The sequence below is a fragment of the Pseudomonas asuensis genome, from assembly GCF_014646755.1.
GTDB lineage: Bacteria > Pseudomonadota > Gammaproteobacteria > Pseudomonadales > Pseudomonadaceae > Chryseomonas > Chryseomonas asuensis.
The window spans coordinates 57098-287783 of record NZ_BMNW01000002.1; the positions used below are offsets into that span (position 1 = coordinate 57098).

Sequence of the window (230686 nt, forward strand, 5' to 3'; positions counted from 1 at the left end):
GTATCGTCCCCTGCGTGGTATGCTGGCTGAAGTCTATGCCCGCTACCAGCGACCGCTGATGATTGCCGAGACGGGTGCAGAAGGCGGGGCTCGACCCTCATGGTTAGCGTATGTCTGTGACGAAGTTCGTAGCGCCATGATCCAGGATATTCCTGTTGAAGGTATTTGCCTGTATCCCATTCTGGATTACCCGGGATGGAACGATGAGCGTCTATGTGAAGTCGGTTTATATGGTTACGCTGACCTTCAAGGTCATCGCGCCATCTATTCTCCGCTGGCAGAAGAGCTGGAGCGTCAACAGGCTCACTTCGCTGCGATGGCTGAGGGGCAGGCTTCATGAGTAAGGCAGTCAACTCTCCTGAGGAACGACCGTTCCCGTCACGTCCGCTTGCTTTTTTATGGCGCTACGTCTGCCGGCGTCGCCTGGCGTTTGGAGGGTTGTTTCTGCTCATGGTTGGCGGTGCGGCCTGTGCTGTTGCCGTTCAGTACGCCATGAAGCTTCTGGTGGATGCCATGGCTAATGAGAATCGAATGGAAGCTAATGTGTGGCTTCCGTTTGGTTTCTTTATCGGGCTGATTGCGCTCGAAAATATCCTTTGGCGAGGCGGCGGCTGGCTCGGGTGTCGAACCATCGTCAAGACCGGTGTAGATCTGCGAATCGATCTGTTCGAGTACCTGACCGGCCACCCAATGCGTTACTTCAAGGAACATTTCTCCGGAGCGCTTGGTAACCGAATCAACCAGACCAGTACTGCCGTAGCCAATATTTTTTCAGCGCTGACATGGCGTATTATCCCGCCCTGTACGGACTTTCTTGGCGCAGTCGTCGTCATGTTGTCTATCCGCTGGCAGATGGCTTTGGCGCTGATAGGGTTCGTATTACTGGTCGCCTGTATTATTACCGGCTTTGGTATTCGCGGCCGGCATCGACATCAGGCTTTTGCCGAACAGGCATCGCGAGTGGGTGGTGAGGTAGTGGATATGGTCTCGAATGTCTGGACCATCAAAGCCTTTTCTGCCCAGGCGCGAGAGCGAGATCGCCTGGCTCAGGAGCTAGGCGTTGAGGCACGCGCCCAGCGTCGTAGTTGGATGTATGTAGAAAAGGCACGTGTCCTACACGATGCGTGCTTGACCCTGATGGCGGGGTCCATGTTGCTCTGGGCCATTTATCTATGGCGTCAAGGGACGGTCACTCCGGGCGATGTCGTCGTCGTCAGTGCGCTGACGTTTCGAATCCTGCATGGCTCCAGAGACCTGGCATTGGCCTTGGTAGATGCTGCACAGCAGTTTGGGACCGTTGCCGATACCCTTCAGGTAATTGCTCAGCCCCATGGCATTCGAGACTCAGAAAATGCGGCGATGCTCAATGCAAAGTCAGGCTCTATCGACTTTGAAAATGTTTCGTTTAGCTATCCTGACGGTTCAAAAGTTATCGATAATCTCTCCCTGCATATTCCCTCAGGTCAGAAGGTCGGTATTGTCGGGACCTCGGGAGCAGGCAAGTCCACGCTGATCAATCTTTTACAGCGCCTGGATGAGGTCAGTAGTGGCAAAATCCTGATTGATGGTCAACCTATTCATGAGGTCAGCCAGGACAGCCTGCGGGCCTCCATTGCGGTTGTCCCCCAGGAAATCGCGCTGTTCAATCGGACTATTCGAGAGAATATCCGTTATGGAAAGTCCGATGCTACGGACGAAGAAGTCTATAAGGCCGCCTGCCACGCCTATTGTGATCATTTCATCCGCCAGCTGCCGGAGGGGTATAACACTCTGGTAGGGGAACGCGGTGCTCGCTTGTCTGGTGGGCAACGCCAGCGATTGGGTATTGCAAGGGCCTTTTTGAAGGGCTCACCCATTCTGATTCTGGATGAGGCGACCTCCGCACTGGATACGCATTCGGAAAAGGAAATCCAAATGGCGCTCACTGATCTGGTACGTGGAAGAACGGTTCTAGCGGTCGCTCATCGGCTGTCCACTGTCGTATCGTTCGATCGGGTTATTGTGATGGATAAAGGTCGTATCGTCGAAGATGGTCCACCGAGCGTTTTGCAGCGGAGTGGAGGGTTGTTTGAATCGCTGTGGAATATCCAGGCCAAAGCATTGGATGATGTACAGGCCGAGCATCACAATGCCGGTTAAATAAAAACCGGCCACTCAGGGCCGGTTTTTATTTAAGCGTCTGGCTTATCGATTGATAAGGCCCATGAATTCGGCGCGTGTTGCATCGTTGCTGCGGAACTGACCGAGCATGACCGAGGTAACCATCGAAGAATTCTGCTTCTCGACACCGCGCATCATCATGCACATGTGTTGAGCCTCAATGACTACGGCTACACCCGCAGCATTGGTAACTTTTTGAATCGCCTCGGCAATTTCGCGAGTCATGTTTTCCTGGATTTGCAGGCGACGTGCGTACATATCAACGATGCGGGCAACCTTGGACAAACCCAGAACTTTGCCGCTTGGCATATAGGCCACGTGAGCCTTGCCAATGAACGGCAGCATGTGGTGCTCACACAGTGAATACAGCTCAATATTTTTGACCAGCACCATTTCGCTGTTGTCCGAGGTGAACAGCGCATCTCCAACCACTTCTTCCAGCGTCTGGTTGTAGCCTTTACACAGGTACTGCATGGCTTTTGCGGCACGTTTTGGCGTATCCAGCAAGCCTTCCCGGGAAACATCCTCGCCTAACTGAGAAAGAATGGCGGAGTAGTGTTGTTCCAATGACATGGTAATTCCTATGGATATTGACACCGCAGCGATGCGGGATGAGCAGAGTAGGGGCTGCGGGGATTAAAATCAATTCTGACTAGAAAGCTCGGTTATTCGTCGCGGCCTTCCAGCATAGTTCGTTTGAGCAAAACATACAGGGCCCCGGTGCCACCATGGCGCGGTTGGCAAGATACAAAACCAAGTACTTGTGGATGCTGGCGCAGCCATGTATTGACATGGCTCTTGATGAGCGGGCGTCGCCCATCGAGACGTGCTGCTTTCCCATGAGTAACACGGACGCAGCGAACCTCGAACTTCGTCGCTTCAGCAATGAAATCCCATAGTGTCTCGCGTGCTTTCTCAATGGTCATGCCATGCAGATCCAAACTGCCATCAAACGGGATCTGTCCGGCTTTGAGTTTACGAATCTGGCTGTCCTGAACACCGTCACGGGCCCAGTACAGCTCATCTTCAGCCCCTACGTCGATAACGAACTGATCGGACAGACCATCGACTTTAATGGTTGACATCATCTGTGTAGCTGCTGCGCGGCGCTTGACGACCTGCTGGCGATCTTTGCGAGGTTTTCCAGTGTCTGCATGGTCATCTACTAGGCGCCGAACGCCTTGCATTTCACTGGCAAATGATGAGAAATCGTCGTCTGGCATAGGGCCTCCACATGATTTCGCCATTTTACTGGATAGACTCGCAGGCACGCTAACCTTCTAGCAGCTCGGTTACGTACTGTAAGGCTAATCGCTGTCGGTTCGCCCAGTTGCCGCCAATGCAGCGGGAGGTCTGCCCATGGTTATCCAGCCACGATTTACAGGCTTCATAAAAGGCCAGACGATCACGGACATCGGGTTGGCAACGTTGGCCGTCATCACTCCAAGGCACCTCTCGCGGATCTAGTAACAAATGCAGGTCGTAATGACGCGCGAGCAATGCAGGCTCCAGCCAGTCCGGGCAGGCATCAAACAAAAAGCGACTCCAGAGAATATTACTTAACAGATGAGTGTCCAAAATAAGAAGAGCAGGACGCTGCTGACGGGCCATGTCTTCACGCTCAAGCTGGCGAAGTGCTATGGGAGTAACGTCTTCATAGGTGGTATCGCGCCCTAGGGCAGCAAAGTATTCTCGTACATACTCGTCTACCAAAACACCACCCACGTTGTCTTTAAGTGTCTGGGCCAGCCATGATTTGCCTGTCGACTCAGGTCCTGTCAGTACGATTATCTTCATACGCTTACCACCTCACGTCGCCATGCAAACCAGCCGCGGGCGGCCAGGCCGACAAAGAGCATATAGAGTAGGGCGGTCAGGTAGAGAGCCTTGTAGATAAAGAGTCCGACGTAAATCACATCTACTACAAACCAAAGCGCCCAGCATTCAACCCGCTTTTGTGCCATCCATAATTGAGCGACCAGACTAAAGCTGGTCAGCCCTGCATCTAGCCAGGGTTGGCTTGCATCCGTATAGGTGTTCATCAAATAGCCTAATACGAGTGTTCCGAGAGCACCTATCAGCAGATTACCTGACAGGACTGCATTTGAAAGACGAGTGACATGTCGTCCTTGATGATCCTGTCCACCCTTGGTCCACTGCCACCAGCCATAGAGTTGCAAGACTGCATAAACGCCTTGGAGCAGCATGTCTGAGTACAGTTTGACATCATAAAACACCCAGGCATACATCACGACCATTACCAAGCCGACCGGCCAGCCCCAAACATTTTGCCGAACCGTGAGCCAGACCGCGATAACGCCTAAAACGGCTGCAACTATTTCAAAAGAAGACACCCTAAGCACCCTGGGAAAATATGTCGGACAGGGACCGTATCTTACCCTCTGTTTTATTGCTCCGTTTTATCGAACGTATGCCTACGGGAATATGCGGCCTCTGGTAATGTTCGCAGCGTTTCGGTTGTAGGACCTGCCCCCCCTCATTGGATAAGCAAGCTAACGCTGCTACCTAGCAGCTATATGGAGAAACGAATGGATCTATGGAGTGCCATCCAGGCGCTAATTTTGGGCATCGTAGAAGGCTTGACCGAATTTCTGCCGATCTCAAGTACAGGTCACCAGATAATTGTGGCTGACCTGCTGGGGTTTGGTGGTGATAGAGCCATGGCGTTCAATATCATCATCCAATTGGGTGCGATCCTGGCCGTCGTGTGGGAGTTTCGCCGCAAGATCATTGATGTCGTCGTTGGCCTGCCTCGTCAGCGACAAGCCCAGCGCTTTACCGTAAACCTGATGGTAGCCTTTTTTCCAGCCGTTATTTTGGGCGTTGCCTTCGCTGATGCGATCCATGAGTATCTGTTCAATCCCATAACAGTAGCCATGGCGCTGGTCATTGGCGGCGTAATCATGTTGTGGGCGGAGCGCCGCCAGCACAATACGCACATCGAACAAGTTGATGACATGACTTGGGTCGATGCGCTCAAGATCGGATGCATTCAGTGTCTGGCCATGATTCCTGGCACGTCTCGTTCGGGTTCTACCATTATTGGTGGTCTGCTGATGGGCCTTTCCCGAAAGGCTGCCACTGAATTCTCTTTCTTCCTTGCCATGCCCACCATGGTGGGTGCTGCTGTTTATTCAGGCTATAAGTATCGGGATCTTTTCCAGCCCAGTGACTTACCTGTCTTCATTATCGGCTTTGTTACGTCCTTCATTTTTGCCATGATCGCGGTGCGAGGTCTCCTGAAGTTCATTGGTAATCACAGCTATGCAATGTTTGCCTGGTATCGGATCGTCTTTGGTTTGTTGATCCTGGCGACCTGGAAGTTCGGCTGGGTAGACTGGACGTCTGCAGTAGCCTGAGGCTACAAATCGAATGCCATACGGAACAGTCCCGATGGCATTCGATAGTCACTGAGGCGGTATTCAGGGTAGGGTGGACAATAGTCCAGTGAATACACGCTATCGAACTCTAGTTATTTTAAAAGGAAGCGCCAAAGCGCTTCCTTTTTTTATCGATGCTTATCTAAGTTGCAGGACTTCGTTGCAATGCGAGCGTACGCGGTGAAGCAGCTCGGTATCCTTATCCAGCGAGCCATTGAGCGCTGGGAACATTTTGAGTAACTGAGCCTGCCAGGCTTCACTCTTGTATTGTTCGGGGAAGCAACGCTGGATCAGCGTAAGCATAATCGAGACAGAAGTCGAAGCACCTGGGGACGCGCCTAATAAGGCTGCAATCGAGCCGTCTTGTGCTGACACGATTTCCGTTCCGAATTGCAAAGTACCGCCTGTCTTGGTGTCTTTTTTAATGATTTGGACACGTTGACCTGCTACTTCCAGGCGCCAGTCATTCTTGTTGACCTCCGGATAAAAGCCTCGCAGCTCTTCAATACGTTGGTCGAACGACTGCATGACCTGACCAATCAGGTACTTGGTCAATGGCATGTTGTCTCGTGCGACGGCGAGCATGGGGCCCAGGTTGTTGGCTCGAATGGACTTTGGCAGGTCCATGAATGAGCCTTGCTTCAAGAACTTGGTCGTAAAGCCTGCAAACGGGCCAAACAGCAGGGATTTCTTGCCATCTACGACACGTGTATCCAGGTGCGGTACAGACATAGGTGGGGAGCCTACGCTTGCCTTGCCATAGACCTTGGCCTGATGCTGGGAGACAACTTCCGGCTTATCACAGCGCAGCCATTGACCACTGACTGGGAAACCACCATATCCATGGCTTTCGGGTATATCGGATTTTTGTAGGAGGGGTAGGGCTCCACCGCCTGCGCCCAAGAAAACAAATCGGGCTCGCAATGTGCGGGTTGCGCCGGTTTGTGTGTCTTGTATGGTCAGCCGCCAGCGATTGTCGGGCTCCCGGTGCAGATCGGTCACCTTTTGATTATAGGCAATATGAGTACCCGGCTGCTTGGTCAGATGATGCAGCAGATTGGTAGTCAAGGCGCCAAAGTTTACATCTGTACCGCTTTCAGTACGCGTTGCTGCAATCTTTTCATTCGTGGTGCGTCCCTTCATCATCAGGGGCATCCACTCTTCAAGTTTCGCGCGGTCTTCGGTGTACTCCATTCCAGCAAACAGAGGGTTTGCAGACAACGCCTCAAAACGCTTGCGCAAGAAGGAAATATCCTTTTCCCCGCGGACGAAGCTCAGGTGTGGAACAGGATTAATAAAGCTTCTAGGTGATTCGAAATGACCTTGTTCGACGAGGTAGGTCCAAAACTGTTTGGACGTCTCGAACATGATATTGATATCGATCGCCTTGGCGATGTTTACAGCGCCGTCCTTACCTTCCGGCGTGTAGTTCAGCTCGCAAAGCGCTGCGTGACCTGTGCCGGCGTTATTCCAAGGGTTGGAACTCTCTGCGGCGCCGGAACTGAGTAGCTCTAGAACTTCCACATTCAATGAGGGATCGAGTTCCTTGAGCATGACAGCAAGCGTCGCACTCATGATGCCGGCTCCCACGAAAACGAGATCCGACTCTCCGCTACCACGTTGGGTCATTAATGGTACTCCTGAAGCACAAGGTCATTCTTGAATTATAAAAGCCAAGCCCTTTACGACTTGAGCCTGCATTACCTAGTTCAGATACCTCGAGCTCGCGTGCCAGGCGCATCTGGCTACGACGCGATACAAAGCCACACCATATCCATATGGGGCTTGAGGCATAAAACACAAACGGAAATACGTTATAAACAATCTTAAGCCAGATCGTAAGCAAACTAACAATACTGACCGTTAATTCTACTAAAGACAGCAAGTGGCGGTTTGTGATGAAAAGAGGAATATCGCTGCAGTCAGTCATCATGACTGCCTGATGGAGGGGTCGAGTGAACAACGACTCGATAAGGTGAGCGACGTGGGAAAAGGCATTTTCTCTTTTCAACAGCCGGACAATACCGGAACATGCTTGAATATATCCGTTCATGGACGAATCGGAAAAGCATGGCGGATGATACAAGCGCAGAGCTTAGGATTAAACCCAAAAGCGGTGGACTTTCAAGAAATCTCACCGCTTTTTGTAGCGTTATATACTAAAGGCTACATTTGGTTAGACGATTACGCCTTGGCTACGTAGGTAATCATCATAGGTGCCGCTGAAGTCTGTGACACCTGTTTCGGTTAGTTCAATGATACGCGTGGCAAGTGAAGAGACAAACTCGCGGTCATGGCTAACGAAAATCAGCGTGCCGGGGTAGTTTTCCAGCGCTAGGTTCAAGGCTTCGATGGATTCCATGTCCAGGTGGTTGGTGGGCTCGTCCATTACCAACACGTTTGGCTTCTGTAAGATCAGTTTGCCAAACAACATGCGCCCTTGCTCTCCACCGGAGATGACTTTAACTGACTTCTGAATGTCATCATTGGAAAACAGCATCCGGCCTAATGTCCCGCGTACCAGCTGCTCACCGCCCTGTGTCCACTGGCCCATCCAGTCGAATAGGTTGACATCATCTTCAAAATCTTCGGCATGATCTTGAGCGAAGTAACCGACCTCTGCACTATCGGTCCATTTGATCTCACCTTTATCAATAGACAGTTCGCCTACCAGACAGCGCAGAAGGGTAGTTTTACCAATCCCGTTCGGCCCGATGATCGCGACACGTTCGCCTGCCTCAACCTGCAGGCTCAGACGATTGAATAGCGGCTTGCCGTCATAACCCTTGGCAACGTTTTCTAACGTCACAGCCTGGCGGTGTAATTTCTTGGTCTGATCGAAGCGAATAAATGGGCTAACCCGGCTGGACGGTTTTACCTCTTCAAGCTGAATCTTGTCGATCTGACGTGCTCGGCTAGTGGCTTGCTTTGCTTTCGATGCGTTAGCCGAGAAACGGCTGACGAAAGATTGAAGCTCGGCAATCTGAGCCTTTTTCTTTGCGTTATCGGACAGCAGACGCTCACGCGCCTGAGTAGCAGCCGTCATGTATTCGTCATAGTTACCAGGAAACAGACGTAATTCACCGTAGTCCAGGTCAGCCATATGCGTGCAGACGCTGTTAAGAAAGTGACGGTCGTGAGAAATAATAATCATGGTGCTATTACGCGCCGTGAGAATACCCTCAAGCCAACGGATGGTATTGATATCCAGGTGGTTTGTAGGTTCGTCCAGCAACAGCACATCTGGGTCTGAGAACAGTGCCTGCGCGAGGAGTACACGAAGCTTCCAGCCCGGCGACACTGCGCTCATAAGGCCAAAGTGCTGATCAAGAGGAATACCAAGCCCAAGCAGGAGCTCGCCCGCGCGTGATTCGGCGGTATAGCCATCCATCTCGGCAAACTGAACTTCAAGCTCGGCAACGGCCATGCCATCGTCTTCCGACATTTCCGGCAGCGAATAAATACGGTCGCGTTCGGCTTTAACCTTCCATAATTCAGTGTGCCCCATGATAACCGTATCGATGACAGTGAAGTCCTCATAGGCAAACTGATCCTGGCGCAGCTTACCCAAACGGGTATTAGGCTCCAGCATCACCTGGCCAGCAGATGGCTCAAGGTCACTACCCAGAATTTTCATGAAGGTAGATTTGCCGCAGCCATTCGCGCCGATAAGGCCGTAACGGTTCCCGTTGCCAAATTTAACTGAAACGTTTTCAAACAGGGGCTTAGCCCCGAATTGCATGGTGATATTTGCAGTGGAGATCAAAGGGTCTTACCTGTAGCGATCTTCAGACTGGCTGAAAAGAAGCAAAGCCACTTCAGGCCATTTGGAGTTTTGCCAATTCATTCCAGTCCGATTGTGAAGAGATCCAGCGTGCGTAGGTCGATAGCAGCATCTGAACGCTATGCCCGAGCTGGCCGGCGATGAAAGCGGGACTCGTACCCGACATGAGTATATTGTGGCATACGTGTGCCAACAGTTATACGGTGGCCGATGGTGGATACCTAATTCCCTCATTACCGGTATCTGCCAGTAATAAAGGATGGATATCTGCTTGTATAAGCATGGTTCTTTGAAGATAGGAATATACAGAAGATCAGCTTTATCCTGCCAGCACCTTCCTTTCTATACTCGACAGGCTACTTCGTGTAGAGCGAGGCGTGCAGTGCTCAGTTGTTTGGGTACTTTGCCTGTCCTGCTCCGCCAGGCAAGCTCATTCAGTACAACGATTTGCCTATGGGCCTGCCGTTAGCTATCAAGCAGGCTGCGCTTTTGCTTTTATCTCAGTAATTCTTTCGTTTTCTTCTACGCTTCTAGCATCAGTTACTCAAAGCTTGGAGGCTTGAGTGTGGAGAAGTATCTTGAACTGAGTCGTTTGCTCACAGACTCTAACGATAGAGCGGACGCCTATTGGGCTGAGCTAAGGACTCGGCTTGAACAGCTGCCCGAGCGCTTTACCGCATTTCTCGGGCTTGATCCTGATGAGCGGATCAACCTCGGGGGCGGCTACAATAAACGCGTTAGCGGGCAGGTAGTAGGCACTGCCAACAGCACTGTCCTATATGACTTGGAAGTGATTATTCATGATCAGCACAGTAACTCTACGCATTTCATTGTGCAGCTTGCATTTTATCTGGACAACGGGATTTACCGTCTTAAAGAACGGAACGGAGAATTCAAGGTTGATCTAAGCCCACTGGAGGATTCTACTGAGTTTTGGGATAGGGCTTGTAAAAGAATCTTTGAGCAGATATTGAGGCTAACCGAAGCGAGAGCTCAGCCACTAGTGCAAGTCGCCCGCTGATGTTGCACCTTGTACCTCATTTGGCACATTGGTTACTTTGGATCAAGAGGTTTCACAGCCTAAATGATCGCCTGTTGGTGCTGTCTTAGAGTTGAGGCCATTTAAGGTCTCAGCCGAGGTGCATATGAAGACTGATCAAAATGAATCATGGCAAATGCAAGGTTCTGACCCGCTAGGCCCAGGAGATGAAGTAGGCGCAAACGATGATGAAATGGCGCCACTGGATCCTGATCAAGCACCGGATGAGTCTGATGAAGAAGGCGGTATTTAACTGAGAGCTAGTTTAACCCAAGCCCTGTTAAGGTCAGGGTTTGGGTTATTAGATCAGTGGTCAAACAGAGCGCGTAATATTTAATGTGAATCTCATCACGCCGTGATATCTCTGCGCAACAGCAATTGCTGTTCCTGCAGAGGCACCATCATGGTCAGGTCAGGGAGCGGGTTCCTTGTAAGACAAGGAGCAACGCTGGCAATAATTGCGGCTGTGCTTTTGCTTTCGGTCGGTATTGTTGGCTGGTTATATGAGTATTTGTCATTAGCCATGATGTGCATGCCGGTGGCACTGGGGACAGGAATCTTGGCATTTTTAGGTTTAGCCACGATTATTCATACTCTTTTGGATTGATCTGAGTATCTGGAAGGCTCGGCAATGCTGTCGGGCTTTTTTATGGGTTTAGATAAAATACCATAGATATCAAAATGATATCATTGTCTCATTCCTTTGTGCTGTGAGCATTGATATTCATGGATGAAAACGACAAAAATTTGAATGGATATGGTTCGAAATAACCCAGAAATTACTTTTTCAGGGTCAGAGCATTCAAAAGAGATTGCTTGGCAGAATTGGATATTCTCCCAGCGGCTTGCTCCAATCACTGGACTTCTTTAGCAAGCGCTATAAGCAATAGTGCTAAAGAGGGTGTAGATGCTGAACGGATAGAGATCAATCTTCCAACTAAATCACCGAGATAAACTGAGTGAGCTGAACGTTAACTCGGTCTATTTGTTTTACCTGTTGGGCTGGTTCAGCTCTGTTGCCAATGCTCTTGCTGCGTAGCGCATTATTTCAACATGCTTACCTTATAAAGCTGCTACATACCTGAAGAGTTTTGTGCCGTAAGACATTTCCTTGCTACCTACTAGGAATAGCATTACCACTCCGGTTCGCGATGGGGAGTCAAACCAGGTCGTTCTCGGCAACCAGAAATCCTGAAATTAGTACTGAGTATCGGGTTGTGGTTCCGATCACAAAAATTTTGCGTATTCTTACCGGTTTTTAACATCGTAGTTCGCTCTGTGCTGCATAAGCTGGAGCGGCTGAGCACATATGGGAAAGTGGATAAACCTGAAACGCAATCTCCAGATAGAGGGGTGGGCGTTTCTATTGGCGTTTGGCTGTATTTTTTTTGGCTTCAGACACAGCTATTGGTTGTGGATGCTAGCCCCCTTATGCCTTGGACTCGGCATCGATTGGCATAAACTGATGCCTGATGAGGATCCTGAAGAATTGCCGTAGACGTAGGCAGTCTGGCCCTGTCGCGATCAGTCTTTGCTGATGCGGCTTTCATTTTTGACATTATTCTTAATGTTAACTGGTCGTGACTGATTCAAAAGTTTTGAGTTGGTGTTTTATCAATGGAGCGGTTTAGCCGGGGTAGGCATGAAGCGTGTAGTAATAGTAATTAGCTTTGCTTTGACAGGGTGCGTGGGTGTAAGCGATATTGAAAAGGTGCAGCCCTCTTTGGCAGGAAGATCGAATAAAGATCCAGATACTTTTATTGAGTGCCTGATAACAGACCTTTCCGTCAATCAATCAAAGGTCATCATTGAAAGGAAGGGTAGCAGTATCAAGGCCTTATTCCCTCAAGGATTAGCCTCGCAAGCACCGGCATTGGTTATTGCCAATAAAACCTCACATGGAACTAAAGTTGTCCTGCGAGACGGTAGGGCGAATAACCCCTTTTCCTTTGCAGGAATCAGAAGTAACGTTTCTGGCTGTTTATAACTAATGTGTATTTAGCTTGCTAAAACAAAGCCCCGCAATAAGTGGAGCTTTGTTTGGCTTTTAGCTTTACCGGCGATACGAAACGTCAAATCCTGCCTTTGTGTTTAGGGGCATGCCAATACTGCTCTGATCATTGACTTTAGCCACTAATGACATGTTGGACGATGGCCTACACTGCTCAAGACAGGTATCTCCATCATATGCCCACCAGACGGTCACACTAAACACCGCAAGAAAAAGCCAGCTTGGCAAGTTAAAGTTTTTTATTTTTAACGACTCGTTCATAACGCTTCGCTCCATGAATACGCTAAGGATGATGGCATTTTGGTGCCGCTGCCTTTTTACTCTTTGCTTCGAAGGTTGGCTAGTGCTGTTTGAAAATTTAGTGCTAATTTTCGAACTATGTGGAGCAGGCTAAATTAATTGCGTAGCTAACTTCTCATTTTTTTGCGTTTGAGGATATGCAGAAACGATAGCGCTTTAAGTCCGACCAATTCCTGAGTGTTAACTAGTCTTAACGTGAGACTAGGTCAGCTAAACCTAGTATGAAAATAACCCCTGCATAAACGAGCAATGCATAAGCAAAGCTTGTCCAGATGAGTCGGCGGCGAAGTTGTATACGGGTCATAAAGCATTCCTTGCTGAGTAAACTTAGGTATAACGACAACCTGGCTCAGCTCATTGAGAAAACAAGGTGTTGAGCTTGATCTGCCAGCTATGACCATCGAAATTTAAAAGCGCTGCACACAGAAGGAAAAAAATTAACCGAAAAGGTGAATGCCATATCATTCATCTTTGAGAGCGAAAGGTTTTGCCTTGGTCGCAAGAGGTGTGTTGCTAGATGTGCTTTGAGCGCTATAAGGTCAAAAAGAAAGGCGCCGAAGCGCCTTTAGAAGGGGATGTCATCGTCAAAACTATCGTAGTCTGGAGCTGGCTGAGTTGAGGGCTGTGGTTGCGCAGACTTGCGGTTTTGCCCAGATGGCTGCCGGTTTGTCTGAGGACTGCCACTGTGTTCATTATCAGTTCGTCCACCAAGTAGTTGCATGGTACCGCTAACGTCGACTATGACTTCGGTGGTGTAACGATCCTGTCCATCCTGGCCTTGCCATTTGCGCGTACGTAACGTGCCCTCTACATAAACCTGTGATCCCTTGCGCAGGTATTCGGCCGCGATTTCAGCCAGCCTGCCAAAGAAGACAACGCGATGCCATTCAGTTCGCTCTTGTTGCTGACCGCTCTGCTTGTCTTTCCAGCTTTCGCTGGTTGCAAGTGTAATGTTGGTAATAGGATTGCCATTAGGTGTGTAACGAATCTCAGGATCAGCGCCTACGTTGCCTACGAGAATTACTTTATTAATGCCTCTAGCCATTCAAAGCCTCACAGTCAGCACTCAGGCTGCAGTTTCTTGATCACAACGGGTCAGATATTTTTGTATAGCAGTTATTTTTAGCCTGTGCATTAATGTATGTCGCTGTTTAATGGTGGATCTTTTAAATAAACCTTAATGCATTAGTCGTAATGCTGGCTTTGGTCATAGCCTTAAGGTGATGAAGAGCCTTAATAAGACAACTCCTATGCTCTTCATATATGGGGATTGGGTAAGAAAAAACAATAATGACAATCCACTATAAATGACCATTTGTCGCCTTGAGATTTACAGTGGGGGAGGGCTGGTAGAACTGAAGTGATGACGGCTTAAGTAAAATTGGTTCGGATAAAATCTAAATAACATTCGATAGAGTTTATTTGTCGCATTCAGAAACGGGTCGAGCTGAACGGCATCTATCCCAATAAGCTATGTGGCTACACAGTATGATTTCAGCTCCTGCCCCTGAAGGTGTTTTGCGATTCTGTGCTTGGAACTGATCGTTAGGCTGGAAAGCATTATAAGAACATGCTCCTCATCACTTTAGGGCCCTGCAAGATTGTTGGGCATAGCACGGCCTTCATAGACAAAATGGCGGGATTATATATTGCTGGCCATAGGGCACTATGCGATGCTTGTATAAAGGGTTCTTTTAATTGATTGGCTTATCTCTGCTAAAAGCGCCATTAATTTGGATTATATAATTTTAGAGTCATTAAGTTGACATAAGGTCAGTGGCTTTTCTTTTTCATCCGCTTGGAATTTTTCTATAAGGCACCAAGCATGTTTTATGAAATCATTCATTAATTGATTTTCTTTGTATTGATTTTATGTCTTTCCGACTCTTTGCTATGCCTGTATTGATACTGCTGCTAGGTCAGGTCTCCGGTATCTTTCTTTTTGTCTGGTCTAGCCATGTTGAAGCGTTCGTGCTTCTGGATCTTGCCATTACCGCCAAGCTCATTAGCTTAATGTTGTGGCTGGGAAGTTTAGCGATAGGGCTATCGTGGCTTTTAATGCGCCTTAAGACACTGTTTCTCTGGAAAAAGCGTAGGCTTTATGGAGGGTGTGTTCACTGTCAGGGTGCGTTGAGTCATCATGATGATGAGCATGGGTTTTACAGTAAATGCATGATGTGCAATGCAAGGCATTACTAGGGGCTGTACGAAAAATCTCTGCACTCGATGATGCTTCGTTAAAAATCGATTCGGAATGTTCATTTACAATACGTGAACTCCGCTTCCTTGCCTATTTTTGCCTCGCCTGATCTTCACTCGAAGACTTTTCGTACAGACCCTAGCAGTGCCTTATCGGATTTGACCCAAGCCTTTCCTGCTCATAAAGCATGAAGTCGGCATAAGTATTATGCCGACTTCATGTTGTGGATCATCATCACACGCTGGTCAGTAGGTCTACACAGTTGGCGAATGTGCTTTTGGATGGATATTTTTGCCTACCTGTTTTAAGTCGGCTGATCTTGCCCGGCCTTGGGTATTTCAGTAGCGCGCTGTGCCTGTTTGAAAAGGTAAAGGCTAAGCATGAGTCCTGCTAATGACATCAAGGCAGCAAAAAGATAAATGGCGTTGAATCCGAACGCATTGGCAATGCTGCCAGCAACGGGGCCGGTAATACCTAACGACAAGTCCAGACATAATGAGTAGGCGCCTAGTGCTGCGCTTCTGTTGGTAGCAGGGACTTTTACAATCGCCTCTACACCCAAAGCAGGGTAAACAAGCGAGAGGCCGAATCCTGCCAAGGCTGCCCCTGCCATGGCCATGCCAGGGGAAACCGCCAGCCAGAGTAAAAGCAGACCTAATGTTTCTACGATAAAGCAGGCGATAGCCACTGGGTATCCACCGAAACGGTTGACCGTTCCTGCGAATAAGAGGCGAGCACAAATGAAGGCCGCCCCGAATGCTGTCAGGCTATAGGCAGCGTCTGGCCAGCCATGACTACCGTAATACAGCGTGATGAAGGTAGCAATAGTGCCAAAGCCAATCGAGCTGAGCAGCAGCCCAAGCCCATAGGGGCTGATTCGCCAGAATACACGCAGAAAAGGAAGTCGTTCGCCGGAAATGACCGGGGCGGGCTCTTTGTTCCAGGCTAGCGCCAGGCCAATTGCTGCTAGCAGTACAATGCTAACGCCGAGACTCCAAAGACCCAAGCCGCTCACCATTGCTACTCCTAGTGGAGCACCAATAGCTAAAGCCCCATAAGCGGCTATCCCATTCCAAGAGATTACTTTGCTGACATGTTGCATCCCAACGCTGCCCATGCCCCAGCTCAAGGAGCCTGTGCCAATCAGTGCCTGGGCACAGCCAAGAAAAATTCGCCCAATGATGAGCAGCACCAGACTTGCGACTTGAAAATCCTGCAGCAAGGTCGAGATAAAGGTAAGGATGCCGCAGATGCCACAGCCAAACAGACCCGCTATTACGCCTTTCTTAGGGCCGATGCTATCAGCAATCTTGCCCGCGATAGGGCGGGTAAACAATGTGGCAATGTACTGAATGCTGATGGTTAAACCTGCCATCACTGAGCCGAAGCCTAGGGTGTCATGAACATATCCAGGAAGAATGGCAAGCGGTAGACCGATAGCTAGAAACGTCAGAAAGCTGAAAACGACGATTGAGGCAATACGCAAGGTAATGGCAAAGGATTCTGAAGCTTTCATCAGTAGCTAAGGCCTCCCGGCTCAGACGTTAGGATTCCGTTTTAACAGCGTGATACTTAATGCCAAGCCCATTAAGGATGCCAGGGCTGCGCTTAGGAACATGATGGAGTAGCCAAAGTTCGCTGCAATGGCTCCAATCAGCGGGCCGGTAATGCCTAGGGAAAGATCAATAAAGACCGAGTAGGCACCCAAGGCAGAACCTCGATTCGCTGCTGGTACCCGCCGGACCGCTTCGACACCCAGCGCTGGAAACACCAGTGAGAAGCCAAAACCTGTTAGTGCTGCGCCTATTAGGGCAAGTAGAGGGGTTGATGCCTGCCAGAGTATTAACAACCCAAGTGTCTCTACTGTCAGGCAGACAATGGCTACAGGGAAGCCACCCAGCCGGTTAATGGCATTAGCGAAGAGTAGGCGTGCACAGATGAAGAAGCAGCCGAAGACGCTCAGGCATAAGGCGGCATTGTCCCAATGATGACTGCTGTAGAAGAGGGTGATGAATGTCGCAATGGTTCCAAAGCCGATCCCGCCTAAGGCTAGCCCCATGCCGTAAGGTGCAACCCGCTTCAATACGTTGAGAAAAGGCATGTGCTTACCAGGCACAATCGCAACAGCAGGCTTAGGTCTGGCCAGGCAAAAGCCTAGTAAGGCAAGCAGAATGATGCTGACACCCATGCTCCATAGGCCTACCACATTTACCAGCATGACACCCAAGGGGGCGCCCACTGCCAAGGCGCCGTAACTGGCTATACCATTCCAGGAAATGACCTTGGCAGTATGTGCAGCGCCTGTACGGCCAATAGCCCAACTGATAGAGCCGGTACCGACCAGGCTTTCCGAGCAGCCAAGAATAAGGCGGCCAGCCAGTAAGCACCCTAAGCTGACAGATGGAATGTTTTGAAGAAGGGTAGATGCCAACATGAGTATTCCGCTGATACCGCATCCGGCCATACCGTATATGACGGCTTGTTTGGCACCTATGGTATCGATGACTCTGCCAGCATGGGAACGTGAGAAGAGGGTAGCCACGTACTGACTACTGATGACAAGCCCGGCGATTACCGAATTAAAACCTAACTGATCGTGCACATATTTAGGCAGGACGGCGAGTGGAATTCCGATAGTTAAATAGGCAAGAAAGGTAAAGAGGACAGTGGAAACAACCACAAGCGTAATAGTAAAAGGGCGCGGTGATTGAGTCTCGGTGTTCGATATGGACAACGAAAGGGTTCCTGAACGTATAAGGTCTTGAGCGCACGTGATCAGAGGAGACTTGATCGCGGGGTGGTAATTACCATCTGTTTGATCGTTAGCTAAGCATCAAATGAGGTGATAAGTCGTATAGACGCCTGCAATCAGGTTCTCGTTACATAGGCCATAAAAGCTACTGGTTGCAGTCTATACATTAGAGGCGGTTACCATTAACAGAGCTGGGAGGAGATTTTTTGAAGAATAGCTAATGTTAAAGTTATTTCTATATCTTATTAAAATTTATATAAAAAACAATATATTAAAGTAATATTTTAAAGTCCTTGGTGAGCTATTTTCTCGCTTTGTAATCTCTGTTTTTAACTGTTTTCTGGCAATGACCTCCGCTTCGCTATTAATGCGCCAGAATATCGTCACTACTGACTTGCGTCCTGGCGTTTTACCAGCTTCTCTTATGGTGTACGTAGGAGGTTTGAATGTGCTCTAGCCCTTTACCGGTGCAGTGTCCATCAAGTGACAGAGTAACGGCTTACTTACTTGGCACAGCATTTGAATAGGTATCGATAGCTGGTTATATAACGATCAATGGTTCAGGGAAAGTCCGGACGCTGTTCGGAACTATCATGCATGGACGTTAAAGAGACGTAGGTTCAAGCTCATGCATAGGCATATCGATGCTCGCCGCAGCAGCGGCTTTACACTTATCGAAATTCTGATCGTAGTCGCCATAGTTGGCATCCTGGCGGCTGTTGCTGTCCCGTCGTATAGCTCGTATGTCACCCGTAGCCAAATTAAAACTGCGCAGGGCGATCTCGTAGCGCTTGGACTCAATATGGAGAATGTTCGGCAACGTACCCTGAAATATTCATCTGCACCTGCTACGACGACTACAGCTGCAACGCAAGCGCTGTTCAACGGTAAATGGCAACCGGCTCAAGGTGCGGACTTCGAGTACATGATTACGCAAGTAACCGATACTGCCTATGCGGTAACAGCTCAAGGCAAGAGTGCCAAATTGCGCAGTTGTACGCTTACATTAACAAGTAAGAACGAGCGCACCGCAACCGGCTGCCCAGGAGTGACATCATGGTAAGACAAGCTAAGGGTTTCACGTTGATCGAGTTAATGGTCACGCTGGCTATCATGAGTATTCTTCTGATGGCGGGTGTCCCTTTGACTCAAGGGTGGATAAACAGCGCCAATCAGCGTGACGCAGCCGGTGTTCTCCAGCAAGGTATTGCGCGTGCCAAAGCTATGGCGTTGAGAAACCCTGCTGGTGCTGTAGGCCCAGACAAGCCTGCTGCCTTGCTGTGCCTTAATGAAACCTCGCTGGTATTGGCTCAGCCTACCACTGGCCAAAGCGCGTTCAACTGCAGCCAAGTGGGTACAGCCCAGGTTGTATGGAGCAGTGCACTCCCTAAACAGGTCACTATCGAATCCGATAACAAGTCGTTTCAATGTGTAGCGCTGGATAATCGTGCATTGCCGTTCCAGAGTAGTCAGGCAGGGCTTAATTGCGCCACGGTAGATTTGGCAGTGAAGGCGGGTCGAGAAGATGCCCTTCCGATCACCATTATTTAACGTCAGATCTCATCAGCGCGGCGATACGCTGATTGAGGCATTAGTAGGCGTCCTGCTGATGTCGATCATAGGCATTGGCATGATTCACATTGCTACACGCATTCAACAGGCACAGACAGACCTGCATATCCAAAATCATATTGTTGTACAGATGCGTAACCTGTTGCACGTCTATGGGACGACGCTTTGCCCCGGTAACAGTGCCAACAGTAAAGCTATTGTTTACTCACCTATCGATAGCGCTCCGTTTCCGTTGGACGTGGAGTGCAAGCCGACCTCCGGTTCAATTTCGCTAGGTGGTCGTACGGTGAATGCCTCTCCGCAACACGTCATGTTGCAGACTCGCATGATGGATCAGGAAGTATTCGGCCTACCTATTCAGGTAGGTGACCTGTGAGGGGAAATCACCAGCGGGGATTTAACCTGATCAGTCTTATGATCGGCATGGTGATTTCACTCATTACCGTGCTGGCAATGTTATCGCTGTACCGTACATTGGTGGGTATAAGCGTAGAGTCCGCCAGTCTGGCTAAAGTGGAAGGACAAAAAGCATCAGGGCTCTTGACCGCACAGATCGCTTTACAACAGGCGGGCTTTGGTTTGCCGGTCATAGGTACCAAGCGACCTCAGTTAGGCAGGGACTTGGTCTTTATTCGTGATGCCACGTTGTCCAAGGCTGATGAAAACAATGTGCGCAAACTATCGGGTGGAACAGTAACCGACTTTACCAAGGCAGACCCAGTGAAAGGCTCGCTTGGAAATGCAATCATCTGGGGATTCAATACCAGCGCCATTACTGAAACGCCGACTGCCGCGGCCTACCAATGCAGCGGCCTGGTATCCACGTCTTCAGGGCTGGTTCTGCTAAAGCCTGTGAGATGTACAAGTCCACAGGCGTGGGCGTCACTGGATTGGAATACTGCTGACCTGATTAATGAGATGGGAAGCGATACACAAGGTGCCTATATGCAGATAGTCGACTCGACCTGCTGGCCTTTTAGTACCAATGAAGGGGTTCATGCTGTGCAGGTACGTTTCCCTGTGCTGGATCTGGAGCCGCAACCAGAGCCGCTAGCCACCAGCTTTACTACATGCCTGTCGAACTTTGCGCCATGAATAGCTTTCCGTCTCGCCAGAAAGGCATCGCTTCCTTGATGGTCATTCTGATGACCGGAATGACGCTCACCGTTGCAGCGCTTGGCATGATGTACATGGTACAGGGTACTCAGGAGCGGCAACTGGCAGTGCATGCGACAACACCTGCCCAGCTAAAGGCCTGGACCGGGGTTGAGCTGCTAAGGCAATTTCTGACAAATCGACCGACACAAGATCTGGAGGTGCTGGCGGCAGGTGAGATCGCTGTTGGAGGGACCCAGGGGTTAAAGGTGGAGCTATTATCCAAGACCAAACCCAAAACGGATCAATACCGTATCGTAGCGAATGTCACAGGCAGAGCCGCTGACTCGACTGCGATTGTGCAAGCCGTTTTCAACGTCACTCCGCTGGACTACACCTCAACAGGCACGGGCACAACGACAGGAACAGCATCAGGCACTGGCACTCCACCAAGCCCTGCACCAGTACCACCCCTTATCAGGATTAATACCGATCTTAATCTCAACGGCTCGGTGAGCTTTGAGGGGCCTCAGCAAGCCAACATCAGCGTCAAGGGAAAGGTTAATCTTTCTGGGAATGTCACAGGTCTGGATGCAATCAGCTCAACGGATGACGTTACGGTTGGCAGTTCGGTAGCGGTCAGTTCACTAACGACCAATGGCAACGTGACCCTAGAAGGAAATGCTTCGGCATTAACTGTTTCAGCCATTAAAAACGTAACTTTGCTGGGAAATGCCAGCGCAGGAACCATTACTGCGAATGGCACGCTTAACATGGGAGGGCGTCAGGTCTCTACCGCGAACGTGACCGGAAATGTCACTGTAAGCAGTGGCGCCGTTACGACTGTTAATAGTCAGGCGGATGTTACCTGGACAAGTAAAGACGCAGCCAGAGCGATTAATGCCAACGGTATAGTTGCGTATTCTGGTACGAATAACAGTACTGCCATAGCTTCTATCGGGGACGTGCAGATCACGAGGGGTACAGTTCAGACGGTTAGAACTCAGGCCAATACGCTGATAACCGAGGGGGATATAACCAGTCGCCTTGATGGACAAGGGGCTTTGACTGCAAATACCGGTCTCGTTGCCAGTGGAACAATTGGCGGTGCACTTACTGCGGACAGAAACTCCAGAGTAAACGTGGTTAGAACGCCTAATTATCAGGTCAGCGTGCCGCGTGTCATCGTCCCGACTGTAAAGGCAACAGTGGTCGAAACGAGCAAGGTGGATGCCTATCAGCTGCGCTCAAATGCCAACTATATATTTCAGTTTACCTCCACTGGGCTGCGGCAAGTAACCGTGCAGGGTATTAATGGGATTGCTGATGGTGTCTATTTCCTGGGGAACTATCCGAACCCGGACGCAGGAGGCAGAGGGTACCAAGACTTTTTGTGTACTGCGGTCAATGCCCAGGGGATGTGTACCGCTCCACTCCAACCCAATAAAACGATTTGCCACGGTGAAACCACATTTAATGGCTGCATAACCTATAGAGGTGGTGTCTGGACGCTCTCTGGCTGGAGCCTTGCGCCAGGTGTTTTATGGTTTCAAGGCGATGTTCAGGCAGGTAATGGTGTTTACTACAATAGCATTATTGCGACGGGTAACATTGCAACTACCACCAGGAATAAAACCATTGCTGTTAACTTTGCAGGCTATAACCCCGTTTGCAGAAATACACGGCGTGCAGAAGATAGCGTCCCTACCAGTAGTGACCTTGCAGGGCTTTATCCTTTAAATCTTTGTGATATCACGGCTGGTACGTATAAGCCCTCTGCTGTAGGCAACATAGCCTTACTGGCAGGCGGCTATTTGAATGGTAGCTTCTCCGGCGGTGTGATTACCTTAGGCGCCACTAATGATGTTTATGGCAGCGTGGTCGCAGGTAATAATGTCATCACAACAGGGAATACTCGAATTTTCGGTATGATGACTTCTGCTGCCCAGGCGGGAGGTATCCAGCAACTGGGCGGTTCAACCACTATCAACACTACAGGGTGGCCTTCTACCTTCTCACCAGAGCAGGCCCCCGGTAATGCGCCTGAGGGAGCCGGTTCGAATAGTAATTTTGTGGGCGATTGGACGCGCGCTCAACCCACTGTAGAAATCGTATGGACGCGCTACCTTTGATTCCTAGGAATCTCCAGAACCGCTTCCGCGGGTATCCGCTTTAAGCGGCTCTCTGCTTTTACGGGTTTTGAAAAGCGATAGCACGATGCCGCCTACCAGTAGGCCAAATGTTACGCCTAGAGACAGCGGAGCAGGGACTGGGCCAATGAGCGAGTGTGCGAAGATTTTGGCGCCAATGAAAATTAGCACGAGTGCCAGGGCATATTTTAGGTAGGCGAATCGGCTGATCATCGCGGCTAATGCAAAGTAAAGCGCACGAAGGCCCAGAATGGCGCAGATATTCGAGGTGTAGACGATAAAGGGTTCTTGGGTAATCGAAAAAATTGCCGGAACGCTATCGACTGCAAATACCAGATCGGCCATTTCGATAAGGATCAACGCCAGTAGAAGCGGGGTGGCATAAACGAGTGCCTTGCCGGAGCCTTCTTTCTCTTGGCGTATCAAGAAGCGATCACCATGAAGCTGATCCGTTACGCGAATGTGCTTACGCAGGAAGCGCAACACGGGATTTTGCGCAAGGTCAGGCTGATCATCATGCCGGCTGAAGAGCATTTTGATGCCTGAGATCAGCAGGAACGCGCCAAAGACGTAAAGAATCCAGTCGAAGCGTTGTACCAGTGCTGCTCCTATACCGATCATGATCGCGCGCATGACAATGGCGCCCAATATCCCCCAGAACAACACCTCATGCTGATATTTACGGGGAATTTGAAAGAAGCTAAAAATCAGCGCCATGACAAACACGTTATCCATCGAAAGCGACTGTTCGACCAGATACCCTGTGTAGTATTCAAGCGCGCGGGTAGGGCCAAACTCGTACCAGATCCAGCCGCCAAAGGCGATGCCAAACGAAATATAGCCTGCTGACATCAGCAGACTTTCCTTGATGCCTATCTCATGATGATCGCGCTGCAATACCCCTAGATCAAATATCAGAAGCAGCACGACAACAGTAAGAAAACTCAGCCATAGCCATACGGCAGCGCCCATGAAAGGGGTGGTCAGGAAATCAAATGCGTCAGGCATGATCGATCCTGTCGATGTCGTTTAGGTGACTCCGACATGGCGATCAGGTGATCGTCAGAGGGGCCCGGCGTCACACCTCCTTAAGAGGTAGGGTTGAAGGTAACGAAGCTATTGGCTGCGTCATACTAGTAGACCCAGACTTCCACGCGCCGGTTCTTCATCCGGCCTTCATTGCTATTGGCTGCGACAGGCAGAGCGTCACCCATTCCTGCTATGTCATGGAACAGGACGCCGCCTTTATTAAGCTCCCGGCGTACGGCCATGGCGCGCAGCTTGGAAAGCAGCTCGGCTCGCTTTGGATCTTCCTTTGTATCGCTAAAACCAATCAGGACGACTTTCTTATCGAGCTTGTTGTGTTCCTTGAGGTAAGCCAAAAGGCGTTCAATATCGAGGTTGGCCTTGTTGTCCAGCACGGCACTCCCTTCGGCAAAGCGAAAATTCACCGAAAGGCGCTGGGCATGCGTGGCCAGTTGGCGATAACTTTCGGGCGCGTCTGCAGGCACGGTTGGCTGGACCGCGACCACTTCTTGTGCAACAAATCCGCTCTTGCTAACCCAGCCTTGCCCCTCCGGACTTTGAGCATAGCGGATGAAGGCATGTACCCAAGGGTTTTTCTCATCAGGTTTGTTGTAGAAAAACAGGCGGCGTGAGAGGGGATAATCTTCTGTAGCAACAGCTGCGACAGTGGGCGGCAGCGGCAGTGCCTGTCCGTCAGAGATCGAAACCACTTTTGCCTTGCCTATGGAGGCGAGCCCTACAAAGCCGATTCCATAAGGGTCCTGGCCGATAGCGGCAGACAACTCGTCATTGGATTCGAAACGCTTGGCGGCAGGAGAAAGGCTTTTGCCATGGGATGACATGACCAGTTCCTTGAAGGTATCAAAGGTCCCGGATTGATCATCGCGTGCATAAAGATGAACAGGGCCTGCCAGACCGCCGAGGTCTTTCCAGTTTTTGATGTCGCCTGAAAAGAGACGCGCCAGATCATCGGTTGAAAGCGCCGTTAATGGATTAACTGGGTTCAGGACGATGGCGATGCCATCAATACCGATAACATGCTCAGAGCCAGCGTTACGCGAGTTGCTCAGGCGATTTAACTCAATCGCCTCGCTATCTTTGATAGGGCGTGACGCGGCAGCAATGTCTGTATTGCTATGAATAAGGTCGGCGAAGCCGGTGCTCGATCCGTGCGCGGCCAGATCGATACGAGCCTGATCGCCGTTGGCGCGTCTGCCAATAATGACACGCTCATTTTCATGACTGCCGGGCTGGCTGTTTACGGTATCGAAGCCCTGTGCCTTGAGAAAGCCCTCGACCATGAGCGGAGAGAGCTGGGCGCCGATCGTATTAGAACCATGAATACTTAATACCCTGCTGCCATCTGTGGGGAGCGGCAGCGTGTGGGCAGTGACTGACCATGATGAGACAGTGCAGACAAGACCAAGGAGCGCTCCGGCAAGAAGACGGCTCCAGCGGATGGAATCCTGACGGGAGGAATGCATATTCCTACAGCTACCCTGGAATGAGACGCGGGCAGCATAAAGGGGACAAATGACAAAAACGTTACAGAAGTGTCTTTTTGCCAGTATATCTCTATAAGTGGCCCGTTGACGCGGGCCACTCCCTACGATCAGCTCAGTTCAACCCAAATCGGTGCATGGTCTGAGGGTTTCTCCATGGCTCGGATATCGTAATCGATACCGGCATCCTTGAGACGAGATTGGGCACCCTCAGAAGCCAGGATCAAATCGATGCGAAGCCCTCGCTTGGGCTCAGCCTCAAAGCCTTTGCTACGGTAGTCAAACCAGCTGAAACGATCTGCAGTAACCGGGTTAAGGTGACGGAAACTATCGACCAATCCCCAGTTTTTAAGCTTGGCCAGCCATTCGCGCTCCTCGGGCAAAAAGCTGCACTTACCCGTACGCAACCAGCGCTTGGCATTGTCGGCACCAATGCCGATGTCACAGTCTTCAGGCGAAATATTAAAATCACCCATCAGCAGCAAAGGTGTGCTGGTCGAGTAGTGCTGTTCGAGAAGCGCCTGCAAATCAGCATAGAATTTGGTCTTGGCAGGAAATTTTACAGGGTGATCCCGACTCTCGCCCTGCGGAAAATAGCCATTCATGACCACGATAGGCTGGTTGTTATGGTCTGCATATACGCCATAAATGAAGCGTTTCTGCGATTCTTCACTATCGTTGGGAAAGCCCTTGTGAATTTCCAACGGGGCCTGGCGTGACAGTAGTGCTACTCCATAGTGGCCTTTCTGCCCATGAAAGTGAACGTGATAGCCTAGCGCCTCGATTTCAGCCAGTGGGAACTGATCGTCCGAGACTTTGGTTTCCTGAAGTCCGATAACATCGGGCGCGTGACGTTCGATCAAGGCGGCAAGCTGGTGCGGCCGTGCTCGCAAACCGTTGATATTGAAGCAAACAATCTTCATGGGTAGAGAAGACTCTCGGTAAAATGGTCATCCTAGCGTATAGAACGGCCTCATGACGAGTCCGCTTCGCTGGTACACCTGATGAACGCTACGACGCTACGTTTGTCTCACGACCACTCGCCCGGTAGCATCGCGTCATGACTTTTTATCTACGACTCCGACTCAGTATTGCCGGCCTGCTTTTGATGAGCTGCGTCGCCACGGCCCAAGCGGCCGAACTCACCGTACGCGTTACGCCCGATAACCGAGCCCTACGAGATAATATCTCGGCGTATATCGGTAGTCTTGCCGACCGTGATGCAGTGGCCTTGCAGCGTTTGCGACGCACGGCTGAGGCTCAGGCAGAACAGGCTGCTCAGGCGCTGGGGTACTACCATGCGCAAATTGACAGTCGTGTCGAACCTGGAGCAACGCCTCGCCTGGTGCTGGATATCCAGACCGGGGAGCCTGTTCGATTGCGCCAGGTGGATATCCGCGTAGAAGGTCCGGCGCGGCAGCTCAAGTCCTTCAAAGCGCCCGATGGTGCCAATCTGAAGCCTGGCGCTCAGCTCAATCATGGCTTCTATGAGGATGCCAAGACCCTGATCCAGAACCAGGCTGCACGCTATGGATTCTTCAGTGGCCGCTTTACCCAGCAGAAACTGATCATTGACCCGCAGGCCGGCTATGCAGACGTTGCGCTGGTTTACGAAAGCGGGCCTCGCTACCGGTTGGGTCACGTGGAATACGAAGGGGATTTTCCATTCGATCAAGACCTGCTCAATCGCATGGTGCCGTTCAAGCCAGGCGAGCCCTATGATTCGGAAACCCTTGCTGAGCTTCAGCAGACGCTCCTCCGAAGCGGCTATTTCGACAGTGCGCGTGTCAATGCTATTCCGGCAGATGCCAAAGACCAGACGATCCCGGTCATGGTGAACCTGACCACCCGCAAGCCACGCACGTTGGGGCTGGGGCTTGGTTATTCCACAGATGTTGGCCCCCGGGTTCGCGCCACATGGGATCGACATTGGCTCAACGCCCAAGGGCATAGCCTGGGCGCAGAAATGGAGCTTTCCGCGCCACGCCAGAACATTGGTGCTTGGTATGACATTCCCGGACATGATCCCGTTAACGACAAGTTTCGTCTGGCGGGCGGGTATCAATATGAAGAAATCGCTGATGACGACTCGCTGAGTCGCCTGCTCACCGTCGGGCCTGAATGGCACCGCAAATTGCCCAGTGGATGGACGCGGGTGCTCTCCCTGAAGCTCCAGCGAGAGGAATACCGGCTAGGAGATGACTCGGGCCTGTCGACACTGCTCATGCCGGGTGTCGATTATTCCTACCTGCGCAGCGACAATCGGATCGATCCTAGCCATGGTTACCGACTGCAATTTGGTGTCTCGGCTGCCAAAGAGGGCATCGTGTCCGACGCCAACATGGTGCATGTGACCGCGCTGGCACGTGGATTGACCACCTTTGCCGGTGGGCACCGGCTGCTCGGGCGAGTTCAGGTCGGCGGCAACGCCACCAATGGATACAAGCAGATTCCGCCATCGCTGCGCTTCTTTGCCGGTGGTGATCAGAGCGTCAGGGGTTATGACTACCAGACGTTATCGCCCACGAACTCCGACGGAGACAGGATCGGAGGACGATACATGGTCGCGGGCAGCGTTGAGTATCAATATCCGCTTAAAGATAAGTGGCGGCTTGCAACCTTTGTCGACCAGGGGGGAGCGTTCAATGCGCTTGATAACCCTGATATTAAAACCAGTGTGGGAGTAGGTGTCCGCTGGGTTTCGCCTGTAGGACCTATACGTGTCGATCTGGCCCATGGCCTTGATGAAGAAGGTGGCTTTCGTTTGCATTTCTCGATGGGACCGGAATTATGATGCGTGCGCTCAAGATTGTTGGCGTTACGCTATTGGCGCTTGTTGTTGTTCTCGTTCTGGGCGTGACGATCCTGCTAGGGACCGAAGCTGGCAGTCGTTGGGTATTGGGTCAGGTTCCTGGGCTTACAGTAGAAGGTTATACCGGCCGGCTAGGAGGTCGCTGGCAGGCAGAGGCGCTGACGTGGGCGCAGGCCGGTACGCAAGTCAGGCTGGTTTCTCCTGAGTTCGCCTGGTCGCCTGGCTGCCTGCTTAAGCGAACACTGTGTATCGATACGCTCGTGGCCCGCGAGGTTAATCTTGCCCTTGCGCCCAGTGAGGACGAAACACCGGATAAAGGCCCGATTACCCTGCCTGATCTCAAGCTGCCCCTGGCCATTAAGCTAGGTGATGTTCGTATAGGGCGCTTTACGCTGGACGGCAATGAACAGTTCGCGCAAGCCACCCTGCGCGCTCATTGGGAGGATGAGGGGCTGGTCATTGAGCAGCTGGAGGTTCATCGTGATGACATGATGCTCAGCCTTACCGGAACGGTACAGCCTTCCGGGCAGTGGCCACTTACAGCTGATGCCAATGCGCGACTACCCGCGCCCGATCAGCAGGACTGGCCGCTCGCTTTGCATGTGGAAGGCAATCTGCAAGACCGTTTGAATCTCAAAGCAGACAGTAGCGGGTATCTGCCCGGCGAATTGACAGGAGAAATTCAGCCACTGGTAGACGGTTTACCTGCTTCGCTGCATCTGACCGCTACTGGCTTCAAGCCCGCAAAGGATCTGCCAAAGACCCTGACTTTTAACAAGCTCGACCTGACTGCAAACGGTACCCTTACTGATGGATACAAATTAGTGGGAACGTCTGTGCTGCCTGGGGACGGGGGCGAAGTTGCCCTGAAACTTGACGGCACCGTAACAGCAGAAGGTGCGGATCTTAGAGGACTCACACTTGATGCGGGTCAGCAACGCACAGTCGTCTTAAGTGGCAAAGCGGGCTGGTCGGAAGGGCTCAATGCGAATGCCGCCATTAAGTGGAATGAGTTTCCATGGCGTCGTTTGTATCCCGAGATCGAAGAGCCGCCCGTAGCGCTGCGGCGGTTGAAAGGCGAGGTGCAATATGCCGATGAGCGCTACATCGGGAATCTCGATGCCGCATTGACGGGGCCCGCAGGCGATTTCACCCTAGTGACACCCTTTACCGGTGATCTGACGCAGATCAATCTGCCGTCGCTGGATCTGCGTGCTGGCCAGGGGCGTGCCGAGGGACAGGTAAATGTCAGGTTTGCCGAGGGTATTGCTTGGAAAGCGAACCTGAACCTCAGCCAGTTCAATCCAGCATTCTGGGTTGCTCAGTTACCTGGCAATCTGAGCGGTCCGCTGCGGAGTGAAGGTGAAATCAAAGGCGAGCAATTGCGTTTGACGGCTGATCTGGGCCTTCAAGGGCAGCTACGGGGCCAGCCCGCTCAGCTGGCAGCACAGGCACGTGGACAGGACAACCGTTGGAACCTCGATAACTTGGCTGTGCGCTTAGGTAACAATCGCATTCAGGGAAGCGGGCAGTTAGCTGACCAGTGGACAGGGCATCTGGATATCGATCTGTCACGCCTTGGACAGCTATGGCCGGACTTGGCAGGTGCTATTAACGGAAAAGTAGATTTACGCGGAACACAGCAGGCACCTCAGGGGGAGCTGGTGTTAACCGGGCGAGATATTGCCTATCAAACCAATCGCCTGGCGACCTTGAGTCTTAATGGTACGTTGGACGCCCGCCAGCAAGGGCGCATCCAATTACGGGGCGCTGGGGTACGGGCAGGCACCAGCGATATTGGAAGTGTGGCCCTTGACGGGCAGGGCAACCGTCGCCAACAGGCAGTGACACTCGATGTCAAAGGGCCGCTAGTAAATCTGGGGCTTGCCCTGGAGGGCGTGCTTGATGAGGCAATGAATTGGCGGGGGCGACTTATGCGCGGGGCTATCCAGAGCGGACCTCAGGACTGGCGCTTGAGGAGTCCTGCCACCCTCGAGCGGCTGGCGACTGGACAGCTGACTTTAGGACAGCATTGCTGGCTTTCGGGTCAAGCCTCGCTTTGTGGGGAGGATCAGCGCCTGATGCCTGAGCCACGGCTACGCTACCATCTGCGTAACTTTGATCTGGCAGGGCTGGCGCCTTTCTTGCCGGAAGACTTCGGTTGGCAGGGTGCGCTCAATGCCGATATTCGCCTGGATCTTCCTGAGAGCGGACCAGATGGTACGGTTACGGTCGATGCCGGTAAAGGAACATTTAGGGCACGCAATGCTGACGGGCAGTGGACCAATTTTGCCTACGATACGCTCAAGCTGAACAGTACGTTGCGCCCGAACGATGTACGCGCCTTACTGAATTTTAGTGGACCGCAGTTAGGCACTCTGAGCTTGAACGCACAAATTGACCCTCGGCCTGAAGACAAGCCTGTTTTAGGCCGCTTCGATCTGAGCGGACTTAATGTGGCTGTTGCCAAAGGTTTTGTTTCCGGGATCGAGCAGTTGGAAGGAAGGATTGACGGAAGTGGCCAAGTAAGTGGCACGTTGCTTCAACCTTTTGTCAATGGCCGCATCGATCTGAGTAATGGCCAGGTTGGAGGAGGCATTGTTCCAATGCGCCTTCAGGACCTGCGACTAAGCGCTTTGATTGCGGGGAGTCAAGCCCAACTAAGTGGTGGCTGGCGTAGTGGCGAGCAGGGGCAGGGTAACGTGAGTGGAACAGTATCCTGGGCTAACGGCCTGGATATGAATGTGGCGGTACGTGGTGACCGTCTTCCGGTTGTTGTCGAGCCCTATGCCGGCCTTGTCGTAGCGCCTGACCTGACGGTTATCATGCAGAATGGCAACCTGGCTTTGAAGGGTACGGTGCGTGTACCGAGCGGTGCCATTACTGTGCGCGAGTTACCGCCCTCTACTGTAAAAGTGTCCAATGATGCGGTCATCGTGGGGCAGGAGACGCCTGTACCCAAGCAAGAAACTCAGGTGTCCATGGATGTGAATGTGCTGGTGGGACAGGACAAGCTCACATTCTCCGGGTTTGGTCTGACAGCCAATCTTGAGGGGAACCTGCATATAGGCGACAACCTGGATACTCATGGTGAGGCCAGACTTATCGATGGTCGCTATCGTGCCTATGGGCAGCGGCTCACTATCCGGCGTGCTCGGATTTTCTTCCAGGGCCCGATTGCACAACCCTTCCTGGATATAGAGGCTGTACGCGTGGTAGACGATGTAACAGCAGGCCTGCGTTTATCTGGCTTGGCGGACCAGCCTCGCATTGAGGTGTTTTCGGACCCTGCGATGGGGCAGGAGCAAGCCCTGGCCTACATTGTTCTAGGCCGACCGCTGACTGGCAATGATGAGGGTGAGAACAACGTGCTCGGACAGGCTGCCCTTGCATTGGGCCTCGCCGGTGGGTCATCCACCGCTGGGGAGCTGGCGCAACGCCTGGGCGTACAGAACTTCCAACTGGATACCGAGGGCACTGGGGACAAGACCAGTGTCGTAGCGTCGGGCAATATTACCGATCGATTGGCGCTACGCTATGGTGTAGGCGTCTTTGAGCCCGCTAATACGGTTGCCTTGCGTTATCAGCTCACTAAACAGCTGTACCTTGAGGCAGCCAGTGGCGTTGCCAGCTCGCTGGACTTTTTCTACAAGCGAGACTTTTGAGTTACGTTGCCCGGTCCCCTTCGGCCGGGCAACTGAAACACCCTTTGGATACTGGCAGTTGGCTAGGCGCATAGGTTGTTTGCAATAAACTGATCCTGAGGCTTTAAAGCCAAAGGGGAAGCGTGTTTACTTGATGTTCCATTCAATTTGCAGGAAACAGGTCATGACAGAAGTCACTCTTCGCGGTAATCCAGTTCAGGTCGAAGGTACTCTGCCTCAGGCAGGTCAGTCTGCACCGGCGTTCAGTTTGGTCAACGGTGATCTGGCTGATACTACCTTGGAAAGCTTTGCCGGCAAGCGCAAGGTGTTGAATATCTTCCCAAGCGTGGACACCCCGACGTGTGCTATGTCGGTTCGCAAGTTCAATACTGAAGCCGCCAAGCTGGAAAACACAGTAATCCTGTGCGTTTCTGCTGACTTGCCTTTCGCCCAAAAACGTTTCTGTGGCGCTGAAGGTATTGAGAATGTAATCAACCTCTCTACCCTACGTGGTCGTGAGTTCCTGAGCGATTATGGCGTTGCTATCGCTTCCGGTCCGCTGGCTGGCCTGGCTGCTCGCGCCGTGGTCATCCTGGATGAGAACAACAAGGTTCTGCATAGCGAACTGGTACCGGAAATCGGCCAAGAGCCCGATTACGAGGCGGCTATTGCAGCACTGAAGTAAGCATAGAAAATAACATCCGGGCCTTTATGGAGGTCCGGATGTGATCCAAGAGGATTGCCTGTCCTTTGAGATATAAAGGACAACATTCGGCGTTCCGTCATATTCTTATGACATTCTGGCGGCAGTGTATTGCGTGCTGCTCCGCACCATCCAATCTTGTATGTAAACAACGCGTAAATCCGCTTGGCCTGATGAGCCCTGCGGCTTACCGTTATCTTTCCGAAACTTATTGCTGTGGCGTTCATGAGCGATTCCCTCAATTCCAAGCCTTCTCGCTCCAAATTTCCTTTTCTGATTGCTGTTGTGGTGTTAGCCGTTGGCGCTGCAGCTGCATGGCACTTTCTAGGTAAGCCCTCCGAGCAGGCAGACCCTGCCAGCGGTAGTTCCTCGCAAACGGTGCAAAAAGGACCCGCTGGCACAGGGCGTCGTGGCTCTATGGCCCCGACGGACATGATCGTGAGCACCGGCAAGGCAGAAAAAACAACGCTGTCTGTCTATCTCAATGCACTGGGTACCGTGACGGCCTATAACACGGTGGAGGTCCGTGCGCGTGTTGATGGTCAGTTGGCCAAGGTACTGTTTGCCGAGGGGCAAGAGGTCAAGGCCGGAGAGGTGCTGGCTGTGATCGACCAGCGTCCCTATCAGTCCGCTCTGGCTCAGGCCCAGGGCACGCTGCAGGAGAATCAGGCTCAGCTAAAGAATGCACAGATTGACCTTGAGCGTTATCGCCAGCTCTTTAAGGAAGACTCTGTAGCCAAGCAGACCCTGGACACTCAGCAAGCCTTGGTGGCGCAATATCAGGGCACTATCAAGAATAGCGAAGCCCAAGTGGCTGATGCCAAGCTGAATCTGACCTTTACCGAAGTTAAGGCACCTATTAGTGGCCGCCTGGGTTTGCGTCAGGTCGATGTGGGTAATCTGATTGCCAGCGGTGACACGACACCTATCGTGACCATTACCCAGACCAAACCTATAGCGCTGACATTCAGCTTGCCGGAGGATCAGCTCAGTACTGTGCGCCGGCAGATGGCGACAGGCAAACCGCTGGCGGTAGAAGCCTGGGACCGTGGACGGAACAGGGTTCTTGCTACCGGCACACTGGTAACGGTCGACAACCAGATCGATACCAGCACCGGTACGGTCAAGTTCAAGGCACGCTTCGATAACAAGGATGAGTCGCTGTTTCCCAATCAGTTCGTCAATGTCCGCTTGCATGCACTGGAGCTGAGCGATGTCATTGTCATTCCAATCTCGGCCATTCAGCGTAATGACGAGGGACCGTATGTCTTTGTTGTAGGCGAGGGCAATACGGTTGCAACCCGTAAGGTTAGCCTAGGCGAAATTCAAGGCGAGCAGGTAGAGATCCGCTCAGGCCTGGAGGATGGAGAAACTGTTGTAACTGAAGGGCTGGATCGCTTGCGTGACGGCCAGACAGTAAAAGTTACCCAACCGACCGCTGAGACAACGCCCAAGACAAACCCGGACGCCAATGAGGCAACTCTAGGCGGCGGAGCCGGGGAATGAACCCGTCTCGTCTCTTTATTCTTCGTCCGGTAGCGACCACGCTGTTGATGGTCGCCGTTTTGCTGGCAGGTATTATTGCGTACCGATTACTACCTGTGGCTTCTTTGCCAGAGGTTGATTACCCCACGATCCAGGTCAAAACCCTTTATCCGGGAGCCAGCCCTGAGATCATGAACTCAGGCGTTACGGCGCCGTTAGAATCTGAGTTGGGTGAGATCCCGGGCCTGGAAGAAATGTCTTCTACCAGTTCCGGGGGCGCATCCGTCATAACGTTGCGGTTCAGTTTGGACAGTAACCTCGATGTGGCGGAGCAGGAGGTGCAGGCAGCCATCAACTCTGCAAATAACCTGCTTCCCAATGACTTGCCGCAGCCGCCTATCTTCAGCAAGGTCAATCCAGCCGATACGCCAATCCTGACATTGGCTATCACCAGTAGCAGTCTGCCGTTGCCCAAGATTCAAGATCTGGTAGAAACCCGGTTAGCTCAGAAAATCGCACAGGTGAGCGGGGTCGGGATGGTTAGCCTGTCGGGTGGGCAGCGTCCTGCTGTTCGGGTACAGGCTAATCCAACCGCACTGGCAGCCTATGGGCTGAGCCTGGAGGATTTGCGAACGGCGATTGCCAATAACAACCAAAATGGACCCAAAGGCAGCTTTGACGGGCCAACGCGCTCATCAACGCTGGATGCGAACGATCAGCTGCAGTCAGCCGATGAGTACAAAAACCTCGTTATCGCTTATCAGAATGGCGCGCCAGTACGGCTGAAGGATGTTGCTTCAGCTATCGACGGGGCTGAAAACAACAAATTGGCCGCGTGGGCTAACGAGACGCCTGCGGTTATCCTGAATGTTCAACGGCAGCCTGGCGCGAACGTCATTCAGGTTGTCGACCAGATCAAGCGATTACTGCCAACCCTACAAGAGACCCTGCCGGAAAACCTGGACGTGATGGTATTGACTGACCGCACGACTACCATCCGGGCATCGGTGCGTGACGTTCAGTTTGAGCTGGTATTGGCCATCGGGCTGGTGGTCATGGTGACCTTCCTGTTCCTGCGTAATTTCTCGGCCACGCTGATTCCCAGCGTGGCCGTGCCGCTATCGCTGGTTGGTACGTTTGGCGTCATGTACCTGGCGGGATTCTCCATCAATAATCTGTCATTGATGGCACTTACTATTGCTACTGGCTTCGTCATTGATGACGCCATTGTCATGGTCGAGAACATCGCCCGTTATCTGGAAGAGGGTGAGTCACCCCTTGAAGCAGCACTCAAGGGCTCCAAGCAGGTAGGTTTTACCATTATCTCGCTGACCTTTTCGTTGATTGCCGTCTTGATACCGCTCCTGTTCATGAGCGATATCGCCGGGCGGCTTTTCCGTGAGTTTGCCATTACGCTGGCTGTATCGATTCTGATCTCCTGCGTGGTTTCGCTGACCCTGACGCCAATGCTCAGCGCCAAGCTGTTGCGCCATGTGCCGGAAGACAAGCAGAGCGCGTTTTCACGCAAGGCCGGGGCAGTCATCGATGGGATGATTCAGCGGTACTCCACAGGGTTGCGCTGGGTTCTTCGCCATCAACCACTAACACTGTTGGTCGCGGTAGGCACGTTGGTACTGACTGCCGTGCTTTACCTATTTATGCCGAAGGGGTTTTTCCCGCTTCAGGATACAGGCCTTATCCAGGGGATTTCCGAGGGGCCGCAAAGCATGTCTTTTGAGGGCATGTCCAAGCGGCAACAGGCACTGGCCTCTATCATCATGAAAGATCCAGCTGTAGACAGCCTGTCATCCTTTATTGGGGTTGATGGCGATAACCCGACCTTGAATACCGGCCGTATGTTGATCAACCTCAAGCCCCACGATGCCCGTGATGTGTCGGCGTCAGAGGTCATCACGCGGTTACAGGATAAAATGGCCGATCTGCCTGACATGAACCTCTACCTGCAACCTGTGCAAGATTTGACAGTGGAAGATCAGGTCAGCCGTACGCAGTACCAATTCCGTCTGGTCGACTCAAGCCTGGAGACGCTCAAGACCTGGGTCCCGAAACTGGTCGAGCACTTGCAAACGCTGCCGCAGCTAACAGAAGTCGCCAGTGATTTGCAGCCGCACGGCTTGCAGGCTTACATCAATGTCGACCGCGATAACGCCTCGCGTCTGGGCGTAAGCCTGAGTAATGTCGATAGCGCGCTTTATAACGCGTTTGGTCAACGTCTGGTTTCGACCATCTTCACCCAGTCCAATCAGTACCGGGTTGTGCTGGAGGTGGGCCCGCAATTCCAGCTTGGACCGCAGGCGCTTACACAGATCTATGTGCCCAGCTCGACAACGACGACTATCAACGGCACGACCACGACTACCAACGGGCAGGTACCGCTGTCAGCTATCGCCCATGTGGAAGAGCGTAATACGCTTCTGGCAATTAATCATGCGGGGCAGCTGCCAGCAGCGACGATTTCGTTCAACCTGAGCAAGGGCGTGTCGCTTGGTGAAGCCGTTGAATCGATTCGCCAGGCTGAGGAAGACCTTCAGATGCCGGCGACTATTGACACTCATTTCCAGGGTGCAGCGCTGGCGTTCGAATCGTCCTTGTCGAGCACGCTTCTGCTGATCCTGGCGGCGGTTGTCACCATGTACATTGTGCTGGGGATTCTCTACGAGAGCTTTATTCATCCCATCACGATTCTGTCGACACTGCCCTCAGCGGGAGTGGGTGCGCTGTTGGCGCTCTGGATTGCCGGGCAGGACATCGGCATGGTTGCCATTATTGGCATTATCCTCTTGATTGGTATCGTCAAGAAGAATGCCATCATGATGATCGACTTTGCGCTTGAGGCCGAGCGGGAAGAGGGCAAAACACCGGAAGAGGCCATCTATCAGGCCTGTCTGCTCCGTTTCAGGCCGATCCTGATGACGACAATGGCCGCTCTGCTAGGCGCCTTGCCACTCATGCTGGCCAGTGGCGCAGGTGCTGAGCTGCGCCAGCCGCTTGGTATCGCCATGGTGGGCGGCCTTCTGGTAAGTCAGGTGTTGACCCTGTTCACCACGCCGGTCATTTACCTGGCGTTCGGCCGAGTAGCAACACGATTCAACCGTTGGCGTTATCGACATAATATGGATTTCTCTGGGGAAGTTCGATGAGCTTCTCGGCACTATTCATTCAGCGGCCGGTTGCTACCTTACTGTTGACGCTGGCTATTGTTCTATCCGGCTGGCTGTCCTTCAGGCTGCTGCCGGTTGCGCCGCTGCCTCAGGTCGATTTCCCCACTATCGTTGTCAGCGGCACCCTGGCAGGGGCCAGTCCCGAGACCATGGCATCTTCAGTGGCCACACCTCTGGAGCGCTCACTGGGACGTATTTCGGGCATTACTGAAATGACGTCTACCAGCTCTCAGGGCAGTACCACCATCATCATCCAGTTTGATCTGGACAAAAACATCGATGGTGCCGCGCGTGAGGTTCAGGCTGCCATCAATGCGGCGGTTCCTTCGTTGCCCACGGGAATGCCCAGCAACCCGACCTACCGCAAGATCAATCCGGCCGATATGCCCATCATGGTATTGACGCTTACGTCGGATAAGCTGGACAAGGGTAAGCTCTACGATCTGGCATCCAATACGATCGCCCTCAAGCTGGCCTCAGCCAAAGGTGTCGGTCAGGTCAGCGTGGGCGGCAGTTCGTCACCGGCCGTGCGGATTGATCTGAACCCGGATGCGCTCAACCACTACGGTTTGTCTCTAGACGATGTTCGTACCGCGATCAATGCAGCCAACTCCAATTCGCCCAAAGGCGCATTTGAATATGGCAATCTGCATTGGCAAATCGACGCCAATTCCCGGCTGAACAAGGCGAGTGACTATCGACCGCTCATTATTCGCACCCGTAATGGACAAGTAGCGCGTCTGGATGATGTAGCCACTATTACCGACTCAGTCGAAGACACCCGAAACCTCGGTTTCTCCAACAATTCTCCAGCGGTGCTCGTTCTGATTTCCCGTCAGGCCGGCGCCAATATCATCGAGACCATTGACGGTATCCGTGAACAGTTGCCAGCGCTACAGGAGACATTAGGCAAGGACGTCACGCTGAGCATCATGGATGATCGCAGCCCCGGCATCCGCGATTCGCTGCATGAGGCCGAGTTTACGCTGATTATTTCCATTGCCCTGGTCATTCTGGTGGTGTACCTGTTTCTGCGGGACATTCGTGCGACGTTGATCCCCAGCATTGCCGTGCCAATTTCACTGGTAGGCACCTTTACAGTGATGTATCTGTGCGGGTTTTCACTCAATAACCTGTCGCTTATGGCGTTGATCGTCTGTACCGGGTTCGTGGTCGACGATGCCATTGTGGTGGTGGAGTATATTGCCCGACGGATCGAAGAGGGCGAAAAGCCTTATCAGGCAGCGTTGTTAGGTGCACGCGAGGTGGGGTTCACGGTTCTTTCGATGAGCCTTTCGCTGGTAGCAGTATTCCTGCCGATTCTGCTGCTGACGGGTATTATTGGCCGTCTGTTTCGAGAGTTTGCGGTAACGTTGTCTGTTGCCGTGCTGGTCTCGATGGTCGTGTCGTTGACGCTCACCCCGATGCTTTGTGCCAGGCTTCTTAAGGCGCACCGACCTCGTAAGGAGACGCCCACAGAACAGAAGACCAGTCGTTTGGTTGCCGCTATGGCCCGTTATTACAAGGCAAGCCTTGCCTGGGCGCTGGACCATTCGTTTTTTATGCTGTTGATCCTGATCGCCACGATTGTGTTGAACTTCTATCTGTATGCCGTCGTGCCCAAGGGATTTCTGCCGGATCAAGACACGGGTCGTCTTCGGGGCTATGCCGTAGCCGATCAAGGTATCTCGTTTAGCGGTATGCAGAGCAAGATGGAGGCCTACCGAAACGTACTGATGGCTGATCCTGCAGTGGATAATGTCCTGGGCTTTACAGGCGGTAGAGGCCCGGGTGGCTCATCGACCAACAGCGGTTCGTTCTTCATTACACTTAAGGATATCTCCCAGCGTGAGCCCGTCGAGACGGTCGCAATGCGGTTACGCAAGGCTGCGGCGGCTCAGGTACCGGGCGCTAACCTGTTTCTGGTGGCATCGCAGGATTTCAGGTCCGGGGGGCGTGAAGGAAATGGCTCTTATCAGTTCACAGTCAAAAGTGATGACTTGGAACTGCTACGGACCTGGAATCCAAGGATCGAGGCTGCTCTTCGAAAGGTCCCGCAAATCGTTTCCGTAAATAGCGATTCGCAAGACAGGGGGGTTGAGCTGACCCTTGATATCGACCGCGACACGGCCAGCCGTTACGGTGTAAATATCGAGATGATCAATGCCGTGCTGAACAATTCGTTCTCGCAGCGGCAGGTTTCTACTATGTACGAAGATCGAAACCAGTACCACGTGGTGCTTGGTGTAGCAGATCAATACAGGCAGAGCGTTGATGTCTTGAGCCAGGTCTATGTAATTACCAGAGAAGGTAATCGCGTGCCACTCTCAAGCTTCACCCGTTATCGTTTCAGTAATGCGCCGTTGCGGGTTGCCCACGACGGTCAGTTTGCCGCTTCGACCTTCTCGTTTGATCTTGCGCCCGAGGTGAGCATCAGTCAGGCAAGAGACGCAATTCGTGACGCTATTAACCCGTTAAAGCTGCCGATCGGCTTGCAGACCGCTTTTGCAGGTAATGCCAGCATGGCGCAACAGTCCCAGAGTGCTATGCCCTTGATTATCGTCGCGGCCTTGGTCGCGGTGTATATCGTGCTTGGCATGTTGTATGAGAGCTATATTCACCCGTTAACGATCTTGTCGACGCTTCCCTCGGCAGGCGTCGGAGCATTGCTGGCCCTGCAGCTGTTCAATACCCCGTTCACCCTGATTGCACTTATTGGTGTGATCCTGCTAATTGGTATCGTCAAAAAGAACGCCATCATGATCGTGGATTCTGCCCTGGATGCCGAGCGGCGCTTGGGGCTGGGGCCTCGTGAGGCGATTCTGGACGGCTGCGTGAGGCGTTTCCGCCCCATCATGATGACCACACTGGCTGCAGTGCTAGGTGCCTTGCCATTGCTTCTTGGGATGGGTGGGGATGCACCGTTGCGTCGGCCGCTGGGTATTACCATCATTGGTGGCTTGATTGGCAGTCAATTGCTGACGTTATATACCACTCCCGTTATTTACCTGTATCTGGACCGCCTGCGTCATTGGTTTAACCGCCGTCTGGCGGGGCGCCGAGCAGGCTCGCGTACGCATGCGCCCATGGAGAAATCATCATGATGTCGTTTCTAGCTCGTCCCCATTACCTGGGACTGGCCATCGCGTTAGCCGTGGGCGGCTGTACGGTAGGGCCCGACTACCAGCGCCCTCAGGTTACTACGCCGATAGCATTCAAACATGCGGAAGGCTGGCAGATGGCCAAACCCAACGATGCCATCAACCGCGGGCAGTGGTGGGATGTTTATAGGGACAGTACCCTTGATGATCTGATGCAGCGCCTGGAAAATTCCAACCAGACCCTGGTTCAATACGAGGCCCAGTATCGTCAGGCGCGTGCCTTGGTTCGTCAGGCTCGCGCCTCCTTTCTACCTACCTTTACAGGCAGCGCTGGAGCGACGCGCTCGGGACAGGGGGGTGGGAGCGGTTCGAGTTATCAGTATCAGACATCGACAGGAACGACCGTCACGTTGCCGCAAGGCGCCAGCAGCTCAGGTGTCTCCAATAGCTACACCACCAGCCTCGGCGCCAGTTGGGAGATCGATCTGTGGGGTAGTATCCGCCGAAGCGTGGAATCCCAAACAGGATCGGCGCAAGCCAGCGTGGCTGAGTTGGCATCTACCAAGTTAAGCCTGCAATCGGAGCTGGCACAGAACTATCTGCAATTGCGGGTTCTGGATGCCCAGCAACGGCTCCTGGATGCTACGGTGCAGGCTTATGAACGGTCATTACGGGTTACTGAAAACCAATACCGCGCCGGTATGACTACACGCTCCGATGTAGCCCAGGCAACCACCCAGCTTAAAAGCACCCAGGCAGATGCGATTGACCTGAAGTATCAGCGCGCGCAGCTGGAAAATGCAATTGCCGTGTTGATTGGTGTTCCGCCATCCGAGTTCAGTCTGGCGGCAGTGGAAACGGTACCGACCGTACCCGGTATCCCAGCCAGTGTGCCGTCCGAGCTGTTGCAGCGCCGCCCGGATATTGCCCAAGCCGAGCGCCAGGTAATGTCTGCCAATGCCCAGATAGGTGTTGCCAAGGCGGCGTATTACCCGACGCTGTCCCTGACAGCATCGGGCGGTTACCGGAACAGTCAGTGGGGCAATCTGGTCAGTACGCCCAATCGCTACTGGTCCATTGGTCCAGCGTTCGATCTGACGTTGTTTGACTTCGGCGCGCGCCGTGCACAGGTCGAGCAGGCCGAAGCATCCTATGACCAGACCGTTGCGCAGTACCGTCAGGCCGTACTCAACGGATTCAAGGAGGTTGAGGATTACTTGGTTGAGCTGGACGTTCTCAATCAGGAGTCTGGCGTAAGGCAGGAGGCACTGGATTCGGCGCGGGAGTCGCTGCGTCTGGCTGAAAACCAGTACCGTGCAGGCTTGATCGATTATCTGGATGTGGTGACGCTACAAACCACAGCATTAAACAACGAGCGTACCAACCTGACGTTGCTGGGTAGTCGCCTGGTAACCAGTGTTCAGCTGATTGCCGCGATGGGCGGTGGTTGGAATGCTGTTGAACTCCAGCACGATCCGCTCGCCAGGAATGAGCCGTAAAGGCTTAAAGAAAAAGCCCGCGGCCCAAGGAGCAGGGAAAACCGCGGGCCAGGGCGACATGGCCGCCCTTAACCGATAGGGTCAGGCGCTGGGAATCTCCCAGCCGCCACCCAAAGCTTTGTAGATCGCCACGATGCCTTGATAGAGCTCAACCTCCGCTTGGGCCTGGGCATCTTCGGCAGCAAGTCGTTCGCGCTCCGCGTCCAGTAGCACCAGAAAGTCGACACCACCTTCCCGGTAGCGGATAGCCGCCTGGTCAGCGGCTGCCCGGCTGGCCTCTGACTGACGAATCAGGGCAAGCAGACGTTCCTGGCGCTTGCCATAATCAGTAAAGGCATTGGCGCTTTCCTCAAGGGCAAGCAGTACCTGCTGTTCGTAATTGGCCACTGCGCCGTCGGCATCTGCCTTGGCGCCACGCAAGCGTGCTCGTACACTGCCCAGGTTGAAGGCCGGCCAACTCAAGGTAGGTCCAAGGCCCCAGGCACGGGCTGCCGAAGATCCGATCTCGGAACCGCGTCCAGCCGTAAAGCCTAGAAAGCCGCTCAGGCTAACCCGGGGAAACAGATCTGCCGTTGCTACGCCCACGTTTGCAGTAGCAGCGGCCAACTGACGCTCAGCCGCCTGGATATCCGGCCGGCGGCGTAATAGTTCGGCAGGGTCCCCAATGGGAAGTGCCTTGGCAATTGCGGGAAGTGGCCTGGGGGAGAGATCGATACTCATCGCCTCTGGTCGTTCACCCATCAGGGTCGCTATTCGATTTTTCGCCCGAGCCGCTTCTGCTTGCAGTTGCGGCAGAGTGGCTTCGGTAGCGGCAAGGCGTGCATCGGCCCGCAGGACATCCAGTTGGCTGCCTATGCCAGCTTCATCCAGGGTTTGGGTCAACTGCCGAGAGGCGCGCTGGTTCTTCAGGTTTTCCTGAGCAATATGCTCCCGCAGTTGAGCGCCGCGGAGCGTGCCATAGGCGTCCACAAGCTCCGCAATCAGGCTGACCTGTAGCTGATTGAGCTCTGCTTGCGCCGCATCAGCCTGGGCATCACTGGCCTCCAGTTGATGTTGGATCCGCCCGAAAAGATCAATCTCCCAGGCCATGTCCAGCCCAAGGTCGTAGCGCTCGTTATTTGTACGCTTGTCCGTGAAGCCTGGCTGCTGCGCCTTGCCGATTTCGCTGCTGGCGCGGCTGGTTACCACCGGAAAACGGTCATTGGCAGTGTCATCACGCAGGGCTCTGGCTGAGCGCAGTCGTGCGTAGGCCACCCGAAGCTCCCGGTTGCCGCTTATCGAGCGAGCCACTAACTGATTGAGGGTTGGATCCTCGAACTGTTGCCACCACTGCGCCTCGAAGCGGGAGCGATCGTACTGCTTTCCTGCCGCCGCCTGTAGTTGAGCCGGTTCGGTCTGGGGCGTCTGATAGGTTGGGCCTACGGCGCAGGCACTCAAGGCAAGCGCCAGTAAACTTGGAACGAAGATTCTCATGACAGCACCTCCTGTGCGGCGACGCGGCGCTGAGCACGACGCTCTACGAACGCACGGATCAGCACATAGAACAATGGGGTCAGTAACAGGCCAAAGAAGGTCACACCCAGCATGCCGGAGAACACCGCGACGCCCATGGCATGGCGCATCTCGGCACCGGCACCGGTAGACGTTACCAGAGGCACTACACCCATAATGAAGGCAAAGCTGGTCATCAGGATTGGGCGTAGACGTAACCGGCACGCTTCCAATACGGCGGCCACACGGTCCATGCCTTCCTCCTGTTTATCCTTGGCGAACTCCACAATCAGAATGGCGTTTTTACAGGCCAGACCGACCAGAACGATCAAGCCAATCTGCGTGAAGATATTGTTATCGCTGCCAGACAGGATGACCCCTGTGATGGCGCACAGGAGCGTCATCGGTACGATAAGAATCACGGCGAGCGGCAAGCTCCAGCTCTCGTATTGTGCGGCAAGCACCAGGAAGGCCAGTAGTACGCACAGTGGGAAGACCAGGAAGGCTGTATTGCCCGAGAGGATTTGCTGGTAAGTCAGCTCGGTCCACTCATAGGTCATGCCATTGGGCAGCTCTTCCTTCATGAGCTTTTCCAGGGCCGCTTGTGCCTGGCCGGAGCTGTAGCCCGGAGCTGGTGCGCCATTGATTTCAGCGGTAATAAAGCCGTTGTAGTGCATTACCCGATCGGGGCCGGCGCTGTCACTTACCTTGACGAACGTAGACAGTGGCACCATCTCGCCCAAATTGTTACGCACTTTCAACTGGCCAATCTGGTCAGGCTCAAGACGGAATTGCTGATCACCCTGTACGTTGACCTGGAAGGTACGGCCAAAGCGGTTGAAGTCGTTGGCATACAGCGAGCCCAGGTAGACTTGCAGCGTATCGAAGATGTCGCTGATCGCAACGCCGTGGGTCTTGGCTTTCTCTCGGTCGATATCAGCATCGATTTGAGGAACGTTAACCTGATAGCTGGAGAACAGACCTGCCAGTTCCGGTACATTTTGGCTTTTCGCAATGATGTTCTGCGTTTGGACGAACAGCTCGTTGTAGCCCAGATTGCCCCTGTCCTCAACCTGAACACGGAAGCCGCCGATGCTACCCAGGCCCTGAACCGGTGGAGGCGGGAAGATCGCAATGATCGAGTCCTGGATTGAACTGAACTTGCCGTTGAGTGCGCCTGCAATCGCATTAGCGGATAGGTTCGGGTCCTTGCGCTCCTCGAATGGCTTGAGTGTCACGAAGACAATGCCGCTGTTGGGGCTGTTGGTAAAACCATTGATGGACAGACCCGGAAAGGCGACGGTGCTTTCCACGCCCGGATACTTGAGCGCAATGTCGGACATACGCTTGATGACGTCCTCGGTGCGGTCCAGCGTAGAGGCATCGGGCAATTGGGCGAAAGCCACCAGGTATTGCTTGTCCTGTTGGGGCACGAAGCCGGTTGGCGTACTCGACAGACCAAAAATAGTCAGTGCCATCAGACCGGCATAGACGACCAGGGCAATCGATCCGCGGCGAAGCACACGAGCCACTACACCTACATAGCTATTGCTGGCGCGCTCGAAGAAGCGGTTAAACGGTGCGAACAGCCAGCTGCCCAGCAGGCGATCCAGTAGACGAGAAAAACGGTCCTTGGGCGCATCATGTCCCTTGAGCAATACGGCAGCCAGTGCAGGGGAGAGCGTAAGTGAGTTAAAGGCTGAAATGACTGTTGAAATAGCAATTGTCAGCGCAAATTGCCGGTAGAACTGTCCCGTTAACCCCGAGATGAATGCAGTCGGTACAAACACGGCGCATAGCACTAGAGCGGTGGCAACAATGGGGCCGGTTACTTCTCGCATAGCGCGCTGGGTCGCGGCAACCGGTGAGAGGCCTAGCCCGATGTTCCGCTCGACGTTTTCGACCACCACAATGGCGTCATCCACCACAATCCCGATCGCTAATACCAGCCCAAAAAGAGAAAGGGCATTCAACGAAAACCCGAACAGGTGCATCAGGGCGAATGTGCCGATCAGGGAAACCGGAACAGCTGCCAGCGGAATGATGGAAGCGCGCCAGGTTTGTAGGAACAACACTACAACCAGGACGACCAGTATGATGGCCTCAAACAGCGTATGTACAACCGCCTCAATGGAGCCGCGAACGAAAATGGTGGGGTCATAGACAATGGAGTAGTCCATGCCCTGCGGAAAGCTCTTCTTGAGGTCAGCCATCCTTGCCCGTACCTGATTGGACAGGTCGATCGCATTAGAGCCGGGGCGTTGGAAGATCGGTATGGCGACGGCGGGTTTATTGTCCAATAGCGAGCGCAGGGCGTATTGGTTCGAGCCCAACTCAACACGGGCAATATCCCTCACACGGGTGATTTCACCGTTTGCACCGGCCCGTACAATAATGTTCTCGAACTCTTCCTCATTGACCAGGCGGCCTTGTGTATTGATGGCCAGCTGGAAGCTGTTCGCATTGGGAGCAGGCGGAGCGCCCAGGGAGCCTGCCGCTACTTGGCGGTTCTGCTCGCGAATGGCGTTCACTACGTCAGTGGCCGTGAGGCCGCGGGAAGCTACCTTGTTTGGATCGAGCCATACGCGAAGTGAATATTCACCCATGCCAAACAGCTGTACATCGCCCACACCGTCCAAGCGGGATAGCTCATCCTTGATGTTGATTAGCGCGTAGTTGGACAGGTAGAGCATGTCATAACGCTCATCAGGCGAGGTGAGATGCACTACCATCGCAAGGTCTGGTGAAGCCTTGTCAGCCGTTACGCCCAAGCGCTGCACTTCTTCAGGCAGTTTGGGTAGGGTACGGGTTACGCGGTTTTGAACCTGCACCTGCGCCGTATCCAGGTCTGTGCCCAGCGCGAAGGTGACCGTCAAGGTCATCTTGCCATCGGCGGTAGCCTGGGACGACATGTAGAGCATATGTTCGACGCCGTTCATGGCCTGCTCCAGCGGAGCTGCCACGGTCTCGCCGATCACCTTTGGGTTGGCGCCCGGGAAAGTTGCGCGAACCACTACCGTGGGCGGCACTACCTCAGGGTATTCACTGATGGGAAGTTGAAAGAGCGAGACGGCTCCGCCGATCAAGATAATCAGCGAGAGAACGGCCGCGAAAATGGGACGCTTGATGAAGAACTGTGAGAAGTTCATCGGACCATTCCTTTGTAAACGCGAGCAACAGGGAACCGTCGCTCTTCGGGCGGAAGAGCGAGGCGTATAGGCTTGGCAGCAGGGTTAGGTGTACTTAACGACGTGGATCGTTGGCTGTGAGCTGGATAGGCTTGTCTTGCACGGACAAGCTTTTCGCAACCAGTTCTCGCTGGTGCTTGAGAGCAGCAAGAGTGGCGTCGTCAGCCATGGGTACGACTTGAGCGTCAGCCTGGACACCGGGTCGGATACGTTGCAAGCCGTTAATGATGATCTTGTCATTGCTGGCCAAACCTGTACGGACGATACGCAGTCCCTCGATTTTCGGGCCCAGCTCAACCGAGCGGTAATCCACAGTGCCGTCATCCTTCACGACCAATACGTATTTTTTGCCCAGGTCGGTGCCAACGGCTTCATCTTTGATCAACATGGCGTCATAGGTGCCGCTACCAACCAGTTTCAACCGCGCATAGAGGCCGGGCGTGAACTGGCCATCGGTATTATCAAATACAGCGCGTCCACGGATGGTGCCGGTGCGAGGGTCAACCTGATTGTCAACAAAGTCCATTTTGCCTAGATGAGGGTGGCCCGCTTCGCTGGAAAGGCCCATGAAAACGGGACTGGCTTCGCCTCGTACACCCTGGCGTTTCAAGTTCGCATATTTAAGGAAAACGCGCTCGTCCGCATCGAAATACGCATAAACCTTATCGGTTGATACCAGGCTGGTAAGCTGGCTTTCGCCGGCGTTTACAAGGTTGCCTGCCGTCACTTCAGCCCGACCAACGCGGCCTGTAATGGGGGCAGTCACTTGAGTAAAACTCAGGTTCAGGCGGGCTGCCTCCAGTTCGGCCTGAGTAGCGGCCAGGGTGGCCTTGGCCTCTAATGCTTCGCTGGTCCGCGCGTCAGCCACTTCAGCAGAAATAGCGTTGCTTGAACGCAGACGCTCACCACGTTGCGCTTCATTCTGAGCGCGATCCAAGTGAGCTTTTGCCTGTTGCAACTGCGCCTCCAGGCGTTTCACTTCGGCCTGAAAGGGGCGGGGGTCGATCTGGAACAACAAATCGCCTTTCTTGATCAATGCGCCTTCGTGAAAAACGACGCGATCGATATAGCCTGAAACACGTGGGCGAATAACAACAGACTCAGGTGCTTCGAGGCGGCCTGTAACCTCGTCCCATTCCGTAATCGGTTGTTGGATGACCTGAGCGGCGCTGACCTTGGGCTTGGCTGGTGCTGTGGCCGATGCATCAGGCTTGTTGTCGCAGGCGCTGAGTAATAGCACGCTGGCCAAGGCCAGAGAAGATCGCCAGAGAGTCGAAGACTGTTCCATGTTCGTTTCCGCCGGGCAAAATGAGGAAAATTTAAGTAAGGCGGAGTCTGGCCTAAGGGTTTGACTCAATCGAATCGAACACTCTGAATTTAACTATCAACCAAAATGATGAAAGGCTTCGAATATATCAATAGCAGACTATCTTTTCTTGAATAATACCAGCCCTTTACTACAAGCTATCAGGATCACCCACAAACATTTGTATACGAGCACGTAACCAGCGTTCGGCAGGGTCGTTGTCGTGGACACCGCTCCAGGCCATCGAGAGCTCAAAAGACTGAACCTCCAGGGGCGGATCTTCGATACGCAATCCACCATTGGATGCCAGTACCTGAGCGGTATAGTCCGGTACGGTGGCAAGCAAATCCGTATTGGTCAGCAGTGTTCCCAAACCATTGAATTGGGGAACAGCCAGAACGACGCGTCTTTGCTTGCCCACGGTGGCAAGCGCATCATCAATAAAGCCACTTAAATCTCCTGCAGGAGACACGAGTGCATGAGGGCGCGTGCAAAAGTCTTCCAGGGTCAGTGTGCCGGGAATGGAGTCTGCCCGGAGTACCTTGGAGCGAGAGCGGCGCAAGGTCTTGCGTTTGGCGTTAGCAGGTAGCTCCGAGGTATAGGTAACGCCTACTGTGATTTCACCGGAAGCCAGCTGGCTGGAAATGTTCAGGTAATTGGTACGGCGTATGACGAGTGCGACTCCGGGCGCTTCTGCGCGAAGGCGCCTGAGCAGTGGCGGCAGCAGGGCAAACTCTACGTCGTCTGATAGGCCAATACGAAACACCCGATCGGCACTGGCCGGTTCGAAATTCTGCGCACGGCTCATGGCCGAGGAGATCGAGTCCAGCGCAGGCGAAAGCAGGCTGAAGATCTCCATGGCACGGGGTGTAGGCTCCATCGTGCGGCCGGTGCGGACCAGTAAGGGGTCATCAAAAAGGCTGCGTAGACGGGCAAGGGCGGCACTGATCGCAGGCTGGCCCAGGAAAAGCTTTTCTGCTGCTCGGGTGACGCTTCGCTCGCGCATCAACGTCTCGAACACAATCAACAGGTTGAGGTCTACTCGGCGAAGATCGTTGCGATTCATGGTGTGCCCTTAACCGTGGCCATGCACTTGTTCGAGCGCATGAGACTGTAGTGTGTCGGGTGCGGCGTCAAGCCTTGCATCATTGGCATTCATGACAACTATCGATACGGGCGGGTAGCGTTGAGGCGCCAGCTTGGATACAGTCCGTAGCCATACGGAATCCACCAAAGAGGTTTGCGATGTCCCGTGTGATTCGCTTTCACCAGTTCGGCAGTGCTAATGTCCTGTGCTGCGAAAACCAACCCACTCCTGAACCTGGTGCAGGGGAAGTGCTGGTGCGTGTACAGGCGCTGGGTGTGTGCTGGGGTGACGTGCTCTGGCGTCAGAACCTGGCCGATGAGCCTGCTTCGCTGCCCGCTGGGTTCGGCTCTGAGCTGGCGGGTGAGGTTGTGTCCGTGGGCGAGGGCGTCCATCATTTCAAGCCAGGCATGCGTGTGGCCAGTTTTCCTGCGCACTCGGTCAATCAGTATCCGGCCAGCGGCGATATGGTTGTAATGCCCCAGCAGTCATTGACTGAATACCCTGACACGCTGACGCCAGCTGAAGCAGCTGTTCACTATGCGGGGCTGCTCCTGGCCTATTTTGCCCTGGTGGACTTGGCTCAGCTCAAAGCTGGACAGCAGGTACTGGTGACTGAGGCCAGCAATTGTGTCGGGCCATCCGTTGTTCAACTTGCAACGGCACTGGGTGCTCAGGTCATTGCGGCCACCAGTGAGTCGGAAAACCGTGCCTTGCTCAAAGAGCTGGGTGCCGTTAAGGTCGTTTCGACTGACGAGCAGGATCTGGTGTTGGAAGTAGAGCGCTTCACCGAGAGCCGTGGCGTTGAGATTGTATTGGACGCACTGTGTGGTCCGCAGCTGTCTCGCCTGGGTGATATTGCCGCTACACGTGGCAAGCTCATCATCTATGGTATGGGCGGTGGTAATGAAGCGTCTTTCCCCGCCTGCGCAGCGTTCAAGAAGCATTTGCAGATTTTCCGCCACAGTGTCCTGGATTTTACAGGCCATCCCGAGCTTGGCCTGGAGCCACACACCGAGGCGGTACAGCGAGCGTTGGCGGTGATCAATCAAATGACGCGAGACGGTCTGCTCAAGCCCATCGTTGCGCATACGCTGCCATTCGATCAATTCGTGGAAGCCCACCGGCTTGTTGAAAACGAATGTCTCAAGGGTCGCGTCGTTCTGACCGTCCAATAAGTGCATGGGTGACGCGTATGCAGCGCATCGCCCGGCCAACCTGAGTTTCTCTCCTTCCTGTACAGGCAGCTGGGCCAACCGTTCGGCTGCTTGCAACTTATCTCTCTCAATAGCCTGAACTTTTCCCTTGGGTGTCTGCTCAGTATTTCATACCTATTGGGCTCAGCGCGGTAGAGGCTACGCCTTGTTGCCGCACCCGCCATAAGGCATCGAAGGATGTTCCGATCGCCGGAAGCTGGGCATGAGCCAGCCAACAGCACTTTAAGGAGTCAGGCTCGATGTCGAATACCGATCTCCCCGGTTCACTCGCGTATTTACCTTATGACCCGGAAACGGCGTCGCAAACCCCAAGAATTGCTATCGAGTCGGTTAGCCCAGCAGTGGATAATGGACAATTCGCTGCCAAGGGCATTGCTGGCCAGCCCATTACCGTAAAGGCTACTATCTTTGCCGATGGGCACGACAAGCTTGCCGCCTGCGTATTGTGGCGGGTGGAAGGGGCAGAGGACTGGCAGCAAGTACCGCTGGAGCTGCAAACCAATGATCTGTGGATGTGTGAGTTCACGCCGGTACAGGTCGCTCGACATGAGTTTGTTGTTCAGGCATGGTGGGATGTCTATGGCAGCTACCGTTATGAGCTTGAAAAGAAGTACGGTGCTGGCGTGCCGATTGGACTTGAGCTCCAAGAGGGCCGTATCCACTTAGAGCAGGCCTTGGCACGTGCAGACGAAGGGGTCCGTCCGGGTTTGGAGTCCTTGCTGGCGCGCTTTGATCAATGCGCTACAGAAGGTGACAAGGTTGCGTTGTTGCTCAGCTCCGAAACCGAGCGCACCATGCGTGATGCCGATGCTTATCCCCATCTTACGCATAGCGTTGAGTATCCGCTGGACATCGAGCGTCTCAAGGCGCAGTTCGCTAGCTGGTATGAGCTTTTCCCCCGTTCCATCACGAATGATCCCCAGCGTCACGGCACTTTCCGGGATGTGATTGGGGAGTTGCCGCGTGTACGGGATATGGGTTTTGATGTCCTGTACTTTCCACCCATTCACCCCATTGGCCTTGCGCACCGTAAGGGCAAAAACAATACCCTTGGTGCTGGCCCTGATCAGCCAGGCAGCCCTTATGCCATTGGTAGCCCCGATGGTGGTCACGATGCGGTGCATCCAGAACTCGGTACGCTTGAAGATTTTCGCGCGCTGGTTGCCGCAGCGGCCGAACATGGTCTGGAAATCGCACTCGACTTTGCTATCCAGTGTTCACCTGATCACCCCTGGCTCAAGGAGCATCCGGGCTGGTTCTCCTGGCGTCCGGATGGGTCCATGCGTTATGCGGAAAATCCACCGAAGAAGTACCAGGACATCGTCAACGTAGATTTTTATGCAAAAGACTCTGTTCCAGAGCTCTGGCTTGCGCTGCGTGATGTGGTCTGGCATTGGGTAGAGCAGGGCGTGAAGATCTTCCGGGTCGATAACCCACACACCAAACCATTGCCCTTTTGGGAATGGCTGATTGCTGATATCCGTGATCGTGATCCAGAGGTTATGTTCCTGGCCGAGGCCTTTACCAAGCCGGCCATGATGGCGCGATTGGGCAAGGTGGGGTATTCGCAAAGCTATACCTATTTCACTTGGCGCAATACGAAGGCCGAACTGACCGAGTATTTCACTCAACTCAATAGCTCTCCCTGGCGCGAGTGCTATCGTCCTAACTTCTTCGTCAATACGCCAGACATCAATCCGACTTTCCTGCAAACCAGTGGACGTCCCGGCTTTCTGATCCGGGCAGCATTGGCCACTATGGGATCAGGTTTGTGGGGTATGTATGCAGGCTTCGAGCTGTGCGAAGGCGCTCCCTTGACGCCTGGCAAAGAAGAGTATCTGGATTCCGAGAAGTATGAGCTACGTCCGCGTAATTGGTATGCGCCGGGCAACATCATGGCTGAAGTTGCGCAGCTCAATCGGATTCGTAAGCAGAACCCTGCCCTCCAGACTCATCTGGGGATCACGTTCTATAACGTCTTTAATGACAACATTATCCTGTTCGGTAAGTACACGCCCGATCTCAGTAATTTCGTCCTCGTGGCAATCAATCTTGATCCCCATAACGCCCAGGAAGGCCAATTTGAACTCCCCCTGTGGGAATTCGGACTTGATGATAATGCCTCCATGCATGGTGAAGACCTCATGACCGGCCACCGCTGGACATGGCACGGGAAAAACCAATGGACGCGTCTTGATCCTTCCATGCCGTTTGGCATATGGCGTATCCGCCCGGCCATTTAGGCCAAAGGAAGACTATAAATGGCGAAACCAAGAAAAACACGCTCGCGCAAACCGGCTGCCTTTATCAACGACCCGTTGTGGTACAAGGATGCGGTTATCTATCAGGTCCATGTAAAGTCGTTCTACGATTCCAATAATGATGGAATTGGTGATTTTCCAGGCCTGATCGATAAGCTCGATTACATTGCCGGCCTGGGCGTCAATACCATTTGGCTACTGCCGTTCTATCCGTCGCCGCGCCGCGATGATGGATACGATATCTCCGAGTACCGGGGTATACACCCGGACTACGGCACGATGGCCGATGCCAGGCGCTTTATTGCCGAAGCCCATAACCGGGGCCTGCGGGTTATCACGGAGCTGGTTATCAACCATACCTCCAGTGAACACCCTTGGTTTCAGCGTGCGCGTAAGGCGAAGAAGGGGTCCTCGGCGCGCAATTTTTATGTCTGGTCAGATGATGACAAGAAGTATGACGGCACGCGAATCATCTTCCTGGACACCGAGAAATCCAACTGGACCTGGGACCCTGTTGCCGAGCAGTACTATTGGCACCGATTCTATTCGCATCAGCCTGACCTGAACTTCGACAACCCACAGGTTATGAAGGCAGTGATTTCGATCATGCGCTACTGGCTGGATATGGGCGTCGATGGCTTGCGCCTGGATGCCATTCCCTATCTGGTAGAGCGTGACGGTACCAATAACGAGAACCTGCCCGAGACCCATGCGGTACTCAAGGAAATTCGTGCTGAAATTGATGCGAACTATCCTGACCGTATGTTGCTGGCTGAAGCCAACCAGTGGCCAGAAGATACACAGCAGTACTTTGGCAATGGTGACGAGTGCCATATGGCATTCCACTTTCCGCTGATGCCGCGGATGTACATGGCTCTTGCTCAGGAAGACCGCTTTCCCATTAGTGACATCTTGCGGCAAACCCCAGAAATTCCACCTAACTGCCAATGGTCAATATTCCTGCGTAACCATGACGAGCTGACGCTTGAAATGGTGACCGACCGCGAGCGGGATTACTTGTGGAATTACTACGCCTCGGATCGACGTGCCCGTATTAACCTGGGTATTCGTCGTCGACTAGCGCCGCTTTTGGAGCGGGACCGCCGGCGTATCGAACTCCTTAATAGCTTGCTCCTATCCATGCCGGGTACGCCTACGATGTACTACGGCGACGAGATAGGAATGGGCGATAACATCCACCTGGGCGACCGCGACGGTGTACGTACGCCAATGCAATGGTCTGTAGACCGCAACGGTGGTTTTTCACGTGCCGATCCAGCCAGTCTTGTCCTGCCTGTTGTGATGGACCCGCTGTATGGCTACCAGTCGATCAATGTGGAAGCCCAAGCCCGTGATCCACATTCGCTGCTGAACTGGACACGCCGCATGCTGGCCGTACGTAAGCAGCAGAAAGCCTTTGGCCGAGGCACCATGAAAATGCTCCGGCCAACCAACCGCCGCATTCTGGCGTATTTGCGTGACTACACCACGCCCGAAGGCGAACACGAGACGATTCTCTGTGTAGCCAACGTGTCGCGTGCTGCCCAGGCCGTCGAGCTGGATCTGTCATCCATGGCAGGCAAGGTGCCCGTGGAAATGCTGGGAGGCAGTGCCTTCCCGCCCATTGGCCAACTGCCGTACATGCTGACACTTCCACCGTACGGATTTTATTGGTTCTACCTCGCGGGCAATGAACAGATGCCAGCGTGGCATTCCGAGCCTCCAGAAACCATGCCTGACTTCCAAACGCTCGTCATCAAAAAGAATCTGCAAGAGCTGCTAAGCGGTACACCGCGCAAGGCGCTTGAGCAGGAAATCCTGCCCTTGTATATACCCAAGCGCCGCTGGTTTGGTAGCAAGGACGAGGCAATCCAGCAGGTCACGCTCATGTATGCGGTGGAGATTCCGACGCCGAAATTCCCGGTGCTGTTTATGGAAGTGTGCGTGAAAAACGCCAAGGGCCAAGAGCACTATGCCTTGCCGCTAGGCTTCCTGGCTGAAAGTGATCAGCATTGCAGTCCGTTGGCAACTCAGCTGGCCATGTCTCGTATTCGCCACGTTCGTAATGTCGGACTGATTACCGATGCCTTTACGCTCCCCAGCTTTGTGCATGGTGTGTTCAGAGCATTCAAGGATAAGACAGTGCTCAAGTCGTCTGCAGGTGAAATTCGTTTCCAGCCGTATATGGATGTCGAGAATTTCACTACAACGGAAGAGACTGAAATCCGGCATATGGGCGTAGAGCAGTCCAACAGCTCGCTCATTGTGGGCGACAAGTACATGCTCAAGTTGATCCGCAAGGTGGCGACAGGCATTCACCCTGAAGTTGAAATGGGTCGTTTCCTTACTGATAAAGGCTTTGCCAATATGGCGCCCTTGCTCGGTGAGGTAACGCGCTATAACGAAGAGGGCACGCCAAACGTCCTTATGCTGGTACAGCCACAGATCCATAACCAGGGCGATGCCTGGAAGTGGACCTTGGACAAGCTGGATCAGGTAACCCGTGACATGCTAGAGGCAGGTCTGTCGGAGCTGGAAAACGAATTTACTGCCATGGCCGATCTGGAGAACTTTGCAAGTGTTCTAGGACGGCGCCTGGGCGAGATGCATACGTTGCTTGCCCAAGAAACAGACGAGGCTGCGTTCGCACCTGAGAAGATCGATATCGAGTCCGCACGTACTTTCGCTCACCGTGTGCGCGAGCAGGTGGACGCTGCACTGGATACGCTTGAAAACAAGCGGACTTCCCTTGATGCAGCTAGTGTTCAGCACCTCGATAAATTACTTTCTCAGCGCAAGGAGCTTGGCAAGCGCATTGAAGCCTTGGCAGAGGATGTGGCCGGTGGCTTGCGCATTCGTGTTCATGGCGATTTGCACCTTGGCCAAGTCCTGGTGTCTCAGGACGATGCCTACCTGATCGACTTTGAAGGTGAGCCTGCCCGTTCGCTGGATGAACGCCGTGCCAAATACGGTCCACACAAGGACGTGGCAGGTTTGCTGCGGTCCTTCGACTACGCGGCGGCCATGATTACCATGAACAGCAACAGTGGTGCCGACACGTCGGAAGAGGCCGTGCGTCAACGGCGACAGGCAGCAGATACGTATCGTACGACGGCTTACGCTGCCTTCCTCAAGGCTTACCGTGAGGCTGCCGCCGGGATCGCCCATGAGTGGAGCGAGCGAGGCGAGCAGGCAGCACTTGATCTCTATACCCTAGAGAAAGCTGTTTACGAAATTGGTTATGAAGCGGCCAACCGGCCTAACTGGATCAACATTCCGCTGCGCGGCGTAGCCGCCATTGTGGACTCGCTCATTTCGGGAGCAAAAGGATGACTCAAGCCGTAGCACCCCAGAACCTTCAACCAGACTACGCCCAGCTATCCGCTCCAGAAGCGGATGCGCTGGCTCGTGGAGAGCATGGTAACCCCTTTGCCGTATTGGGGCCGCACCCGGAGGGCACTGGACTTCTGGTCCGTGCTTTTCTGCCTAGTGCGCTAGGTGTCGAGCTGGTTGAGCGTGAAAGTGGTCGCCACCTTGCCCATATGGAGGCAGGGCAAATTCCTGGATTGTTCTACGCACGTCTTGACTATCAGGCAAAGTATTTTTTCAGGATTCGCTGGCCCAGTGGGGTTCAGGAGACTGAAGACCCTTACAGTTTCGGTGTTCTGCTGGGTGATGTTGATATTTATCTCATCAATGAAGGCAAGCATCGTCAGCTAGGGCAATGCCTGGGTGCCCAGGCAATGACCATTGATGGCGTTCAGGGTGTTCGTTTTGCTGTCTGGGCGCCGAACGCGCGACGTGTTTCGGTAGTAGGGAATTTTAATACCTGGGATGGTCGTCGTCATCCGATGCGCCTGCGTCATGGCGCTGGGGTATGGGAGCTGTTTATCCCGCGCATCAAGCCGGGCGATTCGTATAAATATGAAATCCTTGGCCAGCATGGGCTACTGCCGTTGAAAGCGGACCCGGTAGCGCTTGCAACGGAACTGCCACCCTGCACAGCTTCGGTAGTAGCTGATCCGACACCTTTTGAATGGCACGATGATGACTGGATGGCGCAGCGCAAAGAGCGCCATTCGGTACACGCACCGTTCTCGGTGTATGAGCTGCACTCTACCTCGTGGCGTCGTGATGGGGGTGATGATGGTCGCGTTCTGAATTGGCGAGAGTTGGCTGAGCAGCTGATTCCTTATATTCAGGAAATGGGCTTTACCCATATTGAATTGCTGCCTGTTATGGAGCACCCCTTCAGTGGGTCGTGGGGCTACCAGCCACTGTCGCAGTTTGCACCTACTTCCCGTCATGGCACGCCAGCTGATTTCGCGGCGTTCGTAGATGCCTGTCACCAGGCGCATATTGGCGTGATCCTCGATTGGGTGCCTGCCCACTTCCCGACAGATCCACATGGCCTGGCACGGTTTGACGGCACGGCGCTTTACGAGTACGAACATCCATTTGAAGGGTTTCACCAGGACTGGAACACTTATATCTACAACCTTGGACGTAACGAAGTCCACGGGTTCATGTTGTCATCTGCGCTACACTGGCTGAAGCATTTCCATATAGATGGTTTGCGCGTGGACGCGGTGGCTTCAATGCTGTACCGCGATTACTCTCGTAAGCAAGGCGAGTGGATTCCCAATAAGTATGGTGGTCGTGAAAATCTTGAGACCATCGATTTCCTGCGACACTTGAATGATGTAGTGCTTGAAGAGGCCCCAGGTGCACTGGTTATTGCGGAAGAATCTACTGCATGGCCGGGCGTCAGCAAGCCAACCTCTGAAGGCGGCCTAGGGTTTTCATACAAATGGAACATGGGCTGGATGCACGACACGCTTCACTACATCGAGCGTGATCCCCTCTACCGTCGTTATGATCACCACAACATGACGTTTGGTATGGTCTATGCCTACTCGGAACGTTTTGTTCTGCCGATCTCTCATGATGAAGTCGTGCATGGTAAGGGCTCTTTGCTAAACAAAATGCCGGGCGACAATTGGCAGAAGTTTGCTAACTTGCGTGCGTATTTGTCCTTCATGTGGACACATCCTGGCAAGAAGCTTCTCTTCATGGGATGTGAGCTTGGTCAGTGGCGTGAGTGGAGCCATGACCGTGAATTGGACTGGTTCCTCTTGCAGCACCAGCATCATCAGGGTGTGCAAAAGCTGGTAGCAGATTTGAATCGTCTGTACCGCGCTGAGCCTATGTTGCATGAGCATGACTGTGAGCCAGAGGGCTTCCAGTGGCTGGTAGGCGATGATTCGGCTAACAGTGTATTCGCCTGGCTGCGCTTTGATTCACAAAAGCGACCCATGCTGGTCATTGGTAATTTCACGCCGATTCCTCAGCATGACTATCGGGTTGGCGTGCCAGAAGGCGGTCAGTGGCTAGAACTGTTCAACAGTGATAGTGAGATCTACGGAGGGAGTGGGGTAGGTAATAGCGGTGCGGTAATGGCGGATGAAATTTCCAGCCACGGTCAACCGGCCTCCCTGAACCTGAAGCTGCCACCATTGGGTATGGTCATTCTAAGACCCGGTGTCCGGCCTGAACACTAATCTAGTTCAGTAAAAGAAAACGGCGCCTTGAGCGCCGTTTTTCTTGCATTTCGGTATGTCATAGGCTTGGTCTGCTGCATGCTTCTATGGCAAGCCAAAGCGGTTTGCATCGTTCATGTTTTGCTGACACGCTATCTCTTTTATTTACGTATCAGTGCGAGACCAAGGTTTTTACGGATAATCAGGGAGGACACATATGGTTGATTTGGCAGAGTGGAATCTTACGATTTCCCAGCCTTCCAGTCCTGTTGTGATCGAGACAAGCGTGCTCAATCGCAACTACCGTAGTGATTATTTTTATCGCACCCCTAATGGTAGTGTGACCTTATGGGCGCCGGTCACAGGACAGTATGGACCGGAGCTCAATTACCCCAGCACTGAGCTTCGCGAAACGCGTCCTGATGGAAGTGAGTACAACTGGAAGTATGAAGACTCCGTGAGCCTGATGCAGGCTGACTTGCGCGTTGAGCAAGTGCCGTCCAGTGGAAAAGTTATTATTGGGCAGATTCGTACAGTGGGAGACAATCACGGTACGCCGGACTCTGCGCTAATCAGCTTGCGTTATCGTCTTGACCCTACAGTAGATGGTCAGCCATCTGCTACTGGACAGGTTGAGGCCTTGATCCGTACCCAACCGGATACGCTTAAGATTCCACCCCAGATTTTGTTACGCAACATTCCTCTGAACGGGCCGTTCAGTTATGAGCTGCGTTTGAGTCGTACCGGTGTACTGAGTGTAAGGCTTGCTACCCATGGACGAAGTAATGGGGAGCTATCCGTACAGCTGGATCAGCGTTGGGCTGGCTATCATCTCTACTTCAAAGCAGGTGCTTATGTGGAGGACAAGCAAGGCCCTCCAACAGAAGGCGGCAAGGTGACCTTTAATCGCTTGGTCACCATGCACCAGCCCAACAACCGCTAAGGCGCAGCGGTTTCTGATCAGACTGCCGGGCGTTTGGCTTCTGCCTGTTTATCCTGTTTTTCCAACTTGACTTCGTTCTTTGCGCGAATCTTCTTGGCACGGCTTTCCATGAAGAAGTACACAACGATGGCAATCAACAGGGGTGCAATAAAATAGATTGCACGGTAGGCAAGCAGGGCAGCGATGATGTACGAGTTATCCAGCTCATGGCTCATGAAGGCTACGAAAACTGCTTCCAAAACCCCAATGCCGGCCGGGATATGTGCAATGACACCTGCAAAACTACTGATCAACAGAACGCCCAATACGAACACATAATCCATCTTCTGGCCGAGCAGTACATAAATAATAGCGCCCATGGCCATCCAGTTGATGGACGATACCGTCAGCTGAATGCAGGCCATTCGCAGAGAAGGCAGGTTTAAATTCTGGCCTTTGATAGTCCATGACCGGCGCTTTGAAAACTGGCAGAACAGCAGATAGACGGCAATAAACGCTACCAGCCCAATACCAATCATGCGCAGTGTCATGTTACCGATGTACCAATGCGGCGGAATCTTTACCAGCCCGGCTGTAAAGATAATCCCTGCAAGCAGGATATAACCCAGCCAATTGGTCGCCAGACTCAAGCTGAAGATACGGGTAATGGTGCCGCTTTCCAGACCAAGGCGAGAGTAGAGTCTATAGCGCAGACCGATACCTCCCACCCACGTGCTAAGCGTGAGCGTAAAGGCATAACAGATAAACGACACAATCATAACTTGGCGTTTACCCAGTTTGTGCTGGCAATACGCACGTCCAATTAGGTCGTAGAAGCCATACATGATGTAGCTGACCACTACCAAGCCTACCGCCATCAGAATGGCCGGCCAGCTATACTGGCGAATGGAGTGCCATACCTGTACCCAGTCTACCTGCCGGGCATACATTACAAGCAGGACAGTAACCGCGATAAAGAACGCGAAGGTCAAAAGCTTTTTGGCGATAGACCATACTCTGCCTTTAGTAGAGGCTTTTGGCTTCATTGAGGCATCCTGGGAGTGCCCTAGGGCGGCGGTCATGTATGAGTCCTCGCACGTTCCGGATCTACTGGATCGGATCGTTCCAGATACGATTGAGCAGGCGGTTCGACCAGCGCTAATTTAGGCGTGTGTGCCGGAAGCCAGCCCACCCAGGCAGGAAAGTGCCGTAAAAAGTGAAAGACCAGCAGGGTTTTAGCCAAATGCCAAGCAGTCTTGCGTGGCACCTTGGTCATGTCTACATGCTGACAATGCTGAGACATGAGTTGTTCGAGCCGCCCACGCAGGACCTGATTAAAGGCTCGATCGTGAAAGATGAGATTGGATTCTAGGTTGAGGGATAGGCTCAAAGGGTCGAGATTGCTGGACCCAACCGTAGCCCAATAATCATCCATCAAGGCAACCTTCCCGTGGAGAGGGCGCCGACAGTATTCGTAGACTTCAACGCCCTCGGGTACAAGGTAGTTATAAAGCATCCGCGCGCCAACCTTCACGATCGGCATATCCGGCTCACCCTGAACAATCAATCTAACCTTCACGCCGCGCCGCGCGGCATTGCGTAATTCACGCAGCAGGCGATAACCAGGAAAGAAATACGCGTTGGCGATAATGATCTCGCGCTTGGCGCTTCGCATCATTTCAATATAGTGCTGCTCGATATCCGTACGATGCTCTTCGTTGTCGCGGTAGACGAATAAAGCCTGTGCATCACCCGGGAAAGCATTACGAGCGGGCTCATTACGCCGCCGTCCCCACCAGCGTCGGGGCTCTTCACTATTGCCCAGCGCTTCCAGGGTAAAGCGATGAATATCAGCCACAATGGGGCCTTCTACTTCTACCGCATAGTCCTGCTTGGCTGTAGGACCAAAATCGCCCACGTGATCAGCTGAGAAGTTAATCCCACCTACAAAGGCGATCTGAGCATCGATCACAACAATCTTACGATGCAGTCGGCGGAACAAATTGGTCCGGCGACCCATGAACAGGGGACGCGGATCGTAGAAGCGGAAACGAACCCCGGCAAGCACCAGCTCGTCGAGAAACTCTTTGGTTAACTCTGCAGAGCCGTAGCCATCAACGGTGACCTCGACATGCACGCCACGCTTGGCAGCATCAATCAGTACACGGTGTAGCTCGTTACCTATCTTGTCTTCAAAGAGGATAAATGTCTCTAACAAGACCTCCCGTTTAGCCTGGGAAATGGCTTCGAATACTCGGGGAAAATATTCTTCACCATTTTCCAGAAGCTGAATTCGGTTGCCGTCTCGCCACTGCAGGTTCATACACACAGCTCCACAGCCAGAGGTGCATGATCAGACAGATGAGACCAAGGCCGGTTTGATAGCACTTCAGGCGTACGTACCGTGAGGTTTCGCGTGTAGATACGGTCCAGTCGCAGCATAGGCATACGGGCAGGAAAGGTCTTGGCGTGTTGACCATGGGCGTTAAGGAACGCTTCCTCAAGCCCGGCACCTGACTTAAGTACATCGCTGGCGCGCTGGCGCCAGTCATTAAAGTCACCCGCAACCACCAGAGGTGCGTCGTCCGGCAGGTTCTCTATCAGCTTACACATCAGTTTTAGTTGCTGTAGACGATGGTTCTCCCGAAGTCCCAGATGACAACAAATAGCATGAATATCAATATCATGATCGGGAACGCGCAGCACACAGTGGAGCAGGCCGCGCCTCTCCGGACCAGTGATAGATACGTCCAGGTTTTGATACGTCACGATCGGAAACTTGGACAAGACGGCGTTGCCATGATGGCCATCCGGGTAGACCGCATTTCGCCCGTAGGCGAAATCGGTCCACATGGAATCAGCCAGAAACTCATACTGCGGCGCCGCTGGCCAGTTCTCGAAGCGCAACGGGTGTTTCTCGTGCGTACCCAACACTTCTTGCAGAAACACGAGATCAGCCGATGTCGTGCGCACCGCATCACGCAGTTCCGGCAAGATGAACTTGCGGTTGAAGGACGTAAAGCCCTTGTGCGTGTTGATAGTGAGGATCTTGAACGAGAAACCCTTTGTTGCGTTCGTCATGCTTGACGCTTCCTCCGCTTGGTTTGCTTGGTCAATTCGAACAACAGAAATGACCGTCCTGTTACTTGATAGACATCACCAAACGCAAAGGTGTCGCCGGTTTCCAACAAATCAGGTTGATTGGTATCAACCTGCAAAACCCAGTGCTCACCTTGAGGCACTTCGGGCAATGTGAAATCCACCATGTCGTAATGGGCATTCACGACCATCAGAAGCGACGTATCAGAGCCGGTACGGCGAATCCCGGTAGGCTGCGCACGACCGTCTAGCAGGATACCCATACAGCGGTTACTACCGTCCTGCCACTGATCCATGCCCATTTCTTCGCCACTCGGCATTAGCCAGGTCACGTCTTTGACGCCGAGTTCTTCGTTGTATACCCCAGTGAAGAAACGGCTACGACGCAGCAGTGGATATTTCATCCGCAGCTCAATCAACCGGCGAGTGAAGTCCTGCAGTTCTACACTACGTTCTTGAATATCCCAGTTTATCCAGCCAATTTCGCTGTCCTGGCAATAGGCATTGTTATTGCCGCCCTGAGTACGAGCGAATTCATCCCCTGCCAACAACATGGGCGTGCCTTGGGAGAAGAACAGCGTCGTAAGGAAATTGCGCATTTGGCGGTAACGCAGGTCAATGATGTCTGGGTCGTCCGTTTCGCCTTCTACGCCACAGTTCCAGGACAAGTTATTGGAGTGGCCGTCGTTATTACCCTCGCCATTGGCTTCGTTGTGCTTATCGTTGTAAGACACGACATCATTAAGCGTGAAGCCATCATGAGCGGTGACGAAATTAACTGACGACGCAGGCTTGCGACCACGCTGGTTGAACTGATCACCCGAACCAAGAACGATCTTGGCAAAGTCACCCAGTTTGTCATCATCGCCTTTCCAGAAGGACCGTGCCGTATCGCGGAATTTATCATTCCATTCCATCCAGCCTGGGGGGAAGTTACCGACCTGATAGCCGCCGGGGCCGCAATCCCAAGGCTCAGCAACAAGCTTGAGCTGATTCAGGACTGGGTCCTGACGGCAGGCATCGAGGAAACCGCCGCCTTCGTCGAAACCATGAGGTTCGCGTCCCAGAATGGTAGCGAGGTCGAAACGGAAACCATCCACACGCATTTCGGTTGCCCAATAGCGCAAGGAGTCAGTCACCATCTGCAATACGCAAGGGTGACTCATGTTAAGTGTATTACCCGTACCGGTATCGTTGATGTAGTACCGAGGATTATCCGGCATCAGGCGATAATAACTGGCGTTATCGATCCCCTTCAGCGAGAGGGTCGGGCCCATCTCATTGCCTTCGGCGGTATGGTTGTAGACCACGTCGAGAATGACCTCAAGGCCGGCCTTGTGCATCCGCGCCACCATGATCTTGAACTCGCCGATCGATTGGCTAGCCATGTAGCGAGCATGAGGTGCAAAAAAGGCCAGGGTGTTATAGCCCCAGAAATTACGCAGCCCTTTCTCAAGCAGGTGGTTGTCATCTAGGAAGTAGTGGATCGGCATCAGCTCGACGGACGTCACACCTAGCGAGCGGATGTAATCGACAACATCGCTTTCGTGAAACGCGGAAAACGTACCGCGTGTGTTTTCTGGTACAGAAGGATGCTGCATGGTGAAACCACGCACATGGGTCTCGTAGAAAACAGTACGTTCCCACGGTACCTTGGGCTTTTCAGTAGTACCCCAGGTAAAGGCTGGATCGATCACACGGCAGCGGGGCATGTAAGGTGCACTGTCGCGCTCATCAAAGGAGAGATCACCATCTGGATGGCCAATGGTGTAGCCGAACAGGGCGTCATTCCACTCAAGCTCGCCTACAATATGCTTGGCGTAAGGGTCGATCAGGAGTTTATTGGGGTTGAAGCGGTGGCCTGCTTCCGGCTCATAGGGACCATGCACACGGTAACCATACAGCGTGCCAGGGCGGGCGTCAGGCAAGTAGCCATGCCAGATTTCATTGGTGTATTCCGGCAGCTCGATACGCTCGATTTCTTCGAGGGTATCCTGATCGAACAGGCACAGCTCAACTTTAGTAGCGTGAGCCGAGAAAAGGGCAAAGTTGACGCCGGAGCCGTCCCAGTTGGCTCCTAAAGGGTAGGGCATTCCTTCGCGAACGCGCGATGTCGTACGGTTGACGAAAGCGTTTTGGGTCTTTTCAGAACTATCGCTAGGCTTGTTAGCGCTCATAGTAATCGACTCAGGTCTATGTCTTAGAGCTCAATCAGGCTTTACCTGTATTGAGGTAACGGGTTACCAGCTCCGTCTAGAGCGAGGCACGCTCACCCATCCGGTGACGTGGCATGTCCGGGGCTTCTTATACGTCATAGGTATAGAGGCTCCCGGATGCTGGCAGTTCCGAAGCAGCGTGTGCCATGCCTATTAGAGCGAAGCGGAGCAAGGTTTAATAAATAAATCGGTATTTTTATATATATACGTGTATAAGACTTGTATAGTTATCAAAACGTGTTTGGAATTAAAAAGGCGGAAAAGAATGATTGTTCTTTTCCGCCTTTTTAATTTCGATTCGTACAACCTGATAACGAATCAGAATATCAACGCCTGTTATTTGGAACCGCCCTTGCGGCCGGCTTCAGCTGCACGTTCACGATCATTGGCAAAGTTGCCTCCACTGTTACGGCCGCCTTTACGTCCGGCTTCGGCAGCCCTTTCACGATCGTTGGCAAAGTTACCAGGATTGTTGTTCTTGGCAGTCATGAATTTACCCTCACGTTGGTTTCTGGAAATAGCAGTTATTACCACGTTTAACCACTAACCCTGCGCTATATGGGATAGCCTCATGAGGCTACGGTTCACCTGCTCCAGCCCACGGCTGACGAGTGGTGCGGGGCTTTTGCAGTGTGTAAAAAGATAGGTTGCCAACAAATATACATAAAACTACGTCCGGCAAACCTCGTCTATTCATAACCTCGCGGCTTTATGCAAAATCAGCTGTATGCGGATTAGCATTTAATTGGCAGCAATTAGGTTCAGAAGTTAGCCAGCCATCCAGATCGCGTGGTTCAAACTCCATGCAAGTGGGCATTTCAGCAGGATTATCACTTACGATGGGATCAGGTTGAGGAACTTCAGGGCGGTGTGCCATGGCATCAATTCTCGTAGGATTAAGATTACACCCGAACACCTTGAATCGAGTGCTGGAATTGATACGCGAAGCAGAGGCTAGTTCCGGCCTTTTATCGGGCTTAAATATTATCCAGATAAAAGGTATATAGCGTTTTGATATATAACTTCTGCTATATATCAAACAAGGAGGGAATGTTTACCCCTTCCGTTATTAGCGGAAGGGGTAGAGACATTAAGGCAATACTTACTCTTTAGGTACCGCCTTGGCACGCGAAACGCGAGGCTTTTTAGGTGCAGCTACCGCTGTTTTCTCGACGGGTGGCTTTTCAGCCTTTGGCTTGATGGCTTCCTTGACCTTCTCAATCGCTTGTTCAGCGAGCGAAGCAGCCTTGGGTTTAGTTGCGCGAGGCTTCTTGGGCTTGGCTGCCGGTGCCGAGGCTTCTGGCGCTACACCTTGCTGCTGCTCGGCTTCATAGAGCTTGGTAGCCATCTCCCAATGGCGATGCTCTTGATGAGCAGGGCGACCTTCGGACTCCCAGATCTGGTAGGCGAGCTGCTGAATGCGTTCGGTGCGTTGACTCATTGTAATGTCTCTCCTTGTGACAGGTCTTGTGTAATCAATAAACCAAGAGGAAAGCTCGCAAGAAGCTCGCTTAATGAAAGTTCACTCTGTTTCACATGGACAGATGAATGGCTGAAAGTTTCCATAAAAGTTTGATCGACGAACTGTTTTGGTACTTTTACGGAGGTGTCCTGCCATACCGACGCATCAAAAGAGGGTGCTGATCCCTCTCCAATGAAGCCTTGAACGCGTAAAGGTACCACTACAATAACAGCCTTGCCTTGATACTCGCGTGCAAATGCCAGAACGTGACTAGCATGTACCCCTGAGACTTCAAGCGGGATGTATTGCCCTTTGAGGAATACATCCGCATGGGTAGTGCGGGCCGCCAGAGTTCTTGCAATCACGCTTTGCTTAACACGACCATCCTTCCAGCTGGAAAGCAGTTCTGCCGGGGCTTTGGCCTCTTTCAGCGCTGCAATTCGAGGAGGGTAGTCGACAGGGCGACGGTTGTCGGGCTCAACAAGGCTCAGGTCCCAGAAGTCACAGCCCTGGTAAAGGTCAGGTACACCCGGAGCGGTCATTCTCAGTACCGCTTGAGTAATGCCGTTCAGGGCGCCTGCAGGAGCAATACGGGCTACCGTCTCGACGATGTCCTTACGAATGGCTGCGCCTTTCTCGCCAACAATCAATTGTTCCAGGAAGTTGCGGCACGCTGTTTCATATTCGGTATTAGGAGTCCACCAGTCTGACTCAAGCTTTTCTTCCCGGAGCGCTTTTTCCTGCCAGGGCAACAGGCGATCCAGATATGCCTGAAGTCCCTGCTTATCGTCTGCCGTCAGATCAAGCGGCCAGCTCGCGAGCAAGGTCTGATAAAGCATCAGCTCATCGCCTGGGGTAGGCGCGGGCTTGTCGGCGAATGACCCGCGCAGGGGCGCTGCCATATCCAGCCAGCGTGTTGCTGCTGCGGTATAAACGTCAGCCATTTCAGAAATGACGGCCAGACGTGCCCGGGTGTCTTCGCCGCGCTTATGATCATGGGTAGCAGTCGTCAGCATATTGCGTGGGAACTGCTCGGAGCGCAGTTTGCTACCCTTGTGGAACTCTTCTGTGCTCTGACTGAAATTCTGCGGGTCGAACCCCACATCATTGCGCGAGAGCAGAGCGCCAGAGCGGTAGCAGGAAGTATCCTCTACTGCCTTGGCAGCGACAGGCGACGTCAGCTGCTGGAACTTGGTGATAGCGCGACGCTGTTCACGGCGTGCCACGCTGCCTACGGGTTGACGGCACGGTGCTTTGCCACCCAGCCACTCATGCAGCAAATCCAGCACTGGCAGCTCGGCTTCCGAAAGATTCGGGCGCGCGCCGTCTACAGCTTTCTGGAAGAACTTCTCGTCTTCACCGGTGAAGCCTGCCACGCTTGCATAAGTACGGTAAACCGGGAAGTAGGTGATCAGCTCAAGCAATACGCGGCGAATAGAGCCGAGGCTAATGTCTCGGGTACGCCAATCCTGTTGAGCTACAACATGTAGGGTATGAGCAGTCGATTCAAACTCGCTTGCCAGCGCGGTAGTGACCACGAGACGGCGTGCCTCACGAACCTCCTCCATGAAGTCGGCAGGGCGCCCGGTTTTTTCAGCCCAGAACTCATTCAAGGGGTCTTTTCCGGCTGGGTCATGCATGACACCCGATACTTCGTTCATGAACTCGTAGCCGGTGGTGCCATCAATGCCCCAGTCACCACGCAGGTGCTCGCCTTCGGCAAGGATCTTTTCCACATAAATGGGGAAGCCGCCTTCAGGCATGCCGTTGGGCCGGCTCTGGCAGAGCGTATCAATCTGCCGGCGCAGCTTGCGGCAATAGCCTCGCGGATTGGCTAGGCCGTCGATATGGTCAAGACGCAGACCATCGATCAGCCCCTCACCGATCAGGCGGAAGATCATGGCATGCAGCGCTTCGAAAACCTCGGGACGCTCCATTCGCAGGCCGCCAAGCTCGGTGATATCAAAGAAGCGACGCCAGTTGATATCGTCAGAAGCCGTGCGCCAGCTTGCCAGGCGGTAATGCTGACGCTCCAGCAGTGCATGCAAGCGCTCATGATTAGCGGCGTCGCTTGCATCAAAGGCAGCCAGGCATTGCGCCAGTGATTTTTTGACAGCAGGGTTCTGACGAGCACTTTCCGCCAGCTTGGTGACAGCCTCGTTAGCGCCTTCTCGGTCGCCCTCGCGTGCCTCGAAGGCATCGGCAAACAGACGCAGCTCGGAGTCGTCGCTTGCGCGCAGGATGTCAGCATAGGTGGGAGGGGAAATCGGGAAGTGGTGGGCGTAGTACTCGACCCGGAAGCCTTCCGTCTCATCAAAGACCAGCTTCAATTCACCTGATTGCAGAATGTCGCCATAAGCGCCGCCCAGGAAAGGCAGCAGCAACTGACCGTGCAATTCAGGGTCAGGGCTATACCAGTTGATATCGTAGAATTTGGCGTATGGGCTATGGCGTCCCCATTTGAGCACATCCAGCCACCAGGCATTCTCCGATCCGCCGACACTCATGTGGTTAGGCACAAAATCGACGATCAGTCCCATGCCACGCTCGCGCAAACGAGCCACCAGACGGCGTAAGGCTTCTTCACCCCCTAGCTCAGGGTTGACACGGGTAGGGTCTACGACGTCATAGCCGTGAACCGAGCCTGCTCTTGCAGTAGTAATAGGGGATGCGTAAATGTGACTGATGCCTAGGTCGGCAAAGTAGTCGACCAAAGGAATGGCATCGTCCAGGGTGAAGTCTTTGTGAAACTGCAGGCGAATAGTCGCGCGCACTGGGCTCATGATGAGTGGCTCTCCGCTTCATGACGGGCTGCCGCCAGTAACTGCAGGCGACGCTTAGGGGTTTCGTTATTGAGTAGGGTGCTGGCCTGATCCGGCCAACGGCGGCGCCAGTTAGGATGGCTGTCGATCGTTCCGGGCAGATTGGCCTGTTCTTCTAGGCCCAGGGCATCTTCCACGGGCAGGATGACCAAGGGGGCTGGGGTCTTTCCTATATGGCTTATGCAGGCATCTACGGCCTCTTGGGCGCTATCAAGGCTTGTGTCCTTCAGGCCCAGCGTCTTGGCCAGGCGCTGGCGATCCTCATCGCGATTTTGCTTTTCCTTTTCTTCGGTGGTGTCTTCCGCTAGTTGTTCCAACTTAGCCTGCCACTCAATGTCTCGGCCAATCCACCAGCCGGTCATGGTAGGAAGATCGTGAGTGGTCGTCATGGCAATGGACGTGTTATTCCAATCTTCGATGTTCTTGAAGTTCTGGTCTTCGTCGCGTTCGAACATCAGTACTTGCATACCCATGATGGATTTCTCCACCAGGCGCTCACGAAAACCTTCCGGTACAGTCCCCAAGTCTTCGCCCATGACGATGCATTCGTTCCGCCAGGACTCGATAGCTACCAAACGCAGCATGTCTTGAATGGGATAGGTGAGATAGGCGCCATCTGCTGGTGAGGCACCTTCCGGTACCAGCCAGAGCCGTTGCAAGCCCATGACATGGTCGATGCGTACGCCGCCTGCATGAGCAAAGTTTGCCTTGAGCATTTCCAGGAAGGCCCGGAAACCATGACGCTGCAAGCCGGCAGGTGAGAATGCTGAAATACCCCAACCTTGGCCGCGCTGGTTGAGCAGGTCCGGTGGAGCCCCAACGCTTACGGAAGAGAGCAGTTCTTCCTGTCGGCTCCACGCTTGGCTGCCACCGCCATCGGCGCCTACGGCAATATCGGCGATAAGACCGATCTTCATGCCTGATTCCTGCGCTGCCTTTTGCGCTTTCTCCAAGCCGCGAGCCGCAAGCCACTGCGTAAACGCGTAGAACTCCACATCCAGCGCGTGGGTTTTGGCAAATTCTGCTACAGCAGGATTCTTAGGGTCCCGGTATTCTTCGGGCCAGTGCTGCCAGCTAGGCGCTGAGGTGCCGTGAGCAAAGGAGGCATGTAAGGCCTCGAAGCGGCAGTGGTTTTCCAACGCTTCGCCACCTTCCTGGCGGAAAGCCTGAAAATCCTCCTGCTGCTCACCACTTTTTACCCGGAAGTCCATGTGCAGCGCGCGCAGCACTCGCAGGCGTGTCTTGGCGATGGCAGGCCAGTCGACCATGTCCAGGCCTTCAAGGCGGGACCACTCTTGCTGAAGGCCGGTCTTGTCCAGGGCATGCGTGAGCGCTTCTTCACCCAAAATAGCGGCAGGTGAGGCGTTCAGGATATTGAGAAACATGCGGCTGGACGGTGAATAGGGGCTGTAACGGTTACCATCAGCACTGAACATGGCATGCAATGGACTGATAGCCACCGCATCGGCACCGAGGTCCGCTGCCGAGCGGACAAACTCTTCGAGTGCCTTCAGATCACCCAGGCCACCATCGCCGGGACGACGCAGGCTATACACCTGTACCGCGAGCCCCCAGGTACGCGGTTCGGGTTTACCCAAGGCGTCGGTAATGCTGTAGCAGCGCTCGGGGGCAATCGCCAAGGTGACCTGCTGACTGCCTAAGCTCAGGGTGTGGTAACCCATGGTGTCAATCGGCGCGAGCTGTCCGTTACTATCGACTTTACCTGTCACACTACTACCCGTTTCGAGCGTTAGTGTATAGGTTTGTCCAGCCTTGAACTGACCTGGACGGCCCACAGGTTTGTCACACTCTCCGGTAATCAGGGGCGGCAGATTCTCGCTGTCTTCAAGTTCATCCAGCTTGGCCAAACTGGCTTTGATATCGGCTTCAGACTCAGCAGGAAGACCCAGTGCTGCCAACAGGCTACGCAATGCTTCATCCGATACCTGTTGCGGAGTGCCGTCATAGGCATCCCACTGAATGGAAATGCCGGCTTTTTCTGCCAGCGCATGCAGTTGTTCAGAGCCGTTCATTGAGCGTCCTCCAGCCAGGCGAATGCCGTATGTCCGGCCAGTTGGCCTTGTGCGCGAGCAGACAGATCATTTTCTGCACTGGCAAACAGTAAGCGGCCCGGTTGCTTGGTGTCGGTTGAAGCGGTTTGCTCGCTCAGGTTGACCTCAAGGGTCAGGCGGGCACCATCACCTAATGTCCAGCAGGCGGTTACGGCCTTGTCACCCAGCGCCTTGACCTCTGCCGGACGAGCACCAGGAAGACGGGGAATGATGTCCTGATGGCGAATTTCCAGAAGCTTCTTGTATAGCCCAACCCATAAGGCATGGTCCGGCTGGTCGGCTTCACCAAAGTTTGGTTTTGAGTCTTCGAACGTCGTAACGGCATTCGGATCTGGAATCTTTTCCCGATTTTCTTCGTGAGTAAAAAACTCGAAGTCTTTGAACTCGTTACGGCGACCCTCTTTTACCAGCTTGGCCAACTCTTCGTTATGACTGGTAAAAAACAGGAAGGGCTGGCGGCTGCCCCATTCTTCGCCAATAAAGAGCAACGGAATCATTGGGCTAAGTAACAGAAGCGTCGTGGCAGCCTTGAGGGCTTTCTCAGGAGCGATAAGCGTAAGCCGCTCACCTAGCGCACGGTTGCCGATCTGGTCGTGGTTCTGCAAAAAGATGACAAAGGCAGTCGGTTGCAGATGGCTGCTGGGCTCACCGCGAGCCTTGCCATGGCGAGTGTCTTCGCCCTGGTAGATAAAGCCTTCGCTCAGGCAGCGAACCAGCTTGGCAGTAGCGTCTTGGGTAAAGTCTTGATAGTACCCTTCATTTTCACCTGTGATCATGGGGTGGATCACGTTGTGCCAGTCGTCTGCCCACTGTCCATCATAATGGACACCGCCCAGAAGAGAGGCGGTGTTGTCTTCGTTTTCAAGTACCAGATGCACATGGCGACCAGGCTCGACCGTTGAGCGAATCTCTTCAGCCATTTCCATGAGGAAGCCTTTGTCTCCAATGGCATGGACCGCATCGAAGCGCAGGCCGTCGAAGCGGTATTCCATCAGCCACATCAGGGCATTGTCTTTGAAGTAGCTGCGTACGGCCTGCTGGCGGAAGTCAATGGCGGCGCCCCAGGGCGTGTGAATGTCTTCGCGAAAGAACTTTTCGGCATAGGCGTGCAGATAGTTACCGTCCGGGCCGAAGTGGTTGTAGACCACATCAAGAAACACCATGAGACCGTGCTCGTGGGCAGTATCGATCATGGCCTTGAGGTCTTCAGGTGTACCGTAGGAAGATTCCACGGCATAAGGCAAAACACCGTCATAGCCCCAGTTACGACCGCCGGGAAACTCGCTCAACGGCATTAGCTCAATGGCTGTGACACCCAGCGCAGCCAGTTTAGGCAGAATGTCGGTAACACCTTTGAATCCACCCAGTGTGCCTACGTGCACTTCATAGATCACGCTTTCATGCCAAGGGCGACCGTTCCAATCGGTACGGCGCCACTCATAGGTATGGGGGTCAATAACGATGCTGGCTTCGTGTACGTCTCCAGCCTGAGCACGAGAGGCAGGGTCGGGAACCAGGAGATCACCAATACGATAGCGATAGCGGGTACCAACGCCGCAGGCGGCCTCAGCGCTAAACCAGCCGCCATCCAAGGCTTGCATTGGGATAATCATGCCGCCGTCCAGCACTACATCAACAGCATTAGCACTGGGTGCCCAGAAGCAGAATTGGGTACGGTTATCGGAGAGAAGAGTGGCGCCAGCCGTGCATTGCCAGGCGTAGCGGTTATTTTTGGACGGGCGTGACAAGTCCTTCATGCGTTCTGTCTCCCAGTGGAGGGCAGGGTAAGGCACGTGGGTGCAGGTTCGGTTTTTGGTGCGCGCTCCCGCCGTGAGGGCGGGAGTGTTCTTTCTTTGACCAGAAAGATGGCGCTAAAGTTGAATCAAATCGCAGCTTGTTCCTGACGAACTTTTACCAGCAGTGACTGATACAGCTCGTCGTACGGCTGAGCGCTCTGAGACCAGTAGAATGGACCGCTCATGGCGCGTAGACGCATCGCTTGCAAAAGATCCTTACGCGCGAAGACTTCAAACGCGCGATCAATTGATTTTGTGTAGCTTTCCAGGGTGTGCTTGTCGAACAGAAATCCAGTCAGACCATCCTCGATACTATCAGCCAAGCCGCCTGTACGACGTGCAATAGGCAGAGAAGCAAAGCGCTGCGCATACATCTGACTCAAGCCACAAGGCTCAAAGCGAGAGGGCATCAGCAGGAAGTCACTGCCAGCAAACATTCGACGGGCTTCGGTTTCACAGAATCCAACATGGACACCTACGCGGCCTTTGTGGCGCTTGGACAGCTCACTTACGGCTCGCTCAACAGCAGGTTCACCACAGCCGATAATGACCAGTTGGCCGCCACGGGAAACAATGTGGTCTACAGCTTCGATGGTCAGGTCGATACCCTTCTGGTGCACCAGGCGGGATACCACGGCAAACAGTGGACCTTCCGACGCTTCAAGGCCAAAGTCTTTACGAATTCGTTCGGCGTTAGCCTGCTTGCCTGCCCAGTCAGCGGGAGAAAAGGTCTGACACAGGTGCGGGTCATTGCAAGGATCCCAGCCTTCGTCGATTCCGTTAAGAATGCCGGAAAGCTTGCCTTGCCTGGCCTTGACCTGAAGGAGACCTTCCAGCCCACAACCAAACTCAGGCGTAGTGATTTCCTTGGCGTAGGTCTGGCTTACTGTGGTGATATGACTAGCGTAACTCAGGCCGGCCTTGAGGAAAGAAATCTTACCGTAGTATTCCAGGCCTTCAATGGAAAACGCTTCAGCGGGAATTCCCAGGTCTGCCATGCAATGGCGGGGAAACACGCCCTGATAGGCCAGGTTGTGAATGGTCATCACGGATGGCGTCTTCAGTCCACGCCACTGCGCATAGCCGGCAGTCAATCCTGTCTGCCAGTCGTTCAGATGCAGGAGGTCAGGGCACCAGCGAATGGACGCTGTACCGGCAGCCACGTCAGCCGCTGCAGAGGCCAGACGACCAAAGCGAATATGATTGTCAGCCCAATCAGCACCATGGCTGTCCGCATAAGGCGTGCCAGGGCGCTCGTAGAGCTCCGGGCAGACCAGTACATAGATTACAAGGCCATCTTCCTGATCAACACGGGCAATGTCGCAGGCTGGCATGGCGGCTAATGCTGGAATACGTCCGACAATCTGCATTTCATCGCGGATGGCATCCATGACAGGACGATAGCCGGGAATAAGGACTCGGACATCATGCTTGGACGACAGGGCGCGCGGCAGGGCAGCTGAGACTTCTCCCAAGCCACCGGCTTTAACGAAATCAGTAATTTCGGGTGTTACAAACAAAATACGCTTACGTGTTTCAACGACGGAGCTCAGCTTCAGCTGGCGATCGTCGGTTTGAGTAGGGAAGCGATTGGCATTGCGTACTTCTGCTGAGTTAGCAGCTACAAGCGTTTCAAGTTTCCCCACAACGGCATTTGCCATATTGCGCTCCCAAAAGCAGTAATGACTGAGGTGTGCCCAATGAACGCTTCTCGTCGAAGCCGACATACCGATCAAAAACGTCCACAGCCATGCTGCTTAAAGCCCCTGGCGACGTCCCTCTGTAAGGGACTGGACGAAGGGGCGCTGCAAGGTTTCGCCCGATAGTCCAGTCTGCTTAAAGATGACCTGCACCAGCTCGCCGAAGTTTCCTGGTTGGGTATGCACATTTGACGAACGTGCTAGAACCGTGCCGCTTCTGGCAGCCTTTGTAATAGCACGCGCATGCAGTTTTAGCGAAGATCGTTACAGTTACGCGACAGTAACGTGCCTGATCGGCTTAAATTCATATTTCAGGCTGTCTAGCTGGCGTGTTGTGCATTTCGTCGGATGCTGAGTGGGGCCGTTTGATCTGTGTCCCAACTTCAGCACGAACTTGAGGCAGACACTCTGGAAACTCCCGGTTGACGAAAGCAATCAAGCGCTCTCGTACGTGGCAGCGCAGGTCCCAATTCTTGGAGGAGTCAGGGGACGTTACAAGGACACGCAGCTGTATGGCTTTATCCGACGCATCAGTAACCTGCAGAACGCACACGCGTCCATCCCACAAATGGGGCACTTCATTGCACACGCGCTCTAATTCGGCGCGTATTGGCTCCATCGGGAGCGAGTAATCCACCCACATGAAGACAGATCCCATGAGACTGGAGTTGGTACGCGTCCAGTTCTGAAAGGGTTTCTCGATAAAATATTGAAGCGGCACTACCAGCCGTCGATCATCCCAGATGCGTACAACAACATAGGTTCCCGTAATTTCCTCAACGCGCCCCCATTCGCCTTCGACAATCACGACATCGTCGATCCGAATCGGCTGTGTAACAGCAATCTGCAGGCCGGCGATGAGGTTGCCTAACACAGGACGTGCTGCAATACCGGCAACGATACCGGCAACACCTGCAGAGGCGAGCAAGCTGGCACCGATTTGCCGAACCTCTGGAAACGTCATCAGCATGGATGACAGGCCCACCAGGAAGACGACAAAGCCCAGGCTTCGCACCATGACACGTGTTTGGGTCTGGATACGTCTGGCGCGAAGGTTATCTTCAATATTAACCGGGTGGCGAATGGAAATCGTCGCGCCGATGGCTTTTACGCAGCGCAAACCCAGCCAGGTAAACGCAGCAATGGTGATCAGTGCCGTAAGGTGTCTTAGGCCACTAATCAGCGGCAGTGTATTCGGTGCAGAGCCGAGTACGCCTTGCAAGGCTATCAGTGGAATAAGAAAACGGGCAGGGCGCTCGGAGTAGCGAAGCAACGTCTGGGCGAACAGAAAAGGCCGCGCCAGCCGTTTAAGAACAGTAGAAATAAGAAATACGGCAATACTCGCAATTGCCATTGAAATACAGGCTGCTACTAGAGTTGCCAGCCAGGGATAAGAGAGAAGTCTCGACCAGTCGATGGACGTCATCCAGAGTCCTTAGGAATCAAAAAGCCGCGAGGCGCGGCTTTATCGGCTGATTCAGTCGTTGGATTTAAAGCGAAGTAGGGCGTTCAGGCGGAAGGGGGGTATTATCAAAACTACCGGCGTCAGCGTCATTGGCGGCTTCAATAGTTTGAATACGTGCCACAGCAGACACATTGCGCGCATAGCTGCGGGTGATATCGATGATCATCATGGCATCGCACCTCAATGCTGCAGGAAATTTGAACTTCAATCGCGCTGATGTTCAACGCTTGCTAATTCCGACTACCTTTCTCAGGTTCTGGTTCCTCACTTAACCAGCGGGTGCTGCTCTACCAGCTGAACGGTCATAGGTGGCATGTAATACCAGCCCATTAGTGGCAAGTATCTGCAAGCTACCTCTTGGGAAAAGGCGTGATTCAAAGTGGCAAGATAGGAGCGCTAATGGCTCAAGCTTATAGCCTGAATAAAGCGAGACGGCACTAAAGGGAGTGCAATAGTCTGAGCATCAATAGCCAAACGCCCATTCAGTGCTAATAGTTAAAGAAGCGCCTCTGGTGTGCAGGGGGGGTAAATTTCTATTAAAGGTAAGTCACCTACTGATGTTCATGCGTGCCTCTGATATAGCCAGCCGTGTTTCATACTCACGGAACACGTTGTTATCCGCGCCTTGGCGTTTAGTGCTTCTTTATTCCGTTTTTGGCGTCGTATGGGTCATTGGCACTTCTTTTGTTATCAAGCATCTAGAATGGCCGGAGTGGAGCTACACCTTTCGGGCCTTGATTTTCGTCTTTTTCACTGCCGTTAGTGGATGGTGGTTCACCAGGCGGCTGACGCATATTGCTATTCAAACCCAGCGTCTGATTAGCGAATCGGAAGGCGATTATCGAGCGCTTTTCGAGATTCATCCCGCACCAATGTGGCTTTACGATAAAAACAGTCTCCTGATCATCAAGGCAAACGAAGCAGCGTGTAGAACATATGGTTATGGGGCTGCACAGTTTACTCAGTTGAGCATTGTTGATTTATATGCTCCTGACGATAAAGAAAAGCTTTCCGCTCCTTCCGCTAAGGCAGCTATTACCAGCCAACGCTTGTCGGGTATTCACAGGCACATAAGCCAATCTGGAAAGGTCTTGGATGTCGATGTGCTCTGCCATGAGCATATCTTTGAGGAGCAGCCGTATGGACTCCTGATGGCCCAAAACATCAGTGCTCATTTCGAACTCGAAAAAAAACTGACTTACAGTTTAAGACAGCTGGAGCTCGCCCAACATATCGGCATGATGGGCTATTGGGAGCGAGATCTTTCTTCTCAATCTATTCACTGGTCCCCTGAAATCTATTCAATCCTTGATCTGGATCCAGAGCAGAATGGGCTCACATTCGAGCGTTTTCTTTCCCTGATCCACCGGGACGATAGAGCGCGTATGGCCAGGGTTTATCAGGAAACCGTGTCGGCTGGGCAGACTACTCATGAATACCGGGTTACACGAATCAACGGGGAGCTTCGCCATATCTTCGAGCGTACTCAGGTCCTGGAAGATGAAAGGGGGCATGCCGTAACCTTATTTGGTACCTTTATTGACGTTTCAGAAATAAAAGTGGCTGAGCAAGCGCTGGTCAGACAGCAGCAACGTTACAAACATATGATCGATAGCCTCCCAGAAGGTGTTTTGATCATTCGTCAGAGCCGTATCACGTATGCAAACAATGCGGCTCGCCAAATGTTTGCTGAGCAGGCGAGCGCTAAATTAAGCACGCTCGATATCAGGCAATTTTTTCACGCAGACTACCGCGACCGTGAGGTAGATCGGCTAGGTGCCTTGCATAAAGGATTGACGAAGGAGCAATCGTTTCGGCATATCAAACTGTTACGTTTGGATGGCTCGGAGTTTGAGGCTGAACTAGCAGAAATCATTCTTGAAGAAAATGATCAGCGTGATGTCCAGCTACTGATCCGGGACATCAGCCAGGCGTCTCAAATGCGACATGACCTTGAATCAGCCAACAAGAGCCTGCAGCGGTTATCTCAGCGATTGATCGAGGTGCAGGAGCTTGAACGACGACAGCTTGCCCGTGATTTACATGATGATATTGGTCAGCAGCTGACGGGTATCAAGTTGCACCTGCAGCGTCTTGTGCGCAAGCTCGCCCATGAGCCTGAAATCAGAACATTGGCAAATGACCTTAGTCAGGGTGTGGACGATGCGCTAGCCAAGGTCAGAAGCCTCTCATTGTCCCTTCATCCCTTACAGCTTGAGACCTTGGGTCTGGAAGCTGCGGTGCGCTGGCATCTCTCTCAGTTTCTAGGGGCAACACACACCCAATGGGAACTTCATATCGAAGGGGGGCTCGACAAGCTATCGTCAAATATTACGGTTGTCGCATTCAGGCTTATCCAGGAAGCAGTAAACAATGTTGCCAAGCATTCGCAGGCCGCTTCAGTCAGGATTAGCCTGATCCGCGAAGCAGGGCAACTGCGACTTGAGATATTGGATGATGGGTGTGGTTTCGATATAGGTGATGCATCCCGGGAGGCCAGAAGTCTTGGGCTGACCAGCATGCATGAGCGGGTAGCCTCGCTGAATGGAAAGATGAAAATATCGAGCATATCGGGCGTGGGTACTCGTATAACGGCGGTTTTGCCTGTCGTTCAATAACAGGATGAGGAGGGGTTCGGTTTGGTAAAGCGTGTAGCGCTTATTGATGATCATGCGCTGGTCAGAGCAGGACTCCGATCCCTGGTAGAAGATCAGCCGGGCTATGAAGTCGTGGCCGAAGGGGGCGATGGCTCGGACGTAGAGCGCATTCTCAAAAATGACAAGCCTGATATTTTGCTGTTGGATATCAGCATGAAGCATCTCAGCGGTTTAGATGCCCTGCGTCAGTGGCGCGAGCAGTACCCTGAAGTTCAAATCCTTATGTTATCCATGCACGCGACACCCGACTATGTTCTAGCTGCCTTACGCTTGGGCGCCCGTGGCTACCTCCTCAAGGATGCTGCAGCGCAGGAACTTGACCTTGCCTTGCAGGCATTAGCCCGTGACGAGTCTTATCTGAGCCCTGGTATTGCGCAGACTGTGATTCAGTCAGCGATTGTCGAAGGGCGGCCCCGTGAAAGCAGTGGGAGTGGAGCCGTGTTAACGCCTAGGCAGACTGAAATTCTCAGACTGATCGCACGCGGGTGTTCGACACGTGATATTGCTCAAGGATTAGGGCTTAGCGTGAAAACAGTCGATACCCATCGGGCGCAGATTATGGATCGCCTTAATCTTCATGATGTTCCGTCATTAGTACTTTATGCCGTACGTAAAGGCTTGATCAGTCCTGACGACTAGTGCCTTTAACCTAGGGGAATCCCTGATAGCCAAGAGGGTGCAGGGCTCGCACACTAAGTCATTGGCTATTTAAAGAGTGCCTCATGTCTTCCTTTCCCTCCCAAGCTGATCGATTCCTGGAGCATTACCTGGCGCGGCACCAGGCTCCCGAAGCGCTATCTGCTTCGTTTCCAGTGTCCTATTCCTGGGCGCTGTGCTTGGGCGCAGCCGTACTAACGCTGTTATGCCTGGCTATTGGGCTGGCTGAGGCAGCAGTGCTGATCTGGGGCGGTGTCTTTACCCTGGCTACCATAAAGCGTTTGGCATGGAAGGCGTTCTCTGCCTGTGCTCTGGCGACGTTAGCGGGATGTCTTGTTTGGTATGTGATTGACCCTCGTCCGTTCGACGTCAATAGGGTTTCCGTGGTTGTCTGCGGATTGGTTATTTGCGTCAGCTATTTGCTGGGTCAGGTGGTGCGTCTCAAGGCAACGGTGAAGCGCCAGCATATAAATAATCACCTGCCTGTTCAGTTCAGCACGGCACTGACCCAAGCGCCTGACGTATGCCTGAAAGAGCTGGATCTGGAGGGGCGTCTGCTCAGCATGAACGAGACTGGCAAACGTCTGATGGATGCCTGCAATTTCGATTCGGTTCACGGTACGGCTTGGTTAAGCCTCTGGACAGAAGAATGGTCTGCGCAAGCACAACAAGCATTCGATCAGGCCTGTCTTGGATTACCAGGGCGCTTTAGTGGTGTCTGTGAGACCCTAAAGGGAAACCCAAAATGGTGGGACGTGTTGATTCTTCCTGTTCGAGGGCTGGACGGGCAGGTTGAGTCACTGCTGACTTTTTCATGGGATATGACAGAGGCCCAGCAAACTGCAATAAACCTTAAACAGGCTCATGATGAGTTTGATGCGTTACTGAACACTCTTAACGAGGGAATGTACACGCTCGACCAGAACTGGCGCTTTACTCAGGTCAACGATATGGCGCAGGAGGTGCTCAAGCGGTCACGGGAGGAGCTAGTGGGCTCTTATATCTGGGATCTTTACCCGGATGAAGTGGAGCGCGAGCTCGGTGCAGCTTACCGGGATGTTATGTACTCAGGTTTTCCTCGACATTTTGAGTTCTACTTTCGACCGTTCCAGCAGTGGCACCGTGTCAGTGCCTACCCGAGACCAAACGGTATTACGGTATTTTTTAGCAATATCACCTCGGATGTTGCGAGCGTCCAGCAGAGCCAGGCCACCGAGACACGCTTGCGTCTGGCGCAAGAAATTGGCCGCTTTGCCGACTGGCAGTTTGAGTTGTCAACACGTGAGCTCATGTTGTCTGAACAGGCAATGCAGCTGTTGGGTATCTCCATGGAGTCCGGTAGCTCACATCAGGATGAGCTGATGAAGCATCTGCATCCGGATGATCGTCTCGGACTGGTTTCTGCCTTGCTGGATTTAACGGAAGGCAAGCCTTCCCTGAATGTTTCTGCACGCCTGAAAAATACCGAGCAATCGGGAGCATGGAGAAATTTTCAATTCGCCGGCGTAGTTCTGCGTCCTAAGGCTCACCCGCAGGGGTTACTGGTGGGCTGCATGCAGGATGTTTCCATACAAAAGCATCGTGAGCAGCGCTTGATTCAAGCAGAAGCATTCACGCGTAGCATTCTTGACGCATTGCCTCAGTTGGTTTGCGTGCTGAATGAAGCCGGCACGGTTATTACCGTGAATCAAGCCTGGAATCGCTTTATCGATACGGCTCCTTCCCAGTGGAAGTGGCCGGAGGCTGGCAGCAATTATCTGAAATTCTGTACAGCCATGGCAGAGCGGGGGGAAGCCATGGCTCAAATTATACTGGCTAAGCTTCAAGCCCTGCTGGATGGGAGTGGTGATCCCTTTAGCCTGGAATTCAAAGTAGAGCTGGGCGGGGATATTCGGGTCTTTCACCTATTTGCGCTGCTGATGGACACGGAGCAGAAGCAAATCCTTATTGTTCATGATGATGTGACAGAAACCGCCCGTCTGCAACGCGCGATCAACACCCAGACCCAACGGCTCAAGCTTATTTATGAAGGAGCAAACGACGGGTTATGGGAATGGATACCGCAGCGCAAGGCGCTTTACCTATCCGAGCGGTTTATTGAGCTAATAGGTGACGCTATTGGGGAAGAGCAACCGTTTTCGCAATGGCTGGTCGACCACGCTCATCCTGAGGATGTCGAGAGACTGGCCTCTGCGCTTGAGCAACATCTCATCAGTGATAAACCGCTTGATATAGAGCTACGCCTGCAAACGCCTCGCGGATGGCATTGGTTTCGTGTTCGAGGCAAGGCTGAGCGAGAAGGGGGTGTGTTGGTGCGCTTCGCGGGATCGCTCATGGATATCAGCTTTCAAAAAGCGCTCCTGGCGCAGTTGCAGGAAAGCGAGGCGCGGTTTAGGGAAATGGTGGAGTTTCTTCCCCATGTCTTCTGGGTGTACGACATCGCTAGAGGGCAGATCAGCTATGTCAGCCCTGCTTTTCAGAATATATGGGGCTGCTCGCCCGAGTTGCTTTATAACGATATGTCTTCTTGGATAAGGCTGGTCCATCAAGATGATAAAGCCTTGGTTGAGCGTTTTCATGATGAGGTGATCTCGCACCATCGGCCTGCTGAAGTTGAATACCGTTCAGCCGATGCGCACGGCCAATTGCTCTGGATACGTAACAAGGCGTTCCCCTTTTTAAATGCGCAGGGAGAGGTCGCTCGTATCGTGGGCATTGCCGAAGATATTACTGAGGCACGTACCTATCAGGAGCAGCTCTTTACGGCCGCGCATTTCGATAGTCTTAGCGGACTACCCAACCAGGTTATGTTCCACAAGCGGCTAGAGGAGCAGTGCGTTCAGGCTGCAAAGGGTAACCGTGAGTTCTTGGTACTCTTTATCGGCCTTGATCGTATCAAGTGGGTCCAGCAATGCCTGGGTCAACGGCTGCGAGATACCGTGGTCCACCAGGTTTCCGAGCGTTTTCAGGCTGTGCTCGGTACCAGGGGATATCTGGCCAGTTTAGCCAACGATGAATTTGCGGTATTGCTAAGCCGGGAAGATGAGGTGGCGCATGTTCAGGCGGTCATCAATGGCCTGCTTCATTCGCTTGAGCAGCATTTTTCGCTTGGCACTGAATCGATACGGCTAACAGGTTGTATTGGTGTAGCTCAATATCCCATGGATGGGGAGACAGCAGAGCAGTTGGTCAAAAATGCCAATGCCGCTGTGTATGCCGTGCAAAAGTCGGGACGCAGTGGCTACCAGTTTTTTAACCAGGGGCTACTCAAACACAGCTTCGATACGCTAAAGCTTGAAGCCGAACTTAACCGCGCGATCGAGCAGAACGAGTTTGTTTTGTACTACCAGCCAAAGGTCAGTGTGGCGGACCAGCAGGTATGCGGCGCAGAAGCCTTGATTCGCTGGGAGCACCCAGCGCATGGCCTCATTAGCCCTTTGCGCTTTATTTCACTGCTTGAGGAAACGGGGCTTATTGTTCCCGTTGGGCTATGGTGCATTGATCAGGCACTTGCACAGCTCGCTCGGTGGCAATCTCAAGGGGTGCGCCATTTTGTAATGGCTGTAAACCTGTCGCTTAGGCAGCTACAGCCAGACTTGTGTGAGCAGGTGAGGCAAAGCCTGGAACGTCACGGCGTTAAGCCGGGTTACCTTGAGCTGGAGCTGACTGAATCCATCATGCCTGAACCGGGCAGTGAGACGAGCAACATCATTAACGATCTGAAGGCATTAGGGGTTCGGATTGCTGTAGATGACTTTGGAACAGGGTATTCGACCTTGGGGAGCTTGCGTTCTTTTGTGCCGGACACGCTAAAAATAGACCGTAGCTTCCTTAACGAAGTGGTTAGCAGCGCGTCTGACAGGACGATTGTAAAGAGCGTAATCGAGATGGCCCATGCGTTATCCATGACCGTGGTGGCAGAAGGTGTCGAGTCGCCTGAGCAGCAGCGTTTATTGGAGGCGTTGCACTGCGATCAGATGCAAGGCTTCTTGATCAGTCCGCCGGTAGTGGCCGCTGTCTTTGAAGAAAAGCACATCGCCATTAAGTGATTTACTGAGCTCTTTATCTTGCCGTGTTTTATAGCCGCTCCCCAAGGGAGCGGCTTTTTCTTGGGCTATCCCGTCCTGCTGTTGCTTTACTCTGCCACTTATCCTGAAACTTTAGCCGCTTGGTGCCTTAGATAGTTCAGGTTTTTCCTTAGGGAAAGCAGTCATTCCGTCTCAGGTTCCGCCCGATAGTTTCGTTTGCTCGATGACGCTTAAATAGCCGTGCCGTGGATGTCAGGCGAGCCGAAGTGTTTCGGCCTACATCAGACAGGCCGCACGCTTTGGAGTGATCAGGTTTCACCCAGCTGCGTATGCATCCATTTTCAATGAAACCATCGCTCGTAGTTGAGGAAACCTTCATGGCCCTGGTCAAGAAACCCACCACGCCTTCCGCCGTAGCAGAGAAAGTAGTATCCCGTAATGTCGCCCGTGATGCTGAAGCACAGCGTAAGCGTGCACGGACACTGGCCAAGCAGCAGCAAGCTGCTGAGCGTATCGCTGCCGCCACCAACCAGCTCTCCACTGGTGTAAACGAAGCTGCCTCTGCAGCAGAAGAACTCAAGCGTGCTGCCGACCAGATTGCCAGCGGTGCCGAGGAAGCCTCCGGTGCGGCGCAACAGTCTCTCAAGGCATTTGAAGTTGTAGGCCGCTCTATCGAGCTTCAGCAGCAGAGTGCTGCGGTAGCCCAGGAAAAGTCTGAAGCCATGCAGCGTTTGGCTGCTGCTGTTAACAGCGATGTAAGCGCATTGATTGCCAACGTACGTGTGGCGGCTGAGCGCCAGACGGGCTCGGTTAACCGTGTCGCTGAGCTCAAGCAGCAAGCCGCTAACATTGGCGAGATCGTCAAGGCTGTTGGCCGTATTGCTGACCAGACCAACCTCCTGGCCCTGAATGCTGCCATTGAGGCGGCTCGTGCAGGTAAACATGGTAAGGGGTTTGCCGTTGTTGCTGATGAAGTCCGTACGCTGGCTGAAACTTCTGAGAAGAGCGCCAAGCAGATCTCCGATATGGTCGGCAAGATCCAGCACGACGTAGAAAACATCGCCCTGGGTATCAACCGCTCTGCTGAAACCATCCAGACCGAAGTGGAGAAGGGTGGCACTATCACCCAGCAGCTTGAGCAGATTCGCCTGGACTGCATCGAGATCGTAAAAGGCGCTCAGGACATCGCAGCCGGTGCGGTCCAGAGCAGCGCTGCGGCCCAGCAGGCCCTGCGTGGCGCAGACTCCATTGCATCTGCTGCCGAACAACAATCCGCCGCGGCTGAAGAGTCTGCCAAGACGGTAGACGAGCAGGCCCAGGCGCTGGCTGAGTGCGAGCAGGCGGCCCAGAGCTTGTCTGAATTGGCTGAAGAGCTGAAAACATCTACCGATGTTAGCAAGAGCGCTGAGGAGGTTGCCTCTGCTGCCGAGGAGTTGTCCTCTGCCGTTCAGGAAATCAACCGCGCCTCTAGCCAGATTTCCATGGTAATCGACCAGATCCGCCAAGGCGCACAGACTCAGGCTGCTGCCACTGAAGAATCGGCTGCGGCTGTTAATCAGATCGAAAAAGGACTGGAGCTGGCCCAAGGTCGCGCGACATCCAGCCTGGAAAAAGCTTCCGCTATCAAAACGCTGATGACTGCTAATAAAAGCGGCATTGATGCAATGGTCAACGGTGTAACGTCTTCTATCGAGGCGACACGCGGCAGCCTAAGCCAGATCAAGGATCTGGAGCTGATTTCTCGCCGTATCGACAAGATTGTCGACGCCATCACCACGGTTTCCATCCAGACCAACATGCTGGCTGTAAACGGCTCCATCGAAGCAGCCCGTGCCGGTGAGTTTGGCAAAGGCTTTGTCGTGGTCGCTACCGATATTCGTAACCTGGCCCATGACTCGGCTGAGAACGCTGACCGTATCAAGGACTTGGTGAAGGCCGTTCAGGACCAGATCGGCGTAGTAGGGCGTGACCTGGAAGAAATTATCAGCGCTGCCCTGGCGGAAGCCCAGAAGGCAACGGTGATTACCCGCAACCTGGACAGCATGGCCGGTGATATTGCCAGTGTGGAAGTTGGCTCCTCTGACATCCTTAAGTCTGCCGAAGAGATTAGCTCTAGCATCACTCAGGTGAAGTCCGGTATCGATCAGATCTCCGCTGCTGCTCAGGAAGCCGAGAATGCTGCTCAGGAAGCGGCTGCCGCTGCCAAACAGCAGTCCCAAGGTGCTGAAGAACTATCGGCTGCCATTGAAGAGATCGCTTCCCTGGCTGACGAGCTGCAAAGCGCCTAAATCCCTGAAGTGAGGGGATCGTGATGACTCAAACAACTGCAAGTGAAACCCTCGCCGTACGGGGTGGGGGAGATGACGAGGAGCTTGCCCAGGGGCATCAGTTCGTGACGTTCACCGTGGGTAAGGAGGTGTTCGCCGTCGAGATGTTGCCTGTGCAGGAAATCATCCGTGTACCGGAGGTAATCCGCGTACCGCTGACGCCACCTGCCTTGAATGGTCTGGCTAACCTGCGCGGTAACGTACTGCCGATTATTTGCCTGCGTACCTTGTTCAACATGGAAACCCGTGATGCGGATGACTCGACGCGTGCCGTCGTGCTCAACCTGGGCCAACCGCTGGGTTTCGTGGTTGACCGTGTTGCCAGCGTCATCATGGTAGAAGAGGATCAGATCGAGCCGGTCAGCAATGTCCAGTCTACGATCAATACCCGTCTTCTAAAGGGGCTGCTCAAGCGGGTGGGCGGGCATGAGCTGGTGATGATCCTGGACTTCCAGTCTCTGATCCGCGACAGCTTTAGTGAGAATAGCCTGCTCCAGCGTACCGTTATGGCTAGCAGTATGTCTGTCCTGCCCGAGGAAGAAGAGGATGACGAAAGCAGTGATGAGCTGCAATTGGTCAGCTTTACCGTGGACAGCCAGGAATATGGAATCGCCATCGAAGACGTGCAGGAAATCGTTCAGGTTCCGGAGCACATTGTCTCCGTACCCAAGACGGCTTCCCATGTGCGTGGTGTGATGACGCTGCGCCAGCGTCTGCTTCCCTTGGTGTCGCTACGCGAGATGTTTCATCTGCCCAGCCAGGCAACCGATGAGCGCAGCCGCATTCTGGTGGTAAGTCTGTCCGGTGTTTCGGTTGGCATCATCCTTGATAGCGTCAACGAAGTATTGCGTGTGCCCGCCAGTCAGGTTGAGCCCATGCCACCCATGCTGGCGCGCGACCAGAACATGGCGGAGCTGACAGGACTGTGCCGCCTGCAAAACGGTAAGCGCCTGGTTTCCGTGGTGTCTGCCGAGCGCTTGTTCCAGCACCAGTCGGTACAGAATGTCTTGAATACACACGATAAGGAGCCGAGCGTGGACGAAGAGTTGCTCGATCAAATCGATAACGACGATGAAGAACAACTGGTGGTGTTCCGACTGGGTAACGAAGAGTTCGGCGTGCCCATCGACAGTGTTCAGGAAATTGTTCGCGTTCCGGAAAACATGACGCATGTACCCAAGGCGCCTCCCTTTGTAGAAGGTGTAATGAACCTGCGTGGTGTCGTATTGCCGGTAATTGACCAGCGCCGCCGCTTTGGCTTGCCTGGCATTGAGAACAATGACCGTCAGCGCATCATGGTGTTTGTCATCAATGATCTGCGTACGGGCTTTATTGTGGATTCAGTGGCCGAGGTACTAAAGATCTCCCGTACGCTGATCGAGCCGGCACCGGCGTTGTCGAGCGAGCAGCAGCGCCTGTTCGGCCGTGTGGCAAACCTGCCTAAGCAGAAGCGCATGATCCAGCTCGTCGAGCCGAGTCAGCTTCTGGGTGAGCAGGAGCTCAGCGCCCTGTCGAGCGTCGCGTAAGGATAGGGTGCTGCCGTCATGATTCGTTTACTGATCGTTGATGACTCCGCACTGATGCGTCGCCATCTGCAAAAGGTATTTGAGGCCGAAGGTGACTTCGACATCGAAATGGCCCGCAATGGCCTCGAAGCAATCAAGCTGTCTCGTCAGTTCGATCCGGACGTCATCACCCTGGATATCAACATGCCGGAAATGGACGGGTTGACCGCCTTGTCCATGCTGATGGCAGAGCAACCCCGTTCGGTCGTGATGTTTTCATCACTGACCGAGCAGGGTGCTATCGCCTCACTTGAGGCGCTGGCATTGGGTGCGGTGGACTTCTTCCCCAAGCCGGGCGGTACGATTTCCCTGAACATTGATCAGGTCCGTGACAGCCTGGTTGCCAAGGTACGGGCAGCCGCCGGTGCGCAACTCAAGAAGGTGGGGAGGTCGCGTAACACTTCCGCGGCACCGACCCATTCGCGAGCTGAGCGTAAGCCGGTGGAAAAAGCCGTAGAGATGGCAGCGGACATGGGCGAAGGTCTGGTGCTGATTGGTTCATCCACGGGCGGTCCGCGTACGCTGGAAGAGATTCTGCCAAAGCTTCCAGCCAGCTACCCATGGCCCATCGTTGTGTCGCAGCACATGCCGGCCAACTTTACCCGGGCGTTTGCCGAGCGCATGAATAACGTCTGTGCGCTTACGGTGGTAGAGGTCAGTAAACCTATGCCGCTAGAACCAGGTACGGTTTATATCGGAATGGGGGCAAGCGATGTGTGTATCAGCCGTCGTGCAAATCGGCCCTATGCGTTACCCAAGCCGGAAAGCAATAAGTACCTCTGGCATCCCTCCGTCAGCCTGATGGTAGAGACCGCCATGCAGCATTTCCAGCCAACCCAATTGATTGGTGTGATGCTGACAGGCATGGGCTACGACGGTGCTGATGAAATGACCGAACTCAAGCGCCGCGGTGGTCGCACGCTGGCTGAATCTGAGGCGTCATCTGTGGTGTTCGGCATGCCCGCAGAGCTGATTCGCCGCGGCGGTGCCATGGAGGTCATGGCCTGTACTGAAATGGCTGCCACCCTCATTCGCTGGGGCAGCAGCCCTACCAAGTCTTCTCGAGTATCCCGCTATGCCACTCGTTCGTAGTACACCGGCCGACCAGGCCGTTGATAACCAGCCAAGCGGGTTCGAGCAACTGCTTGATACGCTCGACAGCCCTGATGCGGCGGCACGCCGTCTGGCCGCTCGCGCCCTGGCATCATACCCACAGTCCAGTAGTGACTTGGCCAACCATCTTGAGGAAGAGTCCGAGCCCTCTGTACGTGAGGCCATCATTACCAGTCTGACGGCTATTGCAGATGTCACTGCTGTAACGGCGCTGATCGACTGCCTGCGTAGCGAAGATGCCGCGTTGCGCAACGATGCTATCGAAGCTCTGAAAACTGCGGGCATTCAGTATCCGGATCTAATCCAGAATGCTTTGCAGGACTATGACGCTGACGTCCGCATTCTGGCTATCGGTATCCTGGAGTCCCTCAAGCATCCAGAGGTGGAACTGTGGCTGATCGATCTGCTTGAGCACGATCAGCACTTGAACGTCTGTGCCTGTGCGGTGGACTTGTTGTGTGAGATTGGCAGTGAGCGTGCCGTGCCAGCGCTTGAGCTTTGTCTTGAGCGTTTTCCGGATGAGGACTATCTGCGCTTCGCCGTCGAGCTGGCTATCCAGCGCCTGCGTGGAGAATCCACTCTGTGAGCCAGACACCCGCGATTACCAAGGACGACTTCGTGAAATTTCGCGAATTCTTCTACCGCAAAACCGGTATCCACTTTGATGACTCGAAGCGCTATTTCGTGGACAAGCGCCTGATCGAGCGCATCGAGGCTACGGACGCGGGTAGCTTCCGTAATTACTTCGTGAGCCTGCGCTTTCAGACCTCAGGCGATGAGCTGCAATCCCTGGTCAACGCCATGACCGTCAACGAGACCTACTTCTTTCGGGAAGAATATCAGCTCAAGTGTCTCGTCACGGACATGCTTGATGAGGTAACCCGACGCAAGCGCGACTCCAGCCCGATTCGTATCTGGTCGATGCCATCGTCTTCGGGAGAGGAGCCTTACTCTATCGCCCTGTACCTGCTTGAGTATTGGAAAGGTATTTATGAGTGGGACGTGGAGCTGATTGCCTCAGATATTGATACCAATATTCTTGAGCGGGCCAGACGGGGTTTGTATAGCCCACGCTCGGTGCATAACCTGCCAGCCAAGCTGCTGGAGAAATATTTCAACCGTCAGAAAACCGGAGATTACCAGCTGATCGACGATATTCGTCAGAGTGTTGAATTCAGCCGGGTAAACCTGATGAACGCGAGTGATGTAAAAGCCTACAAGGGCTTTGACATTATTTTCTGCCGCAATCTGCTGATTTACTTCGATGATTTATCCCGTCGCCAGGCGGCCGACACCTTTTTTGATGCGTTGAACCCAGGCGGGATGATCTGCCTGGGACATTCAGAGTCCATGAGCCGGATCTCATCGCTGTTCCAGGTGCGCAAGTTCCCTGAAGCCATTGTTTACCAGAAGCCGTTGGAGGCCCGATGAAACGTATTTTAATCGTCGATGACGCGGCCACCGTACGGCTGTTCAACCGGCAGGTACTGGAGAAAGCCGGTTATTACGTCGATGAAGCTGTTAATGGCATCGAGGCGCTGGAGAAGAGCCTTGAGACGCCTTACGACCTCTATCTGGTAGACGTGAACATGCCTATGCAGGATGGCTTTAGCTTCTTGCGTGAATTGCGCTCCCGACCGATTGAGCAGGCCCCTGCTGTAATGATTACAACCGAGTCGGGTGATCATGATCGTCAGCAGGCTTGGGAATCTGGTGCTAATTATTACTTAACTAAACCGATTAAGCCGGAAGCGTTGCTGAGGCTGGTGAATGTTCTGACCGGAGAAGGTGCCCAGTGAACGCATTGCTGCAACAGTTTATTCAGGAAAGCCGCGAAGCCCTGGAGTCCATTGGCAGTACCTTATTGACCATGGAACGCGAGCCCGGCAATACCGCTCCCTTGGGTGAGCTGTTTCGTCTGGTGCATACGCTTAAAGGTAACTCTGGTCTGTTTGATTTTCCTGCGTTGACCAGCGTGCTACATGCTGCTGAAGATGTCATGGATGCGGTACGTAATGGCGAGCTGGATTTCAACCAACAATTGGCTGACCAGCTGCTGAGTACTGCGGATTACGTCAGCGAATTTCTGGACGAAATCGAGCAGAGCGAACAGCCCGGCGACGGTTTCCGGGTCCCGCCTCGTGATCTGGTGGATGGACTGCGCGCGTGGCTGGTCAAGAATAACGCGGTTGCTGCTATCGAGCCTGCGCTTGAGACCAACACTGAGGAAGTTGCTGCCCCTGCCTGGTTCACTGAGCTGAGCGATGAAGTCCGTCAGCAAGTAGCTGACAGCCTGGAGGAAGGGCAACGCCTTTACCGTGTGGAGTATCGCCCAGCTTCAGACTGTTTTTTCCAGGGCACTGATCCGTTGCATCTGGTTCGTCAGCTGCCGGATATCTTATGGCGACGTGTAAGCCCGGTAGAGTCCTGGGCACCGGTATCTGAGCTGGATGCCTATCAGTGCAATATGCGTATCGAGTTTCTGCTTGCGATTCAGGAAGAAGATCTGGCCGAGCACTTCCGTTACGTCAGTGATCAGGTGAGCTGGGAGGCGGTTACTTCAGCGGTGCTTTTAGTACCTGCCCCAGACGAAGATAACCGGCAGAGCATAATTCAAGGCAGCGAAGCGGTTGACCCTCTGGTACGTGACATAGTGAGCACTCAACAGCTTGCCTTGGCGGCCTGTTTGGCTCAGTCCTGGCGTAGCGGTCAACAGGCAGCCATTGTACGTACGCTGAAAAATGTTTTGTCAGCTTATCCAGTTCTGCACGAAGCACTTGAGCACAGTGTGGCTGAGGCTGATCGGCAGAACAGTGCTGCACCGATCATAGCCTGGTTCCAAACGCACTGGCAGGCTGGCGCTGATCAGGCACTGGAGGTGACCAAAGAGGGTAACCAGCACGGTGAGGCAGTGAATGTAAAGTCTACAGCTCAGCTTGATTCTGACGCTCTTGCATCTGCAGTGTCTCTAGAAACCACGCGTGCGCCTATAGAGTCGTCCGCCAGTCGCCGCCAGGAAGAGGCGGGCAGTCATGTAACGCCCAAGGTATTAAAGATCGAGCAGGAAAAGATCGATCGCCTGATGAATCTTATCGGTGAGATTGTAGTAGCCAAGAATGGTCTGCCATACCTTGCCGAGCGCGCCGAAGATCAATACGGTCAACGCGAGTTGGCACGGGAGATCAAAGCGCAATATGCCGTAGTCAATCGCATCGCTGAAGATTTGCAGGACGCCATCATGCAAGTGCGCATGATGCCTGTTTCCTTCGTGCTACAGCGCTTTCCACGGCTGGTACGTGATATCGCACGTAAGCTGGGTAAGAAGGTCAACCTGATCCTTGAGGGTGAAGATACCGAAGCGGATAAGTCCATGATCGAGGCCTTGGCCGACCCGCTCGTGCATATCGTGCGTAATTCCATGGACCATGGGTTAGAGCTGCCGGAAGAGCGCGTCAATGCAGGAAAGTCGGAAACCGGCACACTGCGTATTCGCGCTAATCAGAATGCAGATCACGTTGTGATCGTGATCGAGGATGACGGTCGAGGTATTGACCCCCAAAAGATCAAAGCCAAAGTAGCTAGTAAAGGGCTGGTTGAGCAGGCCGCTCTGGACGCAATGAGTGATCAGGAGCTAGTTAATCTGGTGTTCCTGCCGGGCTTTTCTACCGCCGAACAGATCTCTGACCTGTCCGGTCGCGGAGTCGGCATGGATGTAGTGCGCTCAGGTATCGAGAAGGTAGGTGGCCAGCTGCGGCTGACCAGCCAGATAGGCAAAGGTACGCAGCTTAGCCTGACACTGCCGCTGAGCATGGCTGTCACTCAGGTCATGGTGATTGAATCCGGCGGTCAACGCTTTGGTATTCCGATGGATCAGGTCATGGAAACCGTGCGCCTGCCCAAGGATTCAATCCATACCATCAAGCATCAGCCCACCGCGCAACTGCGCGGTCGTACGATTCCGCTCAAGAGCCTGAACCAGATGCTGGCCGTGTCTGAAGAGCAAGTGCTCAACGAGGACGAAGAGTACGCCCTGATGGTTTTGCGTAGCCGAGGCGAGTTGGTCGGGCTGATTATTGATGATTTCCACGGCTCAATCGACATCATCCTAAAGCCTATGGTGGGCATCCTGGGTGAGTTGTCTGGTTACTCCGGCACAGCGGTGATGGGGGACGGCTCCATCCTGATGATTCTCAATCCTACGGAGCTGTTCGAATGAGCATTACCTTCAAGAAAAGCGTAGCCGTCTTGGCTGATCAGGTCACGGTAGAAGAGGCTGAGACCCTGCTTGAGTGGCTGGTGAAAAACCCCTCTGGCAAGGTGAATCTGGGCGACCTGGAACATCTGCATACCGCTAATCTGCAAGTGCTTATGGCACTGAAACCAAGCGTTTCAGTTTGGCCGAAAAATACCGATATAAAGCTGTGGCTCGAAGCCGCGTTTAATGCTTAGGAGAGAATGAAATGAGCAAGAACATCATGATCGTCGACGACTCCGCGACCATGTTGATGAGTCTGCGCAGCAGCCTGGAAATGTCTGGCTTCAAAGTCGAGGCGGCCAATGATGGTGTGCAGGCAATGGGCAAACTGCAGGGCGGTTACAAGCCGGATCTGATCATCACCGATATCAACATGCCCAACATGGGCGGCCTTGAGCTTATTGGTAAGGCACGCGCTTTGCCAGGCATGCGGTTTGTTCCCATTCTGGCGCTGACTACAGAGAGCCAGCAAAGCAAGCGTGACGAGGCCAAAAAAAATGGCGCTACCGGTTGGCTGGTCAAGCCGGTCGGAGCTGCCGACTTGCTCAAGGTCATCAAGCAAGTGCTGCCAGGCGCTTGAGGAATCGACATGAATAACCAAGCCTATCTTAAAGCCGGATTGTTGCTGGCCATCGTAGCACTGGGCCTCAGCTCGCCGGTCTGGTCGGCTTGGCTCGCACAGCAGTCGACACTTGCCTGTATGGCAATTGCCCTATTTTTTTCCATTCCATTGTTACTGGTGGCGTGGCGGTTGTCTGCGGCGGGCGTTCACGCCTCTGAGCGGCCAGAGGAGGAGAGTGCACATGCCGCACTCTTTGGTAAGGTGGTCGCTACGGCCAATGCAGTACCCAGGCTTAGCCGTATTGTGCAGCGTAACCTGCAAGAAGTCAGTGACGAGACTGAGCGCAATGTTCTAAGTGCCATTGAGCGGTTGAACAATATTCACGTTACCGGGCAGAAATTATCCGAGACGGTAAACGATGGATGTGGCAGCGCCAAGGAGCTGTCTCGCGAGGCGGACGAACATCAGCGTCGTAATGAACAAACGTTGGCCACATTGTCCGCGTTTGAAAAGGAGCGCAAGGAAAGCCTGAGCGGTGATATCGAGCGCATGCGTCGTCTGTATGAGGAGGTCAACGCAACAGGGCCATTGATTGCTCTCATCAGCGATATTGCCAAGCAAACCAACTTGCTGGCGCTTAACGCCGCGATTGAGGCTGCACGGGCAGGGGACTCTGGTCGTGGGTTCGCCGTGGTAGCCAGTGAAGTCCGTAATCTTTCAGCCCGTACGGCAGAAGCTGCTAATTCAATTTCTTCAACTATCCAGAATTTGGCTTCGCGCTTTGAAGAGGAGTCGACGGCAGCTCAAAACCGCCAGGAAGACTTCCTGACCAAGAGTGGACTAGAACATGTAGGTAATGAACTGCGCTCAATGGTGGGATATCTGCAGGAAGCAGCAGAGTGCATGACAACGGTCGTAAGTGGTGTGCGTGGCTTGAGCGCCGATGTAAACAATGACCTGCAAGGTGTGCTGTCCTGCCTGCAATTCCAGGATCCGCTGCGTCAGCGCCTGGAGCAGAGTGGTTACATGCTCGATACCTTGAGCGAGGTCATGGAGGTATACGGAGCAGGACTCGCATCCCCAGAGAGCTGTCAGCCGGGCGAGCTACCCGATCTAGATGCGCGGATGCAAAAACATCTCAACAGCTACGTCACGCATTCCCAGCACAAGGGACACCTTGAGGAAATGGGACGGGGCCACGAGGTGCAGTCCGAAGGATTAAAAATCGAATTGTTCTAAGCACTGAATATTTTAGAAAGGCCAGCCGATACCCGGCTGGCCTTTTTTATTTACCTATGTTCGATGATTCATCGCTTTCGCTAATTTATCCCCTCCAAGCTGGATAAGCGTTACTAATAATACCAGCCCTATAATAACAATTAACATCACCATAAAATCGAATCGCTGATAACCATAGCGATAAGCAAGGTCGCCCAGGCCACCAGCGCCAATGGCACCAGCCATGGCGGAAGAGTTAATCATCGTGACAAGGGTAATGGTAAATCCACTGATAATCCCTGGCAGCGCTTCTGGTAGTAGCACATGCCAGACGATATGTCGGCGGCGGCATCCCATAGCCTGGGCTGCTTCGATCAGCCCTTGGTCTACTTCACGCAGACTGACTTCTGCGATCCGGGCAAAGAAGGGCGTGGCTGCAATAGCCAATGGCACGACAGCTGCCCAGACGCCATAAGTTGTTCCTACAATCAAACGGGTAAAAGGGATTAGCGCGACCATTAGAATAAGAAAGGGAATAGAGCGGAAGAGGTTGACGATACTTCCAATCAGCCTGTTCAAACGAACAGCCTCGAACATTCCGCCTTTACCACTGGTAACCAGAAACACGGCCAACGGAATACCGGCAATCAGTGCGATTAGTGAAGAGACGCCCACCATCAGCAGGGTATCCAGTAGTCCTTGCCACAGGCGATCAATCAGCAGCGACATAACCCAATACCTCCACATCGTCGAAAATACGTCGAGCTCGTTTGATCAGCTCCTCCTGTGCATGGGGAGAGTGCCTGATCGAGACCAGCAGATGGCCTACAGTGCGCCCTTGAAGTCGTTGGATGGCTGATTTAACAAGCGTGAGCTGTCCACCCAGCGCGCTGAAGAGTAATCCCAGGTCAGGCTCACGGCTATTAGTGCCGTTTAGGCGCAGTTCAAGCAGGAGGGCATCGTTCTGGCGTAGCGGTTGTGTTAGCAGGTGCGCTTTAAGATCATCTGATAGCGTTTGCTGCAGCGGAGAGAGCAGGGTGCGGGTCACGTCATGGTGGGGATCACCAAAGACTCTCCATACGGGGCCTTGTTCGACTATTGCACCACACTCAAGCACGACGACACGATCGCAGATTTCGCGAATCACCTCCATTTCATGGGTGATCAATACAATGGTCAGTCCCAGCGATCGATTAATATCACGCAGCAGCGCCAGAATGGCCTGTGTCGTTTCAGGGTCCAGCGCTGAAGTCGCTTCGTCGCATAACAGGATGTCGGGATCATGGACAAGCGCCCGAGCAATACCGACGCGTTGCTTCTGACCACCAGACAGCTGTGCAGGATAGGCATCATGCTTGTTTTCCAGACCTACCAGCTTGAGGAGTGAGGCGACTTTCTGCTGCCGCTCCTGCCGCGGTACGCCAGCGACTTTAAGAGGCAATTCCACATTTTGCCGTACGGTTTTGGCAGAAAGCAGATTGAAGTGCTGAAAGATCATGCCGATACGTCGGCGTAAGGCAACCAGCTCGCTTGTGCCGTAGCGACCAATATCCTCGCCGTCTATCAGAACCTGTCCTTCGCTTGGTTGCTCGAGTCGGTTGATTGTCCGTAACAGGGAGGACTTACCTGCACCACTGCGCCCGATAATGCCGAATATTTCACCCTTGCGAACAACCAGATCTATGCCGTGCAGCGCACGTACTGGTCCTTGCTCACCGCTATATGTTTTACCAATGTCCTGAAAGCGAATATGCGTTTCGGCGTGTTCCAGTGTGGTAGCAGCAAGGGCGTAGGGCAGTGCATGAGATGATTGGTCTCCCTCTGCTTCATGAGTGTTTCGAGCCTGACGAATAGATGTAATTGATCCCGTCATGAATCAGCTCCTCCAGCCAGTCTGGTAAAGGGTTCCATGTGCCTTGTCCAGGGCTGCACGCACGGCCGGAGAGTGCTGGTAGATATCGACGAACTTGCGTAGACGTTCGTCGTTCTGCCGGTCAGGCCGGATGACGAATTGAATGACGTATTCAGGATGATCAAGTCCGTCAAAAAGCAGAGCCGAATAGGGATCGAAGGTATTGGCCAGACGGATATAGGCCGGATAGCCCTGCACCAGATCCACGTCATCATAGGCGCGTACCAGTTGAACGGCTTCCAGCTCAATGATCTGTACATGCTTGGGATTGGTCAGGATATCGGCTTGAGTCGCCATGTAGCCCACACCGGGCTTTAAGGTGATCAGGCCGGCTTTTTCCAGCAGCTGTAAGCCACGTCCTCCGTTGACGGGGTCATTGGCGATTGCCACGCGGGCGCCGTCTGGCAACCCTTCGACGCGCTTATACTGTTTTGAGTACAAACCTACGTTGTTGATGATACCGGGAGCATAGGGGATCAGGTTGTAACCGCCTTCCTTTCGGGCATTTTCCAGAAACGGAATGTGCTGGAAGTAGTTCACGTCAATGTCCCCGTTAGCCAAGCTGACATTGGGGGCAATCCAGTCGGTAAACTCGACCAGCTCCACTTTCAGTCCCTGCTTTTCCGCTTCAGCCACAGCCGCTTCCAGTGGAGGTGCAAAGGCTGCTGTCGTGCCGAGCTTCAATGGCTCGTTTGGATCGGCCGCGTGAGTCATGCCTGCAGCACTCAGCAGTGCTGTAAGGGCAAAGGTCTTTATCCAGCCACGGCCTGGGTTCAATCGGTGCAGCATATCGGTCATCCTGTTCAAGGTCATGGGAGGCGAGGCTGGAAGCGTTCCAGTGGTCGTTGAGATCAGATGGCAGTTTGTCTGGGTGTCTGGCTGGCCTGATGTGTCAGGTTTCGCCAATGTGTACCGGCATGATCCGGTGGTAATCGAGCGCCTTGGGCGAACAGTTTTTCACGCAGGGTGCCTGGCTCGTAGGCTGTCTTGTAGCGACCCCGTGTTTGCAGCTCTGGAATTACCAGGTCGATAAAGTCCGTATAGCTTTCCGGTGTGACGATGCGTGTCAGGTTGAATCCATCCAGCCCGGTTTCGTCGACCCATTGTTCCAAGGCGTCCGCCACCTGACTGGGCGAGCCAACAATGAGTGGGTATCGGCTACCCAGAGCGTGCTGCTCAAGAAGCCTGCGCTTGGTCCAACCACTGTCCTTGCCGGTAAACGCCTTGACGACCGACTCGATGGCATTGGTCTTTTGATAACGGATAGGCTCATCAAGCCCATAGCCTGCGAAATCGATACCCGTCGAACTGGAAAAATGAGCAAGGCCTGCTTCTGGATTGGCGTAACGTAGATAGTCCGCATGCTTTTCCCGGGCCTCAGCTTCAGTCGGCGCAACAATCACGCTCAACCCCATAAAGACTTTGATAGCGTCCGGCGTACGCCCGGCGGCTACTGCGCTGGCACGTGTTCGGTCAACCTGATGCCGGACCGCCTGAATATCCTGCCCGCCAATGAAAACGCATTCCGCATGTTGCCCGGCGAAATTAACGCCGCGTTCGGAAGAACCTGCCTGGTAAAGCAGCGGTGTGCGCTGTGAGGAGGGTTCGCTCAGGTGATAACCTTCAACGTCGTAGAACGCTCCGTGGTGCCTAACCTTGTGCACCTTATCCGGTCGTGCGTAGACACGGCCCAGGCGGTCAGCGATGACAGCATCATCTTCCCAGCTGCCCTCCCACAGCTGGTAAAGCACGCTTAGATATTCATCAGCCTGATCGTAGCGACGATCGTGCTCATGCTGAGCGGTAAGCCCCATCGCCCTGGCTGCGCTGTCCAGATAGCCCGTCACAATGTTCCAGCCGATGCGGCCGCCCGTCAGGTGATCCAGTGTTGAAAACCGTCGAGCCAGCAGGTAGGGATGTTCATAGGTGAGATTTGCAGTCACACCAAACCCAAGGTGCGTGGTATGGGATGCCATGGCAGAGACAAGAAGGAGAGGGTCGTTAACCGGAAGCTGGATGGACTCCCTTGCCGTGAGTTCTATGCCGCCACCGTACACGTCGTAGACCCCTACGATGTCAGCGAGGAATAAACCGTCGAATAGACCGCGCTCCAGCAGCTTAGCCAGCTCAGTCCAATAGCTCAGCGTCTTGTATTGGGTGGACGTATCCCGTGGATGCGTCCAGAGCCCATGGTTGATGTGCCCGACACAATTCATGTTGAAGGCGTTTAGCCGAATCTGTTTCTTTGCCATGACAACCTCAGAGGTAGCTGCGTCGGGGCGGCAGGGTATCGTTCAGGTAGTAGTCGCCAATGGCGTGGTATTTCCAGCGCACGGGGTCATGCAGGGTATGTACACGTGCGTTACGCCAGTAACGATCAAGCCCATGCCCTGCCAGACTGGCCCTGGCACCACCCAATTCAATGAGTTTATTACCAGCCAGTAGAGAGGCCTCTGTACTCAACGCACGCGCCTCAGCGATCGCAATGGAGGCGGCAGCTACGGCGTCTGCGGTCGGATCTTGCTGCGCCTTGTCGAGTGCCCCTCCAGCCCGTTCAAGCAGGGCTTCCGCGGCGGCGACACGTATGGCCAGCCGGCCTATGTCACTGATCGTCAGGGGGTCTTCGTAGGCATGTTCAACACCAGAGTCGGGCCAGGGACGTGCCTGTTCACGGACAAAAAGAAGGGCATGCTCATAAGCACCTCGCGCAATGCCTGTATCGATCGCTGCGTGTAACAGCTGGGCAAAAGGGCCTACCGTAGTAGGGCGCTCGAATGCTGTCTGAAAGGGTACGACCTCATCAGCCGTTACCGCGACATTATCTAGCACGACCGAGCCGCTGCCCGTGGTCCGCTGCCCAAAGCCAGACCAGTCATCAATGACGGTTACGCCCTCACGGGTACGCGGAATAAAGGCCAGCCGCTGCTTGCCTTCGTCATCCACAACCGAGGTGGGGATGCGCTGAGCATACAGTGCACCGGTTGCATAGAACTTGCGCCCGTTGACCTTGAAACTGGCCCCGTCAGATGTAAGCCGGGTAGTGCGGTCCAGTACCGTCCTGGTGCCAATCTCGGCCAGTGCATTGCCGTAGCGGGCACCCGTCAGCACCTCGGTATACAGCTTGCGCTGCTGTTCAGCATTGCCATTTACGCGTAGCACTTCCAAGGCGTAGTAGTGATTTTGCGGTATCTGGCCCAGGGAGCCATCCGCCGCCGCAATAATAGCGATGACCTTAGCAAGCGTTACGCTGGAGACCTCAGCACCTCCCAGCGCTTTGGGCACTGTAATGGCCCAGAGCCCGGACTGGGAGAACTGGTCCAATTCACTCCACGGCAGCGTCCGATGTTGATCCCGCTGAGCGGCGTCTTGCTTGAAAAGGGCGGCCAGCTCGGTAGCAACTCTCAATGCCTGTTCATCACTTTCGATCCGGTCGGCAATACCGTGCAGCACAGGTGCATTCATGACTCAAATCCAGGCGTGGCGGGCAGGGGAAATACCGTTCAGGTGATAGTTGCCAATGGCATGTACCTTCCAGCGCACGGGGTCATGAAGGGTGTGCGTTCGAGCATTACGCCAATGTCGGTCAAGGTTGAACTCGGCCAGCGTGGCTCGGCTACCAGCCAGCTCGAAGAGTTTTTCACTTGCGGCTAGCGCAATCTCAGAGGTCAGTACCTTGGCTTGGGCTACTGCAATCGAGGCTTGAGCAGCCTGCAATTCATCAATCGGCTTGTCTTTGAAAGAATCAAGCACCTCGGCTGCCTTTCGTAGTAGCGCTTCAGCTGCATGCAGTTCAACTTCCAGCCGTCCGACATCTGCAATCAGATAAGGCTCATTTCGTGCCTCAGTAATACCAGCCTCAGGCCAAGGCCTGGTTTTACCAACAACAAAGCACTTCAGATCAGCCAGAGCAGACAGGGCTATGCCTGCATCGATGGCTGCATGGATCAACTGCGCATACGCACCTTGCAAGGAAGGCTTAGTGCTTAGCAATCCGCTCGGAATAATGTCTTCGGCGGAGAGACGTACATTATTGAGAATGACTGTTCCGCTTGCTGTGGTGCGCTGTCCAAAGCCGGACCAGTCATCAATGATTCGAAGCCCCGGTGTTCCGCGCCGAACAAACGCCATGACTTGTCGTCCGGTTTCATCCAATGCCTTGACGGTTACCCAATGAGCAAACAGGGCACCTGTCGAATAAAATTTTTCGCCGTTCAAGCGGAAGTGATCACCTTCGGGTGTCAGGCGCGCTTTCAGGTCCAATGTATGTTTGCTGCCACGCTCGGGGCCTGCATTGCCTATTCTCCAGCCAGCCAATACGCTTTCAAATAGGCGCTGCTGTTGCTCGGCAGACGCTACGCTTCGGATGACATTGAGAATGCTGAAATGATTCTGGGGAATTTGAGCCAGTGCTGGATCAGCCTTGGCAATGATCTTGAAGATTTCAGCGATCGTCACAAAGGAAACCTGAGGGCCCCCAAAGGCTCTGGGAACGAATACGCTACCCAGACCGCTGGTAGTAAAACGCTCGATTTCGGCCCAGGGAAGTTTGCGCTCCTGGTCACGCAGCGATGCTTCTTGCGCAGCGAAACGGGCTAGCTCATGAGCAGCAGCAATGGCTTCGGCGTCGGTAGTGAGAATACGGGCAGGGTAGACCGGTGGAGCTACATCCTGATCGTTATCAAGAAGAGTATCTGGCTTGAGCATACGGCCTCGCAATGAGCAATGCCGGCCAGATCCACAGCGGAGCCGGACCGACAGATGAAAAGTCAGTGCAGGTCCGGTGATCCGGTAAATAGACGTTAAAGTAATTTAAAAAGAGTTATAAATACTTTCTAGCTATAAGCTTAGAGCGAGCTTAAGGGCAGAAGGCTCGTTACTCAGGCTGTAAGCTCAAGAGGGCGTCTACAAGCGACTCAGCCAGATATTCCACCGAAAAAACACCACCATAGGTCCAGGTAGAGCGGACCGTAGCGAAACGGTGGTTTTGTACGAATGGCATGGCTTGCCATAAGCGAGTGGGAAAGAGTTTATCTTTCTGGGAGAAAGGCTCGATATGCAGAACGACCCCTTCATGGATCCTTCCTAGCTCACTGATTGGCTTTTGTGTAATGCCCCAGGCGGTGGCGGGCAGGGGATAAGCTGGCTTGAGGTGCAGCAGGTCCATGGCATATTGAGGCATGGAGTTGTCCCCATATACATAGGCTACTGCAGGCGTAGAGAAGCGAATAATCGTGACCTCCGGTAGCCTCCCATGAAAGTGATCAATCACTTGCTGCCGTAACCCAGCGATATGGGTGTCCATTTCAGCCAGTCGCTGTTGCGCTTGGTCAAGATGATTGAATTGTCTGGCCAACTTTAGATAGTTCTGCCGCGCCGTTTCGTAATTGTTGTGATCCTGACGATAGCTGTCGAATGATTCTACAGGTGCGATTCGCTCAAGCTTGTCACGCAGATCATCGAGGGCGGGGCTAGAAATGATCAGATCCGGCTTGAGTTCTGCCAGAAGCTCAAGATTAGGCTCGACGCGGCTACCGGCATTGAGTACCGCCTCTGGCAAGGCAGGACGCACGACCCAGACCTTATAGTCATCGGCATCCGCTACGGCCAGTGGCGTAATGCCCATTTCAACCAGATGCTCGGCAGCTTCCCATGTCAGTGCCACTACACGCTGCGGTGTTTCTGCGGAATAGGCTAGTGTGCTGCCAAGCAGCATTAATACTGTTACGAAACAGTGAGAAAGAGCGCCGTTCAGGCGGTGCGTGAAGTGTCTTAGGCACATCGCTGCTTGGCCAACAAAATGATGAAATAAACACCGCATAGTACAGAGGCCACAATGCCTACCGGCATCTGAAGCGGGTAGATCATCACACGACCAACCCAGTCTGCGATAAGCATCAGAACGCTGCCAAGTGTGGCCGCTAATAACAGTTGCGGAAGCACCTTTTTTGCGCCCAGGATCGCAGCAATATGAGGCGCGAGCAGACCCAAAAAGGCCACCGGCCCCATAACGCTGGTGACAAGTGCACACATTAGTGAGACCAGAACCAGCAATATGATACGTATCCGCGTCAGGTTCAGGCCACGACCCAAAGCTACACCATCGCTGATGGAAATCAGCGAAAGGCCTCGGTGAAACAACAGGCTAATGCCCCCAATAATCACCACGCCCATCCACAACCCCACCGCCTGGTTGGCTGAAACGCGGTAGGTTGAGCCGGCTAGCCATCCCATAATGGCAAAGGAGTCTGCCGTCCCCTTGGCTAGAGCAAATTGAAGGATGGCATCCAGTAATGCCATGAGCGATATCCCTACCAGAGCCAACATCCCGGGGGCATATTGATGTCTTCGACCAAACAGCAGCAGCACCCCTAGAACCAGCATACTGCCGGCAAACGCTGCAAGCGGGCCGCCTGCCGTTTGAATGGTCCCACCCGTGACAAATGCACTCATTAACAAGGCCAGGGTAGCCCCTGCCGACAGGCCAAGGATATCGGGGCTTGCTAGCGGGTTACGTAAAAGACGCTGAAGAATGACCCCCGCAATGGCTAACCCGAAACCGGCTGAGGCAGCTGTCAACGTCCGTGGCCAGCGTAACGACCAAACAAGGGGAGAGGGCCAGTTTAGCTGCCAGCCATGGGCGCTTCGAGCTAAGCACAGCGTCAGCAAGGCAATCGCCAAGGTAGCGCTCAGAATGAGTACCCAGCCTAAGGGGGTGATTGTTCTTTCGATATTGCCTGGAAGGCTCAATCCGCGTTGGTCTTCAGCCGACATCTTACGGCGCGAGAGCCATAGAAGTGCCGGGGCACCAATCAGCGCAGCTGCTGCTCCGCTAGGAATTAGGTTTATCGTCCATTGGCTGGCGAGCACTGCAAGTGCATCAGTTGTCAGCAGCAGAACGGCGCCTAGTATTGTGCTGTAAAGCAATTCATCGAATGCAGTACGAGCACCAAACAATCGCGCAAGGTTAGGGGTTAACAGCCCGATGAATCCGATCAAGCCAACGGCTGTAATGGAAACGGAAGTCAGCCAGAGGGAGGCAAGAAACAGTACCAGCATAACCGGCCACAAACTCATGCCTCGTGCTTGCGCGCCTTCGCTACCAAGGCGCAACAACGTTAGCGGGCGTTGGGCAAACGCGAGGATAAGCAGACCAACTGCCAACTTGGGCAACAGCCAGACCACCCAGTGCCAGTCCATTTGGGCAAGGTCCCCAGCTCCCCAAAGGAAAAGGTTGCGGGCGTACTGATCATTCAATAATACAAGGCCGGAAGCTACCGCGCCCAACAACAAGTTCATGGCCATTCCGGCCAGGACGATAGGGAGCCCGGCAATACCGGCTCGGCCTGCAATTAACAGCACAATACCTACGGCGGCCATTGCACCGAGTAGCGCGGGCCACTCTCCATGTTCGGCGGCCAGGGTCGGTGCTATGAGCGTGGCACAAACCAACCCTAGCCAAGCCCCTGAGGCCGAGCCGATTGTCATGGGGGAAACCAGGCGATTCTGCGTCAATTGTTGGAGGAGACTGCCGGATAGCCCCAAGGCAGCCCCGACCAGAAGGCCCATCACAACACGCGGCAAGGCCGAGTCACGAAACTGTAGTACCGTGAAATCCTGGCTGGAAAAGTCGAACAGCGCCAGCCACTGCTGATTTAGGGAGAGTGAAGAGCCGATCTGCAGATGCGCTAGCAGGATCAATAGCAACGCCAGCAGCGTAAGTGGATACCGCAACAGGCCAGGCGTTATGGAGGATAGGGGTCTGGACGGACTACCCGCCTCGGTGTGAGTGACTTGCATGCTTAGGCGACGACCGCAATCTTGCGCTGTGCTGTAGGTTGCTCGATGAGTTGAATATCGATTTCGTACAGCTCGGAGAGTAGGTGGCTTGAAAGGAGCGCCTGGGGTGTTCCGTCAAAAAACAACCGACCCTGCTTGAGTGCAAGGATGCGGTCGGCATAGCGTGTGGCCAGGTTGATGTCGTGAAGGATGACGATAATTCCCCGACCGGTTTTCTGGTTCAGCTCATGCAAAAGCCCCATCAGCTCATATTGATGGGAGAGGTCCAGGGCCGACGTTGGTTCATCCAGCAGGATGAGTGGGGACTCCTGGGCCAGCAGCATTGCAATCCAGGCGCGTTGCCGCTCACCGCCAGACAAGGTATCTGTTAGGTGATCGGCATAATGCGCTACATCCGTTTGCTGCATGGCCCGCTCGATGATGGTCTGATCTTCACGCTGCCATCGACCTAGCAGACCGCGCCAGGGAAACCGGCCTAGGCGCACTAGTTCACTAACCGTAAGCCCGGCTACTTCCGGTAGCCGCTGGGGCAGAAAGGCGATCTGGCGTGCAAATTCCCGTTGGCTTAACCGCGCAATGGGCTGGCCCTCCAATTCGATTTTTCCACTGTCTGGCAGGGTTTGCCGGGCTAGCAGGTTCATCAGTGTCGATTTGCCAGAACCATTATGCCCAAGAATGACTGTCAGTTGATTGCCGGCAAGCTGCAGCTGATCCAGGCTCAAAATGAGCCGTCCGCCGCGGTTCACACGGATATCAATGAGTTGCAGCTTCAAGGCTTAACTCCTGTCGTAAACGAGCGATTCGCTCTTCCTGCTTGAGCTTGGGGCAGGTGCTGCATAACTCACCATCGGTACGACGGAAATGTTGGCAGCAGACCTTGCGTCCAAGGGCCAGGCGCTCTTGCCCATCATCAAGCTGGATGCAGATCAGCTCGCTGTTGTCTTTAAGGCCTAGCGCCTCCAACCAGACATGTTCCAAGGTCCGCATGCGTGCATTACACAGCCTCTCACGCTGATTATTCTGGACATAAAGCAGGGCTGCCAGCACGCAGTCGGCCGCCAGACGGCGCGCCATCTTCGGGTTAAGTTTGAAGACCGTGCCTGCTTCCTCTAGCTGTCGCTCACAAAGCCCATGCAATTGCTCGGCGGCGATACGAATCAGTGTGTCTTGGTCGGCAATGTAAGGACAATGATCGTGCAAGTGAAACCCTGCAACGAACCCTTGGTTAACGCGTTGGGCAAATTTATCTAAAGAGGGGACACAACGGCCCAGGTGAACACCCAGAATGGTCAAGTAGATCGGCTGCCAAACCATGAGCGTCCAACAGCGGGCCGACCAGTAATGCGGACCCGCCTCAGGATGAGCTTGCTGCCAGTGATCATAGAGCGCTGCTATGCGTACCTGATTTTCGGCAGTACCGCAGGCGAGGTCATTCGGGCCTGCAGGGCCTATGTTTCCTTTGAGTCCCAGATAGGACAGGGCGGAAAGATCCAGCAGTCGAGTAAGATCGGTCTTTACCTGAATCGTCATACGTCGGACCCAGAACAAGGTTGGATGTCCTCGTTAACGTCTGGTTAGGTCGTTTGAGAGGACATGCTCAGATAAAGCGGATTTAAACACTTAAATACAAATGCATCAAATTATCATTAACAATACGTATGTAACATTTAGCTAGAGAGCGACGAGCGGGATAAGGAGAAAAGGGCGACAGTGGCTAGCTGTCACCCTGAGGGATTACACCTTGGCTGTTGCTACCTTGCTGGGCGCTTTCACTAACAGCGGGAAGAGAATCGCGGTTAGTAACAAGCCGGCCGCGCCTACCCAGAACGGTGTAGATAGCGTGAAATGGCTAACCAGAAGACCGGCGCCATAGGAAGAGCACATAACGCCCAAACTCTGGAAAAAGTTGACCTTGCTGAAGTCCACCGCATAGGCCTCAGGCTTGCTCATCTCGAACATCAGTGCATCCAGGCGTACTGTGACCTGGTACAGCGCCCACCCGAACAGCAAGCGGCCCGTCAAAATAGCAAGCTCATTCTCGAACCCCTGAATGAAAATGCCACAAACACCCAGCAGCATCGCAGACAGAATACCTTCCCAGGCATGGCCTTGCTGGCTGGCCCGCTTGCTCCACCAGAGCGCCACTAATGCCACAGCGCCTGGTAGCGAATAGACGAACCCAGTAATGAGCTCGTTTTCCAGTGCTGAGACATGCTGCCAATACACCGAGAAGAAAGGCCGGATGACGTAGGCGCTGAAATAGAACAGCAACATGATTAAGCAGAGCTTGTAAATAATCAGATGGCTACCTGGTTTGGCCGAATGAGGTTCCGCCGCTCCGACTTCCTCGGTAACGGCGATTTCTCCAGAGGCTGGAGGGTTATTCCTCATCAGGCGCATGCAGATTGCCATCTGGATGAAGTCACCCATCGCCATGAGCAGAAACACTTCGCCCATTTCCAGGGCTTGAAGCACAAGACCGCCTACCGCCGCACCGAAGATCGCTCCGAAATGCACTACGACAGAGAGTGTACCGATGGTTCTGGTATGGCTTTCCTTGGCTTCCAGACTCATCACATAGGGGTACATCAACAAGTAACTGCCCTTGAATACCACCATGCACAGCGAGACGACCCAGAACAGCGGAAGGGAATCGATCGCATAGCACCACACACTGAGCAATCCTGCAGCCAGCTGTGTCCAGATCAGAATCCGTATAGGGTGCACCTGTTTGGCCAACCTGGCCCACAGCGGAAAGGCAAACATGACGATGACGCAGATCGCTGCCAGGTAAGCGCCAACCTGCTCGGGTCGGGGATCTTCAAAGCGGCTGGCAAAATACTGCGGATAAAAAGGGATCAGCATGTTATCGCCAATGACTGCCAGGGCCGTCATGGCAATCAGGCAAAAGCGTAAATTCATAGCGAACGAACCCGGCCGACTGAAAAGGCCGCAAATCATGCATGCAGATTAGACAGAAAGCGACTGTTTGGTGATGTAGATGTTTATCATTCTCTGTCATTGAGCAGAGGGAAGAATTCTAGAGCTAGCTCATAATCAATGCATTAAAGCGCTCTAGCAGAGCATAGGCAGCCCATGTCGCCGGACGGTGGACAGGCTATTCCGGCAACCAGCCGGAATAGCCTGATGACAGCATTGGGAGCTTTATAACAAATCTACCTAGGGCCCTAGCATTCGCACTTTCATAAGCACTTCTTCTTCACAGACAGACGTTATGAGAAGTGTCTAGAAGAACTTGATTTAAGGCTTAGGCTTCATCATTTCTGAACTTGCTCAAAAACCGCTGCGTCCGCTCTTCTTTCGGGTTGGCAAACAGCGCCTTGGCTTCTCCCTGTTCAACGATCACACCTTGGTCGATAAATAACACACGATGTGCAACATCACGCGCAAAGCTCATCTCATGAGTAACAATGATCATGGTCCGTTGTTCGTTGGCCAAGTCACGAATCACCGTCAACACTTCGCCCACCAGTTCAGGGTCAAGAGCTGATGTAGGCTCATCGAAGAGAATAACGTCAGGTTGCATCGCCAAGGCGCGGGCAATAGCAACGCGTTGCTGTTGCCCACCGGACAGCCGCCTGGGATAGGCATCTTCTTTACCCGCCAGTCCCACTTTTGCTAGTAGTGCCCGGCCTCTGGTTTCAGCAGACTCCCTGGCTTCCCCTTTGACGACTACCGGCCCCTCGATAACGTTTTCCAAGGCAGTGCGGTGGGGAAACAGGTTGAAATTCTGGAAAACGAAGCCTGCACGTTGCCGAAGTGCGCGAATCTGGTTTTGCTGCGAACCCATAGAGCGTCCAGCATCTATCGTGATGTCCGCAATACGGATATGCCCCCGATCTGGTGTTTCCAGAAGATTCAAGCAGCGAAGCAGGGTAGTTTTGCCTGATCCACTGGGTCCGATGATGGCAATGACTTCGCCAGCGGAGACATCCAGGGCTATGTTCTTGAGTACCGGCTGGCCGTTGAACCACTTGGTCAGGTTACGTACCTCAATCATGACTTAACGCTCCTGATCATGCCGATTCACTCGATTTTCCAACGTGTTTTGCAAGGCGGCCAAGGCACTGGCCAGTATCCAGTAGATCACTGCTGCCGTCAGGTACATGCTAAAGATTTCGAACGTACGCGCGGTAATAAGCTGGGCTTGGCGAAACATCTCGGGGACTTGAATGGTAGCGGCAAGCGAGGTGTCTTTTACGAGGGAGATAAAGCTGTTTCCTAGTGGGGGGAGTGCTGTGCGTGCCGCTTGCGGCAGAATGGTTCTGCGCAGTGTTTGCGCTCGTGTCATGCCGATACTGGCCGCGGCTTCCCATTGTCCTCGATCAATGGAGGCAATGGCTGCGCGCAGGATCTCGCAAATATAGGCTGCCATGTTTAGCGAAAAACCCACCAGTGCGGCAGGCAACGGATCAAGCTGAATACCCAGCTCAGGCAGGCCGTAATAGATCATGAACAGTTGCACAAGTAGTGGCGTCCCCCGAAAGAACGACACATAGACTCGGGCAACCCCACGTAACACCATAAGCCGGCTCAGGCGCATCAGCGCCAGAAAGAATCCCAGCGCTAAACCAAAGAACATGCCGCCTAGACTGAGGAGAACAGTCCAGCCGGCGCCTTTGAGCAGAAACGGAAGCGAGTCCAGAATTAATTGAAGGCTGGAGTCACTCATTGAGTCACGTCAGCCTTGAACCACTTCTGGGAGAGCTTGGCCAGAGTACCGTTGGCCTTCATCCTGGCAATGGCTTGGTCGATGGCGGCATGAAATTTAGGGTTTCCCTTGCGCTCCGCTACACCAGACTCCTGGCGGTTGAACGGCTCGCCTGCAGGTACAAACTGATTACCTGTTTTGGCAGCCATTTCAAACGCTGCCAGCCGGTCTACCAACACGGCATCGAGTCGGCCTACACGCAGGTCCTGAAATTTAGTGGGATCATCTTCGTAGGTGCGTACATCAGCTTGCGGTACGTTTTCCTTGAGCCACTGTTCATAATTGGTACCAAGGCCTACACCCACTTTTTTGTTGGCCAGGTCTTCAGGCTTCTTGATGGTGTCCTGCTCGTTTTTGCGAGTCATCGCCTGGATACCAGAGATGGTATAAGGCGTAGAGAAGTCGTATTTCTTTTTGCGTTCTTCGCTAATGGTCACCTGATTGATCACCACATCCAGACGCTTGGAATCCAGTGCAGCCAATAAGCCGTCCCATTTACCGGGCTGAACTTTGGGCTGTACGTCCAGCTCCTTGGCCAAGGCCTGAGCAAATTCAACCTCAAAGCCGGTGAGTTTGCCATTCTCATCCTGATAACTAAAAGGAGGGTAAGTCCCTTCGAGCCCTATCACGAGAGTACCGCGCTGCTTGACCTGTTGAAGTAGATCTTCGCCATGGGCTGTAACGGTAACAGATGCGCCCAGTGCCAGAGCCAGGCTTGCAAAGGTGAAATAACGACGCAGAGCGATTCTCATGTTCTTATTCCATAGTGTAAGGATGCAGAACTATAAGATTACACAAGTGCGCTAATAAAATAGCTTCCCGCACTATGGATATAGCAAAAAGCTTTAACTGGCAGAGATAGCGTGCGGCTGGTCAGGACAGCCGCAGCGAGGAGGGGAATTATGTTTTTGAGTGGAGGGTCAGCCTAGATGGGCTTCCAACTCGGTAGGCTCAACAGCCTCTTCTGCAACTTTCTGTCTGATGCCACGCGCCAGCTCGAGAAAGTCGTCACGCTGCATGTCCAGTGCGGCGAAAGCACACTCCAGGTCTTGCTTAACAGTCATTTCCGCTTGATCAAGCGACATAATGCAACCTCAGTCCTTTTCCTGTTTATATATACAGTATTCCAAGCGAAGCGGTACGACAAGCAAAAATAGGATAAACGGTCTTCAGGTTTTTAACTGTGTGAGTCTTCGCACTCTCATTTGATCTACAGCTCATCAGTGTCGTAAGAGCAGCAAATAAACAATGAGACACTGGGGCTGTCTTGCATAAAAGTCATCTCAATGAACCCACGGAGAGCCAGTACGATGTCATTCAATGCAAGGCTTAGAGAGACATTCACGTTCGCTGTATTAGCCGTTATCGGAACGCTGTCTCTGGCTGCCAGCGCTGCTGAGGTAGAGGAGCCGTGGCACCCTGGCGATGGAGGCGTCTCGGATTTTTATCGATGGAAAAAGCCTATTCCTGATACTGCAGGAGCGCTTCTACGCAGCGAGCCACTTCCTTTACAAAGCCATCTGGACGCGGCCGGTGAGCAGGTGCGCATTCTCTACAGCTCAACCAGCGGCCTTGATAGCTCGCCAACTACCGTTTCAGGCCAGCTATTCATTCCCAAAGGGCAGCCTCCAGAGGGTGGGTGGCCGTTACTCGCCTGGGCTCATGGAACAGTAGGGGTCGCCGATACCTGCGCGCCATCCTGGAATGCTGCATCAGCTGTTTATAAGGGGTATCTCAATCGCTGGCTGGAACAAGGGTACGCCATTGTCGCAACAGATTATGAAGGGCTGGGTACCCCGGGGCTGCACCCTTATCTCACCAAGCGCTCTGAAGCCTATGGGGTCCTAGACAGTATCCGTGCAGTCACCCATGGGGGATATCCAATAGCCAATAAGGTTGTTGTCGCCGGGCAGTCCCAAGGGGGCGGTGCAGCCTTTGCGACGGCAGGGTTTGCCAAGGAGTATGCGCCAGAGCTGGACCTCAAGGGGACCATTGTTACCGGCATACCGTATCTTACGGAAAGGACAATGACTGTCTCGGGCGTAGATCCAAACACGGTCGATCCTGGTATTGCCTATATGTTTTATGTAGCCCTGGTTGCCCACCAGCGGCAGCCTGCGCTTGAGGCCTCAACGCTTTTTACCCCCAAGGCCATGCCCTTGTTTAAACAGGCAAGCCGTACATGTGTCGGTACGTTGGCCCGAGCCGTTATGCAGGCGGGTTTAACTCAGGCTAATACCGTTCAGCCTGAAGCGGTAAGAACCATGGCCACCATCCTTCTGCCTCAGTACAGCTTTAATACCCTCGCGCTTGATCAGCCTTTGTTTGTAGGAACAGGAGATGCCGATACAGATGTCAGGCCAGAAGGACAGCAGATGCTTGTTCGCGAGGCCTGTAATGCAGGCACCGTAATAAAGACGCATATCTATAAAGGCCAAAATCATTCGGGAGCCTGGTTGAGCTCTCAAGAAGATGCCTTGCTCTTTGCCCATAACGTAATGACAGGCAAACCGATAGTTTCAACGTGTCCGGTTAAAGAACAGTAACTCTATTTGATTACGACTCTTCGTTATCTAAAAACGACTCTTGCCAGGAGAGAGTGAAAGTAATTTTCATATATGCTTGATTGATATCCGCTTCGGTGTATTTTGATTTCATAAAAACCAAGCAGGGGTATTGCCGTGAAGCTTCACAATGCTGCACCTGAACAACTCGACTTATTGGGGAAAGGGCTTGGCCAGCTGGCCAGTCCTCTTTCTTACCAGGAAGTAGCAACCGTGGGATGGAATATCCTGAGTGAGGATGTAAGCCTGCCTGTTGCTGTGCTGCGAAAGCAGCGGATCGAGCATAACCTGCAGTGGATGAAGTACTTCATGGAGCGATACGGCGTACAACTCGCTCCCCATGGTAAAACCACCATGAGCCCGGCGTTGTTTAAGCGGCAAATAGAAGCGGGGGCCTGGGGCATTACGCTCGCTACTGCACCGCAGGTTCGCGTAGCCTTTGCTCATGGTATTCGACGCGTGCTGATGGCCAACCAGCTGGTTGGCAAGGCTAATATGGCAATCATTGCCGATCTGCAGGAAAAAGACCCTGGTTTCAGCTTTTGCTGCCTAATCGACTCGCCTCAAAACGTTGAGCAGTTGGGTCATTACTTCAGTGCAAGAGGTCAGCGGCTCAGGGTGCTGCTGGAGTATGGCGTCCCAGGTGGACGGACTGGCGTCAGAAGTGAAGAGCAAGAGCATGCAGTCTGCGATGCCATAGCCAAATGGCCCCAGGCGTTGGCGTTGATTGGTGTTGAGGTATATGAGGGCGTCTTGAAAGAGGAGGCGGATATTCGTCGCTTCCTCCAACAGACCGTGACAAGGACGTGCGCAATAGCTGAGGAGGATGGGTTTGCCGAACCCCGTATCCTTCTATCTGGAGCAGGGTCCGCCTGGTTTGATCTGGTAGCCGAGGAGTTTTCCCATCACCAGACCGAATTGCCTTTAGATATAGTTCTGCGCCCCGGTTGCTATGTGACCCATGACGTAGGTATCTATAAAGCAGCCGAGGCACGTATTCAGGCCAATAACCCTGTTGCCAGGGAGATGCATCGCAGCCTTTTACCGGCTTTGCAGCTCTGGGCCTATGTGCAGTCACGACCAGAGCCAGACCGCGCCATTATTGCCTTGGGGAAGCGCGACGCTGCTTTTGACGCTGGCTTTCCTGTCCCTACGTTGCATTTCCGCCCCGGCTATTCCGAGCAGCCCCAGGAGGCCCCAGCAGCCTGGAAAATCAGCGCCATGATGGATCAGCATGCCTTTATGGAGGTGCCTCCTGAAGCAGATCTCCAAATAGGGGACATGCTGTGTTTTGACATTTCCCACCCCTGCCTCACGTTCGATAAATGGAAGCAACTCCTTCTGGTCGATGAGCAATACCGCGTCACCGGAGCTGTAGCCACTTTTTTCTAACAATGACGTTGATGCCGTCCAGCCATGGACGGTCTTAGGCACGAGGAATGCTCAATGACTCCATCTACCGGATTCTGGCTTCTGATCTATGCCGTAGTAGCTATTATTGCGTTGATTGTCCTGATTGCTCGGTATCGGTTGAATCCCTTTATTGTGATCACTCTGGTATCCGTAGGGCTGGCTCTGGTTGCAGGCATGCCAGCCAATACTATTGTTGCGTCATATGAGGCTGGTGTCGGCAAGACGCTAGGGCACATTGCGCTGGTCGTAGCATTGGGCACTATGCTCGGCAAGATGATGGCCGAATCCGGTGGAGCGGAGCAGGTCGCTCGTACGCTGATTACCTGGTTTGGCGAGCGCAATGCCCATTGGGCAATGGTCTGTATTGCCTTCCTGGTAGGGCTGCCCTTGTTTTTCGAAGTGGGCTTTGTGTTACTGGTTCCCATTGCCTTCACCGTTGCCCGGCGCGTAGGCGTCTCCATTTTAATGGTGGGCCTGCCCATGGTGGCGGGTCTTTCCGTTGTACATGCGTTGGTCCCCCCACATCCTGCCGCTATGCTGGCAGTACAGTCGTATCATGCATCGGTAGGGCAGACGCTTTTCTATGCGATCCTGATAGGTATTCCGACAGCCATTCTGGCAGGGCCGGTCTACGCTAAATTCATTGTTCCAAAGATTCAATTGCCTGCTGAAAACCCACTGGCCGACCAGTTTACCGAGCGTGAGCCGCGTAAGCAGTTGCCTGGATTTGGCGTCACTATTGGAACGATCATTCTGCCCGTTGTGCTAATGCTGATAGGCGGCTGGGCCAACCTGATCTCAACACCGGGCAGCCTCGTTAACCAGTTCCTGCAGTTTATTGGAAACTCTGTAATCGCACTGCTCGTAGCAACGCTGGTGAGCTTTTGGACGCTGGGATTGGCCCAAGGCTTTAACCGCGATGCGATCCTCAAGTTTACCAACGAATGCCTGGCCCCTACGGCAACAATTACGTTACTGGTAGGTGCAGGCGGCGGGCTCAATCGAATCCTTATCGATGCGGGTGTAACGAATGAAATTGTTGGGCTAGCCCGAGAATTCAACCTGTCACCCTTGATGATGGGTTGGCTCTTTGCCGCACTGATGCGCATTGCTACGGGGTCTGCCACCGTCGCGATGACAACAGCCTCAGGCATTGTTGCGCCCGTTGCGCTAGGGCTGGGCTATCCTCACCCGGAGCTGCTGGTTCTGGCTACCGGGGCCGGATCTGTCATTCTTTCCCACGTGAATGACGGCGGGTTCTGGTTGATCAAGGAATATTTCAACATGACGGTAACCCAGACGTTCAAGACATGGACTGTCCTGGAAACCTTGATTTCCGTCATTGCCTTTCTGCTCACTTTAGCTTTGGCTGCCATACTGTAATGGATATTCTTTATCAAATTCGTGCACGGCTCGAACACATGAGCGCAGGGGAGCAGCGCATCGCTCGCCTTATCCTTGATGATGTACCGTTCGCAGCGAGTGCGAGCCTGGATGAGCTGGCTACCCGGGCGGAGGTCAGCAGTGCCACTCTGTCCCGTTTTGCCCGGAGCGCCGGGTGCAAGGACCTGCGGGATCTACGCCTGCAGCTGGCCCAGGCCAGCGGGGTGGGCGCACGTTTTCTGGGGAAGACAGACGCGCCGGAGCACTCGGCGTTTTTTGGCAACATCGTGAGCGACATTGAAACAACACTTCGCCAGCATTTGGCTCGGTTCGATGAGCAGGACTTCGCGCAGGCGGTTATGCTCGTTCGCAATGCACGCATGGTCTATGCCTTTGGTATGGGTGGCTGCTCCACGATCTTCTCGGATGAGTTGCAGTACCGGCTGGTTCGGCTTGGGTATCCCATCGCGGCTTATCATGATCCAGTGCTGATGCGGCTGACGGCGGCAACCCTGGGGGATGATCAGCTGGTTATTGCATGCTCGATGACGGGCATTACCCCCGAGCTGATCGAGTCTCTTCAGTTAGCCAAAGGGTATGGTGCTCGAATTCTGGCTATCGCTCCTGAATCATCTCCTGTAGCCCAGTTAGCCGATACGGTATTGCCCTTATTTCTGGCCGAAACAGATTTCATCTACAAGCCTACGGCCGCCCGCTACGGAATGATGCTTGCCGTAGATATCCTCGCCACCGAGCTGGCACTGTCTGCGCCGGAAGCAAACCAGGAGCGCTTGCGGCGAATCAAACTTGCCATGGACGATTACCGTGGTGGTGATGAACGACTGCCGTTGGGAGATTAGCAATGCCGACCTATGAGGTTCTCATCCGCAATGCGCAAGTCATTGATGGCAGCAATTCGCCGGGCTACCTGGCGGATGTCGCTATCTGCCAGGGTCGGATCGAGCGGATAGGGGACTTGGCTAACGCAACGGCGGCTCAAGAAGTTGATGCAGCGGGCAGGGTGCTCGCGCCAGGTTTCGTTGACGTCCACACCCATGACGATACCGTAGTGGTTCGCCAGCCAGAGATGCTTCCCAAACTGAGTCAGGGCGTGACAACGGTGATTGTCGGAAACTGTGGAATCAGCGCATCACCCGTCAGCTTGCAAGGCGACCCGCCGGATCCAATGAATCTATTGGGTCCGGCGTCAGCCTTTGTTTACCCAACGTTTGCTGATTATAAGTCTGCTGTCGAAAAGGCCAAGCCGGGGGTAAATGTTGCCGCCCTTGTAGGGCATACGGCCTTGCGCAGTAACCATTTGAGCGATCTCTACCGCACCGCAACAGCAGAAGAAATTACAGCGATGCGCGCGCAACTGCAGGAAAGCCTGGAGCAGGGTGCGTTGGGGCTTTCTACAGGTCTGGCCTATGCCACAGCCTACGAAGCCAGCACAGACGAGGTAATGGAGCTGGCCTCGGAGCTAAATGCCTACGGCGCCCTTTATACGACACACCTGCGTAGCGAGTTCGAGCCCGTTCTGGAAGCGATGGATGAAGCCTTTCGGATTGGTCGCCACGCCCGCGCGCCGGTTATTGTCTCGCATCTCAAGTGTGCAGGTGCCGGTAATTGGGGTCGTAGCCCGCAACTGCTGGACGCATTGGAAAACGCAGCACAGGATCATCCGGTAGGGTGCGACTGTTATCCCTACTCAGCCAGCTCCTCGACACTTGATCTCAAGCAAGTGACCTCGGATTTTCGGATTACCATCACGTGGTCTACACCGCACCCCGAAGTAGGAGGCAGAGACTTGAAGGATATTGCGACAGAGTGCGGCACGTCACTGCTTGATGCTGCCAAACGCCTGCAGCCGGCCGGTGCGGTGTACTACGGCATGGATGAAAATGATGTAAGGCGCATCCTGGCTCATCCGCTTTCGATGATAGGTTCAGACGGCTTGCCGGAGGACCCATTTCCGCATCCTCGTTTATGGGGCGCGTTTCCTCGGGTATTGGGTCATTTCAGTCGCGACGTGGGCCTGTTTCCTTTGCATACCGCTGTACACAAGATGACTGGCCTTTCTGCGGCACGTTTCGGGCTGCACGAGCGAGGCTTGATAAAGGAAGGCTACTGGGCCGATCTGGTCTTGTTCGACCCGCAAACCATACGTGACGCAGCGGACTTCGAAACGCCCAAGGTAGCTGCAGAAGGTATTCATGCCGTATGGGTCAACGGAACTCTGTCGTATTCAGATAAACAGCTTACTTCACACAGAAACGGTCGCTTTCTCGTACGACAGGGCGATCTGCGTACTCATTTCATCTAGGAGAAAACAATGTCGATCAAGCGCTATGGTGTTGAGGGTGGTAGCGGAACAGGTGGGCAGCACCTGCCTTTTGCACGTGCCGTTGAGGCCGATGGATGGCTTTACGTCTCGGGCCAAACGCCGATGGTGAAGGGTGAGGTGGTTGAAGGCGGTATCGTCACTCAGACCCGTCAGTGCCTGGATAACGTGATGGCTATTCTCAAGGAAGCAGGCTACGGCCCGGAACACGTGGTGCGCTGTGGCGTATGGCTGGATGATCCCCGAGATTTCATGTCCTTCAATAGGATTTTCAAGGAGTACTTTGGTGAGCATCCACCGGCTCGCGCCTGTGTAGTTTCAAGTATGGTCATCGACTGCAAGGTAGAAGTTGATTGCGTCGCCTATAAAAAGCCGGAATAAGAGCTGTGGCCTCATGGTCAGAGTGTGTAATTCCTCTAACCATTGGAAATGATCATGCGCCTGTTTTTTGCCTTGCCATGTCCACCTGCTGTAGCTGCTCGCGTCATTGCCTGGAGGAAAGAGCAGGGCGTGGATGGGCGCTTAATACCTGCGGCTAACCTGCATATGACATTGGCCTTTCTTGGAGAGGTTCCGGTCGAGCGCCTCGAAACGCTTACTGCGTTAGGTGATGAACTGCAGCTTGAGCCGTGCACAGTAGTATTGGATCGGGTTGAGCGCTGGCATCAGGGTCTTATCAGTGTAATTGCATCCGAAACCCCGGTACCGCTGGCCTCCTTTATTAAGGAGCTGAACCAAGGATTGATGGGGTTGGGGTTCAGCATAGACCGCAGACCCTTTGTTCCACACATGACGGCGGCACGAAAAAGCCGACAGCGGCCGCTGGATTTTCCATCGTTGGAATGGCCAGTCGAGCGGTTCGCGCTGTTTGTGTCGGAAAATATTGAAGGTGGCGTACAGTACCGAGCGTTAAAAGAGTGGCTGGCTCGCTAAACAATGGGTAAGAGAATAGGATGCTTATGCCTTACCAAGCATTACCCGAATTACTTTTTATGTAATGTTTATCAATCAAGCCTTTAAAGGCTACTCAACAGTTATGCCTGAATATATTTAGCAAAAACAGCGCTGTAGTCATGGGTCATATGAGTGTCCAGCATCAACGTATTGAGCGTGGTCAATGTGCCTGTAAATTGCTGGATCGCGCTTTCAGGAGATGCCAGCTCTGTAATTTTATACATCGAGGCCGTTACATCGAGAACACGTAGCGCATTGGCACGCTTGAGTTCTTCCATATGCTGAATTTTGCTGATGGTAATCAGCGACTTATAGATGTCCTTGACCTGTTCGAGAAAGCTTTTCTTGATATCAATACTGAAGGGCTTTCCACCAATGACAAATTTCAACTCAATATCCAGATCAACCGTGCCGGCGGTTTCAATCAGGACATTCTGGATGCGTTCGTTGACATACTCATAACGCTTGATGGTTCGCTTTGACGATACAGCGGACTCACCATCCACGTGAATCAGCGCAAGGTTCGTAAAGCAGTATTCATCTTTTTTGGATTTGATCAGGAAGAAGATCTTTTCGCCGTCTTCGTGAAAGAGATAGTCATCGGCGTCGACCTTATCGAAGTCTGCCGGTTTGATGATTGATCCAATGTCACTAAGGCCTAAAGCATCCGCCGCAAATCGTTTGAACATGACGAGCATTCCTTGAGTACGAGATGAATACAAAACCAGAAAGCTGAACGCATACAGTAAGACGGTGCAGTGGATGCGAAAAGCAAATTTGGTTGAGCCGTCATATCGAGAATCAATAACGCGATGACGGCAGTTGGCAGAAGCAAGCCAAGGGCATATTTGAAAGAGCAAGACCCATGCAGTGGGTAGAGCAGTCAGGTCTGATAATATCTAATTTAACATAATATACATTATGCGAAGTTATCTATTAAGGGACTGTCGCCATGGGGTAGTTCCATATTTTTACTGCTCTTTTAAACGACGCTGTTTACCTGATGCAGCACGTTCCTGGTTAATGGCGTTGTAGTAAATATCCTGTGTTGTGCTCGCTTTTGCATGGCCGAGATCTTCCTGCAAATGTTTGAGCGGTCTACTCGGTGCATCGTAGGTTGCGCTGGTATGACGCAACCAATGTGCACTGGCTGCACGAAGGTTAGACACCTCATCTTCACTGCGTCCTTCCTGTTTCATTCTTACCAATGCAGTATCAAAGCATTCCTGCACCAGATTACGAATCTGTCGGTCTGTCAGGCCGCCTTGTCCATTGTGCTTGGTCAATAGCGGTGCAGGATCACCGGCATATGGCAGCGCTGTGAGGTTACGGAAAGCTCGATAGCGCTTGAGATAGACCAGCATGTCATCACTGACCGAAATGCGACGCTCCTTATTGCCCTTGCCGATCGCGACATACCACCAAGAGCCATCCGGATCTTTTTGAAAGGCATCCATAGTGGGAGACCAACCGGGCCGACCAGAAAGCTCCGATATCCGCAGGTAGAGTGAAAACAGGGTCGCTACGATAAAGAGTGTGCGCTCATACTTCTCTGGTTGCTGATCCGCCATCCATTCCGCCGTCTCGATAACGAACTCCCATTGGAGACGATCCAGAACCTTCCCGCTGACAGCCTTGGCCTTCTTTTGAAAGAAGCGGCTCTTTTGTTTGATGGCCCGGAAGGGATTGCCAACCAGCACATCCTGATCATTGAGGTAGTCATAGAAAGAGCTGCAGATTGCAAAGACCTGCTTAAGCGTCCCCTGGGCCATTTCGTAGCGTTCTGGAGTAGAGTCTTCGTCTTCTCCTGTTTCTGCTGCGAGCTTTCGCGAAGCTTTGTCACCTTGAATACCAAAGGGGCGCCATAAGGGATTGGGCTCCATGTTGCCGTCTTTCAAGATGAAGCGACGACGGACCGAAGTGCCTACCCAGTCCTCATCAGGCTCTTGGCTAAAGGCCAGAAAAGCCTCGGCATCCTGACGGCGAAGCGAAAGAATAGACTTCTCTTCTTTTAACCAGCTCCAAAGCAATAAACGCTCGATTTGAGTGCGATAGGCCTTAAAGGTGGTTTCCCAGCCAGCATAAGAGCGCAGGAATTCACGTACATGGAAATAGTCGTCTTTTGCAGGAACACCGGGCTCTAAACGCTTCAAATAGGCAAGGATAGAGGCATGTTCCGCTTCATAGGACGTCGCATTCAATCCAAGAAAACTGGCATAAGTATCAAATAATGGCTGGGGTTTAGGTGAGAAAAGCATCGAAATAACACTAAAAGACAGATCGCTGATTATACCATATTTCCGATTATGGACGTAATCGGAAATCAAAGACCTGAAGATTTATATAGTTCATTCAATTACTTAGCTACTGCCTTGGCACATCTTTAAATAACCCCTTACGAACTAACCTGTGTGAAGCTAATCTCACTTTTAAAGGCCAATGCCGTTCAGCTTTAAAGGTGGCTCGCCGTGGACTGGTTAGGTATCCATTTTCTCACAGATCTTCAGCAATCCGGCCTTTCGCCTGTCGAGCATGACCACACTTCACTGCTAGTTGTCTTCTCTTACCTGATTGCCAGTGCTGCGGGTTATACAGCACTGAGCCTTGCTGATGTCGCTGTGGCAGATGATCGCCGCACCCGCATGTTGTGGCGCTGGATTGGGGCCTTTTGTCTGGGGGGCGGCATATGGTCAATGCACTTCCTGGCCATGATGGCCTTCGTCATGCCGATACCGGTTTCTTACGACCATCGCCTTACCGCCCTCTCACTGGTTATCGCCATCATGGCGTCATTGTTGGCCATGATCATGATTGGGCGCCCTGCTCTTACCGCTCGGCAATACATTGGCGCGGCGATTTGTATTGGCCTTGGTGTCACGGCCATGCATTACATCGGCATGGCTGCCATGCAGTCAGCCGCCACGGCTTACTATGATCCATGGTTGTTTACGCTCTCGATCCTGGTATCAATGCTGGCCAGCCTCGGCTCAATGATGCTAATCATGAAGCTGCGTAAACCCGACGCCCCTGCTCCGCTCAAACTCAAGATCGCCGCAAGTCTGGCCCTGGGCGCAGGCATTATTTCCATGCACTTTAGCGGTATGGCGGCGGTTACCTTTGCCCTACCCGCTGACTTGCCTTTCGACCCGGCACTGCATACAGACAGTCACTCACCCTATCTGGGCATCGCGACCGCGTTCATCTCACTTATTATCATTGGCTGTAGCCTCATCGCGGTATGGGCTGGCAAAAAACTGGAAAGCCAACGGCAAGACCTTGAGCGGGTCAACGCCCTGCTCTATGAGCTCGACAGTACGCAGGCCTCGCTTCACAGCATTGCTCATTTTGATGCGCTTACGGGACTGAATAACCGTTATTCCTTTAATAAGGAACTCCAGACACGCTTAGCGGAGCATGCAAGCCAGGGAACCTCCATGGCGTTGCTGTTTCTCGATTTGGATAATTTCAAAAGGATCAATGATTCTCTGGGCCATGACGCAGGGGACGAACTGCTTCGCGTTGTAGCCCAACGCTTGAAAAGCGCGCTGCGCGAACGGGATTTAATTGCCCGCCTGGGAGGTGATGAGTTTTGCATCCTGGCTAATCTGGAAGAAAACTATGAGGCAGAGCTGCTCGGTCGTCGCATGCTGCTTAAGATGAAAGAGCCCATTATTCTGGCTGGCCGTAAGATGGTAATCACAACGTCCATTGGGGCCAGCCTCTTCCCTCAGGATGCGGCCACCACGGAAGAACTGATGAAGCATGCAGATCTGGCTCTGTACAAGTCCAAAGCCAATGGCCGCAACATGCTTTACTTCTTTCAGGAACAACTTAAGAGCAAGGCATCTCTTGAGCTAAAAATAGAAGAAGAACTGCGGCAGGCATTGAGCCGTAACAACCTGACCGTGTATTACCAACCGGTATTTGATCTGGCTACCCGTAAAGTTTGCCACGTTGAGGCACTGGTTCGGTGGGAACATCCTGAACAAGGTCTGCTATTGCCTGGAAGCTTTATCGATATTGCCAGGGCCAATGGCTTTATTACCGATGTAGATCGCTGGGTAATCCGTAAAGCCTGCCGTGACATAAAAAAGCTGCATCGTCAGGGCTTCAAGATTGGGGTAGCTGTCAATTGCTGTGTACGCAGTCTGGAGCGCGAGACGCTTATTGCCGAAGTTCAGGAGGCGCTAGACCAGGCGCATCTCGAAGCCAAGTATCTTGAGCTTGAGGTCACGGAAAATGCACTGATGGCTAATGTCAGCCAAGTTGTTGAGCAGCTTAACCAGCTACGCACACTGGGGGTGCGCTTGTCCATTGATGACTTCGGTACAGGCTACTCCTCACTGGCCTACCTGAGTCAGTTGCCTCTAGACGCCATTAAGGTAGACCGCTCGTTTATTCAGAACATTCCCCATGATGCCCGAGATATTGACCTGGCTGAGGCCATTATTGCCATGGGACACAAGTTGCATCTGAAGGTTATTGCTGAGGGTGTAGAAACTCAGCAGCAGATTGATTTTCTGATCGAGAACCAGTGCGACCTTGCGCAGGGATTCTTACCCAGCCGCCCTCTCCCTTTTGAAAAACTGCGGTCTTTTCTGATTGATGAGGGCGGGAATAATGCCTTATGTCAATCCCATCTGGCCTAGCAAGAAAAAGCCTGCTTGAAAGCAGGCTTCATCCTTTCGGTTTTCATACTACAGCGGTACGGCGCTGGCTCGTGAATAACCGTTGCCGATATCAGCTCGCATATCCGCAGGCGTTTCAAAATCACCTGCTGCGCCCCGCATCGCTTCGGCCGATTGCGGAAAGCCAGAGCGATTGCTGTAGTCTCGAATCGGCATGTTACGGGGGCGATGATGACGATCAGTCGCTGCCTTTGCAGCCATGATGTCGACTAGCGCGGTCGCTAATACAACAGCCATCGCGATCTTCACATTACCTCGTTTAGGATTATCTGGCGTCAGGGCGGTTGCCAGGGTTGCCAGATCCAGGGCATCACCCGCTACACGACTCCAAAGTGCCGGCACAGGGTTATCGCTCAATGCACCTACGCCACTGACAATTTCACGTGCTCCGTAAGCCCTTACAAGCTTTTCGGAGCCCTCCATACCCAACGTACGTGTCAGTAGACGCGGCGCTGCAAGTTCCAACAGGCCCAGGCCAAAGCTGTAAAAGCCAAGGCCCCGTGCAAGCTTGTCTGCTACACCCAGCGACTGTTGGGAGGATGAAAATTTCTCGAGCATGGTCATAGCCGTCTCCCTCAAGGTTTCAAGATCACCTTGATGCAGTTATCGAGTTTATCGCGGAAGGTTTTATACATCTCCGGCCCTTGGTCGAGGCTCACCGTATGGGTGATAACAAAGGACGGATCGATTTGCCCTTCGTCAATCCTGCGCAGCAGATCATCTGTCCACCGCTTAACATGGGTCTGCCCCGTACGCACGGTAAGCCCTTTGTTCATGAGGGCGCCCATTGGGATCTTGTCGACCAAACCGCCATAAACACCTGGGATGGACAGAATGCCAGCCGGGCGGCAGACATAAATCATTTCACGCAGTACGTGGGGTCGATCGCTTTCCATCATCGTGGCTTGCTTGACTCGGTCATAGACGGCATCTAATGAGCGTGTCGCGTGAGATTCCAGGCCGACCGCATCAATGCATTTCTCCGGCCCCTTACCGCGGGTAAGCTCGTTCAAACGCTCAACAACGCTTTCTTTGTCGAAATTGATGGTAATCGCCCCGCCCGCCTCAGCCATAAGCAGTCGCTCGGGTACGTTATCGATCATGACCACTTGTTTGGCACCCAGAAGTACGGCGCTGCGCACACAGAACTGACCCACCGGGCCGGCACCCCAAACGGCGACCGTGTCGGTTGGCTGAATGTCACACTGCACCGCAGCCTGCCAACCTGTGGGAAAGATGTCACCTAAAAAGAGTACTTGTTCGTCCGTAAGCGTGCTGGGCACCTTTACATGGGTCGAGTCTGCAAAGGGAACACGTACATATTCTGCCTGCCCACCCGCATAACCGCCGGTAAGGTGCGAATAGCCAAATAGGCCAGCCGTAGAGTGACCAAACACTTTATCACCCAGGTCTTTACGACGATTAGAACGCTCACAAACAGAGAAATTACCGCGTTTACATTGCTCGCACTCGCCACACGTGATGGTAAATGGAACGACGATACGGTCACCGACCTTGAGCGCCTTGTTTTCTGAGCCTACTTCTACGACCTCGCCCATGAATTCATGGCCCATGATGTCGCCATGTTCCATGCCAGGGATGAAGTGGTCATAAAGGTGCAGGTCAGAGCCGCAAATGGCGCAGCTAGTGGTCTTGATGATCGCATCACGCGGATGTTCGATCTTGGGATCCGGAACCGTATCGTAGCGAATATCGTTTTTTCCGTGCCAACAGAGTGCTTTCATGCGTTTTCTTCCAACGTTGGTTGAAAAATCCCGGCACCAATAGCGTGAAAGTCCCTCCTGTCTGGGACATGGGCGGGCTGTATGAATGAAGCCACTCCCTTGGCGATGATGCTATTGGGACATCAAAACGCATGGAGAAAGTTCAAAGATCCTGCGGATTACCAAGCCAAACGGTCATAAAAAGGATGACTCGCCAGTCAGACTTAGTAAGTACGTCGTAGCTGCTGAGAGCTAGTCGCGAGAGGACTCTGGTTTAGTGGGGATGGCACATTGATCGTCTTTGCAGCGGCGCGCGCCTTCTGGATGAGGAATCCAGGCCAATTGCGGGCGCAACCGTAAAAAGAGACGGTAGCCCAAATCAAACAGCGGCCTTAGCGGCTTCCAGGCAAGGGGCGCAGCCCAACGCCCAAGCCCTGCGGCTCGCCAGCTCCAGTAGGTGGCATCCAACCCCTTGACCCATCGTCCATCAGCAAACTGAGCATGTAACAGATCCTTGAATTGCTGAGACGACATGCCGGGCGCGGGTGCTGCAAAAGCAGGATCGGCTACATCCGTAAATTGCAGGCGTGCTGGGTCAGCGTGCTTGCGTAGATGGCGGATCTCTCGGGCACAAAGTGGACAGTCGCCATCGTAAAACAAGGTGAGCGGCCATACGGGCTGCATACATTTCTCCAAAGCGGCATGGCTCGGTTCAAGCCATGCCGTGTCGCTCAGTCAGATGGGGTTATCCGTAGAAGGTTTCTCCCACAAATTGACTCCACCTTCAACGGCATACTTATCGATCTCTGCCAGCTCTTCAGCAGTGAACGACAGGTTGCTTAGCGCGCCGATATTTTCCTGCAGCTGTTCAGGGCGGCTCGCACCGATCAATGCAGAGGTTACACGCTGGTCACGCAGCGTCCAGGCCAAGGCCAATTGGGCGAGGCTCTGACCACGGCGCTGGGCAATTTCATTCAGTGCTCGTGCCCGAGCAATATTGTCATCGGACAGGTGCTCTGGCTTTAACGAGGCGCCCCCGGGACGATTCACGCGAGCATCTTCTGGTACGCCGTTAAGGTATTTACCGGTTAGCAGCCCTTGAGCCAACGGTGTAAAGGCAATGACGCCTGCGCCTACTTCATCAGTCGCATCCAGGAGATCTTTTTCGATCCAGCGATTGAACAGATTGTAGGATGGCTGATGAATCAGCAAAGGAACCTTCCACTCCTTTAGCAGCGCCGCCATTTCACGCGTTTTGCCTGCGGAATAGGATGAAATACCGATATACAAGGCTTTACCCTGCTGCACGGCAGTGGCGAGCGCACTGGCGGTTTCTTCCAGAGGCGTATTGGCATCGAAGCGGTGCGAGTAGAAGATATCAACATAATCCAGGCCCATACGTGCAAGGCTCTGGTCCAGGCTTGCCAACACATATTTGCGTGAGCCGCCGCCCTGTCCGTACGGTCCAGGCCACATATCCCAGCCGGCTTTGCTGGAGATAATCAGCTCATCGCGATAATGCTTGAAATCTTCCCGCAGGATTCGGCCAAAGTTGGTTTCGGCACTGCCGTAAGGGGGGCCGTAGTTGTTGGCCAGATCAAAATGGTTGATACCAAAATCGAAGGCAGTACGCAGCAAGGCGCGCTGGTTTTCGAGCGGCGTCGTATCACCGAAGTTATGCCACAGGCCCAGAGACAGCGCGGGCAGGACTAAACCACTCTTGCCTACCCGGCGATATGGCATGGATTCATAACGATTAATGGCGGCCGTATAGCTCAAGACGCTCTCCTTCTTTTTTCTATTATGTGTATGCGTAGTGTGTAACGGTTATACGACAACTTGTTTGCGACTTCTACATCCCACAGGCCTGAATCAAAAACTGCCGGAACGCCTCAGCAGCAATAGGAAGCTCTGTATCCGGCTTCCAGATCAGCCCCAACTCCATGGATGGAACGGCATCGTTGAGTGGGCGCACTTCAATCTTCTTGCCCTCAAGGGACCATGTTCTAAACACCATGTCGGAAAGAATGGTGACACCAAACCCGTGCGCAACCAGACCACGAACGGACTCCATAGAGGATGTTCGAAAGGCTACCTTCGGCTCCAGGCCACGCGCCTGCCAATAGCGCTGCGTTGAGGCCTCACCCTCTTCAACTGTCCCAAGAATGTAGGCATGTTCGGCTACATCCCTAAGAGTAATGTCGGGCCTGGTTATCAATGGATGATGACTGGCCAGCCAGAGCTGGCGCCGTGATCGAATCAGCACATAGTGCTCGAAACGATCGATGGCCTTGCTATTGGATACGATGATGAGCCCCAGATCCAGATGGCCTTCCAGTACAGCCTGCTCGATGCTGGGCCGGTCCATGTCCACCAGATCGATCTCTACTTGCGGATAGCTGCGTTTGAAGCGAGCCAGCAAGCTGGGCAAAAAGTAACCCAGGACTGCATAAGTGGCCCCAACCCGTACGATACCCTCCTGGGTATGACTGAGAAACAGAGGCTCCTTGAGCGCATCGTTCAAGGTATCGAGAATATGCCGGGCATGTTGCAGGAAACGATGGCCCTCCGCTGTCAGCGCTACGCCATAAGGCTGGCGCTCGAAGAGATTCACTCCCAGGTTTTCCTCCAGTTGAGCCACTGCGGAGGTAATAGCAGACTGGGAAACATGCACGTCCAGCGCGGCTTGAGAAAAGCGGCCCGCCGTAGCAGCAGCCACAAAGTAGCGTAGTTGACGCATCGAAATATCTTTGGAGCTGGCCATCTGATTTTCGAATACCTGAGTGCGGTTTTTAGAATTTTACGTTACCTCTACCCCTTCCTACACTCAAAAGCAAATGGGGCTTCGCTCGCCCCGGTCCTGATGACAAAAACAATAAATCGAGGAATAGCGAATGAGTGCAGCCAACAAAACGTTGGATGAAAAGTACACGCTGGAAAGCGGGCGTATTCTGCTTACCGGTATTCAGGCGCTTGTTCGCCTGCCCTTGATGCAGCGACAACGCGATCTTGCTGCTGGCCGAAACACGGCAGGATTCATCTCAGGCTATCGCGGCTCGCCATTGGGCGGTCTCGATCAGGCTCTGTGGAAGGCACAAACTCACCTCAAGCAAAATCATGTCGTTTTCCAGCCAGGCCTGAATGAAGACCTGGCGGCCACTGCCGTTTGGGGCTCCCAGCAGGTCAACCTCTTCCAGGGTGCACAGTACGACGGCGTATTTGGTCTGTGGTACGGCAAGGGGCCGGGTGTTGATCGCTGCGGCGATGTGTTCCGTCATGCCAATGCTGCTGGGTCTTCCCGATTTGGCGGTGTACTGGTCATCGCAGGGGACGATCATGGGGCTCGCTCCTCCACGTTGCCTCATCAGACCGAGCATATCTTCAAGGCTGTGATGATGCCGGTGCTGTCACCGTCAGGTGTACAGGAGTATCTCGATTTTGGCTTGCACGGCTGGGCCATGTCTCGCTATTCAGGTTGCTGGGTCGCCATGAAGGCCATCTCTGAGACCGTTGAAAGTGGCGCAGTGGTGGATATCGACCCACTCCGTGTGCAACCTAAATTACCCGACTATGAGCTCCCGGCAGATGGCCTCAACATTCGCTGGCCTGACCCACCGCTGGTGCAGGAGAAACGTCTCCTGGAGCACAAGCTGTATGCTGCCCTCGCCTATGCACGAGCCAACGGGCTCGACCGCGTTACCCATGACTCAGCCAATGCCCGTATTGGCATCATCACCTCAGGCAAGTCTTACCTGGAAGTCTGCCAGGCGCTCAAGATCCTGGGTATTGATGAAGAAATGGCTCAGCAGATTGGCCTGCGCGTCTACAAGGTCGGCATGGTTTGGCCACTTGAAGCCGAAGGTGTAAGACACTTTGCCGAGGGGCTGGAAGAGATCATTGTCGTTGAAGAAAAACGACAACTGATCGAGTATCAGCTCAAGGAAGAACTGTACAACTGGCGTGAGGATGTTCGTCCACGCATCGTTGGCAAGTTTGATGATAAGGGCGAATGGTCCCTGCCCCATACGGATTGGTTGCTTCCGGCTACCAGTGACCTGACGCCGGCTCAAATTGCCCGCGCGGTGGCCAAGCGTATCCTGCAACGGCAGTCCAATGGACTCCTACAGATGCGGCTGGCCGTACTGGAAGCCCAACTGGCAGCTAAAGGGGGGCTGGTTACCAAAATGGCGCGGATGCCTCACTACTGCCCCGGCTGCCCGCATAACACTTCCACCCAGTTGCCTGAAGGCAGCCGCGCATTGGCGGGTATTGGCTGCCACTACATGGCGACCTGGATCTACCCTGAGCACACTCAGACGTTCAGCCAGATGGGTGGCGAAGGCGTTGCCTGGGTAGGCCAGGCACCCTTTACGCAGACAAAGCATGTGTTTGCCAACCTGGGCGACGGCACTTACTTCCACTCAGGGCTTCTGGCGATTCGAGCAGCCGTCGCTGCAAAAGTACCGATCACCTATAAGATCCTCTATAACGACGCCGTGGCCATGACGGGCGGGCAGCCGGTAGACGGAACACTGACCGTCCCGCAAATTTCCCAGCAGCTGCGCGCCGAAGGCATCGAGCGCATTGTGGTGGTCACGGATGATCCGGACAAATACAGGCCGATCAAAGACCTTGCTGAGAATGTACCGGTCAAGCACCGCGATGAACTGGATGCGGTACAGCGTGAATTAAGAGAGCATCCAGGTGCCTCTGTTATCATTTATGACCAGACCTGTGCCGCCGAGAAGCGTCGTCGCCGTAAGCGTGGCGCCTATCCTGATCCTGCACGCCGTGTGGTGATCAATGAGGCTGTGTGCGAGAACTGCGGTGATTGCAGCAGTAAATCCAACTGTATGTCGGTGGCTTCGGTCGAAACTGAATTTGGACGCAAGCGTGAGATCGACCAGTCTGCCTGTAACAAGGACTTCAGCTGCCTTTCCGGCTTTTGCCCGAGCTTTGTCACGGTAGAAGGCGGAAAGCTACGCAAGGCCAAGGCCTTGGCAGAAGATCCTGTGGACAGCTGGAATTTGCCTGAGCCTGTACTGGCCTCGATCAATGAGCCCTACAGCATTCTGGTAACCGGTGTGGGCGGTACGGGTGTCGTTACGATTGGCGCCCTGCTAAGTATGGCGGCCTACCTGGAAAACAAGGGTGTACTTACCCTGGATATGGCCGGTCTGGCGCAGAAAGGCGGTGCAGTATGGACCCATGTACGGATTGCCGCGCGGCAGGAGCAACTGTTTGCCCCTCACATTGCCGAGGGTGAAACCAGCCTGTTACTTGGCGGCGATCTGATCGTCAGTGCCAATGCCGATACGCTTGATAAGCTTCGCCAGGGCGTAACACATGCGCTGGTTAATAGTCAGGAAAGCGTAACCAGCCATTTTGTGCGCACCTTTGCTCACCAGGCCAACAGTGGCGATGTTCATACCCATCCCGATCCTCAGTTCCAATCACAGGGTATGGCCGCTCAAATTGCCGAAGCGGTTGGTGTCGAGCGAGCGTTCTTCCTCAATGCCAGCCGTATCGCCACCACGCTGATGGGTGACTCTATCGCAACCAATACCTTCCTGATGGGCGTGGCCTACCAGAAAGGCTGGTTACCTGTTAGTCAAGACTCGCTGTTCCAGGCAATCGAGATGAATGGCGCTGCGGTCGAACTGAACAAGAAGGCCTTTATCTGGGGCCGGCGGACAGCGGTTGATCAGGCACGGGTTGAGCAAATGGTCAAAGAAGGCTCAGCTATTACCGCTTCCCACCAGCTATCCAAAACGCTTGAAGAGGTCATTCTTCGCCGTGTAGATGATCTGACGGCCTACCAAAACAGCGCCTATGCCGAGCGTTATCTGGCCCGTGTTGAAAAGGTCAAAGCTGCGGATACTGTTCTGATGGGCCAACCCGGTGAGTTAAGCGAAGCGGTTGCCCGTGCCTATTACAAGGTACTGGCCATCAAGGACGAATATGAGGTGGCGCGTCTGTACACTGACGGCGACTTCCAGCGCAAAATTGCGTCGATGTTTGAAGGCGATTACACGCTCAACTTCCACTTGGCTCCGCCTATCTTCAATAAATCCAAGGTTGGTGAGGGTCCGAAGAAGCAGCAGTTCGGACCGTGGATGATGAAAGGCTTCAGCGTGCTGGCGCGTCTGAAAGGCATTCGTAATACTTGGCTAGACCCCTTCGCCCGCACTGAAGACCGCAAACGAGAGTTGAAGACGCTTAGGGAATACGAAGCCAACCTGGATGAAATCCTGCAGCGTCTGACGCCTGATAATTATTCCGTTGCGGTTGAGCTTGCCAAGTTGCCGCTGGACATTCGGGGTTTCGGCCCGGTACAGGAGCGTTATCTGGCTACTGCTGAGCGTACGCGCGCTGAACTCCTGGCACGTTTAAGACAGCAACCATCGTTTGTAGATGCGGCTGCAGAGGTCCAGGAGACATTGCAGCGGATTCGTACAACACAACTTTAATGCGTTATACCGAGCGGCTTCATGGATGAGCCGCTCTCGCCCCAAAGCGGGTTGGCTTTGTCTTGCCGCAGGCTGGCCCTTCTTTCAGGAGGTATACCAGGGGGTACGGTTTTGGTGTTGTGAATCCCTCCCCCGTCGTTTGAGGCCCGGCTGGTGGTTACGATGCTGCCAGGGTCATCAATATCAGGCCGCTTAATACTGAACGTGACAAGGACATGAACGCGCTTGATAGTCAGCTTCAGCTGGGTCAAGTCAACATGACTCAATACACGCTGGAAAAGCGCAAGATCGAAAGCAAGTACAAGTAATTTCTCAATGCTCCCGCTGACATCCTGATTAGCGGGAGCGTTACGCACTAGGACGCTTTTCGCCGCGTCATCTCCTTAATCATGATTTCCCTCATGCGGAATTTCTGGATCTTACCCGTTACGGTCATGGGGAATTCATCTACAAAGCGAAAATGCCTTGGTACCTTGAAGTGCGCAATATGGGTCTTGCAAAAGTCTCGAAGTGTCTCTTCCTGAGGGCTGTGTCCGTCGTGCAGCTTTACCCAGGCGACAATCTCCTCGCCATACTTGTCATCCGGTATGCCAATGACTTGAACATCTGCAACCGAAGGGTGACGAAACAGGAACTCCTCGATTTCACGTGGATAGATGTTCTCGCCGCCGCGAATAATCATGTCCTTGCTACGACCAACAATTTGCACATAGCCCTGCTCGTCCATGCAGGCAAGGTCGCCCGTATGCATCCAGCGAGCGCCGTCCAGCACGTCTGACGTAGCCTTGGAATTTTCCCAATAGCCCAGCATTACGCTGTACCCACGGGTACATAGCTCGCCTATTTGCCCCCGTGGAACGATACGCCCTTGCTCATCGATAATCTTGTTTTCCAGATGAGGCTGGCTGCGGCCGACGGTTGTGACTCTGCGCTCCAGCTCGTCATCAGGGCCAGTCTGAAGAGAGACCGGACTGGTCTCGGTCATGCCATAGGCAATCTGCACCTCACTCATGTGCATTTCGGTTATGACTCGGCGCATGACTTCAATAGGGCATGTTGATCCAGCCATGATGCCACTGCGTAATGAAGACAGGTCGAAACGTTCCCGCTCAGGATGATCCAGCTCGGCGATAAACATGGTAGGAACGCCATAAAGCACGGTTGCCTTCTCTTCCGAGACGGCGCTCAACGTTGCCAGCGGCTCGAACGAAGGGGCCGGGTAGATCATGGTTGAACCATGAGTCAGGCACCCCAGGTTGCCCATGACCATGCCAAAGCAGTGATACAGGGGTACGGGAATGACCAGGCGATCCTGTTCGGTCAACCCAAGGCTTTCCCCTACCATATAGCCATTATTAAGAATGTTGTAATGGCTCAGCGTGGCACCTTTGGGAAAGCCTGTCGTGCCCGAGGTGTATTGAATGTTGATGGGATCGTCGAACTGAAGCTGCGCACTACGCTCATTGAGATCGGAAGTGCTCGTTTGCTCGGCAAATTCGGAAAGCTCTTTCCAACGCAGGAAGCCTGCAGGTGCCTCTTCTCCTAAAGTGATAATGCCATGCAAACCTGGCAGGTTCGTACAGCTCAGGCGTCCTGGCACCTGCATCGGAAGATCAGGCAGAAGCTCATTGAGCATGGCATGGTAATCACACGTTTTGAAAGTATGCGCGCATACGAGCCAGCGGCATCCAGACTGCTTGAGTACATAGTCCAACTCGCTTACACGATAGGCCGGATTGATATTAACCAGAATGGCGCCGACCTTGGCGCTGGCAAATTGGGCTATGCACCACTCCATGCAGTTAGGTGCCCAGATGCCCAAGCGATCCCCTTGTTCTACGCCTAGGGCGATCAGGGCTTTTGCACACCGCTCTACTTCATCGGCCAGTGCCTGCCAGGTTAGCCGGATGTTCTGGTGGCGGACGATGAGCGCGTCTCGTTCAGCGTAACGGGCTACCGTGAGGTTGAAGGCTTCTCCAATGGTCATTGCCAATAACGGCTTATCCTGACGACCTTGGGTATAGCTCGGTTGATTCATGGCGTTCCCTTCTTGTCTTTGTTGTGGGAATTGCTGATTCATATGGCTACCGCTAAAGCCTAGTTATCTTTACGTTAACGTAAAGGGCATGGCAAGTAAGTCTGTCGAGTTGTGTTTCACTACGGGTTACTAGGGAGTCTGTTACGCACAGGGAATATTTGCGTCTGGCCGTTACCAATCGAGTTGACAGCCAGATCAAGCAGCTTTACGTTAACGTAAAGGTAAGCCGGTAGAGTTTGAACATAATGGCAAGCTACAGCATTTCTGATTTGGCCCGAGAGCTAGACATTACCACCCGAACCATCCGCTTTTATGAAGAGCAAGGCATGCTCACGCCCGAGCGGCGTGGGCAGGAGCGTATTTATTCTGCCAAGGACCGTGTCGCGCTCAAACTCATCCTGCGGGGCAAGCGCATTGGTTTTTCATTGGCGGAGTGCCGAGAGCTGATCGAACTTTATGACCCTAGCTCAGGTAACCATAAGCAGCTCTACAGCATGCTGGCCAAGATTGCCGAACGCCGCGAGCAACTCCAACAACAGCTACTGGACATCCAGCAGATGCAGCTTGAACTGGATACCGCTGAAGAACGCTGCCGTGCAGCGTTGGAGATGACCAACGTAACGGCTTGACCCTTTTGGCTTCCACCAGACAAAAACAATCACAGGTGACCCATGACATACCCCTCTCTCAACTTTGGACTCGGCGAAACTCTCGACATGCTGCGTGAGCAGGTGCAAAGCTTCGTCAACGCAGAGATTGCACCTCGTGCAGAAGCCGTCGACCGTGAAAATACCTTTCCGCATGACCTCTGGCGCAAATTTGGTGACATGGGGCTGTTAGGTATTACGGTTAACGAAGAATACGGCGGCTCAGCAATGGGGTATTTAGCCCATGTAGTCACCATGGAAGAAATCAGTCGAGGCTCGGCTTCAGTTGCCCTCTCCTACGGCGCGCACTCGAACCTGTGCGTCAACCAAATTCACCGTAACGGCACACCCTCGCAGAAAGCCAAGTACCTACCCAAACTGCTTTCTGGCGAGCATGTAGGTGCATTGGCCATGAGCGAGCCGAATGCAGGGTCCGACGTGGTTTCGATGAAGCTGCGGGCTGAAAAGCATGGTGATCATTATGTGCTTAATGGCACAAAGACCTGGATCACCAACGGGCCTGATGCTGATACCTATGTGATCTATGCCAAGACTGATCTTGACAAAGGGCCGCATGGCATCACGGCGTTTATCGTAGAGCGTGACTGGAAAGGCTTTAGTCGCAGCAACAAGTTCGACAAGTTGGGTATGCGTGGCTCCAATACCTGCCAGCTCTTCTTTGATGGTGTTGAGGTGCCGGAAGAAAACATTCTTGGCACGTTGAATGGCGGTGTAAAAGTGCTTATGAGCGGGCTTGATTACGAGCGCGTTGTATTGTCTGGCGGCCCTGTTGGCATTATGCAGGCCTGCATGGATGTCATCGTCCCGTACATTCACGACCGTAAACAGTTCGGACAGAGCATTGGTGAATTCCAGCTGATCCAGGGCAAAGTGGCAGACATGTATACCCAGCTCAATGCCAGCCGTGCGTATCTCTATACTGTCACCCAAGCCTGTGATCGAGGGGAAACGACCCGCAAGGACGCCGCTGGCGTCATTTTGTATACGGCTGAACGAGCCACTCAGATGGCGCTGGACGCCATTCAGATTCTGGGCGGCAATGGATATATCAATGAGTTTCCCACCGGCCGTCTCCTGCGTGATGCCAAGCTTTACGAGATCGGTGCCGGAACGAGTGAGATCAGAAGGATGCTGATTGGTCGTGAGTTGTTCAAGGAAACGCTGTAACGCATTTTGCCCTGCGGACATTCCAACAACAACGCTAAAGCGAGATCCGCCATGACCGTTCTGACCAGTCAGCTCGATACCCGCTCGCCTGACTTTCTCCGTAACCACGACGCCATGCAGGCACAGGTGGCTAATCTGCATGAACTGCTTGCCCATATTCAGCAAGGGGGTGGGCCAAAGGCGCAGGAGCGTCATACCTCCCGCGGCAAGCTGCTGGTACGAGACCGCATAGACCATCTCCTCGACCTTGGCTCCCCTTTTCTGGAGGTGGCCCAACTTGCAGCCTACGAGGTATACGGCGAAGACGTACCCGCTGCCGGTGTAGTTGCCGGTATCGGCCGCGTTGAAGGCGTGGAATGCATGATTATTGCCAACGATGCGACCGTTAAAGGGGGAACGTACTACCCCTTGACCGTCAAGAAACATCTTCGCGCTCAAGCCATTGCCAAAGAGAACCGGCTACCCTGCATCTATCTGGTGGACTCTGGCGGTGCCAACCTACCCCGGCAGGACGAAGTCTTTCCTGATCGCGAGCATTTTGGAAGAATCTTCTTCAATCAGGCCACCATGAGTGCCCAAGGCATTCCGCAGATTGCAGTCGTCATGGGCTCCTGTACTGCCGGTGGCGCTTATGTACCCGCCATGGCGGATGAAACCATCATGGTGCGTAATCAGGCCACGATTTTCCTGGCTGGTCCGCCCCTGGTTAAGGCTGCGACAGGTGAGGTGGTAACTGCCGAGGAACTGGGTGGCGCTGATGTGCACTGCAAGACATCAGGCGTGGCTGACTACTATGCCGAAAACGATGAACATGCCCTCGCCTTGGCACGCCGCTGCATCAGTCACCTGAACTGGCACAAGCAGGGTAAGCTGCAAGCCCGCACTCCTATCGCCCCTCGCTATTCTCCCAACGAGCTCTATGGGGTGATTCCAGCGGATGCCAAACAGCCTTATGACGTGCGTGAAGTTATTGCGCGCCTGGTGGATGGTAGTGATTTCGATGAGTTCAAAGCCCTGTTCGGTCCCACACTGGTTTGTGGTTTTGCGCACCTGTACGGCTATCCCATTGCGATCCTGGCCAATAACGGCATCCTGTTTGCCGAAGCGGCGCAAAAAGGCGCGCATTTTATCGAGCTGGCCTGCCAACGGGGCATTCCCCTGGTGTTTCTTCAAAACATTACCGGGTTCATGGTTGGCCAGAAATACGAAGCGGGTGGCATTGCCAAGCATGGAGCCAAGCTTGTAACGGCAGTGGCCTGCGCGCAGGTGCCGAAGTTTACGGTCATCATCGGCGGCAGCTTTGGCGCGGGTAACTACGGTATGTGCGGACGAGCCTATGATCCGCGCTTCCTCTGGATGTGGCCCAACGCGCGTATTGCCGTAATGGGCGGTGAACAAGCGGCCGGCGTACTGGTTCAGGTCAAACGCGAGCAGACTGAGCGTACAGGTGGGACACTGGGTGCCGAGGAAGAGGCCGCTATCAAAGAGCCGATCCTTGCACAGTACGAACATCAAGGGCACCCCTATTACTCCAGTGCCCGTTTATGGGATGACGGCGTGATTGATCCGGCCCAAACGCGGGATGTACTGGCACTGGCTATCTCTGCTGCGCTTAACGCGCCCATTGAGCCGACGCGCTTCGGCGTGTTCCGTATGTAAGGAATCCTCTGATGACTTACCAGACGTTGCAACTCGATAAAGACAGTCGCGGTGTCGCCACCTTGTGGCTCAACCGCCCGGAAAAGAACAATGCGTTCAATGCGGAGGTAATCGCCGAGCTTATTCAGGCACTTAAGGTGATCGGTCATGATGAGGCCATACGGTTTCTGATCCTGCGCGGCCGCGGCCGACATTTTTCGGCTGGAGCTGATCTTGCCTGGATGCAGGCTTCAGCCAAGCTGAGCCTCAAGGAAAACCAGGACGATGCCCAAAGGCTGAGCACATTGATGGAAACACTTCACGGCCTGCCCCAACCTACCCTGGCTGTTGTACAGGGCGCTGCCTTTGGCGGAGCGCTTGGGCTGATTGCCTGCTGCGACATGGCCATCGGTGTTCAAGATGCGGTGTTCTGTCTTTCTGAAGTGCGTATCGGACTGGCTCCAGCTGTTATCAGTCCTTATGTCGTGCGGGCAATTGGCGAGCGGGCAACACGTCGCTACTCACTCACAGCGGAGCGCTTCTCTAGCGGCCGCGCTCAAGCCTTGGGTCTGCTCGACGAGGTTTACCCAGCGGATCAGCTTGAAGCTGCCGTTAATGAGTGGAAAAACAACCTTCTCCTTAACAGCCCGGCAGCACTTAAGGCCTGTAAGAGTCTGCTGCAGCAAGTAGGTACAGCAGCAACCCTGGATGATGAGTTAAAGGGTTATACCCAGCACTTTATTGCAGCGCTACGGGTAAGCCCTGAAGCACAGGAAGGGCTAAGTGCCTTTCTTGAGAAACGTACGCCCAGTTGGCAGGAGCCTTCCGCATGAGCCTATTAAAGCCTCTCCATACCTTGCTGATTGCCAACCGTGGCGAGATTGCCTGCCGCATCATGCGTACAGCCAGATCATTGGGGATGAGAACGGTTGCTGTGCACAGCGATATCGATACAGATGCCCGGCATGTTCACGAAGCAGATATAGCTATCAGTCTGGGCGGCCGCAAACCAGGCGAAAGTTATTTATGCATCGATAAGATTATTGCGGCGGCCAAAAGCAGTGGTGCTCAGGCTATTCACCCAGGGTATGGTTTTCTTTCTGAGAATGCTGCGTTTGCTCGGGCGATTGAGGAGGCAGGCCTGCTGTTTCTTGGGCCACCCGCCTCGGCCATTGAGTCTATGGGGAGCAAGTCTGCTGCCAAAACCCTGATGGGAAATGCGGGTGTCCCCTTGGTGCCGGGTTACCATGGGGAAGACCAGACGCTTGAAACCTTCAGGCAAGCCGCTGAGCAGATAGGCTATCCCGTTCTGCTAAAAGCGGCTGCAGGCGGTGGCGGCAAGGGCATGAAAATCGTTGAACAGGAAGCTGACCTAAGCGATGCCCTCGCCTCCGCACAGCGTGAAGCGCAGTCTGCTTTTGGCGATGCGCGCATGCTGGTTGAGAAATATGTGCTAAAGCCGCGGCATGTCGAGATACAGGTCTTTGCCGACCAGCATGGTCATTGCTTGTACCTGAACGAGCGCGACTGCTCCATTCAACGTCGCCACCAGAAAGTTATAGAAGAAGCCCCTGCCCCAGGACTTTCTCCTGCGCTACGCAAGGCCATGGGAGAAGCAGCCGTGCGTGCTGCACAAGCTATTGGCTATGTAGGCGCCGGTACGGTCGAGTTTCTGTTGGATGGCCGCGGTGAATTTTTCTTCATGGAAATGAATACACGTTTGCAGGTAGAGCATCCTGTGACGGAGGCTATTACAGGGCTGGATCTTGTCGCCTGGCAGATTCGCACAGCCCGGGGTGAAGCCTTGCCTATCACACAGGAGCAGGTTCCTCTTGTCGGGCATGCCATGGAGGTACGGCTCTATGCGGAAGATCCTTACAATGATTTTCTTCCTGCCACCGGTACACTGCATCTCTACCAAGAGCCAACCAGCGGTCCGGGGCGTCGGATCGACAGCGGCGTAATCGAGGGCGACACCATCTCCCCTTTCTACGACCCTATGCTGGCCAAAATTATCGCTTGGGGCGAAAGCCGCGAAGAAGCCAGACTACGCCTGCTTGCCATGCTTGAGCAAACTCAAGTGGGTGGGCTCCGAACTAACCTGGCGTTTCTCAAGCGGTTGCTGGCCCACTCTGACTTTGCCAGGGCTGAGCTGGATACAGGCTTCATCCCCCGGTATCGGGACGAACTTTTGCCAACCCCACCAGCGTATGACGACTCCTTCTGGCAAGCAGCTGCTCAAGGTTGGCTCGCCAGCGAACCATTAACAGCAAGAGCTGATGATCCTTACGCTCCATGGGAGGTATTAAAGGGGTGGCGGACAGGCTTGCCAAACCGGCAGGCACTAACATTGACCTGCAACGAAGAAATGCAGCGCGTTAGCTGGGACGGTAAAGACAGAAACGTTAAGGCGCAACGTCGCGAAGATACGCTTTATCTGGAATGGAATGGTGAAACCCACACGGTTACCCGCTTTGATCCACTGATGGCGGCAACTTTCAAAACAGCTCATTCTGGCGGGCTCACCGCGCCTATGAATGGCAGCATCGTCCGTATATTGGTCGAATCTGGCCAATCGGTTGAAACCGGCGCTCCCCTTGTTGTTCTGGAGGCCATGAAAATGGAGCACACTATTCGCGCTCACGCCCCAGGAGTTGTAAGAGCAATCCTTTGTCACGAAGGTGACATGGTCAGCGAAGGCTCAACGCTGGTTGAGATGGAGGCTAATGATGTCGCTGCCTGAACGTGTTCGTGTTGTTGAGGTGGGACCGCGTGACGGCCTCCAGAATGAAAAGCAACCGATCAGCCTCCAGGCTAAGTTAGAGCTAGTGAACGACCTGACAGAGACAGGCCTTGATTACATTGAGGTGGGTAGTTTTGTTTCGCCCAAATGGGTTCCCCAGATGGCAGGTAGTTTGGATTTATTTTTAAAAATCAATAAAAGGGCTGGTATTACATATAGCGCTTTGACTCCTAACATGAAGGGATTCGAAGCGGCCCTTGAGGCCGGAGTCAAAGAAATCGCCGTATTTGCAGCAGCTTCCGAGAGCTTTTCCCAACGCAATATCAATTGCTCTATCGCTGAAAGCCTAAAGCGTTTCGAACCTGTCATGGATGCCGCAAAGCAGCATGGAATGACTGTTCGTGGCTATGTATCGTGCGTGTTGGGATGTCCTTATGATGGAAGCATTAGCTCTCAACAGGTGTCTTATGTAGCAAGAGATTTGTTCGAGATGGGCTGCCGTGAGGTTTCGCTTGGAGACACCATTGGCGTAGGTACACCCGGCCCTGCACGTACGCTTATCGATACTGTCAGCCGTGATGTCCCCCGCCAACAATTAGCGGTACATTTTCATGATACCTATGGCCAAGCCTTGGCCAATATCTATGCCACGCTTCTGGAAGGTATCTCGGTGATCGACAGTTCAGTAGCGGGACTGGGCGGTTGCCCCTATGCGGCAGGCGCAAGCGGCAATGTCGCTACAGAAGATGTGCTCTATATGCTGAACGGCTTGGGCATTCAGACTGATGTTGACCTCCCCCGCTTGATTGAAGCAGGCCAACGAATCTGCAAGGTATTAGGCCGTGAAAATGGCTCTCGTGTGGCAAAAGCCCTGTGTTAATGGCCTGCCCCGCCATTACGGGAGCCTTACAGGTTCTCGTAACGGCGTATATTCGAGGCACTTGCTTTGACAGTGTGTTCAGATCATAGAGTGATGCCAGGGCTTGAAGTATCCCTACTACTTCACCGGCACTTCGAAGCGGGCCATGTCCTGAGCCATTACAGGACTTGAATAAACATGTCCCTCTCATTTGCTCTTTTACTTACGCGACCATGGAATGCTTGCTCTCTTCTGATTGCTTTTGTTTTTTCCAGAGAGTCTCTTTTTTATTTTTCTAAAAAGGCTGGTATTACATAGAGATAAGAAAAGGAGCCGCATGACGGCTCCTTTTACTAGCGCCAACGGCCAGGATTTAAGCGACTTGACCTTCCAACGCAGGTTTTTCGTCTGTACGGCTCTGGCCATTGATAGCGATGCGCTTAGGCTTAGCCTCTTCAGGCACCTCTCGTACCAAATCAATATTGAGCAGACCGTTTTGCAAGCCTGCACCTTTCACCTCGATATAGTCTGCCAGGCGGAAGGACAGCTTGAACGCACGCTGGGCTATACCCTGGTGCAGGTAGGTCACGCTGTCAGCGCTCTTTTCACGGCGACTACTTTTCACCGTTAGCACGCCCCGCTCTACTTCAAGCTCAAGGTCGCCCTCAGTAAGACCAGCGGCCGCAATCACGATGCGATAGCGATCATTGCCATGCTTTTCCACGTTATAGGGTGGATAGGTGCTGCTCGACTCGTTGCGCAGAGTGGATTCAAAAAGATCGTTGAAGCGATCGAATCCAACAGAATGACGAAACAGAGGAGCAAGAGAAAATGCAGTATTCATATGGAAATCTCCTGAAGCATCAGCAAGTTTCAAAGCAGGGCCCAGCTTTCGGCACCCTACTCGATCCCATATAAGGACCGCCCTTTGTTTTTCAAGCGATATGCCCGACAGGCGGTAAAGTCCGCGTTCTATTGATCAATAGGTGCTAAAGTCAGTAGATAAATATGGCTTCGCTGCTTATCGATACATCTTCTTTCAAAGTGGCGTCGGGTTTATGACGATCAGAAGACAGCAAAACACAATAACGAGACATACGTCTCACTTTTCAATCGCTATGAACGCTACCCTTTTAAACACGTGAGTGTGGACGGGTTTGAGCATTGTTTTAATGCGCTGAATTTAAAAGTTGATTCAGTAACGAAATTTTGATCCCCGCCGAGTCTCGCCGTTGTTGTCGAGTTACTGCTCGTAACGGTTGCCCCCATTAAATTGGAAGACGTTTGTAGAACGCCAGCGTACTACAGACGCTAAAGCTGCTGGAAAACCCGTTTCAGACCGTCTGGAAGTCACCCCAGGCGAGGTTCAAGCCGAACAGGTTATTGTTCGTAGCTGATGGGAATTCCGGCAATGTTGAGACTGGTTCAGAGCCTTTGCTCCCGTCTCCCTACCGATTTCGAGATACTTTGATGGCCAAATACAACAATGCTTTACGCCGTACAGAAGAAATTTTCTTTGATGATCGCAAACGCAATGAATTGATCATCATCCCGCACGGTGCTGAAGAAATTACCGAGATTGAAGCGCTTCTGACAAAGCTATCCTGTGCATCCCTGCGGGTGATTCACAAGAATGGGCAGAAGGCAACGTTGATGATTCTTCAGGGCTGGAAGTCCAACCCCGAAAAAATTACTGCCAGTTTTACGCCGGGTGTGATTGATGTACTAGGCCGTGATCTAGAACCCAAGGAGCTACTGGCTCTGGCCATCGAGAAAGCGACCTAACTCTTTTCTTTCACGTACATCGCTACGGCTTAATGCGCATTTGGCTGTTCAAGCCAAATGCTTTGCTACGCCTATACAAAAGCTATTAACGGTCCTGTATTGCCTGTCTGATTAACTGCAGGCGCTTGCTGGCTTGCTGCTCAAGCTGCTGGCGTTTTTCAATCGCCTGCTTTCGTATTCCGTCTTCGTCCAACAGTTCAGTATTCGCATCGACATTAAGCAGCACCGCAGACAGCGCCCCTTGCAGTAAGAGACTGCCCGAGAGTATGTCGCTCTGCACTTTGTCAGATGTAAAGGGAATCCCTTCTTCCGCCAAGCCAAGCAGTTCAACACAGGTTTTTGCTGTGTTCAACGGTACCTGTGTGGCCCCTACCGCAGCACGCTGAACACCAACCTCCCGCTGTCTTATCTGCTCGGGTAGACGAGCTGCCTGCATATAACGCTCAAAGGCTTTTACATCTGCGTCAGCATAAGCACTAAGCGTCTTCATCTGCTTCTCAACGCGCTCAATAAGCTCAGCCCGTGCGGGATCGGCCGATTTGGTTTCGCTGATCCGCAATGCCATCAGTATCAATGCACTTCCCATCGTAGCGGCAACGACTGCTGCTGCCCCGCAACTAGGGGTTGAGCTATCCGCAGCTGTCGCATCACGAAAGGCTTGTAATGTCATGTCCCAGATGCTGCTCATGGCTATCTACCCGCTTCTGTTTGTTCTTATCAGAACAGTTACGCAACGCATACGTTTCCGTCGTTGGTCGATTTGAGAATATATGAAAATTCATATATTCGTTTTCCCATATGTTAGTTATAGTGCGCCCGTTCGATGACGGAGGCTATATGTCCGAATCCCTGACCCCTTCGCTCCTGTTCAAATGCTTGGCTGATGAGACTCGCGCCCGTATGACATTACTGATTCTTCAAGAAGAAGAGTTATGTGTATGTGAGCTTGTCTGTGCGTTGGGCGATATCCAACCAAAGATCTCTCGCCATCTGGCGCAACTGCGACAGTGCGGTTTGCTGTCGGATCGTCGCCAAGGACAGTGGGTGTATTACCACCTCCACCCAACATTACCGGAGTGGGTACAGACCATCCTTAAAAGCACGCTGGAAGCTAATCATGAATGGCTAAAGGCAGATGTAGAACGCCTGCTCAACATGGGTGACCGCCCCAAGCGCAAGGCGCTTTGTTGCTGATCTAAAGCCAATCCTTATCGAGTCCTATACATGCTGATTGCGTTTCTCATCTTTTTGATAACTATCGTTCTGGTGATCTGGCAGCCCAAAGGGTTAGGTGTTGGCTGGAGTGCATCCCTGGGCGCTGTATTGGCCCTTCTGACGGGCGTAGTAAGCCTGAGTGATATTCCGACGGTGTGGCAGATCGTCTGGAATGCTACCGCCACCTTCATCGGCATTATTATTATCAGCCTGCTACTGGATGAAGCAGGCTTTTTCGAATGGGCGGCCTTACACGTGGCTCGCTGGGGTGGCGGTAATGGGCGCAGGCTGTTTGCCTTCATTATCCTGCTGGGTGCTGCAGTGTCCGCCTTGTTTGCCAATGACGGAGCGGCACTGATCCTGACGCCTATCGTGATTGCCATGCTTCTGGCTTTGCGATTTTCGCCAGCGGCTACCCTGGCATTTGTCATGGCGGCTGGATTTATCGCCGATACAGCCAGTCTGCCTCTGGTTGTGTCCAACCTGGTCAATATTGTCTCGGCCGATTATTTCGGCATTGGCTTTGGCGAATACGCAGCCATTATGGCGCCGGTCAATGCCGTTAGTATTCTCGCTACGCTAGTAATGCTGCTCTGGTTTTTCCGTCGTGATATTCCCAAGCGATATGATTTAGCTCAAATCAAGGAGCCGCGAGAAGCCATACGTGACCGTGCCACGTTTATCGCAGGATGGTGGGTGCTAGGGCTATTACTGATTGGTTTCTTTATCATCGAGCCCATGGGTGTACCCATCAGCGCCATCTCTGCTGTCTGTGCCCTGCTCTTGTTCGTGATCGTAGCACGTGGCCATGTGATCAGTACGCAGAAGGTGCTCAAAGATGCGCCGTGGCAGATCGTAGTCTTCTCACTCGGGATGTACCTGGTTGTGTATGGGTTACGCAACGCAGGGTTAACAGACTACGTGACACAAGCATTGAATTATTGCGCCCAGTACGGTGTATGGGGCGCAGCCCTTGGAACCGGGCTGCTAACTGCACTGCTCTCCTCCATCATGAACAACCTCCCAACCGTTCTTATTGGAGCACTTTCAATCCACGACAGCGAAGCTACAGGCGTTGTCCAGCACGCCATGATTTATGCCAATGTCATTGGTAGTGATCTGGGTCCAAAGATTACTCCGATTGGAAGTCTGGCCACCCTGCTCTGGCTGCATGTGCTCGCCCGCAAGAACATCACCATCACTTGGGGCTACTACTTCAAGGTAGGTATCGTGCTTACCTTGCCGGTTCTATTGGCTACTCTTGCCGCGCTTGCTGTGCGGTTAACCCTATAAGCGTCAAGGAGCCTTTATGAAAGTCTTGTTTATGTGCACCCACAATCGCTGCCGCAGCATATTGTCCGAAGCTGTTTTCAATCATTTGGCGCCTGAAGGATTCGAGGCGGTCAGCTCTGGTAGCTATCCGAGCGGGCAAGTCAGTCCGTTAACAATAGAGGTTTTAATAAGGGCTGGTATTACAATACAAGGGCTCTACAGTAAGTCTTCCGATGAGTTTGCTGATGCTCCCCCTGATGTAGTTATTACCGTCTGCGACCGGGCGGCTGGCGAAGCGTGTCCTGCCTATTTTGGTAACGCCTTGAAAGCACATTGGGGAATAGAGGACCCGTCTGCGCTTGAAGGAAGCGAGGCGGATATTCAGCAAGCATTCGAAACAACGCTACAGATTATTGAACAGCGTGTACGAGCCTTCCTGGCCCTGCCGTTTGACCGTCTGAGCGCAGACGAACTCAAAAGCGCTGTTGATGCGCTTGGCAACTGATGAGGAGCCCTTCCCTTGGATAACCTGCCCAACCTGGACTTTTCCCTGGCCGATATTCCGGCAATTGATCGCCTGGACAAGCCGCCGCCGCTGCCCCATAAGCCTAGAATCCTGCTGCTCTATGGGTCTAATCGCGAGCGCTCTTTCAGTCGCCTGCTGACACAGGAAGCCGCCCGCTTACTGGAACACTTCGGTGCTGAGGTGCGGATTTTTAATCCTTCAGGCCTACCCTTGCCTGATGATGCACGCGATACCCATGAGAAAGTCGTTGAACTGCGTGAATTGATGCAATGGTCTGAGGGTCAGGTATGGTGCTCACCTGAGCGACATGGCTCGATAAGCGCTGTTTTCAAAGCACAGATTGACTGGGTTCCGTTAGCTATTGGGGCCGTCCGCCCTACTCAAGGCAAGACGCTTGCCCTATTGCAGGTTTGCGGTGGCTCACAATCTTTTAATGCCGTAAATCAGCTCCGGGTATTAGGACGCTGGATGCGTATGTTTACAATCCCAAACCAGTCCTCCGTGCCCAAGGCTTTTCTGGAGTTCGATGAGGCAGATCGAATGAAACCATCGCCCTACTACGATCGTCTGGTGGATGTCATGGAAGAATTGATGAAATTCACGCTGCTGCTTCGTGGGCGCCAGACGTATCTGGTCGATCGTTACTCAGAACGTAAGGAATCGGCCGAGGCGCTGTCCCAACGCGTCAATCAGCGCTCCCTCTGATCCAGATAGGCCTCGATCTCCTTAACGGTGCTACGTGCCGTTCGGGTAACGCCAATCAACGTTGCCGAGGCCATACCTGTCCATTCGCCGTATCCAACGAGCCACACACGAGGCTCCCTGACGGAGCGGGTTTGATCAACCTCTACCCTTCCATCGGACACAAGGCTTAATGATGCCAGATGCGTTAATGCAGGCCTGAAGCCGGTACACCAGATAACCGCGTCCACTTTCGTTTCACGGCCATCTGCCCAAACTACCCCCTTGCCCGTAAATCGTTCAAAGGGTCGCACCGCTTGTAGAACGCCTCGCGCTCTTGCCTCTTTCACGCTTGGTACCATGACAATATCACCGAGCCTGCCTGCAGGCTCCTCCAAAGCGCGTCCCTCCTGTTGGGCCCGCCAGCGCTCGGTAGCTCGCTCAAACAAGACACGCCCATCCACATCGTCTGGCAAGAACTGGGGTTCCGCCAGCGTAACCCAGCAGGTATCTGCAACCTTGGAAACCTCGGCCAGAATCTGCGCACCTGAATTCCCACCCCCGACAACCAATACCTTTTGGCCCGAAAAAGCGCTGGCATTGACATAGCGCGCAGAGTGTATCTGCTGCCCCTGAAACAGCTCCTGCCCTGGGTAGCACGGCGTGTAGGGATGTCGCCATGTTCCAGTTGCACTGACAACGGCCTGCGCCAGCCATGTCGTTGCGCCTACCTTGACCAGTAAGCCCTCCGCATGTCGCTCTACGGCGTCCACCCACACGGGACGCTCGATAGGCAGCGCATAACGCTGCTCGTAACGGGCGAGGTAAGCCAATACGTGGTCGCGCGAAGGCGTTTCTTCGTCTGTGGCGGGCATGGGCCAGCCAGGGATTGAACTGGAGCTGGCCGGTGAAAAGAGATGTAGAGACTCCCAACCATGCCTCCAGCCTCCCCCCGGGCCAGACTCTGCGTCCAATAGAACAAAGGAGCGAGACGTACGACGCAGGAAATAGGCAACTGCAAGGGCAGACTGCCCTCCGCCTACAATAGCCACATCAATCTGCCGCATAGACCTTTACGCTCCTGCTGAAATTAACGATACATCCCGAGCGCCTGGAGCGCTGCCGCTTCGTCACACCGATCAAACGATAAAGGCAAAACGCAGTCACATCTATAACAGGCTAGGTGCTGATAAGGATCCGCCCAGCCTTGGATTAGAAGGAGTTTACATTCGGCATGACTGGCCTTGATCAACGCGAAGCCGATCCCATACGCTGCGAGAGCGAGCCCATTCATATTCCAGGCGCTATCCAGCCCCATGGTTTTCTGCTCGCCTTCGGGCAAGTCGATATGCGTGTTCAGCATATCAGCGCCAACCTTCCGGTACTGCTGAACTGCGAGGTAGACGCGATACTTGATCAGCCTCTGGCAAATATCTTGAATACCCAAGAGTTCCTGCGTGTTCAAGAAGCGCTTCGGCAGCCTCACTTCGACGAGAGCAATCCACTGCCCATGACAGTGGGGAACCGTGAATATGAAGGTCTGCTGCACCAACATGACGGCCTGATCTTTCTTGAACTGGAACCCATCAGCTCTCCCGTCCAACCTGACAGCATGCTTAACTCGCGCAGGCTGCGACGCTTGCAAAAAGCACGAACCCTGGAAGATCTACAGCAGGTTGTTGTAGAAGAAGTCAGAGCGCTGACCGGTTTTGACCGCGTCGTGGTATATCGCTTTGACGACGAAGGTGACGGCCAGGTTGTGGCAGAAGATCGCCATCCGGAAGTAGATCCCTACCTTGAATTACGTTTTCCGGCTTCTGACATTCCAGCTCAGGCCCGTAAGCTTTATGAGCACAACTGGATTCGCCTGATACCCGATGCTCGGTACGAGCCAGTGCCCCTCGTACCTGCCACGAGAAGCGATACAGGAAAGCCTGTGGATCTCAGCTGTGCAGTATTGCGTAGCGTATCACCAGTGCATCGAGAGTATATCGGCTACCAGGGCTTACGCGCGTCAATGAGCGTGTCGCTCATGCAGGGTGATGCACTGTGGGGGCTGATCAGCTGTGGACATCGAGAGCCTCATTACCTGCCCTATCAAACCCGCGCCGCTTGCCAAACCATCGGCGAGTTAATGTCCTTGCAGATTAATGCGCTCCAGGAAAAGGACGCGCAGCAGCAACGCGAGGCCAAACAAGATCACCTCTCTCGGCTGGTTGATGCAATGCATGAAGCGGATGACGAGGCTCTGATTGGCCTGATGAGCAAGGGTCAGGATCTGTTGGACGTTGCAGATGCCAGCGGTGCGGCCATTCTTGTAGGCCAACATGTACTGACAGTGGGTGACTGCCCTGGCGATCATGAAATCAAAGCCTTGGCCAAATGGGCTGAATCGCAAATGAGCGACAGCGGTGTTTTCCATACGCGCTGCCTGCCTTATGAATTGTCCGAAGCTTCCGCCTATGCTCATCTAGGCAGTGGCCTGATAGCGATTACGCTACCCAAGCCTGTTACCAACATGGTCCTGTGGTTCAGGCCGGAACTGATTAAAACCGTTAAATGGAGTGGTAACCCCAATAAACCACTCGAGGCCGATCCGACAACCGGCCAACTGCGGCCTCATCCGCGTCGTAGTTTTGCTGTCTGGCAAGAGCAGGTACGGGGACGCTCCAAGCGCTGGCTACCAGGAGACATCTACGCGGTAAAAGACCTGCGTCGATCGGCCATAGAAATTGACTTGGCGCTACAGGTTGCCCGTGAGCGCGAGGCAGTGCGTGCCCGCGATGAAATTGTCGCCGTTGTCTCGCATGATCTTCGCAATCCCATGACCATTGTTACCATGCAGGCAGGCATCATGCAGCGCATGGTGGTGGGCGATCAGCGTGAGTCATCCAAACGGTTACTGTCGGCAATCAATATCATTCAGACCGTTGCTACGCGTATGAACAGCATGATTGGCGACCTTCTGGACCTGTCCAAGATCGAATCAGGCCGTTTCCAGATCTCACCTCAGCTCCATGATGCATCAAGTCTGGTTCATCAGGCAGCGCAGCTATTGCATACATTGGCCGAGACCAAGTCCATCCAGCTCACCACTCATGCTGAGGAAGGCGTCGTGCTTTACGCAGATGCCGAACGGCTCTTTCAAGTGCTCTCGAACCTGATCAGCAATGGCGTCAAGTTTACCCCTGCGGGTGGCAGCATCGAAGTGTCCATAACGCGCGAAAACGATCATGCCTGTTTTTCTATCAAGGACAGTGGCGTAGGGATTTCAAGCGAAGCGCTCGAGCATATCTTTGATCGCTACTGGCACGTCAAGACAGGCAACCCAACAGGTACCGGGCTGGGTCTGTTTATCAGCAAGGGGATCGTAGAGGCACATGGAGGTCGGATCTGGGCTGTTAGCGGTCCAGGTCAAGGCAGTACATTTCACTTTACACTGCCATTAGCAAATCCGTCTCAGGAGCCAGCCGCCAACTGATGCATCTGCCCGTCAAAAAACCTTTACAGCACGTGCCATATGAAGTGGGTTTTAGAGGGCCTGTCAGAAAAATGTGACACTTTCTCTAGGGTCACTCGCATCCCTTCTCTTATCCAGGGTTGTTACCCGTTCTTTCTTGAGTTCAGATAACTGCACTGGAAAGGACACTCCTGTTACCACGTCTGGTACGTCCGCTCCGTCACATACAACAATAAAAGGTGACGCATGATCCTGACTGTAGACTGCCTGCTCCTACGCCCTGAGCCGGGCTTGATTAACCATGCCTATCACGCGTGTATTACCCAAAAGAGTGCTTCAACCGATAAAAGGCGGAGCACCTGCGATATTTTTACCTAGTTTGGCCTTCGCATAGACACGCTTCACACCGCACAATAACAATACCTTGCGTGAGGACGTTTAAATGGTTGGTCGTAACACCCAGTCGGGTACACTCAAACGTGGCCTGAAAAATCGCCATATCCAATTGATAGCCCTGGGCGGTGCTATTGGTACTGGTTTATTTCTTGGCTCGGCAGGCGTCATTCAGTCGGCCGGTCCCTCAATGATCCTAGGCTATGCGCTGGCTGGATTCATCGCTTTTCTCATCATGCGCCAACTGGGCGAGATGATTGTTGAAGAACCTGTGGCGGGCTCGTTCAGCCACTTTGCTCACAAGTACTGGGGAGGTTTTGCCGGTTTTCTTTCGGGCTGGAACTGCTGGGTACTTTACATTCTGGTAGGCATGTCCGAGCTGACCGCTGTCGGCAAATACATTCATTACTGGTGGCCGGAGATTCCCACCTGGGTCAGTGCTGCTGTCTTCTTCCTGCTAGTCAATGCCATCAACCTAGCCAATGTAAAAATGTTTGGCGAGGCTGAATTCTGGTTTGCGATCATTAAGGTTGTCGCCATTATTGGCATGATCCTGTTGGGTACTTACCTGCTCATCGGCGGCAGTGATCCGCAGGCTTCTGTTAGCAACCTATGGTCACATGGCGGCTTCTTCCCCCATGGTGTTCAGGGGCTGGTCATGTCCATGGCCATCATCATGTTTTCGTTTGGCGGCCTGGAAATGCTTGGCTTTACGGCTGCTGAGGCTTCGGAACCCAAGAAGGTTATTCCCAAAGCGATTAACCAAGTGATCTACCGTATCCTGATTTTCTACGTTGGAGCACTTGTCATCCTGCTGTCCCTCAAGCCTTGGGACTCGCTGGTACAAACGCTGACTGCCTCCGGTGATGCGTACAGTGGCAGCCCCTTCGTACAGATCTTTTCATTGATCGGGAGTGATGCAGCGGCTCACATCCTGAACTTCGTGGTGCTGACAGCAGCGCTGTCCGTCTATAACAGTGGCTGCTACTGTAATGGGCGTATGTTGCTGGGTCTTGCCGAGCAGGGCGACGCACCTCGCTTCCTGGCAAAGGTCGATCAACGCGGCGTACCCGTAAGGGCCCTCCTGTTCTCGGCAGCGATTACCTTCCTGGCCGTAATCGTGAACTACCTGATGCCAAAGCAGGCACTTGAACTACTGATGTCGCTCGTTGTGGCAACGCTAGTAATCAACTGGGCAATGATCAGTCTGGCGCATCTGAAATTCCGCGCTCAGATGAAGCACATGGGGGTTAGCACGGCGTTTAAAGCATTCTGGTATCCCTACGGCAACTATCTGTGCCTGGCATTTGTTGTGTTTATCCTTGGCACAATGCTTCTGATCCCTGGAATCAATATTTCGGTTTATGCCATACCGATATGGCTGATCGTCATGGTTGCCTGCTATCGCCTCAAGCGTAAGCCGAATGCCGATACGGCAGCGTCACCTCTTGCAGCCTCCTCGGCTGATTAAGCGCCAACCCTGGACCCTTACGGGTCCAGGACTCCCTCGTCTGCATCAACTTTTCCATCTCGCCGTAGCCTAATACTTGGATCTTAGTATTCAACATGGGAGAAAGGGCGATGGACTTAGGCATCTCGGGACGTTGGGCCGTAGTATGTGCTGCCAGCAAAGGGCTAGGTAAAGGTTGCGCCAGTGCACTGGCTCAGGAAGGTGTTAATCTGGTTGTCAACGCACGCGGCGTTGAAGCACTGGAAGAAACGGCAGCCTATCTACGCTCGCTCAATCCGATGATTGAGGTCCGCTGTGTCGCGGGCGACATCAGTCATGAAAATATCCGTCAGGCGGTTGTATCTGCCTGCCCCCACGTCGACATCCTCATAAACAACGCAGGCGGGCCGCCGCCAGGTGACTTTCGCGATTGGACTCGGGATGACTGGCTGAGCGCGGTCGAAACCAACATGCTGACACCCATCGAACTCATCAAGACTACTGTCGATGGTATGGCAGCCCGTGGGTTTGGTCGGATCGTGAATATTACGTCATCAGCCGTCAAAGCCCCGATCGACATCCTGGGTTTATCCAACGGTGCCCGTAGCGGCCTGACGGGTTTTGTAGCCGGACTGGCGCGTCAGGCGCGTCTGACAGAGCGCAACGTAACAATCAACAATCTCTTGCCAGGCTCATTTGACACGGATCGCTTGCAAAAGACCTTGCAGCGCTCCGCCCAGGTTGCTGGCATAGAGGTGTCAGACATTGCTCAACAGCGACTACAGACGATACCGGCACGCCGCTTTGGAACGGCAGAGGAATTTGGCGCCGTGTGCGCCTTCTTATGCAGCCAGCACGCCAGTTACATGACAGGCCAGAATGTGCTGCTCGATGGCGGGCAATATCAAGGTACGTTTTAAAAAGAAATGCCGGCGTCTGGCCGGCATCTCCGTTACCGAGACACCTCTGCAATGGCACGCGCTAATTCATCGAGCCGGTTCTCATCCAGCCCGGCGACGTTGGCCCGACCGCTACTGACAAGATAAACGCTATAACGCTCTTTAAGCGCTGCGACCTGCTCTGGTGTAAGGCCTGTATACGAGAACATGCCACGCTGCTCGGCAATGTGCGCAAAGCGCTCGTTCAAGCCAAAGGGGATCAGCGCCTCGACCAGCCCTTTACGCAGACTCATGATGCGATTACGCATGGCCTCCACCTCATCCTGCCATACTGTACGCAGTGAGGTGCTTCCCAAGATCTCCGCCACGACAGCCGCACCATGGGAAGGTGGTGTCGACCACAGATTACGCGCAATTGAGGCCAGCTGGCTGCGCACAGCCAATAGACGGTCTGCATTTTCTGCGATAACGATTAACCCACCGGTACGTTCTCGATAGAGACCAAAGTTCTTCGAGCAGGAGCTGGTAATCAAAAGCTCCGGCAGCGCTTGAGCGAACAGCCTGACTGCCCAGGCATCCTCCTCCAGCCCGTCACCAAAGCCTTGGTAGGCAAAGTCGAACAACGGCAGTAGCTCACGCTCCTTCACAACATCCAGCACCTGCTGCCAATCAGAGCGGCTTAGGTCAAAACCGGTCGGATTGTGGCAGCAGGCATGCAGCAAGATGACATCGCCACGGGGAATCTGCCGCATCGCCTGAAGCATGCCGGCTACATCGAGACGATTATCGGCTCCTACATAAGGATAGTGACTGATTGAAAGCCCGGCGGCCTGGAACAGCGTCTCGTGAATCGGCCACGTCGGCTGACTCAACCAGATCCCCTTGCCCGGCAGACACTGCGCAATGAACTCCCCCGTCAATCGGAGGGCCCCTGTTCCTCCGGCCGTTTGGGTGCACCCTGCTCGCTTGTCATCAATCACGGGACTGTGTGCTCCCAAGACGAGATGCAGCAGGTAGGTCCCAAAACTCACATCACCGTGACCACCGATATAACTCTTGGTCTGCTCACTGCCAATCAGTGCCTGCTCCGCCAGCTTGACAGCCTTGGGAATAGGCGTAAGACCTTGCTGGTCTTTGTACACACCCACGCCTAGGTCCAGCTTGGCAGGATTGGGATCAGCCCGGAACGCTTCCAACAGCCCCATAATAGGGTCGCCGGCTACCCAGTCGACCCTGTTGAAATGGCTCACTTCCGGCCCTCCGCAGTAGCCGCGACGTCATCAGTGCGGGCTGCCATGATGAAATCGTTACGATGAAGCCCCTTGATCGAGTGGCTCCACCAGGTCACCGTTACCTTGCCCCATTCCGTTAGAAGACCGGGATGATGCCCTTCTTCTTCGGCAATAGCGCCAACAGCGTTGGTAAACGCCAGGGCATAACGGAAATTCTTGAACCGAAACACCCTCTCCAGCTGCATGATTCCGTCACGCACTTCAATGTTCCAGTCGGGAATCTGCCGGATCAGCTCAGCCAGCTCTTCTTCACTGACTTTAGGAGCATCAGCGCTGCAAGCCTCACAGTGGCCTTGTTTCAATGCAGTAGCAGTCATGTGTTCTCCTTATTGGTATCAGGCTGCTTTAGGCGGAAAGCGGGGTTTATGGAGCCCAAGCTGCATGGCTTCATGGACCATCCCCATGATGTCTTCATGAGCGACCTGGAACAATCGCTTGAGTTCGGGCAATACGAAATAGACCGGTTGCAGGATATCGATTCGATACGGGGTGCGCATGGCTTCAATCGGATCGAACGGCAGATGCTCCGGCTCGGCGGAAAGCGAATACACCGTTTCCTTGGGGGATGACAGGATACCGCCCCCGTAAATCTTGCGGCCCACAGGAGTATCTACCAGTCCGAACTCAATGGTCATCCAGTACAGACGCGCCAGAAAGATACGCTGCTCCTTGGAGGCAGCCAGTCCCAGTTTGCCGTAGGTATGGGTAAATTCGGCAAACCAGGGATTGGTCAGCAGCGGGCAGTGGCCAAAAATTTCATGAAAGATGTCGGGCTCCTGCAAGTAGTCCAACTCTTCTCGGGTACGTATAAACGTGGCGACTGGAAACTGCTTGCTGGCCAACAAGGCGAAAAACGTCTCGAAGGGGATCAGCGCGGGTACTTGTGCCACGCGCCAGCCAGTGGTGTGCTCAAGTACGCGATTTACTTCGGACAACTGCGGGATACGGTCCATCGGCAGGTCAAGCTGAGTGATTCCATCCAGGTACTCCTGGCAGGCCTTACCTTCGATCACCTTGAGTTGTCGGGTGATCAGCGTGTTCCATACCCCGTGCTCGTCGTCCGAGTAATGGATAAAACCGGATTCATCCGGTTTTCTCGCCACGTACTGCGTGCCTTTCATATAGCCTCCTTGACGGCCACTGCCGCTGGGTCTTGTTGTATGGCTTTAGCAATAACGCCTCAAAGACCTTTCTGTATCGCAGAATCACGTGAAAAGAGCTTCTTTGACAGAAGAGTGCTGTAAGAAAATCTTTACGGCGGGCTGTAATCGAGCCGATAAAGCCCACGTGGATCGCTTGATAAGTATCGTTATTGGCACATATTCTTGACAGGCAATTTAAAGCTAACTGAAAAAGTTGGCTGTAACGCCCGCCATAATCACAACAATGGGCCTGCTCAATGCGTATCAAAGTGCTATGTCAGAATCGCGTAGGCATTCTGCGCGACATGCTCAACCTACTGGCCGACTATGGGATCAACGTAGCCCGTGGCGAAGTCGGCGGTGACCAGGGCAATACGGTCTATCTGTATTGTCCCAACCTGATCAACCTGCAGTTCCAGGCACTACGGCCAAAGCTTGCGGCCATCTCCGGGGTGTTTGATATCTGGCGCATCAGCCTCATGCCCAGCGAACGCCGTCATCTGGAGCTGAATACCCTACTTGGCGCGCTAGAGTTTCCGGTACTGTCGATCGACATGGCAGGCCACATCGTAGCGGCCAACCGCGCAGCAGCACAGTTGCTGGGCGCTCGGGTGGATGAAGTCCCCGGCATGGCGCTTTCCAAATACGTAGATGAGCTGGACCTGCCTGAACTGGTTCGCGCCAACAAATCCCGACTCAATGGATTGCGTATCCAGATCAAGGGCGACGTTTTTCTGGCCGATATTACGCCTCTGCAAACCGGGCACGACGATAGCGAAGCGCTGGCAGGCGCCGTGCTGACCTTGCATCGTGCCGATCAAGTGGGCGAGCGTATCTATCAGGTCCGCAAGCAGGAGCTGCGAGGGTTCGACAGTATTTTCCAAAGCTCTAAATCTATGGCGGCTGTGGTTCGGGAAGCGCGACGCATGGCACCACTCGATGCCCCGCTCCTGATCACTGGCGAAACCGGCACTGGCAAGGAGCTGCTCGCACGCGCCTGTCACCTGGCAAGCCCACGCGGACAAGCGCCCTTCATGGTGCTTAATTGTGCGGGCCTGCCTGAGTCCATGGCAGAAACCGAGCTATTTGGTTACAGCGCAGGTGCCTTTGATGGCGCGCGCCCGGAAGGCAAGCTTGGGCTCCTGGAGCTTACTGCTGGCGGCACCCTGTTTCTGGACGAGGTGGGCGAAATGAGCCTGCGCCTGCAAGCCAAGCTGGTTCGGTTTCTTCAAGACGGAGTGTTTCGCCGGGTGGGTAGCGATCAAGAAGTCTATCTGGATGTCCGCGTTATCTGCGCAACCCAGCAAGATCTCTCAGACTTATGTATGCAAGGTGAATTTCGCCAGGACCTCTATCACCGTCTCAATGTGCTTTCACTGCACATTCCGCCTCTGCGTGAATGTCTGGATGGGCTGGAGCCGCTGGTTGAGCATTTCCTGGATCAGGCCAGCCGACAGATTGGCTGTTCTTTCAAGCCCCTGGCGCCCGCCGCGCTTGAACGACTGCGTCATTACCCGTGGCCCGGCAATGTTCGCCAGTTGGAAAACGCACTTTTTCAGGCCGTTTCCCTGGCAGAAGGTAAAGTGGTGAAACCCGAGCACATCCGCCTACCCGATTACGGTACGCCACAGCCTCTGGGGCACTTCACGCTTGAGGGCACTCTCGACCAGATTGTTGGCCGATTCGAAAAGGCTGTGCTGGAGCAGTTGATTGCCCAACATCCCAGCAGTCGGCTACTGGGTAAGCGACTTGGTGTCTCCCATACCACAATTGCCAACAAGCTGAAGTTGTATGGCATTGGTCAGCATGCTAGTTCCTGCGGGTAGCCTCTTAGGCTGCCTTACGAGCACGCAGAAACTCATTCCAGGGACGTACTAGGTAGTTGTGTTCATCCATGACGGCATTCCAGACGCTTATGTGCCTCATGCGCTGCGCATAAGAGCCCCCTTTCCCGCGCTTACTAGCTAGAGGTGTTTAGTTATGGGTCCGCTAGCGCAATCGGTTCAACCTATTTAAATCATTTATTATCAATAGCTTAAGTAAAGAATTTAATTCTATATCTAACATTAAGATGAAAGGTAAAAATACCCACTCAGAGAGAGATTCACCAACTTCATAATCAGAAAATTCTAGAAAAATGTCTTTTTATATCAGTATCTTAAAATTTATTTTTAAGGCTAAACATTAAGTTCATATTTAGTTTTTCATCCAGAGATAACAGTACCGTGACTTAAAAATAAATCAGCGTGCGGACTCTCCAAGGCGAACTTGAGGCGCTTGTGATTCAGCGCCACAAATATCGATTAGCTGTGGTTGGAATTCTGGGTTGTTTACTGGGAGTCAATCTCATGTTGGCTGCTCTACCCCAAAGCAGATTTGTAGGCTGCCGCCTGGTACAACAGCCCTATCGGGCTCGGTATGAACCGGCATAACAACGCCTGACAGTGAGGCGCAAGCGTTGCTTTTTAGTCTGTAAAAAGAAGGGCAACAGATACAGCAAGTGATCTACATCACCTGCTGTCTGTACAGGTTCGCAAGGTCAAAGAGCGCAGAAAGCCACCTTAGGTGATAGCACCGATGTGCCATGGCACAAATTCGTTTTGCCCATACCCATGCTGCTCACTCTTGCTTCGCTCGCCTGAGGCAATCCGCAGCATTTGCTCGAAGATTTGCGCCCCGGAGGCCTCGATAGTTAGCGAACCTGTGGCAATCTCACCACAGTTGATATCCATGTCTTCTTCCTGGCGTTGCCAGAGCGCATTATTGGTAGACAGTTTGATTGATGGTGCTGGCGCACAGCCGTATGCCGAACCTCGCCCTGTGGTAAAAGCAATGAGGTTTGCTCCTCCGGCCACTTGCCCGGTGGCGGAAACCGGGTCATAGCCAGGAGTATCCATAAATACGAGGCCATGTGCCCTCACCGGCTCGGCGTATTCATAGACAGCCATAAGATTGGTAGAACCCGCTTTTGCCACAGCGCCAAGCGACTTTTCCAGAATGGTCGTAAGGCCGCCTGCCTTATTGCCTGCAGAGGGGTTATTATTCATCTCCGCCCCCATGCGCTGGCAATACTCCTCCCACCAGTGAATACGCTCAATGAGCTTTTCACCTACCTCGCGGCTCGCGGCGCGTCGGGTCAGCAGGTGCTCTGCACCGTAGATTTCTGGTGTTTCAGACAGGATGGCCGTCCCGCCGCACGCTACCAATCGGTCTACAGCGTTGCCCAGCGCCGGATTAGCTGTAATGCCGGAATAGCCGTCCGAGCCACCACACTGCAAACCCACGACCAAATGACTGGCGCTGACAGGCTGACGCTCGATGCGATTGGCTTCGCTCAGGAGCTCCTTCACATAGGCGATACCCTTGGCTACAGTCTTGGCCGTACCGCCGGTATCCTGAATGGTGAAGGTACGTAATGTTTCAGTAGCGTCCAGCCCCTGCGCGGCCATCATGCCTTCGATCTGGTTGGTTTCACAGCCCAGTCCGATCACCATTACAGCGGCAAAATTCGGGTGGATCGCATAGCCACCAAGGGTACGTCTTAAAAGTGCCAGAGGCTCCCCCGCAGAGTCCACTGCGCAGCCGGAGCTATGGGTAAGCGCTACGACACCATCCACATTGGGATAAGGTGCGAGAGCCGCCGGGTTGATATCGCGTCGAAAGTAGTCAGCCACCGCACGGGCAACCGTGGCAGAGCAATTTACCGATGTCAGGATGCCGATGTAATTGCGTGTCGCAACGCGGCCATCCGGCCGGACGATGCCCTGAAAGGTCGGCCCTTCGATACGCGGTGCTGGTGTTAAAGCGTCCTCTCCAAACGCATAATCCCGCGCGAATTCACCCATCGCCAGATTATGCACATGAACATGCTCACCCGGCATGATCGGCGCAGTAGCAAACCCGATAATTTGCCCGTAACGACGTACTGGCTGCCCTGCATCGAGCTGTCGCACTGCGAGCTTGTGCCCCGCGGGAATAGCTTGACTAAGGGTAACGTTTTCCTCCGGTATCTCCAGGCCTGCCGGCAAAGACTGTAAGGCCACCAGGACATCATCCAGCGGGTTGAGGCGAATCATGGCTTTGGCGGTATCGATTCCGCCTGTTTTTGTTATGAGTTCCATGGCGTTCTCACGGTATTGTCAGTGTCATAGCAATTGGCGTACAGCCAGCTCTACTCCGCGCAGCTCCGCCAGCCCTTTAAGCCGGCCAATCAGTGAATAGCCGGGATTGGTACGGCGGTGTTGATCATCCAATAATTGATGTCCATGATCGGGCCGCAGCGGCAGTCGAGGGCCGCCTTCACGCTCACGTCGTTGCTCCTCCAGAACCAGCTCTCGGATCACACCGACCATGTCGGCGTCGCCCATTAGGTGGTGGGCCTCGTGAAAACTGCGCGGATCAGCTTCACGCTTTACAGAGCGCAGATGGGTAAAGTAGATCTGTGGGGCAAATTGCCGAGCCATTGCGACCAGATCGTTATCGGCACGCACCCCGTAGGAGCCGGTACAAAAGGTTAAGCCGTTGGCCGGGCTGGGCGCCGCATCAAGAAGCCATTGAGCATCCTGGCTGGTGGATACGATACGAGGCAGCCCCAGGAGCGGGCGCGGCGGATCATCCGGATGGATAGCCATACGGACACCCACCTCTTCCGCCACGGGTACAATAGCGCGCAGGAAGTAGCCCAGGTTTTCGCGTAGCCGCTCCGCATCGATGTCCGCATAGGTAGCGAGCAACCCTTTGAAGTCATCGAGGCTGTAATGCGCTTCAGAGCCCGGCAAACCTGCGATCAGGGTCGCTACCAACGTATCGCGCCGGGCGTCGTCCAGGTTCTCGAAGAGAACACGGGCGCGTTGAATATCATCTTCGGTATAGTCTGCTTCGGCGCCGTCACGCTTCAGGATAAACAGATCGAACGCAGCAAAGGCGTCCTGATCAAAACGCAGTGCCCAGCCACCGTCCTCAAGCGGCCAGGCCAAATCCGTACGAGTCCAGTCCAGAATAGGCATGAAGTTATAGCAGACGATATCGATACCGCAGGCGGCAAGGTTTCGCAGGCTCTGCTGGTAGTTCGCAATGTAATCGTCACGGCGAGCGCAGCCGCGCTTGATATCCTCATGGACAGGAATGCTTTCCACCACAGACCACGTCAGCCCTGCCGCCTCGATCATTGCCTTGCGCTCGGCAATTGCCTCTACCGTCCAGACTTCACCATTAGGCACTTGATGCAAGGCAGTAACAATACCGGTCGCGCCGGTCTGGCGGATGTCGCTCAGGCTGATAGGGTCATTCGGGCCAAACCAGCGCCAGGTATGCTCCATAATTCGCTCCTTAATGATTGTTATTGTGGGTAACGTTTGCCAGCGCGGCTTGCAGGCCTTGGGTGCTCAACACACGATGGGCCTCTTGTACGGCAAGGCGGAACGCCGCGTGTTCGACAAGGCCTGCTGGAAACACATCCACCAACCCTAGAAAGCCATCTACCAATGCCTCGCCCTGGCGGTGCGCATGGAGTTCGTGAAAGGTTTCGCGTAGCGGATCATTCACCTCATGCGAGCCTTGGGCAGTCTGCCCTGAGCAATATTGAATCCAGCTCGCGATACCTAACGCAACACACGAAATACTGCCCCCTCTCGCAAGCTGCTCTTGCGTGCCGGAGAGCCAGCGCTGGGGCAGTTTTTGCGAGCCGTCCATAGCAATCTGATGCAGGCGATGCTGAAGACTGTCATTACGGAAACGCGCCACCAGATCCTCAGCATAGGCGTTAAGGTCAATGCCTGCCGGCATGTCCAGTGTTGGCATCGCCTCGTCTTCCATATAGCAACGGACGAGTTCAAGCAGGGCCGGATCGTTTATAGCGTCAAATACAGTGGCATGACCTGCCAGCGCGCCGATGTAGGCCAGGAGCGAGTGGCTACCATTGAGCATACGCAGTTTCATGGTTTCGAATGGGTGTACATCCGCTACCATCTGCACACCCTCCTTCTCCCAGTCAGGTCGGCCTTGGGGGAAATGATCCTCCACGACCCATTGGCTGAAAGCTTCACCGATGACGGCTGCCGAATCTTCACAATCCAGCTGGCGTAACGTCTCAAACGAGGCGTCAGTCATGGCAGGAACAATACGATCCACCATGCTACTGGGAAACGCCACGGTCTCGCTGATCCAGGCAGCCAGCCGCTCGTCCTGGGCTGCGGCAAGTTGCGTAACGGCCTGGCGTGTTCGGCTCCCATTGTCTGGCATGTTGTCACAGCAGAGCACTGTAAATGGTGCAAGACCACGAGTCTGGCGACGACGCAGCGCTTCCACGAGTAACCCAGGCGCAGTCTGCGGCGCATGGGGAGTCCGAATATCATGGGCTATACCCGGATCATCAGTGCGCAGCTGACCCGTCGCCGGGCTTAAGCAGTAACCCTTTTCCGTTACTGTTAGCGTTATGATGCGAGTATCCGGATTAGCCATCCGCTCAAGCAATACTTCTCGATCTTCGCCATTCTTGCCTGCATAGAGCACTTCCTGGATCGCTGCGATTTCTCGCAGGGCAACGTGTTCGCTGTCTTTATACTCGGCGATATGGTAGCGGCAGTCTTGCATACGAAGCTGATCAACGAGCGCTCGATTAGAGCGGATGTTGGCGCTGCATACTCCCCACTTACCGCCTCCATGCCGTTCCAGGTTACGCTCTATGTAGACGGCCTGATGCGCCCGGTGAAACGCCCCAAGGCCTAAATGGACAATCCCGATACCCGGTTTCGAATAGGTAGAGCGATAACGCTCGATCTTATGCATGGGAAGGCTCCTTGATCCCTGCCAGGGTTATGCCACACGCTTCGCCCAGGCCCTGAAGGCTTTCAATTACGCCGATTTCAACCGGCACTCCATGGCGCGCAGCGGTTTCCTGCGCCTGGATTTCCTTGAGTCCTGCATACCAGACCTGGTCGTGTCCGGCGGCCGGTTCAGACATGCGCAGGTCAGACAAGAGCTGATCCATGGCTTCGCGAAACTCGTCTGCCGGGCGGAATAGATCAATCCGAAAGGCCGCGAAGAAGTGCCCTACACGCCCTGTGCTGCCAGGTGTGTCATGCAAATGCTTGCCAAAGCCATGCCCTGCCAGCGCGCCGCAAAGAATGTCCACCATCACAGCGAGTCCATAGCCTTTATGCCCACCAAACTCGGTACCCGCACCGCCCAATGGATGCAGGCCACCGCCTGCGTAGTTATTCATGCTTTCCAGAAGGCTGGGCGCATCGTGTGCGTCCCCTCCATCCGGCGCAGCGGCCCAGCCAGTAGGCAGAGGGGTCTCCTGGCGGGCATAGACTTCAAGCTTACCGCGGGTAACTGCCGTGGTAGACATATCCAGAACAAACGCCTTTTCCTTGTCTGCCGGCGCGGCAAAGGCAATAGGATTGGTGCCAAACATGCATTGCCGACCATGCGTTGGCACACCAAGGGCCGCGGTGTTGGTCATGGCGATGCCGATCAGGTCATGGGGCAGCGCCTGCATGGCGTACCACGCGGCAATGCCAAAGTGGTTCGAGTCGCGTACGGTCGCGAAACCCGCACCGTGCTCACGGGCCTTGGCAAGTACAGCATCCATCGCATGCTGACTGACAGTAGTACCCATGCCGCCCTGAGCATCCAATACCAATGACAGCGGCGTTTCATGGACTATCCTTGCCTCAGCATTGGGTAGAATGCTGCCAGCCTTGAGCCCACGCACATAACGCGGCAAGCGCGCTACGCCGTGGGAAGGAATACCTCGGGCATCCGAATTGACCAGTACCCTGGCTGCCAAATTAGCATCTTCCACTTTCAGACCATGAGCAGTGAATATCTGCTGGCAGAAGCGCTCAAGTGCTCCCTGTTCTACATGGGTGTACTGCATCGATGACTCCTTATGAGGGACGGCCCAACACAGACGGCGTAGCAACAGGTGCCGTTGTCTCGGTTTGCACAGGGGCGATTGGCTTAACGAAGCGGGCTACGCAAAGCGCACCGACTACGGTTAATAGCCCGGCCAGCAGGAAGGCACTGGTAAAGGCGCCAGTGAACTGGACGATAAAACCGGTCACAGTCGGACCCACAATACCGGAGGTATTGGCCAGGAAGTGCATGAACCCGCTTACCCCACCTACTCGCGCTGCCGGTACGGTGTCTTGGATAATGGCCCAGTAAATAGCACCGGTCAGATACAGGAAGAACACTGATAGCGCGACCAATGCCACTGCGCTGTACATGGTGGAAACAAGGCCAGCACAACCAATACAGACCGCGCAGCACAGCAGACACCCCACCAACACCACCTTACGCGAGAACATTACACGTCCGGTTTTCTTGAGTACGAAATCAGACAAAAAGCCACCTAGCGCCAGGCCGATGCATCCCAGAACCCAAGGGATGACGGTCGCGATACTCATGTCCTTTACGTTCATGCCATGAGCCATCGTGAGGTAGCTCGGGAACCAGGTCAGGAAGAAATACAACGTGTAGTTGTAGGTAAAGAAGGCAAGCGCTGTGAACAGTACGGTGGGCTGCTTAAGATAATATTTGAGCGGCTGGGTCGGTACATTGGCAATTTCTGTGAGCTGTTCGCCCTCTTCGATCTCCCGAGCGGCTGCACCGTCCGGCTTGGCTTTGACGAACTTGAACCATACCGCTGCCCAGACCAAGCCAATGAGCATGATGACGATGAAGGATTCTTTCCAACCGTAAGTGACAGCAATGATGCCTACCACCGGTCCCGAGATGGCACCACCCAGCGGCGTACCGGCCATGGACACACCTAGCACACGTGCCCGATTGCGGGGCGCATACCACGTGTTCACCATCTTGCTGGTCGTCACGCTCAGCGGTCCTTCCCCCATGCCGAACAGCACCCGGATCAGGAACAACGAGGCAAAGCCCAGGGCCAACACCGTCAAGCCACTGAACAGTGACCACAGCACCATAGCCACCAGTAGCGTAGTCTTGGCGCCATAACGATCCGCAGCCCAGCCGCCGACAAAGTTGAAGGCTGCGTACCCTACGAAAAAGCTGCTGAAGATCAGCCCCATTTCGCCGGCACTCAAACCAAAGTCTTTTTGAATGAACGGAGCCGCTACAGACAATGCTGAGCGATCCAGATAATTGATGACACCCGCCAGGAACAGCATGACGAGTACCAGGCTACGACCTTGACCAAACATAGAAACCTCCCGCTTCTTGTACTTATCGGTGAGGGCGCCCGTATGGGCGCGTATCGATTGGAAGACGGCTCAGGCCGTCCGGGTTATCCCGCTACCTGCATCAATTCCACCAGCACCTTGCGCGTCTGCTCAGGATGACTTTCGATCAGGTCGATGGCCTCGGGCATATCGTCAAACGCCACGCGATGGCTGATCAGCTCCTGAGCGCTCAATTTTCCAGCAGCCATCAGCTCAATCACTCGCGGAAACTTGCGGTTATTAAGCCGCGAGCCCACAAGGGTCAGTTCCTTCTTGATCATTTCCAGCTGTACCAGATCGCTGGGTGTTGCGTTAAAACCCAGAAGACCAATCCGCCCGGCAGGCGATGCCAGCCGCACCATTTGAGGCATGAGCGCAGGAATACAGGCCGCATCTACGATGAGCGGTACGCCCTCGCCTCCGGTCTGCTCCTTCATAACAGACTCAACATCCTGTGCCTGTCCATTGATCGTGCGTGTCGCGCCTAACGCCCGGGCTGTTTGCAGACGGGTATCAATCACATCGGTAACGGTGATATCGGTAAGTCCCAGGGCACGAGCCATCTGCACGATGGTCAACCCGATCACGCCGGCACCATAGACCAGTAAAGAGTCGCCTGGCTGAGGTTGCATGCGATCCAGCACGTTCAGCGCGATGGAATACGGCTCCACCAGAGCGGCATGGCTGAGCGGCATCCCCTCTGGCAGTTTGTGAGCGTTTTCAGCTGGCACGCTGACGCGCTCGCTGAAGCCACCGTCGCGGTGCACACCAATTACCTGCAGATGAGTACAGACATTAGGACGGCCGATACGGCAGGGATAGCAGGTGCCGCAACTAATGACCGGGTCGACGCAGACACGATCACCGACACGCAGCGTCTCTACACCGTCGCCGACCTCCTGAACGATGCCGGCAAACTCATGCCCGGTCACCCGAGGAAACCGAACGAACGCATTCTGCCCGTGGATGATGTGCATGTCCGAACCGCAGATACCCGCATATGCCACGCCTACCACTACCTCACCTGGCGCAGCGACTGGCGTTTCGACCTGCGCCAGACTGAACTCATGGGGAGCACGTACCTGAAAGGCTTTCATCATTTGCAACTCCTCTGGATCGAACTAATGGCTGGACTGGCGTTACCCAGCAGCCTCCCTGCATACAATCGATTCTGTTTGTTCATCGTGCGTACCCGTCTGTTGTTGTCGTTATTGAGCATGGTTCACCAATGCCAGAGCGTGCCGTCCACCAGGCGGTTTACCGGCAGACTGGCGCGCTTGTAGGGATAGCGCGCCGCCAGGTCTTCATTGATATCCACGCCATGCCCTGGCGCTTCGCCTGGCGTGAAATGGCCGTCCTCGAAGCGATACGCGTGGGGGAAGACTTCATCGATTCGCTCCTCATGGGGCATGTGCTCCTGGATGCCAAAGTTAGGTACCCAGGTATCGAAGTGCAGTGCCGCTCCCATGCATACCGGTGACAGGTCAGTCGCGCCGTGAAAGCCGGTACGCACGTGATACAGCGCCGCCAGATCGGCGATACGCCGGACGTGGGTAATTCCGCCCGCATGTACAAGGGTGGCGCGGATATAGTCGATCAGCTGCTCCTGGATCAGCTCGCGGCAGTCATGGATCGAGTTGAAGACCTCACCCACCGCCAGCGGTGTGGTGGTGTGCTGGCGGATCAGGCGGAAACCTTCCTGATTTTCGGCCGGCGTGCAGTCTTCCAGCCAGAACAGATTGAATTCTTCTACCGACTTACCCAGACGCCCTGCCTCAATGGGCGTCAGGCGATGGTGCACATCATGGAGGATGTGCAGGTCATCACCGAAGCGTTCACGAACCGCAGCAAACAGCTTGGGGACATACTTGAGGTACTTGGCGGTATCCCAGACATGTTCGGCCGGCAGGTCACTGTCTGCCGGCTCGTACCGCTCACCTTCGCGCTTGGCCACACCGTAGGTAGTCGGAATACCGGGAATGCCACATTGGACTCGAACAGCCTTGTAGCCCAACTCTACATGCCGGGCCACCTCGTCCAGGCAGGACTCGATGTCCTTGCCGGTTGCATGCCCGTACACCATCACCTGCTCACGGCTCTTGCCGCCAAGCAATTGGTACAACGGCATATTGGCGGCCTTGGCCTTGATGTCCCACAACGCCAGATCCACCGCGGCAATCGCCGTCATGGTAACCGGCCCACGACGCCAGTAGGCCCCGCGGTACAGGTACTGCCAGATGTCTTCGATTCGATGGGCATCCCGTCCGATCAGAGCAGGAATGACATGCTCCTCCAGATAGGCGACCACGGCCAGCTCGCGGCCGTTGAGGGTAGCATCGCCGATTCCGTAAAGACCTTCGTCAGTCACAATCTTGAGAGTGACCAGATTACGGCCGGGACAAGTCACGATAACGCGGGCTTCTTTTATCTTCATTGTTCAAGCCTGAGCAGCTAGGGAATATGAAAGCGCGGGCATTGCCGGCATGGCGGGTGGCGAAATCAGAGCGCCTCGGTGCTGAATGACATTGACAGCCAGACGGTGCCCCCACCGGGCAGCCTGTTCGGGATCACCGCCCTGCAGGCGGCAGGCAAGGTATGCTGCGCTGAAGGAGTCACCGGCTGCGGTGGTATCGATCACCCGCAGCGCCTTCTCGCCGGGAATCGTCAGGACCTGACGTCCGGTATGGATCAGGCATGACGCCTCCCCTCGTTTGAGGACTACTTCGGTAACGCCTGATTGGGCATAGGTGCGGAATAAGGCCTCAGGTGAAGAGAAGCCGAACAGCTCGACATCGTCCTCCCAGGTAATCAGCGCCAGGTCGACCAACGCCAGCAATGCCTGATAGCAGTGCTGCGCTGTAGCGCGATCCGGCCAGAGCCGAGGACGATAGTTATTATCGAAGACGATCCGCGTGCCCTGTCGGCGCGCCTCGGCCAATGTTTCAAGAAGCCGTGCACGGCCTTCAGAATTCAGTACGGCCAAACTGATGCCGCTCAGGTAGATAACGTCATAGTCGAGCAAGGCTGCTAGCGTCTGGGCTGCTTCATGGCCATCGAAGCAGCGTCGGGCGGCGGCTTCACCACGCCAGTAAAGAAACTGCCGCTCGCCCTGCTCATCGGTCTGGATGAAATAAAGACCAGGCAATGCGTCTGGCAGGTGTCGCACGTTTTGTGTCCCCAGCCCTTCGGCCTGCCAGGTCTGACACATGGTCTCGCTGAATGGATCTTGACCAAGAGCCGTTACATAGTCGACCGAAATAGCCGTGGACTGGCATAGCCGAGCCAGGTAGACCGCGGTGTTGAGTGTGTCACCCCCAAATGCCTGGGTAATCGTGCCTGCGCTGTCGCGTTGCAGCTCGATCATGCATTCACCGACCAGCGCAACCCGCATCGGAGCTGACAGGGACTTGAAAAGAGTCGTCACAGGAAGCCTCCCTGGCCGAGGCCTGCTACGTCATGGGGTGTCATAGCGGAAAAGACGCCTACCCAATGCGTTACATACGCGTCTGCCCGGACGGGCGCTAAATACCGCTGTCGAATGGCCTGCATCATCTGGTGCCTTCTTGTTTTTGTAGCGGGGCCCTAGTCTTGTGGACCCTACATCAGCATTATTGAAACGCGGTTTCAATTCCTGTATTGATTCGAGTGTAGCGATTCAACAAGGCACGTCAAGAGAAATGAAACGCTGTTTCGAAATGGAATTCAGATACACTTAACAACGTTCGCAGAGGAGCCCGCATGGATAGTCCCACTACCAATAATGAATCTGTAACCGCGGTTAGCCGGACCATGGCTGTTCTGGAAGCGCTGGGTCAGTGCCCTGAAGAAAGTGGCGTTTCAGAAATTGCGCAAAAGCTGGACATGTCCAAGAGCACTGTCTACCGCTTCCTGCAGACCCTTAAATCGCTAGGGTATGTGGTGCAGGACAGTGAAGATCGCTATCGCCTCAGCGTTCGGCTGTTTGAGCTGGGCAGCAAGGCGTTGCCGCATATTGATCTTGTACGTGAAGCCGAGCCCGGTATGCGTACCATCAATGAGCTCACGAGCGAGACAGTGCATCTGGGTATTCTCGATGAAGACAATATCGTTTATGTCCACAAGATCGACTCGCGCTATAACCTGCGGATGTACTCGCGTATCGGCTTGCGTGCGCCGCTTTATTGCACAGGCATTGGCAAGATACTGATGGCCTGGCGCGATGAGCAGGATGTACGCAAGCGCCTGGCGAACGAGACCTTCCAGCCTCGTACGGGCAATACTTTGTCGAGTCTGGAGGCCTACCTTGAGGAGCTGGCACTTATCCGCAGCCAGGGATACGGTGAGGATAAAGAAGAATTCGAAGAGAATATGCGCTGCCTTGCCGCGCCCATCCATGACCGCTTCGGCCATGTCATTGCTGGAATGAGTGTTTCCTTCCCCTGCTTTCGCTTCAGAGAAGAACTCAAGGACGAATACGTTCAGGAATTATTAAAAACAGCCCAGGTCATTTCGCGCCGCTTGGGTTGCCCCGAAAGCATGTTTAACTAAATGTCCGACGCGACTCCGCTGCTACTAGCGAAAGCAGCGGAGAAGTAACAGCGCGTTTAGTGTACAGCCGTCAATCCACGATAAAGCTTGTGGTAGTACCGTAGTAGAGATTGTCCATTTTCTGACCGGCTACTTCATAACCATTTGCAGGCGTCTGGTAACCACTTGCCAAGATGAACCGGCCTTTCTCCTTGGCAAGGACATCGACAACGCCCTGACTATCCGTCTTCAATTTCAGCGCCTGATTTTTTGGATCGAACAGAACCACATCATGTGCGGCAAGCGGCTTGCCCTTGAACAATAAGGTAAAGCGGTTACTGTTTGCAGCAGCAGGCACGAGTTCGTAATCCAGCAATGCCTTGGTCTCGGTGCGGCCTGCACGAGCGTGCATCAAGGCGGCTGTATAATGGCCCTGCTCATCCTTCCAGGGTTTCCAGACCTGATCGTTATAACTGCGAACATCCCCCTGCTCGTTTACTGCAGCCTCAAGATGATCTTCACGTGCTACAACCTTTGCCGTTGCATTTCGATCATGGGTAAACACTTGAGTGGTAGGGGCCAGCGCCGCAATGGTCTCGCCGGTTTCCAATACGCCCTCGTCCGGCTCGCCGAGGTAGACACGTATGGGGCCACTTGCATCCCGCTCAAGCCAGAGTTCATGTCCGCTTGCATTAAGTACAACGCTACCAAGACCAATACAAAGCAGAGCGTTTCTAAGTATCACCACAGGTTTTCCTTATTGAAGGTTATCGGAAGCGCCCTTTAGCCGCATTGGCAAAAGACAATTCGCACCGGTTGCACCGCTTTCATGTATCACACAGCAGTACATAAAGCATGTAGAAATCACAGATGAGAAGCGCTTTTCCGCCTGTTTGGCCTCTTGAGCCCTTACCTCACATCCATCCTATCCCGTTATGTCGAGAAAGCCTTATGGCTAATTTGTAATGAGATGTTTTCTTTTTTGATACATATTCTCAATTGATATAATTTATCATTTATATAGATATCCTCTCACCTCGCGCTATTAGCTGTGGTTGTACTTAAGCGCTTATCTACAAAGGACTTGTATGTACCGCTCTGCTGCTTCATCTTGCGCTATCGTTGTCTGCGTGACCCTGCTTGCCTCACCCATAAATGCGGCTGAACAAGAGGCTGCCCTTGAACTGGACGCTACCGAAATCAGCGAGGAATCGCTGGATGAAAGTCCTACAGGGCCGGTGAGTGGATATGTCGCCAACCGTGGACTTACGGCGACCAAGACCGATGCCTCATTAATCGAGACCCCTCAGTCCGTTTCGGTTATTACCCGTGACCAGATGCGGGCTCAGGATGCGCAAAGCCTTAATCAGATTCTCCGTTACAGCGCGGCCGTCATTCCTGAAAGCCGGGGCGCCACAGCCTCACGACTGGATCAACTGACCATCCGCGGGTTTTCACCGGGTAGCTATCTTGATGGGCTGAGAATGCCCGGCAGCCGGGACGCCCTCCCTCAGGAAGATGCCTTTGATCTGGAGCGTGTCGAGGTACTGCGAGGACCTGCATCCGTGTTATACGGACAATCCAGCCCGGCAGGCGTAATCAACATGGTCAGTAAGCGGCCGCTGGATACGCCTTACCATGAAATTGGTGTTCAGGTAGGAACCTTCAACAAGAAGCGGACCACGCTTGACCTCAGCGGTCCGCTGGATGACGAAGGAGAGTTTTCATACCGCCTGCTAGGTCTCTACGATGATGCAGATGGTCAGGTTGAACACACTGAGGTACGCCGACAATCCATCGCACCGTCGTTTACCTGGCGCCCCTCGGAGAACACGACTCTCACGGTACTGGGCCACTTTCAGCGAGACCCCAAAGGTGGCTCCTACGGCTCCATTCCTGCTTATGGCTCCGCCTTGCATAGCCCCACCGGCCGGCGCATCAAAGTTGACTTCTATGACGGGGACAAGGCGTTCGAGAAGTCTGATCGTGAGTACTACTCACTCGGCTATCAGTTCGAACATCACTTCAACGACACCTGGACCGTACGGCAAAACGCTCGCTACCTGCGCAGCGAGGGTATTTACCGCAGCTTATACAATGCATCCATCCTGGCGGCTGACTACCGCACGATGAGCCGCAGCACCATTGCAACAGATGTAGACATTGATTCCTACGCCCTCGACAACCAACTCCAGGCCAAATTTGGTACGGGCCCGTTACAGCATACCGTGCTAATCGGTGCTGACTACCAAAACACCAGCACTGATACTAAAGCCGGTTATGGAAAAGGCAGCGACCTGGATATTTTTGATCCGGTATATACCGGCATCGATCGTTATCCGGCTTTCACGACCGACGCAACGGTACGCAGTGAACAAAAAGGGCTCTATCTACAGGACCATCTGAGCTGGGATCGCTGGGTCCTGCTGATGGGCGGACGATACGATTGGGCGAATACCAGCAATAGCACACTCACCCTTAGCAGCGGCAGAAAAGCCAAAAGCTCCCAGTCCAGCGAAGCGTTTACAGGGCGGCTGGGCCTGGTCTACCTGTTCGATAATGGGTTTGCACCTTATGTGAGCTATGCGGAGTCGTTCGAGCCGCAGTCGGGCACACTCTACGGCGGCTCGCTTTTCCAGCCATCCGAAGGCAAGCAGTACGAAATAGGGATCAAATACCAGCCGCCCGGAAGCAACAGCTTTATCACTATCGCAGCGTTTGATCTTCGCAAGACCAACGTGCCAACGCTTGATCCCGATCCTACGCACCTGTGCAACGGCAGTCGCTGCCAGGTGCAGGATGGCGAAGTCCAGTCTCGTGGCTTGGAAATCGAAGGCAAGGCTAGTCTGAGCAACAACCTGGATGTTACGGCAGCGTACGCCTACCTCGACAATCGGATCACTAAATCCAACAACACAACCAACCGAGCCCCTGGCGTGATAGGTGTTGCAAATGGTCCCGAGGTACCCGTGGAAGGCACGACCACTTACGGTCTGCCTCGCCATACCGCTTCCGCCTGGGCCGATTACACTATTCATGAAGGGCCCGTTAAAGGTCTTGGAGTAGGCGGTGGTGTACGCTACGTCAGCTCCTCTTGGGGCGATGCCGCTAACACGTTAAAAGTATCTGGCTATACATTGTTTGATGCCGCCATCCACTATGACGTTGGCCATATCAACAGCCCTACCGATAACCTGCGGCTGGCGCTGAATGTGACCAACTTGACGGACAAGGAATACATCACAACCTGCTACTCATACTCATGGTGCTGGTATGGCTCGCAACGTACGGCGCAGCTAAGTGCTACGTACCAGTGGTAACCAACCCTCCGGGCTGCACCCTGCATTACCCTATTGATATCGTCGGTAGCCTGTAGGCTGGCACTTAACGTCTGGTAGCTGCAAGATACAGTTCAGCTGCCAGACGTGCATCCAGCAGTGCGTGGTGAGGCACCTGCTCTTCAGCAATTGCCTCGGCAAGATCGGGTATCAGGTCATAGCTTTTACGGGGCGCGTTACGCACATTGGCAGGCCACTTGCCATGGCGGTACGCCAGCTGGCTGAAAAACTCCCAATCCCACAGTGGCGCATCACAGCACACGATGATTTCTTCATCGAAGCGGGATAGAAACTGCCATAGCGCATCCCTGGCTTCCGGCACGCTCATTCCGTACTGCGCAGGCTCCAGCTGTGGCAGCACAATGTCAACAACAAAGTCAGTACAGTCTGCAAGCGCCCAGTTTTGCGGCAACTCAACATAAAATTCGGGTCCCTCTGGAATGACCAGTGCCAGCGAAACCAGTTTGGCGTGTGCGGTAAGACTGGTGAACTCCGTATCAAGAAAAGCAAATGGCATTGCGTCACCCCAGGCTGGTGTGTGTCAGTATGTAATTATCTAGTCAGGAGAGGCTATCGATGTCTGATCACGTTCATTTCTACGAACCCGCCAAGGGCCATGACCTTCCCCACGATCCCTTCAACGCCATTGTCGGACCCCGGCCTATTGGCTGGATTTCTTCTCACGATGAGCAAGGGCAGCTGAACCTGGCACCGTACAGCTTCTTCAACGCCTTCAACTACGTTCCCCCTATTATCGGCTTTTCCAGCATTGGTTATAAGGACAGCGTACGCAATATCAAGCGGACGGGTGAGTTTTGCTGGAACCTTGCCACGCGCGCGTTGGCCGAGCAGATGAATACCAGCTGTGCAGCGGTGGCCCCGGGGGTCAATGAATTCGACCTGGCAGGATTGAGCACTACACCTTCACGCGTTGTTTCAGTGCCGCGCGTGGCCGAAACGCCGGTATCCTTCGAATGCAAGCTCACCCAACTGATTCAGTTGCAAACCGCGGCCGGTGACAAGGTAGAAAGCTGGCTGGTGCTGGGAGAGGTAGTGGGCGTGCATATCGACAAATCCCTGCTGGTCGATGGGGTCTACCAGACAGCGGCAGCACGGCCCATCCTGCGCGGGGGCGGTCCGGCAGACTATTTCGAGATTACCGAAGCGCAGCTCTTCAAGATGCACCGGCCGAAATAAACACCGGATAATTATTCAGCGCAAACGAAAAACCCCGCGCTTGGCGGGGTTTCGTCGACCTTACTCAACATCCTGTCAAGTTGCCATCCTGGCCTGGTCGTCGTCCTTGAGGTGCGATGAGCGCTTCCTGCGCTGCATTCCGATGTGTGTAGATTACGCAGATACCCTCTGCGAACCTAGCGCCAGCTGCCGTTTACTCGTGTAAGCCTTTTGCCATAGATGCAGTCAGCGCTGGCCTGCACTGGGCACCGGAGGGAAAGCGCAAGGTAAAACAGATACGCTGATCCTCCCTCTGCTCAACATGTGCACTGCCACCGTGCAGGCGCATGATGGCCGCTACAATCGCAAGCCCAAGCCCATTGGACTCAGACCCATACCGGGCCGCATCGCCACGGTAGAAGCGATCGAACAGGCGGTCCAACTGCCGTGGCTCTAAACGCGGACAGCAGTTTTCAACCTGAATCCATTGCTCCTGCCCTTGTTGCTGGGTGCGAATATAGATATCGGAGCCTGCATCAGCGTAACGAATGGCATTGGCAACCAGATTACTCAATGCGCGGCGTACCATCAGCGGGTCAGCCTGTAGCATCCCACTCCCCTCGATAACCAACCGCAGTTCACGCTCCTCGGCAAGCCCCTCGAAGTAATCCGCTACGCGTTGCAATTCGTCTTCAAGAATCAGGGCTTTGTAATCCAGTACTGCCTGGGCATCATCGGCGCGGGCCAGAAAGAGAATACTTTCCACCATCCGAGAGATACGCTCCAGCTCCTCCAGGTTCGATGCAAGTACACTTTGATATTCATCCACGCTCCGGGGCTGTTGCAGCGTGACCTGGCAAATGCCCATCAGCGAACCGATAGGCGTGCGAATCTCATGGGCAAGGTCCGCCGAGAATTGCACAAGACGTTGATACCCATCGGCCAGGCGGTCCAGCATACCGTTAAAGGCCGTGGTGAGCTGATCCAGCTCCTTGGGGGTATTGGCTGGATCGAGGCGGCTACTCAGTCGAGCAGGTGTAATGGTAGCCGCATGGGCAGCCATGTCTTTGATAGGCATCAATCCTCGGCGCAGCAACAGGTAGCCCAGTACGGCCGTCAACGCAAAAGCCAGCAACACCGCACCCATGATGCGCTCACGGAACGCATCGAGTATGGCCATTTCCCTTATCAGCAAATGAGCTGCCACTACCCTGACGGATGTTTCACCCAATTGAACCTCGGCGGCGGCCACGCGCAGAGGAATATTGCCCGGCGCAACGCCACTGCGAAGATCGTCCAGCTTCAGCGACTCATTACTGCCTACACTCGGCACATCAGGCAGTTCAGCGCGCCGGGGATTGACCGTTACAAGAGGTTGGCCCTGTTGGCTGATGATGAAGACGTCATCCTCGTTGCCCAACATGTTTTCGAACAACTGTGGATTACGCTGCAAATCCCTCAGATTCAGGTCGTACCTGAGCAGCTTACGAAAGTGATCGACCCGCCCGAGCACTGCATAATCGCTACGCTCCAATAGCGTGTGCTTCAACGAGCCGTACAGATAAAAGCCTGCGCCCCCTACGGTGAGCATAGCCACAATAGCAAAGGCCAGAGTCGCCCTGAGCGTTAGGGATGGCTGTCTTCGGGTGCGCATGGCCGAACCTCACAGACGTAGCCAATGCCGCGTACCGTATGAATAAGTTTGATGGAATAGGCCTGATCGATTTTATTCCGCAGCCGCTTGATGGCCACATCCACCACATTGGTATCACTGTCAAAGTTCATGTCCCACACCTCTGACGCAATCAACGTACGAGACAGAACCTCACCTTCACGCCGCAGTAACAGATGCAGCAGTGCAAATTCCTTGTTGGTCAACGTAATGACCTGCTGCTGACGTGTGACACGGCGCCTGAGCAAGTCGAGCTCCAGGTCCGCCAGATGGTAATGGTCAACTTCTCGCACAACACCGCGCCTAAGCAAGGTGCGAATACGCAGCACCAGCTCGGTAAACGAAAACGGCTTGACCAGATAATCGTCAGCGCCCAATTCAAGCCCACGGATACGGTCTTGCACCTGATCCCGTGCCGTCAGGAACAAGACGGGTACGTCGTGTTTCTTGCGCAGCACTTCCATAATCTGCCAGCCATCGATGCCGGGCAGCATGACGTCGAGAATGATCAGGTCATAGTGCTGTTCGAGCGCCATGTGCAGACCGTCTGCACCGTGCTGGGCCCAGTCCACGGCATAGCCCGACTCACCCAACCCTTTCTTCAGGTACTCGCCGGTTTTTGTATCGTCTTCAATCAGTAATAGGTGCACAGATGCTCTCCTGCGATCCGTCGATTCTAACGAGCACGGCGACAACGGTGGATTACATTTTTGTCATTCCCCTGTCATCTTCATGACCCCTTCCCTGCGCGAGCATGGCTCCTGCAACCTCTCTCAGAAGGATTCGCCCATGACCAAGAATCTGTTATCCACTGCCCTAGGTACCTTGTTGCTGAGCAGCACGCTGCTTGCCCATGCCGCCACGCCCGCCGGCGCCGCCATGCCTACCGTCAAGCCGGTTCGCGGAACGGTAGATGCCGTTCAATCCAATATGCTGAATCTCACCACCCGCAATGGCCAACACCTGTCGGTTGCGCTGACTGACAAGACATCCTATCGCCTGGTCTCCCCAGCCAAGCTGGACGCTATCGAGCCCAACAGCTTTGTGGGCTCTGCTGCCATTCCACAACCAGACGGCAGCCTTAAGGCATTGGAAGTCACCGTGTTCGAAGCGAGCCTGCGCGGTACAGGCGAGGGGCACTATGGATGGGAAAATGCCGATGGCTCCGCTGGCACTATGACCAATGGCACTGTTGGCGAACTTAAAAACGCCAATGGCCGTACGCTGACGGTTCAATACAAGGGCGGCGAAAAGCAGCTACACGTGCCTGAGGATGTGCCTATCGCTTATGTCGAGCCCGGTAAAGTAGATGAGCTAAAGCCCGGCACCAAGATCGTGTTGTTTCCTGATGCTGATGGCAAGACTGCCAAAGGTGTTGCGATCGGTAAAGACGGCTACACCCCGCCCATGTAATCCATCCGGGGCGCATGCTGTCGGTGCGCCTGTTTCTCTCAGGAGATTACCTCATGCCCTATCCAACTACCGAGCAGCGGCTGGTGCATGCCTGGCCGATACGCCTGACTCACTGGATCAATGCGCTTGCCATGCCCTGCATGTTCTTGAGTGGATGGGGCATTTACAACGCCTCTCCTCTGTTCGGGTTTACCTTTCCAGCCTGGGCTACTTTGGGCGGCTGGCTGGGTGGCTCCATTGCCTGGCATTTCGCGGTTATGTGGGTCTTGGCAATCAATGGTGCCCTCTATGTGCTGTACAGCCTCGCCAGCCGACATTTTCGTCGGGACTTGTTGCCCATAGGCGTCCAGGCCTTTCGCCAGGACCTTACGGATGCGCTACGCTTTCGATTAACCCATCGACTGGGTACGTATAACGCCGTACAGCGGCTGATGTACTGGTTCGTCCTGGTCATGGGCGTTCTGGTCGTACTGTCGGGTCTTGCAATCTGGAAACCCGTACAGTTGCAGGCCCTGGCCACTCTGTTCGGCGGGTTTGACCGGGCACGCTATGTCCACTTTCTTGCTATGGCTGGAATCGGCGGTTTTGTAATTGTCCACCTTGCCCTCGTCATGCTTGTCCCTCGTACCTTTCTTCCGATGATTACCGGTCGGGCCAAGGGGGCAGATCATGAGTGAACGCAAAACTAGAATTCACCTTGAGCCAGCGCAGCGTACGCAATTGGTTAACCTGCAGCGGCGACTGTTCCTGCGCTCTGGTCTTACCGTCGGTGCCATGGCCATGCTGACTGGCTGCAATCTGCAGGATGGCGATCAGGTGGACAAGGTGCTGTGGGCCCTGTCCCGTTGGAATGATCGGGTACAGGCATGGTTATTTGGCGGCCAGCGTCTGGCGCCAGTCTATCAGGAAGACCAGATCACTCATCCCTTTCCGTTCAACGCCTTTTACCCTGAATACAACGTTCCTGATGTAGACCTGAGCGATTATCGGCTTGAGGTCTCGGGGCTCGTGCAAAAAAAGCAGCCCTGGACGCTGGAAGCGCTACGGCGACTTCCCCAGCGCAGCGATATTACCCGGCTGATCTGTATCGAAGGCTGGAGCGCCATTGGTCAGTGGGGTGGCGTACCGCTCAAGACCTTTCTCGAACACATCGGTGCTGACACCACGGCAAAGTACGTTGCCTTCAAGTGTGCCGACCGCTATTACTCCAGCATTGACATGGCTACCGCCCTTCACCCACAAACCCTTCTGGCACTGGACTTTGGCAAGACACCGTTGCCGCCCGAGTACGGTTACCCGCTTCGCCTGCGTGTACCCACCAAGCTGGGCTTCAAGAATCCCAAGCATATTGGCGAGCTGTTTGTAACCAATCAGTATCAAGGGGGATACTGGGAGGATCAGGGATACAATTGGTTCAGCGGTATTTGAAAGACCGCATTTTGCCCTTATATTAAGAACCAGCCATACGATGCGTACCCGTATTTGCCTTTGCGCCGGTACGCCTCTTTTCAGCGTCATGCTGCGCTTGTACGGGTTAACGCCCTTATTCCTAGAACAATCCCAATACCGCCTAGGCTGGCATCGACCAGGTCTGAACCTGTCGTACATCGACGGCCCGACTCAAGTATCGGACAGTCGTGCCGTCATAGAGCATACGGGCATCGCGCTTTCAGACTTGATAAATCAATCATGCCACCCCTTTTAAACAGGGCGCACCATTATTGCTGAAAAGACCGGCCGGGTTGTATTTGTCCATGTCTTTTCAAGGGTTATGTAATGCACAATCTGTTGACTTCAAAAAACGCACGATACTATGGCCTTGCGCTTGTCTTCTTGTTTTGCGGCACGCTGGCACTATCAGGCCTGCTGGGTTTCTTTGACCCCTTCAAGACCCATCACCTGGTGTTAAGCAGCACAGACAACCGCAACGAAATCATTATCTGGTCGCTACGCAAAGTATCCTGGTTCCTGTTCATGGCCGTATCGTTCAGCGGATCATTGCTGTTCCTGGATGCGGCAGTTACCCCAGCTACAGCCGCCTCTGACGATTAATCAGCGATGTGAGGCAATCAAGCGAATACGGGTAATTTCCGAGGGCGCTCCAAAGCGAATGGGCGGCCCCCAGTAACCTGTACCTCGGCTGATATAGACACATAACTTTCCTAGTCGATGAATACCGGCCACCCAGGGCTGCTGGAAACGCACAAAATGCATCCAGGGCCAGAACTGGCCGCCATGAGTATGCCCGGATAACTGCACATCGAAACCGGCCTCAGCCGCCAGTTTTGCTGAACGCGGCTGGTGAGCCAGGAGAATTCTGGGCACGCTATCAGGGGCTCCCCGAATCGCAGCGTGCGGATCGCTCTTGTGCTGCGGCACAAACATCCCGGCGGAATAGTCTGTAATCCCTGCCAGCACCAATTCAGCATCGTTATGAGAAATAACCACGTGCTCGTTAAGCAATACCCTAAGCCCCATAGTCTTCAGATGCTCTACCCACTCCAGCGCGCCTGAATAATATTCGTGGTTACCCGTTACAACATAGACACCGTAACGGCCCTTCAGCCCCGCCAGTGGCTGAATGTGCTCAGCCAACTGCCTAACAGAGCCGTCGACCAGATCACCCGTTACCGCTACGACATCCGCTTCAAGGCTGTTAACACGCCCAACAATGCCAGCAATATATGGCCGATGAATCGTAGGGCCTACATGAATATCGCTAATCTGGACAATCGTGAACCCCTCAAGGGCTGCCGGCAGGTTTTCGACGGGAAGTTCGACCTCAACGACTTTTGCAATTCGCCGTGCATTGAAGACACCCAACACGGTAAACAGCAGTACAAGGCCAATCACAGCCTCTGCCGAACGCTCGATAACGGCATCAGACAAATTATCTGGAAATAGCATAAGCACAGCGATTACCACACCGCGCACTACGCTTAGCACTGCCAGGCTGGAGAAGATGCCCATAGCCAGTAGACCTGCCCATGCCAGCCAGGGCTTTTCAAGGCTGCGTGAGCGGAACCCCAATGGAACCAGATAGCAGGATAACGCTAATAGAAGCCCGGCAAGCAGCCGTCCAAATCCATTAAGCGGCAGATAAGGAATCAGCGTCACGCCGACATAAACATGTAGCAAAATCAGAATGGCCGGCATTGTCCAGCGTGAACGAAACATTCAAAGGTCCTGTTCTAGAGCACTTAAGGAAGACCGCAACGTGCCTGAAACATAACCGCCTCATACATCCTCCGCCAGCAAAAGCCGCTGATCCTGGACATTTACGGTCACGCTTAACATTGCAGCTGTCGTCATGTTTATCAGAGCTACACCTATCTTTAATAGAACCTATGCCGTTCATGTTGTTCTTTATCCAAGGCTTCAAACCCTCAGGAGACAGGCAATGAGCAATAACATCGAAGGCAAGATCGTTGTAATTACCGGCGCCAGTAGCGGACTGGGTGAAGCAACGGCACGACAGTTAAGCCAGATGGGTGCAACCGTAGTTCTAGGGGCGCGACGTCTGGATCGTATCCAAACGCTGGCAGATGAAATCAACGGCAGCGGTGGCAAGGCGCTTGCTGTAAAAACCGACGTCACTGACAGCGTACAGGTCAAGGCATTGGTTGAGAAAGCCATAGAGACCTATGGCCGTGTTGACACTCTCCTGAACAACGCCGGTCTCATGCCGCACTCTCCACTAGAGCGGTTAAAGATAGAAGATTGGGACCGCATGATCGATGTCAACGTCAAGGGCGTGCTTTATGGGATTGCCGCTGTGCTACCCCATATGTCCGAACGCAAGTCCGGTCACATCATCAACGTCTCCTCGGTAGCCGGACACAAGGTACGCGCCGGCAGCACGGTTTACTCTGCTACCAAGCATGCTGTCCGCATTATTTCCGAAGGGCTACGCCAGGAAGTGAAGCCCTATAACATCCGCACCACTATCATTTCACCCGGTGCCGTTGCTACAGAACTACCAGACAGTATCACCGAGCAGGACGTCGCTGAAAATGTTCGCAAGTTCTACGAGATTGCGATTCCGGCCGACTCCTTTGCCCGTGCAGTCGTCTATGCCATGAGCCAGCCGGACGATGTAGACATCAACGAGATTCTCTTCCGCCCTACGCTACAGGATTATTAACGGTCCTCCTCTACAGAGCCTTGGCTACAAGGCTCTGTATCTATCGGCTCTCCAGTCAGTTTTTTTGACGTGCCGCCAAGCTGTGCCACAATTTCCACCTTTACCGTATACACCCTGAATGAGGCTGCCCGCCTCGTCTACCTCAGACGATGCGCTTGTGCGGCACATGAACCACTCATAAACAAAATCAGAAGGTTTGGTATGGAGGACGTCTCCCCCCAATGGCGCATGGCGATCGATCTAGAGCGCTGTATCGGTTGTCATGCCTGCTCTGTTGCCTGCAAGGTCGAAAACCAAGTGGAGCTTGGGTATTTCAGAACCAAGGTCTATTACCATGACCAGGGCGACTTTCCCCGCACACAGCGCAGCTTTCTTCCCGCTTTATGCATGCAGTGCGCTGATGCGCCCTGTATTAAGGCTTGCCCTACTCACTCCATTGAAAAAAGCAAGGATGGCATTGTGCGGATCAATGTCGACACCTGTGATACCTGGGGCACCTGCGTCACCGCTTGCCCATACGGCGCCTTGCACATTGATCCGGTCCAATTGATCGCAGACAAGTGCGATTTCTGCAGCCACCGCCTTGAGCAGGCGATGCAGCCAGCCTGTGTTGAGGCCTGTCCCACCGGCGTACTGGTATTTGGCGACCTTACCGATGCTGAAAGCCCTGTCTCCCGCCTCTATCAGAAGCGCGGCGCCGAGCTGACCAGCCTCAAACCTGAACAGGGTACCCAGCCACAAGTGCTGTACCGCGGCCTGGATCACGTTGCGCCTCGTACCATCGAGACCAAGCTGCCGCACGGACGTAATCACGACCCTCACTCCTACGAGATCGATACCTGGGCTGAACTCGGCACTCGTGCCTGATCACCTCTACGTCCTGACTTTTTCGAGCATGAACCATGAAACGTCGCACGTTTATCAAATCCGGCATGGCAGCCCTCGCGCAGCTCAAACTGGGTGAATACATCTATCTGGGTATTGGCACAGCGGTAGGCGCTGGCGGTGTAGCTGCCGCCTTAGCCATGGACCCGCCGCCTCGAAAGACTAAGCACGATTACAGTCAGGCCAAGCGGGTCAAGAGCGTATGCCTGAACTGCTCTACCGTATGCGGTATCGAAGGGTTTGTAATCGACAATCAGGTCGTCAAGATTCGTGGCAACCCACTTGATCCGAACATGGGCAGCTACATGACCTGTGCTAAAGGTCAGAGCGGGCCGACGATCAACAACTACCCCGAGCGCCTGCTCCACCCACTTAAGCGAGCTGGTGCACGGGGCGAAGGTTTATGGCAGCGGATTACCTGGGAAGAAGCGTATACCGAGATCGCTTCACGCATTCAACGTAGTATCGACGCTGGCCATCCTGAGCGGGTCGCCCTGCATGCCGGACGCTCTCGCATTGACGCCGAGATCAAGCGCTTCTTGGGCGCTATCGGCTCACCTGTTCAGCTCAACCATCGCGCCCTGTGCTCGGCCAGCAAGCGCGGCGCCAATTACATCAGCCTGGGTGATACCGATTGGGAGTCCATTGATGCCGAGCGCTGCCGGTACTTTCTGAACTTCGGCTCCAATTTCTATGAAGCTCACCAGGGCGGTCTTCATTTGGTCAAGCGCATGGCCACAGCACGCTTTGACCATGGCGCCAAGCTTGTAACCTTCGACGTTCGTTTATCCAATACCGCTGGCCGCAGCGATGAATGGCATGCACCTTTTCCGGGAACTGAAGGCGCCATTGCGCTCGCCATGGGCCACGTCATCATGCGCGAGGGTGAATACGATCGCAGGTTCATGGAGCACTTCGTCAATCTGGATATTGATGAAGTTCATGATTTCCTGGCTCCCTACACGCCTGAATGGGCTGCCCAGCAGTCAGGAATCGCCGCTGGCGACATCGAACGCCTTGCGCTCGAGTTTGCTCGTCAGCGCCCTGCGGCGGCGGCCTTTACCAACCGAGGGACGGGCGCTCACTATAACGGACTCAACTCAGAGCGTGCCGTGGTCATGCTCAACGCCCTGGTTGGCTCCGTTGGCCAGCCGGGCGGCTATTGCTATGGCCTGGAGGAAAAGCTCAGTGCGAGCCGCTATCCCCAGCCGCAACCAGTCCCCCCTAAACCCAAGCTGAGAACCGACCTGGAAGACCCACCGGAATGGCCCCTGGCGAATCGCTGGCAGGAGATGAAGGTGGGTCAGATCGTGTATGACTACATCCGCCAGGGCCGCGCCAAGGTTGATGTGTACCTCTCTTATACCATCAGCTCACCCATGACCTGGCCTGAAGGCCGCTCAACAACAGTAGAGGTGCTGAAAGATGAATCCCTGATCCCGTTTCATGCCTGCTCTGACGTGGTTTATTCGGAAATGGCTCATTACGCAGATCTCATCCTGCCAGACGCCACCTACCTGGAGCGCTGGGGGCTCGATACGCGAAACAGCCTGGAGCTCCAGCACTTCGTCACGCTGCGTCAACCTATGGTCCAACCACCAGGCGAAGCACGCAGCTATGCCGATGTGTTATTTGATATTGGTCGGCGCCTCGGCCCGCAACAAGCCAAATATTTCCAGTTTGGTGACCATGAAGCCTTTGTTCGGCACCAATGTGCCAATATTCCTGCTGGCAACGAAGCGGATGGCTTCGAGTACATGAAAAAACAGGGTGTCTACGTAGATCGTAGCGCACCCAAGAGCTATGAAGTTCATCGCAGGCCTCTCAAGCCTGAGCTGCTTTTGAATGCACGCATTGATGAGGTCACTCAGGTTATCTATAAGACCAATGCCTCCGGTAAGGAAGAAGCGATTGGCCTGATGATCGAGGAAGATGGCATCCGCAAAGCTGTACGAGGTTTCCAGACCCCGTCTCGTAAGTTTGAGCTCTATTGCGCGGAGCTGGTCAGCGTTGCGACAACGCTGGGTATCACCGACGACGGGCTTCCCAGCTACATCCCTATTCCGGCACACCAGAGCCTGCCAGAAGACCGGTTTATCCTGACCAGCTTCAAATGGAACGTGCATACACAGGCCCGGACAGCCAACCAGAAATACCTGACAGAGATCGTTCACGACAATCCCATGTGGATCAATGCATCCACTGCTGCGTCACTTGGCCTTAAAACCGGCGACTGGGTGGAGCTCACTACTTACCGCCCGGTCAGCGGCCCGCATGGTGATCAAGCGTACAAAGGCACAGGAGAACCTGTGGGCTCCGAGCGTGTACGTATATTCGTGACACAGGGGATACATCCACGTGTGTTCGCAGTTTCCAACAGCCTCGGCTACCTGGTGTCAGGCCGCGCCGCCCTGGCTCGACAAGGTGAGCGTAATAATGAGGCTGCACTTGGCCAGGAGGGATACGGAGCGACGCCCGAGCGAGACGACCTGAGCGCCTCGCTGTGGTGGGATGAGCGTCAGGGGGGGCGTGGCAACGGCTACAATGTAAATCGAATCTTGCCGATCAATCCGCAACCGCTTATTGGTAATCAGGCGTGGTTCGATACTGTTTGCAGTGTTCGAAAGGTCAGCGCCGAAGAGGCTTAGGTCAGTACCAGTAGGATAATTCCTACTTCTTGGTGCTACTCTGCCTAGGGGCATCGTAACAGCCGAGGACTAGGGCCCAATTCCTGCTATCTACTCGCTATGGGTCTTTTCTACCAACCAGCCTTCCAGGAATCAATCAGGTCCGGTGGTTTGGTCCAGAGGAGCTCCCGTTAGCCAATGAAAGCTTTTTAGCAGGCAAATAAAAACCCCGCCAAAGGCGGGGTTGTCAGTAATGCGGTTCTAAAGCTGCTGACTAAGCTCATAGGAGGTGATGAGATTGCAGTTTCAAGATAACCCACCTAACCAAAACAAAAGCTGAACAGCCTTTAATTTTTAAAATGAGCCAGGCATGCGTAAATCCAGACGCTATCTGAGCACTTTGGAAACTAGATCAAAACGATATAAAGGCAATTAGCCATTAAAGCTGGCGCTATGCTCTAATAATCTATAATTTTTGTGCAATGGATGATCATCTTGAGTTTCACTCATGCCAGCAAGGATGCCAGCGAGTTTCGTATCGATAGCGCTGTAGCGGCCATTGATTTAGAACGCTTTCAAGCACATGCCTCTGAGGTTTGCCGTCTAGCCCTGGTGCTCGATGGCAGCATCCATCCCGAATATTCAAGCAAGGCCCGCTATCTGATAGATCGGCTGATCCAGATTGATACCGAGCTGGAAGAGTTGGTGGGGGCCGCCAAGGCACTGATCGTTGAATCAAGAAACTACCAACGCCCAAGACCGGCCCCTGAATACGCTGAAACGCCTCCCCAACCAGGGCTGGATATACGCCCATTTTCGGATGGTAGACGGCTCGACTAACCTCAGGACGTAGCAGCCCGCATGGTTGGGCTTGGCTTGGGCTGCACCCGCTTTTGCCAGGTCGCCAGCTTTTCAAGCGTGATGCAGTCCTGCCAGTCAGCAAGGGTAACCCCCTTGCCTGCAAGGCTTTCACGCAAGTCCTTCAGGTAAGGATGTAGAACGATAGGGTTGCTGAAATAAGCACTGTTCAACGGCTCCGAACTGAACAGGATGCCATTTTCCTTATCGTGAACCATGAAGCTGAAAGTTCTATAAGCCTCACCTTGCTTGAAAACGCAGCGAAGTGGTGCCAGGGCATATCGAATCTTTCCACAAATGGCTTCGTAACGTAAATGTTGCATAAATCCCTGCCCAACTACCGATAACTAGGTTGCGCAAAGACCCTACAGATGTGAATTAGTTCAATTTAAACAAATAACTAGACTCAAAACCTGTACCTAAACCTCAATAAAAACTCTTAGCTAGCCGTGATGAGAAGGCTCTCGGTTTGCCTGCACCTGATTACGGCCGTCGCGTTTAGCCCGGTAGAGCGCCTGATCGGCATTCATGATGAGTTTTTTGCCGGAGCATTCATCTCCCCGATCTGGGACATAGGCATGTACGCCACAGCTGACCGTTACATAGCCGGTTGGATTGCCTGGATGTACCAGCTTAAGTTCACGCACATTTACACGGATTCGCTCTGCAACCAGAACAGAGCCGTCCAGGTCGCTTCCTGGTAAGAGCACTGAGATTTCCTCACCACCATAACGAATGGCAACATCGCTGGGCCGGTTTAGGCTTTTTTGAATGGCCTTGGCTACTTTCTGTAGGCAATCGTCCCCGCCTGGATGACCGAAGAGGTCGTTATAAGCCTTGAAATAGTCGATATCGATCATGATTAAACCGACTGGATGAGAGTAGCGAAGCGCACGACCCAGCTCGGCAGGTAACAATGTGTCCAGATAGCGTCTATTGGCAAGGCCGGTCAAACCATCATACATGGCCAGCTTTTCAAGCCCCCGCTTGGCGTCAACAAGGTCTGCTTCAGCCTGCATCCCATGCTGAATCTGACGAAGCAGCAAAAGACCAAACATTGTCATACCCAGCAGCATCAAGGCCACCATGGCAACAGCCCTGCGCGTTTCATCTGTCCAGTGGCTTAAGATGGTCTTTTTCGATAAAGCAGCGCCAATAACCAGTGGGTACTGCTCTAACTGGCGATAACCGTACATGCGCTCAACGTTGTCGACGAGCGCGCGCACGACTGCGATGCCCGTGGGCGAGTTGGGAAGATAATTGCTAAAAATTGAGCCCTGCTGCAGGCTCTTGTTCATGTACTCATCCTTGAATGGGCGTCGCGCAATGATTGAGCCGTCACTCAAGGCAAGAAAAATAGCGCCCTCTTCACCGAGCTGGAAACTGTCATAAAACTCTTGGAAATAACTCATCCTGATGGTGGCCAACACGACGCCGCCAAAACTTCCATCAGGCTTATTAAAGCGCCGTGAAACCGGAATGATCCAGTTATTGGTGGAACGGCTGCGTACGGCATGGCTGATGTGGACGTTCAGATCTGTGCTGGAGAGATGCTGTTTGAAGTAGGCGCGGTCTGCGTTGTTAATATTGGAAGGTATCGTTGCAAAGGAGGTAGCCAGCCACCCTCCTTTATCATCGTAGACAAACAAGCCTTCAAGCTGCGGAAGCGCCTGTACATGCCGTTTAAGCAGTGAAGTCATCCGCGCCAGATGCTGGGGGCTGGCACCGTCTATCTCCATACGCTCTTGCAGGCCGATCAGCACGGTATCGGCTTCGGTAAACGTATCTTGGGCATGCTGCGCCAGAGACTTGGCAAGGTTGGAAGTCATGACCTCCCCCTCGCTGATCTGGACGCTTCGTGAATTCCAAACTTGCCAGGCTGTCAGGGCCACCATAGACAGGCAAACCGTGACCAAAAAGAGGGCCGTCAGGAGCTGGAGCGGTAATCGCTTGGCCTTCGCGTCGTACCCATTTTCAAGATCAAGCATATCTAGGTAAACCTGGAAGACCGAAAGCCTGAAACAGCGGAAGCTCACTGTAACGCTTTATAGCGTAAACCGTACGGTATCGTTACGGAAATGCTCCTGCATTCTATGATGATACCCAGAAGCAGGTAGCACATTATCCATAGAGTGCAGCTCTGCGTGTGGAGTCACATGGCGGCAGTATTAAATTATAGTCGCTGCGTTGCCAGAACCTCAAAAGCCTCCTCATCCGCGTTACGCCCGCGCCAGGCGAGAATCTTGCCCGGACGGAAATTACGGGAGTCGATCATCGATTTTGTCAACCGAAGCTCACCGCGCACCCAGGCCGGATCATCCGGCGAAAGCGTGGCAGGTGCCTGCTCCAGGCAGGAGTAGAAGGCTCGCTGTCCATTCAGGTCGACATTCATGATCTGAATGACACGGTCTCTGGGCTGAGCATCGCCTGCAAGTATCTCGGGAATCAGATAAGCATTCAGAAAGACATCGGCAATCTGCACAAGATCGCTCGAGATATTTTTGAATGCGATGACTTCTACCCGTACGCCCTTCGCCTGAAGAGCCTGTACCAATGCGACGAAATCCCCATCACCTGTTACCAGCACAACCCGGTCAAGCTTATCGGCCTGGGTTAGCACATCAACGGTAAGCTCTACATCAACGTTGCCCTTGCGGGACGTTCCCGTATCGTTGTTATAACGCTTGACGGGTTTTATCAGCAGGCGAAACCCGGCGCTCTGGATACGCGCCACATGAGCAGCATGCCAGTTGGCATATTCGGGCTTTTCTTCCGCCAGCACTTCGTCAAAGGCATGATAGGCCTTGGCGATAGTGACAACACTGGATGCTTCATAGAAACGCCTGAGCGTTTCATAGCGCATATAACTGCCGCCACTTGAGCTGATATTGTCTGAATCGACATAGATGCCTGTGCGCACGAGTAACCCTTACCTGAACTGCAAACCATGACAACGCCCAATGAACGTCATCAGTATAGATCGCTAATATACCCTGCCACGACCATCTGCCGAAGTCGCAGGTTATCAGATTGATATCATAGTCTTGATAAGTAGCCGCTTGCCGGCTCTAAAGTACAGTTCGTCAACGGGTTGCGTCCGACGCGTCACAAATGTCATGTCCACCTTTTGCCGTTATGCGAAACTGCTCATCCTTGCCGTTTCGCTGCAAGTACAGAGAGAAGAATAAAACCCCCTGAGGTGTCACTTGAAGAAGCTGTATGTGCTAGGAACCCTGGCGGCCTGCTTTTGTGCCGCTGCGCTGGCTGAAACGGACCGCGCTGCCCCTTTGGCCAGAGAACATGACAAGACCGCTTTTATCGACAAGCTCATGAAGCAAATGACGCTTGAAGAAAAGATAGGCCAGCTGAATCTGGTAAGTGTTAGCCCAGACTATTCCAAAGAAGCCATTATGGCAGACATTCGGGCTGGCAAAGTTGGCGCGATGTTCAACACCGTTACCCGGCCCGACATTCGCCAGATGCAAGTTCAGGCCGTCGAACATAGTCGTCTCAAGATCCCGCTGCTGTACGCCTATGACGTCGTTCATGGCCATCGCACTATTTTCCCCATAAACCTGGGCATGGCCTCTAGTTGGGATATGGATGCGATTGCGTTGAGCGGACGCATTTCAGCGGAAGAAGCCAGCGCTGACGGTCTGAATCTGACCTTCTCACCTACAGTCGATGTTACCCGGGACCCCCGCTGGGGCCGTGTATCCGAGACGTTTGGCGAAGACAGTTACCTGACCTCAAGAATTGCCAGCACCTTGATCAGAGCCTACCAAGGGGATGACCTAGCTTCTACCCATTCAATCATGGCGAGCTTCAAGCACTTTGCACTGTATGGTGCTACCGAGGGCGGCCGTGATTACAACACGGTTGATATGAGCCCACAGCGCATGTTCCAGGACTACCTTCCGCCTTATAAAGCGGCAGTAGAAGCAGGTTCAGGTAGCGTCATGATCTCACTCAATGCCGTCAATGGTATTCCTTCTACCGCTAACCGTTGGCTGCTCAAGGATCTGTTGAGAAACCAATGGGGTTTCAAGGGCCTTATCATCAGCGACCATGGTGCAATCAATGAGCTGATTCGTCATGGCGTGGCGCAAGACGGGCGTGAAGCGGCAAAGCTCGCTATCAAGGCAGGCGTAGATCTGAACATGCACGACGACCTGTATGGCACCCAACTGCCTGCCCTGTTAAAGAGTGGCGAAGTGAGCCAACAGGAGATTGACGACGCGTGCCGTTATGTTCTGAGCGCCAAATACGATCTGGGCCTGTTCAAGGACCCTTATGCGTTTTTAGGTAAACCGAACGATCCCCCCTTCGATACCAATGCAGAAAACCGTCTGCACCGCGAGGCAGCTCGAGATGTTGCGCGTAAAAGCCAGGTTTTGCTTAAAAACACTGGAGATCTGCTTCCGCTTAGAAAAGAAGGCACCATTGCGGTCATCGGCCCACTGGCCAAGAGCCAACGTGACGTTATGGGTAACTGGTCGGCCGCAGGCGTCACCCAGCAAGCTGTTTCTCTCTATCAGGGAATTGCCAGCGCTGTAGGCAACAGGGCCCAGCTGGTCTATGCCAAAGGCTCCAACATCACTGAAGATGCCAGTATTCTGGCCTACCTGAACTCCTATGATCCTGCTGTTGAGGTGGACCATCGATCCACCGAAGACATGATCGAGGAAGCCGTCGAGGTAGCGTCTAAAGCAGATGTCATTGTCGCAGCGGTAGGTGAGTCGCAAGGTATGGCCCACGAGGCGTCCAGCCGTGCCCATATCGATATCCCTAACAGTCAGCGCAAGCTGATACAAGCACTGAAAGCCACCGGCAAGCCTTTGGTGTTGGTGCTCATGAACGGCCGCCCACTGGACCTGAGCTGGGAAAGCCAACAGGCCGATGCAATGCTGGAGACTTGGTTCAGCGGCACTGAGGGCGGCAATGCTATCGCCGATGTATTGTTTGGTGACTACAACCCCTCGGGCAAGCTGACCATGACATTTCCGCGCTCGGTAGGCCAGATACCGATCTATTACAATCACCTCAATACCGGTCGGCCATTCAACCCCAAGGATCCGGGCAAATATACCTCTCGTTACTTCGATGAAGCCAACGGGCCTCTTTACCCCTTTGGCTACGGCTTGAGCTATACGTCGTTCGAGCTTTCCAACATGATGTTGTCGAGCGATACCCTGCCTCGTAATGGCTCGCTCAAGGCCAGCGTAACGCTTAAAAATACAGGCCGCCGTGCGGGTGAGACTGTCGTCCAGCTCTACCTGCAAGATGTCACAGCCTCAATCAGCCGCCCGATAAAAGAGCTGAAGAACTTCCGTAAGGTGATGCTACACCCTAGCGAAGAACAGGTTATTGAGTTCGAAATATCCGAGGAAGACCTGAAGTTTTACAATGCGGAGTTGAAGTACGCAGCCGAACCTGGTGCGTTCAAGGCCTATATCGGACTGGATTCCGAAGAGGTAGAGGAGCAGCCGTTCCGTCTGTTGTAATCCGAACCGAGTGCCGGAATACCCGGCACTCGCTTTACCGCCTGGCTAGCCCATAAGTAACTGGGTGACGGTATGAATGATCAATCCGACCAGCCCTCCCACAAGCGTACCGTTGATGCGGATGAATTGGAGGTCTCGCCCTACGTTCTTTTCAAGCTGCTCGACCAGCTCGTGGGTGTTCCAGGCTTCAACTCGCTCTGCGATATAGTCTCCAACCTGGCTGCGGTAACGTTCGATGAACGGAGGCGCCACTTCCTCGATCTGATCGTTGATCCACTGTCTCATCTGTACATCTGCTGCCAACGCGGCGCCAAGCCCCTGTGTTAGACGAATCAAGCGGCGGCGTATCGAAGAGTCCTCCTTTCCCAAGTCGGTTTGTAGCCAATTGATTAGGTCATCCCATAATCCCTGGAGATAGCCTGCAATGGCGGGATGCTCGATCAGCTGCATACGGATTTGCTCACCTTTCACCCGAAACTTAGGATCACTTTTGAGCTTTTCGATGAAGTCCGCAACATAATGGTCGAAGCGAGCCCTAAGCTCGTGATCTTTGTCTTCACTGATCTCGGTAATGAGCGCCGAGATGCGTTTGACGACCTTTTCGGCGGACCAACGCCCTGCATACTCGTCAAGCCGCACATACCGCAGCGCGCCAAGTTCCGAAGAGATGGCGCGCGCAATCATCGCCTGCGTATCTTCGTCCTGCATCATGCGATCAATTTCACGCAGCACATCATCGAGCATGGCCTGATGGCGCCGGTCTGCCGTCATTACATCGAGTAACTGGCCGCTCAACAGCGCCAAGTCTACCTGCTGTAGCCGGGCCGTTGCCGTACGCTGGATAAAGTGCTGGACACGTTCATCTCGCAAGGCACCAATCCCAAAGCGAGCCACACCAACAAGGTGATTACCCAGTGCCTCAGCATGGTGAGGCTTTTGCAGCCACCCCGCCAACTGATCGGCTGCGTTGAATTCTCTGACCTTTGCCATCAGCTGGGACGTGGAAAGAAAATGAAGACAAATGAAATCCGAAAGCTTGCGGCCTATTCCGACCTTGTTACGGGGAATGATGGCGGTATGAGGAATAGGCAGCCCAAGGGGATGCCTGAAAAGCGCTGTAACAGCAAACCAGTCGGCAATCGCGCCCACCATGGCTGCCTCGGCAAAGGCAGCCACATAGTTCCAGGCAGGATGGGTATCGTGCAGCGCAGTGGCGATTGCATAAAGCACAGCGGCGGCCAGCAGCAGGCAGCCCGCCAGAACCTTCATGCGAAAGACCGGTGACTGCCAGCGATCCGGCTTTGAAGGTGAATCAGGTGTTATAGGTTCGGTGGCCAAAACAATCCTCGCTCGGGTCGTTATTCCTGTCTGGGCCACTGAGCAAGGTGTGCTCAGTCCCGGTAGTACACTTTGACCAAGTGATAGCCAAACTTACTTTTAACCGGCCCATGAATATCACCGACCGACTTTTTGAAGATCACCTGATCGATCACTCTTACCATCTGGCCCGGCTTGACCTCGCCAAGGTCGCCGCCTCGCTTACCTGAAGGGCAGATGGAAAATTTCTTGGCCAGCACATCGAAGGCTTCGCCTTTTTCCAGGCGCTTCTTGAGGGAATCTGCCTCCTCGGGTGTCTTGACCAGAATATGCTTGGCCATGGCTTTCATAACGTGACCTCAGAGGGACTGATGACCAGCCCCTTTTCTATATGATGGGAGAAATGGCAGGTTAATAACCCGCTTAAAAGACAGGAAGCTTCAGCCTTCCAACGCTTTCTCTAGCGCCTCGTAGGATGGCGCCGCGTGGATATCAAGCTGGGCGCAAAGATCCAGTACACGAGGCATGTCCTGGGTGTATACCAGAACGGCCTGGAATTCATCATCAAGCGGCTCACTGAAATCCATTAATGTATAGCCGCCCTTCTCCTTGTACATACTACTCAGCTGGACCTGAATGCGGTTGAGCGCCTTGAGCGGCTCGACCTTGGCCAGCTGCTTGGGCTTGATGTTGAACGGCACATCCTTGCCAAAGGAGTCCATGATCTGCTGGAGCAACTCCTCGTACGTATCAGCCTGGAACAGTACCGTTTCCGGCAGGCTGCCGACTACGACCCACTCGCCTAGCGGGATGGGAAAGGTCTCGTCATAGTTGATATCCGGATTGGCTGCCAGGAACGCTTCGGGATCGGCATAGGCTTGAGCAGCCTCGTCAGCGATCCGCGCGATCTCCTCATCGCTCATACAGCCGGAGCTAATTTGGGTGATCAGTTCAAGGAGTTGGTCTTTCATGTAGGGCATCCGGGAAAAGTCGAATGCCTAGTGTACAGCGAGCCCGGGTCAGATGCCGACTCGTTGGCCCAGCGGCATGGCTTTACCGCTGGGCCGACACGTCAGGTTTGAGGCTTGCGATACAGCTCGACGATGCCGGAGAAATCCTTGCCGCCCTCGCCTCGTTGACTCATGGACTGATAGAGCTGCTGTGCCAGCGCACCCAAGAAGACAGGCTGGCGTGCCTGCTTCGCCGCTTCAGTGGCAAGGCCCAGGTCCTTGAGCATCAAGTCGGCCCCAAAGCCACCGGTATAGCCTCGTGAGGACGGTGCCGTCTCGATAATGCCCGGCCAGGGATTGTAGGTGTCCGAGCTCCAGCACCGCCCGGTAGACGTATTGATGATGCCAGCCAAAACCTTTGTATCAATACCAAGCGCATCGCCCAGGGCCATGGCTTCTGCAACACCTATCATGCTGATGCCCAGCAGGAGGTTATTGCAGACCTTGGCGACCTGGCCCGTTCCCACGTCGCCACAATGCACGATGTTCTTGCCCATGCTGGAGAGGACAGGCTGTATCTGGCTGAACAGCTCGACAGTTGCACCCACCATAAAAGTGAGAGTGCCCGCCTGGGCGCCGCCGGTACCTCCGGAAACCGGCGCATCAGCCATTGCAATGCCTCGCGCGGCCGCTGCGCTAGCCACCTCGCGCGCGGTTTGAGGGTCGATCGTGCTACTGTCGATGGCAACGGCTCCATCAGGCAGAGCGGCCAAAAGGCCTTCCTCACCTAAATAGACGCTGCGCACATGTGCGGCGGCAGGCAGCATGGTAATAACCAGCTCACACTCCAGCACAGCGTCTCGGGCTGACTCTGCCGGCTTGGCACCCGCTTCGGCCAGCACACCGGTGGCTTTGGCGCTCACATCGAAAACTGTCAGCGCATGTCCAGCCTTCAGCAGATTATGCGCCATCGGAGCGCCCATGTTTCCCAAACCAATAAAGGCAATACGCATGATGTTTCCTCTTCTGCTGCGTTGAGAGTTCCCTGGATCAACGCAAGGTGATCGTAGTGTTTACCCCATCATTAACGCTGTCGTCATCGAACCAGCGTGCCGTAACGGTTTTGGTTTGGGTATAGAACTGAACAACCTGTTTTCCATAAGGCCCCAGATCACCCAGCTTGGAACCTCGAGAACCGGTAAAGCTGAAGAAAGGCACCGGAACCGGGATTGGAATATTGATCCCTACCTGCCCGACATCAATCTCACTTTGGAATTTGCGAGCCGCCGCGCCGCTCTGGGTAAAAAGTCCGGTTCCATTACCGAAGGGATTACGATTTACCAAGGCAATTGCCTCATCCAGGGTATCCACTTCCATCGTCACCAGAACGGGTCCAAAGATCTCTTCCGTATAGATCCTCATCTCTGTCGTAACGCCAGAAAATAGCGTAGGCCCTACAAAGTTGCCCTGCTCATAACCCGGCACCTGGACATCCCGACCGTCAAGCAGCAGCGTAGCCCCTTCTGCCACGCCACTTTCGATAAGCCCCAGCACGCGTTCCCTGGCTCGCTTGGAAATAAGGGGGCCTACATCCGTCCCGGATTCAGACCCGGCATTGACTTTCAACTGCTCCGCCTTGGCTTTGAGTTCGGGCAGCCATTCGCGGGTCTTGCCTACCAATACAGCAACCGAGGTTGCCATACAACGCTGGCCTGCTGCGCCAAAGGCCGCCCCTACCAGCGCGTTGAGCGTCTGCTCCTTGTTGGCATCGGGTAACACCACCGCATGGTTCTTGGCGCCCATCATGGCTTGTACACGCTTACCGTGTTGACCCGCCAGATCATAAACATGCGTGCCAACGGCAGTAGAGCCTACGAAAGAAACAACCTTGATATCGGGGTGGGTACACAGCGCATCCACAACGCCCTTGCCGCCGTGCACAACGTTCAGCACGCCAGGCGGAATACCCGCTTCGAGTGCCAGCTCGACCAGCTGCATGGTAGAGAGCGGGTCTTGCTCGGAAGGTTTGAGTACAAACGTATTTCCGCAGACGATAGCCATCGGAAACATCCACAGTGGAATCATGGCCGGGAAATTGAAGGGCGTAATGCCTGCGCAGACCCCAATAGGCTGGCGTAACGTATAGGTATCCACCTCGCCCGCTACGTTTTCGGCAAACTCACCCATCTGCAGGCTGCCTACTGAGCAGGCATGCTCGACGACTTCCAGCCCTCGAAAGATATCCCCTTCGGCATCGGCCAGCGTCTTGCCTTGTTCGGCACTCAGCGTTTGGGCGATCCGCTTCATATGCTCGCGGATCAATGCCTGATACTTGAGCATGATACGCATGCGCGCACCGATGGGAGTGCGCTTCCAGCGCGCGAAGGCCTGTTGGGCAGCCGAGATAGCGCTATTAACTTCATCGCTCGTGGCAAATGGAACACGCGCCAGTACCTGCTGGGTCGCCGGATTGACGATATCCCGCCACTCCTGGGTTTTTGACTCAACCCACTCGCCATTGATCAGCAGTTTTACTTGGCTTATATCAGCCTTGGCATCATTTAAAGGGGCGTTCATAAAGGCTCTCCTGACGTGGAATTGACCATGCCAACGGGACGGGACGTAGTGTTGGAAACAGCTGGACGATGCGCCTGCGGGTCTGGCTTCATCAATGCCGTACAAAGCAGTGCGATTGCCCCCATCACCAGCAGGTATACGATGACGTATCGCGGGCTACCCCCTCCCACTGAGAGCAGCGTGGTAGCGATCATGGGCGCAAAACCGCCCCCCAGCACGCCGGCAAACTGCACAGAAAGCGATATACCGCTATAGCGAATCTGCGCTGGGTACTGGCGGGCAAACAGGAGCGATTCCGGTGCATACAGGATGGGAAACACCACCCCCACCGCCAGCACCATGGCCCACCAGACAAGTACAGGCTCACGCGTACCCAGCATGGCAAAGAAGGGATAAACAAACGCGCACAAGAGGAGCAGCCCTGAGAAATAAAGCCGCCGCTGACCTACTCGATCAGAGAGATAACCGCAGAAGGGCATGGTAACCAGTGAAAGCGCCGCACCGGCAGTAATGGCGTTTAATACACTGGCCCGAGGAATCTGGAGCTGGTTAGCGGCATAAGCCAATGCGAAGGTCACCGCCATGTAAAACCAGGCATTTTCAGCCGTTCGGGCGCCAATAATCGCGAGGGTTTCCCGAGGATACTCCTTGAGCACCACAAACAAAGGCACCTTGACCTTGTGGCCTTCCTGCTTGAGCCGCTCAAAATCCGGCGATTCCGCTACTTTGACACGAATCAGCCAGCCAATGCCCAACAGGACTACGCTGGCGAGGAACGGCAGACGCCAGCCCCAGGCAAGCATCTCCTCCTCGGGCAATGTGGCCACAGCACCCATTGCCAGGGATGCCAGTACGAGTCCCGCTCCTACCCCAGTCTGCGGCAGGCTACCGTAAAAGCCTTTTTTGCCTTCCGGCGCGTGCTCGACGGCCATAAGTACAGCACCACCCCACTCCCCGCCTACGGCCATGCCCTGCAGAAAGCGCATGACTACCAGTAGCAGGGCCGCCCAATAGCCGATCTGGTCATAGGTGGGAATCAGCCCAATGGCAATAGTAGGAACGCCCATCAGCATGAGCGTCAGCAGTAGCATCGACTTTCGGCCAATGCGGTCACCAAAATGACCAAATACAATGCCGCCCATGGGACGGCCCAAGAAACCTACGGCATAGGTTGCGAAGGCAGCCAATACACCGCTCATGGGGTCCAGGGCAGGAAAGAACAGTTTATTGAAGACCAGCGCCGCTGCGGTGCCGTAGAGGAAAAAGTCATACCACTCGATTGTCGTCCCGGCCATGCTGGCCAGTCCGGCGATCCGGTAATGCTTACGACCAGCCGAGCCCAGCTGGGGTGATGCCGTATCTATTGCCATAAACGCCTCCGCTTATTGTTGTTGTGCGAGGTGTTAGCAGCCCGCAATTGCTTTCTGGCGCTTGCGGCTGTTTCGGAGTATAGGTGTGCAAACTTCCAATAAGAACGCACAAAAAAGCCGATCTGATATGCAAAAAAACCTCATGTCTCCTGCAGCGCTTGATTGGGACGATCTTAAGTTTTTCCTTGAGGTCGCACGTACCCGAACGGCTACAGGCGCAGCCCGTCGGCTAGCGGTGGATTACACGACGGTCTCGCGCCGTATCCGCAGCCTGGAACAGACGCTCGGCGCCCTGTTGTTTGAAAAATCACGCAGTAGCGGATTCATGGTGACGGCTGAGGGTCAGCGCTTATTAGGCTATGCAGAGGCCATTGAGAGCACCCTGCAATCGGCCTGCGAAGACGTGGCGGGAGCAGGCCTTTCCCTATCGGGACATGTTCGGATCGGCTCTACAGAAGGCTTCGGCAGTTTTTTCATTGCGCCTCAAGTCAGCCACTTTCAACAGACTTACCCTAGTCTGACGGTCGACGTGTTGCCCGTTCCGCATTTCATCAGCCTCTCCAAGCGGGAGGCGGACATTGCCATCACTCTGGAGCGTCCCGAACGTGGGCCTTATGTGTGTACGAAACTGTGCGACTATCAGCTTCGGCTCTACGCAACACCCGCCTACCTGCAGCAACATGGGCCCATTCACGACCGGAGCGATCTGACAGACCACACCTTTATTACCTATGTGGATGACCTTGCCTTTAGTCCGGAACTGCTGTATCTGGAGCATGCCGTTCCCAGCGCCCGGTCAGTGCTACGCAGTACCAGTGTAATTGCTCAATATACAGCAGCACTTCAGGGGCGCTCACTGGCCATCCTGCCGTGCTTTCTGGCAGGTCCAGACCCACGGCTACAACCTCTACTAATGGATGAAATCCAAATCACCCGGCACTTCTGGATGTACTGCCAGGAAGATTTGCGAGCGTTAAAGCGTGTAACGTTGCTCTGGGATTATCTCAAGGCCTGTGCGGCGCTCAACGAGCCATTACTTAGCGGCGCATCGAGCGAAATGAGATTTCTCGATTCCCCGTGACCTGAGACTGTTCAAGGGCTTCTACCAGCAGCAGGTTCTTACCAGACCGATGAAACAAGCACGGTGCTATATGTGTCCTTGTTACAAAATCGATAATGCATCATTTAGAACGCCAATACAGCGAAGCGGCCTAACGCAGTATCCTACGCATCAGGTGCTGGTCGAAGGGTCGGCGTTTTTAAAACTCACCGAAACCAATTTAGTGCACACCATCAACCATGCCTCAACAACCTGACTGGATCATCTGCGAGCATTGCGATTCGGTCTATCACCGGCGCCCACTGGCCAGGGGAGAAGCTGCCCGTTGCATACGTTGTGATGCAGTGATCGAGCGCAGCCGGCGGTTCAATGTGGAGCAGCTGTTCGCGCTTACGCTGGCGGCTGCCATCATGTTCATATTCGCCAATGCCTTTCCCATCATGCACATCAGCCTGCAGGGGCTGAGCAACGAGGCAACGCTTTGGGAGTCCGTTCAGGCGCTGGCTCAAGGTCGTATTACCTTGATCGCTTTGGTGGCAGGCCTTGCAATTATCTTTGCGCCACTGTTTCAGATCCTGCTGCTGGGGTGGGTACTGGGTTATGCCTACGTTGGCGAAATTGCACCCGGCTTCAGGGCCTGCATGCGAGCACTTGAACACCTGCGGCCCTGGAGCATGCTGGAAGTCTGCCTGCTTGGTATTCTTGTTGCCATTATCAAACTGGCCGGCATGCTCAACGTCTCGCCTGGGATCGGTCTATGGGCCATGGCCATGCTGACGGTTCTGATCATTCTGATTGCCGGGCGTGATATCCGTTACCTCTGGGACGACCTGAAGGTGCCGATCGCATGAGCAAGCCGCCTTACGCACGTGAGCTCAAGGTCTGCCTGTGTCATATCTGCGGCTTTGCCTGTCCTCAGGATGCTCACGAATGCCCTCGGTGCTTTTCACCGGTTCATGTGCGCAAAACCAATAGCCTGGCCCGTACCTGGGCGTTCCTGATCGCCTCAATCATTTTCTATGTGCCCGCCAATACCCTGCCTGTGATGTATACCAGCATGTTCAGCGGTGGCAGTGAAAACACGATCATGAGCGGTGTTATCGAGTTCTGGCAGCATGGCTCATGGGACATCGCTATTCTGATCTTTATTGCCAGCGTAGCCGTACCCTGCATGAAATTCTGTGTACTCGGCACCCTGCTGATTACTTGTCAGCGGCGCAGTTGCTGGGCCATGCGCGAACGGGCCAAGCTGTATCGCTTTGTAGAGGTCATTGGCTATTGGTCGATGCTTGATGTTCTGGTCGTAGCGGTGGTGGCCGCGCTCGTCCAGTTCCGAGCCTTGAGCACCATTGAGCCCCGCCTGGGTATCTTGTTTTTTGGCCTGGTTGTCGTGATGACCATGCTATCTGCGATGAGCTTTGATCCGCGACTGATTTGGGACGCTGAGGTAAATGATGTCGAATAACCCGAACATTCCTGCTCCAACACCTGGCACGCCTCAGATCAAAAAGCGTCGCCTCAGTGTTTCCCTTGTCTGGCTGGTTCCTATTGTAGCGGCCCTGGTAGGGCTATCCATGGTAGTCAACAGCTGGTTGCAAGCAGGTCCTCAGGTCCACGTCAGCTTTCAGACAGCCGAAGGACTGGAAGCAAACAAGACCCAGGTAAAATACAAGAACGTTGTTATTGGCACGGTTACCAAGATTGCCCTCAGTGAAGACCGTACCCATGTCACCGCCACGATTAACCTGGATCAATCAGCCGAACCCTTTACCCGTGAGGATACACAGTATTGGGTGGTCCGCCCGCGCATCGGGGCCAATGGCGTCTCAGGCGTAGACACACTGTTATCCGGTCCCTTTATCGGTGCAGATGCAGGCCGTTCCGAAGTGACCAAAGAGGATTTCCTAGGTTTGGAGAGTCCTCCGCCGGTGACCTATGGCCAAAAAGGCAAGCGCTTTACACTTCATACGGACGATCTGGGCTCGCTGGACATAGGCTCACCCGTCTATTACCGTCGTATTCAGGTAGGCCAGGTCATCTCGTACAATTTGACAGAAGATGGCAAAGGTGTAGACGTTCAGGTTTTTGTTAACGCCCCCAACGATGCCTTCGTGACCGATGACACCCGCTTCTGGAATGCCAGCGGTATCGATGTGTCGGTTGACGCCAGCGGCCTCAGGGTCAATACCCAGACTATTCCTTCCATCCTGGCCGGAGGCATCGCCTTTCGCGAGCCCAATTACAGCCCGGACGCAAAGCCTGCTCCAGAGCATTACGACTTTACGCTGTATAACGAGCAGGAGACGGCTCTAGCCCCACCGTCTGGCGAACCTAAATTCATTCGCCTGCGGTTCAATCAATCCTTGCGCGGCCTCGCGGTGAATGCCCCCGTTGAGTTCCTGGGCGTAAACATCGGTCGCGTCGTATCAGTGGATCTGGACTACGACCCCAAGACTCAAGGCTTCCCCACTACGGTGGGCGTGGTGGTTTACCCACAGCGCCTGGGTAGCGCCCATGGCAAACTGGTCAAACAGATCGGTGGTGAAAGCGAAGAGCAATCCGCGCAGCTGATCAAACGCCTGGTGGATCAAGGCCTTCGGGCTCAGGCTCGTACGGGCAACCTGCTTACCGGGCAACTTTACATTGCGCTGGATTTCGACCCAAAGGCGCCCAAGGTCAAGTTCAACCCCAACAGTCGCCCGCTTGAAATCCCAACGGTTCCTGGCAGCTTTGACAAGCTTCAAGAACAACTGCAAGCCATGGTCGACAAGCTCAGCAAGCTGCCTATCGACTCGATTGCCAACAACCTCAACGGTAGCCTGAGCGAGCTGCAGAGAACCATGAAGCAGGTCAATAGCGATGTTTTGCCGCAAATGCGAGGCACGCTCGAGGAGCTGCAGAACACGCTTAAGACAGCCAACGAAACACTTGATGAGGATTCACCGGCGCGTCAGCAGGTCAACCAGGCCATGGATGAAGTCCAACGCACCGCGCGCTCTGTACGCGTCCTGACCGATTACCTGAGCCGCCATCCTGAATCCCTGATTCGTGGCCGTACCGAGGAAGCGGCACCTGGCTCCTATAAAGGGAAGTCATCCTCTCGAAACATTGAACTGGAGTCCCAGCCATGACCCTTCGCTTATCCCTGGCTGCATTAGCTGCCACGCTGGGGCTTGTCGCATGCAGCTCAGCACCCACGAATTACTATACACTTCTGCCTCCGCTGTCTGGCCAGGCAACCCCACGCACTACCCCCGCTGCCTTTCAGTTCGAGTTAGCGCCGGTGCGCATGCCGGTACAGGTTGATCAGCCTCAACTGGTGGTCAGACAGAGCAATGGAAGCTTGGCCATTCTTGAATCCGAACGCTGGAGCGCTCCCCTTGCAGACGAGTTTCATGACGCCTTGGTCGGGCAACTGGAACAGCAGCTCGGAACACGGGACTTGGCTGGCCTACCTAAAATATCCGGCAAACCAGTGCTAACACTACGTACTGATGTACGCCGCTTTGACATGTTGCCTGAACGGTATGCCTTGATTGATGTGGTCTGGAGCCTTAACCTGAGGAGTGAAGGCAACACGCGCCGTAGTCTGACCTGCAGCAGCGTCATACGCGAACCTGCAGGCATAGCGCTTGAGAGCCTGGTCATAGCACATCAGAAAGCCATTGCCACCCTAGCCAAAACCATTGCGCAAACTGCGCAGCGTTGGAATGAACTGCCGACTACTGAATGCCCATGATGATCGATTGGTATCTACGTATCCGCCACGCGTGCTCTCAGACAAGTATCTTTGAAGTCTGCTTCGCCTTTAGTACCGCTTTTGTGTTGCTATTCTTACCCGTCGAACAGGCCAGCGGCCTGGCCAAGCGCTTAAGAGAACATAGTACTTATTTTGCAGAGAGTACGTCCTTTTCGACCGATACACTTTTTAGCCTTGATAATTCTGCAATGGATTATCGAACAGGTACTTTGACCAGCTGCGGTATGTAGGCTCTCTTCTGTACAAGAGGGTCAAGCGTGCCCTCTTATACTTTCTCCGGTTTATCTTCAAACCTGACTACTGCTGATGCACGACTTACACGCAGTAAGGATTCTGCCTGTGTATTCCCTGGTGTTTTGAACCAAGTGGCTTTTCAATGCCTTTAGAAAGGCGTTTTGAGACAGGGTAGAAACAAAACCCCTCATAGCCTCGTATGCTGCCCTCCTTTGCCACGCATGCGCTTACTCTAAGCCGCATCAGTGTAGGCCCCCCTTATAGATTCCACTTCAGTAAAGAAACACAGGCTACATGCCAAGGAGTAATAGTATGGATACCCTGGAACCCTCCAAAGAAGCGTTATATTCGCCAAAATGGCAAGAGCGCTTTGCCTTTTACGAAACCTATGGCGCACCTAAAACCGTTACGTTCAAGAAGGCATTCAAAAGCCTTCCTTATCGAAAGAAACTCTTGCTCATCAGGTGCTGGCCAGCTTTTTTCCTCGGACCTTTCTATCTGATTTTCGCGCTAGGTTTAAAGAAAAAAGGTTTGGCTTTGTTAGGCATCGGCTTCTCTATCAGCTTGCTCGAACTCCTGTTCCAAGAGTTGACTGGAATTGATGTTCCTCAAGCACTCGACTTCGGCATCTCCATGGCTTTTTTGTTTGCAAGCTCAATGATTGCCAACTATGCCTATTACCTCAAAGAAATAAAAAACACGCAAAGTTGGAATCCTTTGGAAGGTTTTTCGGCTTTTTGATTGAGTGTTGCAAACTGACTGGTCTCCTCAAACCTCTCGTCGCTGCTATCACGTAGCTGGCTACTTCTCATAGAGTGGCCAGCCCTTACAAAAAGCCCTTTACACACATCAACCTGTCAGACATCTTATAGGTAATTCTATAGACCACCTCGTTAAGTAAGGTATTCACGATGTATTCGGAGCCTGTTTCTCTCGCCAAACGTTCGCGCAATCTTTCGCAGGAATTGGCTAACCTGCTGGATGCACAAATATGCGAAGGGCAACTCTCTCCCGGTGCTAAGTTGCCTTCGGAGGCTCAGATCATGAAGGCCCATGGAGTGAGTCGATCCGTTGTTCGAGAAGCGCTTTCTCATCTACAGGCGAATGGAAAAGTTATCACTCGACAAGGGATTGGCACTTTTGTCTGCGAGCCTAAAATTCGCTTATCGGGCATGATTGACCCGTCCAGCATCGAGACGCTGCAAGATGTTATTTCGATGATCGAAGTCCGAATCAGTCTTGAGTCCGAGGCCGCCGCCCTTGCCGCCCAGAGACGCTCAGACTCCCATCTGGCGCAGCTTAGAGCGCTTCTTGATCAAATGCAGGCGCGCGCACAAGCGGCTGCTCCTTCAGAAGATCTGGACATGGAAATGCATCTATTAATAGCCCAGGCAACCGGCAACCGATACTTTACTGAGATCATGAGTTGCCTGAGTCGCGAACTCATTCCACGCATGCGCCTCAATAAGACCTTTAATAAAAGCGTACTGTCTCAACCCTACCTTGAACGGCGCGATGCCGAGCATGAGGACATCTATAGCGCCATTGCTCGCCAGGATGCTATTGGAGCCGCAGCCGCGATGCGTTTACACCTGAGCAACAGCCGAGAGCGCCTGATAAAAGTTATGCAGCATCTCTAAGCAGCCTGATCTTATTTAAAAAAACAAATAAAAGTTACCCTGCATATACTTGTATGATGACTGATGAGAGGTTAGGCTAAAACCCTACAACAATAAACGTTCAGTGCCATCAGGCCAGGGTGCAACAAAATGAATCCACAAGAACTTAAGCACACCCTTTCATCCGGACTGCTGTCCTTTCCAGTGACCGATTTTGATGTACAAGGCGAATTCCGCCGCGATACTTACATCAAGCGCCTGGAATGGCTGGCTCCTTATGGCGCCAGCGCCCTGTTTGCTGCGGGCGGCACCGGTGAGTTCTTCTCGCTGGACCAGAAGGAATACTCCGACATCATCAAAACGGCGGTGGATACCTGCAAAGGCATGGTTCCGATCCTCGCCGGTGCCGGTGGCCCGACTCGCGTCGCTATCCAGCAAGCTCAGGAAGCCGAGCGCCTGGGCGCCCAGGGTATTCTGCTACTGCCGCACTACCTGACTGAAGCCAGCCCCGAAGGCGTAGCGGCTCACGTAGAAGCCGTGTGCAAGTCCGTCAACTTTGGCGTGGTGGTGTACAACCGTAACGTCTGCCGTTTGAAGCCTGACCAGCTGGAAATGCTGGCCGAGCGCTGCCCAAACCTGATCGGCTTCAAGGATGGCATGGGCGACATCGAACTGATGGTCTCCATCCGCCGTCGCCTGGGTGATCGCTTCACCTACCTGGGCGGTCTGCCGACTGCTGAAGTCTACGCAGCGGCCTACAAGGCCCTGGGCGTACCGGTATATTCCTCGGCAGTGTTCAACTTCATCCCCAAGACGGCCATGGACTTCTACAAGGCCATCGCTGCGGATGACCACGAGACCGTGGGCAAGCTGATCGATGACTTCTTCCTGCCGTACCTGGACATCCGTAACCGCTGCTCGGGCTATGCGGTGAGCATCGTCAAGGCGGGTGCGAAGATTGCTGGCTACGACGCAGGCCCAGTGCGTGCGCCGCTGACTGAGCTCAAGCCTGACGAGTACGAGCGTCTGGCTGCGCTGATCGAAAAGCTCGGCCCGCAGTAACCTTTAGGTCCAGCAGCTGAATCACGCAAACCTACTGCTGGACCCTTTTTATACCTAAGGGTGGGCGCCTCACCCTTTTCAACATGCAATACCCGCCACAACAATAAAAGTGGGAGAGCATTCATGAGTCATACCGCTCAATCGGCTGTGTCAGCCGACGTTCTGGCGAGCGCCGTTGCCAAGGTGAAGCGACATGTCCTGCCGCTTTTCATCATTATGTTCATTGTTAATTACATTGACCGGGTGAACATCGGCTTTGTAAAAACTCACCTGCAAAATGATCTTGGCATTGGCGTTGCCGCCTATGGTCTGGGCGCTGGCCTATTCTTCGTGGGTTACGCTCTCTTTGAGGTGCCGTCCAATATTCTGCTGCAACGGGTCGGCGCACGCGCTTGGCTGACACGCATCATGGCGACCTGGGGCATCGTGGCGGCTATGATGGCATTCATTCAGAACGAAACGCATTTTTATATATTGCGCTTTCTACTTGGTGTGGCCGAAGCAGGTTTCTTTCCAGGTGTGATTTATTACTTCACACGTTGGCTACCGGGTGCTGAACGCGGCAAGGCCATTGCGTTGTTTCTTTCCGGCTCGGCCATCGCGTCGATCATTTCCGGCCCGGTGACAGGCGCATTGCTGCAAATCGAAGGCCTGGGCCTGCATGGCTGGCAGTGGATGTTTCTGATCGAAGGATTGTTTTCTGTAGCGCTGTGCGGCTTTGTCTGGTTCTGGCTGGACTCCCTGCCTCATGACGCTAAATGGCTCAAGCGTGAAGAACAGGATGCACTGGTAGATACGATTGAAAATGAACAGCGCCAGCGTGAACAGGCTCAGACGGTTAAACCGTCCATTATGCAGTTGCTGAAAGACTCGCAAATCGTTCTCTTCTGCCTGATCTACTTTGCTATCCAGCTGACGATTTACGCTGCGACCTTCTGGCTGCCCAGCATCATCAAGAAGATGGGCAATATCAGTGATTTCGAGGTTGGATTGTTCAACTCGGTGCCCTGGCTCATCTCGATCATTGCCATGTACGCCTTTGCCTCGCTCTCCTCACGCTGGAAGTTTCAGCAAGCGTGGGTTGCCGTAGCCCTGCTTGTGGCCGCTGCCGGCATATTTATGTCTACAACCGGAGGCCCGATCTTTGCATATGTGGCCATCTGCTTTGCTGCGATTGGCTTCAAGTCTGCCTCCTCCTGTTTCTGGCCGATCCCGCAGGCTTATCTGGATGCACGTATCGCGGCAGCGGTTCTGGCATTGATCAACTCACTCGGCAATCTGGGCGGTTTCGTTGCACCTACCGTCTTCGGCATCCTTGAAGAGCGGACCGGCTCGATCCAGGGCGGCCTCTATGGCCTGGCTGTTACGTCCATTTTGGCGGCAGTCGTGGTGTTTTTCGCTCGGACCACACCCAAAGGGCAAAAGCCTGATTCAGGCAACACCGCGCTGGAGCCCAGGCCGGCTTGACGCAACACCGCGCCTGGCCTCGTCTGTCAGGCGCTACTCACACTCCATCAGCAGCGTCTGCTGCTCGTAACAAGAATAAAGCGCGAAGAGGAATATATATGAACGTACAGCCCCACCATGAGGCTCTTACCCAGGCGCCAGTCATTACCGACATGCAGGTCGTCCCGGTTGCCGGACACGACGGAATGCTGCTCAACCTCAGCGGCGCACATGGCCCCTTCTTTACTCGCAATATCGTTATCCTTAAAGACAATGCTGGCCATGTCGGTGTAGGTGAAGTGCCTGGCGGTGAGAACATTCGCCAAACCCTGGAAGATGCCCGTACGTTAATCGTTGGCCAGACCATTGGCACTTACAACAACATCCTCAACCAGATGCGCAAGAGTTTTGCCGACCGTGATGCAGCAGGTCGTGGATTACAGACGTTTGACCTGCGCATCACTATCCATGCCGTAACGGCCATTGAGGCTGCCCTGCTCGATCTGCTTGGCCAGCACCTGGGCGTTCCGGTTGCTGCGCTCCTGGGTGAAGGCCAGCAGCGCGATGCTGTAGAAATGCTGGGTTATCTGTTCTATGTGGGTGATCGCAACAAGACCAATCTGGCCTACCGCAGCGAACCCGAGGCAGACAATGAATGGTTCCGCGTACGCCATGAGGAAGCACTGACCCCGGAAGGTGTAGTGCGTTTGGCTGAGGCTGCTCACGCACGTTATGGCTTCAACGACTTCAAACTCAAAGGCGGTGTGTTGCGCGGCGAAGAGGAAATGGAAGCTGTAACAGCATTGGCTGAACGCTTCCCGGATGCGCGTATTACCCTGGACCCTAACGGGGCATGGTCACTCAAGGAGGCGATCGCGCTCTGCCGTGACAAGCATAACGTGCTGGCCTATGCCGAAGACCCTTGTGGCGCTGAAAACGGTTATTCAGGTCGTGAAGTCATGGCTGAGTTCCGCCGTGCCACAGGCCTGCCCACAGCCACCAACATGATCGCGACCGACTGGCGTCAGATGGGTCATGCTATCCAGCTGCAATCCGTGGATATCCCGCTGGCTGATCCACACTTCTGGACCATGCAGGGCTCTGTTCGTGTTGCTCAGATGTGTAACGATTGGGGGCTGACCTGGGGCTCGCACTCCAATAATCACTTCGATATCTCACTTGCCATGTTTACCCATGTGGCCGCAGCGGCGCCAGGCAAGATTACGGCCATCGACACCCATTGGATCTGGCAGGACGGTCAGCGCTTGACCAAGGAGCCGTTCCAGATCAAGGGCGGTCTGGTTGCTGTCCCCCAAAAGCCTGGGCTGGGCGTCGAGATCGACATGGATCAGGTCGCCAAAGCGCACGAGCTCTATAAGGGGATGGGACTAGGCGCACGGGATGACGCCGTTGCAATGCAGTTCCTAGTACCTAACTGGACCTTTAATAACAAGCGCCCCTGCATGGTCCGTTGAATTCTCTCTATTTCATCAACAAACGCAGCATAGCCGTACCCTGGAGTAAAATAATGAAAAAAGCTTTATGCGCCTCCCTTCTGACTGCACTTGTTTCACTCACTGCCAGCACTACCTTTGCTGCAGAAGAAACCAAGTGGCCCACCCGTCCTGTGCAGGTCATTGTGCCCGCCAGCGCGGGCGGCGACACGGACTTCAATGCTCGTACCATGGCCAAGTACTTTAACCAGATTACGGGTAAGTCGATGGTCATTACCAATATGGGTGGCGGTGGCGGCTCTGTGGCCACCGCCCAGGTCAAGGACGCCGAACCCAACGGTAATACGATTCTGTTTGCCCACGTTGGCCAACTGGTCGTCAATGAAGTTTCTGGCTTGGTGGATTACAGCTATGACGCCTTCGACATATCCTGTATTGCCGCAGTAGACAAAGGGGCCGTCTTTGTGTCCGGCAAGCCGTCCGGCATCGACTCGCTGGGCGCACTGATCGAAAAGGCCAAGGCAAAACCCAACAGCGTTATTTATGGAACTGAGCTGGGTGGCTTTTCGCATCTGCAAGGGTTGATCTTTCAGAAACTTGCCGGCGTACAACTCAAGCTGGTTGATACCGGTTCGGCGGCTGAGAAAGTCACCTCCCTGCTCGGTGGCCGCATTGACATGTCGGCGGTGAGCTATGGTGCCGTACAGGATTATGTGAAAACCGGTGACATGCACATTCTGGCACAGCCCAACGAAGAGCCGAACCCGCTTTTAGGTGATGTAAAAACCTTCAAGGCTCAGGGTATCGACTTTGTCATGGACAAGCCCTACATCATTGCCTTTCCCAAAGGAACAGACCCGGCCATTGTTAAGAAAATGGCTGACGTCATGAAGCAGATCACCGAGCTGCCCGCCTATGCCAAAGACCTTGAACAAGGTTTCAAGCAGCCCGTCAGCTACTACAACACCGAACAGGCCGTAGCTCGTCTGAAGGAAACGCGCGAGACGTTCATGCAGTACAAGGATCTGTTGCAGCAAAACAAGTAAATCACCCTGCCAGCCGGGTGCGCTGTCCGCGCCTGGCCCGCTTTTTCCATGTGAGGACGTTATATGGAAAGCCACAAGAAAAAAGAGCTTGTGATTGGCGTGGTAATGCTTGGCGCCGGTCTGGTTTACCTGTTCATGACAATGAATCTGCCTCGCAAGGGCTTTGTTGACGCCGCCTTTGTGCCTTATGTCCTGGCCTTCATGTTGTGCCTTTTAGGCATACTGCAGTTGATCGCCAGCAGAACGACAGCCAGCTCAGAGATAGACGCTGAAAGCGACAGTACCCCAGCTGACTATGCGACTGTACTGAAAACGTTGGGGCTGATTGTTCTTTATGCGGCCTTACTGAAAACAGTAGGCTTTCTGCTGATGACTACGCTGTATCTATACCTGCAATTCATCGTTCTGACGCCTGCCAGCCAGCGTGTCAAACATGTGAGTTACCTGGTCATCGCCGTTATTGCCTCAACCGCCATCTACTTCCTCTTCCGCCATGGCTTCGATCTGATGCTACCGGCCGGATTCCTGGACTTATAAGGAGACGGCCATGTTAGAACTCTTACAGGAAGGCTTTTCTGCCGTATTCTCTTTTCAGATCCTGATCCTTATTACCTTGGGCGTAGCCGTTGGGATCGTTTTCGGAGCTGTTCCGGGTCTCACTGCCGTCATGGCAATCGCCCTGAGCCTGCCATTGACCTACACCATGGGGCCTGCTGCGGGTCTATCGCTGCTGGTATCGCTGTATATCGGTGCCACCTCAGGCGGCTTGATTTCGGCCATCCTGTTGAAGATCCCCGGTACACCCTCGTCTATCGCCACAACCTTTGACGGCGCGCCCATGATGGAAAAGGGTGAAGGGGTCAAGGCGCTGGGCGCAGGGATTGTGTTCTCGTTCATCGGGACAATCATCAGTATCGCTGCACTGATGTTCATTGCCCCCTGGCTGGCCAAGGTTGCCTTGCGGTTTGGGCCTCATGAGTATTTCGGGATTGCCATTTTCTCCCTGACATTGATCGCTACGCTCTCGACCGGCTCGATGATAAAAGGCCTGTTCTCCGGCGTAATGGGGTTTGTTTTTGCCACGGTAGGCATCGCACCGGTTGATGCCATCCGGCGTTTTACTTTCGACACACCCAACCTGAACAGCGGCTTTGAAGTTCTGACCGTCCTGGTAGGCATCTTTGCCATCTCGGAGATCATCAAAGTAGCCGAGAGCGTAAGAGCCGAGCGCAAGGCGGCGGTGGCCTCAGTCAGCATGAAGCAGATCAAGGGATTTGGTTTTTCGATGAAGGAGTTCATCGGTCAATTACCTAACTCGATCCGTTCTTCGCTGATCGGTATCGGCATCGGGATTCTTCCCGGCGTAGGGGCTGGTACCTCAAACATCGTGTCTTACATCGTGGCCAAGAAACGCTCCAAGTATCCGGAAAAATTTGGCAAGGGTGTAATCGACGGTGTGGTAGCCAGTGAGACTGCCAACAATGCCGGGATTGGCGGCGCGATGATTCCGCTGTTAACGCTGGGCATTCCCGGCGATGCCGTTACAGCCATTCTGCTGGGCGGCTTCATGATCCATGGCATTCAGCCGGGACCGATGCTGTTCATGAGTCAGGGACCGCTGGTCTATACCATTTTTGCCGCCCTGCTCCTGGCCTCCGTCATGATGTTGGTACTGGAATTTTATGGCCTGCGTATTTTCATCAAACTGCTTGCCGTACCTAAGCATATCCTCTTGCCTATCATCCTTGTGCTGTGCGTAGTGGGTGCGTTTGGCCTGAGCAGCCGTATCTTCGATATCTGGACCATTCTGTTGTTTGGCCTGATTGGTTATGGCTTTGTGAAAGGGGGCATACCTGCTGCGCCCTTTATCATTGGATTTATCCTCGGGCCGATGGCCGAAACCAACCTGCGGCGTGGGCTGATGCTTTCGGATGGAAACTTCACCGGGTTCTTAACCAACCCGATTTGCGCAACCTTTCTGGTACTGGCTGCGCTCTCGATCGTGTGGCATGTCTATGGCACGCTGCGCTCTTCCAAAAAAGCAGGAACCGCTGACCTGCTACGCTCTTAACAATCAGTGCCCGGTGTTGCTACACCGGGCATGTTTTGGTGTCACTCTGTATTTACCACGCGATACACAGAGACATAACGAGCGAAGCGGGATAACCGCCAGGAGAGACAGGAACAGCCCCATTATTATCAAAGGAGAACCTCATGAGCGAAACCACGCCTCAAGCGCCTGCATTACTATTGATCGGCCCTCTGATGCCTGCATTGCAACAGCGGATCGAGTCTACCTACACCACTTACCGGCTGTGGGAAGCAGATGATCAAAAAACTTTTCTAAACACCCATGGCGACCAGATTCAAGGCATTGTCACCAGCGGCATACATGGATGCAAGGGTAACCTAATTCGGTCACTTAACAATCTGAAGGTTATCGTTAGCTTCGGCGTTGGTTACGATGCTATTGATATCTCTGCCGCCCGCGACCGAGGCGTAGCGATCAGTAATACCCCCGGCGTACTGGACGATTGCGTAGCCGACACGGCCTTTGCCCTCCTGATTGATGTTGCACGTGGCATCAGTGCAGCAGACCGCTTCGTTCGTAATGGCCGCTGGCTCAAAGAAAAATTTCCATTGGGATGCAAGCTCGGCGGCAAGACCTGCGGCATCGTAGGCTTGGGCAATATTGGCAAGGCCATTGCCAAGCGAGTTTCAGCCTTCGACATGAATGTTGCCTATTACGGCCGCCATCAGCAGTCAGATGTCCCTTACCGTTACGAGCCTGACCTGAAGGCGCTGGCCAGCCAGTCCGACTTTCTGGTGCTGGCCGTTCCAGGCGGTAACGCAACTCACCATCTCATCAATGCAGACGTACTAAAGGCACTGGGTAAGAATGGCTTCCTGATCAACATTGCCCGTGGCTCTGTAGTGGATGAGGCAGCGCTGGTGAGTGCGCTACAACAAGGCATTATTGCAGGTGCCGGGCTTGATGTGTTCGCCCACGAGCCCGAGGTACCTCAGCCATTACTGGAGATGGATAACGTTGTCCTGACACCGCATCTGGGCAGCGGCACACACGAGACACGACAAGCCATGGCTGATCTGACCTTCGAGAACCTGACGCTGTACTTCACAAACGGACAGCTCAAGACTCCGGTGTAATCCATCGAGCCTCCCGCGTTCAGGGGAGGCTTAACTTTCCGTTATCGACAGGAGACACAATAACCTCCAGATCGCTTACATCCCAACGAGGCGGGCTTGTACAAACCCCGTTCCATGGCCTGCAGTAGGTCTGCCGACATTGGACTGCAAAACGCTCCTGATAGTGACAAGAACAATCAACCTATCCAGAGGGTTACTCCATGGCGCATACCGAACCGGTTGCAAAAAAAGCAGTCAGTACTTCCCGCTTTTCGCTTTCAAATCTGGTTAAGACGCTCGGGCCTGGCATTATCGCCGTGCTTTCCTGGCTGGGCGCAGGCGATCTGATCACCTCGTCAGTGGCCGGCTCTAACTATGGCTATGCCATGATGTGGGTGCTGGCGGTGTCTTTGCTGCTCCGCTTTCTGATCGTGAACATCATTGCCCGCTTCCAGCTATGCAATAACCAGGGCATGAGCATTCTGCAGGGTTATGCCCAGCTGCATCCACTTTTTGCCTACTTCATGTTTGGTTATGCGTTGATCATGGCACACCTCACCAATGCCTACATGATCAAGGGCGCAGGCGAGGCACTCTCGACGCTGTTACATATCAATCACCCCCTGTTGTGTTCGGTAGCCGTTGTGCTGGCCGTCTGGATGCTGGTCGGGCGTAACTTTTACGCCATGATCGAAGGCGTGATGAAGCTCTTGCTTGCCATTATGACCCTGGCCTTTCTGACCCTGGCCATCATGGCTGGGCCCGATATGGGCGGTATCCTGTACGGCACCATTGGATTCAGCATCCCGGCGGATGAAGGGGTTCATGGTGCCCTGTTAGTTGCCGTATCGGTGATCGGTGCCGTAGCGGGTTCATTTTCCAATTTCGTTCATCCATATGTGATGAAAGAAAAAGGCTGGACGGGGCCGGAGCACAAGCGCATCCAACGTAATGATCTTCTGTTTGCAGTCATCGTAGGCATCATCATCAATCTGGCGATCTGGGTGGTAGGTGCTGAAATCCTCCGCCCCAACGGCATTCAAGTGAATACGCTGGACGACTTGGGTACGGCACTGGAGTTGTACTTCGGTAGAGGCGGATGGCTGATTTTCTTCGTGGGCGTGTTCGCCACGTTGTTCGCAAGCATTTCCGGCAAGACTACCGCTCTGCCCATGCTGATCACCGATGCCTTCCAGTACATCCGCCCCGGTCGGCGCGAACGTTATGGCAAGGTGTTGCACAATGACCCCATGCATAAGTGGTTCATGCTGTTTATTCTGGTCACGCCCCTGATCTGGTCACTGCCAGGGATGCCCAACTTCGTCACCCTGACGATCGCGGTCAATGCCTTGAATATTATCGGCTTGCCAGTCATTTCTCTTGGATTGCTGATCATGTCCAACCAGAAGTCGTTGCTGGGCAAATACCGGAACAATTGGTTCGAAAACATTGCATTGGGCTTTGCGACTGCTCTGGCGGTATGGATTGCCTTCCAGTTAGGCGCTGACCTGCTCACCTGACCCAGCCAGCGTGAGGGTGTTCGACAGCCCTCACGCCTTTGCCGTACGGCTGGATTTTTTCGCTAGAGCACTTGATGCCTGTCTATGGCTTGTGCACCTGTAGTCTGGGTGATGCTGGCTAAAATCCCTCCATTACCGATTCAAGGTTTGGCAATAGGCGTTGCCGTTTGCGCCTTGTGGATTGAAAACGTCATCATCGGCCTGTTTTTCCCGGTCGTTGTCGACGTGTTTGGCGTGGCCTCGACGTTCTTCCTGATCGTTGGGCTGGGCGCGATTGCCATGGCCTTCGTTTATTACCATGTACCGGAAATCAAGGGGCGTTCGCTTGAGCAGATTGAAGCGTACTTTCGTGCCCGTTTCGCCAAAGAGGCGAATTAAAATAATGCTCCCTAATAAAGGGATGACATGAAATCCGCTCAAGGCATTGCTTAAGCGTTGATGCGCCGTGCACGAAAGGCGTTTGCACGGCGCACTTTCATCAAAAAGCAACGTTGACACATACCGTGTATCTTTTTGCCTTACAGGCCGCTACGCAAGCCAATCCAGTGACAGGAACAGGCGCTTTTCTCCAGGCTTCAACGCTGGGGAACAATGCACGATGCCTGCCCCTTCGTTACCTTCCCACTTATCGCCCTTGAGCAATGCGACTGCTCCCGGGGAAAGTTGATGAGCATCATCTGGCGAGCTTGAAATCAACTGGCTCTTGCTCGACCAGAGGCTTCCTGGTCCGGCGTAGGTAGTGACCAGGCGGAGCGGCACATGGTCGACGTGAAATCGTGGACACATAGCCTTATCCAGCAAGCGCAAACGCACCCCAACTCGGCGTGCATCGAGCAAAAAGGCGAAGGCTTTAACCAGCCAGGCAATGTCGGCAATAAAGCCCTCATGTCCTTCTATATCCCTATAGGCGCTTGCAAGCTCGCTCACATTGGGCTCGGCTTCTGCATTCTCCAGGTGTATCACCAAGGACTGAGCGAACGGCTCGGCTACACCCGCCAGCATCCGCGCAAAATGATCAATGTGTAGCGGAAGAGATCGGTTCCAAATGGCAAGGTTGGTACGATCATGAAGCACATCGGCCAAAACGGCAGGGGTATCGCCTTCTACTTGCCGGGTTATTTCGGTCAGTTCAGCTACATTCATTAATCTTTCCTGTTGGTTAGCACCCAAAATCCTTGATCCATCCATAAAAACCACGTCCAGATAACGTGCCGCTTGCAAATCAATCCTTACATTAAAACGTTATAACATAACAAATAAATACAGTAATATTGGATTTTCCTTTAGCGACCTTTGGCTGACTCGATAAGGGTTTTGCAAGGTAGAGGAAATGCAGATGTAAGCGGTATTCTGTGGAGCAGCGCACCGCGACACGTTGAATCTTTCGTTTATGAGCAAGCCTAAAGCCCAGACTCGGACGCTATTCTCAAGGAGAACGAATGCTCACTAAAAAACTGGTAGGCTCATTGCTTGGCCTCATGCTATTAGGTGGTTGCGCCCACCAGGGCGCAGATACATCAGAGCCAGCCAGCCAGGCGCCTAAAGATGTTGCTACCAGCCCAGCCGCACAGGCTCCTATGGACTTCAATACGGCTAAATCCCTGGCTGAACGTGGAGATATTGAAGCCCAGATACAGTTGGCCAATTTTTATTTCATGGGCAAGCCAACCAAAGACTTGAAGCAGGCCGAGCGCTGGTGGAAGCTGGCTGCTGATCGTGGACGTCCCGAGGCGGCCGTGAACCTGGCATTTCTGTACTCAGGACAAGCCGATCCGGCCCTCGCCAACGAAGCGAACATGATCAAATACCTTAACCAGTCAGCCGCGGGCGGCAACGCGATGGCTCAGCATATGCTGGGCAATTTCTATATGGAAGGCATGCACGGCCTGCCCAAGGATACCTTTCAAGCCAAGCAGCTCTTTCAGAGCGCCTGCAACAATAAGTTCGAAAGCAGTTGTCAGCGACTGTCTACGCTTCCTTGAAGACATGGCTGGGTCTGCGCACAGACCCAGCCTTTGCTTTATCGATGCTTGAAATCTGGATCCCGCTTTTCGACAAAGGCTTTCATGCCTTCCTTCTGATCCGCCGTGGCAAAGACGGCATGGAAAACCCGCCGCTCGAATCGTACGCCCTCGCTCAGGCTCGTCTCAAAGACACGGTTGATGCTTTCCTTGGCCATGAGCGTTGCAGTCAATGACTTGTTAGCAATCTCATGGGCGACCTGCAAGGTTTCGCTCACAAGACTCTCTACGGGAAAAATACGCGCTACCAGCCCTGCCCGCTCCGCCTCGGGCGCCTCCATCAGTCGACCGGTCAAACACATCTCCATCGCCTTGGCTTTGCCCAGCGCCCGCGTCAGCCGCTGGGTGCCTCCCATACCGGGCAATACACCCAGCTTGATTTCCGGAAGACCAAATTTGGCATTATCAGCGGCATAGATGAAGTCACATAGCAGCGCCAGCTCACACCCCCCGCCCAACGCATACCCGGCTACAGCGGCAATCATCGGCTTGCGTCGACTGGCAACACGATCCACTGCCGAGAAAAAATCATCCAGATAGATATCAGGAAAGGTCAGATCAGCCATTTCCTTGATATCGGCACCGGCTGCAAAAGCCTTGGAAGAACCCGTCAGCACGATACAACCGATGGTGGTGTCCCGCTCCAGACTGTCCAGGGCCTGGTTGAGCTCGTCGATCAGCTGAGAATTCAGTGCATTGAGCGCCTGAGGGCGATTAAGTGTGATCAGCGCAACGCGCTCTTGTATTTCGATCACCAGGGTTTCATAGGACATGACGCTATTCTCCAAGATGGCGGGCAATGACGAGCCGCTGAATGTCACTGGTGCCCTCGTAGATCTGACAGATCCGGGCGTCGCGGTAGATTCGCTCCAGCGGATAGTCATTGAGGTAGCCATAACCACCCAGGGTTTGCAAGGCGGCAGAGCAGACCCGCTCAGTCATCTCGGATGCAAACAGTTTGGCCATGGACGCCTCGACCAGTGCTGGCCTGCCAGCATCCCGTAGCGCAGCGGCATGGAGCACCATCTGCCGCGCCACAGCAATTTCGGTTGCCATATCTGCCAAGCGGAAGGCTACCGCCTGGTGCTCGACAATAGGCTTGCCAAAGGTTTGTCGGTCACGGGCGTAGTCCCGCGCATATTCGAACGCGGCGCGGGCCATGCCTACAGCTTGCGCCGCAATACCGATGCGTCCGCCCTCCAGGTTTGCCAGGGCAATCTTGTAGCCTTGCCCTTCTTCACCGAGTCGGTAGGACGCCGGGATACGTACGTTATCCAACTGGATTTGGCAGGTGTCGGATGCGTGAATACCAAGCTTGTGCTCCACCCGCACAACTGAGTAACCCGGCGTGGACGTTGGCACGAGGAAGGCTGTAATACCCCGTTTGCCAGCGGATGGGTCTGTTACGGCAAAGACGATAACAACGCCTGCATTGCTACCCGACGTAATGAATTGCTTAGCCCCGTTGATGATGTAGCTATCGCCCTCCCGTCGCGCCTTGGTGCGCAAATCGCTAGCATCCGAACCGGCTTGGGGCTCGGTAAGAGCAAAGGCACCGATCATCTCACCTGTAGCCAGTGGGAGTAAAAATTGGGTTTTCTGCTCATCGCTACCAAAGTGATTAATGGGTACGCAACCTACCGAGTTATGTACGCTCATGATGGTGGAGCAGGCGCCGTCCCCGGCTGCGATTTCCTCAAGCGCCAGTGCATAGGCAACATACCCGGTCTCACAGCCGCCCCAGGTATCGGGCACCAGCATGCCCATGAAACCCAGCTCAGCCATCTCTCGCAGCGCCTCCCGAGGAAAGGCATGCTCACGATCCCACTCTGCTGAAAACGGCCTCAGTCGCTCTTGGGCAAACTGGCGGGCCATATCGGCGATACTTTGTTGTTCTTCTGTGATCAGCATGGTCTTGTCCTCAAATCAGTACAGGCATTCCACCGCCATGGCCGTTGCCTCGCCACCGCCAATGCAGATGGCCGCTACGCCCCGGCGCAATTGATGGCGACGCAATGCCGAAATCAAGGTCACCAGAATCCGGGCACCCGATGCACCGATGGGATGACCCAATGCACAGGCACCCCCATGGATATTTACCTTCTCGTGAGGTAGCCCTAACTCGCGCATGGTGACCATGGCAACCACTGCAAAGGCTTCATTGATCTCAAAGAGGTCCACCTCGTCCAGCGACCAGCCTGTGCGCTTCATCAACCGTTGAATCGCGCCGATAGGCGCTGTTGGAAACAGATGCGGTGCGTCGGCAAAAGCAGCATGGCCGTGGATGACCGCCAGCGGCGTCAACCCCTGCCGCTCGGCCTCTGACCGGCGCATCAGCAGTAGCGCCGCGGCACCATCGGAAATGGAGCTGGAATTGGCAGCCGTTACTGTGCCGTTCTCACGAAAGGCGGGTTTAAGCTCGGGTATCTTGTCGAGCCGGGCTTTTGGGGGCTGCTCATCATCGCGGATCAGGCGTTCTTCCTTGCGTGTCTTCACATGGACCGGGACGATTTCCGCTGCAAAGGCCCCCTCTTCAATGGCTTTGCGTGCGCGGGTTAAGGATGCCACGGCGTACTCATCCTGAGCCGCACGGGTAACGTCATGTTGCTGGGCACAGTCTTCGGCAAAGGTGCCCATGAGGCGCCCCTTGTCGTAGGCATCTTCAAGTCCGTCCAGGAACATATGATCCAGCACGCGACCATGCCCCATGCGGTAGCCTGCGCGGGCGCGGTCCATTAAATACGGTGCGTTGGACATACTTTCCATTCCCCCGGCAATCACCCTGTTGGCACTACCGGCCAGCAGCAGGTCGTGACCGAGAATGGCTGCCTGCATACCGGAACCACACATCTTGTTAAGCGTGGTGCACGGCGTATGGTGGGTAAGCCCTGCGCCCAGCGCGGCCTGACGCGCAGGGGCTTGTCCCAGCCCTGCGGGTAATACGCAGCCCATAAGGACTTCATCTACCGCTTCCACACTGATACCGCTGCGCTCAATAACAGCACTGATGGCATGGGTGCCTAATTCAGTCGCACTCACACCTTGGAGGTCGCCTTGAAAGCCACCCATGGGAGTACGGGCCAGACTGACGATGACAACAGGATCTTGATTCATAATGTCTCCCCTACTTGGCCGCCATACGCAAGGCGCCGTCGAGACGAATCACCTCGCCGTTGAGCATGCTGTTCTCGATGATGTGTTTTACCAGCGCCGCATATTCCTCGGGCTTGCCCAGGCGTGGCGGAAAGGGCACGCCTGCAGCCAGCGATTCGCGCACGGCCTCGGTCATGCCTGCCATCATAGGCGTCTCGAAAATGCCTGGGGCAATGGTCATGACCCGAATGCCGTAGCGCGCCAGCTCGCGGGCTGCGGGCAATGTCATACTGGCGACTCCGCCTTTCGAGGCGGCATAAGCCACTTGGCCAATTTGCCCATCAAAGGCAGCGATCGATGCTGTATTGATGATGACGCCGCGCTCACCACCGGCTTCAGCCTCGCCCTGACTCATCGCTTCGGCCGCCAAACGCAGCATGTTGAAGCTGCCGATCAGATTGATGCCGATAATGCGACCAAAACTGTCCAACCCATGCACGCCACTCTTGCCCAGTATTTTTTCGCCCCCCACTACCCCGGCGCAGTTGACCAGTCCGTGAACGGTGCCAAATGCAGCCAGCGTAGCCGTTATGGCCGCGCGTGCCTGGGCTTCATCTGTGACCTCAGTAATGGCGCAACGTACCTGGGGCCCAAGCTCGTCGGCCTTGGCCTCGACACTGGGCGCATGCATGTCCACCAGCATGACATTCGCGCCTGCTTCAACCAGCATGGCCGCAGTAGCAGCACCCAGGCCGGAGCCAGCCCCGGTTACCACAAACGTCTTGTTTTCAATATCCATGCAATGCTCCTTACGCAGCAGATACGTGGGCAGCCTGCGCCTTGGCGATTTCCTGATTACGCAGGATGAAGCGCTGGACTTTGCCGCTGGGTGTCTTGGGAAGCTCCGCCACGAATTCAATTTCACGTGGGTAGGCATGGGCGGCCAGCCGTTTGCGGACGTACTGGCGCAGCTCCTCTGCAAGCTCCGGGGTGTCACAGTACTTGCCGTGAATAACGACGAAGGCCTTGATGATCTCGGTGCGCTCAGGATCAGGTTTACCGACCACAGCAGCCTCGATCACAGCCGGGTGCTCAATGAGCGCGCTTTCTACATCGAATGGACCGACGCGATACCCCGAAGTGGTAATGACGTCATCCGAGCGACCTACAAAACTGATACTGCCGTCATCGTTCAGCTCGACCGTATCGCCACTGAGGTAATACGAGCCGACGAAGGATTTGGTAGGTAACCCCAGGTAGCCGCCAAACCAGCACATGGGTGATTGCGAGAGATCCAGCGCCAGAATGCCGGGCTGACCTGCTGGCAGCTCTTGGGCATTGTCGTCTACCACAACGACGCGATGTCCAGGGCTGGCAAACCCTGCCGAGCCGGGCCGTACAGGATGCTCCAGCGCATGGTGATTACAGAGCACCATACCCAACTCGGTCTGCCCATAGTGATCATGAATGGTTGCATCCAGGTTTTGGGCGAACCAGCGGATAACTTCAGGATTAAGCGGCTCGCCCGCACTGCTGACGGCTCGGAGCCGCCCCTTCAGGCACTCCACCACACTGTCGCCGCCAGCAATCAGCATTCGGTAGGCCGTAGGCGAGCCGGCGAGGTTGGTAATGCCGTATTTACGAATGATGCGGCAGGTACTTTCTACCGAGAACGGACCGTCATAAAACGTTGTGGGATGCCCCAGTGCCAGTGGCCCGGTAACGGCATAGTACAGTCCGTAGGCCCAACCGGGATCGGCCACGTTCCAGAACGCATCTTCCGGGCGTAGATCAATGGCATCACTCATGTAACCCATAAAGGCCACAATAGCCTTAAGCGGCACAGCCAGAGATTTTGCCGGCCCGGTCGTGCCGGATGTAAACATGAGCAGGAAGGGATCATTGCCGGTACGCAAGACAGGTTCGAACTCGGCAGGGTACTTTTCCAGCTCGCTCCAGAAACTAAAATCGCCCCGCTCGATCCCTAGACCGCGCCGGCCACCTAACGTAACAATGGTCGGGCATTGGTCGACATCGCTCAACTTGCCACGGTTGGTACCATCAGTGACCACCAGCTTTGCCCCTGAGGCAAGCAGCCTATGTTCGATAGCCTTGGGGCCAAATGCTGTAAACAGTGGCTGATAGACTGCACCGGCACGCCAGGTGCCCAGGATTGTGATAAGCAGCTCCGGTGTACGCGGCATAAGGCCCGCCACCCGATCCCCCGGAGCAACGCCCTGAGCGACCAGAAAATGAGCGAACTGCGCGGCACGCTGCATGAGTTCGATAAAGGTCCAGGTTTCGCTGCTGCCATCCCGGCCCTCCCAAAACAGGGCGATTCGGCCCGGCAAGGCATGGCGATCGCAGCACTCGACACAGGCATTGAGCGCATCGAGCGTCCCGCTCAGTCGGCTGGCGATAGCTGAAGGGAAATCAAAGCTGGAATAAGCAGCCTGATAGTCCTGCATAGTCAGTTCCTCGGCTTGTTGTTATTGGAACGTCAGGAGCGTCCTCTTGACTGTATCGCGCCAGCGCTGGCTTGCAATGGTCAAAGCCTTCAATCTGCCTGAGCGGTTTGGACAATCAGGCAGAATCGGTCTGGGAGAGGATCAGGTTGCGATAATGGCCGGGGTTGGTTCCGGTCCACTTGCGAAAGGCCTTGTAGAAAGCGCTGATGTCAGCAAAGCCAAGTTGGCTGGCGATATCGGAATAGGTCATCAAGGGCTCGGCAAGCCAGTTAATGGCCAGCTCCCTGCGCACGGTATCCTTGATAGCCTGATAGGACTGGCCCTGCTCTGCCAGGCGACGGCGCAGGGTCGCCGGTGACATACACAGCGTCTGTGCCAGGGCTTCGCTTGTGGGCCACTGCTCCCCCGGCAGCGCCCTTAGCTGGATCTTTATGCGACTGGCCAGGCTGTCCGAGTCCCGGTATTTCTCAAGGATATTGCAAGGCGCCTCAGCCAGGAACCGCATAAGGTCTGCCTCGCTACGCCTAACCGGCACATCCAGCACATCAGCCGCAAAGATGATGCGTGTTCGGCCTTGGTTAAACCGCAGGTTATCCGAGAACATCACATTATAGTCGGCTGTAAACGCTGGCTCCGGGCAGCGTAGCTCAATGGCCAGGATCGGAATGCGGCGCCCGGCCAGCCAGCAAGCCAAGCCATGAACAATCATCCAATAGGTAAAATACGCAAACGCACGATTGGGTGCCCCTGCGGGCTCACGCAACACAATTTCAGCCAGACTTTGGCTGCGCACCAGTTCGCCGCGAAGGCGCTCGAAGGTAAGCCCCAGAAATGTCAGTCCATGAGTGAGCGCCGCACCTACCGTAGGCTGCGACAGACAAGCCCGGCAGAGAAATTCGAAACTGCCGGATCGCATGCCCCGAGGGTCCATACCAAAAAACTCATCATCGAAGCGTCGCGCAAGGCGCCGCCAGAGACGCCCATAAAAGGGAACCGACACACGCCCGTCCGGCTCCTGCAGGCAATCGGGTGCCAGTCCAATATCGCACAGGAGCTCTGCTTGGCTCATCCCACGTGCAGAGAAGGCCTGTAGGGCCTCCTCTACCAAGTGGGTCGAAATGGTGCCCTTGGGCACGACGGCACGGCGTGTCACGCCTTAGTCCTTGAGCGCGCGCAGGGGATGCTCCTGAATGGAAAAGGCAGGCTCAAAAAAGGCATCCAGCCAACCAGGATCCTCCGTTGCCAGCGGATCCGCGTGCCATTTAGGCTGGCGATCCTTGTCGATCAACAGCGCACGGATACCTTCCTGCAATTCGCCAAGCTGAGTACACCGCACAGAAAGGTCCAGCTCACTGCGCAGCGCCTCGGCCAGCGACCAGCGCTTGCTGCGCCTGAGCTGACGCAGCGTGATTGCAGCAGACGTAGGCGAGCCTTGAGCCAGTGTCTTGGCTGCCTTGGCTAGCCAGGGATGGTCCCCCCTGTAGGTCTTGATTTCAGCAAGCAGGGTTTTATCATCATCAAAATCGGTCAATGCCTGGATCGTATCAAAGAGCGGCTGCACGTTCGGCTCTGGCATCTGCGTCTGGCTCGCCTGTTCGTGCAGGCGTAGCACATGGCCAATCGAAGCATGATCGAGCACCCGACCCGGCATAGCCTGCAGGTCGGCAATGACCTGTTCACGTCGACCCGCTGCAACACAGCGATCAGCCAGCCCTACAAAGACAGCATCGCGTGCCATAAGCTGTGCGCCGGTAATCCCCAGGAACAGTCCGCAACGCCCAGGCATACGGTTGAGAAACCAGCTGGCGCCAACGTCAGGGTAGAGCCCGATGCTTACCTCTGGCATGGCAACACGGGTGCTCTCGCATACCACTCGGTGGGACGCTCCGGCCAACAGCCCAAGCCCTCCCCCCATAACATATCCAGCCCCCCAGGCAATCACAGGTTTGGGATAGTGATGAATGAAATGATCGAGCCGGTACTCCAGCGTAAAGTAATCGCCTGTTGCTTTACCCGGTCCGGCTTGACCTTCCTGCATGGCTTTGTAGAGCGCTACGATGTCGCCTCCTGCGCAAAAGGCTTTTTCGCCGGCACCCTCAAGCCACACTGCATCGATATCGTCTTGGTCAGCCCATTGCTTGAGCTGTTCTTCAAGCTGGATAGCCATGTCGAATGAAAGGGCGTTCAGACTGCCCGGTGCGTCTAGCGTCACGCGTCCGAGCCGCTTGCCAGAGGCCAATGGCAGCTCCGTTACCTGGATGCAGCGCTCACTCATGTAGGTACTCTCGTCTTGTTCTTATCGGTCGCCACATCTGCCAGCAGCAGACATGGCCATGAGAAATGCCTTACCAGATAAGCACATTCCACCCAGAGGAGACAATTAATCCTAACGGTGATAAGGGGTTAGCCGTCTGCCGATTAGCGGGGCTTTGTAAATGCGGAAAATTCACCTATAACTAACCCAGTCAGCAACCTACAGGATAAACCTCATGCATTTTCTCATCATGCAGGGCCAGTATGGTCACAAGCTGGTTAGCTATAGTGATGCTGTATTTGATTTAAAAGAAGTATTGATGGAGTTAAAAGAGAGGGATGCCGCCAACTCGCCGATGATCCTTGACGAAAAGCTTGTACAAAGCACTTATCTTTGCACCGAAACGGGCATGCCCGTACAAGAAATTGACGGTTATCTCATCCGGCTGGCTGAGCTGTAAGCAGGGCCCCATGGGGCTGACCGGAGAGGGTCGGGTTCTTATTGCCGTATTGCAGTGTAAGAACCGCCCTCCCCTACTCCGATCTTTCCCTGCATTACCGGCCAGTGCTACCAGCCGGTAACGTTGCCTTTATACCTTGAACTGATTAACCAGGCGGCGCTGCTGCTCGGCCAGCTGTGTCAGCTCTGCACTGGCGTGCGATGACTGATCCGCGCCATTGGCGACTTCAGTCGCAACCATCCCAATCACGGTAACGTTGCGGTTGATGTCTTCAGCCACGGCACTTTGCTCTTCCGCCGCTCCAGCAATGTGGATGTTCATCTCTGTGATGACGGAAACAGCTTCAGTGATCGCTGTCAGCGCCGCAGCGGCCTCGGCAGACTGCTGTACACTGGTTTCGGTCCTTGCCTGGCTAGCCTGCATGATCTGCACTACGTCCTGCGTACCGCTTTGCAGCTGCTGGATCATGGTCTGGATTTCATGAGTAGCCTGCTGCGTCTTGCCAGCCAGATTGCGCACTTCATCCGCTACCACGGCAAATCCACGGCCCTGTTCGCCCGCTCGCGCCGCCTCGATGGCTGCGTTGAGAGCCAGCAGGTTCGTCTGCTCGGCAATACCGCGAATACTCACAAGAATAGTCGTGATGTTTTCACTGTTCTTGGCCAACCCCTCTACACTGACGACAGCACGGTTGATCTCGGCAGCCAACGCAGAAATCGCATCGCTGGAGTTCTGTACGATCGTCCGTCCATGATTGGCTGATTGATCTGCATTTCCTGCCGCCTCAGCCGCCTGATTGGCACTGCGAGCAACCTCCTGAGCCGTCGCAGACATCTCCTGGATAGCCGTGGCTACCTGATCGATTTCAACCTGCTGCTTTTGTACGCCCTGCTGGGTATGGATGGCAATTTCCGCCGTATGCTCAGACGCATCGCTGACCTTTTGTACCGAGGAGACAACCTGGGTGATCATGCCCTGGAGTTTTGCCAGGAAGCGGTTGAACCCCTTGGCCATCGCACCCAACTCATCGGCACGGTTTTCATCAAGCCTGCGAGTCAGATCCCCTTCACCCTGAGCAATGTCCTCCAGCATCCACACCATCTGCTTTAAGGGTCGGGTAATACTGCGACTCACCAGCCACAGCGCACCGAGGCCTATAACCGCAATGGCCAAGCCTACCAACCCCATGCCAAAGGTATTCCGATCAGTCTGTGCCTTGATATCGGCATGGAGCTTAATGGCTTCCCCTAGTGCAGCCTGGATCGGCAACTGGATCATCAGCGTCCACTGGGCTGATGTCTGACCTACCTTGAATGGCAGAAACAACTCGATGTGGCCATGCGATTCATCGTAATCATAAAGCGGCTCTCCGACTTTAACCCGCTTCAGATTGCTGAGCTCGCTTTCATCCAGCAGTCCATTGATGGATTTACCTACCTGAGTCGCGTCCTTGGTGTACGCAATCACCGCACCATTACCGGCGATCAGGGCCATTTGCCCGGCGCCTTGATAAAGCGATTGATTAGCCTTGACCAAGGCATCCTGAATGAACCCAACAGACAGGTCGGCACCGGCAATGCCCTGGAATTTACCATTAGCCATGATAGGCGCGGTAAACGAAGTCATCAGGATAGGTTTGCCATCAACTTCGTAGGCGTACGGATCAACAGCACACAGCTGATGCGTTTCCTTGGGACACAGGTAGTATTCGCCTTCACGCACACCCGAATCCGAGCGTTTCTGGCTTTCCATGAATTGAAGGATGTCCTGCCCAAGTGCACCGCTGGCATTACGATACCAGTACGGCAGGAAGCGGCCGCCACTGTCGTGGCCGGGCTGTCCCATGAACTGGTGATCATCACCGGCAAACGCGTTTGGCTCCCAACCAATATAAGCGCCCAAAAGTGCAGGATGCTTGTCCGCCGCATCGCGCACAATTCGGTCTTGCTCGTCACGGGACAAGTGCACGCTCACGCCAGGATCGGCTGCGGACAATGCACTTAACTGTGCTAGGGACACTGCAACATTCAGTGGTTTTTCAAGATCATTCTGGATATGCATAACATTGGCGTCAGCCAGCGAGATCAACCGCTCCCTGATCACCTTTTCAAACAGCGCGTCCGTGCCCTTGTTCACCTGCGCCTGTGTGCGTGCACCGGTTACCAGCGTATACCCCACCAATGCAACGATGATGGCTAGGATACAGGCTCCGGCATACGCCATGATGGTGTATTGGAGGGATTTGAATTTCATGGTCTCTTTCCATGTCTGGTTTGCTATAGGCCTCTATCGGCGCAGACTGGGAAAGCTGAATTGCAGCTTGTCGGTTATGGTGACATCTGGCCGTACCTGCCCTGACTGGACCCAGCAGACAGAGCAGATACGTAAGGTGCTTAACTCGATGAGGAGAAATCGGTCAGCGGACGCGATAACCGGGGATCGTTGCGGTAAGCCAGCATCAGCGCAACCCCGACCATACCCATTACTGCACAGTACCCCACGCAAAACCACGGGCTGACCGGCATCAATGCAATCAGGATCAAGGGCGTCATGCTGCCCCAGATCGAATAGGCAATGTTATAGGTAAACGAAATGCCAGTAACACGGATGTTGGAGGGGAACAGTCCGATCATCACTGACGGCACAACGCCCACGATCCCACAGGCAAGGCCTGCAATGGCATAGCCCAACCACAGCGCTATCGCCTCGCTGACCAGACTCGTATAAAGAACAGCAATACCAGGCGCAAGAATAGCGCTGTATAACCCCATCGCGCGCCATGGCCCCATGCGGTCGGAAATACACCCGGCAATCACACAACCGATATTCAAGAATATGATGCCAATGCAGCTCATGCGGAATGCTGTACTGGTCGGGATGTGAAAGTACTGCTGCATAACGGTGGGCGTTACCACCACCAGGACGACCACGGCCGAGGTCAGTACACAGGTCAGGAGCGCTGCGGGCAACAAGGCGGTCCGGTGCTCCCGAAGAACGGTCGATAAGGGCAGGCTTGTCGACAATACCTTGCGAGCCTGCATTTCCATGAACACAGGTGTCTCATTCAGCCAACGCCGTAGCCATACCGCCAGCACGCCAAAAAAACCACCCAGAATAAACGGTATTCGCCATGCATAGGCATGGAGTTCATCTTGAGAGTAAAGGGACGACAATAGCGTTGCTGTCAGCGCGCCCAACAGGTAGCCAAAGGTCAGGCCCGCCTGAAGAATGCCCAGGGCATAACCTCGGTGATTGGCAGGAGCATGTTCGGCTACGAATACCCAGGCACTAGGCACCTCTCCTCCAACGGCAGCGCCTTGGAGAACCCTTAATAACAACAGAACCAACGGCGCGAAATAACCAATCTGCGCATAGGTAGGCATGACACCGATGAGCAGGCTCGGCAACGCCATGAGCAGAATGCTCAAGTTGAACATGCGCTTTCGACCCAGGCGATCGGCATAATGGGCCATGAGGATGCCACCTAGCGGGCGCGCCAGATACCCAGTGGCAAAGATGCCAAAGCTCTGCAACAGCCGCAGCCACTCAGGCATTTCGGGTGGAAAGAATAATTGGCTGAGTACCAACGCGAAAAAGACGAAAATGATGAAGTCGTATATTTCCAGCGCGCCGCCCAGAGCCGCCAGGCCCAGGGTCTTATAGTCCTGCCAGGATAACCGCCGAGCAGGTGTGTGAATATTGCTATGCATGTAAACGTGCCCGCTGTTTTCTTGCCCAAACATAAGGTGGCGCAGAATACAGGGAAGTCGCAGCCTTGTTACAGTGTAAACATATCCTTGAGCAGCGCTTGGTAAATCCCGGGCATTTGCCTCAAACCTTCGCCACAAGCCTGGTCTAATCCATACGCTCACCCAGACATAACCCACCCGCTTGAAGCCTCAGTCAGACATGTTTATGAAATACCTGTTCATCCTTGGCGCACGAGACCCGGAAATGATGCTGATCGAGACACTGGTGCTCAGGACGCGGCACCGGCTGGCCTATGCGCTGGCGGATGAGCGCCGGGTCTATGCCGGCAATGCCTACAAGGCAGACCGCACCTCCGTACGCCAGGGCGAACCCCATGGCCCCATCGTCTGGGTGGAATGTGGCCTTGCGGATCTCTCACAGCCGCGCGATATCGTGGTTGACCATCATCATGAAGGCGATCCGGGCTATGACATGCCGCCGGTACGTTATTGGGAAGGCTCCTCCCTGGGGCAGGTCTGCCGGCTGCTTGAGATCGAGTCGACGCCAGAGCTGCAACTGGCGGCTGCAGCCGATCATTGCCTGAGTGCAGCTTATCAAGGTCTGTGCCCCGACATTGATCCGGCTGACCTGCGTGAGTGGCGTATCGCATCCCGCTCAAACTGGCAGAAGGTCAACCCTGATCACTTACGGCTCACGATTGAACGCGCCATTGAGCAGGTCCAGGCACTCAAGCCTATCTTTATTGGCGGGCATGAATTCTTTGACGCCATGGACCATGACATTCCCGAACTCTCTGAGGCGTCTGCGATTCTAGGGCGTCCCGTCATGTACAGTATGCCCGAGCCTCGCAGCGGTCGTATTAAAGTGGGCGCCTTGAACGGCTCTCCAGACATGCTGAAGGCGTGGATGGATTGCGCGCGTAAGGTACTGGGGCTGGAGGACGTCTATGGCAACCCTATTCGCGGTTATGCCGGTGGGTATTTGCGTGGAGATATTTTGCAGCATGCATGAGGCATAGATCCCAACGCAGCGGTTTTTCACCCACGCATGCAGTCGCTACCGCAGATGAACGGTCCCATGACATACACGTTCTTAACGCCAAGACCTTAACGCATGCCTACCCCGCGAACCACGTCAGAACCTGCAGCTCCCCCTTCGACACCTACCGGCTTTGTCCGTGTCCGAGGCGCGCGTGAGCACAATCTCAAGAATATCGATGTCGACATTCCTCGCGACAGTCTGGTCGTCTTTACCGGCGTTTCCGGCTCCGGTAAATCGTCCCTCGCCTTTGGAACACTCTACGCCGAGGCGCAGCGCCGTTACTTCGAGTCAGTAGCGCCCTATGCGCGTCGCCTGATCGATCAGGTAGGCGTGCCGGATGTCGATTCCATTGAAGGGTTGCCACCTGCCGTGGCGCTTCAACAACAACGCGGCACCCCCAGCGCACGCTCCTCGGTAGGCAGTGTGACGACTCTGTCCAGCCTGATCCGCATGCTGTATTCACGCGTCGGCACCTACCCGCCCGATCAGCCGATGCTCTACGCGGAAGACTTTTCACCCAATACACCCCAGGGCGCCTGTCCTCAATGTCACGGGCTCGGACGAGTCTATGAAGTAACCGAGCAGTCAATGGTGCCAGACGATTCGCTGACCATTCGCGAACGGGCCATTGCCGCCTGGCCTACCGCTTGGCAGGGGCAGAACCTACGGGACATCCTGGTAACCCTGGGCTACGACGTAGACACGCCGTGGCGCGACCTCCCACAAAAGGACCGTGACTGGATTCTCTTCACCGAAGAGCAGCCAACGGTTCCGGTCTATGCAGGCCTCACCCCAGAGCAGACCCGGGAAGCGCTAAAACACAAGCGCGAGCCCAGCTATATGGGCACGTTTACCGGGGCTCGCCGCTATGTGCTGCATACTTTTACCCACTCTCAGAGCGCGTTGATGAAAAGGCGCGTCTCCCAATACATGGTGGGCAACCTGTGCCCGCTTTGTGAAGGCAAGCGCCTGAAGCGCGAGGCCTTAACCGTTACCTTTGCCGGATACGATATTGGCGAGCTGGCCCGCATGCCATTGCAGACCCTGGTCGATGTACTCAAGCCTGTTGCAGCGGATACGCTGGTACCTGAGCCATCCGCCACGGATAAACCCTTTACGAAGGAAGAGTCACGACGAGCCTTTGAGGCCCGCGCCAGCCAGGGTGGAGCCTCTCATGAAGCCACGCCGGATGTGCGCCGCACGCCTACGCTCTCGGAAGAGAAACGCATTGCAGCCCAACGTATCGCTCAGGATTTGCTGGAGCGCCTGACCACGCTGACCGAATTGGGGCTTGGATACCTTTCTCTGGAGCGCAGCACCCCAACGCTTTCTTCCGGTGAACTACAGCGTCTACGCCTTGCCACTCAGCTGAACTCCCAGCTCTTTGGGGTGATCTATGTGCTCGACGAACCCTCGGCAGGTCTGCATCCCGCCGATGGCGAAGCGCTGTTTACCGCACTGGATCAACTCAAGGCGGCCGGTAATTCCCTGTTCGTGGTCGAGCATGATCTGGAGACCATGCGCCGCGCGGACTGGCTGGTGGATGTAGGCCCCGCGGCCGGTGAGCATGGCGGAACGGTGCTGTACAGCGGCCCGCCTGCCGGGCTTGTCCATGTCGAAGCATCACAGACCCGACACTACCTCTTTGCCTCCTCACCCCCTTCTGCACCATCAGGCCGCCCCCATCGCACGCCCATGCATTGGCTGCGTTTGGCCGGTGTTACGCGTAATAACCTCAAGGACCTCAACGTTGCATTTCCGCTAGGCTGCTTTACCGCTGTTACCGGCATTTCAGGCTCTGGCAAATCGACACTGGTCAGCCAGGCGCTGCTGGAGCTGGTCAGCGAACAGTTGGGACGGCCTCTGGCTGAACGTGACGAAGACGAGTCACTTCTCGACGAGGAAGCCCCTCAGCCACTCTCGGGCCAGATCGTTGAGGGCATGGAGCATATCCGCCGTCTGGTCCAGGTGGATCAAAAGCCGATTGGCCGTACACCCCGCTCCAACCTTGCCACGTATACGGGCCTTTTTGATGGCATACGCAGGCTTTTTGCTGCCACACCTGAAGCCCGCAAACGACGGTATGACGCTGGCCGCTTTTCATTCAACGTTGCCAAGGGACGCTGCCCGACGTGTGAAGGCGAAGGCTTCGTCAGTGTAGAACTGCTATTTATGCCAAGCGTCTATGCGCCCTGCCCGACGTGCCACGGAGCTCGCTATAACGCCGAGACGCTTGAAATCACTTGGCGCGACAAGACCATTGCTGAAGTGCTCAACCTGACAGTGGACGATGCCTGTACGTTTTTTGCCGACGAAGCCGCGGTGCTTCGCCCATTGCACGTTTTGCGAGATATTGGACTTGGGTATCTCCGCCTGGGCCAGCCAGCCACAGAGCTGTCCGGCGGTGAGGCCCAGCGCATCAAGTTGGCCACCGAACTACAACGCGCTCAACGTGGCGCCACGCTGTATGTACTCGACGAGCCGACGACAGGTTTGCACCCTACCGACATTGATCGCCTGGTGCGCCAGCTCAACGGCTTGGTAGAGGCTGGTAATACGGTTGTCGTGGTAGAGCATGACATGCGCGTTGTGGCTCAAAGTGACTGGGTGATCGACATTGGGCCGGGAGCCGGCGATCAGGGCGGGCACATTGTGGCCAGTGGTACACCCGAGAACGTGGCTCAAGAGGCCAATAGCAAGACCGCACCATACCTACAAACAGTACTCGAGAGCTGACAGCGTTCGCACGCCAAGCGGCGTCTGGGAACAACAGGCCCGCTTGGCTGACAAACAGGAGCAGCTCTTTTGAAGGAATCAAAATGCCTCACGCAATCAACAAAGACACCAAGGTCTGCATGTCCCTGGCGGGGCGCCCTGGCAATACCGGTACACGCTTTCATAATCACCTGTATGAGGCTCTGGGCCTGAACTATCTCTACAAGGCCTTTACCACGACTGATCTTCCGGCCGCCATTGGTGGTATCCGTGCACTCGGTATTCGTGGCTGTGCCATCTCCATGCCGTTCAAGGAAGACTGCATCAAGCACCTCGACGGGCTTGATCCTTCCGCCGCCGTTATTGATTCGGTTAATACCATCGTGAACGATGACGGTACGCTGACCGGCTATAACACCGACTTTCTGGCCGTCGCCTCACTGCTTGAAACGCATAAGGTCTCGCCAGACCTGAGCCTTGCGCTGCGCGGCAGCGGTGGTATGGCAAAAGCAGTCGCCTTTGCGCTGCGCGAAGCAGGCTTCAAAAACGGTACCATTGTGGCACGTAATCCCACTGCCGGCCGAGCCCTGGCTGACGCCTGCGGCTACACCTGGGTCGATTCACTGACCGATCAACGACCTGAATTGATCATTAATGTCACGCCCATTGGCATGGCAGGAGGCCCCGAAGCTCAGGACCTGTCGTTTGCTGACGAGGTGATCCAGCAAGCTAAGGTAGTGTTTGATGTCGTGGCCATGCCTTCTGAAACCCCACTCATCAAGCGCGCCCGCGAGTTGGGCAAGCCTGTCATTACCGGAGCAGAAGTCGTTGCGCTTCAGGCACTGGAGCAGTTCGTGCTTTACACAGGCATTCGACCTGAACCTGAACAGGTCGAAGCGGCCGCCGCGTACTCGCGCGCGCAATAAATGATAAATCGCAGGGCTTTCTTCCATTACCGAAAGCCCTGTTAGCAGCCTTACACACTGTGGCTCGAAGCGGCCCACTGCCTCGCCTCTCCTACAAAAACCGGCACTCGCACGCGCAAGCCTAATGCATCCCTGAATCACTTACTGTCGTAGCGGACCACGGCTTCGCGCCTGAGTAACAACTAAACCGGTTTAAGCTTTTCCAGCATTAAGCCTTACCTATTATTCAATACATAGCTAACAATCGAATTCTGCTCATTAAAATCATTAAATATCAAAAATTAATAAATTAAATTCAAAAATTTTAATACAAACAAACATATCATTTTAATATTAAAAAAATACTAACTCCCTAGCGACAAACTCACCTTGCAATATATAAATTCCTTTCTTTAATAAACCTTACCTCACCACATAAAGAGACTGTCATATCAATGAAATTTATACTTTAAAGCATTCGGGAATGCATGCTTTCTCGCTGGCCGTTCAGACTGAATTTGCACTTGTTTTATGCGTATTAATTGGTTTTTACGAAGAGAAAAGCACATGGTCATATCAAATATTTTTTCTATCTTGAGAAAGGCGTCCAAGCTTCAGTTAGCAATAATATTGGTTGGAGCGTTAGGTTTTTTTAATAACCATGCAAAAGCTCAAAGTGCAGGATTCGAGCTTTTAGGGCTAAACATGTCAGGGGCCGGTTTTGCACCGCAAGTGTTACCTGGTGTTAATGAAAAGAACTATGTGTTTCCCTTAGAAAACTATTTTAAATACTGGAGTGGTCAAGGAATAAAGCTGATTCGCTTCCCTATCATTTGGGAACGACTTCAACCCACCCTTGGAGGGCCTCTTGACCAAGGGTACATCGCCTTGGTTGATAGAACCTTTGGTTATGCTCAAAAATACAACATGAAGATTATTTTAGATCTTCATAACTATGCGCGTTACCGAGGGCAAATCATTGGAACTTCTGCTGTTCCTTACACCCGCTATAAAGAAATAATGACACATATTGCAAAAAAGTGGAGCAGTCAACCGGCGCTGTATGCTTATGACATTATGAATGAGCCCAACGGAGCGCTGGCCTATTGGCCAACTGCTGCTCAATATGGGATTGACGGCGTACGGGTTATTGATAGAACAAGGCCCATTATTGTTGAAGGAAACGGCTGGGCCAGCGCAACCCGATGGCCAGAATGGAACGATTCCTTACTTAACCTGAAAGACCCCGCTAATAATATTGTCTATTCGGCCCATTCCTATTTTGATGAAAACGCAGGTGGAAACTACCAGGCGGTAGACGTCGGAAAACTGGACCCAATGTATGGGGTGGAGCGAGTAAGACCGTTTGTAGAATGGCTCAAGAAACATGGCAAGCGAGGCTACATTGGGGAATTTGGGGTGCCCGATAATGACCCGCGCTGGCTGACCATGATGGACAATATGCTCGCTTATCTAAAGCAGAACT

183 protein-coding genes and 5 pseudogenes (2 of these 188 cut by a window edge) are annotated in these 230686 nt (G+C 54.0%); 95 read left to right on the forward strand and 93 right to left on the reverse strand.

Going from position 1 to position 230686, the window contains the following annotated elements:
• Positions 1-340, forward strand: partial view of a family 1 glycosylhydrolase gene (locus IEX86_RS04190; protein ID WP_188864838.1) — the 3' portion only. The gene continues 797 nt to the left of window position 1, outside the view; only the last 340 of its 1137 coding nucleotides appear in the window; its start codon lies off the left edge, out of view; the stop codon is at positions 338-340.
• Positions 337-2139 (forward strand): ABC transporter ATP-binding protein, encoded by a 1803-nt coding sequence (locus IEX86_RS04195; RefSeq protein WP_188864839.1) that lies wholly within the window; start codon positions 337-339, stop codon positions 2137-2139. The genes IEX86_RS04190 and IEX86_RS04195 overlap by 4 nt, the downstream gene beginning before the upstream one ends.
• A 45-nt stretch (positions 2140-2184) precedes the next feature.
• On the opposite strand, the gene folE is transcribed toward IEX86_RS04195, so the two are convergent.
• From folE to pnuC, 4 genes are all read right to left on the reverse strand, one after another.
• Positions 2185-2733: a GTP cyclohydrolase I FolE gene (folE, locus tag IEX86_RS04200; protein WP_010798424.1), complete on the reverse strand. Its 549-nt coding sequence runs from the start codon at positions 2731-2733 to the stop codon at positions 2185-2187.
• 92 nt (positions 2734-2825) lie between these two features.
• Complete coding sequence (locus IEX86_RS04205; protein WP_188864840.1) at positions 2826-3383, reverse strand: Smr/MutS family protein; 558 nt, start codon at positions 3381-3383, stop codon at positions 2826-2828.
• Between the two features lie 49 nt (positions 3384-3432).
• Positions 3433-3957 (reverse strand): AAA family ATPase, encoded by a 525-nt coding sequence (locus IEX86_RS04210; protein ID WP_188864841.1) that lies wholly within the window; start codon positions 3955-3957, stop codon positions 3433-3435.
• The gene (gene pnuC / locus IEX86_RS04215) at positions 3954-4514 is read right to left on the reverse strand and encodes a nicotinamide riboside transporter PnuC (protein ID WP_188864842.1); all 561 of its coding nucleotides are present in this window, start codon (positions 4512-4514) and stop codon (positions 3954-3956) included. Before pnuC ends, IEX86_RS04210 begins: the two co-directional genes overlap by 4 nt.
• Before the next feature lie 195 nt (positions 4515-4709).
• Here pnuC and IEX86_RS04220 point away from each other — a divergent pair, with 195 nt between their 5' ends.
• Entirely contained in the window at positions 4710-5540 is an 831-nt protein-coding gene (locus tag IEX86_RS04220; protein ID WP_188864843.1) for an undecaprenyl-diphosphate phosphatase, read from the forward strand.
• 159 nt (positions 5541-5699) lie between these two features.
• On the opposite strand, the gene mqo is transcribed toward IEX86_RS04220, so the two are convergent.
• The 3 genes and pseudogenes from mqo to IEX86_RS25560 form a co-directional block, all read right to left on the reverse strand.
• The gene (gene mqo / locus IEX86_RS04225) at positions 5700-7190 is read right to left on the reverse strand and encodes a malate dehydrogenase (quinone) (protein WP_188864844.1); all 1491 of its coding nucleotides are present in this window, start codon (positions 7188-7190) and stop codon (positions 5700-5702) included.
• A 547-nt stretch (positions 7191-7737) separates the two neighbouring features.
• Positions 7738-9327, reverse strand: a complete 1590-nt coding sequence (locus IEX86_RS04230) for an ABC-F family ATPase (protein ID WP_188864845.1) — start codon at positions 9325-9327, stop codon at positions 7738-7740.
• 52 nt (positions 9328-9379) lie between these two features.
• Positions 9380-9540, reverse strand: a pseudogene (locus IEX86_RS25560) (site-specific integrase); the annotation flags it as partial.
• A gap of 370 nt (positions 9541-9910) precedes the next feature.
• Here IEX86_RS25560 and IEX86_RS04235 point away from each other — a divergent pair.
• Together IEX86_RS04235 and IEX86_RS04240 are read left to right on the forward strand one after the other, a co-directional pair.
• Complete coding sequence (locus IEX86_RS04235; protein ID WP_188864846.1) at positions 9911-10366, forward strand: hypothetical protein; 456 nt, start codon at positions 9911-9913, stop codon at positions 10364-10366.
• Between the two features lie 124 nt (positions 10367-10490).
• Complete coding sequence (locus IEX86_RS04240) at positions 10491-10637, forward strand: hypothetical protein (protein WP_188864847.1); 147 nt, start codon at positions 10491-10493, stop codon at positions 10635-10637.
• A gap of 95 nt (positions 10638-10732) precedes the next feature.
• Here IEX86_RS04240 and IEX86_RS04245 read toward each other — a convergent pair whose 3' ends face one another.
• A complete protein-coding gene (locus tag IEX86_RS04245) occupies positions 10733-10966 on the reverse strand; it encodes a hypothetical protein (RefSeq protein WP_188864848.1) in 234 nt (77 codons plus the stop codon).
• A 1060-nt stretch (positions 10967-12026) separates the two neighbouring features.
• Between IEX86_RS04245 and IEX86_RS04250 the strand changes: the two genes are divergently transcribed.
• The gene (locus tag IEX86_RS04250; protein WP_188864849.1) at positions 12027-12371 is read left to right on the forward strand and encodes a hypothetical protein; all 345 of its coding nucleotides are present in this window, start codon (positions 12027-12029) and stop codon (positions 12369-12371) included.
• Positions 12372-13260: 889 nt separating this feature from the next.
• On the opposite strand, the gene ssb is transcribed toward IEX86_RS04250, so the two are convergent.
• The 3 genes from ssb to IEX86_RS04265 form a co-directional block, all read right to left on the reverse strand.
• A complete protein-coding gene (ssb, locus tag IEX86_RS04255; protein WP_188864850.1) occupies positions 13261-13740 on the reverse strand; it encodes a single-stranded DNA-binding protein in 480 nt (159 codons plus the stop codon).
• Between the two features lie 1459 nt (positions 13741-15199).
• Positions 15200-16411: an MFS transporter gene (locus IEX86_RS04260; protein ID WP_188864851.1), complete on the reverse strand. Its 1212-nt coding sequence runs from the start codon at positions 16409-16411 to the stop codon at positions 15200-15202.
• A 21-nt stretch (positions 16412-16432) separates the two neighbouring features.
• On the reverse strand, positions 16433-17623 hold the full coding sequence (locus tag IEX86_RS04265; protein WP_188865319.1) for an MFS transporter: 1191 nt from the start codon (positions 17621-17623) through the stop codon (positions 16433-16435).
• A gap of 652 nt (positions 17624-18275) precedes the next feature.
• On the opposite strand from IEX86_RS04265, the gene IEX86_RS04270 reads away from it, so the two are divergent.
• From IEX86_RS04270 to IEX86_RS04290, 5 genes are read left to right on the forward strand one after another with little or no spacing between them, the layout of a single operon-like run.
• Complete coding sequence (locus IEX86_RS04270; protein ID WP_188864852.1) at positions 18276-18710, forward strand: type IV pilin protein; 435 nt, start codon at positions 18276-18278, stop codon at positions 18708-18710.
• Positions 18704-19198 (forward strand): pilus assembly FimT family protein, encoded by a 495-nt coding sequence (locus IEX86_RS04275; protein ID WP_188864853.1) that lies wholly within the window; start codon positions 18704-18706, stop codon positions 19196-19198. The genes IEX86_RS04270 and IEX86_RS04275 overlap by 7 nt, the downstream gene beginning before the upstream one ends.
• Positions 19173-19595 (forward strand): PilV family protein, encoded by a 423-nt coding sequence (locus IEX86_RS04280; protein WP_188864854.1) that lies wholly within the window; start codon positions 19173-19175, stop codon positions 19593-19595. The genes IEX86_RS04275 and IEX86_RS04280 overlap by 26 nt, the downstream gene beginning before the upstream one ends.
• The gene (locus IEX86_RS04285; protein WP_188864855.1) at positions 19592-20314 is read left to right on the forward strand and encodes a PilW family protein; all 723 of its coding nucleotides are present in this window, start codon (positions 19592-19594) and stop codon (positions 20312-20314) included. The genes IEX86_RS04280 and IEX86_RS04285 overlap by 4 nt, the downstream gene beginning before the upstream one ends.
• Positions 20290-22446, forward strand: coding sequence for an autotransporter outer membrane beta-barrel domain-containing protein (locus IEX86_RS04290; RefSeq protein ID WP_188864856.1), 2157 nt, complete (start codon positions 20290-20292; stop codon positions 22444-22446). Before IEX86_RS04285 ends, IEX86_RS04290 begins: the two co-directional genes overlap by 25 nt.
• Positions 22447-22449: 3 nt before the next feature.
• Here IEX86_RS04290 and IEX86_RS04295 read toward each other — a convergent pair whose 3' ends face one another.
• From IEX86_RS04295 to xthA, 3 genes are all read right to left on the reverse strand, one after another.
• The gene (locus tag IEX86_RS04295) at positions 22450-23472 is read right to left on the reverse strand and encodes a TerC family protein (protein ID WP_188864857.1); all 1023 of its coding nucleotides are present in this window, start codon (positions 23470-23472) and stop codon (positions 22450-22452) included.
• Positions 23473-23597: 125 nt separating this feature from the next.
• Entirely contained in the window at positions 23598-24974 is a 1377-nt protein-coding gene (locus IEX86_RS04300) for a substrate-binding domain-containing protein (RefSeq protein ID WP_188864858.1), read from the reverse strand.
• A 128-nt stretch (positions 24975-25102) separates the two neighbouring features.
• Positions 25103-25915: an exodeoxyribonuclease III gene (xthA, locus tag IEX86_RS04305; RefSeq protein WP_188864859.1), complete on the reverse strand. Its 813-nt coding sequence runs from the start codon at positions 25913-25915 to the stop codon at positions 25103-25105.
• A gap of 137 nt (positions 25916-26052) precedes the next feature.
• Here xthA and IEX86_RS04310 point away from each other — a divergent pair, with 137 nt between their 5' ends.
• The 7 genes from IEX86_RS04310 (at position 26053) to IEX86_RS04340 (ending at position 41418) form a co-directional block, all read left to right on the forward strand.
• The gene (locus IEX86_RS04310) at positions 26053-27786 is read left to right on the forward strand and encodes an autotransporter assembly complex protein TamA (protein ID WP_188864860.1); all 1734 of its coding nucleotides are present in this window, start codon (positions 26053-26055) and stop codon (positions 27784-27786) included.
• A complete protein-coding gene (locus tag IEX86_RS04315; RefSeq protein ID WP_188864861.1) occupies positions 27783-31469 on the forward strand; it encodes a translocation/assembly module TamB domain-containing protein in 3687 nt (1228 codons plus the stop codon). The genes IEX86_RS04310 and IEX86_RS04315 overlap by 4 nt, the downstream gene beginning before the upstream one ends.
• Before the next feature lie 163 nt (positions 31470-31632).
• Positions 31633-32133 carry a thiol peroxidase gene (tpx, locus tag IEX86_RS04320; protein ID WP_188864862.1) on the forward strand — a complete coding sequence of 167 codons (501 nt, stop codon included), beginning with the start codon at positions 31633-31635 and terminating at the stop codon, positions 32131-32133.
• A gap of 243 nt (positions 32134-32376) precedes the next feature.
• Positions 32377-33657, forward strand: a complete 1281-nt coding sequence (locus tag IEX86_RS04325; protein ID WP_188864863.1) for an MdtA/MuxA family multidrug efflux RND transporter periplasmic adaptor subunit — start codon at positions 32377-32379, stop codon at positions 33655-33657.
• Positions 33654-36797 (forward strand): MdtB/MuxB family multidrug efflux RND transporter permease subunit, encoded by a 3144-nt coding sequence (locus IEX86_RS04330; protein WP_188864864.1) that lies wholly within the window; start codon positions 33654-33656, stop codon positions 36795-36797. Before IEX86_RS04325 ends, IEX86_RS04330 begins: the two co-directional genes overlap by 4 nt.
• A complete protein-coding gene (locus IEX86_RS04335; protein ID WP_188864865.1) occupies positions 36794-39922 on the forward strand; it encodes a multidrug efflux RND transporter permease subunit in 3129 nt (1042 codons plus the stop codon). The genes IEX86_RS04330 and IEX86_RS04335 overlap by 4 nt, the downstream gene beginning before the upstream one ends.
• On the forward strand, positions 39919-41418 hold the full coding sequence (locus IEX86_RS04340; protein ID WP_188864866.1) for an efflux transporter outer membrane subunit: 1500 nt from the start codon (positions 39919-39921) through the stop codon (positions 41416-41418). Before IEX86_RS04335 ends, IEX86_RS04340 begins: the two co-directional genes overlap by 4 nt.
• A gap of 81 nt (positions 41419-41499) precedes the next feature.
• On the opposite strand, the gene IEX86_RS04345 is transcribed toward IEX86_RS04340, so the two are convergent.
• The 4 genes from IEX86_RS04345 to IEX86_RS04360 all read right to left on the reverse strand — a co-directional run bounded on the left by IEX86_RS04345 (position 41500) and on the right by IEX86_RS04360 (position 48469).
• Positions 41500-42891 (reverse strand): efflux transporter outer membrane subunit, encoded by a 1392-nt coding sequence (locus tag IEX86_RS04345; RefSeq protein WP_188864867.1) that lies wholly within the window; start codon positions 42889-42891, stop codon positions 41500-41502.
• Complete coding sequence (locus IEX86_RS04350) at positions 42888-46058, reverse strand: efflux RND transporter permease subunit (protein WP_188864868.1); 3171 nt, start codon at positions 46056-46058, stop codon at positions 42888-42890. Before IEX86_RS04350 ends, IEX86_RS04345 begins: the two co-directional genes overlap by 4 nt.
• A 94-nt stretch (positions 46059-46152) precedes the next feature.
• Positions 46153-47385 carry a multidrug efflux RND transporter periplasmic adaptor subunit MexE gene (mexE, locus tag IEX86_RS04355; protein ID WP_188864869.1) on the reverse strand — a complete coding sequence of 411 codons (1233 nt, stop codon included), beginning with the start codon at positions 47383-47385 and terminating at the stop codon, positions 46153-46155.
• A 169-nt stretch (positions 47386-47554) separates the two neighbouring features.
• Complete coding sequence (locus tag IEX86_RS04360; protein ID WP_188864870.1) at positions 47555-48469, reverse strand: LysR family transcriptional regulator; 915 nt, start codon at positions 48467-48469, stop codon at positions 47555-47557.
• 179 nt (positions 48470-48648) lie between these two features.
• Between IEX86_RS04360 and IEX86_RS04365 the strand changes: the two genes are divergently transcribed.
• From IEX86_RS04365 to IEX86_RS04385, 5 genes are all read left to right on the forward strand, one after another.
• On the forward strand, positions 48649-49665 hold the full coding sequence (locus tag IEX86_RS04365) for a zinc-dependent alcohol dehydrogenase family protein (RefSeq protein WP_188864871.1): 1017 nt from the start codon (positions 48649-48651) through the stop codon (positions 49663-49665).
• A 278-nt stretch (positions 49666-49943) separates the two neighbouring features.
• Positions 49944-51947, forward strand: coding sequence for an alpha-1,4-glucan--maltose-1-phosphate maltosyltransferase (locus tag IEX86_RS04370; protein ID WP_188864872.1), 2004 nt, complete (start codon positions 49944-49946; stop codon positions 51945-51947).
• Positions 51948-51965: 18 nt separating this feature from the next.
• Positions 51966-55298 (forward strand): maltose alpha-D-glucosyltransferase, encoded by a 3333-nt coding sequence (gene treS, locus IEX86_RS04375; protein ID WP_188864873.1) that lies wholly within the window; start codon positions 51966-51968, stop codon positions 55296-55298.
• On the forward strand, positions 55295-57526 hold the full coding sequence (glgB, locus tag IEX86_RS04380; protein ID WP_188864874.1) for a 1,4-alpha-glucan branching protein GlgB: 2232 nt from the start codon (positions 55295-55297) through the stop codon (positions 57524-57526). Before treS ends, glgB begins: the two co-directional genes overlap by 4 nt.
• Before the next feature lie 196 nt (positions 57527-57722).
• Entirely contained in the window at positions 57723-58448 is a 726-nt protein-coding gene (locus IEX86_RS04385; protein ID WP_188864875.1) for a polysaccharide lyase family 7 protein, read from the forward strand.
• A 17-nt stretch (positions 58449-58465) separates the two neighbouring features.
• Here the strand turns inward: IEX86_RS04385 and IEX86_RS04390 are convergent, their stop codons facing one another.
• From IEX86_RS04390 to IEX86_RS04445, 12 genes and pseudogenes are all read right to left on the reverse strand, one after another.
• Positions 58466-59473: a lysylphosphatidylglycerol synthase transmembrane domain-containing protein gene (locus tag IEX86_RS04390; protein WP_188865320.1), complete on the reverse strand. Its 1008-nt coding sequence runs from the start codon at positions 59471-59473 to the stop codon at positions 58466-58468.
• 32 nt (positions 59474-59505) lie between these two features.
• Entirely contained in the window at positions 59506-60750 is a 1245-nt protein-coding gene (gene clsB, locus IEX86_RS04395) for a cardiolipin synthase ClsB (RefSeq protein WP_188864876.1), read from the reverse strand.
• Positions 60747-61508, reverse strand: a complete 762-nt coding sequence (locus tag IEX86_RS04400) for an endonuclease/exonuclease/phosphatase family protein (RefSeq protein WP_188864877.1) — start codon at positions 61506-61508, stop codon at positions 60747-60749. Before IEX86_RS04400 ends, clsB begins: the two co-directional genes overlap by 4 nt.
• Positions 61505-63703 (reverse strand): glycogen debranching protein GlgX, encoded by a 2199-nt coding sequence (gene glgX / locus IEX86_RS04405; protein WP_188864878.1) that lies wholly within the window; start codon positions 63701-63703, stop codon positions 61505-61507. The genes IEX86_RS04400 and glgX overlap by 4 nt, the downstream gene beginning before the upstream one ends.
• 375 nt (positions 63704-64078) lie before the next feature.
• A pseudogene (locus tag IEX86_RS04410) lies at positions 64079-64207 on the reverse strand (con-10 family general stress protein); the annotation flags it as partial.
• Positions 64208-64844: 637 nt separating this feature from the next.
• Positions 64845-65183 carry a DUF2934 domain-containing protein gene (locus IEX86_RS04415; RefSeq protein ID WP_188864879.1) on the reverse strand — a complete coding sequence of 113 codons (339 nt, stop codon included), beginning with the start codon at positions 65181-65183 and terminating at the stop codon, positions 64845-64847.
• Positions 65180-67987 (reverse strand): malto-oligosyltrehalose synthase, encoded by a 2808-nt coding sequence (treY, locus tag IEX86_RS04420; RefSeq protein WP_188864880.1) that lies wholly within the window; start codon positions 67985-67987, stop codon positions 65180-65182. Before treY ends, IEX86_RS04415 begins: the two co-directional genes overlap by 4 nt.
• Positions 67984-70059, reverse strand: coding sequence for a 4-alpha-glucanotransferase (gene malQ / locus IEX86_RS04425; RefSeq protein ID WP_188864881.1), 2076 nt, complete (start codon positions 70057-70059; stop codon positions 67984-67986). Before malQ ends, treY begins: the two co-directional genes overlap by 4 nt.
• On the reverse strand, positions 70056-71855 hold the full coding sequence (gene treZ / locus IEX86_RS04430) for a malto-oligosyltrehalose trehalohydrolase (protein WP_188864882.1): 1800 nt from the start codon (positions 71853-71855) through the stop codon (positions 70056-70058). Before treZ ends, malQ begins: the two co-directional genes overlap by 4 nt.
• A gap of 125 nt (positions 71856-71980) precedes the next feature.
• A complete protein-coding gene (glgA, locus tag IEX86_RS04435) occupies positions 71981-73555 on the reverse strand; it encodes a glycogen synthase GlgA (protein ID WP_188864883.1) in 1575 nt (524 codons plus the stop codon).
• A 343-nt stretch (positions 73556-73898) separates the two neighbouring features.
• A complete protein-coding gene (locus IEX86_RS04440) occupies positions 73899-75020 on the reverse strand; it encodes a mechanosensitive ion channel family protein (RefSeq protein ID WP_188864884.1) in 1122 nt (373 codons plus the stop codon).
• A gap of 64 nt (positions 75021-75084) precedes the next feature.
• Positions 75085-75228, reverse strand: coding sequence for a hypothetical protein (locus IEX86_RS04445; RefSeq protein ID WP_188864885.1), 144 nt, complete (start codon positions 75226-75228; stop codon positions 75085-75087).
• 466 nt (positions 75229-75694) lie between these two features.
• On the opposite strand from IEX86_RS04445, the gene IEX86_RS04450 reads away from it, so the two are divergent.
• From IEX86_RS04450 to IEX86_RS04510, 14 genes and pseudogenes are all read left to right on the forward strand, one after another.
• On the forward strand, positions 75695-77677 hold the full coding sequence (locus IEX86_RS04450) for a PAS domain S-box protein (protein WP_188864886.1): 1983 nt from the start codon (positions 75695-75697) through the stop codon (positions 77675-77677).
• Between the two features lie 21 nt (positions 77678-77698).
• A complete protein-coding gene (locus IEX86_RS04455) occupies positions 77699-78355 on the forward strand; it encodes a response regulator (protein WP_188864887.1) in 657 nt (218 codons plus the stop codon).
• A gap of 83 nt (positions 78356-78438) precedes the next feature.
• On the forward strand, positions 78439-82422 hold the full coding sequence (locus tag IEX86_RS04460; RefSeq protein WP_188864888.1) for a sensor domain-containing protein: 3984 nt from the start codon (positions 78439-78441) through the stop codon (positions 82420-82422).
• 701 nt (positions 82423-83123) lie between these two features.
• Positions 83124-83591, forward strand: a pseudogene (locus tag IEX86_RS25565) (methyl-accepting chemotaxis protein); the annotation flags it as partial.
• 57 nt (positions 83592-83648) lie between these two features.
• A complete protein-coding gene (locus tag IEX86_RS25570; protein ID WP_373290399.1) occupies positions 83649-84689 on the forward strand; it encodes a methyl-accepting chemotaxis protein in 1041 nt (346 codons plus the stop codon).
• A gap of 23 nt (positions 84690-84712) precedes the next feature.
• Entirely contained in the window at positions 84713-86254 is a 1542-nt protein-coding gene (locus IEX86_RS04470) for a chemotaxis protein CheW (RefSeq protein ID WP_188864890.1), read from the forward strand.
• Between the two features lie 18 nt (positions 86255-86272).
• Positions 86273-87385 carry a chemotaxis-specific protein-glutamate methyltransferase CheB gene (gene cheB, locus IEX86_RS04475; protein ID WP_188864892.1) on the forward strand — a complete coding sequence of 371 codons (1113 nt, stop codon included), beginning with the start codon at positions 86273-86275 and terminating at the stop codon, positions 87383-87385.
• A complete protein-coding gene (locus IEX86_RS04480; protein ID WP_188864893.1) occupies positions 87369-87992 on the forward strand; it encodes a HEAT repeat domain-containing protein in 624 nt (207 codons plus the stop codon). Before cheB ends, IEX86_RS04480 begins: the two co-directional genes overlap by 17 nt.
• 32 nt (positions 87993-88024) lie before the next feature.
• The gene (locus IEX86_RS04485; protein WP_229685250.1) at positions 88025-88837 is read left to right on the forward strand and encodes a CheR family methyltransferase; all 813 of its coding nucleotides are present in this window, start codon (positions 88025-88027) and stop codon (positions 88835-88837) included.
• Positions 88834-89205, forward strand: a complete 372-nt coding sequence (locus tag IEX86_RS04490; RefSeq protein WP_188864896.1) for a response regulator — start codon at positions 88834-88836, stop codon at positions 89203-89205. Before IEX86_RS04485 ends, IEX86_RS04490 begins: the two co-directional genes overlap by 4 nt.
• Positions 89202-91622 (forward strand): chemotaxis protein CheA, encoded by a 2421-nt coding sequence (locus IEX86_RS04495; protein WP_188864898.1) that lies wholly within the window; start codon positions 89202-89204, stop codon positions 91620-91622. Before IEX86_RS04490 ends, IEX86_RS04495 begins: the two co-directional genes overlap by 4 nt.
• Positions 91619-91855 (forward strand): hypothetical protein, encoded by a 237-nt coding sequence (locus IEX86_RS04500; protein WP_188864900.1) that lies wholly within the window; start codon positions 91619-91621, stop codon positions 91853-91855. The genes IEX86_RS04495 and IEX86_RS04500 overlap by 4 nt, the downstream gene beginning before the upstream one ends.
• Before the next feature lie 11 nt (positions 91856-91866).
• The gene (locus IEX86_RS04505) at positions 91867-92241 is read left to right on the forward strand and encodes a response regulator (RefSeq protein WP_188864902.1); all 375 of its coding nucleotides are present in this window, start codon (positions 91867-91869) and stop codon (positions 92239-92241) included.
• Positions 92242-92361: 120 nt separating this feature from the next.
• Positions 92362-93462, forward strand: coding sequence for a methyl-accepting chemotaxis protein (locus tag IEX86_RS04510; RefSeq protein WP_373290400.1), 1101 nt, complete (start codon positions 92362-92364; stop codon positions 93460-93462).
• A gap of 54 nt (positions 93463-93516) precedes the next feature.
• On the opposite strand, the gene IEX86_RS04515 is transcribed toward IEX86_RS04510, so the two are convergent.
• From IEX86_RS04515 to IEX86_RS04585, 15 genes are all read right to left on the reverse strand, one after another.
• Entirely contained in the window at positions 93517-94170 is a 654-nt protein-coding gene (locus IEX86_RS04515) for a methionine ABC transporter permease (RefSeq protein WP_188864906.1), read from the reverse strand.
• Positions 94154-95314, reverse strand: a complete 1161-nt coding sequence (locus tag IEX86_RS04520) for a methionine ABC transporter ATP-binding protein (RefSeq protein ID WP_188864907.1) — start codon at positions 95312-95314, stop codon at positions 94154-94156. The genes IEX86_RS04515 and IEX86_RS04520 overlap by 17 nt, the downstream gene beginning before the upstream one ends.
• A gap of 3 nt (positions 95315-95317) precedes the next feature.
• Positions 95318-96067, reverse strand: a complete 750-nt coding sequence (locus tag IEX86_RS04525) for a MetQ/NlpA family ABC transporter substrate-binding protein (protein ID WP_373290401.1) — start codon at positions 96065-96067, stop codon at positions 95318-95320.
• Positions 96068-96204: 137 nt separating this feature from the next.
• Positions 96205-97605, reverse strand: a complete 1401-nt coding sequence (locus IEX86_RS04530; RefSeq protein WP_188864911.1) for an LLM class flavin-dependent oxidoreductase — start codon at positions 97603-97605, stop codon at positions 96205-96207.
• A 7-nt stretch (positions 97606-97612) separates the two neighbouring features.
• Positions 97613-98815 carry an SfnB family sulfur acquisition oxidoreductase gene (locus tag IEX86_RS04535; protein WP_188864912.1) on the reverse strand — a complete coding sequence of 401 codons (1203 nt, stop codon included), beginning with the start codon at positions 98813-98815 and terminating at the stop codon, positions 97613-97615.
• 3 nt (positions 98816-98818) lie between these two features.
• Positions 98819-100057 (reverse strand): SfnB family sulfur acquisition oxidoreductase, encoded by a 1239-nt coding sequence (locus tag IEX86_RS04540; RefSeq protein ID WP_188864914.1) that lies wholly within the window; start codon positions 100055-100057, stop codon positions 98819-98821.
• Between the two features lie 169 nt (positions 100058-100226).
• Positions 100227-101066, reverse strand: a complete 840-nt coding sequence (locus tag IEX86_RS04545; protein WP_188864916.1) for an ABC transporter substrate-binding protein — start codon at positions 101064-101066, stop codon at positions 100227-100229.
• 56 nt (positions 101067-101122) lie between these two features.
• Positions 101123-103150 (reverse strand): Fe(3+)-hydroxamate ABC transporter permease FhuB, encoded by a 2028-nt coding sequence (fhuB, locus tag IEX86_RS04550; protein ID WP_188864918.1) that lies wholly within the window; start codon positions 103148-103150, stop codon positions 101123-101125.
• Positions 103151-103152: 2 nt separating this feature from the next.
• Positions 103153-103923: an ABC transporter ATP-binding protein gene (locus IEX86_RS04555; RefSeq protein ID WP_229685251.1), complete on the reverse strand. Its 771-nt coding sequence runs from the start codon at positions 103921-103923 to the stop codon at positions 103153-103155.
• Entirely contained in the window at positions 103904-104680 is a 777-nt protein-coding gene (locus IEX86_RS04560) for a siderophore ferric iron reductase (protein ID WP_188864921.1), read from the reverse strand. The genes IEX86_RS04555 and IEX86_RS04560 overlap by 20 nt, the downstream gene beginning before the upstream one ends.
• A gap of 204 nt (positions 104681-104884) precedes the next feature.
• Positions 104885-106072 (reverse strand): MFS transporter, encoded by a 1188-nt coding sequence (locus tag IEX86_RS04565; RefSeq protein WP_188864922.1) that lies wholly within the window; start codon positions 106070-106072, stop codon positions 104885-104887.
• 346 nt (positions 106073-106418) lie between these two features.
• Entirely contained in the window at positions 106419-107171 is a 753-nt protein-coding gene (gene tcyN / locus IEX86_RS04570; RefSeq protein ID WP_188864924.1) for an L-cystine ABC transporter ATP-binding protein TcyN, read from the reverse strand.
• Positions 107172-107174: 3 nt separating this feature from the next.
• Complete coding sequence (tcyL, locus tag IEX86_RS04575; RefSeq protein WP_188864926.1) at positions 107175-107843, reverse strand: cystine ABC transporter permease; 669 nt, start codon at positions 107841-107843, stop codon at positions 107175-107177.
• On the reverse strand, positions 107840-108634 hold the full coding sequence (gene tcyJ / locus IEX86_RS04580; protein ID WP_188864928.1) for a cystine ABC transporter substrate-binding protein: 795 nt from the start codon (positions 108632-108634) through the stop codon (positions 107840-107842). Before tcyJ ends, tcyL begins: the two co-directional genes overlap by 4 nt.
• Positions 108635-108802: 168 nt before the next feature.
• Complete coding sequence (locus IEX86_RS04585; RefSeq protein ID WP_188864930.1) at positions 108803-108967, reverse strand: hypothetical protein; 165 nt, start codon at positions 108965-108967, stop codon at positions 108803-108805.
• A 225-nt stretch (positions 108968-109192) separates the two neighbouring features.
• On the opposite strand from IEX86_RS04585, the gene IEX86_RS04590 reads away from it, so the two are divergent.
• From IEX86_RS04590 to thpR, 7 genes are all read left to right on the forward strand, one after another.
• Positions 109193-110428 carry a lipase family protein gene (locus IEX86_RS04590; protein ID WP_229685252.1) on the forward strand — a complete coding sequence of 412 codons (1236 nt, stop codon included), beginning with the start codon at positions 109193-109195 and terminating at the stop codon, positions 110426-110428.
• Positions 110429-110623: 195 nt separating this feature from the next.
• Entirely contained in the window at positions 110624-111838 is a 1215-nt protein-coding gene (locus IEX86_RS04595; RefSeq protein WP_268239852.1) for an amino acid deaminase, read from the forward strand.
• A gap of 54 nt (positions 111839-111892) precedes the next feature.
• On the forward strand, positions 111893-113242 hold the full coding sequence (locus tag IEX86_RS04600; protein WP_188864933.1) for a GntT/GntP/DsdX family permease: 1350 nt from the start codon (positions 111893-111895) through the stop codon (positions 113240-113242).
• Positions 113242-114102, forward strand: a complete 861-nt coding sequence (locus tag IEX86_RS04605; RefSeq protein ID WP_188864935.1) for a MurR/RpiR family transcriptional regulator — start codon at positions 113242-113244, stop codon at positions 114100-114102. The genes IEX86_RS04600 and IEX86_RS04605 overlap by 1 nt, the downstream gene beginning before the upstream one ends.
• A 2-nt stretch (positions 114103-114104) precedes the next feature.
• The gene (locus tag IEX86_RS04610; RefSeq protein WP_188864937.1) at positions 114105-115565 is read left to right on the forward strand and encodes an N-acyl-D-amino-acid deacylase family protein; all 1461 of its coding nucleotides are present in this window, start codon (positions 114105-114107) and stop codon (positions 115563-115565) included.
• A 9-nt stretch (positions 115566-115574) separates the two neighbouring features.
• Positions 115575-115964, forward strand: coding sequence for a RidA family protein (locus IEX86_RS04615; RefSeq protein WP_188864939.1), 390 nt, complete (start codon positions 115575-115577; stop codon positions 115962-115964).
• Between the two features lie 54 nt (positions 115965-116018).
• Positions 116019-116516 carry an RNA 2',3'-cyclic phosphodiesterase gene (gene thpR, locus IEX86_RS04620; protein WP_188864941.1) on the forward strand — a complete coding sequence of 166 codons (498 nt, stop codon included), beginning with the start codon at positions 116019-116021 and terminating at the stop codon, positions 116514-116516.
• A 101-nt stretch (positions 116517-116617) separates the two neighbouring features.
• Here thpR and IEX86_RS04625 read toward each other — a convergent pair whose 3' ends face one another.
• Positions 116618-117226 (reverse strand): PH domain-containing protein, encoded by a 609-nt coding sequence (locus tag IEX86_RS04625; protein ID WP_188864943.1) that lies wholly within the window; start codon positions 117224-117226, stop codon positions 116618-116620.
• Positions 117227-117508: 282 nt separating this feature from the next.
• On the reverse strand, positions 117509-118795 hold the full coding sequence (locus tag IEX86_RS04630) for a tyrosine-type recombinase/integrase (RefSeq protein ID WP_188864945.1): 1287 nt from the start codon (positions 118793-118795) through the stop codon (positions 117509-117511).
• 210 nt (positions 118796-119005) lie between these two features.
• Between IEX86_RS04630 and IEX86_RS04635 the strand changes: the two genes are divergently transcribed.
• Positions 119006-121186 carry a putative bifunctional diguanylate cyclase/phosphodiesterase gene (locus tag IEX86_RS04635; RefSeq protein ID WP_188864947.1) on the forward strand — a complete coding sequence of 727 codons (2181 nt, stop codon included), beginning with the start codon at positions 119006-119008 and terminating at the stop codon, positions 121184-121186.
• Between the two features lie 48 nt (positions 121187-121234).
• Here IEX86_RS04635 and IEX86_RS04640 read toward each other — a convergent pair whose 3' ends face one another.
• From IEX86_RS04640 to IEX86_RS04660, 5 genes are all read right to left on the reverse strand, one after another.
• Complete coding sequence (locus IEX86_RS04640; RefSeq protein WP_188864949.1) at positions 121235-121789, reverse strand: hypothetical protein; 555 nt, start codon at positions 121787-121789, stop codon at positions 121235-121237.
• Positions 121790-121800: 11 nt separating this feature from the next.
• Positions 121801-122970, reverse strand: a complete 1170-nt coding sequence (locus IEX86_RS04645; protein WP_188864951.1) for a zinc-dependent alcohol dehydrogenase — start codon at positions 122968-122970, stop codon at positions 121801-121803.
• A gap of 231 nt (positions 122971-123201) precedes the next feature.
• Positions 123202-123633, reverse strand: a complete 432-nt coding sequence (locus IEX86_RS04650) for a thiol-disulfide oxidoreductase DCC family protein (RefSeq protein WP_188864953.1) — start codon at positions 123631-123633, stop codon at positions 123202-123204.
• 51 nt (positions 123634-123684) lie between these two features.
• Entirely contained in the window at positions 123685-124728 is a 1044-nt protein-coding gene (gene mgrA, locus IEX86_RS04655; RefSeq protein ID WP_188864955.1) for an L-glyceraldehyde 3-phosphate reductase, read from the reverse strand.
• A gap of 73 nt (positions 124729-124801) precedes the next feature.
• Complete coding sequence (locus IEX86_RS04660) at positions 124802-125713, reverse strand: LysR substrate-binding domain-containing protein (RefSeq protein ID WP_188864957.1); 912 nt, start codon at positions 125711-125713, stop codon at positions 124802-124804.
• A 130-nt stretch (positions 125714-125843) separates the two neighbouring features.
• On the opposite strand from IEX86_RS04660, the gene IEX86_RS04665 reads away from it, so the two are divergent.
• Positions 125844-129419: an indolepyruvate ferredoxin oxidoreductase family protein gene (locus tag IEX86_RS04665; protein ID WP_188864959.1), complete on the forward strand. Its 3576-nt coding sequence runs from the start codon at positions 125844-125846 to the stop codon at positions 129417-129419.
• Between the two features lie 355 nt (positions 129420-129774).
• Here the strand turns inward: IEX86_RS04665 and IEX86_RS04670 are convergent, their stop codons facing one another.
• Positions 129775-131457 (reverse strand): AMP-binding protein, encoded by a 1683-nt coding sequence (locus IEX86_RS04670; RefSeq protein ID WP_188864961.1) that lies wholly within the window; start codon positions 131455-131457, stop codon positions 129775-129777.
• Positions 131458-131702: 245 nt separating this feature from the next.
• Between IEX86_RS04670 and IEX86_RS04675 the strand changes: the two genes are divergently transcribed.
• From IEX86_RS04675 to IEX86_RS04700, 6 genes are read left to right on the forward strand one after another with little or no spacing between them, the layout of a single operon-like run.
• Positions 131703-132086, forward strand: coding sequence for a MerR family transcriptional regulator (locus IEX86_RS04675; protein ID WP_373290390.1), 384 nt, complete (start codon positions 131703-131705; stop codon positions 132084-132086).
• A 42-nt stretch (positions 132087-132128) separates the two neighbouring features.
• Entirely contained in the window at positions 132129-133292 is a 1164-nt protein-coding gene (locus tag IEX86_RS04680; protein ID WP_188864963.1) for an isovaleryl-CoA dehydrogenase, read from the forward strand.
• 51 nt (positions 133293-133343) lie between these two features.
• Entirely contained in the window at positions 133344-134951 is a 1608-nt protein-coding gene (locus IEX86_RS04685; protein WP_188864965.1) for a carboxyl transferase domain-containing protein, read from the forward strand.
• A gap of 8 nt (positions 134952-134959) precedes the next feature.
• Positions 134960-135763: an enoyl-CoA hydratase-related protein gene (locus IEX86_RS04690; RefSeq protein ID WP_188865324.1), complete on the forward strand. Its 804-nt coding sequence runs from the start codon at positions 134960-134962 to the stop codon at positions 135761-135763.
• Positions 135760-137673, forward strand: a complete 1914-nt coding sequence (locus tag IEX86_RS04695) for an acetyl/propionyl/methylcrotonyl-CoA carboxylase subunit alpha (RefSeq protein ID WP_188864967.1) — start codon at positions 135760-135762, stop codon at positions 137671-137673. Before IEX86_RS04690 ends, IEX86_RS04695 begins: the two co-directional genes overlap by 4 nt.
• Positions 137660-138553: a hydroxymethylglutaryl-CoA lyase gene (locus IEX86_RS04700; protein ID WP_188864969.1), complete on the forward strand. Its 894-nt coding sequence runs from the start codon at positions 137660-137662 to the stop codon at positions 138551-138553. Before IEX86_RS04695 ends, IEX86_RS04700 begins: the two co-directional genes overlap by 14 nt.
• 352 nt (positions 138554-138905) lie before the next feature.
• On the opposite strand, the gene IEX86_RS04705 is transcribed toward IEX86_RS04700, so the two are convergent.
• Positions 138906-139376, reverse strand: a complete 471-nt coding sequence (locus IEX86_RS04705) for an Hsp20 family protein (RefSeq protein ID WP_188864971.1) — start codon at positions 139374-139376, stop codon at positions 138906-138908.
• 626 nt (positions 139377-140002) lie between these two features.
• On the opposite strand from IEX86_RS04705, the gene IEX86_RS04710 reads away from it, so the two are divergent.
• Positions 140003-140317, forward strand: coding sequence for a hypothetical protein (locus IEX86_RS04710; protein WP_188864972.1), 315 nt, complete (start codon positions 140003-140005; stop codon positions 140315-140317).
• A gap of 85 nt (positions 140318-140402) precedes the next feature.
• Here the strand turns inward: IEX86_RS04710 and IEX86_RS04715 are convergent, their stop codons facing one another.
• Positions 140403-141005, reverse strand: coding sequence for a cyclodeaminase/cyclohydrolase family protein (locus IEX86_RS04715; protein ID WP_188864973.1), 603 nt, complete (start codon positions 141003-141005; stop codon positions 140403-140405).
• 149 nt (positions 141006-141154) lie between these two features.
• Between IEX86_RS04715 and IEX86_RS04720 the strand changes: the two genes are divergently transcribed.
• From IEX86_RS04720 to arsH, 4 genes are read left to right on the forward strand one after another with little or no spacing between them, the layout of a single operon-like run.
• Positions 141155-141511: a metalloregulator ArsR/SmtB family transcription factor gene (locus tag IEX86_RS04720; RefSeq protein WP_188864974.1), complete on the forward strand. Its 357-nt coding sequence runs from the start codon at positions 141155-141157 to the stop codon at positions 141509-141511.
• Positions 141512-141541: 30 nt separating this feature from the next.
• Positions 141542-142825: an arsenic transporter gene (locus IEX86_RS04725; RefSeq protein ID WP_188864975.1), complete on the forward strand. Its 1284-nt coding sequence runs from the start codon at positions 141542-141544 to the stop codon at positions 142823-142825.
• Positions 142826-142841: 16 nt separating this feature from the next.
• A complete protein-coding gene (locus IEX86_RS04730) occupies positions 142842-143309 on the forward strand; it encodes an arsenate reductase ArsC (RefSeq protein ID WP_188864976.1) in 468 nt (155 codons plus the stop codon).
• Between the two features lie 15 nt (positions 143310-143324).
• On the forward strand, positions 143325-144035 hold the full coding sequence (gene arsH, locus IEX86_RS04735; protein WP_373290391.1) for an arsenical resistance protein ArsH: 711 nt from the start codon (positions 143325-143327) through the stop codon (positions 144033-144035).
• On the opposite strand, the gene IEX86_RS04740 is transcribed toward arsH, so the two are convergent.
• Positions 144020-145078 (reverse strand): ArsO family NAD(P)H-dependent flavin-containing monooxygenase, encoded by a 1059-nt coding sequence (locus tag IEX86_RS04740; RefSeq protein ID WP_188864977.1) that lies wholly within the window; start codon positions 145076-145078, stop codon positions 144020-144022. The two genes, arsH and IEX86_RS04740, sit on opposite strands and share 16 nt — an antisense overlap.
• 167 nt (positions 145079-145245) lie before the next feature.
• On the opposite strand from IEX86_RS04740, the gene IEX86_RS04745 reads away from it, so the two are divergent.
• The 3 genes from IEX86_RS04745 (at position 145246) to IEX86_RS04755 (ending at position 150234) form a co-directional block, all read left to right on the forward strand.
• A complete protein-coding gene (locus tag IEX86_RS04745; RefSeq protein WP_188864978.1) occupies positions 145246-147492 on the forward strand; it encodes an ATP-binding protein in 2247 nt (748 codons plus the stop codon).
• A 421-nt stretch (positions 147493-147913) separates the two neighbouring features.
• The gene (locus tag IEX86_RS04750) at positions 147914-149335 is read left to right on the forward strand and encodes an amino acid permease (RefSeq protein ID WP_188864979.1); all 1422 of its coding nucleotides are present in this window, start codon (positions 147914-147916) and stop codon (positions 149333-149335) included.
• 110 nt (positions 149336-149445) lie between these two features.
• On the forward strand, positions 149446-150234 hold the full coding sequence (locus tag IEX86_RS04755; protein WP_188864980.1) for an SDR family oxidoreductase: 789 nt from the start codon (positions 149446-149448) through the stop codon (positions 150232-150234).
• A 32-nt stretch (positions 150235-150266) separates the two neighbouring features.
• Here IEX86_RS04755 and IEX86_RS04760 read toward each other — a convergent pair whose 3' ends face one another.
• The 3 genes from IEX86_RS04760 to phhA are packed head-to-tail and all read right to left on the reverse strand — an operon-like array spanning position 150267 to position 152626.
• Positions 150267-151463, reverse strand: coding sequence for an amino acid aminotransferase (locus IEX86_RS04760; RefSeq protein WP_188864981.1), 1197 nt, complete (start codon positions 151461-151463; stop codon positions 150267-150269).
• Positions 151460-151822 (reverse strand): 4a-hydroxytetrahydrobiopterin dehydratase, encoded by a 363-nt coding sequence (locus IEX86_RS04765; protein WP_188864982.1) that lies wholly within the window; start codon positions 151820-151822, stop codon positions 151460-151462. The genes IEX86_RS04760 and IEX86_RS04765 overlap by 4 nt, the downstream gene beginning before the upstream one ends.
• A gap of 18 nt (positions 151823-151840) precedes the next feature.
• Positions 151841-152626, reverse strand: a complete 786-nt coding sequence (gene phhA / locus IEX86_RS04770; protein WP_188864983.1) for a phenylalanine 4-monooxygenase — start codon at positions 152624-152626, stop codon at positions 151841-151843.
• A gap of 278 nt (positions 152627-152904) precedes the next feature.
• Here phhA and IEX86_RS04775 point away from each other — a divergent pair, with 278 nt between their 5' ends.
• Positions 152905-154473, forward strand: coding sequence for a sigma-54-dependent transcriptional regulator (locus IEX86_RS04775; RefSeq protein ID WP_188864984.1), 1569 nt, complete (start codon positions 152905-152907; stop codon positions 154471-154473).
• 4 nt (positions 154474-154477) lie between these two features.
• On the opposite strand, the pseudogene IEX86_RS24950 reads toward IEX86_RS04775, so the two are convergent.
• From IEX86_RS24950 to kdgK, 9 genes and pseudogenes are all read right to left on the reverse strand, one after another.
• Positions 154478-154594 (reverse strand): annotated as a pseudogene (locus IEX86_RS24950) (spermidine/putrescine ABC transporter substrate-binding protein); the annotation flags it as partial.
• A gap of 614 nt (positions 154595-155208) precedes the next feature.
• Positions 155209-156768: a UxaA family hydrolase gene (locus IEX86_RS04780; protein WP_188864985.1), complete on the reverse strand. Its 1560-nt coding sequence runs from the start codon at positions 156766-156768 to the stop codon at positions 155209-155211.
• 24 nt (positions 156769-156792) lie between these two features.
• A complete protein-coding gene (gene uxuA, locus IEX86_RS04785; RefSeq protein ID WP_188864986.1) occupies positions 156793-157965 on the reverse strand; it encodes a mannonate dehydratase in 1173 nt (390 codons plus the stop codon).
• 10 nt (positions 157966-157975) lie between these two features.
• Positions 157976-159433: a mannitol dehydrogenase family protein gene (locus tag IEX86_RS04790; RefSeq protein WP_188864987.1), complete on the reverse strand. Its 1458-nt coding sequence runs from the start codon at positions 159431-159433 to the stop codon at positions 157976-157978.
• Positions 159426-160529, reverse strand: coding sequence for an Ldh family oxidoreductase (locus IEX86_RS04795; protein WP_188864988.1), 1104 nt, complete (start codon positions 160527-160529; stop codon positions 159426-159428). The genes IEX86_RS04790 and IEX86_RS04795 overlap by 8 nt, the downstream gene beginning before the upstream one ends.
• 10 nt (positions 160530-160539) lie before the next feature.
• Complete coding sequence (locus IEX86_RS04800) at positions 160540-161829, reverse strand: MFS transporter (protein WP_188864989.1); 1290 nt, start codon at positions 161827-161829, stop codon at positions 160540-160542.
• Between the two features lie 83 nt (positions 161830-161912).
• Positions 161913-162944 (reverse strand): Zn-dependent oxidoreductase, encoded by a 1032-nt coding sequence (locus IEX86_RS04805; protein ID WP_188865326.1) that lies wholly within the window; start codon positions 162942-162944, stop codon positions 161913-161915.
• A gap of 125 nt (positions 162945-163069) precedes the next feature.
• Entirely contained in the window at positions 163070-164281 is a 1212-nt protein-coding gene (gene manD, locus IEX86_RS04810) for a D-mannonate dehydratase ManD (RefSeq protein ID WP_188864990.1), read from the reverse strand.
• Between the two features lie 3 nt (positions 164282-164284).
• Complete coding sequence (gene kdgK, locus IEX86_RS04815; protein ID WP_188865327.1) at positions 164285-165238, reverse strand: 2-dehydro-3-deoxygluconokinase; 954 nt, start codon at positions 165236-165238, stop codon at positions 164285-164287.
• A 347-nt stretch (positions 165239-165585) separates the two neighbouring features.
• Between kdgK and kdgR the strand changes: the two genes are divergently transcribed.
• Positions 165586-166374, forward strand: coding sequence for a DNA-binding transcriptional regulator KdgR (gene kdgR / locus IEX86_RS04820; RefSeq protein WP_188864991.1), 789 nt, complete (start codon positions 165586-165588; stop codon positions 166372-166374).
• A 70-nt stretch (positions 166375-166444) separates the two neighbouring features.
• Here the strand turns inward: kdgR and IEX86_RS04825 are convergent, their stop codons facing one another.
• Complete coding sequence (locus IEX86_RS04825) at positions 166445-167098, reverse strand: DUF4198 domain-containing protein (protein WP_229685253.1); 654 nt, start codon at positions 167096-167098, stop codon at positions 166445-166447.
• Between the two features lie 343 nt (positions 167099-167441).
• Here IEX86_RS04825 and IEX86_RS04830 point away from each other — a divergent pair, with 343 nt between their 5' ends.
• A complete protein-coding gene (locus tag IEX86_RS04830) occupies positions 167442-169673 on the forward strand; it encodes a TonB-dependent siderophore receptor (RefSeq protein WP_188864993.1) in 2232 nt (743 codons plus the stop codon).
• 64 nt (positions 169674-169737) lie between these two features.
• Here the strand turns inward: IEX86_RS04830 and IEX86_RS04835 are convergent, their stop codons facing one another.
• On the reverse strand, positions 169738-170208 hold the full coding sequence (locus IEX86_RS04835; protein ID WP_188864994.1) for a 3'-5' exonuclease family protein: 471 nt from the start codon (positions 170206-170208) through the stop codon (positions 169738-169740).
• A 59-nt stretch (positions 170209-170267) separates the two neighbouring features.
• Between IEX86_RS04835 and IEX86_RS04840 the strand changes: the two genes are divergently transcribed.
• Complete coding sequence (locus IEX86_RS04840; protein ID WP_188864995.1) at positions 170268-170888, forward strand: flavin reductase family protein; 621 nt, start codon at positions 170268-170270, stop codon at positions 170886-170888.
• Between the two features lie 193 nt (positions 170889-171081).
• Here the strand turns inward: IEX86_RS04840 and IEX86_RS04845 are convergent, their stop codons facing one another.
• Together IEX86_RS04845 and IEX86_RS04850 are read right to left on the reverse strand one after the other, a co-directional pair.
• Complete coding sequence (locus tag IEX86_RS04845; protein ID WP_188864996.1) at positions 171082-172521, reverse strand: heavy metal sensor histidine kinase; 1440 nt, start codon at positions 172519-172521, stop codon at positions 171082-171084.
• A complete protein-coding gene (locus IEX86_RS04850) occupies positions 172494-173189 on the reverse strand; it encodes a heavy metal response regulator transcription factor (RefSeq protein WP_188864997.1) in 696 nt (231 codons plus the stop codon). The genes IEX86_RS04845 and IEX86_RS04850 overlap by 28 nt, the downstream gene beginning before the upstream one ends.
• A 139-nt stretch (positions 173190-173328) precedes the next feature.
• On the opposite strand from IEX86_RS04850, the gene IEX86_RS04855 reads away from it, so the two are divergent.
• The 4 genes from IEX86_RS04855 (at position 173329) to IEX86_RS04870 (ending at position 176004) form a co-directional block, all read left to right on the forward strand.
• Positions 173329-173952: a hypothetical protein gene (locus IEX86_RS04855; protein ID WP_188864998.1), complete on the forward strand. Its 624-nt coding sequence runs from the start codon at positions 173329-173331 to the stop codon at positions 173950-173952.
• Between the two features lie 53 nt (positions 173953-174005).
• Positions 174006-174629 (forward strand): cytochrome b/b6 domain-containing protein, encoded by a 624-nt coding sequence (locus IEX86_RS04860; protein WP_188864999.1) that lies wholly within the window; start codon positions 174006-174008, stop codon positions 174627-174629.
• A complete protein-coding gene (locus IEX86_RS04865) occupies positions 174622-175380 on the forward strand; it encodes a molybdopterin-dependent oxidoreductase (RefSeq protein WP_188865000.1) in 759 nt (252 codons plus the stop codon). Before IEX86_RS04860 ends, IEX86_RS04865 begins: the two co-directional genes overlap by 8 nt.
• Positions 175381-175728: 348 nt before the next feature.
• Entirely contained in the window at positions 175729-176004 is a 276-nt protein-coding gene (locus tag IEX86_RS04870) for a hypothetical protein (RefSeq protein WP_188865001.1), read from the forward strand.
• On the opposite strand, the gene IEX86_RS04875 is transcribed toward IEX86_RS04870, so the two are convergent.
• Positions 176005-177129: a metallophosphoesterase gene (locus IEX86_RS04875; RefSeq protein WP_188865002.1), complete on the reverse strand. Its 1125-nt coding sequence runs from the start codon at positions 177127-177129 to the stop codon at positions 176005-176007.
• Between the two features lie 223 nt (positions 177130-177352).
• Between IEX86_RS04875 and IEX86_RS04880 the strand changes: the two genes are divergently transcribed.
• From IEX86_RS04880 to IEX86_RS04895, 4 genes are all read left to right on the forward strand, one after another.
• Positions 177353-178096: an SDR family oxidoreductase gene (locus IEX86_RS04880; RefSeq protein ID WP_188865003.1), complete on the forward strand. Its 744-nt coding sequence runs from the start codon at positions 177353-177355 to the stop codon at positions 178094-178096.
• Positions 178097-178297: 201 nt separating this feature from the next.
• Positions 178298-178963, forward strand: coding sequence for a 4Fe-4S dicluster domain-containing protein (locus tag IEX86_RS04885; protein WP_188865004.1), 666 nt, complete (start codon positions 178298-178300; stop codon positions 178961-178963).
• Between the two features lie 35 nt (positions 178964-178998).
• Positions 178999-181629 carry a molybdopterin-containing oxidoreductase family protein gene (locus IEX86_RS04890; protein ID WP_188865005.1) on the forward strand — a complete coding sequence of 877 codons (2631 nt, stop codon included), beginning with the start codon at positions 178999-179001 and terminating at the stop codon, positions 181627-181629.
• Between the two features lie 474 nt (positions 181630-182103).
• On the forward strand, positions 182104-182448 hold the full coding sequence (locus IEX86_RS04895; protein ID WP_188865006.1) for a hypothetical protein: 345 nt from the start codon (positions 182104-182106) through the stop codon (positions 182446-182448).
• Between the two features lie 2 nt (positions 182449-182450).
• Here IEX86_RS04895 and IEX86_RS04900 read toward each other — a convergent pair whose 3' ends face one another.
• From IEX86_RS04900 to IEX86_RS04910, 3 genes are all read right to left on the reverse strand, one after another.
• Positions 182451-182789 carry a hypothetical protein gene (locus tag IEX86_RS04900; RefSeq protein ID WP_188865007.1) on the reverse strand — a complete coding sequence of 113 codons (339 nt, stop codon included), beginning with the start codon at positions 182787-182789 and terminating at the stop codon, positions 182451-182453.
• 120 nt (positions 182790-182909) lie between these two features.
• Entirely contained in the window at positions 182910-184454 is a 1545-nt protein-coding gene (locus IEX86_RS04905; RefSeq protein ID WP_188865008.1) for a sensor domain-containing diguanylate cyclase, read from the reverse strand.
• A gap of 185 nt (positions 184455-184639) precedes the next feature.
• A complete protein-coding gene (locus IEX86_RS04910; protein WP_188865009.1) occupies positions 184640-185386 on the reverse strand; it encodes a LabA-like NYN domain-containing protein in 747 nt (248 codons plus the stop codon).
• A 286-nt stretch (positions 185387-185672) separates the two neighbouring features.
• Here IEX86_RS04910 and bglX point away from each other — a divergent pair, with 286 nt between their 5' ends.
• A complete protein-coding gene (gene bglX / locus IEX86_RS04915; protein ID WP_188865010.1) occupies positions 185673-187970 on the forward strand; it encodes a beta-glucosidase BglX in 2298 nt (765 codons plus the stop codon).
• A gap of 45 nt (positions 187971-188015) precedes the next feature.
• Here the strand turns inward: bglX and IEX86_RS04920 are convergent, their stop codons facing one another.
• From IEX86_RS04920 to IEX86_RS04945, 6 genes are all read right to left on the reverse strand, one after another.
• The gene (locus tag IEX86_RS04920; RefSeq protein WP_188865328.1) at positions 188016-189239 is read right to left on the reverse strand and encodes a DUF445 domain-containing protein; all 1224 of its coding nucleotides are present in this window, start codon (positions 189237-189239) and stop codon (positions 188016-188018) included.
• A 122-nt stretch (positions 189240-189361) separates the two neighbouring features.
• Positions 189362-189637, reverse strand: a complete 276-nt coding sequence (locus tag IEX86_RS04925) for a peptidylprolyl isomerase (protein ID WP_188865011.1) — start codon at positions 189635-189637, stop codon at positions 189362-189364.
• A gap of 90 nt (positions 189638-189727) precedes the next feature.
• Positions 189728-190258 (reverse strand): hypothetical protein, encoded by a 531-nt coding sequence (locus IEX86_RS04930; RefSeq protein ID WP_188865012.1) that lies wholly within the window; start codon positions 190256-190258, stop codon positions 189728-189730.
• Positions 190259-190359: 101 nt separating this feature from the next.
• On the reverse strand, positions 190360-191250 hold the full coding sequence (gene mmsB / locus IEX86_RS04935) for a 3-hydroxyisobutyrate dehydrogenase (RefSeq protein ID WP_188865013.1): 891 nt from the start codon (positions 191248-191250) through the stop codon (positions 190360-190362).
• 37 nt (positions 191251-191287) lie between these two features.
• Entirely contained in the window at positions 191288-192814 is a 1527-nt protein-coding gene (locus IEX86_RS04940; RefSeq protein ID WP_188865014.1) for a CoA-acylating methylmalonate-semialdehyde dehydrogenase, read from the reverse strand.
• The gene (locus tag IEX86_RS04945; RefSeq protein ID WP_188865015.1) at positions 192811-194184 is read right to left on the reverse strand and encodes an MFS transporter; all 1374 of its coding nucleotides are present in this window, start codon (positions 194182-194184) and stop codon (positions 192811-192813) included. Before IEX86_RS04945 ends, IEX86_RS04940 begins: the two co-directional genes overlap by 4 nt.
• 127 nt (positions 194185-194311) lie before the next feature.
• Between IEX86_RS04945 and IEX86_RS04950 the strand changes: the two genes are divergently transcribed.
• The 16 genes from IEX86_RS04950 (at position 194312) to IEX86_RS05025 (ending at position 210910) form a co-directional block, all read left to right on the forward strand.
• The gene (locus tag IEX86_RS04950) at positions 194312-195265 is read left to right on the forward strand and encodes a LysR family transcriptional regulator (protein WP_188865016.1); all 954 of its coding nucleotides are present in this window, start codon (positions 194312-194314) and stop codon (positions 195263-195265) included.
• Positions 195266-195483: 218 nt separating this feature from the next.
• On the forward strand, positions 195484-196095 hold the full coding sequence (locus IEX86_RS04955; RefSeq protein WP_188865017.1) for a paraquat-inducible protein A: 612 nt from the start codon (positions 195484-195486) through the stop codon (positions 196093-196095).
• Positions 196092-196709, forward strand: coding sequence for a paraquat-inducible protein A (locus IEX86_RS04960; protein ID WP_188865018.1), 618 nt, complete (start codon positions 196092-196094; stop codon positions 196707-196709). The genes IEX86_RS04955 and IEX86_RS04960 overlap by 4 nt, the downstream gene beginning before the upstream one ends.
• The gene (locus IEX86_RS04965) at positions 196699-198375 is read left to right on the forward strand and encodes a PqiB family protein (RefSeq protein WP_188865329.1); all 1677 of its coding nucleotides are present in this window, start codon (positions 196699-196701) and stop codon (positions 198373-198375) included. Before IEX86_RS04960 ends, IEX86_RS04965 begins: the two co-directional genes overlap by 11 nt.
• On the forward strand, positions 198372-198983 hold the full coding sequence (locus IEX86_RS04970) for a PqiC family protein (RefSeq protein WP_188865019.1): 612 nt from the start codon (positions 198372-198374) through the stop codon (positions 198981-198983). The genes IEX86_RS04965 and IEX86_RS04970 overlap by 4 nt, the downstream gene beginning before the upstream one ends.
• Positions 198984-199550: 567 nt before the next feature.
• Positions 199551-199979, forward strand: a complete 429-nt coding sequence (locus tag IEX86_RS04975) for a DUF2628 domain-containing protein (protein ID WP_188865020.1) — start codon at positions 199551-199553, stop codon at positions 199977-199979.
• A gap of 170 nt (positions 199980-200149) precedes the next feature.
• Positions 200150-200878 carry a FadR/GntR family transcriptional regulator gene (locus tag IEX86_RS04980; protein WP_188865021.1) on the forward strand — a complete coding sequence of 243 codons (729 nt, stop codon included), beginning with the start codon at positions 200150-200152 and terminating at the stop codon, positions 200876-200878.
• A 129-nt stretch (positions 200879-201007) separates the two neighbouring features.
• Complete coding sequence (gene kdgD, locus IEX86_RS04985; protein ID WP_188865022.1) at positions 201008-201919, forward strand: 5-dehydro-4-deoxyglucarate dehydratase; 912 nt, start codon at positions 201008-201010, stop codon at positions 201917-201919.
• Positions 201920-202042: 123 nt separating this feature from the next.
• Positions 202043-203386 (forward strand): MFS transporter, encoded by a 1344-nt coding sequence (locus tag IEX86_RS04990; protein WP_188865023.1) that lies wholly within the window; start codon positions 202043-202045, stop codon positions 203384-203386.
• Between the two features lie 98 nt (positions 203387-203484).
• On the forward strand, positions 203485-204840 hold the full coding sequence (gudD, locus tag IEX86_RS04995) for a glucarate dehydratase (protein WP_188865024.1): 1356 nt from the start codon (positions 203485-203487) through the stop codon (positions 204838-204840).
• Positions 204841-204893: 53 nt separating this feature from the next.
• Positions 204894-205865 (forward strand): tripartite tricarboxylate transporter substrate binding protein, encoded by a 972-nt coding sequence (locus IEX86_RS05000; RefSeq protein WP_188865025.1) that lies wholly within the window; start codon positions 204894-204896, stop codon positions 205863-205865.
• A gap of 63 nt (positions 205866-205928) precedes the next feature.
• The gene (locus IEX86_RS05005; protein ID WP_188865026.1) at positions 205929-206402 is read left to right on the forward strand and encodes a tripartite tricarboxylate transporter TctB family protein; all 474 of its coding nucleotides are present in this window, start codon (positions 205929-205931) and stop codon (positions 206400-206402) included.
• 10 nt (positions 206403-206412) lie between these two features.
• On the forward strand, positions 206413-207936 hold the full coding sequence (locus tag IEX86_RS05010; RefSeq protein ID WP_188865027.1) for a tripartite tricarboxylate transporter permease: 1524 nt from the start codon (positions 206413-206415) through the stop codon (positions 207934-207936).
• 143 nt (positions 207937-208079) lie between these two features.
• Positions 208080-209033 carry a 2-hydroxyacid dehydrogenase gene (locus IEX86_RS05015; protein ID WP_188865028.1) on the forward strand — a complete coding sequence of 318 codons (954 nt, stop codon included), beginning with the start codon at positions 208080-208082 and terminating at the stop codon, positions 209031-209033.
• Between the two features lie 200 nt (positions 209034-209233).
• Complete coding sequence (locus IEX86_RS05020) at positions 209234-210532, forward strand: Nramp family divalent metal transporter (protein WP_188865029.1); 1299 nt, start codon at positions 209234-209236, stop codon at positions 210530-210532.
• Positions 210533-210616: 84 nt separating this feature from the next.
• Positions 210617-210910, forward strand: coding sequence for an MFS transporter (locus IEX86_RS05025; RefSeq protein ID WP_188865030.1), 294 nt, complete (start codon positions 210617-210619; stop codon positions 210908-210910).
• 150 nt (positions 210911-211060) lie between these two features.
• On the opposite strand, the gene IEX86_RS05030 is transcribed toward IEX86_RS05025, so the two are convergent.
• Positions 211061-211675 carry a DUF1826 domain-containing protein gene (locus tag IEX86_RS05030; RefSeq protein ID WP_188865031.1) on the reverse strand — a complete coding sequence of 205 codons (615 nt, stop codon included), beginning with the start codon at positions 211673-211675 and terminating at the stop codon, positions 211061-211063.
• A 296-nt stretch (positions 211676-211971) separates the two neighbouring features.
• On the opposite strand from IEX86_RS05030, the gene IEX86_RS05035 reads away from it, so the two are divergent.
• Positions 211972-212514: a tetratricopeptide repeat protein gene (locus tag IEX86_RS05035; RefSeq protein ID WP_188865032.1), complete on the forward strand. Its 543-nt coding sequence runs from the start codon at positions 211972-211974 to the stop codon at positions 212512-212514.
• A 38-nt stretch (positions 212515-212552) separates the two neighbouring features.
• Here IEX86_RS05035 and IEX86_RS05040 read toward each other — a convergent pair whose 3' ends face one another.
• From IEX86_RS05040 to IEX86_RS05070, 7 genes are all read right to left on the reverse strand, one after another.
• A complete protein-coding gene (locus tag IEX86_RS05040; RefSeq protein WP_188865033.1) occupies positions 212553-213326 on the reverse strand; it encodes an enoyl-CoA hydratase in 774 nt (257 codons plus the stop codon).
• Positions 213327-213330: 4 nt separating this feature from the next.
• Positions 213331-214464, reverse strand: coding sequence for an acyl-CoA dehydrogenase family protein (locus IEX86_RS05045; RefSeq protein WP_188865034.1), 1134 nt, complete (start codon positions 214462-214464; stop codon positions 213331-213333).
• 15 nt (positions 214465-214479) lie between these two features.
• A complete protein-coding gene (locus tag IEX86_RS05050) occupies positions 214480-215667 on the reverse strand; it encodes an acetyl-CoA C-acyltransferase (protein ID WP_188865035.1) in 1188 nt (395 codons plus the stop codon).
• 10 nt (positions 215668-215677) lie between these two features.
• A complete protein-coding gene (locus IEX86_RS05055) occupies positions 215678-216445 on the reverse strand; it encodes an SDR family NAD(P)-dependent oxidoreductase (protein WP_188865036.1) in 768 nt (255 codons plus the stop codon).
• 10 nt (positions 216446-216455) lie between these two features.
• Positions 216456-218114: an AMP-binding protein gene (locus IEX86_RS05060; RefSeq protein WP_188865037.1), complete on the reverse strand. Its 1659-nt coding sequence runs from the start codon at positions 218112-218114 to the stop codon at positions 216456-216458.
• A 115-nt stretch (positions 218115-218229) separates the two neighbouring features.
• Positions 218230-219183: an AraC family transcriptional regulator gene (locus IEX86_RS05065; protein WP_188865330.1), complete on the reverse strand. Its 954-nt coding sequence runs from the start codon at positions 219181-219183 to the stop codon at positions 218230-218232.
• An 87-nt stretch (positions 219184-219270) separates the two neighbouring features.
• Complete coding sequence (locus IEX86_RS05070) at positions 219271-220389, reverse strand: enoyl-CoA hydratase/isomerase family protein (protein ID WP_188865038.1); 1119 nt, start codon at positions 220387-220389, stop codon at positions 219271-219273.
• A gap of 214 nt (positions 220390-220603) precedes the next feature.
• On the opposite strand from IEX86_RS05070, the gene IEX86_RS05075 reads away from it, so the two are divergent.
• Positions 220604-220828 carry a hypothetical protein gene (locus IEX86_RS05075; RefSeq protein WP_188865039.1) on the forward strand — a complete coding sequence of 75 codons (225 nt, stop codon included), beginning with the start codon at positions 220604-220606 and terminating at the stop codon, positions 220826-220828.
• Positions 220829-220957: 129 nt separating this feature from the next.
• On the opposite strand, the gene IEX86_RS25575 is transcribed toward IEX86_RS05075, so the two are convergent.
• The 3 genes and pseudogenes from IEX86_RS25575 to IEX86_RS05085 form a co-directional block, all read right to left on the reverse strand.
• Positions 220958-221842, reverse strand: coding sequence for a methyl-accepting chemotaxis protein (locus IEX86_RS25575; protein ID WP_373290402.1), 885 nt, complete (start codon positions 221840-221842; stop codon positions 220958-220960).
• Positions 221816-223081 (reverse strand): annotated as a pseudogene (locus IEX86_RS25580) (methyl-accepting chemotaxis protein); the annotation flags it as partial. The gene IEX86_RS25575 and the pseudogene IEX86_RS25580, both read right to left, overlap by 27 nt.
• A gap of 140 nt (positions 223082-223221) precedes the next feature.
• Complete coding sequence (locus IEX86_RS05085; RefSeq protein WP_188865041.1) at positions 223222-224538, reverse strand: MFS transporter; 1317 nt, start codon at positions 224536-224538, stop codon at positions 223222-223224.
• 205 nt (positions 224539-224743) lie between these two features.
• Here IEX86_RS05085 and IEX86_RS05090 point away from each other — a divergent pair, with 205 nt between their 5' ends.
• The 4 genes from IEX86_RS05090 to IEX86_RS05105 all read left to right on the forward strand — a co-directional run.
• Entirely contained in the window at positions 224744-225550 is an 807-nt protein-coding gene (locus IEX86_RS05090) for a hypothetical protein (protein WP_229685255.1), read from the forward strand.
• A 102-nt stretch (positions 225551-225652) separates the two neighbouring features.
• On the forward strand, positions 225653-228316 hold the full coding sequence (uvrA, locus tag IEX86_RS05095; RefSeq protein ID WP_188865043.1) for an excinuclease ABC subunit UvrA: 2664 nt from the start codon (positions 225653-225655) through the stop codon (positions 228314-228316).
• 83 nt (positions 228317-228399) lie between these two features.
• On the forward strand, positions 228400-229221 hold the full coding sequence (locus tag IEX86_RS05100) for a shikimate 5-dehydrogenase (RefSeq protein WP_188865044.1): 822 nt from the start codon (positions 228400-228402) through the stop codon (positions 229219-229221).
• Between the two features lie 510 nt (positions 229222-229731).
• Positions 229732-230686 carry the 5' portion of a glycoside hydrolase family 5 protein gene (locus IEX86_RS05105; RefSeq protein ID WP_373290393.1) on the forward strand. Its footprint extends 152 nt past the window's final position, so 955 of the gene's 1107 nt are visible here — the first part of the coding sequence; the start codon lies at positions 229732-229734; the stop codon falls past the right edge of the window.

Coding starts and splice junctions, on each gene's coding strand:
- IEX86_RS05055 (WP_188865036.1), bottom strand. CDS start 216,445: ATGGATATTGAAAACAAGACGTTTGTGGTAACCGGGGCTGGCTCCGGC.
- IEX86_RS04835 (WP_188864994.1), bottom strand. CDS start 170,208: ATGCCATTTGCTTTTCTTGATACGGAGTTCACCAGTCTTACCGCACAC.
- IEX86_RS04840 (WP_188864995.1), top strand. CDS start 170,268: ATGTCTGATCACGTTCATTTCTACGAACCCGCCAAGGGCCATGACCTT.
- IEX86_RS04360 (WP_188864870.1), bottom strand. CDS start 48,469: ATGAATCGCAACGATCTTCGCCGAGTAGACCTCAACCTGTTGATTGTG.
- IEX86_RS04325 (WP_188864863.1), top strand. CDS start 32,377: ATGAGCGATTCCCTCAATTCCAAGCCTTCTCGCTCCAAATTTCCTTTT.
- IEX86_RS04920 (WP_188865328.1), bottom strand. CDS start 189,239: ATGAAGGTTCTGGCGGGCTGCCTGCTGCTGGCCGCCGCTGTGCTTTAT.
- folE (WP_010798424.1), bottom strand. CDS start 2,733: ATGTCATTGGAACAACACTACTCCGCCATTCTTTCTCAGTTAGGCGAG.
- IEX86_RS05035 (WP_188865032.1), top strand. CDS start 211,972: ATGCTCACTAAAAAACTGGTAGGCTCATTGCTTGGCCTCATGCTATTA.
- phhA (WP_188864983.1), bottom strand. CDS start 152,626: ATGAAAGGCACGCAGTACGTGGCGAGAAAACCGGATGAATCCGGTTTT.
- IEX86_RS05040 (WP_188865033.1), bottom strand. CDS start 213,326: ATGTCCTATGAAACCCTGGTGATCGAAATACAAGAGCGCGTTGCGCTG.
- IEX86_RS04280 (WP_188864854.1), top strand. CDS start 19,173: ATGCCCTTCCGATCACCATTATTTAACGTCAGATCTCATCAGCGCGGC.
- IEX86_RS04270 (WP_188864852.1), top strand. CDS start 18,276: ATGCATAGGCATATCGATGCTCGCCGCAGCAGCGGCTTTACACTTATC.
- IEX86_RS04335 (WP_188864865.1), top strand. CDS start 36,794: ATGAGCTTCTCGGCACTATTCATTCAGCGGCCGGTTGCTACCTTACTG.
- IEX86_RS04415 (WP_188864879.1), bottom strand. CDS start 65,183: ATGAGTCAACGCACCGAACGCATTCAGCAGCTCGCCTACCAGATCTGG.
- IEX86_RS04965 (WP_188865329.1), top strand. CDS start 196,699: ATGTCGAATAACCCGAACATTCCTGCTCCAACACCTGGCACGCCTCAG.
- IEX86_RS05000 (WP_188865025.1), top strand. CDS start 204,894: ATGAAAAAAGCTTTATGCGCCTCCCTTCTGACTGCACTTGTTTCACTC.
- IEX86_RS04220 (WP_188864843.1), top strand. CDS start 4,710: ATGGATCTATGGAGTGCCATCCAGGCGCTAATTTTGGGCATCGTAGAA.
- IEX86_RS04535 (WP_188864912.1), bottom strand. CDS start 98,815: ATGAATGCACCTGTGCTGCACGGTATTGCCGACCGGATCGAAAGTGAT.
- IEX86_RS04240 (WP_188864847.1), top strand. CDS start 10,491: ATGAAGACTGATCAAAATGAATCATGGCAAATGCAAGGTTCTGACCCG.
- IEX86_RS04500 (WP_188864900.1), top strand. CDS start 91,619: ATGAGCATTACCTTCAAGAAAAGCGTAGCCGTCTTGGCTGATCAGGTC.
- treY (WP_188864880.1), bottom strand. CDS start 67,987: ATGAGCCCAGTGCGCGCGACTATTCGCCTGCAGTTTCACAAAGACTTC.
- IEX86_RS04605 (WP_188864935.1), top strand. CDS start 113,242: ATGGATATTCTTTATCAAATTCGTGCACGGCTCGAACACATGAGCGCA.
- IEX86_RS04970 (WP_188865019.1), top strand. CDS start 198,372: ATGACCCTTCGCTTATCCCTGGCTGCATTAGCTGCCACGCTGGGGCTT.
- IEX86_RS04765 (WP_188864982.1), bottom strand. CDS start 151,822: ATGACTGCTACTGCATTGAAACAAGGCCACTGTGAGGCTTGCAGCGCT.
- IEX86_RS04865 (WP_188865000.1), top strand. CDS start 174,622: ATGAGTGAACGCAAAACTAGAATTCACCTTGAGCCAGCGCAGCGTACG.
- IEX86_RS04520 (WP_188864907.1), bottom strand. CDS start 95,314: ATGACGGGATCAATTACATCTATTCGTCAGGCTCGAAACACTCATGAA.
- IEX86_RS04925 (WP_188865011.1), bottom strand. CDS start 189,637: ATGAAAGCCATGGCCAAGCATATTCTGGTCAAGACACCCGAGGAGGCA.
- IEX86_RS04955 (WP_188865017.1), top strand. CDS start 195,484: ATGCCTCAACAACCTGACTGGATCATCTGCGAGCATTGCGATTCGGTC.
- IEX86_RS04250 (WP_188864849.1), top strand. CDS start 12,027: ATGAAGCGTGTAGTAATAGTAATTAGCTTTGCTTTGACAGGGTGCGTG.
- cheB (WP_188864892.1), top strand. CDS start 86,273: ATGATTCGTTTACTGATCGTTGATGACTCCGCACTGATGCGTCGCCAT.
- IEX86_RS04990 (WP_188865023.1), top strand. CDS start 202,043: ATGAGTCATACCGCTCAATCGGCTGTGTCAGCCGACGTTCTGGCGAGC.
- IEX86_RS04685 (WP_188864965.1), top strand. CDS start 133,344: ATGACCGTTCTGACCAGTCAGCTCGATACCCGCTCGCCTGACTTTCTC.
- IEX86_RS04715 (WP_188864973.1), bottom strand. CDS start 141,005: ATGAGCAGCATCTGGGACATGACATTACAAGCCTTTCGTGATGCGACA.
- uxuA (WP_188864986.1), bottom strand. CDS start 157,965: ATGGAGCATACCTGGCGCTGGTTTGGCCCGAATGACCCTATCAGCCTG.
- IEX86_RS04650 (WP_188864953.1), bottom strand. CDS start 123,633: ATGCAGCCCGTATGGCCGCTCACCTTGTTTTACGATGGCGACTGTCCA.
- IEX86_RS04670 (WP_188864961.1), bottom strand. CDS start 131,457: ATGAATCAACCGAGCTATACCCAAGGTCGTCAGGATAAGCCGTTATTG.
- IEX86_RS04805 (WP_188865326.1), bottom strand. CDS start 162,944: ATGAAAGCCTTTCAGGTACGTGCTCCCCATGAGTTCAGTCTGGCGCAG.
- IEX86_RS04510 (WP_373290400.1), top strand. CDS start 92,362: ATGGCAATTGCCCTATTTTTTTCCATTCCATTGTTACTGGTGGCGTGG.
- IEX86_RS04800 (WP_188864989.1), bottom strand. CDS start 161,829: ATGTTTGGTCAAGGTCGTAGCCTGGTACTCGTCATGCTGTTCCTGGCG.
- IEX86_RS04680 (WP_188864963.1), top strand. CDS start 132,129: ATGACATACCCCTCTCTCAACTTTGGACTCGGCGAAACTCTCGACATG.
- IEX86_RS04390 (WP_188865320.1), bottom strand. CDS start 59,473: ATGAAGCCAAAAGCCTCTACTAAAGGCAGAGTATGGTCTATCGCCAAA.
- manD (WP_188864990.1), bottom strand. CDS start 164,281: ATGAAGATAAAAGAAGCCCGCGTTATCGTGACTTGTCCCGGCCGTAAT.
- IEX86_RS05045 (WP_188865034.1), bottom strand. CDS start 214,464: ATGCTGATCACAGAAGAACAACAAAGTATCGCCGATATGGCCCGCCAG.
- IEX86_RS04525 (WP_373290401.1), bottom strand. CDS start 96,067: ATGACTCACGCGGCCGATCCAAACGAGCCATTGAAGCTCGGCACGACA.
- IEX86_RS04350 (WP_188864868.1), bottom strand. CDS start 46,058: ATGAACTTCTCACAGTTCTTCATCAAGCGTCCCATTTTCGCGGCCGTT.
- IEX86_RS04695 (WP_188864967.1), top strand. CDS start 135,760: ATGAGCCTATTAAAGCCTCTCCATACCTTGCTGATTGCCAACCGTGGC.
- IEX86_RS05025 (WP_188865030.1), top strand. CDS start 210,617: ATGGCTTGTGCACCTGTAGTCTGGGTGATGCTGGCTAAAATCCCTCCA.
- IEX86_RS04795 (WP_188864988.1), bottom strand. CDS start 160,529: ATGCAGTACACCCATGTAGAACAGGGAGCACTTGAGCGCTTCTGCCAG.
- IEX86_RS04700 (WP_188864969.1), top strand. CDS start 137,660: ATGTCGCTGCCTGAACGTGTTCGTGTTGTTGAGGTGGGACCGCGTGAC.
- IEX86_RS04905 (WP_188865008.1), bottom strand. CDS start 184,454: ATGCTTGATCTTGAAAATGGGTACGACGCGAAGGCCAAGCGATTACCG.
- IEX86_RS04340 (WP_188864866.1), top strand. CDS start 39,919: ATGATGTCGTTTCTAGCTCGTCCCCATTACCTGGGACTGGCCATCGCG.
- IEX86_RS25575 (WP_373290402.1), bottom strand. CDS start 221,842: ATGGCCAAGGGGTTCAACCGCTTCCTGGCAAAACTCCAGGGCATGATC.
- IEX86_RS04560 (WP_188864921.1), bottom strand. CDS start 104,680: ATGACGATTCAGGTAAAGACCGATCTTACTCGACTGCTGGATCTTTCC.
- IEX86_RS04750 (WP_188864979.1), top strand. CDS start 147,914: ATGGTTGGTCGTAACACCCAGTCGGGTACACTCAAACGTGGCCTGAAA.
- IEX86_RS04370 (WP_188864872.1), top strand. CDS start 49,944: ATGTCGAATACCGATCTCCCCGGTTCACTCGCGTATTTACCTTATGAC.
- IEX86_RS04710 (WP_188864972.1), top strand. CDS start 140,003: ATGGCCAAATACAACAATGCTTTACGCCGTACAGAAGAAATTTTCTTT.
- IEX86_RS04315 (WP_188864861.1), top strand. CDS start 27,783: ATGATGCGTGCGCTCAAGATTGTTGGCGTTACGCTATTGGCGCTTGTT.
- IEX86_RS04775 (WP_188864984.1), top strand. CDS start 152,905: ATGCGTATCAAAGTGCTATGTCAGAATCGCGTAGGCATTCTGCGCGAC.
- IEX86_RS04845 (WP_188864996.1), bottom strand. CDS start 172,521: ATGCGCACCCGAAGACAGCCATCCCTAACGCTCAGGGCGACTCTGGCC.
- IEX86_RS04585 (WP_188864930.1), bottom strand. CDS start 108,967: ATGTCGCTTGATCAAGCGGAAATGACTGTTAAGCAAGACCTGGAGTGT.
- IEX86_RS04720 (WP_188864974.1), top strand. CDS start 141,155: ATGTCCGAATCCCTGACCCCTTCGCTCCTGTTCAAATGCTTGGCTGAT.
- IEX86_RS04855 (WP_188864998.1), top strand. CDS start 173,329: ATGACCAAGAATCTGTTATCCACTGCCCTAGGTACCTTGTTGCTGAGC.
- IEX86_RS04365 (WP_188864871.1), top strand. CDS start 48,649: ATGTCCCGTGTGATTCGCTTTCACCAGTTCGGCAGTGCTAATGTCCTG.
- xthA (WP_188864859.1), bottom strand. CDS start 25,915: ATGAAGATTGTTTGCTTCAATATCAACGGTTTGCGAGCACGGCCGCAC.
- IEX86_RS05015 (WP_188865028.1), top strand. CDS start 208,080: ATGAGCGAAACCACGCCTCAAGCGCCTGCATTACTATTGATCGGCCCT.
- IEX86_RS04330 (WP_188864864.1), top strand. CDS start 33,654: ATGAACCCGTCTCGTCTCTTTATTCTTCGTCCGGTAGCGACCACGCTG.
- thpR (WP_188864941.1), top strand. CDS start 116,019: ATGCGCCTGTTTTTTGCCTTGCCATGTCCACCTGCTGTAGCTGCTCGC.
- IEX86_RS05065 (WP_188865330.1), bottom strand. CDS start 219,183: ATGAGCCAAGCAGAGCTCCTGTGCGATATTGGACTGGCACCCGATTGC.
- IEX86_RS05050 (WP_188865035.1), bottom strand. CDS start 215,667: ATGAATCAAGATCCTGTTGTCATCGTCAGTCTGGCCCGTACTCCCATG.
- IEX86_RS05090 (WP_229685255.1), top strand. CDS start 224,744: ATGAAATACCTGTTCATCCTTGGCGCACGAGACCCGGAAATGATGCTG.
- IEX86_RS04400 (WP_188864877.1), bottom strand. CDS start 61,508: ATGACGAACGCAACAAAGGGTTTCTCGTTCAAGATCCTCACTATCAAC.
- IEX86_RS04600 (WP_188864933.1), top strand. CDS start 111,893: ATGACTCCATCTACCGGATTCTGGCTTCTGATCTATGCCGTAGTAGCT.
- IEX86_RS04940 (WP_188865014.1), bottom strand. CDS start 192,814: ATGAACGCCCCTTTAAATGATGCCAAGGCTGATATAAGCCAAGTAAAA.
- mqo (WP_188864844.1), bottom strand. CDS start 7,190: ATGACCCAACGTGGTAGCGGAGAGTCGGATCTCGTTTTCGTGGGAGCC.
- gudD (WP_188865024.1), top strand. CDS start 203,485: ATGAACGTACAGCCCCACCATGAGGCTCTTACCCAGGCGCCAGTCATT.
- IEX86_RS04630 (WP_188864945.1), bottom strand. CDS start 118,795: ATGCTTTTCTCACCTAAACCCCAGCCATTATTTGATACTTATGCCAGT.
- IEX86_RS05085 (WP_188865041.1), bottom strand. CDS start 224,538: ATGCATAGCAATATTCACACACCTGCTCGGCGGTTATCCTGGCAGGAC.
- IEX86_RS04310 (WP_188864860.1), top strand. CDS start 26,053: ATGACTTTTTATCTACGACTCCGACTCAGTATTGCCGGCCTGCTTTTG.
- kdgK (WP_188865327.1), bottom strand. CDS start 165,238: ATGCGGGTTGCGCTGGTCGGTGAATGCATGATCGAGCTGCAACGCGAC.
- kdgD (WP_188865022.1), top strand. CDS start 201,008: ATGAATCCACAAGAACTTAAGCACACCCTTTCATCCGGACTGCTGTCC.
- IEX86_RS05060 (WP_188865037.1), bottom strand. CDS start 218,114: ATGCAGGACTATCAGGCTGCTTATTCCAGCTTTGATTTCCCTTCAGCT.
- IEX86_RS04480 (WP_188864893.1), top strand. CDS start 87,369: ATGCCACTCGTTCGTAGTACACCGGCCGACCAGGCCGTTGATAACCAG.
- IEX86_RS04960 (WP_188865018.1), top strand. CDS start 196,092: ATGAGCAAGCCGCCTTACGCACGTGAGCTCAAGGTCTGCCTGTGTCAT.
- IEX86_RS04530 (WP_188864911.1), bottom strand. CDS start 97,605: ATGGCAAAGAAACAGATTCGGCTAAACGCCTTCAACATGAATTGTGTC.
- kdgR (WP_188864991.1), top strand. CDS start 165,586: ATGGATAGTCCCACTACCAATAATGAATCTGTAACCGCGGTTAGCCGG.
- fhuB (WP_188864918.1), bottom strand. CDS start 103,150: ATGCAAGTCACTCACACCGAGGCGGGTAGTCCGTCCAGACCCCTATCC.
- IEX86_RS04705 (WP_188864971.1), bottom strand. CDS start 139,376: ATGAATACTGCATTTTCTCTTGCTCCTCTGTTTCGTCATTCTGTTGGA.
- tcyN (WP_188864924.1), bottom strand. CDS start 107,171: ATGATTGAGGTACGTAACCTGACCAAGTGGTTCAACGGCCAGCCGGTA.
- IEX86_RS04290 (WP_188864856.1), top strand. CDS start 20,290: ATGCCTGTCGAACTTTGCGCCATGAATAGCTTTCCGTCTCGCCAGAAA.
- IEX86_RS04950 (WP_188865016.1), top strand. CDS start 194,312: ATGCAAAAAAACCTCATGTCTCCTGCAGCGCTTGATTGGGACGATCTT.
- IEX86_RS04565 (WP_188864922.1), bottom strand. CDS start 106,072: ATGAATTTACGCTTTTGCCTGATTGCCATGACGGCCCTGGCAGTCATT.
- IEX86_RS05020 (WP_188865029.1), top strand. CDS start 209,234: ATGGCGCATACCGAACCGGTTGCAAAAAAAGCAGTCAGTACTTCCCGC.
- IEX86_RS04385 (WP_188864875.1), top strand. CDS start 57,723: ATGGTTGATTTGGCAGAGTGGAATCTTACGATTTCCCAGCCTTCCAGT.
- IEX86_RS04490 (WP_188864896.1), top strand. CDS start 88,834: ATGAAACGTATTTTAATCGTCGATGACGCGGCCACCGTACGGCTGTTC.
- IEX86_RS04515 (WP_188864906.1), bottom strand. CDS start 94,170: ATGTCGCTGCTGATTGATCGCCTGTGGCAAGGACTACTGGATACCCTG.
- IEX86_RS04930 (WP_188865012.1), bottom strand. CDS start 190,258: ATGAAAGACCAACTCCTTGAACTGATCACCCAAATTAGCTCCGGCTGT.
- tcyL (WP_188864926.1), bottom strand. CDS start 107,843: ATGAGTGACTCCAGCCTTCAATTAATTCTGGACTCGCTTCCGTTTCTG.
- glgA (WP_188864883.1), bottom strand. CDS start 73,555: ATGGCAAATGCCGTTGTGGGGAAACTTGAAACGCTTGTAGCTGCTAAC.
- IEX86_RS05070 (WP_188865038.1), bottom strand. CDS start 220,389: ATGAGTGAGCGCTGCATCCAGGTAACGGAGCTGCCATTGGCCTCTGGC.
- treS (WP_188864873.1), top strand. CDS start 51,966: ATGGCGAAACCAAGAAAAACACGCTCGCGCAAACCGGCTGCCTTTATC.
- IEX86_RS04590 (WP_229685252.1), top strand. CDS start 109,193: ATGTCATTCAATGCAAGGCTTAGAGAGACATTCACGTTCGCTGTATTA.
- IEX86_RS04780 (WP_188864985.1), bottom strand. CDS start 156,768: ATGGAACTCATAACAAAAACAGGCGGAATCGATACCGCCAAAGCCATG.
- IEX86_RS04645 (WP_188864951.1), bottom strand. CDS start 122,970: ATGAAAGCACTCTGTTGGCACGGAAAAAACGATATTCGCTACGATACG.
- IEX86_RS04830 (WP_188864993.1), top strand. CDS start 167,442: ATGTACCGCTCTGCTGCTTCATCTTGCGCTATCGTTGTCTGCGTGACC.
- IEX86_RS04870 (WP_188865001.1), top strand. CDS start 175,729: ATGCACAATCTGTTGACTTCAAAAAACGCACGATACTATGGCCTTGCG.
- IEX86_RS04660 (WP_188864957.1), bottom strand. CDS start 125,713: ATGGCCAGCTCCAAAGATATTTCGATGCGTCAACTACGCTACTTTGTG.
- IEX86_RS04195 (WP_188864839.1), top strand. CDS start 337: ATGAGTAAGGCAGTCAACTCTCCTGAGGAACGACCGTTCCCGTCACGT.
- IEX86_RS04275 (WP_188864853.1), top strand. CDS start 18,704: ATGGTAAGACAAGCTAAGGGTTTCACGTTGATCGAGTTAATGGTCACG.
- IEX86_RS04505 (WP_188864902.1), top strand. CDS start 91,867: ATGAGCAAGAACATCATGATCGTCGACGACTCCGCGACCATGTTGATG.
- glgB (WP_188864874.1), top strand. CDS start 55,295: ATGACTCAAGCCGTAGCACCCCAGAACCTTCAACCAGACTACGCCCAG.
- IEX86_RS04975 (WP_188865020.1), top strand. CDS start 199,551: ATGGATACCCTGGAACCCTCCAAAGAAGCGTTATATTCGCCAAAATGG.
- uvrA (WP_188865043.1), top strand. CDS start 225,653: ATGCCTACCCCGCGAACCACGTCAGAACCTGCAGCTCCCCCTTCGACA.
- IEX86_RS05100 (WP_188865044.1), top strand. CDS start 228,400: ATGCCTCACGCAATCAACAAAGACACCAAGGTCTGCATGTCCCTGGCG.
- IEX86_RS04890 (WP_188865005.1), top strand. CDS start 178,999: ATGAAACGTCGCACGTTTATCAAATCCGGCATGGCAGCCCTCGCGCAG.
- IEX86_RS04740 (WP_188864977.1), bottom strand. CDS start 145,078: ATGCGGCAGATTGATGTGGCTATTGTAGGCGGAGGGCAGTCTGCCCTT.
- clsB (WP_188864876.1), bottom strand. CDS start 60,750: ATGAACCTGCAGTGGCGAGACGGCAACCGAATTCAGCTTCTGGAAAAT.
- IEX86_RS04755 (WP_188864980.1), top strand. CDS start 149,446: ATGGACTTAGGCATCTCGGGACGTTGGGCCGTAGTATGTGCTGCCAGC.
- IEX86_RS04460 (WP_188864888.1), top strand. CDS start 78,439: ATGTCTTCCTTTCCCTCCCAAGCTGATCGATTCCTGGAGCATTACCTG.
- IEX86_RS05010 (WP_188865027.1), top strand. CDS start 206,413: ATGTTAGAACTCTTACAGGAAGGCTTTTCTGCCGTATTCTCTTTTCAG.
- malQ (WP_188864881.1), bottom strand. CDS start 70,059: ATGAACGGCTCTGAACAACTGCATGCGCTGGCAGAAAAAGCCGGCATT.
- IEX86_RS04470 (WP_188864890.1), top strand. CDS start 84,713: ATGACTCAAACAACTGCAAGTGAAACCCTCGCCGTACGGGGTGGGGGA.
- IEX86_RS04625 (WP_188864943.1), bottom strand. CDS start 117,226: ATGTTCAAACGATTTGCGGCGGATGCTTTAGGCCTTAGTGACATTGGA.
- IEX86_RS04900 (WP_188865007.1), bottom strand. CDS start 182,789: ATGCAACATTTACGTTACGAAGCCATTTGTGGAAAGATTCGATATGCC.
- IEX86_RS04945 (WP_188865015.1), bottom strand. CDS start 194,184: ATGGCAATAGATACGGCATCACCCCAGCTGGGCTCGGCTGGTCGTAAG.
- IEX86_RS05075 (WP_188865039.1), top strand. CDS start 220,604: ATGCATTTTCTCATCATGCAGGGCCAGTATGGTCACAAGCTGGTTAGC.
- IEX86_RS04860 (WP_188864999.1), top strand. CDS start 174,006: ATGCCCTATCCAACTACCGAGCAGCGGCTGGTGCATGCCTGGCCGATA.
- ssb (WP_188864850.1), bottom strand. CDS start 13,740: ATGGCTAGAGGCATTAATAAAGTAATTCTCGTAGGCAACGTAGGCGCT.
- treZ (WP_188864882.1), bottom strand. CDS start 71,855: ATGAAGGACTTGTCACGCCCGTCCAAAAATAACCGCTACGCCTGGCAA.
- IEX86_RS04205 (WP_188864840.1), bottom strand. CDS start 3,383: ATGCCAGACGACGATTTCTCATCATTTGCCAGTGAAATGCAAGGCGTT.
- IEX86_RS05030 (WP_188865031.1), bottom strand. CDS start 211,675: ATGAATGTAGCTGAACTGACCGAAATAACCCGGCAAGTAGAAGGCGAT.
- IEX86_RS05005 (WP_188865026.1), top strand. CDS start 205,929: ATGGAAAGCCACAAGAAAAAAGAGCTTGTGATTGGCGTGGTAATGCTT.
- IEX86_RS04615 (WP_188864939.1), top strand. CDS start 115,575: ATGTCGATCAAGCGCTATGGTGTTGAGGGTGGTAGCGGAACAGGTGGG.
- IEX86_RS04610 (WP_188864937.1), top strand. CDS start 114,105: ATGCCGACCTATGAGGTTCTCATCCGCAATGCGCAAGTCATTGATGGC.
- IEX86_RS04260 (WP_188864851.1), bottom strand. CDS start 16,411: ATGAAAGCTTCAGAATCCTTTGCCATTACCTTGCGTATTGCCTCAATC.
- mexE (WP_188864869.1), bottom strand. CDS start 47,385: ATGGAACAGTCTTCGACTCTCTGGCGATCTTCTCTGGCCTTGGCCAGC.
- IEX86_RS04440 (WP_188864884.1), bottom strand. CDS start 75,020: ATGACGTCCATCGACTGGTCGAGACTTCTCTCTTATCCCTGGCTGGCA.
- IEX86_RS04675 (WP_373290390.1), top strand. CDS start 131,703: ATGGCAAGCTACAGCATTTCTGATTTGGCCCGAGAGCTAGACATTACC.
- IEX86_RS04345 (WP_188864867.1), bottom strand. CDS start 42,891: ATGAGAATCTTCGTTCCAAGTTTACTGGCGCTTGCCTTGAGTGCCTGC.
- IEX86_RS04545 (WP_188864916.1), bottom strand. CDS start 101,066: ATGCTGCTTGGCAGCACACTAGCCTATTCCGCAGAAACACCGCAGCGT.
- IEX86_RS04295 (WP_188864857.1), bottom strand. CDS start 23,472: ATGCCTGACGCATTTGATTTCCTGACCACCCCTTTCATGGGCGCTGCC.
- IEX86_RS04875 (WP_188865002.1), bottom strand. CDS start 177,129: ATGTTTCGTTCACGCTGGACAATGCCGGCCATTCTGATTTTGCTACAT.
- IEX86_RS04640 (WP_188864949.1), bottom strand. CDS start 121,789: ATGACCATGCTCGAGAAATTTTCATCCTCCCAACAGTCGCTGGGTGTA.
- IEX86_RS04445 (WP_188864885.1), bottom strand. CDS start 75,228: ATGATGATCATCGATATCACCCGCAGCTATGCGCGCAATGTGTCTGCT.
- IEX86_RS04885 (WP_188865004.1), top strand. CDS start 178,298: ATGGAGGACGTCTCCCCCCAATGGCGCATGGCGATCGATCTAGAGCGC.
- IEX86_RS04725 (WP_188864975.1), top strand. CDS start 141,542: ATGCTGATTGCGTTTCTCATCTTTTTGATAACTATCGTTCTGGTGATC.
- IEX86_RS04880 (WP_188865003.1), top strand. CDS start 177,353: ATGAGCAATAACATCGAAGGCAAGATCGTTGTAATTACCGGCGCCAGT.
- glgX (WP_188864878.1), bottom strand. CDS start 63,703: ATGAGCGCTAACAAGCCTAGCGATAGTTCTGAAAAGACCCAAAACGCT.
- IEX86_RS04745 (WP_188864978.1), top strand. CDS start 145,246: ATGACTGGCCTTGATCAACGCGAAGCCGATCCCATACGCTGCGAGAGC.
- IEX86_RS04540 (WP_188864914.1), bottom strand. CDS start 100,057: ATGCTCAAGCCAGATACTCTTCTTGATAACGATCAGGATGTAGCTCCA.
- IEX86_RS04790 (WP_188864987.1), bottom strand. CDS start 159,433: ATGCATAAGATCGAGCGTTATCGCTCTACCTATTCGAAACCGGGTATC.
- mmsB (WP_188865013.1), bottom strand. CDS start 191,250: ATGCGTATTGCCTTTATTGGTTTGGGAAACATGGGCGCTCCGATGGCG.
- IEX86_RS04300 (WP_188864858.1), bottom strand. CDS start 24,974: ATGCATTCCTCCCGTCAGGATTCCATCCGCTGGAGCCGTCTTCTTGCC.
- IEX86_RS04730 (WP_188864976.1), top strand. CDS start 142,842: ATGAAAGTCTTGTTTATGTGCACCCACAATCGCTGCCGCAGCATATTG.
- tpx (WP_188864862.1), top strand. CDS start 31,633: ATGACAGAAGTCACTCTTCGCGGTAATCCAGTTCAGGTCGAAGGTACT.
- IEX86_RS04210 (WP_188864841.1), bottom strand. CDS start 3,957: ATGAAGATAATCGTACTGACAGGACCTGAGTCGACAGGCAAATCATGG.
- IEX86_RS04665 (WP_188864959.1), top strand. CDS start 125,844: ATGAGTGCAGCCAACAAAACGTTGGATGAAAAGTACACGCTGGAAAGC.
- tcyJ (WP_188864928.1), bottom strand. CDS start 108,634: ATGAGAATCGCTCTGCGTCGTTATTTCACCTTTGCAAGCCTGGCTCTG.
- IEX86_RS04980 (WP_188865021.1), top strand. CDS start 200,150: ATGTATTCGGAGCCTGTTTCTCTCGCCAAACGTTCGCGCAATCTTTCG.